The 230,686-nt window shown below is 59.0% G+C and carries 200 protein-coding genes (1 of these 200 running past the window's edge); 90 read left to right on the plus strand and 110 right to left on the minus strand.

Translation table 11 applies throughout. The features are described from left to right. Positions 1 to 181 precede the first annotated feature (181 nt). Together rhtA and AC3Y64_RS19350 are read left to right on the plus strand one after the other, a co-directional pair. Positions 182 to 1,069 (plus strand): threonine/homoserine exporter RhtA, encoded by an 888-nt coding sequence (gene rhtA / locus AC3Y64_RS19345; protein WP_489984915.1) that lies wholly within the window; start codon positions 182 to 184, stop codon positions 1,067 to 1,069. 167 nt (positions 1,070 to 1,236) lie between these two features. Beyond that, positions 1,237 to 1,518, plus strand: coding sequence for a hypothetical protein (locus tag AC3Y64_RS19350; RefSeq protein WP_489984916.1), 282 nt, complete (start codon positions 1,237 to 1,239; stop codon positions 1,516 to 1,518). Between the two features lies 1 nt (position 1,519). Here the strand turns inward: AC3Y64_RS19350 and AC3Y64_RS19355 are convergent, their stop codons facing one another. Then, positions 1,520 to 2,083, minus strand: coding sequence for a TetR/AcrR family transcriptional regulator (locus tag AC3Y64_RS19355; protein ID WP_489984917.1), 564 nt, complete (start codon positions 2,081 to 2,083; stop codon positions 1,520 to 1,522). Positions 2,084 to 2,174: 91 nt separating this feature from the next. Here AC3Y64_RS19355 and AC3Y64_RS19360 point away from each other — a divergent pair, with 91 nt between their 5' ends. Continuing rightward, positions 2,175 to 2,903, plus strand: a complete 729-nt coding sequence (locus AC3Y64_RS19360; protein WP_489984918.1) for an SDR family oxidoreductase — start codon at positions 2,175 to 2,177, stop codon at positions 2,901 to 2,903. Between the two features lie 41 nt (positions 2,904 to 2,944). Next, a complete protein-coding gene (locus AC3Y64_RS19365; protein ID WP_489987999.1) occupies positions 2,945 to 3,541 on the plus strand; it encodes a 2-hydroxychromene-2-carboxylate isomerase in 597 nt (198 codons plus the stop codon). A 48-nt stretch (positions 3,542 to 3,589) separates the two neighbouring features. Here AC3Y64_RS19365 and AC3Y64_RS19370 read toward each other — a convergent pair whose 3' ends face one another. The 4 genes from AC3Y64_RS19370 to AC3Y64_RS19385 form a co-directional block, all read right to left on the minus strand. Continuing rightward, positions 3,590 to 5,398 (minus strand): aminopeptidase P family protein, encoded by a 1,809-nt coding sequence (locus tag AC3Y64_RS19370; protein ID WP_489984919.1) that lies wholly within the window; start codon positions 5,396 to 5,398, stop codon positions 3,590 to 3,592. Between the two features lie 56 nt (positions 5,399 to 5,454). Next, positions 5,455 to 6,621: an aminotransferase class V-fold PLP-dependent enzyme gene (locus tag AC3Y64_RS19375; RefSeq protein WP_489984920.1), complete on the minus strand. Its 1,167-nt coding sequence runs from the start codon at positions 6,619 to 6,621 to the stop codon at positions 5,455 to 5,457. Between the two features lie 205 nt (positions 6,622 to 6,826). Continuing rightward, a complete protein-coding gene (locus AC3Y64_RS19380) occupies positions 6,827 to 7,441 on the minus strand; it encodes a LysE family translocator (protein WP_489988000.1) in 615 nt (204 codons plus the stop codon). Between the two features lie 102 nt (positions 7,442 to 7,543). Further along, complete coding sequence (locus tag AC3Y64_RS19385; protein ID WP_489984921.1) at positions 7,544 to 7,813, minus strand: hypothetical protein; 270 nt, start codon at positions 7,811 to 7,813, stop codon at positions 7,544 to 7,546. 305 nt (positions 7,814 to 8,118) lie between these two features. Here AC3Y64_RS19385 and AC3Y64_RS19390 point away from each other — a divergent pair, with 305 nt between their 5' ends. The 4 genes from AC3Y64_RS19390 to AC3Y64_RS19405 all read left to right on the plus strand — a co-directional run bounded on the left by AC3Y64_RS19390 (position 8,119) and on the right by AC3Y64_RS19405 (position 11,940). Further along, on the plus strand, positions 8,119 to 9,222 hold the full coding sequence (locus tag AC3Y64_RS19390) for a sigma-54 interaction domain-containing protein (protein ID WP_489984922.1): 1,104 nt from the start codon (positions 8,119 to 8,121) through the stop codon (positions 9,220 to 9,222). A 167-nt stretch (positions 9,223 to 9,389) separates the two neighbouring features. Continuing rightward, complete coding sequence (locus tag AC3Y64_RS19395; protein ID WP_489984923.1) at positions 9,390 to 9,848, plus strand: VOC family protein; 459 nt, start codon at positions 9,390 to 9,392, stop codon at positions 9,846 to 9,848. Between the two features lie 241 nt (positions 9,849 to 10,089). Next, positions 10,090 to 10,965 (plus strand): alpha/beta fold hydrolase, encoded by an 876-nt coding sequence (locus AC3Y64_RS19400; protein ID WP_489984924.1) that lies wholly within the window; start codon positions 10,090 to 10,092, stop codon positions 10,963 to 10,965. Between the two features lie 24 nt (positions 10,966 to 10,989). After that, entirely contained in the window at positions 10,990 to 11,940 is a 951-nt protein-coding gene (locus tag AC3Y64_RS19405) for a LysR substrate-binding domain-containing protein (protein ID WP_489984925.1), read from the plus strand. Positions 11,941 to 12,067: 127 nt separating this feature from the next. Here AC3Y64_RS19405 and leuD read toward each other — a convergent pair whose 3' ends face one another. Together leuD and leuC are read right to left on the minus strand one after the other, a co-directional pair. Beyond that, a complete protein-coding gene (gene leuD / locus AC3Y64_RS19410; RefSeq protein WP_489984926.1) occupies positions 12,068 to 12,682 on the minus strand; it encodes a 3-isopropylmalate dehydratase small subunit in 615 nt (204 codons plus the stop codon). Beyond that, positions 12,679 to 14,097, minus strand: a complete 1,419-nt coding sequence (gene leuC / locus AC3Y64_RS19415) for a 3-isopropylmalate dehydratase large subunit (protein WP_489984927.1) — start codon at positions 14,095 to 14,097, stop codon at positions 12,679 to 12,681. Before leuC ends, leuD begins: the two co-directional genes overlap by 4 nt. A 405-nt stretch (positions 14,098 to 14,502) precedes the next feature. On the opposite strand from leuC, the gene AC3Y64_RS19420 reads away from it, so the two are divergent. The 8 genes from AC3Y64_RS19420 (at position 14,503) to AC3Y64_RS19455 (ending at position 20,757) form a co-directional block, all read left to right on the plus strand. Further along, a complete protein-coding gene (locus AC3Y64_RS19420) occupies positions 14,503 to 15,702 on the plus strand; it encodes a PepSY-associated TM helix domain-containing protein (RefSeq protein WP_489984928.1) in 1,200 nt (399 codons plus the stop codon). Further along, positions 15,699 to 16,241 (plus strand): thiamine pyrophosphate-binding protein, encoded by a 543-nt coding sequence (locus AC3Y64_RS19425; RefSeq protein WP_194933962.1) that lies wholly within the window; start codon positions 15,699 to 15,701, stop codon positions 16,239 to 16,241. The genes AC3Y64_RS19420 and AC3Y64_RS19425 overlap by 4 nt, the downstream gene beginning before the upstream one ends. Beyond that, positions 16,238 to 16,579, plus strand: a complete 342-nt coding sequence (locus AC3Y64_RS19430) for a hypothetical protein (RefSeq protein WP_489984929.1) — start codon at positions 16,238 to 16,240, stop codon at positions 16,577 to 16,579. Before AC3Y64_RS19425 ends, AC3Y64_RS19430 begins: the two co-directional genes overlap by 4 nt. Further along, positions 16,576 to 17,142, plus strand: coding sequence for a DUF6162 family protein (locus tag AC3Y64_RS19435; RefSeq protein ID WP_489984930.1), 567 nt, complete (start codon positions 16,576 to 16,578; stop codon positions 17,140 to 17,142). Before AC3Y64_RS19430 ends, AC3Y64_RS19435 begins: the two co-directional genes overlap by 4 nt. Before the next feature lie 35 nt (positions 17,143 to 17,177). Then, positions 17,178 to 18,107, plus strand: a complete 930-nt coding sequence (locus AC3Y64_RS19440) for a metal ABC transporter substrate-binding protein (RefSeq protein ID WP_158959787.1) — start codon at positions 17,178 to 17,180, stop codon at positions 18,105 to 18,107. A gap of 134 nt (positions 18,108 to 18,241) precedes the next feature. Further along, positions 18,242 to 18,952, plus strand: a complete 711-nt coding sequence (locus AC3Y64_RS19445; RefSeq protein WP_489988001.1) for a metal ABC transporter ATP-binding protein — start codon at positions 18,242 to 18,244, stop codon at positions 18,950 to 18,952. Then, the gene (locus AC3Y64_RS19450) at positions 18,952 to 19,851 is read left to right on the plus strand and encodes a metal ABC transporter permease (protein ID WP_007917717.1); all 900 of its coding nucleotides are present in this window, start codon (positions 18,952 to 18,954) and stop codon (positions 19,849 to 19,851) included. Before AC3Y64_RS19445 ends, AC3Y64_RS19450 begins: the two co-directional genes overlap by 1 nt. Then, positions 19,852 to 20,757, plus strand: a complete 906-nt coding sequence (locus tag AC3Y64_RS19455; RefSeq protein WP_489984931.1) for a metal ABC transporter substrate-binding protein — start codon at positions 19,852 to 19,854, stop codon at positions 20,755 to 20,757. Positions 20,758 to 20,947: 190 nt separating this feature from the next. Here the strand turns inward: AC3Y64_RS19455 and AC3Y64_RS19460 are convergent, their stop codons facing one another. From AC3Y64_RS19460 to AC3Y64_RS19480, 5 genes are all read right to left on the minus strand, one after another. Further along, on the minus strand, positions 20,948 to 21,172 hold the full coding sequence (locus AC3Y64_RS19460; protein ID WP_007917715.1) for an MbtH family protein: 225 nt from the start codon (positions 21,170 to 21,172) through the stop codon (positions 20,948 to 20,950). Positions 21,173 to 21,255: 83 nt separating this feature from the next. Next, positions 21,256 to 22,668, minus strand: coding sequence for an aspartate aminotransferase family protein (locus AC3Y64_RS19465; protein ID WP_489984932.1), 1,413 nt, complete (start codon positions 22,666 to 22,668; stop codon positions 21,256 to 21,258). A 141-nt stretch (positions 22,669 to 22,809) separates the two neighbouring features. Continuing rightward, positions 22,810 to 23,295 carry a GNAT family N-acetyltransferase gene (locus AC3Y64_RS19470; RefSeq protein ID WP_489984933.1) on the minus strand — a complete coding sequence of 162 codons (486 nt, stop codon included), beginning with the start codon at positions 23,293 to 23,295 and terminating at the stop codon, positions 22,810 to 22,812. A 101-nt stretch (positions 23,296 to 23,396) separates the two neighbouring features. Beyond that, positions 23,397 to 24,719, minus strand: a complete 1,323-nt coding sequence (locus tag AC3Y64_RS19475) for an ATP-binding protein (protein ID WP_489984934.1) — start codon at positions 24,717 to 24,719, stop codon at positions 23,397 to 23,399. Further along, positions 24,719 to 25,399, minus strand: coding sequence for a response regulator (locus tag AC3Y64_RS19480; RefSeq protein ID WP_489984935.1), 681 nt, complete (start codon positions 25,397 to 25,399; stop codon positions 24,719 to 24,721). Before AC3Y64_RS19480 ends, AC3Y64_RS19475 begins: the two co-directional genes overlap by 1 nt. 496 nt (positions 25,400 to 25,895) lie before the next feature. Here AC3Y64_RS19480 and AC3Y64_RS19485 point away from each other — a divergent pair, with 496 nt between their 5' ends. The 4 genes from AC3Y64_RS19485 (at position 25,896) to dsbG (ending at position 30,143) form a co-directional block, all read left to right on the plus strand. Then, the gene (locus tag AC3Y64_RS19485) at positions 25,896 to 26,573 is read left to right on the plus strand and encodes a hypothetical protein (protein ID WP_489984936.1); all 678 of its coding nucleotides are present in this window, start codon (positions 25,896 to 25,898) and stop codon (positions 26,571 to 26,573) included. Positions 26,574 to 26,782: 209 nt separating this feature from the next. Beyond that, positions 26,783 to 28,516 (plus strand): protein-disulfide reductase DsbD, encoded by a 1,734-nt coding sequence (gene dsbD / locus AC3Y64_RS19490; protein WP_489984937.1) that lies wholly within the window; start codon positions 26,783 to 26,785, stop codon positions 28,514 to 28,516. Then, on the plus strand, positions 28,516 to 29,397 hold the full coding sequence (locus AC3Y64_RS19495) for a TlpA family protein disulfide reductase (RefSeq protein ID WP_489984938.1): 882 nt from the start codon (positions 28,516 to 28,518) through the stop codon (positions 29,395 to 29,397). The genes dsbD and AC3Y64_RS19495 overlap by 1 nt, the downstream gene beginning before the upstream one ends. Then, positions 29,373 to 30,143, plus strand: a complete 771-nt coding sequence (dsbG, locus tag AC3Y64_RS19500; protein ID WP_489984939.1) for a thiol:disulfide interchange protein DsbG — start codon at positions 29,373 to 29,375, stop codon at positions 30,141 to 30,143. Before AC3Y64_RS19495 ends, dsbG begins: the two co-directional genes overlap by 25 nt. An 82-nt stretch (positions 30,144 to 30,225) precedes the next feature. Here dsbG and AC3Y64_RS19505 read toward each other — a convergent pair whose 3' ends face one another. After that, a complete protein-coding gene (locus tag AC3Y64_RS19505) occupies positions 30,226 to 31,038 on the minus strand; it encodes an alpha/beta fold hydrolase (RefSeq protein ID WP_489984940.1) in 813 nt (270 codons plus the stop codon). A gap of 229 nt (positions 31,039 to 31,267) precedes the next feature. Beyond that, positions 31,268 to 44,266: a non-ribosomal peptide synthetase gene (locus AC3Y64_RS19510; protein ID WP_489984941.1), complete on the minus strand. Its 12,999-nt coding sequence runs from the start codon at positions 44,264 to 44,266 to the stop codon at positions 31,268 to 31,270. 370 nt (positions 44,267 to 44,636) lie between these two features. On the opposite strand from AC3Y64_RS19510, the gene AC3Y64_RS19515 reads away from it, so the two are divergent. Continuing rightward, the gene (locus AC3Y64_RS19515) at positions 44,637 to 45,191 is read left to right on the plus strand and encodes an RNA polymerase factor sigma-70 (protein WP_122591893.1); all 555 of its coding nucleotides are present in this window, start codon (positions 44,637 to 44,639) and stop codon (positions 45,189 to 45,191) included. A gap of 140 nt (positions 45,192 to 45,331) precedes the next feature. Here the strand turns inward: AC3Y64_RS19515 and AC3Y64_RS19520 are convergent, their stop codons facing one another. The 3 genes from AC3Y64_RS19520 to AC3Y64_RS19530 all read right to left on the minus strand — a co-directional run bounded on the left by AC3Y64_RS19520 (position 45,332) and on the right by AC3Y64_RS19530 (position 47,946). Further along, positions 45,332 to 46,345 carry a GNAT family N-acetyltransferase gene (locus AC3Y64_RS19520; protein WP_489984942.1) on the minus strand — a complete coding sequence of 338 codons (1,014 nt, stop codon included), beginning with the start codon at positions 46,343 to 46,345 and terminating at the stop codon, positions 45,332 to 45,334. A gap of 87 nt (positions 46,346 to 46,432) precedes the next feature. Continuing rightward, positions 46,433 to 47,230, minus strand: a complete 798-nt coding sequence (locus AC3Y64_RS19525; RefSeq protein ID WP_489984943.1) for a substrate-binding periplasmic protein — start codon at positions 47,228 to 47,230, stop codon at positions 46,433 to 46,435. 92 nt (positions 47,231 to 47,322) lie between these two features. Further along, positions 47,323 to 47,946, minus strand: coding sequence for a TetR/AcrR family transcriptional regulator (locus AC3Y64_RS19530; protein WP_489984944.1), 624 nt, complete (start codon positions 47,944 to 47,946; stop codon positions 47,323 to 47,325). Between the two features lie 184 nt (positions 47,947 to 48,130). Between AC3Y64_RS19530 and AC3Y64_RS19535 the strand changes: the two genes are divergently transcribed. The 8 genes from AC3Y64_RS19535 to ppnP all read left to right on the plus strand — a co-directional run bounded on the left by AC3Y64_RS19535 (position 48,131) and on the right by ppnP (position 57,484). Then, complete coding sequence (locus tag AC3Y64_RS19535) at positions 48,131 to 49,915, plus strand: acyclic terpene utilization AtuA family protein (protein WP_489984945.1); 1,785 nt, start codon at positions 48,131 to 48,133, stop codon at positions 49,913 to 49,915. 12 nt (positions 49,916 to 49,927) lie between these two features. Next, a complete protein-coding gene (locus tag AC3Y64_RS19540; RefSeq protein ID WP_116030556.1) occupies positions 49,928 to 50,797 on the plus strand; it encodes an SDR family oxidoreductase in 870 nt (289 codons plus the stop codon). 3 nt (positions 50,798 to 50,800) lie between these two features. Further along, on the plus strand, positions 50,801 to 52,417 hold the full coding sequence (gene atuC, locus AC3Y64_RS19545; RefSeq protein ID WP_489984946.1) for a geranyl-CoA carboxylase subunit beta: 1,617 nt from the start codon (positions 50,801 to 50,803) through the stop codon (positions 52,415 to 52,417). 31 nt (positions 52,418 to 52,448) lie between these two features. Then, on the plus strand, positions 52,449 to 53,606 hold the full coding sequence (gene atuD, locus AC3Y64_RS19550; protein WP_489984947.1) for a citronellyl-CoA dehydrogenase: 1,158 nt from the start codon (positions 52,449 to 52,451) through the stop codon (positions 53,604 to 53,606). Beyond that, on the plus strand, positions 53,603 to 54,400 hold the full coding sequence (locus tag AC3Y64_RS19555; protein WP_489984948.1) for an enoyl-CoA hydratase/isomerase family protein: 798 nt from the start codon (positions 53,603 to 53,605) through the stop codon (positions 54,398 to 54,400). Before atuD ends, AC3Y64_RS19555 begins: the two co-directional genes overlap by 4 nt. A 119-nt stretch (positions 54,401 to 54,519) precedes the next feature. Further along, positions 54,520 to 56,481, plus strand: coding sequence for an acetyl/propionyl/methylcrotonyl-CoA carboxylase subunit alpha (locus AC3Y64_RS19560; RefSeq protein ID WP_489984949.1), 1,962 nt, complete (start codon positions 54,520 to 54,522; stop codon positions 56,479 to 56,481). A gap of 70 nt (positions 56,482 to 56,551) precedes the next feature. After that, positions 56,552 to 57,094: a 3'-5' exonuclease gene (locus AC3Y64_RS19565; RefSeq protein WP_158959338.1), complete on the plus strand. Its 543-nt coding sequence runs from the start codon at positions 56,552 to 56,554 to the stop codon at positions 57,092 to 57,094. Between the two features lie 105 nt (positions 57,095 to 57,199). Continuing rightward, a complete protein-coding gene (gene ppnP / locus AC3Y64_RS19570) occupies positions 57,200 to 57,484 on the plus strand; it encodes a pyrimidine/purine nucleoside phosphorylase (RefSeq protein ID WP_003226701.1) in 285 nt (94 codons plus the stop codon). Between the two features lie 86 nt (positions 57,485 to 57,570). Here the strand turns inward: ppnP and AC3Y64_RS19575 are convergent, their stop codons facing one another. After that, complete coding sequence (locus tag AC3Y64_RS19575) at positions 57,571 to 58,377, minus strand: MOSC domain-containing protein (RefSeq protein WP_489984950.1); 807 nt, start codon at positions 58,375 to 58,377, stop codon at positions 57,571 to 57,573. A 168-nt stretch (positions 58,378 to 58,545) separates the two neighbouring features. Next, positions 58,546 to 59,481 carry a chemotaxis protein CheV gene (locus AC3Y64_RS19580; protein ID WP_007908676.1) on the minus strand — a complete coding sequence of 312 codons (936 nt, stop codon included), beginning with the start codon at positions 59,479 to 59,481 and terminating at the stop codon, positions 58,546 to 58,548. Positions 59,482 to 59,931: 450 nt separating this feature from the next. Between AC3Y64_RS19580 and AC3Y64_RS19585 the strand changes: the two genes are divergently transcribed. The 3 genes from AC3Y64_RS19585 (at position 59,932) to AC3Y64_RS19595 (ending at position 62,427) form a co-directional block, all read left to right on the plus strand. Further along, positions 59,932 to 60,402: a hypothetical protein gene (locus tag AC3Y64_RS19585; protein ID WP_489984951.1), complete on the plus strand. Its 471-nt coding sequence runs from the start codon at positions 59,932 to 59,934 to the stop codon at positions 60,400 to 60,402. A gap of 475 nt (positions 60,403 to 60,877) precedes the next feature. Continuing rightward, a complete protein-coding gene (locus tag AC3Y64_RS19590) occupies positions 60,878 to 61,771 on the plus strand; it encodes a sensor histidine kinase (protein WP_489988002.1) in 894 nt (297 codons plus the stop codon). Beyond that, positions 61,768 to 62,427 carry a response regulator gene (locus AC3Y64_RS19595; protein ID WP_126365105.1) on the plus strand — a complete coding sequence of 220 codons (660 nt, stop codon included), beginning with the start codon at positions 61,768 to 61,770 and terminating at the stop codon, positions 62,425 to 62,427. Before AC3Y64_RS19590 ends, AC3Y64_RS19595 begins: the two co-directional genes overlap by 4 nt. Here the strand turns inward: AC3Y64_RS19595 and yegS are convergent. Then, positions 62,411 to 63,328 (minus strand): lipid kinase YegS, encoded by a 918-nt coding sequence (gene yegS, locus AC3Y64_RS19600; RefSeq protein ID WP_489984952.1) that lies wholly within the window; start codon positions 63,326 to 63,328, stop codon positions 62,411 to 62,413. The genes AC3Y64_RS19595 and yegS overlap by 17 nt on opposite strands. Before the next feature lie 315 nt (positions 63,329 to 63,643). On the opposite strand from yegS, the gene AC3Y64_RS19605 reads away from it, so the two are divergent. After that, entirely contained in the window at positions 63,644 to 63,952 is a 309-nt protein-coding gene (locus AC3Y64_RS19605) for a hypothetical protein (protein ID WP_489984953.1), read from the plus strand. 59 nt (positions 63,953 to 64,011) lie between these two features. Here the strand turns inward: AC3Y64_RS19605 and AC3Y64_RS19610 are convergent, their stop codons facing one another. Further along, entirely contained in the window at positions 64,012 to 65,238 is a 1,227-nt protein-coding gene (locus tag AC3Y64_RS19610) for a molybdopterin molybdotransferase MoeA (protein WP_489984954.1), read from the minus strand. Next, positions 65,222 to 65,761 carry a molybdenum cofactor biosynthesis protein B gene (moaB, locus tag AC3Y64_RS19615; RefSeq protein ID WP_489984955.1) on the minus strand — a complete coding sequence of 180 codons (540 nt, stop codon included), beginning with the start codon at positions 65,759 to 65,761 and terminating at the stop codon, positions 65,222 to 65,224. The genes AC3Y64_RS19610 and moaB overlap by 17 nt, the downstream gene beginning before the upstream one ends. A gap of 81 nt (positions 65,762 to 65,842) precedes the next feature. On the opposite strand from moaB, the gene mobA reads away from it, so the two are divergent. Then, the gene (mobA, locus tag AC3Y64_RS19620) at positions 65,843 to 66,445 is read left to right on the plus strand and encodes a molybdenum cofactor guanylyltransferase MobA (protein WP_489984956.1); all 603 of its coding nucleotides are present in this window, start codon (positions 65,843 to 65,845) and stop codon (positions 66,443 to 66,445) included. Positions 66,446 to 66,522: 77 nt separating this feature from the next. Further along, positions 66,523 to 66,744: a YgdI/YgdR family lipoprotein gene (locus tag AC3Y64_RS19625; protein ID WP_016770600.1), complete on the plus strand. Its 222-nt coding sequence runs from the start codon at positions 66,523 to 66,525 to the stop codon at positions 66,742 to 66,744. 80 nt (positions 66,745 to 66,824) lie between these two features. Here the strand turns inward: AC3Y64_RS19625 and AC3Y64_RS19630 are convergent, their stop codons facing one another. The 3 genes from AC3Y64_RS19630 to AC3Y64_RS19640 form a co-directional block, all read right to left on the minus strand. Continuing rightward, positions 66,825 to 67,715, minus strand: a complete 891-nt coding sequence (locus AC3Y64_RS19630) for a pseudouridine synthase (RefSeq protein ID WP_489984957.1) — start codon at positions 67,713 to 67,715, stop codon at positions 66,825 to 66,827. A 70-nt stretch (positions 67,716 to 67,785) separates the two neighbouring features. Then, positions 67,786 to 68,103 (minus strand): transcriptional regulator, encoded by a 318-nt coding sequence (locus AC3Y64_RS19635; RefSeq protein WP_007908658.1) that lies wholly within the window; start codon positions 68,101 to 68,103, stop codon positions 67,786 to 67,788. A 112-nt stretch (positions 68,104 to 68,215) separates the two neighbouring features. Beyond that, positions 68,216 to 68,452: a glutaredoxin family protein gene (locus tag AC3Y64_RS19640; RefSeq protein ID WP_158959330.1), complete on the minus strand. Its 237-nt coding sequence runs from the start codon at positions 68,450 to 68,452 to the stop codon at positions 68,216 to 68,218. Positions 68,453 to 68,660: 208 nt separating this feature from the next. Between AC3Y64_RS19640 and AC3Y64_RS19645 the strand changes: the two genes are divergently transcribed. After that, entirely contained in the window at positions 68,661 to 70,373 is a 1,713-nt protein-coding gene (locus AC3Y64_RS19645) for a cation:proton antiporter (RefSeq protein WP_489984958.1), read from the plus strand. On the opposite strand, the gene AC3Y64_RS19650 is transcribed toward AC3Y64_RS19645, so the two are convergent. Next, on the minus strand, positions 70,370 to 71,578 hold the full coding sequence (locus AC3Y64_RS19650; RefSeq protein WP_489984959.1) for an ammonium transporter: 1,209 nt from the start codon (positions 71,576 to 71,578) through the stop codon (positions 70,370 to 70,372). The genes AC3Y64_RS19645 and AC3Y64_RS19650 overlap by 4 nt on opposite strands. 305 nt (positions 71,579 to 71,883) lie before the next feature. Between AC3Y64_RS19650 and AC3Y64_RS19655 the strand changes: the two genes are divergently transcribed. The 8 genes from AC3Y64_RS19655 (at position 71,884) to AC3Y64_RS19690 (ending at position 83,203) form a co-directional block, all read left to right on the plus strand. Then, the gene (locus AC3Y64_RS19655; RefSeq protein ID WP_122591936.1) at positions 71,884 to 72,198 is read left to right on the plus strand and encodes an ElaB/YgaM/YqjD family protein; all 315 of its coding nucleotides are present in this window, start codon (positions 71,884 to 71,886) and stop codon (positions 72,196 to 72,198) included. A gap of 2 nt (positions 72,199 to 72,200) precedes the next feature. Continuing rightward, entirely contained in the window at positions 72,201 to 72,587 is a 387-nt protein-coding gene (locus tag AC3Y64_RS19660; RefSeq protein ID WP_008079909.1) for a phage holin family protein, read from the plus strand. Beyond that, positions 72,584 to 72,922: a hypothetical protein gene (locus tag AC3Y64_RS19665; protein WP_158959326.1), complete on the plus strand. Its 339-nt coding sequence runs from the start codon at positions 72,584 to 72,586 to the stop codon at positions 72,920 to 72,922. The genes AC3Y64_RS19660 and AC3Y64_RS19665 overlap by 4 nt, the downstream gene beginning before the upstream one ends. A gap of 122 nt (positions 72,923 to 73,044) precedes the next feature. Next, positions 73,045 to 74,208: an EAL domain-containing protein gene (locus AC3Y64_RS19670; protein WP_489984960.1), complete on the plus strand. Its 1,164-nt coding sequence runs from the start codon at positions 73,045 to 73,047 to the stop codon at positions 74,206 to 74,208. A 69-nt stretch (positions 74,209 to 74,277) separates the two neighbouring features. Continuing rightward, on the plus strand, positions 74,278 to 75,603 hold the full coding sequence (locus AC3Y64_RS19675; protein ID WP_489984961.1) for a deoxyguanosinetriphosphate triphosphohydrolase: 1,326 nt from the start codon (positions 74,278 to 74,280) through the stop codon (positions 75,601 to 75,603). A 326-nt stretch (positions 75,604 to 75,929) separates the two neighbouring features. Then, positions 75,930 to 76,556 (plus strand): response regulator, encoded by a 627-nt coding sequence (locus AC3Y64_RS19680; protein WP_489988003.1) that lies wholly within the window; start codon positions 75,930 to 75,932, stop codon positions 76,554 to 76,556. Positions 76,557 to 76,564: 8 nt separating this feature from the next. Further along, positions 76,565 to 80,209 (plus strand): transporter substrate-binding domain-containing protein, encoded by a 3,645-nt coding sequence (locus AC3Y64_RS19685; protein WP_489984962.1) that lies wholly within the window; start codon positions 76,565 to 76,567, stop codon positions 80,207 to 80,209. 48 nt (positions 80,210 to 80,257) lie between these two features. Beyond that, the gene (locus tag AC3Y64_RS19690) at positions 80,258 to 83,203 is read left to right on the plus strand and encodes an HD domain-containing phosphohydrolase (protein ID WP_489984963.1); all 2,946 of its coding nucleotides are present in this window, start codon (positions 80,258 to 80,260) and stop codon (positions 83,201 to 83,203) included. On the opposite strand, the gene AC3Y64_RS19695 is transcribed toward AC3Y64_RS19690, so the two are convergent. After that, the gene (locus tag AC3Y64_RS19695; protein ID WP_489984964.1) at positions 83,204 to 83,686 is read right to left on the minus strand and encodes a GAF domain-containing protein; all 483 of its coding nucleotides are present in this window, start codon (positions 83,684 to 83,686) and stop codon (positions 83,204 to 83,206) included. After that, positions 83,683 to 84,573 carry an ATP-binding protein gene (locus AC3Y64_RS19700; RefSeq protein WP_489984965.1) on the minus strand — a complete coding sequence of 297 codons (891 nt, stop codon included), beginning with the start codon at positions 84,571 to 84,573 and terminating at the stop codon, positions 83,683 to 83,685. The genes AC3Y64_RS19695 and AC3Y64_RS19700 overlap by 4 nt, the downstream gene beginning before the upstream one ends. Before the next feature lie 166 nt (positions 84,574 to 84,739). Here AC3Y64_RS19700 and AC3Y64_RS19705 point away from each other — a divergent pair, with 166 nt between their 5' ends. Then, entirely contained in the window at positions 84,740 to 87,061 is a 2,322-nt protein-coding gene (locus AC3Y64_RS19705; RefSeq protein ID WP_489984966.1) for a hybrid sensor histidine kinase/response regulator, read from the plus strand. Here the strand turns inward: AC3Y64_RS19705 and AC3Y64_RS19710 are convergent. The 3 genes from AC3Y64_RS19710 to msrB all read right to left on the minus strand — a co-directional run bounded on the left by AC3Y64_RS19710 (position 87,045) and on the right by msrB (position 88,493). Further along, positions 87,045 to 87,506 (minus strand): MarR family winged helix-turn-helix transcriptional regulator, encoded by a 462-nt coding sequence (locus AC3Y64_RS19710; protein ID WP_489984967.1) that lies wholly within the window; start codon positions 87,504 to 87,506, stop codon positions 87,045 to 87,047. The genes AC3Y64_RS19705 and AC3Y64_RS19710 overlap by 17 nt on opposite strands. Continuing rightward, complete coding sequence (locus tag AC3Y64_RS19715) at positions 87,503 to 87,988, minus strand: glutathione peroxidase (protein WP_489984968.1); 486 nt, start codon at positions 87,986 to 87,988, stop codon at positions 87,503 to 87,505. The genes AC3Y64_RS19710 and AC3Y64_RS19715 overlap by 4 nt, the downstream gene beginning before the upstream one ends. Positions 87,989 to 88,097: 109 nt before the next feature. Next, the gene (gene msrB, locus AC3Y64_RS19720) at positions 88,098 to 88,493 is read right to left on the minus strand and encodes a peptide-methionine (R)-S-oxide reductase MsrB (RefSeq protein ID WP_489984969.1); all 396 of its coding nucleotides are present in this window, start codon (positions 88,491 to 88,493) and stop codon (positions 88,098 to 88,100) included. A gap of 226 nt (positions 88,494 to 88,719) precedes the next feature. On the opposite strand from msrB, the gene AC3Y64_RS19725 reads away from it, so the two are divergent. Then, entirely contained in the window at positions 88,720 to 89,931 is a 1,212-nt protein-coding gene (locus AC3Y64_RS19725) for a pyridoxal phosphate-dependent aminotransferase (protein ID WP_003226761.1), read from the plus strand. A gap of 303 nt (positions 89,932 to 90,234) precedes the next feature. Next, positions 90,235 to 91,122: a protease HtpX gene (htpX, locus tag AC3Y64_RS19730; RefSeq protein ID WP_007908619.1), complete on the plus strand. Its 888-nt coding sequence runs from the start codon at positions 90,235 to 90,237 to the stop codon at positions 91,120 to 91,122. A 199-nt stretch (positions 91,123 to 91,321) separates the two neighbouring features. On the opposite strand, the gene AC3Y64_RS19735 is transcribed toward htpX, so the two are convergent. Then, positions 91,322 to 91,969, minus strand: a complete 648-nt coding sequence (locus AC3Y64_RS19735; RefSeq protein ID WP_489984970.1) for a thiopurine S-methyltransferase — start codon at positions 91,967 to 91,969, stop codon at positions 91,322 to 91,324. Between the two features lie 103 nt (positions 91,970 to 92,072). Between AC3Y64_RS19735 and AC3Y64_RS19740 the strand changes: the two genes are divergently transcribed. Then, on the plus strand, positions 92,073 to 92,840 hold the full coding sequence (locus AC3Y64_RS19740) for a DODA-type extradiol aromatic ring-opening family dioxygenase (RefSeq protein ID WP_489984971.1): 768 nt from the start codon (positions 92,073 to 92,075) through the stop codon (positions 92,838 to 92,840). A gap of 116 nt (positions 92,841 to 92,956) precedes the next feature. Here the strand turns inward: AC3Y64_RS19740 and AC3Y64_RS19745 are convergent, their stop codons facing one another. Next, entirely contained in the window at positions 92,957 to 94,630 is a 1,674-nt protein-coding gene (locus tag AC3Y64_RS19745; protein WP_008088238.1) for a DEAD/DEAH box helicase, read from the minus strand. Between the two features lie 424 nt (positions 94,631 to 95,054). On the opposite strand from AC3Y64_RS19745, the gene AC3Y64_RS19750 reads away from it, so the two are divergent. Then, entirely contained in the window at positions 95,055 to 95,846 is a 792-nt protein-coding gene (locus tag AC3Y64_RS19750; RefSeq protein WP_489984972.1) for a crotonase/enoyl-CoA hydratase family protein, read from the plus strand. Positions 95,847 to 95,969: 123 nt separating this feature from the next. Here the strand turns inward: AC3Y64_RS19750 and AC3Y64_RS19755 are convergent, their stop codons facing one another. After that, complete coding sequence (locus AC3Y64_RS19755) at positions 95,970 to 96,725, minus strand: spermidine synthase (protein WP_489984973.1); 756 nt, start codon at positions 96,723 to 96,725, stop codon at positions 95,970 to 95,972. A gap of 150 nt (positions 96,726 to 96,875) precedes the next feature. Between AC3Y64_RS19755 and AC3Y64_RS19760 the strand changes: the two genes are divergently transcribed. After that, positions 96,876 to 98,222: a class II 3-deoxy-7-phosphoheptulonate synthase gene (locus tag AC3Y64_RS19760; protein ID WP_489984974.1), complete on the plus strand. Its 1,347-nt coding sequence runs from the start codon at positions 96,876 to 96,878 to the stop codon at positions 98,220 to 98,222. A 133-nt stretch (positions 98,223 to 98,355) separates the two neighbouring features. Here the strand turns inward: AC3Y64_RS19760 and AC3Y64_RS19765 are convergent, their stop codons facing one another. Beyond that, entirely contained in the window at positions 98,356 to 99,582 is a 1,227-nt protein-coding gene (locus tag AC3Y64_RS19765) for a winged helix-turn-helix domain-containing protein (RefSeq protein WP_489984975.1), read from the minus strand. 64 nt (positions 99,583 to 99,646) lie between these two features. After that, positions 99,647 to 99,862: a DUF1127 domain-containing protein gene (locus tag AC3Y64_RS19770; protein WP_122592284.1), complete on the minus strand. Its 216-nt coding sequence runs from the start codon at positions 99,860 to 99,862 to the stop codon at positions 99,647 to 99,649. Between the two features lie 96 nt (positions 99,863 to 99,958). Here AC3Y64_RS19770 and AC3Y64_RS19775 point away from each other — a divergent pair, with 96 nt between their 5' ends. Next, a complete protein-coding gene (locus tag AC3Y64_RS19775; protein ID WP_172680137.1) occupies positions 99,959 to 100,813 on the plus strand; it encodes a LysR substrate-binding domain-containing protein in 855 nt (284 codons plus the stop codon). Here AC3Y64_RS19775 and AC3Y64_RS19780 read toward each other — a convergent pair. After that, entirely contained in the window at positions 100,803 to 101,552 is a 750-nt protein-coding gene (locus tag AC3Y64_RS19780) for a sulfite exporter TauE/SafE family protein (protein ID WP_489984976.1), read from the minus strand. The two genes, AC3Y64_RS19775 and AC3Y64_RS19780, sit on opposite strands and share 11 nt — an antisense overlap. Positions 101,553 to 101,660: 108 nt before the next feature. Between AC3Y64_RS19780 and AC3Y64_RS19785 the strand changes: the two genes are divergently transcribed. The 3 genes from AC3Y64_RS19785 (at position 101,661) to AC3Y64_RS19795 (ending at position 103,807) form a co-directional block, all read left to right on the plus strand. Beyond that, on the plus strand, positions 101,661 to 102,617 hold the full coding sequence (locus AC3Y64_RS19785) for a LysR family transcriptional regulator (RefSeq protein WP_489984977.1): 957 nt from the start codon (positions 101,661 to 101,663) through the stop codon (positions 102,615 to 102,617). A gap of 72 nt (positions 102,618 to 102,689) precedes the next feature. Further along, the gene (locus AC3Y64_RS19790) at positions 102,690 to 103,145 is read left to right on the plus strand and encodes a MarR family winged helix-turn-helix transcriptional regulator (protein WP_489988004.1); all 456 of its coding nucleotides are present in this window, start codon (positions 102,690 to 102,692) and stop codon (positions 103,143 to 103,145) included. Positions 103,146 to 103,387: 242 nt separating this feature from the next. Then, the gene (locus tag AC3Y64_RS19795; protein WP_034155242.1) at positions 103,388 to 103,807 is read left to right on the plus strand and encodes an organic hydroperoxide resistance protein; all 420 of its coding nucleotides are present in this window, start codon (positions 103,388 to 103,390) and stop codon (positions 103,805 to 103,807) included. 74 nt (positions 103,808 to 103,881) lie between these two features. On the opposite strand, the gene AC3Y64_RS19800 is transcribed toward AC3Y64_RS19795, so the two are convergent. Together AC3Y64_RS19800 and earP are read right to left on the minus strand one after the other, a co-directional pair. Beyond that, entirely contained in the window at positions 103,882 to 104,451 is a 570-nt protein-coding gene (locus AC3Y64_RS19800) for an elongation factor P (protein WP_158959305.1), read from the minus strand. Between the two features lie 48 nt (positions 104,452 to 104,499). Then, positions 104,500 to 105,642, minus strand: coding sequence for an elongation factor P maturation arginine rhamnosyltransferase EarP (earP, locus tag AC3Y64_RS19805; RefSeq protein ID WP_489984978.1), 1,143 nt, complete (start codon positions 105,640 to 105,642; stop codon positions 104,500 to 104,502). A gap of 124 nt (positions 105,643 to 105,766) precedes the next feature. Here earP and AC3Y64_RS19810 point away from each other — a divergent pair, with 124 nt between their 5' ends. Next, on the plus strand, positions 105,767 to 106,180 hold the full coding sequence (locus AC3Y64_RS19810; RefSeq protein ID WP_489984979.1) for a hypothetical protein: 414 nt from the start codon (positions 105,767 to 105,769) through the stop codon (positions 106,178 to 106,180). A gap of 2 nt (positions 106,181 to 106,182) precedes the next feature. Then, positions 106,183 to 106,665, plus strand: coding sequence for a GreA/GreB family elongation factor (locus AC3Y64_RS19815; protein ID WP_489984980.1), 483 nt, complete (start codon positions 106,183 to 106,185; stop codon positions 106,663 to 106,665). Positions 106,666 to 106,674: 9 nt separating this feature from the next. On the opposite strand, the gene cysB is transcribed toward AC3Y64_RS19815, so the two are convergent. From cysB to AC3Y64_RS19840, 5 genes are all read right to left on the minus strand, one after another. Further along, positions 106,675 to 107,649 carry an HTH-type transcriptional regulator CysB gene (gene cysB, locus AC3Y64_RS19820; RefSeq protein ID WP_007908591.1) on the minus strand — a complete coding sequence of 325 codons (975 nt, stop codon included), beginning with the start codon at positions 107,647 to 107,649 and terminating at the stop codon, positions 106,675 to 106,677. A 113-nt stretch (positions 107,650 to 107,762) separates the two neighbouring features. Beyond that, positions 107,763 to 108,266: a universal stress protein gene (locus tag AC3Y64_RS19825; RefSeq protein WP_122591981.1), complete on the minus strand. Its 504-nt coding sequence runs from the start codon at positions 108,264 to 108,266 to the stop codon at positions 107,763 to 107,765. A gap of 98 nt (positions 108,267 to 108,364) precedes the next feature. Next, positions 108,365 to 109,270 (minus strand): 5'-nucleotidase, encoded by a 906-nt coding sequence (locus tag AC3Y64_RS19830; protein WP_489984981.1) that lies wholly within the window; start codon positions 109,268 to 109,270, stop codon positions 108,365 to 108,367. 29 nt (positions 109,271 to 109,299) lie between these two features. Beyond that, on the minus strand, positions 109,300 to 110,271 hold the full coding sequence (locus tag AC3Y64_RS19835; RefSeq protein WP_489984982.1) for a putative 2-dehydropantoate 2-reductase: 972 nt from the start codon (positions 110,269 to 110,271) through the stop codon (positions 109,300 to 109,302). After that, positions 110,268 to 110,654, minus strand: coding sequence for a thioredoxin family protein (locus tag AC3Y64_RS19840; protein WP_489984983.1), 387 nt, complete (start codon positions 110,652 to 110,654; stop codon positions 110,268 to 110,270). The genes AC3Y64_RS19835 and AC3Y64_RS19840 overlap by 4 nt, the downstream gene beginning before the upstream one ends. Between AC3Y64_RS19840 and AC3Y64_RS19845 the strand changes: the two genes are divergently transcribed. Further along, a complete protein-coding gene (locus tag AC3Y64_RS19845; protein WP_489984984.1) occupies positions 110,653 to 111,096 on the plus strand; it encodes a PilZ domain-containing protein in 444 nt (147 codons plus the stop codon). The two genes, AC3Y64_RS19840 and AC3Y64_RS19845, sit on opposite strands and share 2 nt — an antisense overlap. A gap of 130 nt (positions 111,097 to 111,226) precedes the next feature. After that, entirely contained in the window at positions 111,227 to 112,303 is a 1,077-nt protein-coding gene (locus AC3Y64_RS19850; RefSeq protein WP_102900377.1) for a 3-deoxy-7-phosphoheptulonate synthase, read from the plus strand. Between the two features lie 60 nt (positions 112,304 to 112,363). Here AC3Y64_RS19850 and AC3Y64_RS19855 read toward each other — a convergent pair whose 3' ends face one another. After that, positions 112,364 to 112,645, minus strand: coding sequence for a GNAT family N-acetyltransferase (locus AC3Y64_RS19855; protein ID WP_158959296.1), 282 nt, complete (start codon positions 112,643 to 112,645; stop codon positions 112,364 to 112,366). A gap of 639 nt (positions 112,646 to 113,284) precedes the next feature. Between AC3Y64_RS19855 and oprI the strand changes: the two genes are divergently transcribed. Then, entirely contained in the window at positions 113,285 to 113,536 is a 252-nt protein-coding gene (gene oprI / locus AC3Y64_RS19860; RefSeq protein WP_003183784.1) for an outer membrane lipoprotei OprI, read from the plus strand. 125 nt (positions 113,537 to 113,661) lie between these two features. On the opposite strand, the gene AC3Y64_RS19865 is transcribed toward oprI, so the two are convergent. The 3 genes from AC3Y64_RS19865 to AC3Y64_RS19875 all read right to left on the minus strand — a co-directional run bounded on the left by AC3Y64_RS19865 (position 113,662) and on the right by AC3Y64_RS19875 (position 115,768). Continuing rightward, the gene (locus AC3Y64_RS19865) at positions 113,662 to 114,630 is read right to left on the minus strand and encodes a L,D-transpeptidase family protein (protein ID WP_489984985.1); all 969 of its coding nucleotides are present in this window, start codon (positions 114,628 to 114,630) and stop codon (positions 113,662 to 113,664) included. 181 nt (positions 114,631 to 114,811) lie between these two features. Beyond that, a complete protein-coding gene (locus AC3Y64_RS19870; RefSeq protein WP_007908575.1) occupies positions 114,812 to 115,105 on the minus strand; it encodes a hypothetical protein in 294 nt (97 codons plus the stop codon). Between the two features lie 57 nt (positions 115,106 to 115,162). Beyond that, entirely contained in the window at positions 115,163 to 115,768 is a 606-nt protein-coding gene (locus tag AC3Y64_RS19875) for an arylesterase (RefSeq protein ID WP_016985507.1), read from the minus strand. A gap of 10 nt (positions 115,769 to 115,778) precedes the next feature. Here AC3Y64_RS19875 and AC3Y64_RS19880 point away from each other — a divergent pair, with 10 nt between their 5' ends. The 3 genes from AC3Y64_RS19880 to greB are packed head-to-tail and all read left to right on the plus strand — an operon-like array spanning position 115,779 to position 119,498. After that, positions 115,779 to 116,462, plus strand: coding sequence for an ABC transporter ATP-binding protein (locus tag AC3Y64_RS19880; RefSeq protein ID WP_007939984.1), 684 nt, complete (start codon positions 115,779 to 115,781; stop codon positions 116,460 to 116,462). Beyond that, the gene (locus AC3Y64_RS19885) at positions 116,462 to 118,966 is read left to right on the plus strand and encodes an ABC transporter permease (protein ID WP_489984986.1); all 2,505 of its coding nucleotides are present in this window, start codon (positions 116,462 to 116,464) and stop codon (positions 118,964 to 118,966) included. Before AC3Y64_RS19880 ends, AC3Y64_RS19885 begins: the two co-directional genes overlap by 1 nt. Before the next feature lie 34 nt (positions 118,967 to 119,000). After that, the gene (gene greB / locus AC3Y64_RS19890; RefSeq protein WP_003226818.1) at positions 119,001 to 119,498 is read left to right on the plus strand and encodes a transcription elongation factor GreB; all 498 of its coding nucleotides are present in this window, start codon (positions 119,001 to 119,003) and stop codon (positions 119,496 to 119,498) included. 6 nt (positions 119,499 to 119,504) lie between these two features. Here the strand turns inward: greB and AC3Y64_RS19895 are convergent, their stop codons facing one another. The 3 genes from AC3Y64_RS19895 to AC3Y64_RS19905 all read right to left on the minus strand — a co-directional run bounded on the left by AC3Y64_RS19895 (position 119,505) and on the right by AC3Y64_RS19905 (position 122,028). After that, a complete protein-coding gene (locus tag AC3Y64_RS19895) occupies positions 119,505 to 119,813 on the minus strand; it encodes a class I SAM-dependent methyltransferase (RefSeq protein ID WP_489984987.1) in 309 nt (102 codons plus the stop codon). A 248-nt stretch (positions 119,814 to 120,061) separates the two neighbouring features. After that, positions 120,062 to 120,496: a DoxX family protein gene (locus AC3Y64_RS19900; protein WP_489984988.1), complete on the minus strand. Its 435-nt coding sequence runs from the start codon at positions 120,494 to 120,496 to the stop codon at positions 120,062 to 120,064. Between the two features lie 110 nt (positions 120,497 to 120,606). Next, positions 120,607 to 122,028 (minus strand): MltF family protein, encoded by a 1,422-nt coding sequence (locus tag AC3Y64_RS19905; RefSeq protein WP_489984989.1) that lies wholly within the window; start codon positions 122,026 to 122,028, stop codon positions 120,607 to 120,609. 236 nt (positions 122,029 to 122,264) lie between these two features. Here AC3Y64_RS19905 and AC3Y64_RS19910 point away from each other — a divergent pair, with 236 nt between their 5' ends. From AC3Y64_RS19910 to AC3Y64_RS19920, 3 genes are all read left to right on the plus strand, one after another. Then, complete coding sequence (locus tag AC3Y64_RS19910; protein WP_489984990.1) at positions 122,265 to 123,071, plus strand: TatD family hydrolase; 807 nt, start codon at positions 122,265 to 122,267, stop codon at positions 123,069 to 123,071. Between the two features lie 478 nt (positions 123,072 to 123,549). Continuing rightward, a complete protein-coding gene (locus AC3Y64_RS19915; RefSeq protein WP_489984991.1) occupies positions 123,550 to 125,031 on the plus strand; it encodes a methyl-accepting chemotaxis protein in 1,482 nt (493 codons plus the stop codon). A 215-nt stretch (positions 125,032 to 125,246) separates the two neighbouring features. Then, complete coding sequence (locus AC3Y64_RS19920) at positions 125,247 to 125,612, plus strand: DUF962 domain-containing protein (protein WP_158957167.1); 366 nt, start codon at positions 125,247 to 125,249, stop codon at positions 125,610 to 125,612. A 1-nt stretch (position 125,613) separates the two neighbouring features. Here the strand turns inward: AC3Y64_RS19920 and AC3Y64_RS19925 are convergent, their stop codons facing one another. The 3 genes from AC3Y64_RS19925 to AC3Y64_RS19935 form a co-directional block, all read right to left on the minus strand. Further along, a complete protein-coding gene (locus AC3Y64_RS19925) occupies positions 125,614 to 126,408 on the minus strand; it encodes an acyl-CoA thioesterase (RefSeq protein ID WP_489984992.1) in 795 nt (264 codons plus the stop codon). Positions 126,409 to 126,648: 240 nt separating this feature from the next. Continuing rightward, complete coding sequence (locus tag AC3Y64_RS19930; protein WP_489984993.1) at positions 126,649 to 127,413, minus strand: CHAD domain-containing protein; 765 nt, start codon at positions 127,411 to 127,413, stop codon at positions 126,649 to 126,651. 79 nt (positions 127,414 to 127,492) lie between these two features. Beyond that, positions 127,493 to 127,771: a hypothetical protein gene (locus tag AC3Y64_RS19935; RefSeq protein ID WP_129394926.1), complete on the minus strand. Its 279-nt coding sequence runs from the start codon at positions 127,769 to 127,771 to the stop codon at positions 127,493 to 127,495. 215 nt (positions 127,772 to 127,986) lie between these two features. On the opposite strand from AC3Y64_RS19935, the gene AC3Y64_RS19940 reads away from it, so the two are divergent. Beyond that, a complete protein-coding gene (locus tag AC3Y64_RS19940; protein WP_158958169.1) occupies positions 127,987 to 129,033 on the plus strand; it encodes a patatin-like phospholipase family protein in 1,047 nt (348 codons plus the stop codon). Positions 129,034 to 129,172: 139 nt separating this feature from the next. Here AC3Y64_RS19940 and AC3Y64_RS19945 read toward each other — a convergent pair whose 3' ends face one another. From AC3Y64_RS19945 to kdpF, 6 genes are all read right to left on the minus strand, one after another. After that, positions 129,173 to 129,871, minus strand: a complete 699-nt coding sequence (locus AC3Y64_RS19945; protein WP_489984994.1) for a response regulator — start codon at positions 129,869 to 129,871, stop codon at positions 129,173 to 129,175. Positions 129,872 to 129,919: 48 nt separating this feature from the next. Further along, positions 129,920 to 132,571 carry a DUF4118 domain-containing protein gene (locus AC3Y64_RS19950; RefSeq protein ID WP_489984995.1) on the minus strand — a complete coding sequence of 884 codons (2,652 nt, stop codon included), beginning with the start codon at positions 132,569 to 132,571 and terminating at the stop codon, positions 129,920 to 129,922. A 130-nt stretch (positions 132,572 to 132,701) separates the two neighbouring features. Further along, complete coding sequence (kdpC, locus tag AC3Y64_RS19955) at positions 132,702 to 133,247, minus strand: potassium-transporting ATPase subunit KdpC (RefSeq protein WP_489984996.1); 546 nt, start codon at positions 133,245 to 133,247, stop codon at positions 132,702 to 132,704. Between the two features lie 135 nt (positions 133,248 to 133,382). Further along, complete coding sequence (kdpB, locus tag AC3Y64_RS19960) at positions 133,383 to 135,440, minus strand: potassium-transporting ATPase subunit KdpB (RefSeq protein WP_489984997.1); 2,058 nt, start codon at positions 135,438 to 135,440, stop codon at positions 133,383 to 133,385. 10 nt (positions 135,441 to 135,450) lie between these two features. Then, positions 135,451 to 137,145 carry a potassium-transporting ATPase subunit KdpA gene (kdpA, locus tag AC3Y64_RS19965; RefSeq protein ID WP_489984998.1) on the minus strand — a complete coding sequence of 565 codons (1,695 nt, stop codon included), beginning with the start codon at positions 137,143 to 137,145 and terminating at the stop codon, positions 135,451 to 135,453. An 8-nt stretch (positions 137,146 to 137,153) separates the two neighbouring features. Then, on the minus strand, positions 137,154 to 137,243 hold the full coding sequence (kdpF, locus tag AC3Y64_RS19970; protein ID WP_007899818.1) for a K(+)-transporting ATPase subunit F: 90 nt from the start codon (positions 137,241 to 137,243) through the stop codon (positions 137,154 to 137,156). 415 nt (positions 137,244 to 137,658) lie between these two features. Here kdpF and eat point away from each other — a divergent pair, with 415 nt between their 5' ends. The 3 genes from eat (at position 137,659) to AC3Y64_RS19985 (ending at position 140,016) form a co-directional block, all read left to right on the plus strand. Then, positions 137,659 to 139,023: an ethanolamine permease gene (gene eat, locus AC3Y64_RS19975; protein WP_489984999.1), complete on the plus strand. Its 1,365-nt coding sequence runs from the start codon at positions 137,659 to 137,661 to the stop codon at positions 139,021 to 139,023. Between the two features lie 129 nt (positions 139,024 to 139,152). Beyond that, on the plus strand, positions 139,153 to 139,320 hold the full coding sequence (locus tag AC3Y64_RS19980; RefSeq protein ID WP_064503201.1) for a DUF2897 family protein: 168 nt from the start codon (positions 139,153 to 139,155) through the stop codon (positions 139,318 to 139,320). Positions 139,321 to 139,458: 138 nt separating this feature from the next. Next, positions 139,459 to 140,016: a TetR/AcrR family transcriptional regulator gene (locus tag AC3Y64_RS19985; RefSeq protein WP_489985000.1), complete on the plus strand. Its 558-nt coding sequence runs from the start codon at positions 139,459 to 139,461 to the stop codon at positions 140,014 to 140,016. Here the strand turns inward: AC3Y64_RS19985 and fabF are convergent. The 4 genes from fabF to AC3Y64_RS20005 form a co-directional block, all read right to left on the minus strand. Continuing rightward, positions 140,013 to 141,287, minus strand: a complete 1,275-nt coding sequence (gene fabF, locus AC3Y64_RS19990; RefSeq protein ID WP_489985001.1) for a beta-ketoacyl-ACP synthase II — start codon at positions 141,285 to 141,287, stop codon at positions 140,013 to 140,015. The genes AC3Y64_RS19985 and fabF overlap by 4 nt on opposite strands. Positions 141,288 to 141,309: 22 nt before the next feature. Beyond that, on the minus strand, positions 141,310 to 142,113 hold the full coding sequence (locus tag AC3Y64_RS19995; protein ID WP_489985002.1) for an SDR family NAD(P)-dependent oxidoreductase: 804 nt from the start codon (positions 142,111 to 142,113) through the stop codon (positions 141,310 to 141,312). Between the two features lie 214 nt (positions 142,114 to 142,327). After that, entirely contained in the window at positions 142,328 to 142,663 is a 336-nt protein-coding gene (locus AC3Y64_RS20000; protein WP_489985003.1) for a ComEA family DNA-binding protein, read from the minus strand. A 110-nt stretch (positions 142,664 to 142,773) separates the two neighbouring features. Further along, positions 142,774 to 144,768, minus strand: a complete 1,995-nt coding sequence (locus tag AC3Y64_RS20005) for a polysaccharide biosynthesis protein (protein ID WP_489985004.1) — start codon at positions 144,766 to 144,768, stop codon at positions 142,774 to 142,776. A 397-nt stretch (positions 144,769 to 145,165) separates the two neighbouring features. Between AC3Y64_RS20005 and AC3Y64_RS20010 the strand changes: the two genes are divergently transcribed. The 6 genes from AC3Y64_RS20010 to AC3Y64_RS20035 all read left to right on the plus strand — a co-directional run bounded on the left by AC3Y64_RS20010 (position 145,166) and on the right by AC3Y64_RS20035 (position 152,827). Beyond that, a complete protein-coding gene (locus AC3Y64_RS20010) occupies positions 145,166 to 147,334 on the plus strand; it encodes a glucosyltransferase domain-containing protein (RefSeq protein WP_489985005.1) in 2,169 nt (722 codons plus the stop codon). Next, positions 147,327 to 149,354, plus strand: coding sequence for a hypothetical protein (locus tag AC3Y64_RS20015; RefSeq protein ID WP_489985006.1), 2,028 nt, complete (start codon positions 147,327 to 147,329; stop codon positions 149,352 to 149,354). Before AC3Y64_RS20010 ends, AC3Y64_RS20015 begins: the two co-directional genes overlap by 8 nt. 81 nt (positions 149,355 to 149,435) lie before the next feature. Continuing rightward, the gene (locus tag AC3Y64_RS20020) at positions 149,436 to 150,545 is read left to right on the plus strand and encodes a DegT/DnrJ/EryC1/StrS family aminotransferase (RefSeq protein WP_489985007.1); all 1,110 of its coding nucleotides are present in this window, start codon (positions 149,436 to 149,438) and stop codon (positions 150,543 to 150,545) included. Between the two features lies 1 nt (position 150,546). After that, complete coding sequence (locus tag AC3Y64_RS20025; protein ID WP_489988005.1) at positions 150,547 to 151,482, plus strand: glycosyltransferase family 2 protein; 936 nt, start codon at positions 150,547 to 150,549, stop codon at positions 151,480 to 151,482. After that, positions 151,479 to 152,426 (plus strand): WxcM-like domain-containing protein, encoded by a 948-nt coding sequence (locus tag AC3Y64_RS20030; protein ID WP_489985008.1) that lies wholly within the window; start codon positions 151,479 to 151,481, stop codon positions 152,424 to 152,426. The genes AC3Y64_RS20025 and AC3Y64_RS20030 overlap by 4 nt, the downstream gene beginning before the upstream one ends. Before the next feature lie 5 nt (positions 152,427 to 152,431). Further along, positions 152,432 to 152,827, plus strand: a complete 396-nt coding sequence (locus AC3Y64_RS20035; protein WP_489985009.1) for a GtrA family protein — start codon at positions 152,432 to 152,434, stop codon at positions 152,825 to 152,827. 88 nt (positions 152,828 to 152,915) lie between these two features. On the opposite strand, the gene AC3Y64_RS20040 is transcribed toward AC3Y64_RS20035, so the two are convergent. The 21 genes from AC3Y64_RS20040 to mtnA all read right to left on the minus strand — a co-directional run bounded on the left by AC3Y64_RS20040 (position 152,916) and on the right by mtnA (position 180,538). Next, positions 152,916 to 153,941, minus strand: coding sequence for an MraY family glycosyltransferase (locus AC3Y64_RS20040; protein WP_489988006.1), 1,026 nt, complete (start codon positions 153,939 to 153,941; stop codon positions 152,916 to 152,918). Positions 153,942 to 154,048: 107 nt separating this feature from the next. After that, the gene (locus AC3Y64_RS20045) at positions 154,049 to 158,236 is read right to left on the minus strand and encodes a glycosyltransferase (RefSeq protein WP_489985010.1); all 4,188 of its coding nucleotides are present in this window, start codon (positions 158,234 to 158,236) and stop codon (positions 154,049 to 154,051) included. Continuing rightward, positions 158,233 to 159,543 carry an ABC transporter ATP-binding protein gene (locus tag AC3Y64_RS20050; protein ID WP_489988007.1) on the minus strand — a complete coding sequence of 437 codons (1,311 nt, stop codon included), beginning with the start codon at positions 159,541 to 159,543 and terminating at the stop codon, positions 158,233 to 158,235. Before AC3Y64_RS20050 ends, AC3Y64_RS20045 begins: the two co-directional genes overlap by 4 nt. Next, the gene (locus AC3Y64_RS20055; protein ID WP_489985011.1) at positions 159,530 to 160,348 is read right to left on the minus strand and encodes an ABC transporter permease; all 819 of its coding nucleotides are present in this window, start codon (positions 160,346 to 160,348) and stop codon (positions 159,530 to 159,532) included. Before AC3Y64_RS20055 ends, AC3Y64_RS20050 begins: the two co-directional genes overlap by 14 nt. A gap of 116 nt (positions 160,349 to 160,464) precedes the next feature. Beyond that, on the minus strand, positions 160,465 to 161,472 hold the full coding sequence (locus AC3Y64_RS20060) for a glycosyltransferase family 2 protein (protein WP_489985012.1): 1,008 nt from the start codon (positions 161,470 to 161,472) through the stop codon (positions 160,465 to 160,467). Positions 161,473 to 161,868: 396 nt separating this feature from the next. Next, positions 161,869 to 162,822: a UDP-glucose 4-epimerase family protein gene (locus AC3Y64_RS20065; protein WP_489985013.1), complete on the minus strand. Its 954-nt coding sequence runs from the start codon at positions 162,820 to 162,822 to the stop codon at positions 161,869 to 161,871. Further along, positions 162,819 to 163,745 carry a glycosyltransferase gene (locus AC3Y64_RS20070; protein ID WP_489985014.1) on the minus strand — a complete coding sequence of 309 codons (927 nt, stop codon included), beginning with the start codon at positions 163,743 to 163,745 and terminating at the stop codon, positions 162,819 to 162,821. Before AC3Y64_RS20070 ends, AC3Y64_RS20065 begins: the two co-directional genes overlap by 4 nt. 54 nt (positions 163,746 to 163,799) lie before the next feature. Then, entirely contained in the window at positions 163,800 to 164,690 is an 891-nt protein-coding gene (gene rfbA, locus AC3Y64_RS20075; protein ID WP_489985015.1) for a glucose-1-phosphate thymidylyltransferase RfbA, read from the minus strand. Beyond that, positions 164,687 to 165,580 carry a dTDP-4-dehydrorhamnose reductase gene (gene rfbD / locus AC3Y64_RS20080; RefSeq protein WP_489985016.1) on the minus strand — a complete coding sequence of 298 codons (894 nt, stop codon included), beginning with the start codon at positions 165,578 to 165,580 and terminating at the stop codon, positions 164,687 to 164,689. The genes rfbA and rfbD overlap by 4 nt, the downstream gene beginning before the upstream one ends. Further along, the gene (gene rfbB, locus AC3Y64_RS20085) at positions 165,577 to 166,653 is read right to left on the minus strand and encodes a dTDP-glucose 4,6-dehydratase (RefSeq protein WP_489985017.1); all 1,077 of its coding nucleotides are present in this window, start codon (positions 166,651 to 166,653) and stop codon (positions 165,577 to 165,579) included. Before rfbB ends, rfbD begins: the two co-directional genes overlap by 4 nt. A 225-nt stretch (positions 166,654 to 166,878) precedes the next feature. Next, positions 166,879 to 167,118, minus strand: coding sequence for a lipopolysaccharide assembly protein LapA domain-containing protein (locus AC3Y64_RS20090; protein WP_489985018.1), 240 nt, complete (start codon positions 167,116 to 167,118; stop codon positions 166,879 to 166,881). A gap of 30 nt (positions 167,119 to 167,148) precedes the next feature. After that, entirely contained in the window at positions 167,149 to 167,445 is a 297-nt protein-coding gene (gene ihfB / locus AC3Y64_RS20095; protein WP_003189779.1) for an integration host factor subunit beta, read from the minus strand. A gap of 150 nt (positions 167,446 to 167,595) precedes the next feature. After that, entirely contained in the window at positions 167,596 to 167,874 is a 279-nt protein-coding gene (locus AC3Y64_RS20100; protein ID WP_489985019.1) for a hypothetical protein, read from the minus strand. A gap of 214 nt (positions 167,875 to 168,088) precedes the next feature. Beyond that, positions 168,089 to 169,774, minus strand: a complete 1,686-nt coding sequence (gene rpsA / locus AC3Y64_RS20105) for a 30S ribosomal protein S1 (protein WP_489985020.1) — start codon at positions 169,772 to 169,774, stop codon at positions 168,089 to 168,091. 119 nt (positions 169,775 to 169,893) lie between these two features. Continuing rightward, positions 169,894 to 170,583, minus strand: a complete 690-nt coding sequence (gene cmk, locus AC3Y64_RS20110) for a (d)CMP kinase (protein WP_064391442.1) — start codon at positions 170,581 to 170,583, stop codon at positions 169,894 to 169,896. Continuing rightward, on the minus strand, positions 170,580 to 172,787 hold the full coding sequence (locus tag AC3Y64_RS20115; RefSeq protein WP_489988008.1) for a bifunctional prephenate dehydrogenase/3-phosphoshikimate 1-carboxyvinyltransferase: 2,208 nt from the start codon (positions 172,785 to 172,787) through the stop codon (positions 170,580 to 170,582). The genes cmk and AC3Y64_RS20115 overlap by 4 nt, the downstream gene beginning before the upstream one ends. Positions 172,788 to 172,815: 28 nt before the next feature. Continuing rightward, positions 172,816 to 173,928, minus strand: coding sequence for a histidinol-phosphate transaminase (gene hisC, locus AC3Y64_RS20120; protein ID WP_016986958.1), 1,113 nt, complete (start codon positions 173,926 to 173,928; stop codon positions 172,816 to 172,818). A 13-nt stretch (positions 173,929 to 173,941) separates the two neighbouring features. Then, positions 173,942 to 175,036, minus strand: a complete 1,095-nt coding sequence (gene pheA, locus AC3Y64_RS20125) for a prephenate dehydratase (RefSeq protein ID WP_007908404.1) — start codon at positions 175,034 to 175,036, stop codon at positions 173,942 to 173,944. After that, on the minus strand, positions 175,036 to 176,121 hold the full coding sequence (gene serC, locus AC3Y64_RS20130; protein WP_489985021.1) for a 3-phosphoserine/phosphohydroxythreonine transaminase: 1,086 nt from the start codon (positions 176,119 to 176,121) through the stop codon (positions 175,036 to 175,038). Before serC ends, pheA begins: the two co-directional genes overlap by 1 nt. 126 nt (positions 176,122 to 176,247) lie before the next feature. After that, complete coding sequence (gene gyrA / locus AC3Y64_RS20135; protein ID WP_158958099.1) at positions 176,248 to 179,037, minus strand: DNA gyrase subunit A; 2,790 nt, start codon at positions 179,035 to 179,037, stop codon at positions 176,248 to 176,250. 424 nt (positions 179,038 to 179,461) lie between these two features. After that, a complete protein-coding gene (gene mtnA / locus AC3Y64_RS20140; protein WP_489985022.1) occupies positions 179,462 to 180,538 on the minus strand; it encodes an S-methyl-5-thioribose-1-phosphate isomerase in 1,077 nt (358 codons plus the stop codon). Between the two features lie 108 nt (positions 180,539 to 180,646). Here mtnA and AC3Y64_RS20145 point away from each other — a divergent pair, with 108 nt between their 5' ends. The 5 genes from AC3Y64_RS20145 to AC3Y64_RS20165 all read left to right on the plus strand — a co-directional run bounded on the left by AC3Y64_RS20145 (position 180,647) and on the right by AC3Y64_RS20165 (position 185,519). Beyond that, the gene (locus AC3Y64_RS20145; protein ID WP_489985023.1) at positions 180,647 to 181,981 is read left to right on the plus strand and encodes a TRZ/ATZ family hydrolase; all 1,335 of its coding nucleotides are present in this window, start codon (positions 180,647 to 180,649) and stop codon (positions 181,979 to 181,981) included. 57 nt (positions 181,982 to 182,038) lie between these two features. Further along, entirely contained in the window at positions 182,039 to 182,737 is a 699-nt protein-coding gene (ubiG, locus tag AC3Y64_RS20150) for a bifunctional 2-polyprenyl-6-hydroxyphenol methylase/3-demethylubiquinol 3-O-methyltransferase UbiG (RefSeq protein WP_007908399.1), read from the plus strand. Positions 182,738 to 182,741: 4 nt separating this feature from the next. Then, on the plus strand, positions 182,742 to 183,413 hold the full coding sequence (gene mupP, locus AC3Y64_RS20155) for an N-acetylmuramic acid 6-phosphate phosphatase MupP (protein WP_016986964.1): 672 nt from the start codon (positions 182,742 to 182,744) through the stop codon (positions 183,411 to 183,413). Between the two features lie 78 nt (positions 183,414 to 183,491). Further along, positions 183,492 to 184,232 carry a YciK family oxidoreductase gene (locus AC3Y64_RS20160; RefSeq protein WP_489985024.1) on the plus strand — a complete coding sequence of 247 codons (741 nt, stop codon included), beginning with the start codon at positions 183,492 to 183,494 and terminating at the stop codon, positions 184,230 to 184,232. 360 nt (positions 184,233 to 184,592) lie between these two features. Then, complete coding sequence (locus AC3Y64_RS20165) at positions 184,593 to 185,519, plus strand: GGDEF domain-containing protein (protein WP_489985025.1); 927 nt, start codon at positions 184,593 to 184,595, stop codon at positions 185,517 to 185,519. A 135-nt stretch (positions 185,520 to 185,654) separates the two neighbouring features. Here AC3Y64_RS20165 and AC3Y64_RS20170 read toward each other — a convergent pair whose 3' ends face one another. Together AC3Y64_RS20170 and AC3Y64_RS20175 are read right to left on the minus strand one after the other, a co-directional pair. Continuing rightward, positions 185,655 to 186,416, minus strand: a complete 762-nt coding sequence (locus AC3Y64_RS20170; RefSeq protein ID WP_489985026.1) for an iron-containing redox enzyme family protein — start codon at positions 186,414 to 186,416, stop codon at positions 185,655 to 185,657. 79 nt (positions 186,417 to 186,495) lie between these two features. Then, complete coding sequence (locus AC3Y64_RS20175; RefSeq protein WP_489985027.1) at positions 186,496 to 188,955, minus strand: EAL domain-containing protein; 2,460 nt, start codon at positions 188,953 to 188,955, stop codon at positions 186,496 to 186,498. A gap of 229 nt (positions 188,956 to 189,184) precedes the next feature. On the opposite strand from AC3Y64_RS20175, the gene AC3Y64_RS20180 reads away from it, so the two are divergent. Further along, positions 189,185 to 193,525: a hypothetical protein gene (locus AC3Y64_RS20180; RefSeq protein WP_489985028.1), complete on the plus strand. Its 4,341-nt coding sequence runs from the start codon at positions 189,185 to 189,187 to the stop codon at positions 193,523 to 193,525. A 1-nt stretch (position 193,526) separates the two neighbouring features. Here the strand turns inward: AC3Y64_RS20180 and AC3Y64_RS20185 are convergent, their stop codons facing one another. The 5 genes from AC3Y64_RS20185 to AC3Y64_RS20205 all read right to left on the minus strand — a co-directional run bounded on the left by AC3Y64_RS20185 (position 193,527) and on the right by AC3Y64_RS20205 (position 197,913). Further along, the gene (locus AC3Y64_RS20185; RefSeq protein WP_489985029.1) at positions 193,527 to 195,344 is read right to left on the minus strand and encodes an ABC transporter ATP-binding protein; all 1,818 of its coding nucleotides are present in this window, start codon (positions 195,342 to 195,344) and stop codon (positions 193,527 to 193,529) included. Continuing rightward, on the minus strand, positions 195,337 to 195,939 hold the full coding sequence (locus AC3Y64_RS20190; protein ID WP_178113702.1) for a DsbA family protein: 603 nt from the start codon (positions 195,937 to 195,939) through the stop codon (positions 195,337 to 195,339). The genes AC3Y64_RS20185 and AC3Y64_RS20190 overlap by 8 nt, the downstream gene beginning before the upstream one ends. Before the next feature lie 35 nt (positions 195,940 to 195,974). Beyond that, positions 195,975 to 196,916, minus strand: a complete 942-nt coding sequence (trhO, locus tag AC3Y64_RS20195; protein WP_489985030.1) for an oxygen-dependent tRNA uridine(34) hydroxylase TrhO — start codon at positions 196,914 to 196,916, stop codon at positions 195,975 to 195,977. A 169-nt stretch (positions 196,917 to 197,085) separates the two neighbouring features. Beyond that, the gene (locus AC3Y64_RS20200) at positions 197,086 to 197,385 is read right to left on the minus strand and encodes a BolA family protein (protein ID WP_489985031.1); all 300 of its coding nucleotides are present in this window, start codon (positions 197,383 to 197,385) and stop codon (positions 197,086 to 197,088) included. 12 nt (positions 197,386 to 197,397) lie between these two features. Further along, positions 197,398 to 197,913 (minus strand): DUF2059 domain-containing protein, encoded by a 516-nt coding sequence (locus AC3Y64_RS20205; RefSeq protein WP_471895273.1) that lies wholly within the window; start codon positions 197,911 to 197,913, stop codon positions 197,398 to 197,400. 193 nt (positions 197,914 to 198,106) lie between these two features. Here AC3Y64_RS20205 and AC3Y64_RS20210 point away from each other — a divergent pair, with 193 nt between their 5' ends. Further along, on the plus strand, positions 198,107 to 199,501 hold the full coding sequence (locus AC3Y64_RS20210) for a class II fumarate hydratase (protein ID WP_158958079.1): 1,395 nt from the start codon (positions 198,107 to 198,109) through the stop codon (positions 199,499 to 199,501). A gap of 104 nt (positions 199,502 to 199,605) precedes the next feature. Here the strand turns inward: AC3Y64_RS20210 and AC3Y64_RS20215 are convergent, their stop codons facing one another. Continuing rightward, entirely contained in the window at positions 199,606 to 200,565 is a 960-nt protein-coding gene (locus AC3Y64_RS20215) for a DMT family transporter (protein WP_489985032.1), read from the minus strand. A 210-nt stretch (positions 200,566 to 200,775) separates the two neighbouring features. Between AC3Y64_RS20215 and AC3Y64_RS20220 the strand changes: the two genes are divergently transcribed. After that, positions 200,776 to 200,970 (plus strand): DUF6316 family protein, encoded by a 195-nt coding sequence (locus AC3Y64_RS20220; RefSeq protein ID WP_489985033.1) that lies wholly within the window; start codon positions 200,776 to 200,778, stop codon positions 200,968 to 200,970. 116 nt (positions 200,971 to 201,086) lie between these two features. Here AC3Y64_RS20220 and AC3Y64_RS20225 read toward each other — a convergent pair whose 3' ends face one another. Continuing rightward, positions 201,087 to 202,271, minus strand: coding sequence for a thiolase family protein (locus tag AC3Y64_RS20225; RefSeq protein WP_489985034.1), 1,185 nt, complete (start codon positions 202,269 to 202,271; stop codon positions 201,087 to 201,089). Positions 202,272 to 202,373: 102 nt separating this feature from the next. Beyond that, a complete protein-coding gene (gene pap, locus AC3Y64_RS20230) occupies positions 202,374 to 203,888 on the minus strand; it encodes a polyphosphate:AMP phosphotransferase (RefSeq protein WP_489985035.1) in 1,515 nt (504 codons plus the stop codon). A gap of 172 nt (positions 203,889 to 204,060) precedes the next feature. Here pap and mnmC point away from each other — a divergent pair, with 172 nt between their 5' ends. Continuing rightward, a complete protein-coding gene (gene mnmC / locus AC3Y64_RS20235; RefSeq protein WP_489985036.1) occupies positions 204,061 to 206,040 on the plus strand; it encodes a bifunctional tRNA (5-methylaminomethyl-2-thiouridine)(34)-methyltransferase MnmC2/FAD-dependent 5-carboxymethylaminomethyl-2-thiouridine(34) oxidoreductase MnmC1 in 1,980 nt (659 codons plus the stop codon). A 5-nt stretch (positions 206,041 to 206,045) separates the two neighbouring features. On the opposite strand, the gene AC3Y64_RS20240 is transcribed toward mnmC, so the two are convergent. Beyond that, complete coding sequence (locus AC3Y64_RS20240) at positions 206,046 to 211,055, minus strand: NEL-type E3 ubiquitin ligase domain-containing protein (protein WP_489985037.1); 5,010 nt, start codon at positions 211,053 to 211,055, stop codon at positions 206,046 to 206,048. A gap of 294 nt (positions 211,056 to 211,349) precedes the next feature. On the opposite strand from AC3Y64_RS20240, the gene AC3Y64_RS20245 reads away from it, so the two are divergent. The 4 genes from AC3Y64_RS20245 to AC3Y64_RS20260 all read left to right on the plus strand — a co-directional run bounded on the left by AC3Y64_RS20245 (position 211,350) and on the right by AC3Y64_RS20260 (position 216,629). Continuing rightward, complete coding sequence (locus AC3Y64_RS20245; RefSeq protein WP_489985038.1) at positions 211,350 to 213,122, plus strand: N-acetylglutaminylglutamine amidotransferase; 1,773 nt, start codon at positions 211,350 to 211,352, stop codon at positions 213,120 to 213,122. 3 nt (positions 213,123 to 213,125) lie between these two features. After that, positions 213,126 to 214,871 carry an N-acetylglutaminylglutamine synthetase gene (gene ngg, locus AC3Y64_RS20250; protein ID WP_489985039.1) on the plus strand — a complete coding sequence of 582 codons (1,746 nt, stop codon included), beginning with the start codon at positions 213,126 to 213,128 and terminating at the stop codon, positions 214,869 to 214,871. 138 nt (positions 214,872 to 215,009) lie between these two features. Next, a complete protein-coding gene (locus AC3Y64_RS20255) occupies positions 215,010 to 216,200 on the plus strand; it encodes an osmoprotectant NAGGN system M42 family peptidase (protein WP_489985040.1) in 1,191 nt (396 codons plus the stop codon). A 201-nt stretch (positions 216,201 to 216,401) separates the two neighbouring features. Next, the gene (locus AC3Y64_RS20260; protein WP_489985041.1) at positions 216,402 to 216,629 is read left to right on the plus strand and encodes a YheU family protein; all 228 of its coding nucleotides are present in this window, start codon (positions 216,402 to 216,404) and stop codon (positions 216,627 to 216,629) included. A 6-nt stretch (positions 216,630 to 216,635) separates the two neighbouring features. Here AC3Y64_RS20260 and csrA read toward each other — a convergent pair whose 3' ends face one another. The 3 genes from csrA to AC3Y64_RS20275 form a co-directional block, all read right to left on the minus strand. Beyond that, on the minus strand, positions 216,636 to 216,821 hold the full coding sequence (gene csrA, locus AC3Y64_RS20265; protein WP_489985042.1) for a carbon storage regulator CsrA: 186 nt from the start codon (positions 216,819 to 216,821) through the stop codon (positions 216,636 to 216,638). A gap of 136 nt (positions 216,822 to 216,957) precedes the next feature. After that, complete coding sequence (locus AC3Y64_RS20270) at positions 216,958 to 217,290, minus strand: YnfA family protein (RefSeq protein ID WP_489985043.1); 333 nt, start codon at positions 217,288 to 217,290, stop codon at positions 216,958 to 216,960. A 63-nt stretch (positions 217,291 to 217,353) separates the two neighbouring features. Continuing rightward, the gene (locus AC3Y64_RS20275; RefSeq protein WP_489985044.1) at positions 217,354 to 218,169 is read right to left on the minus strand and encodes an SDR family oxidoreductase; all 816 of its coding nucleotides are present in this window, start codon (positions 218,167 to 218,169) and stop codon (positions 217,354 to 217,356) included. 311 nt (positions 218,170 to 218,480) lie between these two features. On the opposite strand from AC3Y64_RS20275, the gene AC3Y64_RS20280 reads away from it, so the two are divergent. Next, on the plus strand, positions 218,481 to 218,639 hold the full coding sequence (locus AC3Y64_RS20280) for a DUF3309 family protein (protein WP_169432680.1): 159 nt from the start codon (positions 218,481 to 218,483) through the stop codon (positions 218,637 to 218,639). 75 nt (positions 218,640 to 218,714) lie between these two features. On the opposite strand, the gene AC3Y64_RS20285 is transcribed toward AC3Y64_RS20280, so the two are convergent. The 10 genes from AC3Y64_RS20285 to AC3Y64_RS20330 all read right to left on the minus strand — a co-directional run bounded on the left by AC3Y64_RS20285 (position 218,715) and on the right by AC3Y64_RS20330 (position 228,140). Continuing rightward, positions 218,715 to 220,808: an LTA synthase family protein gene (locus AC3Y64_RS20285; RefSeq protein ID WP_158960063.1), complete on the minus strand. Its 2,094-nt coding sequence runs from the start codon at positions 220,806 to 220,808 to the stop codon at positions 218,715 to 218,717. Positions 220,809 to 221,115: 307 nt separating this feature from the next. Further along, the gene (locus AC3Y64_RS20290) at positions 221,116 to 221,721 is read right to left on the minus strand and encodes an START domain-containing protein (protein WP_123375489.1); all 606 of its coding nucleotides are present in this window, start codon (positions 221,719 to 221,721) and stop codon (positions 221,116 to 221,118) included. A 41-nt stretch (positions 221,722 to 221,762) separates the two neighbouring features. Then, on the minus strand, positions 221,763 to 222,017 hold the full coding sequence (locus tag AC3Y64_RS20295) for a YkgJ family cysteine cluster protein (protein ID WP_158960059.1): 255 nt from the start codon (positions 222,015 to 222,017) through the stop codon (positions 221,763 to 221,765). 166 nt (positions 222,018 to 222,183) lie between these two features. After that, entirely contained in the window at positions 222,184 to 222,663 is a 480-nt protein-coding gene (locus AC3Y64_RS20300) for a translation initiation factor 2 (RefSeq protein WP_489985045.1), read from the minus strand. Positions 222,664 to 222,741: 78 nt separating this feature from the next. Next, entirely contained in the window at positions 222,742 to 224,181 is a 1,440-nt protein-coding gene (locus AC3Y64_RS20305) for an aminotransferase-like domain-containing protein (protein ID WP_489985046.1), read from the minus strand. Between the two features lie 202 nt (positions 224,182 to 224,383). Then, positions 224,384 to 225,196 (minus strand): OmpA family protein, encoded by an 813-nt coding sequence (locus AC3Y64_RS20310; RefSeq protein WP_064391473.1) that lies wholly within the window; start codon positions 225,194 to 225,196, stop codon positions 224,384 to 224,386. Further along, positions 225,193 to 225,549, minus strand: coding sequence for a DUF4398 domain-containing protein (locus AC3Y64_RS20315; RefSeq protein WP_178113743.1), 357 nt, complete (start codon positions 225,547 to 225,549; stop codon positions 225,193 to 225,195). Before AC3Y64_RS20315 ends, AC3Y64_RS20310 begins: the two co-directional genes overlap by 4 nt. A 9-nt stretch (positions 225,550 to 225,558) precedes the next feature. Beyond that, positions 225,559 to 226,380, minus strand: coding sequence for a substrate-binding periplasmic protein (locus AC3Y64_RS20320; RefSeq protein ID WP_489985047.1), 822 nt, complete (start codon positions 226,378 to 226,380; stop codon positions 225,559 to 225,561). An 80-nt stretch (positions 226,381 to 226,460) separates the two neighbouring features. Further along, complete coding sequence (locus AC3Y64_RS20325) at positions 226,461 to 227,390, minus strand: electron transfer flavoprotein subunit alpha/FixB family protein (protein ID WP_007908340.1); 930 nt, start codon at positions 227,388 to 227,390, stop codon at positions 226,461 to 226,463. Next, positions 227,391 to 228,140, minus strand: a complete 750-nt coding sequence (locus AC3Y64_RS20330) for an electron transfer flavoprotein subunit beta/FixA family protein (RefSeq protein ID WP_007908338.1) — start codon at positions 228,138 to 228,140, stop codon at positions 227,391 to 227,393. Positions 228,141 to 228,690: 550 nt separating this feature from the next. Here AC3Y64_RS20330 and AC3Y64_RS20335 point away from each other — a divergent pair. Further along, complete coding sequence (locus AC3Y64_RS20335; protein WP_489985048.1) at positions 228,691 to 230,355, plus strand: electron transfer flavoprotein-ubiquinone oxidoreductase; 1,665 nt, start codon at positions 228,691 to 228,693, stop codon at positions 230,353 to 230,355. 183 nt (positions 230,356 to 230,538) lie between these two features. On the opposite strand, the gene AC3Y64_RS20340 is transcribed toward AC3Y64_RS20335, so the two are convergent. Further along, positions 230,539 to 230,686: the final stretch of an AraC family transcriptional regulator gene (locus AC3Y64_RS20340; RefSeq protein WP_008085522.1), read on the minus strand. The gene runs 743 nt beyond the window's last position; the window shows 148 of its 891 coding nt (coding positions 744–891); its start codon lies off the right edge, out of view; the stop codon is at positions 230,539 to 230,541.

Raw genomic sequence — 230,686 nt, forward strand, 5'->3', positions numbered from 1 at the left:
GACTGCGCCGGAAGTGGGGCGAATTATAGACACCTGAGATCTGCCGTCAACCGTTAATTTCGCTTTTCTATCGATTCCGTAAAAACCGTGCCTATATATAGACGCGAGAGGCACGAATGCGCAGTATATTGCTCAACACCTAAAACAATGATCCTGTTCTTATCCTGGACGACGCCACGTAATGACTGACCAACCCCGCACTCTCGCCTCCATGCTGTTTCCGGTTGGCCTGCTATTAATAGCCATGGCATCGATCCAGTCCGGCGCCTCTCTGGCCAAAAGCATGTTCCCGGTAGTAGGTGCTCAGGGGACAACCACCCTGCGCCTGATCTTCGCCAGCGTGATCATGCTTCTACTGTTGCGCCCATGGCGCGCCAAGCTCACCGCCAGATCCTTGCGCACCGTGATTGTTTACGGGATGGCACTGGGAGGCATGAACTTCCTCTTCTATATGTCATTACGCACAGTTCCCTTGGGAATCGCCGTTGCCCTGGAGTTCACCGGCCCTCTGGCCGTAGCCATTTACTCGTCGCGTCGCGCCATCGACTTTCTCTGGATCGCTCTGGCCGCCGCTGGCCTGCTGCTGTTGATTCCAACCGGAGCCACAACTGCCGGAATCGATCTGCTGGGAGCGGGATACGCTCTGGGCGCTGGCGTCTGCTGGGCGCTCTATATTCTGTTCGGCCAGAAAGCCGGCGCTGACAACGGTGTTACCACTGCAGCGTTGGGCGTGATGATCGCGGCACTGTTTGTTGCCCCGATCGGCGTCGTGCATGCAGGCGCCGCGCTATTAACTCCTTCCCTGATTCCGGTGGCCATTGGCGTCGCCATCCTGTCCACCGCCCTGCCCTACACGCTGGAAATGGTCGCCCTCACCCGCCTGCCTGCAAGAACCTTCGGCACCCTGATGAGCATCGAACCCGCATTCGGTGCGTTGTCGGGCTTACTGTTCCTGCAGGAGTACCTCACGTTGTCACAATGGATGGCGATCATGTGCATTATTCTGGCCTCTGTTGGCGCAACCCTGACCATGGGCAGTGCCGCCAAGCCTGCCATTGCGGCAGATTGAAACAGGATTTGACGAAGGTCTGGCAATTGGCGCTTATTTAGGCCATGTTTAGTCGTCTAACTCAGTGCCAGACATGGATTTTTTCGCATACGGATATCAGAACGCTTCACGCGCGATCGAACACATGCAGACCCGAGCGACAGACTCGCGCTGCTATAAGGACGGTAATGAAACGATTTTTGATACTGATCGCCATATTGGCAATTGCGGGTTGTGCGGCGACCTCGGAAACTCAGGTAAAACGCGGAAAGAAGGGGTTGCACATCAACTGCTCGGGGCTTTCGTCCTCTTGGGACAAGTGTTACACCAGCGCAGCCAACTCTTGTGCTCCGAAGGGCTACAAGGTTATCGCCAAGTCCGGTGACTCCGTGGAAGAGCCCGGTGATTATCCGTTCGGCCTCAACCCGGCCGGCTACACCAGCCGCAGCATGATCGTCATCTGCAAATAAGTCAGCGCGGCTCAGCCAGCTGACGACCGATCTGTTCATGGCTGGACTTCAGCACGGTGCGCTGAATGTCCGGCGTGGACAGCATGCGCGCTACCACCAATGCCCCAACGCATTGCGACAGAATCGACCACGCCAGGCTGTCACTCCCTAATATCCGAGCCCAACTTTCCTGAAGCCGACAGATCCATAACTGCGCCTGCTCGCGCACTTCCTCGCCAGATCGGGCGATTTCTGCGCCCAAGGCAGGCAGTGCACAGCCGGCCTCCGGTTGCTCGACGTGGGCCATGCTCAAATAGTGTTTGAGACAGCGCTCCAGCCGTTCACGGTCCTGTGTGCCCTCCCCGCCCAATCGCTCAAGACTTTGGCACAACTCGCGCTCGACGATGGCAGTGAACAATTCATCCTTCGACGAAAAATGGCTGTAGAACGCCGCGCCGCTCAGGCCGATCGCTTTCATCAAACCGTCCACGCCCACCGTCGAAAACCCGGCTTTCTTGGCGGACAAAGCGCTGCTCTGCAGCAATTTTTCGCGTGTTTCAAGCTTGTGACTGGCGGAATAACGCATGGAATTGACCTTGATCTGAGCGCCTTGACGTTGTTCGAATCCTAGCATAACGTTCGTTCACTTAACGATCGTTTACCAAAGGGATTTACCCATGAATAACAAGAAGGTCGTATTGGTTGTCGGTGCAGGAGATGCCACGGGCGGAGCAATTGCCAAACGCTTTGCCAAGGAAGGATATGTCGCCTGCGTTACCCGGCGCACTGCCGAGAAACTGCAACCGTTAGTGGAGTCGATTGAAGACGAAGGTGGCGAAGCCTATGGATTCGCCTGCGATGCGCGAAAGGAAGAGGACGTCATTGCACTGATCGAAGACATCGAAACTCGTCTCGGTCCGATCGAAGCATTTGTTTTCAACATCGGCGCCAACGTGCCTTGCAGCATCCTCGAAGAAACCGCTCGCAAGTATTTCAAGATCTGGGAAATGGCCTGTTTCTCGGGTTTCCTCAATGCCCGTGAAGTGGCCAAACGCATGGTCACCCGCCAACGCGGCACTATTCTTTTCACTGGTGCTACCGCCGGGCTACGCGGGGCTTCAGGTTTCGCTGCATTCGCTGGGGCCAAACACGGTATTCGCGCGCTGGCGCAAAGCATGGCGCGTGAGCTCGGCCCGTTGAATATTCACGTCGCCCATGTGGTGGTCGACGGCGCTATCGATACCGACTTCATCCGCAACAGCTTCCCCGAGAAATACGCTACCAAAGATCAGGACGGTATTCTCAACCCCGAGCACATCGCCGAAAACTACTGGTATCTGCACAGCCAGCCACGGGATGCCTGGACGTTCGAGTTGGATCTGCGCCCATGGAACGAACGCTGGTAAACCTTCCCCCCCGAGAAAAACAATAACGAGAGTACGGCATGATGAAAAAAAGCGTGGAGTTCTATTTCGATCTGGGGAGCCCTGCCACTTACCTGGCCTACACCCAACTGCCAAAGATCTGCGCCGAAACCGGTAGTGATCTGATCTACATGCCGATGCTACTCGGCGGGGTGTTCAAGGCCACCGGCAACGCATCCCCGGCGATGATTCCGGCCAAAGGTCGCTACATGTTTCAGGATCTGGATCGCTATGCCAAACGCTATGGCGTGCCACTCACATTCAATCCGCACTTTCCGATCAATACGCTGATGTTGATGCGGGCCGTCACCGGCATCCAACTTCAGCAGCCGGAACGTTTTCGGGCGTTTATCGATTGTCTGTTCACCGCACTTTGGGTTGAAGGCAGGGCGCTGGACGAGCCAGAGACCGTCGCGTTGGTGTTGAGTGGGCATGGGTTCGATCCACACGAAGTTCTGGCGCTGACCCACGACGAGTCAGTCAAAGCTGTGCTCAAGGACAATACCGAGACGGCGGTTAAACGCGGCGTGTTTGGTGCCCCGAGTATGTTCGTCGGCAGCCAATTGTTCTTCGGTCAGGATCGACTCGACTTCGTCGATGAGGCGTTGCGCCAGATCTGATTCAAAGCCGCAACTCGGGCGCTGGCAACAGCGCCCGAGCGTCAACCTTTAAATAGCGGCTGTGCGCGTTTTCAACCAGTCCAGCGCAGCACCTTGCAGCAACGGGCTCAAACGCTCACGCACTTCGGCGTGATAAGCGTTGAACCACTGTTTTTCTTCCTCAGTCAGCAACGAAGGCACCAGGCAACGGGTGTCGATCGGGCACAGGGTCAAGGTTTCAAACTTGAGGAACTCGCCAAACTCGCTGCTGCCCGCCTCGCGGTTCATCGCCAGGTTTTCGATGCGCACGCCCCAACGGCCCGGACGATAAGTGCCCGGTTCGATCGACGTGATCATCCCCGGCAGCATCGCGGTCTGCGGCGCCGGCGCTGCCTGATAAGCGATCACCTGCGGCCCCTCGTGAACATTGAGGAAATAGCCGACGCCATGACCAGTGCCGTGACCATAATCCACGCTTTCCGCCCAGATCGGTGCGCGGGCAATGGCGTCGAGCAGCGGCGACAGAATGCCTTTCGGGAACTGTGCCCGCGACAGCGCGATCACGCCTTTAAGCACACGCGTGCAATCGCGCTTCTGCTCTTCAGTCGGCGTGCCGACCGGTACCATCCGCGTGATGTCCGTGGTACCGCCGAGGTACTGACCACCCGAGTCGATCAGCAGCAGACCATCGCCCTCGATTACCGCGTGCTCTTCTTCGGTAGCGTGATAGTGCGGCATTGCGCCATTGGCGTTGAACGCGGCAATCGTGTTGAAACTGAGCGAAACATAATCCGGACGACGTTCACGGGCAGCGGTGAGTTTTTCGTCGATGGTCAACTCGGTAATCCGCTCACGACCCCAGGCCGATTCCAGCCAGGCGAAGAATTCGCACAGCGCCGCGCCGTCCTGCTCCATCGCTTGGCGGATGTGCTGAGCATCGGCTTCACTTTTCTGCGACTTGGCCAGCGTTGTCGGGTTGAGACCTTCGACCAGTGTTACGCCGCTGTCGAGATTTTCCAGCAGACCGCTGGTGACCCGCGCCGGATCCACCAGCACACTCGAACCACTCGGCACGGCGCGCAAGGCTTCAGCGACTTCACTGTAGTCACGCAGGGTGACGCCATCAGACTCCAGCACCGCACGCAAATCCGCATCGACCTTGCTCAGCGCCACGAACAACGTGGCTTGCTGTTGATTGATCAAGGCAAAGGACACAAACACCGGGTTGAACGACACGTCACCGCCGCGCAGGTTGAACAACCAGGCGATGTCGTCGAGGGTAGCGATGAAGTGCCAGTCAGCGCCACGTGCCTGCAAGGTTTCCCGCAGTTTGGCGAGTTTCTCGCCTCGGCTGACGGTCGCCTGTGGCGGCAGATGTTGATAGATCGCTGCATTCGGCAGCGTCGGGCGATCGCTCCAGACTTCCTGCAACAAATCGATATCCGTACGCAGACGAGCGCCACGGACTTCAAGTTTGCTGCTCAGGGTGCGCGCCGAGGCCACAGCCATCACCGCACCATCGACCGCCACCACGCCACCTTCCGGCGTCTGCTCGGCAAGCCAGTCCAGCGGGCTCGGTTGACCCGGCTGCAACTTGACCAGTTCGATGCCACTGCCGTTGAGTTCCTTGGTCGCCTGTTCCCAGTAACGACTGTCTGCCCAGACACCGGCGAAATCATCGGTGACAATCAAAGTGCCAACCGAACCGTGGAAGCCCGACAACCACTGCCGGCCCTGCCAAAAACCCGGCAAGTATTCCGATAAATGCGGGTCGGCAGACGGCACCAACAGTGCGTGAATGCCTTCGCGGCGCATCAGTTCGCGGGTGTGCGCCAGGCGCTGGGGCACCGATCCTTCGGTCAAGGTCTGGGTACTCATCATGTCTCCTGCTAATCACTTATTCGTTATTGTTCGTAGCCGTTGATCCGGCTCGTTTAAAGCCCTGTCGCCCAGAATGCCGGAGCACTGGCGCAGGCGGTTTTGATCAGTTCGCCAGCCTTGTCGATGTCCTCGGCGGTGGTGAAACGGCCGAGACTCAGGCGAATGGTGCGCCCCGCCAAACGAGCGTCGTGGCCCAAGGCCAAAAGCACGTGAGACGGAGCGTTACTCGCGGAATTACAGGCTGAGGTCGCGGAAAACGCGATCGAATGGCTTAACGCTGCGCTGTTGAATTCGCCTTCGCTGAACGTCAGGCTCAAGGTGTGCGGAATGCGCTGACTGGCGCTGCCATTCAAGCGCACGCCCGGCAGGCTCAACAGTTGTTCGAGCAGACGCTCGCGCAACGCGACAATCGATCCCTTTTCCACATCAAATGCGGCAGCCGCCAAGGCGAATGCTGCGCCCATCCCGGCAATCTGGTGCGTCGCCAATGTCCCGGAACGCAAGCCACCTTCGTGCCCGCCGCCATGAATCTGCGCCTGCAACTTCTGCTGTGCCCGTGGGCCGACATATAACGCGCCGATGCCTTTGGGGCCGTAGAGTTTGTGTGCCGAGAATGACATCAGATCGACGGGCAACTGCGCCAGATCGATTGCCACTTTGCCGGCGCCCTGTGCCGCGTCGACGTGAAACAGCGCCTCGCGATTGCGCACGATGTCGCCAATCGCCTGAATATCGTTGACCGTGCCCAACTCATTGTTGACCAGCATCAACGACACCAGAAACGTGTCCTCGCGCATGGCTTCACTGACCGCTTGCGGCGTGATCAGGCCATCGGCGTCCGGCACCAGATAGGTCACGGCGATGCCGGCATCCTGCAATTGCCGGGCGGTATCAAGAATGGCTTTGTGTTCGATCTGACTGGTGATGATGTGGCCGCCGGGGACGCCACGCGCCTGGGCGACACCCTTGAGGGCCAGGTTGTTGGACTCGGTGGCACCGGAGGTCCAGACAATTTGTTCGGCCTGGGCACCCACCAGTCCAGCGACCTGTCGACGGGCCTGCTCTACCGTGTGCCGAGCCTGCTGGCCATAAGCATGGGAACTGGACGCCGGGTTGCCGAAATTACCGTGGAACCCCAGACACTCGATCATCACCTGGATGACCCGCTCATCCACCGGGGTGGTGGCGGCGTAATCGAAATACAGCGGACGTGTGTTCATAAAAGACTCGCAGAGCGTGTTCCGGGATCAGGAGGCTCGTGTCTGCAAACGGCACGGCGCAGCCTTGTGAGCTGCGCGTCGGTTCGAGAGCGTCATCAATACCTGATCGGAGGCCGTTAAAGAAGAACAACTTCATTTAAAAGTGCGTAGGAACGCTCCTGAAGTCGAGCTTAACAGGCATCAGGCCGGTGGTTGAAGCAATGCGTCAGCTAAAGCTTTCGAGAAGTAACGGGTACAGCGAAATTACCAGCAGCGCCGCCATGCCCCAGTTGAACACGCGCAACCAGCGCGGCTCCTTCAACACATTGCGCAACAACGTTCCGCAACCGGCCCAGACGCCAACGCTCGGCAAGTTGATGATGGCGAACACGGCAGCGATGATCACCACATTGGTGAAATAGCCCTGCATCGGCGTGTAGGTGCTGATGGCACCGATGGCCATGATCCAGGCTTTCGGATTGACCCACTGAAACGCCGCCGCGCCGAGGTAACTGATCGGTTTGGCCTCGCCATCGGCATTGTCACCGACAGGACCCGAGTGAGCGATTTTCCACGCCAGATACAAGAGATAGGCCGCGCCGACGTAGCGCAAAACCGTGTAGAGAAGCGGATAGGTCTGAAACACCGCACCCAGCCCGAAGCCCACCGCCACGACCAGTACAAAGAAACCGCAAGTGATGCCCAGCATGTGAGGAATGGTGCGGTTGAAGCCGAAATTCACCCCTGATGCCAGCAACATGGTGTTGTTCGGCCCCGGCGTAATCGAGGTGACAAGGGCAAACAGGGCAAAGCCCAGCAGCAGATCGAGCGAGAGGGTCATGGTGCGGCAATCCGTCAGGGTCATTCAGGTGTTGACCCTATCCCACGCCGCCCGGCAAACCCACGGACAGTTGGGGAAAACTTCAAGCAGTACAGTTTGGAATCAGCTTGGACGACCGTGCAGCTGTACGGCACGTTCAGCGCTCATTTCACCCTGTTTGTCGAAACCGAAAGTCTTCTGCGGCTGACCGAGCAATTGGGCTTTTTTCGCGTGGTATTCATCAAAGGACAAACCACTGCGGTTCAGTGCCTCCATCGCCAGCTCGCGGGATTCTTCGGCGGTGTACGGGCGCAGTTCCGGTGAAACATGGCTGGCGCATCCGGCCAGGACAGAAACAGCGAGCATCAGCGAAACAGTCAGTAAACGATTCATGGGAGCGTCCTGGCGAGCAGTGGTAGTCGATGAACAAAGGCTACGCCCGCGTTCGCTCGCGCAGAAATCAACGCTCTCAATAGTGGCTATCAGGAAATCGGCCGCAAATGTTTATATCTCCGAACGATCTATAAATATCGATTAACGTTCTTTTACGGAATAACAATCAGCCTTTATACATTTATTCAAGTGCTTGGCACTGTTGCTCGGATTGCAAACTCCGTAATTCAGCCGATTGGGGGGCCGAATCAGACGCTGCCGGTGCCGACGTTTTATTCCAGATCCCTCCTTATAAGGACGAGCCCATGCAACTGCTGACCCTGCCGCCCTCACCCGCGTTGGCGACGTCGATACGCGCCACCGCGCAAGTGTTCGAGGACCCGAAATCCCAGGCACTGCTCGCGCACTTGCAACAGGTCGCACCCAGCGAAGCCAGTGTGCTGATCATCGGTGAAACCGGCACTGGCAAGGAGCTGGTAGCGCGGCATATTCACAACTTGAGCCATCGTCGGCATCGGCCATTTATCGCGGTGAATTGCGGCGCTTTCTCCGAGTCGCTGGTGGAAGCGGAATTATTCGGTCATGAAAAAGGCGCGTTCACCGGCGCCCTGAGTGCCAAGGCCGGATGGTTCGAGGAAGCCGATGGCGGCACGCTGTTTCTCGATGAGATCGGCGATCTGCCGATCGCGATTCAGGTGAAGCTGCTGAGGGTTTTGCAGGAACGCGAAGTGGTGCGCCTCGGTTCGCGCAAAAGCATCCCTATCGATGTGCGTGTGCTGGCGGCGACCAACGTGCAACTGGAGAAGGCGATCAATGCCGGCAATTTCCGCGAAGATCTGTACTACCGCCTCAACGTGGTCAATCTGGAACTGAGCCCACTGCGTGATCGCCCCGGCGATATCCTGCCGTTGACCCGGCACTTCATTGAGGTATACAGCCAGCGCTTGGGTCATGGCCGCGTCAGCATCAGCCCTGGCGCCGAGCACAAACTGCGCAGTTACAGTTGGCCAGGCAATATTCGCGAACTGGAAAACGTCATTCATCACACCCTGTTGATCTGCCGCCATGGCGTGATCGAGCGCGATGATCTGCGCCTGTCGAATTTGCGCATCGAGCGCGCCGACGATCATCAGGCCAGCACTGACGACTCACCGGAAGCGCTGCTGGAGCAAGCCTTCCAGAAACTCTTCGCGCAACAGGCCGGCGCTCTGCATGAAAAAGTCGAGGACGCCTTGTTGCGCGCGGCTTACCGCTTCTGTCATTACAACCAGGTGCACACCGCTGCGTTGCTCGGACTGAGCCGCAACGTCACCCGCACGCGGCTGATCAAGATCGGCGAACTGGCGGTGAACAAGCGGCGACTGAACGAGAACCTGCACGGTGAGCGGCTTATCCACCTCTCGATCTAACCGGATTACACTGCGAGGCATCGTCGTAACGGCGCGGCACCGCTTGACCGTTAACCCGAGTGACTGCTCGTCGGCTGAAGATCCTGCCTGCGTGGACAGTTCTATAGTGATGCTTCCGGTTATACGGAGAAGCCCTATCTCGTAGAACAAAAATCAGGGAGAACGTCATGAGCGTCAAACCCATTCCCGAGGGGTATCACAGCATTACCCCGTACCTCGGCATTCACCAGGCCGCCGAGGCTATCGACTTTTACAAGAAAGCCTTCGGCGCGACCGAAGTCATGCGTCTGGCCATGCCCGACGGCGGTATCGGCCATGCCGAACTGCGCATCGGCGACAGCGCAATCATGCTCGGCTCGCCGTGCGATCAAGGGCCTTTGAGCAACCCCGATCAAGCGGTGTCGGTCGGTTTGCATCTGTATGTGACCGATGTCGACAAGTCGTTTCAACGAGCGCTGGATGCCGGGGCGACCACCGTGTCTGAGGTCAAGGATCAGTTTTACGGGGATCGCAGCGGCACGTTGAAGGATCCCTATGGGCATCTGTGGTTTCTGGCCTCGCGCAAGGAGGATTTGACTGAGGAGCAGATCAAGCAGCGGGCGATGGAGATGTTTCAGCAGGGTTGAATTTTGCAATGTCTGGGATGGCCTCTTCGCGAGCAAGCTCGCTCCCACAGGGATCTTGGGTGTGGTTACGATTTATGTCACACCACAAAAACCTGTGGGAGCGGGCTTGTCCGCAAAGAGGCCTTGCCTGACACGGCAAATCACACTTCATGAACCCGCCCATCACGCTTTGCGCCTTGCCCCGAACGCCAGACAATTTCAAGGATGCATCCAACAAGAACCCTGAAAAAGGATCAGTCTGATGTTTTCCGGATTCCTCAAAGACCAGCGTCACGTCAACGGCGTCGACATCGCCTACCGCCTCGGCGGCAGCGGCCCGGGCCTGCTGTTGCTGCATGGCCACCCGCAAACCCACGTGATCTGGCACAAGATTGCCGAACAACTGGCCGAGCACTTCACGGTGGTCGCCGCCGATTTGCGCGGCTACGGTGACAGCAGTCGCCCGGACGCCGATGAGCAACACATTAATTATTCCAAACGCGAAATGGCCCGCGATGGCGTCGAACTGATGCAGTCGCTGGGCTTCGCGCAGTTCTCGATCCTCGCCCACGACCGTGGCGCGCGGGTGGCGCATCGGCTGGCGCTCGACCACCCCGCCGCCGTGCAGCGGATGATATTGCTCGACATCGCCCCGACGTTGTCGATGTACACGCAAACCAACGAAGCGTTCGCCCGCGCCTACTGGCACTGGTTCTTCCTGATCCGCCCGGCGCCGTTGCCGGAAACCCTGATCGAGGCGGATCCCGAATCCTATCTGCGCAGCGTGATGGGCAGTCGCAGTGCCGGACTCAAGCCGTTCACCGGTGCAGCCTTCGCTGAATACCTGCGCTGCCTGCAACAACCGGGTAGCGCCCGCGGCATCTGCGAAGACTACCGCGCCAGCGCCGGCATCGATCTGCAACACGACCGCGCCGACATCACCGCTAACCGCCATCTGAATCTGCCACTGCGGGTGTTGTGGGGCGCGGAAGGCACGGTTGGGCGCTGTTTCGATCCGCTCAAGGAATGGCAGCAAGTGGCTACGGACGTCAGCGGCCAGGCCCTACCCGCCGGCCACTACCTCGCCGAAGAAGTCCCCGAACTGTTGCTCGCCGAAGCACTGGCGTTTCTGCGCTGAACTGAGACGGCAGATGCCGATGCTATGCTGGCGGCTTCTGCCGCCAGTGCGCGTTTTGACATGTCCCAGAAGAAAGACACCGTGCCTCTGCCCGAAGACCTGCGTGTGCTGCTCACCGTGATCCGCAAGAACGGCTTTGCGGCTGCGGCGGATGAATTGGGCCTGTCCCCGGCTTACGTCAGCAAACGCATCCAGATTCTCGAAACCACCCTCGGCACTCGCCTGCTGCACCGCACCAGTCGCCGGGTCTCGCTGACCGAGGACGGTGAACGCGTGCAGCGCTGGGCGTTGCGCATTCTCGATGATTTCCAGCAACTGCACGACGAACTCTCCGACGCCCACGACAGCCCGCGTGGGCGTTTGCACATCTGCAGCAGTTTCGGTTTCGGGCGCAATCATGTCGCGCCGGCGGTGTCGTTGCTGGCCGAGCGTTATCCCGAGCTGGAGATTCGCCTGGACCTGTTTGACCGGGTGGTGGACATCATCAACGAAGGCTTCGATCTGGAGATACGCGTCGGCGATGACATTCCCGGTCAGCATATCGGCCGACGCCTGGTGAGCAATCGGCGAGTGCTGTGTGCTGCGCCGGGTTATCTGCAACGGCGAGGCACGCCGATGACACTGGATGACTTGCAGCAGCATGATTGTCTGGTGATCAAGGAACGCGACAACGCCTTCGGCATCTGGAGCCTGGATCGCGATGGCGCTCAGGAAAGCGTGCGGGTCAGCGGGCCGTTGTCGTCGAACAACGGCGAGATCGTTCTGCAATGGGCGCTGGATGGCCGCGGAGTGTTGCTGCGCTCATTGTGGGATGTGAAGCCGCTGCTCGAGCAAGGACGACTGGTGCAAGTGCTGGAGGATTACAGCCAGAGCGCGAATGTCTGGGCGGTGTACCCGACACGGCTGGCGCATTCGGGGAAGTTGCGCGCGTGTGTGGAGTTTTTGCAGGAGCATTTCAAAAGCTTGTCGCTGTAACTCCAAACACCGCAAACACCCTGTAGGAGCTAGCCCTGCTAGCGATTGCATTCTGTCAGTTGAAAATTATTCTGCTGACACTCCGCAATCGCTAGCAGGGCTAGCTCCCACAGGGATTACGGATCAATCAGGAGAGCCAGGGGTTGTTGGCCAGGTGCTGGCGTTCGAAATCCTTGATCTGTTCGCGGCGTTGCAAGGTGCTGCCGATGGCATCCAGTCCCAGCATCAATGCGGTTTTACGCAGACCATCAATCTGAAAATCGATCACGCTGCCATCCGCGAGAGCAATCTGCTGCGCCTCAAGATCGATATTGATTCGCGCTGTTTCCGGCTCAGCGACCAACCGCCCGATCCGCTGCACCTGCGCGTCTTCCAGGGTGATCAACAACACCCCGTTGCGCTGGCAGTTATCGAAAAAAATCCCGGCGAAGCTACTGCCGATCAACGCGCGAATGCCCATCTGCTGCAACCCCCACACCGCGTGCTCGCGGCTGGAACCGCAGCCGAAATTTGGCCCGACCACGAGAAAACTCGCGCCCTGCCACGCAGGCTGATTCAGCACGAACTGAGGATTCTGTGCGCCGTCCGGCAAAAAACGCAGATCAAAAAACAAACCGCGATCCAGGCCTTTCCTGTCGATGCCCTTGAGAAATTGCTTGGGCATGATCACGTCGGTATCGACGTTGGCGGCCAACAATGGCGCGGCCTGACCGCTGATTTGGGTGAAGGGTTGCAGGCTCATGGGCGTACTCCAAAATCCCGGATATCGGTGAGGCGGCCGCTGATCGCAGCAGCGGCGACCATCGCCGGGCTCATCAGATGGGTGCGTGCGCCAGCGCCCTGACGGCCTTCGAAATTGCGGTTGGTGCTGGAGGCGCAGCGATCACCGGGGGCCAGCACGTCGTCGTTCATCGCCAGGCACATTGAACAGCCGGACTGACGCCATTCAAACCCGGCATCGATAAAGATCTGCGCCAGCCCTTCAGCCTCGGCCTGAGCGCGGACTTCGCTGGAGCCGGGCACGATCATCGCGCGCACATGCTCGGCAACTTGCTGCCCACGCACGACACGGGCGGCATCGCGCAAGTCCTCGATCCGCGCGTTGGTGCAGGAACCGATAAAGGCATGGCTGATGACGATCTCGCTGAGCGGCATGCCGGCTTCCAGGCCCATGTAGCTGAGGGCACGACGCATGTCCTGACGCAGGATCGGGTCGCTGATCGCCTGCGGATCGGGAACTGTGGCGCCAATCGAGGACGCCTGATCAGGGCTGGTGCCCCAAGTGACCATCGGCTCCAGCCGGCTGGCATCCAGATGCACTTCGCGGTCGAACACGGCGCCTGGATCACTGCGCAATTCGCGCCATTTTTCCAGCCCACGCTCCCAGCGTTCACCTTCGGGGGCGCGGGGTTTGCCCTTGAGATAGGCGAACACCTTGTCGTCCGGCGCCATGAACGCGCCACGCGCACCGGCCTCGACCGCCATGTTGCAGATGGTCATGCGCGCCTCGACGCTCAGGGCATCTATCGTCGAGCCACAGAATTCAATGGCATAACCGGTGGCCCCGGAAGCGCCAATCTGGCCGATCAGCGCCATGATCACGTCTTTGGAGGTCAGGCCCGGTGCCAAGTCGCCGTCCACGGTCACGCGCAGGCTTTTCAGACGTTTGTAGACCAGGGTCTGTGAGGCCAGCAGGTGCTCGATTTCCGAGGTGCCGATGCCGAAACCAAAAGCGCCGAGCGCGCCATACGTCGTGGTGTGGCTGTCGCCGGCAGCGATGACCATTCCCGGCAGAATAAAACCCTGCTCCGGCGCGATCACATGTTCGATGCCCTGGCGTTTGTCGAGGATATCCAGCAACTCGATGCCGAAGTCCCGGCAGTTCTCCGCCAGATACGACACCTGCCGCGCGCCCCCGGCATCGGGCATCGCGGCAACCCGCAGCGGAGCGGTTGGATTGACGTGGTCAACCACCGCCAACGCCGTCTCCGGTCGCCAGACATTACGCCCGGCCTCACGCAAACCGCTGAAGGCCTGGGGACTGGTGTATTCGTTGATCACCTGACGATCAATATAAAGCAGGACATGGCCCTGATCGTCGAGGCGGCACACCGTGTGCGAATCGATGTGTTTGTCGTAGAGGGTTCTGGCGATCATCAAGGTGCTCACTCAGGTATTCATTGTGATTTCCATGATAGGGAGCGCGGGCGGAGCATCAATTGGCAGAAAGTGATGGCGTCATGCATGAATCGTGTTTGATCTGCCGATGAGCGAAAACCTTGTGGGAGCGAGCCTGCTCGCGAAGGCGCCAGATCAGGCGACATCTTTGTTGGATGACACATCGCTTTCGCGAGCAGGCTCGCTCCCACTGGGGAAATGTGTGGTGAACGGGGAATTGCGAAACATTTGCTTTCATATCCTCTTTCGGGATTTTCAGCGCTCATTCGTCTTATAGAGATGCAGGCCGTTCGCGTAGGCAAAAGCCACGAACGGCTTTTCGGGGATTCCGTGCTGCGAAGCCCGTAGCCACGCGCCCTTTCACCGAATACAAGACGCGCAATCATGTCGAAGAAATCCCGCTCCAAACTGTGGTTCCTCGTTCATAGCTGGCTGGCGTTACCGATCTGGTTTTTCGTGCTGATCGTCTGTGTCACCGGCACGTTGGCGGTGGTCAGCCAGGAAATCGTCTGGCTGGCCAATCCGCAGATGCGTGCCAGCCAGCCAGCCGATGACGCGCCACTGCTGAGCTATGACCAGATCATGGCGGCAATCAAAAAAGCCGAGCCGCAGACCCTCGTTGAAAGCATCAGTCGTCCCGACGAATCACACTTCGCGCTCGACGTTGCGGTCAGCTATCCGGACGGCCGTTCGCAGACGGTTTACGTCAATCCTTACACGGGAGTGATCCAGGGCCCTGCGCCGACCTTCGATTTCAAAGCTTTCACCCGCGCCCTGCACGGCTGGTGGCTGGTGCCGTTCACCAACGGTTTCAGTTGGGGCTGGTATCTGGTGTCGTTCCTCGGCGTGCCGATGCTGGTCTCGCTGATCACCGGACTGGTGGTCTACAAGCGCTTCTGGAAAGGTTTTTTGCGTCCGACCCTGCGCGTGCGTCACGGCGCACGGATTTTCTGGGGTGACTTCCATCGGCTGTGCGGTATCTGGTCGATCTGGTTCATTGCGGTGATTTCCATCACCGGCATCTGGTTTCTGATTCGGGCGATTCTATTCGATAACCAGATCACCATCTCCAGCGAGCCGATCATTCCGGCGATGTCCCGCGAAAGCGTGCCGATCTCCGCCGCCGGCACACCGCCGCCCCGGATCAGCCTGGACCGTGCCGTCGAGCTCGCGCAAGAGAAGATTCCGGGGCTGGAGGCCAGTTTCGTCAGCCTGCCGGGCAATGCCTACAGCCACATGAGCGTCGGCGGTCGCGGCTGGTATCCGCTGATGTTCCAGACCGCCACGCTCAATCCGTACAACGGCGATATCGCCGCTTCGCGCCTGCTGTCCGATCGCTCGTCGCTGGAGTTCGTCACCGAGTCCATGCGGCCGCTGCACACCGGCGACTTCGGCGGCATCTGGATCAAGCTGATCTGGTTTTTCTTCGGTTTGATCCTGAGCCTGATGATCCTCAGTGGCTTATTGATCTGGACCAAACGCACCGCCTTGGCCACGGCCAACGCGTTAAAGCGTGAAGACAAGAAAAACCGCATCAAGGCAGAACCGGCCATGAGCCGTGAAACCTCGGAGGCCAGCCTGTGAGCAAGTCCATCACCAAGGCACAGCCTTCTCGCTTGGCGCGTTTCTGGCACACATGGCGCTTCCACATAAATGTCCTGCTGCTGTTGATTCCGCTGGGGTTCATGCCCAAGTACTTCGCCGACGCCTCGCTGTTTCGCGGTGACAGCGGCTTGGGCCAACATGAAATCGGCAATATACAGGTCGGCCCGTGGAGCCTGCGTCTGGCCGAGTTGCGCAACGAAGCGCCGGTGCTCACCGGCCCGGCCGGTTACATGAAAGATTTCAGCGCGGCCCTGTGCGATGCCTGTGTCGAGCAGGTCAAGGCCACTTACCTGCGCATCGGCAAGCCACGCAGCCTGCGCGCCGCCGGTACCATTTTCTTCGGCACGCCTTACCGCATGGGCACGCAGATGCCGATCCCGGAGAAGACCAGACCCGACGCTGAACTGTGGATCACCATGGAAGGCTGGGACGGCAGCATGCATCAGGCTTCGATTCCGCTGAGTCAGGCCTCCCCCGCCACTTTCGCCTGGCTGAACAAACAAGGAGTCAAACCATGACTTGCTCTGAACGCCCTTTTCGCCTGCGCCTGAAGGCCTCGCTGCTGGTGCTGTGCGCCGGCTTCAGCGCCAGTGCGCTGGCCCACAATCCAATGTGCGAATGCAAAGCCATCGATGCCGAACAGATCAAATGCACCGGCGGCTTCTCCGACGGCAGCGGCGCGCCGGGGGTGACCCTCGATGTGATCGGCTACGACGAAACCATTCTGGTACCGGGCAAGCTCGGCAGCGATTCAACCCTGACATTCAAGAAGCCCGGCGCCGAGTTTTATGTGCTGTTCGACGCAGGCCCGGGCCATGTGGTCGAAATCGACCAAGCGGATATCGAAGCCCCATGAGTACGCCAACCACCCAAGTTGTGCGCCCGGCCGGTGCCGGCCATGAAACCCTCAATGTGCTGCTGTTGTGTCTGTTGATTCTGGCGATTGCCGGTTCGGTCGTCGCCTGGCGCGGGGTTTCCCATGAGCCGGAGCCGGTTGCCACCAACCAACTCGACGCGCGGCGAGACCTCAGCGCTGCCGAGCAAGGCATCTATGCCGACCTGCGGGTGACCCTCGACGAAATCCGCTTGCTGCGCGATGAACAGCAAGCCGTGCCGACCCCGCAGAATCTGGCGGACGAAGGCTTTGCCCCGTTTGCCCAGGATGCGAGTTCGGTCAGCCGTGGCGGTCATGTCTGGCAGTTGTTGGCGGACACCGCGTATTTCGGTCAAAGCCAGGTCCCTGCCGTCGCCGGTTCGTTCGTGATGCTGCTCAGCGCCGATGCGCCGGATATCTGGCTCAACCGGGATGCAACTGTTCAAGCCCCTGCACAACTCACCGCCGCCGCTCTGTCCGCTGCCGGCTGGAAACAGATCGTCGCGCAATACGATGCCGGTGTTACCCGCGAACATCGCCATTGATTCCTCGCCCCTATCCGAGAGAAGACCGCTTGCCCATGTCTATTTCATCGCCTCGCCGTCCATTGCTACGCCTGTTTCTGATCGGTCTGTGTGCCAGCCTGCTGAGCCCGCTGGTCAGCGCCGATCCGGCCAAACGCCTGCGCATCGGCATCACCCTGCATCCTTATTACAGCTACGTGGCGAACATCGTCGGTGACAAGGCCGATGTCGTGCCGTTGATCCCGGCCGGTTTCAATCCCCATGCCTACGAGCCTCGCGCCGAAGACATCAAACGCATCAGCGGGCTGGACGTAATCGTGCTCAATGGCGTCGGCCATGACGACTTCGCCGACCGCATGATCGCCGCCAGCGAAACGCCGAACGTCAAGACCATCGAAGCCAACGAAAACGTGCCTCTGCTGGCTGCTACCGGGGTCGCCGCGCGCGGGGCCGGCAAAGTGGTCAACCCGCATACTTTCCTGTCGATCAGCGCCTCCATCGCCCAGGTCAACAACATCGCCCGCGAACTGGGCAAGCTCGACCCGGACAACGCCAAGACCTACACGCAAAACGCCCGCGCCTACGGCAAACGCCTGCGACAGATGCGCGCCGATGCTTTGGCCAAGCTGACTCAGGCGCCGAACGCCGAACTGCGCGTGGCCACGGTTCACGCGGCGTATGACTACCTGCTGCGCGAATTCGGTCTGGAAGTGACAGCGGTGGTCGAACCTGCCCACGGTATCGAGCCAAGCCCGAGCCAGTTGAAGAAAACCATTGATCAACTGCGCGAACTCGACGTGAAGGTGATTTTCTCGGAGATGGACTTCCCGTCCACTTACGTCGAAACCATCCAGCGCGAGTCCGGCGTGAAGCTGTACCCGCTGTCGCACATTTCCTACGGCGAATACACCGCCGACAAATACGAAAAGGAAATGACCGGCAACCTCAACACCGTGGTTCGGGCGATTCAGGAGTCGGGCGCATGACCTCCAAGGAAAACCTGATCGCCGACAACAGCGAAAAACCTGTGGGAGCGAGCTTGCTCGCGAATGCGCCGGTTCAGGCAACATCTTCGCTGGATGACACTCCGCAATCGCGAGCAGGCTCACTCCTACAGGTTATGGGGCCGACTTTGGATTTTGCGCAGGTTTGTCTGACGCTCGGGCGTACGACGATTCTCGACAACGTCACCTTCCAGGTGCAGCCCGGCAGCGTCCACGCACTGGTCGGCCCCAACGGTGGCGGCAAGAGTTCGCTGATCAAGACCCTGCTCGGGCAGATGCCGCATCAGGGCCAGCTCAGCCTGCAATGGCCCGGCGAGCCCGGCACCATCGGTTATGTGCCGCAGGCGCTGGAATTCGATCGCGGCCTGCCGATGACCGTTGACGATTTCATGGCTGCAATGTGCCAGCGCCGCCCGGCGTTTCTCGGTTTGAGCAAACACTATGCCGGCGCCATCGATGAAGCGCTCGAGCGCGTCGGTATGCAGGACAAGCGCAAGCGCCGTATGGGTGCGCTGTCCGGTGGCGAGCGTCAACGAGTGCTGCTCGCGCAGGGTCTGATCCCAGCACCGCAACTGCTGGTGCTGGATGAGCCGATGTCGGCCCTCGACGAAGCCGGGATTCAGGTCTTCGAACGTCTGCTCAATGACTGGCGTGCGGCGGGCATCACCGTGCTGTGGATCGAACACGATCTGGAAGCGGTCGGCCGCCTGGCCAATCGCGTTACCGGTCTCAACCGCCGTGTATTGTTCGACGCGACGCCACAACAGGCACTCACTCCGGAACGTCTGCTGACCCTGTTTTCCACTCACCCACGGAGCGCTGTCTGATGAGTTACGAAGCCTTTCGTTTGATGGTGCAAGGCTGGGCCTCGTCCGGGTATCTGCCGGAAGCACTGGCCTATGGCTTCGTGGTCAATGCGCTGCTCGCCGGCCTGTTGATCGGCCCAGTGCTTGGCGGTCTCGGCACGCTGGTAGTGGTCAAGCGCTTCGCGTTTTTCTCCGAAGCTGTCGGCCACGCCGCATTGACCGGTGTGGCCATCGGCATTCTGCTCGGCGAACCCTACACCGGTCCGTACGGCAGCCTGTTCGGCTACTGCCTGCTGTTCGGCATCCTGCTCAATTACCTGCGCAACCGCACCGGTCTGGCGCCAGATACTTTGATCGGCGTGTTCCTCTCGGTTTCGCTGGCATTGGGCGCAAGCCTGCTGTTGATTCTGGCCGGCAAGATCAACGTGCACATTCTGGAAAACGTCTTGTTCGGCTCGGTGCTGACGGTCAACGGCAATGATCTGGCGGTATTGGCTATCGTCGGTTCGCTGGTCATGGCCCTGGCCCTGCCGTTGTACAACCGCATCATGCTGGCCAGCTTCAACCCGCAATTGGCGGCAGTGCGCGGGGTGGCGGTGAAGACTCTGGATTATCTGTTCGTGATTCTGGTGACGCTGATCACCGTGGCGGCGGTGAAAGTCATCGGCGCGATTCTGGTGGGTGCCTTGCTGGTGATTCCGGCTGCCGCTGCGCGTCTGCTCAGCCAGTCGCTCAAGGGCTTTTTCTGGTGTTCGGTATTGATCGCCACCGTCAGCACCTTGTGCGGCATTCTCGCGCCGATCGTGTTCGACCTGCCGATTCCGTCCGGCGCCGCGATCATTCTGGTCGCCGGCATTGCCTTCGCCCTCGCCGCCATCGCACGCGGCGTCGTCCCCAGCCTCAAAGGGAACCTTGGATAAATGGCTTTTTCATTTCGCAAACTGACTCTGGCCATGGCCCTGTGCGGCGTGGTCTGCACGCCGGTAATGGCCGCCGACAACGCAAAACCGCTGCGAGTGCTGGCTTCGTTACCGATTACCTACGGGCTGGGCGAAGTGCTGCTCAAGGGCACTGATGTCAATCTCGAGCGCGCCGCACCGGCAAACCTGCCAGGCAGCCGTCAGAGCGCCTACTTCACCGGTCGTGGCGCACCGGCCCTGAGCAAACTGGCGATCGACGCCGACGCCGTCATCGGCGTGCGCTCGCTGTGGCCGGACGATCAGCTGTACCCGATCGCCCGCCGCAGCAACATCCGTATCGTAGAAGTCGACGCGGCGCGCCCGGTCGACGGCGCCCTGCCCGGCATCGCTGTGCAGCCGGATCTGAAAGTCGATGGCCTCAACAGTCAGCCGTGGCTGGCGAGCAACAACATGGGGCGGATGGCGGACGTGATGGCAGCGGATCTGGTACGTCTCGCGCCGCACGCCAAACCGAAGATCGAGGCCAATCTTGCCGCGCTGAAGCAACGTCTGCTCAAACTCAGTGCTGACAGTGAGGCGCGCCTCGCCAGTGCCGATAACCTGAGTGTGATGAGTTTGAGCGATCACTTCGGCTATCTGATCGGTAGCCTCAACCTGGAGCTGGTTGGGCAGGACCCACGGCCGGACGCGGAGTGGACACCTGAAGACTTGAAAAAGCTGACGGCAACGCTCAAGGACAATGACGTGGCGCTGGTGCTACACCACCGGCAGCCTTCGGAAGCGGTAAAAGCGGCGATTGCCGAGTCGGGGAGCCAGTTGGTGGTGTTGAGCACTGATGCGGCGGATCCGGTGGCGGAGCTGGAAGGCAATGTGGATTTGCTGCTCAAGGGGTTGAGCGGGGCATAAGTTCACCGGGGACCGCGTTATCGTTCATCGCTAGCAGGGCTAGCTCCCACAAGGGGATTTGTGAACACCGCAAAGCCCCTGTAGGAGCTAGCCCTGCTAGCGATGAGGCCAGTCCAGACAACCCAGAATGCAGACATGAAAAAACCCGCTGACCATCACTGGTCCAGCGGGTTTCTTTTTGCCCGTGTGCTTATTGAGCAGCGGCCTGTGCTTCCATCTTCTGGCGCAGGCTCAGTGGACGCATGTCAGTCCAGACTTCTTCGATGTAGGCCAGGCATTCCTTTTTCAGGCCGCTCTTGCCCACGGTACGCCAGCCTTCCGGCACGGCTTTGTAATCCGGCCAGATCGAGTACTGCTCTTCGTGGTTGACCACGACCTGAAAGAGGATGTCCTCGCGGTCGAATACTGACGTCATGCTGGTTCTCCATCGTTGTAAGGGTGGGCTGCACAACGGGTGCAGCCGGGTATATAGAAAGAACGTTCGGCGCGCTGAAAAATTTACAGCGCAACCGTCGCAGCCGCTAAAGCGCATCCGAAGATTTCCGCAACGCGGTCGATTTCGGCGGCAGTAATCACCAGCGGCGGCAGGAAACGCACGACCGCGCCATGACGACCGCCCAACTCCAAAATCAAGCCACGCTTGAGGCATTCGCGTTGTATCAGCGGCGCCAGACGAGCGAACGCTGGCGGATGGCCGAGCGCATCCGGTGCGCCGTTCGGGTCGACCAGTTCGACGCCGAGCATCAAACCACGACCGCGAATGTCGCCCAGTTGCGGGAAGTCGCGTTGCAGGATGCGCAGGTGCTCGCTCAGGCGATCGCCCATGGCTGCAGCGTGCTCGCAGACCTTGTGCTCGACCAGATAACGCATCACCGCAGAACCGGCAGCCATCGCCATCTGATTACCACGGAAGGTGCCGGCGTGGGCACCCGGCTGCCAGGTGTCGAGCCAATCGCGATAAACCACCACCGCCAGCGGCAGACTGCCGCCGATGGCTTTGGACAACACCACCACGTCCGGAATAATGCCGGCATGCTCAAAGGCAAACATCTTGCCGGTTCGGGCGAAACCGCTCTGGATCTCGTCGACGATCAGCGCCACACCGGCCTTCTCAGTGATGCGGCGCAAACCACGCAACCACTCGATGTCCGCCGGAATCACGCCGCCCTCGCCCTGCACGGCTTCAACGATGACCGCCGCAGGCAATTGCACGCCGGCCTCGGGATCGTTGAGCAGGTTGTCCAGATAGCTCAAGTTGGCCTTCACGCCCGCCGCGCCACCAAGGCCGAACGGGCAACGATAGTCGTAGGGGAACGGCATGAACTGCACACCGCTGCTGAGCAAGGCGCCCAGCGGCTTTTTCGGCCCCAGGCTGCCCATCAAACTCAGCGCACCCTGGCTCATGCCGTGGTAACCGCCGGAAAACGACAGTACTGTGCTGCGCCCGGTGGCAGTGCGCACCAGTTTCAGTGCCGCTTCCACGGCGTCGGTGCCGGTCGGGCCGCAAAACTGGATTTTCGCTTCGGCGGCCAGAGCCGATGGCAGCAGAGCAAACAAGTCCTGAACAAACTGGTCCTTGACCGGTGTGGTCAGGTCCAGCGTGTGCAGCGGCAATTCATCGGCCAATACTTGCTGGATTGCTTCGATCACCACCGGGTGATTGTGTCCGAGTGCCAGCGTGCCGGCACCGGCCAGGCAGTCAATGAACGTGCGCCCTTCGACGTCTTCCACGTACAGGCCTTTGGCGCGTTTGAGTGCAAGGGGAATGCGTCGCGGATAACTGCGAGCATTGGATTCCTGTTGCGCCTGACGCGCGAGCAACGGCGACTCGTTGAACTGATACAGGGTTTCGGCTGGAGCCGAGGAGACCCGGGCCGACGACTCTTCAATAAGGCTGGTGGCGACTGACATCTCTCGACCCCTCAATTCGCTATGGATGGTGACCAAAACAGCACCGAACAGGTGCGCGTTCCGGTCCCGGCGCGCACTTGCAGGTTTTCCTGTTCTGGAGACGCTTAAGCGAAGCGAGGATTTAGGCCCTTGATCGACTCGTTAGCAGGGTGGCGGCAACGGCTTGCTCATTGGCAGTGTTTGCAGGCCTTTGTGCAGGCGCGATGGCGCTGTATCGCGGTAGCCCAGATGTCGATAAAAAGCTTCGCCGGTGCGGGTGCTGCACAGGTGGGCATGAGCCACGCCGCGAATGCGCAACCAACCTTCAAGATCATCGATCAACGCTCGCCCGACACCGCGACGAAACCACTCGGGCTGGACATGGCACAGCGCAATGTCGCCGTCGGCGGACGCCATGCCGACGCCAACCGGTTTGTCTTGCAGCAGGGCGATATTGAGGTACATGCGCGAATCGGCGAGCCAGCGGCAGAGCTGATCGGCGTTGTGCTGTTCGATCCAGTCGCTGACTGGTTGTGCGCGGTTGAGATGATCGAGTGCACAGCCGATGCGGATCGAACGTTCGATGATGCGGTGGATGATGCCGACGTCGGCCAGTGCGGCCTGACGAATGCTGATAGGTGCTTCCATGGCGCTGTCCCCTCAATCCATTGAGTCAAAGCAGCGCTGACCTTACCCCTGCCCAGGCTGGATGACCACTGGAGAGAGGTTACATTTGATGTGCTGCAGCATCAGAGCGGCTGCAACGGCATGGTCAACTCGACCCGCAAGCCATCCGGGCGACTGTCGAAATGCAGCGCGCAGTCGCAACGCTGGACGATCGCCTGAACAATCGCCAAACCGAGGCCGCAGCCGGTGCTTTGCCCATTGCGCCAGAAGCGTTGCGTCAGATGCTGCAGGTCGTCCGGCGCAATGCCCGGGCCATGGTCGCGCACGATAAAGCGCACCCGGTTGCCGATGGTTTCCAGGCTCAACTCCACCGCACAATCTTCAGGCGTATGGCGCAAGGCGTTATCCAGCAGGTTGCGCAACGCCGCAATCGACAGCACCGCTGGCATCTGCAACGGTGCCGCTGAAAGTTCGGCAGGCAGTTGCAGTTTGATCCGCAGTCGCTCGCCGCCGGTGGCATCCTGAATCGCCAGTCTGGCCACTTGCTCGGCACTGCATTGCGACCCGTCATCGAACGACAGGCTGCCCTCGACTCGCGCCAGCAACAGCAATTGCTCAAGGGTGCGATGCAAGCGATCCGCGCCCTCCTCGGCCCGCGCCAGCGATTGATCGCGGGCATTGCCATCGGTCATCCGCGCCACTTGCAGGTGGGTCTTGATCGCGGTCAGCGGGCTACGCAGTTCGTGGGCGGCATCACCGGTCAGGCGCCGCTCGCGTTCGATGGTTTTGCCGATGCGCTGGAACAGCTGATTCTGCGTTTCCAGCAGTGGCTTCAGCTCACTGGGAAACGACTGCAACTGCAACGGTTCGAGCGAATCAGCGTTGCGCCGCATCAACGCCTCACGCAGACGATTGAGCGGCGCCAGGCCCTGTCCGATGCCCAGCCACAACAGGCACAGGCAGCCCAGCAGCGCTACGCCGACCGGCACCGACGCCGCCAGCAGGATCGACATGTTCAGTGCTTCGCGTTCGATCTGCCGATCCGCCGTGGTAATGCGTACGTCGCCGCGCGCGAGGGTGAAGCTGCGCCACGGCGCACCGTCGATCATTTGATCATGAAAGCCCATTTTTTCGGCTTCCAGCGCTTGTTCGGGATTGTTGTGACTGCGGGCGAGGATCTCCCCGCGCAACGAACTGACCTGACAGGCCATGCCGCCGGGGATGTTCAGTTGTTCGGCACTGAAATGCGTGCCCTCGCCTTTGCTCGGCAAGGTCGGCAACTGCTCCAGCAACCCGGCGACCATCCGCGCCGAAGCCACCAGACGCTGGTCGAGGGAGAACATCATCTGATTGCGCAGATCGCTGAGCATCCAGGCCGCCGCCAGCGCCCAGATCAGCGCGAAGGCTGCGCCGAGGGTCAGGCTCAGCCGCAATCGCAGACTCATCACTTGCCTTGATCCCCACCGTCGGCCGGACCGAGGCGATAGCCCAGACCGCGCACGGTTTCAACAATGCCTTTACCGAGTTTGCTGCGCAGGTGATGGATATGCACGTTGAGGGCGTTGCTCTCCAGTTCATCGCTGAAACCGTAGACGCTGTCCTTCAATTGTTCGGTGGACAGCACCCGGCCGCGATTGTGCAGCAGCGCTTGCAACAATGACTGCTCACGGCGCGACAGATCCACCGGTTTGCCGCCCAGCGTGGTTTCGCGGCTGCTCGGGTCATAGGTCAACGCGCCGTGCTCGATCAGGTTGACGCTGCGCCCGGCCACTCGACGCAACAAGGTTTGCAAACGCGCGAACAGTTCACGCAGATCAAAGGGTTTGAGCAGGTAATCGTCGGCGCCGGCCTGTAAACCGTCGACGCGATCGGTGACCGAATCGCGCGCGGTCAGAATCAGCACGGGGATTTCCAGTCCGCTTTGACGCAGTTGTTGCAATAGCTTCAGACCGTCTTCGTCCGGCAGACCGAGATCAAGCACCATCACGTCGAACTCGGCAACCTTGAGCATCGCCCGCGCCTTGGAGGCGCTGTTGACGTGCTCGACGGTCAAACCCTGAGCGGTGAGACCGGCAACGATGCCGCTGGCAATCAGCTCGTCGTCTTCGCAAACCAGTACGTGCATGGGAGCTCCGTGAGAAAAAATCCGAGTGAAGCAGGTGAGGATTAAGCGGCAATTATGGCAAGGGTTTCGAATCACGAAAAGCAAACGCACAAGGTTTTAATTTTTACTGAGGCATCGCGGACGCAATAAAAAACAGATCAAGCACTACAACGACTGCAAGACCGACATAAAAACAACTAACCTCGAAACAAAACCTAACTAACAAACCATTCCAATAACCAACTAATCGCAATAACATCAAACCACTAAATCGCAACACCCAAGCAAACATGAACCACCAATAACACCCACCCAGCCCACCTGACAAAACAATCATTTCTGCCGGGATGGAAATACCTTTATTGCAGACAATACAGATCCACAACCACAGCTGCCTTGATACTTCAAACATTAGAGCCTGCATATAGTGATCATCTACGCACTTCAACTTAAAAAACACAAAACAGCAGCACTTACCTACAAATAACCTGACACTCAATTAAAAGGAATTTGACCCATGACAAAATTTGACAATATGGTAGCCGTCGACTGGCGCGAAGGCCCGGATCGCATCTACTTTTTCTTCCGACCCACCAATACTTATTCGCGCTTTGACATAGGCGAGAACAAAGTTCCTGATGGTTACCCAGAGCCGGTGCCAGGAAACTGGAAAGGCTTCGACATTGACGCGGGGGATCTGGCATTCGGGTTTACTACGACGGTTAAATCCTGGGATGGTGGCAACCACACACTTTGGCTGTTCTTCCGTGACGGCGGTGTTCCATCTGTTTGCAAATTCAATCAGTTCTCCAACGAAGCTGAGAAAATATGCCCTGTCCAGGACACCGAATGGGCGGTACTGCTGCCTTACTTCGATAAAATTGTTGGCGTGATGTGGGAATCACGAAAGAACGGTGGGGGTAATTACCGAATTCTTCTGAACGATGGAAACTACCTTACCTATGACAAATTAACTGGAATACTAAAAGTGCATGCTCTGGCAGGCTCTAACTGGAAAAAACTTGAATACTACAAAGACCGCTTTGTCACCGCTGCACTCAATGATCATCCGACCTTCGATGCGCACTTCTATGTGTTCCTGACGCGTGGCGAATACTTGAAGTATGAACTGAATAACGACGAGGTGTTTGGCCCCTATACGATCAATGAGGCAAGCTGGCCAGGCCTGGATTGATGGCAACAAGGTCTTGACGAGTAGACCTGTCCCTCAGGTTGTACCGTCATTGCAATAAACGAGGTGCCAGGGTCAGGGACGCAATGTCCTTGTTCAGGTGGATGCTGCGAGAACGATTCAGCGCTTTACGGCCTGCCGAGCGTGGTTAATCATCGGTTAATCGCCACCCACCACCATGCACCTCACTTGCACAGGGACAAGGCTCCTCCATGCGTCATTTTTTTCTATTGTTTGCTCTGCTGATCTCAAGCCTGGCCCAGGCCGGCAATAATCCGTTCGACACAAAACCCGAGTTTCTGCCGGTCGACAAGGCGTTCGTGCTGACATCCGAGCGCTTGGAATCCGGTGAGACCCAACTGTTCTGGCAGATAACTGATGGTTATTACCTGTATCAGAAGCGTCTGAAATTCGACGGGTTGAGCGCAGAACAGCAACCGAAGCTCCCTGAAGGGGAATCCCACAGCGACGAGTTTTTCGGTGAGCAACCGGTCTATCGCCAGGGCCTGGAGGTCAAGATTCCGGCCTCGGCCAGCGGCCAAATCAAAGTCAGCTATCAGGGCTGCGCCGATGCCGGCCTGTGCTATCCACCGCAGACCCGATTGATTGATCTTGGTGGCAAGGCTGCATTAGCGGCAGGCACCGAGGCGCCGGACCAAGCCTTGGCCAGCAGCCTGCAACAACGAGCGCTGGGCTGGAGTTTGCTGGTGTTCTTCGGCCTTGGCCTGTTGTTGGCGTTCACCCCGTGCACCTTGCCGATGCTGCCGATTCTGGCCGGCATGGTCGTGGGTAGCGGCGCGACGCCACGTCGTGGTTTTGCCCTGGCCGGCAGTTATGTCATTTGCATGGCGCTGGTGTATGCCGCGATGGGCGTGATCGCTGCGCTGCTCGGTGCGAACCTGCAAGCGTGGCTGCAGAACCCTTGGCTGCTCGGCACCTTCGCTGCGATCTTCGTGGTGCTGGCGTTGTCGATGTTCGGCTTCTTTGAACTGCAATTGCCGGTGGCGCTGCGTGATCGTCTGGAACATGCCTCGCGCAGTCGCAGCGGTGGCAGTGTGCTCGGTGCCGGCGCGCTCGGCGCATTGTCCGGTCTGCTGGTCGGCCCGTGCATGACCGCGCCACTGGCAGGTGTTTTGCTGTATATCGCGCAGACCGGCAACGCCTTGCATGGTGGCTTGATTCTGTTCTCGCTGGGCATCGGCATCGGTGTGCCGCTGTTGCTGCTGGTGACGGTTGGCAATCGCTTCCTGCCCAAACCCGGCGCGTGGATGAACCTGCTCAAAGGCGTGTTCGGTTTCCTCTTCCTCGCCACGGCGTTGCTGATGCTGCGCCCGGTACTCGATTCCTCGTTATGGTTGGGCCTGTGCGGCGCGCTGCTGCTGATCGCCGCGTTTTGCGCCTGGAAACAATCCGAAGGTTTTGGCCGCGTCGCCCAGTTATTCGGCGCCACCTCGCTGTTGCTGGGGTTGTGGGGCAGTTTGCTGGTGATTGGTGCGGCGGGCGGCAGCGATGATCCGTATCAGCCGTTGCAGGTTTACAGCGCCGGTCGCGCTGGCGTCACCGCGCCTTCGGGTCATGAAGCGTTCACCACGATCAAGGAGCCGGCGGCGCTGCAGCGTGAACTTGATGCGGCGAAAGCTCAGGGCCAATGGGTTCTGCTCGATTACTACGCCGACTGGTGCGTGTCATGCAAAGTCATGGAGAAACAGGTGTTCGGCAAGGACAAGGTCATGCAGGCGCTGAGCGACGTGCGCCTGCTGAGACTCGATGTCACCGCCGACAATGCCGCCAGCCGTGAGCTGCTCAGTCGCTACAAAGTGCCGGGGCCGCCGACTTTCATCTGGATCGGTACGGACGGGGAAGAACGTCGCAGCCAGCGCATCACCGGTGAAGTCGACGCCGACACGTTCCTGCAACGCTGGACTGCCACCCGAGACGCCAATTAATGCTGACTTTCACCCTCGGCACCTTTGCCATCGCGCTCAACCACCTGCTGCTGATCAGTGCATTGGCGCTGGCGACCTTTGTCGGCTGGCGGGTGGCCAAGCGCGGCGGCGATAACCCCGAGTCGGCGCTGTTCAGCCTGTTTCTGCTCGGCATGCTGGCGGCGCGCATCGCCTTTGTCGCGCTGTACTGGAGCCATTACCGTAACGATCCGTGGCAGATCGTCGACTTGCGCGATGGCGGTTTTCTCGCCTGGCCGGGGGTGATCGTTCTGCTGCTGGCGGCGTTCTATCGCGGCTGGCGTCGGCCCGGCCTGCGCCGTCCGCTGGGCTTTGGCGTGGCCAGTGGCGTGGCGTTCTGGTTGATGGCGACTTTGTCCTTGAACATCTACGAACAAGGCACACGCTTGCCGGACATTGCCCTGCGCAATGCCGCCGGGGAAACCATCCAGCTCAGCGACTATCAGGGTGGCCCATTGGTGATCAACTTGTGGGCCACCTGGTGTCCGCCGTGCCGCCGCGAAATGCCAGTGCTGGAAAGCGCCCAGCAACAACGCCCGGACCTGACTTTCCTGTTCGTCAATCAGGCCGAAAGCATGCAAAGCGTGGCGACCTTTCTCGAAACCCAGGGCCTGAGCCTGAACAACGTATTGTTCGATCGTCGCGGCCAGCTCGGTCAAGCCGTAGGTTCCATGGCATTGCCGACTACGCTGTTCTATAGCCCCGACGGGCGTCTGCTGGCCAGTCATCTTGGCGAGCTGTCCAACGCCAGCCTGGCCCGCGCTTTGGAAAACTTCGGCGAGCCGAATCCGACTTCGAACCCGGCCGCAGCCCCGGCCACCTCTGCAAGGAAACTGCCATGCCCCGCCTCCGCCACCTGCTGACGCTGACTCTGGGCTCTGCCCTGCTGCACTTGCCGTCGGTGCAGGCCGCAGAAGAACTGCCTGCGGCGATCAAACAGATCGAAGCCAAAGGCGCGAAAATCGTCGGCCAGTTCGACGCCCCCGATGGCCTGCGCGGTTACGCGGCGCAATATCAGAACCGGGGTATGGCGCTGTACCTGACCCCGGATGGCAAGCACGTTCTGCTCGGTAATCTGTACGACGCCGACGGCAAGGACCTGAGCAGCGAGCCGCTGCAGAAACTGGTGTATGCGCCGATGGCCAAGGAAGTCTGGGCCAAGTTCGAAGCGAGCAACTGGATTCAGGACGGTAACAAGGATGCACCGCGCACCGTGTACCTGTTCAGTGATCCGAACTGCCCGTACTGCAACATGTTCTGGGAACAGGCGCGGCCCTGGGTGAAATCCGGCAAAGTGCAGCTGCGGCACATCATGGTCGGGATCATCCGCGAAGACAGCCCGGGCAAATCGGCGGCGCTGCTGGCCGCGAAAGACCCGGCCAAGGCGCTGGAAGATCATGAGAAGGCTGGCAAGGGCAGCTCGCTCAAAGCGTTGAAAGATATCCCTGTCGCCGTACAGACCAAACTGGCGGCGAACATGCAGTTGATGGAAGACCTCGATTTGCAGGCCACGCCGGCGATTTTCTACATGGATGACAAGGGCGAGTTGCAACAGCAACAAGGCGCGCCTTCGCCGGACAAGTTGGCGAAGATTCTCGGGCCTAAATAACCAAGATCAAAAGATCGCAGCCTGCGGCAGCTCCTACATAGAAACGCGTTTTCTGTAGGAGCTGCCGCAGGCTGCGATCTTTTCAATGGCGTTCAGCCAGGAAGGCAAACAACACCTCCGTCACAAACTCCGGATTCTCCAGATTGGAAATATGCCCCGCCTCCGGCACCAGCACCCACGGGCAGCCGATCAACTCCGCCATTTCCTGCGCTTCCGAGGGTGGTCGCGGTTTGTCCTGATCGCCGCAGACCACCAGCGTGGTCGCGGCACTCAGTTCGCTCAGACGCGGCAACAAATCATCCCGGCCAAATGTGATGCGCCCCATCGGCACAATGCTTTCGCGCAGCTGATCAGCGGAGTAAGCCGCCAGTTTTGCGCGAAAATCCTGATACACCGCCGACTGCGGATCAATGCCCGGACGGAAGAAAATCGGTACGACGATATCCAGCAACTGCTCGGAGATTTCGCCGGTGTCTTCGATTTGTTGGAACAGCGAGAAGTAGTACTGACGAGTGGGCTCGGGTTCAACGCCAACATACGTGTCCATCAGCACCAGACCATTGAGCCTCTGCGGTGCCGACAGCGCAAGGCGTGCGCCCCACATGCCGCCGACCGACAAGCCAACCAGCGTGACCCGATTGACGTCCAGATGATCAAGCAAGGCCTGGGCCTGCCGGGCGATGTCGTCCAGCGAGCTGGTGTTTTGCGGCAACTGGCCGGATTCGCCGTGGCCCCACAGGTCCAGCGCAATCACCCGGTAGTGCGGCGACAGCGCGGCAATCTGCGGCGCCCACATCGTCTGATCCCACAAGTAGCTGCCGGCCAGCAAGACTGCCGGGCCAGTGCCTTGATCAATGTAATGCAGTGCTTGTCCGTCAACCGTGAAAAAAGGCATCGACCACCCCCGTGACAAAAAACAGAACCGGCAGACTGAGCTGCCGGTTGCTGGTCGTCAATCGAGAATTGTCTGAAAATGTGCCGGTTTAAATGTGTTGAATTCACTGACGCCATCGCTGGCAAGCCAGCTCCCACAGTGTCCGAAGGTGTTCACAGGTTTTGTGTTCACATCCGGAAATTGTGGGAGCTGGCTTGCCAGCGATGAGGCGAGTACAGGCGCTAGAAAATCAAAGCCCCTCCAGCTCCGCCATCAGATCATTCAACCGATCAACCTTCTCTTCAGTGATATCACTCGCCGCCAGTCCATCAATGTACTCGGCCAGTTCCTCCACCGTGCTGCACTCGAACATCGCCCGCAGCGGCACGTCACGTTGCAGGGTTTTCTGCACCCGCGAAGCGATCTGTGTGGCCAGCAACGAGTGTCCGCCCAGCTCGAAGAAGTTGTCGCGTACGCCGACCTGCTCGACTTTCAACACCTCAGCCCAGATATCAGCCAATGTCTGTTCAAGATCATTGCGCGGCGCCAGATAATCCTGGCTCTGCAACTGTCCGATCTCCGGCGCCGGCAAGGCTTTGCGGTCGAGTTTGCCGTTGGCATTCAGCGGCAGCTGATCGAGCCACAACCAGTGCAACGGCACCATGTATTCCGGCAGTTCGGCGCGCAGGCGTTGCTTGATCCGCTCCAGACGTTCACTTGGGTTGAGTGCCGAATCGGCCGCAACCAGATAGCCGACCAAATGCTTGCCATTGACGCCTTCCTGCACACCCACCGCACCATCACGCACTTCCGGCTGTTCATGCAGGCGCGCTTCGATCTCACCCAGTTCGATGCGGTACCCGCGAATCTTCACCTGATGGTCAACGCGGCCAACATATTCCAGCACACCGTCACTGCGACGCCGTGCCAGGTCACCGGTGCGATACAGACGCTCGCCCGGCGCGCCGAACGGGTTCGGCACAAACACTGGTGCGGTACGCAGCGGATCGCTGACATAACCGCGACCGACGCCCGTGCCTGCGACGCACAACTCACCCACCGCACCCAACGGCACCAGCTCCAGCGCGCCATCGACCAGGTACAGCAAGTTGTTGTCGGTCGGCGTACCGATCGGCAAGTAACTGCCGCGCGTCGAGGCCATGTCGACGCGGAAGAACGCCACGTCATCGGAACATTCCGCCGGACCGTAAGCGTTGACCAGACCGATGTCCGGGTAACGTAGCAGCCATTGATGCGCCAGTTCTGGCGGCATGGCTTCACCGGTCGGCAGCATCCAGCGCAGCCCATCGAGGCTCAGTCGCTCCGTGGCGAGCATGCCCTGAATCAGCGATGGCACGCTCTCCAACACGGTGATGCCCTGCGCTTGCACGTGCACCAACAAACCTTGCGGATCGTGGGCAAGCGTATTCGGCACGATGTCCACCCGCGCCCCGAACAGCGGTGCGGCGAGGAACTGCCAGACCGAAATATCGAAGCTTTGCGAAGCGGTCTGTGCGATCACGTCGGCGTCGCTCAGGTTCAGATACGGCATCTTGCTCAACTGGTTATTGAGCATGCCACGCTGCTCGACCATCACGCCTTTCGGCAGGCCAGTGGAGCCCGAGGTGTAGATCACGTAAGCGAGGTTGTCCGGGCCGCTATAGATGCCCAGGTCCTGCGCCGATGTCGCCGCCGCCTGAATCTCTTCCCACACCAGCAAGCGCGGACGATTGGCGCAGCTGAATTCATCCAGCAAGGTCTGCGCCTGTTCAACGCAGGCTTGGGTGCAGACCAGCACCGGCGTGCGGCTCAGCTCAATGATGCGCTGCAGACGCTGACTCGGCAGGCCCGGATCCAGCGGCAGATAACCCGCACCAGCCTTGAAGCTGCCGATGATCATGCCGAGCAGATCGAGATTACGCTCAGCAAGCAGCGCCACCGGTTGATCCATCTGCACACCCGCAGCGACCAGTGCATGGCCGAGTCGGTTGGCGTTGTGGTTCAGCTCGGCATAGCTCTGTTGCTGATCCAGGCAAGTGGCGGCAATGCGCTGCGGATGCGCGGCAACCTGCGCCTCGAACAGCGCAACGTAGCTTTGCTCCAGCGGATAATCGTGGGCACTCTGGTTGCAACCGTGCAGCAGGAAATCCTGTTCCTCGACGCCCAGCAGCGGCAGATCGGCCATGTCGCCGTGGAAGCCATCGACCAGCGCCAGCAGCAGACGCTTGAACTCGCCGAGCATGCGTTCGATGGTCGATTCGTCAAAATATCGCTGGTCATACGACAGATGCAGACCGAGGTCATCGCCCGGGTAGCACACCGCCGTCAGCGGGAAGTTGGTGTGCGTACGCCCCGAGTCCGAAGTCGCGTTCAGGCTCTGCGCCCGATCCAGCACCGAGACTTCCACCGGGGCATTTTCGAAGACGAAGAGGCTGTCGAACAGCGGCTGGCCTTTCGGCAATTCGCTCTGTTCCTGGATGTTCACCAGCGGCAGGTATTCGTACTCGCGAAGCTGCATGTTGCTGTCGAGCAAAGCGCTCAGCCACTGACGCACGCTGCTGCGCTCATCGCCCGCAGGCATCTTCACCCGCAGCGCAATACTGTTGATGAACAGGCCGACGGTGCGTTGCATCTCTGGCATTTCCACCGGACGCCCGGCCACCGTCACGCCGAACAGCACGTCCCGATCACCGCTCATGCGTCGCAGTACCAAGGCCCACGCCGCTTGGGCGAAGGTGTTGATGGTCAGCTGATGGGCCTGCGCCAGTTCACGCAGACGCGCACCGTCCTCGACGTTGAGACGGGTGTAGCGGTCGCCAACGATCATGCCGCCGCTTTCACCGGCGTGTTCACGCAGGAACGGCCGGTCGCTCGGGATCGGCGTGGTGCGTTCGAACCCTTGCAGGTTCTGCTCCCACCAGTTCCGCGCTTCGGCGAGGCTCTGGCGTTGCAGCCAGCCGATGTAATCGCGATAACGCGGCGGCACGGCGAGTTGTGCTTCGCGACCTTCACCGAGGGCGGTGTAGATTTCGAAGAAGTCGTTCATCAGCAGCGAACGGCACCAGGCATCGATGAGGATGTGGTGGTTGCTCATCATGAACCAGTAGCGCGCCGCGCCGACCTTGATCAGGCGCAAGTGGAACGGTGCCTGATTGAGCAGATCGAAACCGGCCTCACGCTCGTTTTTCAGCAGCGTTTGCAGCTTCGGTTCTTGCTCGGTTTCGGCGATGGCGCTCCAGTCCAGATATTCGATCGGCGTGCGACCCGGCGTGTGAATCACTTGCAGCATGTCTTCGCCGACGTTCCAGCAGAACGACGCACGCAACGCTTCGTGACGGGCGATCACCGCTTGCCAGGCCTGGGCGAAACGCTCGGCGTCGAGTTCGCTGTTGATGCGGTAGCGATCCTGCATGTAGTACAGACCGGTGCCCGGTTCGAGCAAGGTGTGCAGCAACATGCCTTCCTGCATCGGCGTCAGCGGATAAACATCTTCGATGTGCGCGGCGGGCACTGGCAAGGCATCGAGTTGCGCCTGAGTCAGCTTGGCCAGCGGGAAGTCCGACGGCGTCAGACCACCGGCGTCGTCTTGCAGGCAATGAGCGATCAGGCTTTGCAGCTCACCCAAGTAAGCATCGGCCAGATCGTGGATGGTTTGCACGTCGTAACGCTCTGCGCTGAAGGTCCAGCGCAGCAGCAGTTCACCGCCGTAAACCTGACTGTCGACGCTCAACTCGTTCGGCAACGGCGCCTGCGGATCGTGGGCGACACCGACCGGCTCATCCAGCGGCCGGAACAGCGCATCGCTGCCGAAGCTCTGGTCGAACTGGCCAAGGTAGTTGAAGGTGACCGGCGCATGCGGCAGCGCCGCCATGCTGCGCTGGCTGAGGTCATCGGCCAGATAACGCAGCACGCCATAACCGAGGCCTTTGTGCGGCACTTCGCGCAGTTGTTCCTTGATCGCTTTGATCGAAGCGCCCTGCCCCGCAGCTTCTTCGATGTTGTGCGGGGTCAGGCGCAATGGATAGGCGCTGGTGAACCAGCCGACGGTGCGGGTCAGGTCGATCTCGTCGAACAGGGTTTCACGACCGTGGCCTTCCAGTTGAATCAGTGCCGATGGCTGCCCGCTCCAACGGCACAGCACGCGGGCCAATGCGGTTAACAATAGATCGTTGACCTGCGTGCGATAAGCCGCCGGCGCCTGTTGCAGCAGCTGTTTGGTGTGTTCGGCATCGAGGCGCACGCTGACGGTTTGCGCATGACGATTCTGCTGGCCGCCCTGCGGGTTTTCGCACGGCAGCTCGGCGCTCGAACCGGCCAGTTGGGTCTGCCACCAGTTGAGTTCTTCGCGCAGGGATTCGCTGCCAGCGTAGGCCTGCAAACGCGCGGCCCAATCCTTGAAGGCGCTGGTTTTCGCCGGCAGTTTCACCGCCTGTTCGGCGTCGAGTTGGCGATACACGGTTTGCAGATCGTCGAGCAGAACCCGCCACGACACACCGTCGACGACCAAGTGATGGATGGCGATAAACAGGCGGTGCTGAGCTTCAGGGCCATCGACCAGCACGGCACGCACCAACGGGCCTTGCTCCAGGTCGAGGCTGCGCTGGGCGTCGGCGAACAGTGCTTCGCACTTGTCCATCGAAGTCACGCGCACTTGCCACAACACCGCCGTATCAGACGCCGCTTGGTGCGTCGCTTGCCACTCGCCGCTGGCTTGGCTGAAGCGCAGACGCAAGGCGTCATGCTGCTCGATCACCGCCAGCAACGCCTGCTCCAGACGATGCGGTTCGAGGATCGCGGTCGGTTCCAGCAACAGCGCCTGGTTCCAGTGCTGACGCTCAGGGATTTCCGTGTCGAAGAACCAATGCTGAATCGGCGTCAGACGCGACTCACCAGCGACCAGCCCTTGCTCCGCCGTCACCTGTTCGGTGCGGCTGGCCACAGCGGCGAGGGTCAGCACGGTCTGATGCTGGAACAGATCACGCGGGCTGAAATGAATGCCCTGCTGGCGCGCACGGCTGACCACTTGAATCGACAGAATCGAGTCGCCACCCAGTTCAAAGAAGTTGTCGTTGAGGCCAACCTGTTCGACGTTAAGCACCGCGCACCAGATCTGCGCCAAGGTCTGCTCGAGTTCATTGCTCGGCGCGACGTAGTCCTGACGATTGAGTTCAGGATCCGGCGCCGGCAAGGCGCGGCGGTCGAGTTTGCCGTTGGCGGTCAGCGGCATGCTCGCCAGCAGAATCAGGTGCGTTGGCACCATGTAATCCGGCAGCTGCGCCTTGAGGTGCGATTTGAGCGCGTCGCGCAGTTCAGCCTGTTTGGCTTCGCTTTGCTCGGCGACTTCAGTGACTAAATAGCCGACCAGTTGTTTGCCGCTCGGCGCATCGAGGGCGAGCACCACGGCTTCGCGAATCGAAGCGTGATCGAGCAGACGCGTTTCGATTTCGCCCAGTTCGATACGGAAGCCACGGATTTTTACTTGATGGTCGATGCGGCCAAGGTATTCAACCAAGCCATCAGCACGCTGGCGCACCAGATCGCCGGTGCGGTACATGCGCCCACCGTCAGCGGCGAACGGATCCGCGAGAAAACGTTCGGCGGTGATGCCCGGACGGTCGTGATAAGCCTGCGCCAGACCCGCGCCGCCGACGAACAATTCACCGGTCGCACCTTGCGGCACCAGTGCCAGATCGGCATCGAGAATGTAGGCGACACGCGCGCCGATCACGCTGCCGATCGGCACACTGCCGGCGCCCTCTTCCAGCACTTCCGGAGCGAGACTGGCCAACGGCATCACCACGGTTTCGGTCGGGCCGTAGGCGTTGAAGAACACCGCCGGTTTGAACGCCGCACGAATCCGTTGCAAGTGTTCGCCGGTCAACGCTTCGCCACCGGTGATGATCATCCGCACCGGGAGGATTTCGTTTTGCGTCGACAGGAACTGCGCCAACTGACTGCCGTAGCTCGGGGTGAAGCCGAGTACGTTGATTTTATGCGTGCGGATCAGGCCACAGATTTCTTCCGCGTCCCACTGACCTTGCGCACGCAGCACAACCTGCGCACCGCTAAGCAACGGCACCAGCAAACGCTCGGTAGCAGCGTCGAAGTTGATCGAATAGAAATGCAATTCGCAGTCGTCCGGGCGCATACCGAAACGCTCGATCACCGCTTGGCAATGCATGGCGATTTCGCCGTGGGAGACCACCACGCCTTTCGGCTTGCCGGTCGAACCCGAGGTGTAAATCAGGTAGGCCTGATGCTGCGGCAGGCTGATAAACGGCAGCTCAGTGGCCGGGTAAGCGGCGAGTGCCGCGCTGTCCTCTTCCTGGCACCAGCGCGCCACGCTTGGCGGCAGATCGCCGAGGGCTTGGAACATGGCGCGATCACTCAGCAGCAGACCAATGCGGCTGTCTTCGATCATGTAATGCAGACGGTCGAGCGGGTATTCCGGATCCAGTGGAACGTAAGCACCGCCAGCCTTGAGAATCGCCAGCAGGCCAATGACCATTTCCAGCGAACGCTCCAGCGCCAGACCAACCCGCACTTGCGGGCCGACGCCACGTTCACGCAAGGCCCAGGCCAGGCGATTGGCGCGGGCATCGAGTTCAGCGTAGCTCAGGGTCTGCCCGGCGAAAGTCAGGGCCGGTGCATCCTTACGGGCCAGCGCCTGCTCGGCGAACAGATGATGAATGCACTGATCGAGACGATGCTCGCCCGGCTCGATACCGAGGCTGTCGAGCAGTTGCTGTTGCTCAGGCTGGTCGAGCAGCGGCAATTCGCTGACGCGTTGTTGCGGATCGGCGATCAGCGCTTCGAGCAAATTGCGCCAATGTTTGGCCATGCGCGCGATGGTCGGCTCGTCGAACAGATCGGTGCTGTAAGTCAGGCAGCAACCGAGGCGATGGTCGAGGTCGGTGACTTCCAGGTTGAGGTCGAACTTGGTCGCCCGCGCATCGTTGGCCAAGTACTCGACGGTCATGCCGGCGAGCATGCGGCTCTGCTGGAATTCCCAGCGCTGCACGTTGCACATTACCTGGAACAACGGGTTGTAGGCGGCACTGCGCGGCGGCTGCAAGGCTTCGACCAGATGATCGAACGGCAGGTCCTGATGCGACTGGCCTTCGATCACGGTGTGGCGCACCTGCTCGAACAATTCGCCAACCGACATCATGCCGTCGAGCTGGCAACGCAGCACTTGGGTGTTGAGGAATGCACCGATCAGCCCTTCGCTTTCCGGGCGGATGCGGTTGGCCACCGGCGCGCCGATACGCAGATCGGCCTGGCCGCTGTAGCGGTATAGCAGCGTGGCGAGCGCGGCAGTCATGGTCATGAACAGGGTCAGACCGTTTTGCGCATTGAACGCCCGAACCCGTGCAGCGAGGTCGTCGCTCAGATCGAAACGGAACAGTTCACCCTGATGACTTTGCACCGGCGGACGCGGACGGTCGCCCGGCAATTCCAGCAGCGGATGTTCACGCCCAAGTTGCGCGGTCCAGTAGTCGAGTTGACGCTGACGTTCACCGGACTCCAGCCAGTTGCGCTGCCAGACGCTGTAGTCGAGGTATTGCACCGGCAGCGGTTCGAGCGGCGAATCGCGGTCATCGACAAAGGCTTCGTACAGCGCGCTGAGTTCGCGGGCGAAGATATCCATCGCCCAGCCTTCGGTGACGATGTGGTGCAGGGTCAGGACGAAGTAATGCTCCTGCTCGGCGGTTTTCACCAGACAGGCGCGCAGCAGCGGACCGCTTTCCAGATCGAACGGCAGATGCGCTTCTTCGTCGGCGAATTGCTGAACCTGTTGCTCGCGCAAATCGGCAGCAATCTTCGAGAAATCTTTCCAGCCCATGCGCACGCCAGTTTCGGCATGCACCTGCTGACGGGCGATGCCGTCGACACTCGGGAACGTGGTGCGCAGGGTTTCGTGGCGCAGGATCAGCGCTTGCAACGCGGCCTCGAAACGCTCGACATGCAGGACACCACGCAGGCGCGCCATGCCGCCGACGTTGTACGCCGGGCTGTCCGGCTCCATCTGCCAGAGGAACCACATGCGCTGTTGCGAGTATGACAACGGCACCGGTTGGGTGCGGTCGACCTTGTCGATTGGCGGCTGTTTATTGGTGCGACCGCTGACTTGAATCAGACGGATCTGCTCGGCGAAATCACCGAGTTCGCTGTGCTCGAACAACGCTCGCAACGGCAGCTCGACGTCGCAGGCCTGACGGGTCCGCGAGATGATTTGCGTGGCCAGCAGCGAGTGACCGCCGAGGGCGAAGAAGTCGTCACGCAGACCGACTTGCGCCAGGCCGAGCACTTCGCGCCAGATTGCGGCGATCTGTTGCTCAAGTTCAGTGACCGGTTCGACGTGTTCACGTACTTGCCATTGCGGCTCAGGCAAGGCGCGGCGGTCGAGTTTGCCGCTTGGGCTTAGCGGCATTGCGTCGAGGCGCATCAGTTGCGCCGGAACCATGTATTCCGGCAGCTCGGCAGCGAGTGCGGTTTTCAGCCAAGTGATTTGCTCGTCATGATTTTCGCTGGCATCGGTTGCGGTGAAGTAGCCGATCAGCTGCGCGCCGGCAGGGGTTTCACGCACCAGCACCACGGCTTGGGCGACGCCGTCCTGGGCGAGCAAGCGCGCTTCGATTTCTTCCGGTTCGACGCGGAAGCCACGCAGTTTGACCTGCTGATCGAGACGACCGAGGTATTCGATCACGCCATCGGAGGTCCAGCGCGCGCGGTCGCCGGTGCGGTACAAACGCGCGCCGTGCTCGCCCAGTGGATCGACCACGAAGCGTTCTGCGGTCAACGATGGCCGACCGAGATAACCGCGAGCCAGACCAATGCCGCTGATGCACAGTTCCCCCGGCACACCGACCGGCACTGGATTGAGATCGGCGTCGAGCACGCGGCAAATCACGTTGCCCAACGGACGGCCAATCGGCGAGCGCTCGCCATCGGTACTGGTGCAGTGCCAATGGGTGACGTTGATTGCGGTTTCGGTCGGGCCGTAACGGTTGTGCAATTGCACCGCTGGGAGTTGTGCGAGGACGCGGTTGCGCAGTTCGGCTGGCAGCGCTTCACCGCCGGAAAACACCCGGCGCAGGCTGGTGCATTCGGCGCTCAGCGGCTCGTCGATGAACAGCGAGAGCAGCGGCGGGACAAAGTGCAGCGTGGTCACGCCGTATTCCTGAACCAGCTGAGCAATGCGATGCGGATCGCGGTGTTCACCGGGGCCGGCGATCAACAGACGCGCGCCGGTGATCAACGGCCAGAAGCATTCCCACACCGACACGTCGAAACTGATCGGCGCCTTTTGCATCAGCACATCGGTTTCATTCAGGCGATAGGTGTTCTGCATCCATTGCAGACGTTCGGCCAGTGCCGCGTGAGTGTTGCCGACGCCTTTCGGCTGACCGGTGGAACCCGAGGTGTAAATTACGTAGGCGAGGTTGTCGCCGTGCAGGTGCAGACCCGGCGCCTGGCTCGGCCAGTTTTCCAGGTGCAACGCGTCCATGGCGATCACGCTGACGCCGTCGCTGGCCGGCAAGCGGCCGAGCAATTCGGTCTGGGTCAGCAGCAGTTCGACGCCACTGTCGCGGAGCATATAGGCGAGGCGTTCGGCCGGGTAATCCGGGTCCAGCGGCACGTATGCACCGCCGGCCTTGATGATTGCCAACAGACCGATCAGCAATTGCGGCGAACGCTCGGCGGCGATGGCCACGCAAACGTCCGGGCCGACGCCTTTGTCACGCAGGTAATGCGCGAGGCGGTTGGCCTGAGTATGCAGTTCAGCGAAGTCGAGGCTGCCTCCGTCCCACACCAACGCGGTGCGTTCCGGCGTTTGTCGCGCCTGCTCATTAAGCAGTTCCGGCAGCCACTGTTGCGCCAGAGTGCACGGTGCGACGCTCCAGTTTTCTTGCTGATCGTGCTCGCCGACGGTGAGCAGTTGCAGGTCGCCAATCGCTTGTTCCGGACGTTCGCAAACTTCGCGCAGCAGGTTGCTGAAGTGTTCGGCCAGACGCGCAATGGTCGTGGCATCGAACAATTCGCTGGCGTAGTCGAACGACAAAGTCAGGCGACCATTACGGTCTTCTTCGCTGTGCAGTTGCAGATCAAACTTGGCTTCGCGGCTGTGCCACGGCAGTTCTTCGGCGAGCAGTCCCGGCAGGCGTTTGAGCGCACTCAAGTCGCGCTGCTGGTGGTTGAACATGACCTGAAACAGACCCTGTTCGCGGGCCTGCGGGAAGGCTTCGAGCAATTGTTCGAACGGCAGATCCTGATTCGCCTGCGCACCGAGTGCAGCTTGGCGGGTCTGCGCCAGCAGTTCGACGAATGACAGGCGCGAATCAATCTCGGCCCGCAGCACTTGGGTGTTGATGAAGAAGCCGATCAAGCCTTGGGTTTCCAGGCGCGGACGGTTGGCATTAGGCACGCCGACGCGAATGTCGCGCTGACCGCTGTAGCGATGCAGCAAACTCTGCAACGCCGAGAGCAGCAGCATGAACGGCGTCGATTGATGCGCCTGGGCAGTTTGGCGGATTGCATCGCTGAGGCTGACGCCCAGACGCAGGGTGTGGCGTGCGGCGCTGTGAATGTGTTGAGCCGAACGCGGATGATCGGTGGCCAGTTCCAGCGCCGGATGCTCGTCACCCAACTGCGCTATCCAATACGCCAGTTGCCGCTCACCCTCGCCTTGCGCCAGCCATTGGCGCTGCCAACTGCCGTAATCGGCGTATTGGGTTGGCAACGCTGCGAGGTTGGCGCTCGCACCTTGTGATGCAGCGGCATACAGCCGCGAGAACTCGTCGATCAATACGTTCAGCGACCAGCCGTCGGCGATGATGTGGTGCATCGTCACCAGCAGTTGGTGATCTTCGTCATCGAGACGCACCAGCGTCACCCACAGCAGCGGGCCTTTTTCCAGGTCGAACTGGGTGCGCGCTTCGTCTTCGCGGATTTGCAGGGCGCGGGCTTCACGCTCATGGGCCGGCAGGTCGCTGATGTCGATCAGTTGCAGGTTGAATTCGGCGGCGCCATCGACTTGTTGCAGAGCGACGCCGTCGCGCTCGAAGAAACGTGTGCGCAGCGATTCGTGGCGTTCGATCAGTTGCTGGAAGCTGGCGCGCAAGGCGTCTTCGTCGAGTTCGCCGCGCAAGCGCAGGCCGCCGGGAATGTTGTAGGCGCTGCTTTGCGGGTCCAGTTGCCAGGTGATCCACAGGCGGTTTTGCGCCAGCGATTGCGGCATAGGCTCGCTGCGCGATAGCGTGGTGATTGCGCCTTGGGCACTGCCGCCGTCCTGTTGCTGTTGCGCCACGGCTGCGGCGAACTCGGCCAGCGTCGGCGCTTCGAACAGCAGACGCAGGTTCAGCTCAAGGCCAAGCTCTTCGCGAACCTTGGCAATCACTTGCGTAGCGGCGATCGAGTTGCCGCCAAGCAGAAAGAAGTGGTCGTCGGCGTTGACCTGTTTGACGTTGAGTTGCTCGGCCCAGATCTTGCCGATCAAGGCTTCGAGTTCCGAGCCGCTGGTGGTCGACTCTTGAATTTCGGATGCAGTCGACGGGAACACCGCGTAGCTGTCCAGGCTGCCATCGGCCAGACGATTGCGGCACGCCGAGCGCTGCAATTTACCGCTGGAGGTTTTCGGAAGCGCGCCCGGATTGAGCAGTACCACCACGTTTGGTGCTTCCTGATAAGCCTCGGCCACCGCTTGGCGAATGGCTTTGATCAGGGCTTCCGGCGGCAGGATTTTCTGCACGCTGCGGCTGATTTCCGCGGCGATGCCGATGCCTTCTTCGCCATTCTGATTGATCGCGAAGGCAGCGACGCGGCCCTTGCGCACCACTTCCACTTCGTTTTCGACGGTCTTCTCGATGTCCTGCGGATACAGGTTGTGGCCGCGCACGATCAGCATGTCTTTCAAGCGACCGGTGACGAACAGTTCGCCGTCACGCATAAAGCCTAGGTCGCCGGTGCGCAGCCAGGTGCGGCCGGCGTGCTGGACGAAGGTCTTGGCGCTGGCCTCCGGGTTGCGCCAGTAGCCGAGCGCGATGCTCGGGCCGGCGGCCCAGACTTCACCTACAGCGTTGTCAGCCAGTTCTTCAAGGGAATTGGGTTCGACGATCAGCACCGCGTGTTCCGGCTGGCTGATGCCGCAACTCATGATCGGACTGCCCTCGCCCGGCTCGGCGCGGTTTTGTGCCAAGGCTTGATCGTCCACGTGCAACGCTGGAATACCGGTGCCGCGCGGTGTACCGGCGACGAACAGCGTCGCCTCAGCCAGGCCGTACGAGGCCATGAAATTGTCGGCACTGAAACCGCACGCGGTGAACTTCTCGGCGAAGCGCTCGAGGGTGTCGAGACGGATCGGCTCGGAGCCGGAATAAGCCACCCGCCAGCGGCTCAGGTCGAGACGTTCAAGCGCCGATTCGCTGACCCGTTCGCTGCACAAGCGGTAGGCAAAATCCGGCCCGCCGCTGATGGTGCCGCGGTATTGGCTGATCGCTTCGAGCCAGCGCAATGGACGGCCAAGGAAATACGCCGGGGACATCAGGATGCACGGCACGCCGCTGAAGATCGGTTGCAGCAGACCGCCGATCAACCCCATGTCGTGATACAGCGGCAACCAGCTGACGATGACGTCGTCCGGGTTCACATCGATGCCGAAACCGTGACGGATCAGCAATTCGTTGGCCACCAGATTGCCGTGGCTGACTTGCACGCCTTTGGGCAGCGCGGTCGAGCCCGAGGTGTATTGCAGGAAGGCGATGTGGTCTTGCGGCAGGTTCGGTTCGATCCATTGTTCGGCCAGCGCGCGGTCGAGGGTATCGACACACAACAGCGGCGGCGCGCCTTCGATCTGCTGCAAGGCATCCCGCAGGTCGGCGCTGGTCAGCAACAAGCGTGGCTCGGCGTCGGCGATGATCGATAGCAGACGCTCCTGATGGTGACGACGGGCGGACTCCGGCGGATAGGCCGGCACGGCGATCACGCCTGCGTACAGGCAACCGAAGAACCCCGCGACATAGTCCGGGCCGCTGGGAAACAGCAGCACTGCGCGATCGCCGAACTCCACCTGAGCCTGCAGCGCAGCCGCAATGGTGCGCGCGCGTTCATCCAGTTCGCGGTAACTGAGTACCACGCCCTGTTCCTCGGTTTCAGCGAGAAAACGCAAGGCCAGTTGATCCGGCGTCAGGGCCGCGCGGCGCTGGAGGGCTTGGACCAGGGTGCTGGGGAGTTCAAACGCGTCGGTCATGGGGTTTCCTGCCTGAATTCGGCTTGCGAGTGGAATCGGGTTGCTGTGTCACGCCCTTCAAGGGCATGCAGGGCGCGGTCTACGCCGACCGCGCAAGGCACTGGAATGCTGTCTGGCCGGGACTCAGTACCCGGAACCATTCACCAATGAGAACGGATGACGTCTTGAAATAATTAGTCGGCAGGCTGGATCGCCAATGGGGCTGGGGTGTGGCGGCGTGTCGCAGTTCTCACAATGCACCGATTTGGATCATTAGTTCTCTTTCTCATTTGACAATCATTATCATTCAACATAATTTGTCGCTCGATGTGTAGGACGGCCCCTTCCCCCCAGGCGTCCCACTAACCTATTTGGCAGCAAGGTGATTTCCATGACGGAACAAGTATCCACAAGCAGGTGCGATTCACCGCTACTTCAGGCATTCGTCGAAAATCGACTGATTCTGGTCAAGATTGCAGCACGCATTACCGGCTGCCGCTCGCGTGCCGAAGACGTGGTGCAGGATGCGTTTTTCCGACTGCAGTCGGCGCCACCGATCACGTCGTCGATCAAGGCGCAATTGAGTTATCTGTTCCAGATCGTGCGCAACCTTGCCATCGATCACTACCGCAAACAGGCGCTGGAACAGAAGTACTCCGGCCCTGAAGAGGAAGGGCTGAACGTGGTCATTCAGGGTGCTTCGCCGGAAACCTCACACATCAACTTTTCGACCCTGGAACACATCGCCGACGCACTCACCGAGCTACCGAGCCGCACGCGCTATGCGTTCGAGATGTACCGCCTGCACGGTGTGCCGCAAAAGGACATCGCCAAGGAACTCGGCGTGTCGCCGACCCTGGTCAACTTCATGATTCGTGATGCACTGGTGCACTGCCGCAAGGTCTCGGGCAGTCGTCGGGATGCGGTGATTGCGGGTCGTCGCTGATCAGCAGAATGTGCAGCGCCTTCAATCGCTAGCAGGGCTAGCTCCCACATGGGTTTTGTGAGCGACAAAAATCCACTGTGGGAGCTAGCCCTGCTAGCGATGGCGGCCTCAAGATCACCCTGGATCTTGAGGCCTGATCATCAGACCAACTTGCACCGATCAAAAAACCGCTCACGCCCCAGAATCATCAACGCCGCGCGCTTGTGCGGGAAGTCGAACTCCTTCTCGCAGTGGAAGCACTGATTCTGCATATGCCCGATCATCTTCGCGTTGTCGGCACGCGGCTCGGCGACCACCCGCTGAGTGCGCGGATCATCGAGAAACAGGTAATGCACCAGCGCCGATAGCCAACTCGCCACTTTGTGCGGGCCGCGATGATTTTCCTCGCCCACCAGCATGTGAATGCCACGATCGTAATTGTCGGCATCGTAGAACGGCGCGATGCGATCTTCCTTGGCCCAATAGGCTTCGAAATAAGCAAACGGCTGATCATCGAAACAACCAATCAACGTCAACGTGTGCGGATCGGCGTCGAGCTTGCTCAAGTATTCGCGGTGCTTCTCGAGGCTGCCCTCTTCCTGCCAGAAACTGGCCACGCGCGGGCTGTTCTGCCAGCGGTTGAAGCGCGGCAGATCTTCTTCGATTTCGACGGTACGCAGGGAAATCCACGCGCCAAGACGCGCATCGAAGCGCCGATAGACTTCACCGCGCGGCTTCACCGGTCGCAGCGGATGGCGCTTGCCCTGGCTGATGACCATTTGCTGCGGATAGCTGCCGGTCAGCGAAGCGCCGAGCCATGGCTGTGGCAGTTGCCAGAACAACGTGCGCTCGCAGCGATATTCGCCGACCACTTCAGTGCTCACCAGCAAACCACTGAGCAAGGCTTCGGTGGGCGGCTGATCCAGCTGCCAAGTCAATTGCTGACACTCCGGATCACGCGCAAACAGCCAATAACAGGCCGCCCACAACGCTTGCCCCGGCGGCAAGGCAAAACGTTCATCGATCTGGATCGGCCCTTTGCCTTCACGATCGAGGCGCAGGCGAATCAGCGGTTGCCCGTCCAGGCTCAGGCTCAGGCGGCTTTCAGTGGTATCAGCGATCAGTTGACTGCCCGAAGGCAAGGCCAAGGCAGTCAGGTCATTCAGATTGGACATGGGTCGGGCTCACGATAATCGTCGACAGTTCAACGAAGTGACGTGATCCGGGCGGGAAAATTTAGCGTGCGCACGCAAATCGCTGGCTCAGCGATGAGGCACCGGCACCACTGCAATCTTGTACGGATCGAAAATCTTCAGCATCTCGCCATTGTCACGCAAGCCTTGCAGCAATTTGCCGAACGCCTCACCAGTGATCGGTGCAGTCGGGCGCAGGATCGCGTAGTGGTGGTAGACCTGATCGATGCGCTGCGAGACGAGCAACTCATTGCGCACCTTCTCGTTGCGCAGCAGGTAATCGCTCAGATACGAACGGGTCACCAGGGCAATATCGGCACGCCCGCGCAGCACCATCAACAAGTTGCTGTCGTGGGAATAGGTCAACGTGGCATTGAAGTTCTGCGCGAGGAACTTGGGATCGGCGTTGAAGTTGGCGAATTCGTAGTGATAACCGCTGAACAGCGCCAGACGCTTGCCGGTCAGGCTCGCAAAGTAGTTTTGCTGACGACCGTCTTCACGCTGCGCGACGAAAATTTCCGCGTCCTCGAGGCCCATGTCGACATCGCTGTGGGGGATGTCTTTCCAGCCCCACTCCGGGTTTTCGAAAATCGCCATGTCGATCCGGCCTTGCTTGAAATCACCGAAGCGCCGCGGAATCGAAGTCGGCACCAAAACAAACTGATAGTCGTTTTGCAGACGGTTCAACGCCTCGACCAATTGCGGTAGCAGACCGGTGTCGGCACCGTTTTCCGGGCGAATGGTGTAAGGCGGAAAATGCGCCGCGCCAACCCGAACCAATTGCGCTGCGTGAGCGGGCAATACCCAAAGTGCAGCCAGCGCTGCGAGCAAAAACCCCGCGGCCGTCCGAATTGGCAAAGACTTCAAAACACCCCACTCCCCGAAAAAATACCGATCAATGCATTCAAGCTAGGCGGTTTCGCCCAGTTAGCCAGTTTCCCGGCTGGATAGAAAGCGCCTCAGCGCTCTTCGAGGACCAGAATAAGCGCCTCGTCCGCCAGTTGATCGAGGCTCAAACTGCCGCCGGCACGGAACCAGGTGGTGGTCCAGGACAGTGCGCCAGTAAGGAAACGTCGGGTAATAAATACGTCGCCGCGAATAAACCCGGCGTCCTTCGCTTCGCCGAGCACTTGTAGCCAGATCTCTTCGTAAACGTCGCGCAGCGCGAGGACTTTGGCCTGGCCCTCTTCGGACAGCGAGCGCCATTCATATACCAGCACCGCCATGGCTTCGCCGCTGCCACCCATGATCGACTGCAATTCGCAGCGAATCAGTGCCAGCACCCGCTCGCGCACATTGCCGGCGTCGGCCAGCGCGGCGCGCATCAACGCGGTGTTGTAACGGATGGTTTCCTCCATCACCGCGCGAAGGATTTCATCCTTGCTTTTGAAGTGATGGAAAATGCTCCCCGACTGGATGCCGACCGCGCCGGCCAGGTCGCGCACCGTGGTGCGCTCATAGCCTTTGTTACGGAACAGGTGGGCCGCCACTTGCAGCAGTTTGCCGCGGGCGCTGTCGGGGTCGGTCAACTGGCCTTCTTCGACCAATTCGCGCATGACCCTCAGGGCTTTTTGCTCGTCCACCCGTTCTCTCCTACAGTCGATCAGTCTGTTACCCCCTGTAACCGCAGGGTTGCGCGCAATTTAAGCCGCCAGCCGCGACCAAGCAAGCGCTTGGGCGGAAGATAATTTCAACTGTTTACAAACCAAGCGCTTGCTTGGTAGCCTCCAGACACTTCTGCCGCAGGTTACTGAGTCGGAGATAAAAATGCCCACCACCGTTCGCATCGGATGCGCCAGTGCATTCTGGGGAGACACCTCGACCGCCGCCGCGCAGTTAGTGGCAGGCGGCGATCTGGACTATCTGGTCTTCGATTACCTGGCCGAGATCACCATGTCGATCATGGCCGGCGCGCGCATGAAGGATCCGCAGACAGGGTTCGCCGGCGACTTCGTCGAAGTACTGGCGCCACTGCTGCCGCAACTCGCCGAACAGAATATCCGCGTCATCAGCAACGCCGGCGGGGTCAACCCGCAAGCCTGCGCCGCCGCCCTGCAAGCGGCCTGCGCCAAGGCCGGCATCGACGTGAAAATTGCCGTACTGCTCGGCGATGACCTGCAACCACAATTCAAACAACTAAGCGGCGTCACCGAGATGTTCAGCGGTGCCCCGCTGCCGCCGATGTGCGTGTCGACCAACGCCTACCTCGGCGCCCCGGGCATTGTCGAAGCCTTGCGCCTGGGCGCTGACATCGTCATCACCGGTCGGGTGGTCGACAGCGCGGTGGTCAGCGCCGCACTGGTGCACGAATTCGGCTGGTCGTGGCACGACTACGACAAACTCGCCCAGGCGGCACTTGCCGGGCACATCATCGAATGCGGCGCGCAATGCACCGGTGGCAATTTCACCGATTGGCGCGACGTGCCCGATTACGAGCACATCGGTTTCCCGATCGTTGAAGTCAGCGCCGACAGCCAATTCATCGTCAGCAAACCCGAAGGCTCCGGCGGACTGGTCACGCCACTGACCGTCGGCGAGCAAATGCTTTACGAGATCGGCGACCCGCAGGCCTATCTGCTGCCTGACGTGGTGTGCGATTTCACCGAGGTCAAGCTTCAACAACAAGGTAAAAACGTCGTACACGTCCATGGCGCCAAAGGCTTGCCGCCGAGTGACAAATACAAGGTCAGCGCCACGTATCCGGACGGTTTTCGCTGCACCGCCAGTTGCCTCATCGCTGGCATCGATGCGGTGGATAAAGCCCGCCGCGTCAGTCAGGCGATCCTCGACAAGACCTCGGAAATGTTCAGCCAGCGCGGCTGGGCGCCTTACAGCGAAACCCACATCGAACTGCTCGGCAGCGAAGCGACCTACGGCCCCCACGGCCAGCGCCAGGACAGCCGCGAAGTGGTGATCAAACTCGCCGTGCGCCATCCGAGCAAACAGGCGCTGGTGCTGTTCTCCCGGGAAATCGCCCAGGCCGCGACCGGTATGGCGCCGGGGCTGACCGGCATCGTCGGCGGGCGGCCAACGGTGTATCCGCTGATCCGCCTGTTCTCGTTCCTGATCGATAAAAACGCCTGCACTTTGCAGATCGATCTGGCCGGTGAGCGCTATCCCTGCGCCCTGCCCTCGCTGGATGTGCTCGACAGCGCAGATTTACCGATTGCCCAGCAGCCACCGAAACCTCAAGGCCGCGCCGATGCCAGTGTGCCGTTAATAAAACTCGCGGTAGCGCGTTCCGGCGACAAGGGCAATCACAGCAATATCGGCGTGCTGCCGCGCAAACCCGAATACCTGCCGTGGATCGCCGAAGCGCTGACCCCGGCAGTGATCGTCGACTGGATGCGCCACGTACTCGACCCGATCCACGGCCGGGTCGAACGCTGGTATCTGCCCGGCACCCACAGCCTCAACTTTCTCCTGGAAAACGCCCTCGGTGGTGGCGGCGTGGCGAGTTTGCGCATTGACCCACAAGGCAAAGCCTTCGCCCAGCAGTTATTGGAAATCCAGATCCCGGTGCCGCAGAGCATCGCCGAACAGCTCGACTAGAGGATGCTGTGCATGGCTTACGCGTCGATTTTCAATGCCGATCTGTTCAGCGGCCAAACCATCATCGTCACTGGCGGCGGCAGCGGTATCGGTCGTTGCACCGCCCATGAACTGGCGGCACTCGGCGCCAATGTGCTGCTGGTCGGGCGCAAGCCGGAAAAGCTCGAAAAAGTCGCCGCTGAAATCGCCGAAGACGGGGGCCGCGCACACTGGAAGGCCTGCGATATCCGCGATGAAGAAGCGGTGAAGCAATTGGTGAAAGAACTGATTGCCGAGCACGGGCCGATCCACGGTCTGGTCAACAATGCCGGCGGCCAATACCCGTCGCCGCTGGCTTCAATCAATCAGAAAGGTTTCGAAACCGTGCTGCGCACCAATCTGGTGGGCGGTTTTCTGATGGCGCGGGAAGTGTTTAACCAGTCGATGAGCAAACACGGCGGCAACATCGTCAACATGCTCGCCGACATGTGGGGCGGCATGCCCGGCATGGGCCATTCGGGCGCGGCCCGTTCGGGCATGGATAACTTCACCAAGACCGCCGCGTTCGAATGGGGTTATGCCGGGGTACGGGTCAACGCGGTGGCGCCGGGCTGGATTGCGTCCAGCGGCATGGACACTTACGAAGGCGCGTTCAAAGCGGTGATCCCTACCCTGCGTGAACATGTGCCGCTCAAGCGCATCGGCACCGAATCGGAAGTCAGCGCGGCGATTGTGTTTCTGCTCAGCCCGGCGGCGGCGTTCATCAGTGGCAGCACCTTGAAAATCGATGGCGCGGCCAGCCTCGGCAGCCGTGCGTGGCCGCTGCACAAGGCGACTCACAGCGAGTCGTTCAACGGCTTCCACCGCGCGTACTTACCCGACGTGCTCAAGGACAAGGAGTAAGCCATGCCGCAGATCCAGTCCCAACTCGACCCGCACAGCGAGACCTTTGTCCGCAATCGTGCGGCGATGCTCACGGCCATCGAACACGTCCAGCAACTCGAACAGAACCTGCTGAACAAGGCCGCCGAGGCCAAAGCGAAATTCGACAAACGCGGGCAATTACTGCCCCGCGAACGCCTGAACCTGTTGCTCGATCCCGGCGCACCGTTCCTCGAACTGGCCAGCCTCGCCGGCTACAAACTGCACGACGATAAGGACGGCAGCTCGGCCGGCGGCGGACTGATCGCCGGTATCGGTTATATCTGCGGCATCCGCGCGATGGTCGTGGCGAATAACAGCGCGATCAAGGGCGGCACGATCTCGCCAAGCGGCCTGAAAAAATCCCTGCGCCTGCAACAGATCGCCCAGGAAAACAAACTGCCGGTGATCACCCTCGCCGAAAGCGGTGGCGCCAACCTCAACTACGCCGCCGAGATTTTCGTCGAAGGCGCACGCAGTTTTGCCAATCAGGCGCGCATGTCAGCGATGGGTTTGCCGCAGATCACCGTGGTGCACGGCTCGGCCACGGCGGGTGGCGCTTATCAGCCGGGGCTGTCGGATTACGTGGTGGTGGTGCGAGGCAAGGCCAAACTGTTTCTGGCCGGCCCACCGCTGTTGAAAGCGGCCACCGGTGAAGTGGCCACCGACGAAGAACTGGGCGGCGCCGAGATGCACGCGCAGGTTGCCGGCACGGCTGAATACCTGGCCGAAAACGATGCCGACGGCGTGCGTCAGGTGCGCGAAATCCTCCGTATGTTGCCGTGGAACGAGCAACTGCCATGGCTGCCGGAGCCCCAATACAAAGAGCCGCTCTACCCCATCGAAGAGTTGCTCGGGCTGATCCCGGATGATCCGAAAAAACCTTACGACGTGCGGGAGATCATCGCGCGCATTGCCGATGAATCTTGCTTCGTCGAATTCAAGGGCGAATTCGATCAGCAAACCATTTGCGGTCAATTGAAGATTCAGGGCCGCGCCTGCGGCTTCATCGGCAACAACGGCCCGATCACGCCGAACGGCGCGAGCAAGGCCGCGCAGTTCATTCATTTGTGCGATCAGAGCCAGACACCGTTGCTGTTTTTCCACAACATCACCGGCTTCATGGTCGGCACCGAATCGGAACAGCAAGGCGTGATCAAACACGGCTCGAAACTGATTCAAGCGGTGGCCAACGCGCGGGTGCCTAAACTGACCATCGTCGTCGGCGGTTCTTATGGCGCGGGCAACTATGCGATGTGCGGACGCGGCCTCGACCCGCGCTTCATCTTCGCCTGGCCGAACAGCCGCACGGCAGTGATGGGCGGCGCGCAGGCCGGCAAAGTCTTGCGCATCGTCACCGAAGCCAAACAGCTCAAGGACGGTTTGACGCCCGACCCGAAAATGCTCGACATGCTCGAACAGGTCACCGCACAAAAACTCGACAGCCAGTCCACCGCCCTCTACGGCAGCGCCAACTTGTGGGACGACGGGCTGATCGACCCACGCGACACGCGCACCCTGCTCGGCTACTTGCTGGACATCTGCCACGAAGCCGACATTCGCACGCTGCAACCCAACAGCTTCGGCGTCAGCCGGTTCTGACCGCCACGGATCTTACGGAGAACAATAAAAAATGATCTTCACCCCGGAACACGAAGCCCTGCGCCGTACCGTCCGCCAGTTCGTCGAGCACGAGATCAATCCGCACGTCGATGAATGGGAAAAGGCCGGCCGCTTTCCGATCCACGAGATCTTCCGCAAGGCCGGCGACCTCGGTTTGCTGGGCATTTCCAAACCGGAAAAATTCGGCGGCATGGGACTCGACTACAGCTATTCGATTGTCGCCGCTGAAGAGTTCGGCACCATTCATTGCGGCGGCATTCCGATGTCGATCGGCGTGCAGACCGACATGTGCACGCCGGCCCTCGCCCGCTTCGGCTCCGATGATTTACGCGACGAGTTTCTGCGTCCGGCAATCACCGGCGAGCAGGTTGGCTGCATCGGTGTTTCCGAGGTTGGCGCCGGTTCCGACGTCGCCGGGCTGAAAACCAGTGCACGCAAAGACGGCGACGATTACGTGATCAACGGCAGCAAGATGTGGATCACCAACTCGCCGAGTGCTGATTTCATTTGCCTGTTGGCCAACACTTCGGACGATAAACCGCACATCAACAAGTCGCTGATCATGGTGCCGATGAACACGCCGGGGATCAGTCTCAGTTCGCACCTGGACAAACTCGGCATGCGCAGTTCGGAAACGGCGCAGGTATTTTTCGACGACGTGCGCGTGCCGCAGCGCAACCGCATCGGCCACGAAGGCGCCGGGTTCATGATGCAGATGTTGCAGTTCCAGGAGGAACGCCTGTTCGGCGCGGCGAACATGATCAAGGGGCTGGAATATTGCGTCGACAGCACCATTGAGTACTGCAAGGAGCGCAAGACCTTCGGCAATGCGCTGATCGACAATCAGGTCATCCACTTCCGCCTCGCCGAATTGCAGACCGAAATCGAATGCCTGCGCGCCTTGGTTTATCAAGCGACCGAGCAGTATGTGAAAGGTCAGGACGTGACGCGGCTGGCATCGATGGCCAAGCTCAAGGCCGGGCGCCTTGGCCGCGAAGTCAGCGACAGCTGCCTGCAATATTGGGGTGGCATGGGTTTCATGTGGGACAACCCGGTGGCCCGCGCCTATCGCGATGTGCGCCTGGTGTCGATTGGCGGCGGCGCTGACGAAATCATGCTGGGGATCATCTGCAAACTGATGGGCATTCTGCCGGGGAAAAAGAAATGACCAGCCTGCCGGATTGCCAGACGCTGTTGCTGGAACTGCATGGCGGCGTGCTGCACATCACCCTCAATCGCCCGGACAGCCGCAATGCGATGAGCCTGCAGATGGTCAGCGAATTGCGCGCGGTGCTGGCGTCGGTACGCGATGACCGCAGCGTTCGCGCGCTGGTGCTCAGCGGTGCCGGCGGGCATTTCTGTGCCGGCGGCGACATCAAGGACATGGCCAACGCCCGCGCTCAGGGCAGCGATGCTTACCGCGATTTGAACCGCGCGTTCGGGGCGATGCTGGAAGAAGCGCAACACGCGCCGCAAGTGCTGATCACCGTGCTGCAAGGCGCGGTGCTCGGCGGTGGTTTTGGATTGGCCTGTGTCAGCGATATCGCGATTGCCGACCATCAGGCGCAATTCGGTCTGCCGGAAACCAGCCTCGGTTTGCTGCCGGCACAAATCGCACCGTTCGTGGTGCAACGCATTGGTCTGACCGAGGCGCGGCGCCTGGCGCTTACCGCTGCGCGTTTTGACGGCCATCAGGCACGGCGTCTGGGGCTGGTGCATTTTGTCGAACAGGACCCGCAAGCGCTGGCCGAACGTCTAGATGAGGTGCTGCAACATGTGTTGTGTTGTGCGCCGGAAGCGAATGCCATGACCAAGCGATTGCTGTTGGCGAGTGCCGGGCAGCTTTCGAGTGAATTGCTCGATGAGGCCGCGCAGATGTTCAGCGAAGCGGTGACGGGGGAAGAAGGGATCGAGGGCACCATGGCTTTCGTGCAGAAGCGTAAACCGCGGTGGGCCACCTAAAAAGCATCGCTGGCAAGCCAGCTCCCACAGGGGATTTGCGTCGTTAACAAAACCTGTGGGAGCTGGCTTGCCAGCGATGAGGCCAGCACATCCACCGCCAAAACCTCAGGAAACCCACCATGCCCGCCATCCAGAAAATCCTGATCGCCAACCGCGGTGAAATCGCCTGCCGCATCCAGCGCACCGCCCAGGCGTTGGGCTACCGCACCGTCGCCGTCTACAGCGACGCCGATGCCGATGCCCTGCATGTGCAAATGGCCGATCAAGCCGTACACATTGGCCCGTCCCCGGTTCAGCAGTCGTATCTGAATATTCCGGCGATCCTCGACGCCGCCCGTCGCAGCGGCGCCGACGCGATCCATCCCGGCTACGGCTTTCTTTCGGAAAACGCCGACTTCGCCCGCGCCTGCGAACAGGCCGGCCTGACGTTCATCGGCCCTAGCGTCGCAGCCATCGAACTGATGGGCAGCAAACGCCGGTCGAAAATCGCCATGCTCGCAGCCGGCGTACCGTGCATCGCCGGTTATCAAGGCGCCGAGCAGGACGACGCCACCCTGTTGCGCGAAGCTGAACGCATCGGCTACCCCTTGATGATCAAGGCCAGTGCCGGTGGCGGCGGTCGCGGCATGCGCCTCCTCCACGATGGCGCTGATTTACCGGCACAATTGCGCACCGCACGCTCCGAAGCCTTGAACGGTTTTGGCAGCGACGAACTGATCCTCGAACAGGCGCTGATCGAGCCGCGCCACGTCGAAGTGCAACTGTTCGGCGATCAACAGGGCAATCTGATTTACCTCGGCGAACGCGATTGCTCGGTGCAACGGCGTCACCAGAAAGTCATCGAAGAAGCGCCCTGCCCGGTGATGACCGCCGAGTTGCGTCAGGCCATGGGTGAAGCGGCGCTGAAAGCCGGGCGCGCAGTGAATTATGTCGGCGCTGGCACTGTGGAGTTCTTGCTCGATGCACGCGGCCAATTCTACTTTCTGGAGATGAACACGCGCTTGCAGGTCGAACACCCGGTGACCGAACTGATCACCGGGCTGGATCTGGTGGCGTGGCAACTATGGGTTGCCGAGGGGCAGCCGTTGCCGCTGACTCAGGATCAAGTCCAGCTCAGCGGCCATGCCATGGAAGTGCGACTGTATGCCGAAGACCCGGCGCAGGGTTTTCTGCCACAAACCGGTCGCATCACGGCGTGGGAGCCGGCGCAGCAACACGGCGCACGCATCGACCACGGCTTGTACGAGGGCCAGTCCGTCAGCCCATTTTACGATCCGATGCTCGGCAAACTGATCGCCCACGGCGCCACTCGCGAGGAGGCGCGACGCAAACTCCTGCGCGCGGTCCAGGACACGGTGCTGCTCGGAGTGCAAAGCAATCAGCGCTTGCTGGTCAGCCTGTTGCAACATCCACAGTTCATCAGCGGCAACTTCAGCACGGCATTCATCGGGCAGCATTTCAGCGATCACCCAAGCCTCAACAGGTACTCGCCGAGTGTCGAAGATCTGGCCATCGCCGCGGTGCTGTTCTATCAAACCAGCGCCCTCACCCATCGCAAACCACTTTCCGGTTGGCGCAATAACGCCAGCGTGCCACTGCTTTATCGCCTCGGTCTCGACGAACAGAACTGGGCCCTGCAACTGCTTGCTGAACCGCAAGGCGTGTTCAAGGTGAATGTCGCCGAACGCACACTCGAATTGAAACTGATCAACCAGGACGCGCAGTCGGTGACCCTGGAAATCGACGGCTTGCGCCAGCGTCACGCCTATCGCCTCGTTGCCGATCAACTCTGGCTGTTCACGCATCCCGGCGCCCTGCGACTGGAGGATCGAACTCACGCGGTGATCGACAGTCAGACCAGCGTCAGTTCCGGCACCTTGAAAGCACCGATGGACGGTGCCATCGTCGACGTTCTGGTCAGCGAAGGCAGCCCGGTCAGCAAAGGTCAATTGCTGGTGGTGCTGGAGGCAATGAAAATGGAGCACCCGCTCAAGGCCGGCATCGACGGCGTGCTCAAGCGGGTGCAGGTCAAGGTCGGCGATCAGGTAAAAAATCGTCAGGTTCTGTTGCAGGTCGAGTAGTCAGCCGAGCGCAAATGCAGGGTTTGGCTACGCTCTGAATAATCAGAACGCGGAAATCAGGAACCCTGCGATGCCCCACTGGCTGGTCATAGATCTGGAAGCCACTACCGACGAGGGTGGCTGGCCGGTCACCGAGATGGAAATTATCGAGATCGGCGCCACGCTGGTTGATCGTGCCGGGCGCGAGCAGGATCACTTCCAGCGCTTCGTCAAACCGACACGACGGCCCCTGCTGACGCCATTTTGTCGCGAGCTGACGCACATTACCCAAGCCAATATCGATGCGGCGCAGCCACTCAACGAAGTCTGGCCGGCGTTCGAGCGTTGGCTCGCGCAACATCAGCCACGCCTCGAAGGCTGGGCCAGTTGGGGCGATTACGACCGCAAGCAATTGCTTCAGGAATGGCAGCGCCTGCAGATCGACAGCGGCTTGAGCCGCGTGCCGCACATGAACCTCAAGCAACGTTTCGCCAAGGCCCGACGCCTCGAGCGTCCGCTGGGCCTCAATGGTGCGCTGCAGCTGGCGGGGATGCAGTTCAGCGGTCAGCAACATCGGGCGCTGGAAGATGCGCGCAATACCGCGCGATTATTGCCACTGGTGTTGCCACTCTAGGGTCAATTCGAGAACTCACCGGACAGACGCCGGGCAGGTGACGGCGTTGAAAGCCTTGTGCATACTGGCCGCCTCAATTTTTCAGCCCTTTTCGAGGAATCGCCCATGTTTAAAGTCAACGAGTACTTCGACGGCACCGTCAAGTCGATCGCCTTTGGCACCGCTGAAGGTCCGGCGACCATCGGCGTCATGGCCCCGGGCGAATACGAATTCGGCACTGCCCAGCGTGAAATCATGCACGTGGTATCCGGTGCACTGACCGTCAAACTGCCAGACAGCAGCGACTGGGAAACCTTCGCCGCCGGCAGCCAGTTCAACGTCCCGGCCAACAGCAAGTTCCAGCTGAAAGTCGCCGTCGATACCGCTTACTTGTGCGAATACCGCGGCTAAAACCACGGCCCGCAGCGAAAAAAGAAGTACTGCGCAAAAAAATGCCCGCGTCCAAGGACACGGGCATTTTTCGTTTCGGTGACGGTTTATTCGAGGATTTCCACCGACATCCCGACTTCCAGTCGACCGTTGCTGTCGTTCACCAGGTTCTGACCGAACATCGCACCGTCGGCCTCGGCACGGTATTTCTGCAAGGTCGCCAGCGGCTCGCGATCAGCGCTGCGCTCACCGGTTTGCGGGTCGATGGTAGTCAGGATGCAGCGTGAGCACGGCTTGACCACGCGAAACTCGACATCACCGATACGAATGCGTTTCCAGCCATCCTCGGCATACGCCTCGCTGCCTTCGATCACCAGATTCGGACGGAAACGCAGCATCTCCAGCGGCCGCCCAACCCTTTGCGAAAGGTCCTGCAGCGACGCCTCGCCAATCAGCAGCAGCGGAAAACCGTCGGCGAACGCGACCTGATCATCATCCTTGCCGATACCTGACTGCGTGGTGCGCGCGCGATCCAGCGGCACTTGCACCAAACGAGTCGGTTTGCCGATGAAATCGCTGACCCAACGGGCTGCTTCATCACCGGCATCCGGCACACGCAGGGTGTCACGCCAAATTGTTATGCCACGCAACTCGGCGTCGTTATCCGGCAGAGGGATTTCGATGGATGACTGTTGCGGCGCGCTGAGGGTCAGACCGCCCTGCGCATTCCACAGGGCCGACAACTGGCTCATCTTCGCTTCGGCACGCTGGGTCAGAAAACGGCCACTGGCTTCGTCCACGAGCATCCAGCGTCGGTCGCCATCAAGCCCCAGCTTGTCGAGGGCGACACTTTGCAACGGATCGACCTTGCCGGATTTCAACGGGTAACGATAAAGCGCGCTCAGACGCAGCATGGCCAGCTCCCTGGGGGATAAAAACGCCACCCTATACGAGCTTGCTCAGGAATCAAAGAGCAAAAACTGTAGGAGTGAGCCTGCTCGCGATAGCGTTGGGTCAGGCAATAATTTGGAGCTGACACACCGCTTTCGCGAGCAGGCTCACTCCTACAAGGGGGGGCGTGATCAGGCCGGCACTTCGTCAAGCATCAGGCGCTGACGCACCACGTCGACGAGTTTGTCCGGCTGGAATTTGGAGAGGAAGTTGTCGCAACCGACCTTCTTCACCATCGAATCATTGAAACTGCCCGACAACGAGGTGTGCAGCACCACGTACAGACCGCGCAAACGCGGGTCGTTACGGATCTCGGTGGTCAGGCGGTAGCCGTCCATTTCCGGCATTTCCGCGTCGGTAAAGATCATCAGCAGCTTGTCGGTCATGTTCACGCCGGTATCGGCCCAGGCCTTGAGCATGTTCAGCGCCTTCAAGCCGTCACTGGCGATGTGCATTTTCACCCCTAGCTGGCCAAGGGTGTCGCGCAATTGCGAAAGTGCCACATTGGAGTCATCCACCAGCAACACTTCACGACCACGGGCGCGCTCAAGCACCGGGTCTTCGAGTTTTTCCCGCGAAACCTTGGCGTTGTACGGGACGATCTCGGCGAGGACTTTCTCGACGTCGATGATTTCCACCAACTGATCGTCAACCTTGCTGATCGCCGTCAAATAATGCTGGCGACCTGCACTGGTCGGCGGCGGCAGAATCGCTTCCCAGTTCATGTTGACGATGCGATCGACGCCACCAACGAGGAAGGCCTGCACGGAACGGTTGTATTCCGTGACGATGATCGTGCTGTTCGGGCCTGGCACCAATGGACGCATGCCGATCGCCTGGGACAGGTCGATGACCGGCAAGGTCTGCCCGCGCAGATTGACCACACCGCACACAAACGGGTGACGCTGAGGCATCAGGGTCAGTTTTGGCAGTTGCAGCACTTCCTGAACCTTGAACACGTTGATCGCGAACAACTGGCGCCCGGCCAGGCGAAACATAAGGATTTCCAGGCGATTCTCACCCACCAGTTGTGTGCGTTGGTCTACCGTGTCGAGAATGCCGGCCATCAATGACTCCTGGGCTTGTTCTGATGAATTCACTAAGTGGGTTTATCGGCTGCATGTAGCGAATCTTGATCGTCGCAAAAAACGTTATCAAAATGCCACAACCGCCCATTGATGTCACATTAACATCATGCTTTACTGGCGCCGTGATTTTCATCTGCTACAGTCTTCCCGGCGCGACCTCGGTTTGCACCGTAGGTTCCCGCATCTAAGGGATTCCCCTAGTATCAATCAGGCCCAACCTGATATTCGCAATATCCAATAGCCATTAATGTGACGCCATTCTCATTGCATGAACGGAGTCAGGCTATTGTGTGCGATCGCAATTCAGTGGAAACCCACCTGGAAAACCTCAGTCCGTGCACCTGCACGTCTGGGCGCGATCTCCCGACGATTCACGATCGTCGTCACACACGGCATTCCCTCATCAGACATGACGCTGTGGAGATAAGCATGCCAATCGACCGAAAAGACTGGGCACAACGCTTCCCCGAGTTCCTGGTCGAGGCTGAAACGCTGCTGGCCAAGTCCGAAGAATGCCTCAGCCACCTGCAACTGATCAGCAACGACAAGGACGCCATCGACTGCATGCAGAGCACCCTGCTCAAGCTTGCAAGCCGCGCCGAAGCCTTGGCACTGGAAGCGATTTCCGAATTCTCCCTGCACATCTACAGCTTGCTCAATCTGACGCAGGAACACGTTGACCTGCACGAACAGGCACTCGATGCGCTGCGCGATTGCTTCAGACTGATGGCGTGGCAACTTGAGCTGGTCGACCCGAAAACCGGGCAACTGGGCCTGGATGAAACCGAGCAGACCTCACTGATTGAAGCATTCGCGTTTCAGGTAGGCCAAAGTCGTTTTCAATCGTCGCTGGCGAGCAAACGTTTGCCACCTTTGAATTACTCAGACCGCCAAGCCTGATCCGGGCGACAGTTCGGATTCTGCTCTGAATGTCGTTAATGAATAGTTCATACCTGTCAGCGACAAATCGAATTAAATAATCACACCTGACCGATACGGACATTTTCCTCCCCATCTCAGGGTTTGCCTGTGTGTTTAGAACACGATTTCAGGCAACATCGATATCTATCGAAAACTAATAAACAGACATTTTTCCATTATGGAACTAGCGTCCAAGCCAATGTATTTCCTGACCCATTGGACATATAGGGTGAGCGCGACCAACGGTATCTTAAGTGGTATTATGCCGCCCGTTAGTTGCTTTCGTATTAATGGCACATTGATTTCAATGTCCGGTATCCGCCGAAGTTTACGGTCAAACAATGCTTAATCGACCACATTGAAATCAATAACATAATTGACAGCATATTCAGACAGAGACCCGCCAGCCACCGGCAGGTCTATCCGCAGCGAACATCCATTGGCTCCATCCGCTATGTACGCCAGTCTCAAGTCAATCACCACTTGGCCACCTTCCCGGGAAAATGCACGCCGGTTCACCCTCATTCTGAGTGTTGCGGCCGCACTGGGCAGCCTGCTGACCTATGGGTTTTCCGCACAGCTTTGCCTGGCTCTGCTGCTGCTCAATATTGCCGCTACCGCGTGCGTCTGGGTGCAATACCGCCTCTCGCGCAAGTCGATCAAATTTCAGCCGCAAGAACTCGCCGACCGCTTGCTGCAAGTCCAGGAAAACGAGCGGCACCGTCTCAGCCGAGAACTGCATGACGACATCGGCCAATTGCTGACCGCGGCCAAATTGCAAAGCGAGTGGCTCAAACGACGAATGCCGCAAGACTTGCAGGAACAATGCACCGCGCTGTGCGACATCCTTGAAGAAACCCTCAACAAAGTGCGCGATGTTTCGGCCATCCTCAATCCTCGCCAATTGACCAGCCTGGGTCTTGAAGCCAGTCTGCGCGCGCATCTGCTCAAAACACTGACCAACACGAACGTGCACTGGAGCCTCGACTGCCAGCAGCGCCTCAACGGTATTCCGGAAGAGATGGCCGTCGCCGCCTTTCGCGTCACTCAGGAAGCGGTGACCAATATCCTGCGCCACGCGCAGGCGAGCAATCTGCTGATTCGCGTGCAACGTCTGCCGCAAGGACTGACACTGCTGATCAGCGATGATGGCCAGGGTTTCGCACCCGCCGCCAATCCGGGGCGCGAAGGACAACGAGGTATGGCCGGAATGTCCGAGCGAATCGAACAACTGGGTGGCACCCTGACGGTCACCAGTGAGCCGGGCAAAGGCACACAAATCGAAGCACTTCTCCCCTGGGCGCCCCGAGCACTCGAACGGGCCAGTACCAATAAGGTTATGCGTTGACTTGTAACTTACTTCTGGTGGATGACCACTCGCTGATCAGAGCCGGCGTGCGCGCTCTGGTGCTGGATATTCCAGGTTACGCCGTGATCGGTGAAGCCAATGACGGCTCACAACTGCTCGAAATGGTCGAGCAACTGGCGCCTGATATCGTCCTGCTGGATATCTCGATGCGCGAAACCGGCGGTCTGGAGGCTTTGCAGCGACTCAAACGGGTGCGCCCGCAGAGCAAAGTGCTGATCCTCTCGATGCACACCGATCCGGCGCTGATCATGCAGGCGCTGGAGTCCGGCGCCCATGGTTATCTGCTCAAGGACACCACCGCCACGGAGCTTGAGCACGCGCTGGATGCCTTGCGCAACAACGAACGCTACCTCAGCCCGGCCATCGCGCACACCGTGATCAACCAGGCCCTGACCCGCAATCAGAAACAGCAACCGGAAGTCGCCGATTCTCACAACCTGACGGCGCGCCAGTTGGAAATCCTGCGCCTGATCGTACGCGGCAAATCCACCCGGGAAATCGCTAATGGCCTGGGCCTGAGCATCAAAACCGTGGAAACCCACCGATCGCAGATCATGAAGCGTCTGCAAATCTACGACGTGGCAGGTCTGGTGCTGTTTGCCGTGCGCGAGCAGATCATCAGCCTTGACGACTGACCGGCGGCTGACCAGACAGCAACGGTGAGTCCTTCGGCAAATGCACCTGCAGCGCCGCTGGACGCGCTTCGAAACGCATGCTCTCGCCTTCCAGTGGCTCACCGTCGAGATTGATGTAAAGCCCCTCGGCAACCTTGATTTCGACCCAAGGCAAGCGGACTCGCACAAACATGTTGTCGATGCCGAACCCATCGCTCAGCAGGTTTTTCAGCGTACCAACCAACTCTTGTGGCGCCGGCAGAATGCTGACGTCCAACATTCCGTCGTCGACGACGGCATCGGGACACAATACATGCCCGCCGCCGGCCTGACGGCCATTGCCGATGCCCAATGCCAGCAGCTCGCCGCTCCAGTGAAAATCCGGACCCTGCAGCTCGCCATAAGCGGCATGCAACTCGCTGAATCGAGACAGTCCGGTGAACAGATAGGCCGCACCGCCCAAGACCTTTTTCAAGTCTTCAGACGTGTTGGCAGTGACCTGACTGCCAAAGCCCCCCGTGGCCATATTGAGGAAGATCTGCCCGCCGACTTCCCCCAGATCGATGGCAGTCGGTTCTGTATCAAGCAATTTCAGCGCGTCAGCGGGCTCCAGCGGAATACCCGCTGCGCGAGAGAAATCGTTGGCGGTGCCCAACGGCAAAAGCACCAGGCTGGCCTTTTGCGGATTCAACGCCAGCGCTTCGGCAATGTCACGCAAAGTGCCATCGCCGCCTCCTGCGATAATTTGCGTATAGCCGTCAGCCAAAGCCTCCTCCACCAGACGCTGAGCGTCACCCGCCTCCCAGGTCAGTCGCACCGCTAGATCCCAGCCTTGCGCACGCTGGCTTTCTACCGCTTCGCGTACCGACTCGTTGAGTGCCTGCTTGCCATGCAGAATCAAAAGCGCCCTGCGTTCACTCATAACGGTTACTCCGCAAATGGATCGTGTGAAACATCTTGACCATTGAAGCCCGGAAAAAAGCCGCGAGATTCACAATTAATTCAAGCGCCTGGCTCGAGCGTCCTACACGGCGGTATTTATTCTTACAAAACATACGGAAACGGCTTAATTGACCTCTTCGATTCAGTCGTTCACCGTGTGCAGGCGATATCAATTTTCGATCAACAATACACAAGGATGTGCATGTAATGAGTGGATACACCCTTTCGGACGTCATCAGCGTTAAAGATGGGCTTCGCGGCAAATGTGCAATCGGGTCGCCAGACGGATATTCGCATGCCAAGTCCTGAAGCCAGAAAACCAGTGAGTACGGTGGCTCCCATCAACGAAAGCCGCACTGCACATAAATCCGATTTCACGGGCAGTGCCAAAGCCACTGGAGAATTTGATATGGAACCGCGCTTCGCTGAACTGGAAACCCACCTCAAATACATCCGTCGCGACATGGACGAAGTCAGGGGTGACGTCAAGGCGATCAAGCATCGCCTGGCCTATTCGGCGGGTGCTACGGCAGTGGTGCTGGGCGTGCTTGGATGGGTGGCCAACAGTCGGTTTGATCAGCTGGTTAGCCTGATCGGTCACTGATGACCGATCGTGCAGGCATCGGTGTTCATTCGCCGAGCCTGCACTCTCGGAGCAGAGGTTCAGCCCAGAAGATCGCTCAGCGGAATGAACACGACTTCATCTCCGGCGACCAATGTTCGACCTTCCAGCACCTCGACCAGGCCATCGGCCCAAGCCGCACTTCGTAGGACACCCGAACTCTGATTGCGATAAATAATGGCGCGCCCTTGTTCCAGACGCCCACGCAGATATTCACGGCGGTTGCCCGGCTGTGGCCAGTCAAAACCAGCGGGGACGGGGAATTTCAGGGGATCGAGATCCTTCACGCCTTGACGTCGCAGCAGATAGGGACGCGCCAACAAGGCGAAAGTGACCAGTGTCGACGCAGGGTTACCGGGCAACCCCATCACCGGCACATTGCGAAAATGGCCGACAGTCAACGGTTTTCCGGGCTTGATGGCCAGCTTCCACAACGCCAGTTCGCCCTCTTCTCTCAAGGCAATACCGAGAAAATCAGCCTCACCGACAGAAACACCGCCCGTGGAAAGGATCAGGTCGACATCCTGCAACTCACCCAATCGGGCACGGGTCGCGACCAGATCATCCGGCAGAATCCCGGCATCCACCACTTCGCATCCCAAGCGCTGCAGCCAACTGCACAGAACCACGCGATTGCTGTTGTAGATCTGCCCCGGGCCCAATGCCTGTCCCGGCTCAACCAGCTCGTCACCGGTAGACAGCACCGCGACCCGCACCTTGCGCACGACGTTGAGCCCGGCACAGCCCAAAGAGGCGGACAAACCTTGCTCAATCGGCCCCAGTCGGGTTCCGGCCTGCAGAATCAGTTCACCGAATGTGGTTTCCTGGCCCTGTGGACGAATATTCTTGCCCGGCGCCATGGTCTCGATGAAACGCACACGTCCATCGGCCTGAACCTCGGCGTTTTCCTGCATTTCCACACAATCGGCACCTGCCGGCACCGGCGCGCCGGTGAAGATTCGAGCACACGTGCCTGGCTGCAACGGCTCGGGAGCCTGTCCGGCGAAGACTTTTTGACTGACCGGCAATGGCTCGCCCGTCCAGTCAGCCAGTTTCAAGGCATAGCCGTCCATGGCGCTATTGGGCCAGGGCGGCAGATCGAGGGCCGAAATCAGATCTTCGGCCAGCACTCGCCCCTCGACCTGAGCCAACGGCAAATATTCGTGCTCGGTAATCGGCGACGCTTCCGCCATTTCCAGCAGACGCGCCAATGCCTCCTCGACAGGCATCAGGCTGCCGGTCTTTCCCGGCTTACCCACGGGATTCACAAGGCGCAGCCTGTTTGAGATGGGTGACGAAATTGCACGGACGGTGACGCGCATCCAGTTGCTCGCCGAGAATGCCGTCCCATCCAGTCCGCACCGCATTGGTCGAACCTGGCAGGCAGCACACCAGCGTGCCGTTGGCCAGACCGGCCAGCGCTCGGGATTGCACGGTTGAGGTGCCGATATCAGCCACCGAAATTTGCCGGAACAACTCGCCGAAGCCATCCACTTTTTTGTCCAGCAAGCAGGCAACGGCTTCCGGCGTGCTGTCACGCCCGGTAAAACCAGTGCCACCGGTGATCAGCACCACTTGCACGACATCGTCGGCAATCCAGTTGGCGACTTGCGCGCGAATTTTGTACAAGTCATCTTTGAGCAACACCCGCTCGGCCAGGTTATGGCCTGCTGCGGTCAAGCGGTCGACGAAGACCTGGCCTGAAGTGTCGGTTTCCAGCGTTCGGGTGTCACTGACAGTCAGCACCGCAATATTGAGCGGCACGAAAGGTACATCAGCCTTGGCTTTCATAGGCTCGTCCAGTTGTAGGAGAAACAGCCCGGTGTTATATCACAGCGCCCCCTTTTTTTGCCGCCCCTGTGGAGAGCCGCCATGCCCCTAAATTCGCAAATGCCACCATGCTCCATTCTGCTCCTGGCCGGTGGGCGCGGCCAGCGCATGGGCGGCCAGGACAAGGGTTTGGTGCAATGGCTGGGTGAGCCGCTGATCGCTCATTTACAGCGCAAGGTGCGCCCGCTGACCGACGACCTGATTATTTCCTGCAACCGTAATCGTGAACGCTATGCGCCGTTCGCGGATCAATTGGTAGCGGATGACGAAGGCGACTTTCCGGGGCCGCTGGCCGGCATTCGTGCAGGACTGAAAGCAGCGCGCCATACGCATTTGCTGGTTCTGCCGTGCGATGTGCCACGCATCGACAATGCATTGCTGCAAAGCATGCGTGGAACCGCCAATCTGAATCCTGAAAAACCTTTAATGTTGCGCCATGACGAGCATTGGGAACCGTTGCTGTGCGTGATTCCGGTGACGCTTGCTGCGGCTTTCGAAGATGCCTGGAACGCCGGTGAACGCAGCCCCGGCCGGGTCATGCGTGGTCTCGGCGCCACTGCCCTGCAATGCCCGGACAACGACCCGCGACTGGCCAACCTCAATACCCCCGAACTGTTAAATTCGCACAACACTGTGTCAGACTGACAGCACTCAAGGAACTCTCACGCCTTGTATACGTCTCAAGCTCAGTAACCAAAAGAATTCCCATTCGGAGACACACCATGACTCAACGGACCCTCGCCACTTTCATGCTCGCACTGGGCCTGGCCACCCTCGCCGGTTGCTCTTCGCCTACAGTGATCACCTTGAATGACGGTCGCGAAATCCAGGCCGTCGACACCCCGAAATACGATGACGATTCGGGCTTCTACGAGTTCCAGCAACTGGACGGCAAAGAGACCCGCATCAACAAGGATCAGGTTCGTACCGTTAAAGAGCTGTAAGCTCTGCGTCGACACCGGATACAGAAAAGCCCGCATTTAATGCGGGCTTTTTCATGGGCGCTGGAAAGTGGGGGTCAACCTCACCACTGCAACGTGATGCGACTCTCGAATTCGCGTTCTTCACCGCTCACCGGATCGATAAACCGCAGCCCTTGCGCCAAAAGCTTCAACGGATTGGCGTAGTCGTCCTCGATGTCCTTCAGCACATGCGGATAGAACGGATCGTTGCAGATGCTCGCACCCAACGCGGTCATATGGACACGCAGTTGGTGCTTTTTGCCGGTCACCGGAAACAGGCCATAGCGCCACAGGTCGCCATTCTTTTCGCGAACTTCCACTGCCGTCTCGGTATTGCTGACACCCGGCCCTTCCTGCATGCGGAAAAACGGCTCGCCATCGACCAGCCGGCTCTTGTGCACCAACGGGAAATCCAGCCCGGGCAACGCCGGTGCGATCGCTTCATAGCGCTTGTCGATCTGCCGCGTCGGGAACAGTGATTGATACGCCGAACGGGTTTGTGGATTGGCCGAGAAAATCACCAGCCCCGCCGTGTGCCGGTCGATCCGGTGCAGCGGCACCAGATGAGGATTGTCGAGACGACGGATCAGCCGTCGCAGCAAGGTTTGCTCGACATACTCCCCTGCCGGAGTCACCGGCAGAAAATGTGGCTTGTCGGCCACGACCAGATGCTCATCGGCATACAGAATCGACTCGACCACCGGAATCGGCTTTTCGTCTGGCACTTCACGAAAGTAATGAATGCGCAGACCTTCCTTGTAAGGCAAGTCCAGTGCGATGGGCTGACCTTGACCATCCAGCACGCGACCTCGAGCAATCCGGTCCAGCCACTGCTCACGGCCAATGGCACTGAAGTGCTCACACAAGCAATCGAGAACGGTCAGCCAATGGCCTGGCGGCAAGTACAAGGTACTGGCCTGATTCTGTGCAGCAGAAAATGTTGATGTGGACATACGGAAATTCGGACCCTCAAGGCAGGCCGGCATTATCCAACACTTGAGGGAGACGCACCTAACGCAATCCTCAGGCGGGAATAGACTTCAGCGCCGCCGCATCGGTGAACTCCTTGAGCCAGCGCAGGACGTCGACCGCCTCCCAGCGACCCGGGTCATACAAGGCGTACAACAAGCCCTGATAGCCCACGACGTCCAGTTGCTTGTGGTAACCGGCGCGCTGGAACAAGGCTTCGATCTCGGCAAAGCAGGTGTTGAAATGCAGCTTGTTGAACGGCGTCTTGCCTTCCGTGACCAAGCCGTCCAGGCGCAGTTCGAGAACGGCCTCGCGCACCACGTCAACCGACATCCGGTTCACGCTGTTCTTCAACTGTTCGACATTGACCACGGTATATCCCTCTGACCCAATTACTGTACGGACATACAGTAACCGAATCGATCGGGATGTGCCAAGGAATGGATACGAAGTCACGATGAGCGGAACGTCGCCGGACATCGGGTCAACGCAAGAACGCCACCACCTGATCGGCACTGAATGGCCAGTCCAACTCGGCGCCGGTATCGACACGACGCAGAACCGGAATACGCAGGCTGTAAGCCTCGAACCAGGATTCATCTTCGGCGATATCGATTAGCTCAACCAGCAGACCATGTTCGACAAAAGGCATCAGCTCGGCCTCAGCGACTTCGCACAGGTGACACCCCAAGGTGCCGAACAACTGACATTCAGGAGGCATGATGGCTCAACCAAAAATAAGTGCGGCTATTCTAGGCCCGGTGTGAAACCCCGTCGACCCGACACCGCCCAAAGGTTTGGCGCATTGGCTGCAACCCCTCATGCAAAACCCTGATGCACATCAGTCCGCACAAATGCCGATTACGCGATGCTCCCGCTGTTTTTGCCTCTACGCTTGAGAGGCCGAAACCCTGACATCGGAGTGTCCAGTGTTTGCCAATCTGTTGATCATTCTCGCCTCGTCCCTCGTGGTGATTGCCCTGTTTCGTCGGCTGCGGCTGCCTCCCGTGCTGGGTTACCTGTGCGTGGGATTGCTGGTCGGGCCGAGTGCCTTTGATTGGGTCAACGAGAGCGAACACCTGCCTGATGTGGCGGAGTTGGGCGTGGTGTTTCTGCTGTTTTCCCTCGGCCTGGAGTTTTCCCTGTCGAAGATGATCGCGCTGCGCCAGGTGGTATTTCGCCTCGGCAGCCAGCAGGTGCTGATCAGCACCGCGCTGCTCGGTTTGCTGCTGATGCTGCTGGGGATGCCGCTGACGCCGGCGCTGCTGCTAGGCGCGGGGCTTTCACTGTCTTCGACGGCGATTGTCAGCAAAGAACTCGGCAGCCTCGGCGAGGTGTTCAGCAGCCATGGCCAGAACGCTATCGGCGTATTGCTGTTTCAGGACGTGGTCGCGGTTTTGTTGCTGACATTGGTGCCGGTGTTCGCCGGAAGCAGCACCCAGGCCTGGTATTGGGCGCTGCCGTTGACGCTGGCGAAAACCGTCGTCCTCTTCATCGGGCTGCTGCTGGCCAGTCGCTGGCTACTGCCACGGTTGTTTCACGAAGTAGCCGCCTCGCGCTCGGCGGAGTTGTTCGTTCTGCTGGCGCTGGTGATCGTGTTGCTGACGGCGTGGCTGACACACTTGCTGGGCCTGTCGCCGGCCCTTGGTGCCTTTCTGGCCGGGATGTTGCTCGGTGAAAGTCACTATCGGCATCAGATCGAAGCCGATATCCGGCCGTTCCGCGACATCCTGCTCGGGGTATTTTTCGTCAGCATCGGCATGCTCATCGACCTGCAACTGTTCGTCAGTCACAGCCTGCTGATCCTTGCTCTCACCGTCGGCTTGATGGTGATCAAAGGTATCGTCGTGGCGCTGTTGGTGAAATGGCGTGGCAGTGACAGCGAAACCGCTTGGCGCAGTGGTCTGGCATTGGCTCAGGGGGGCGAGTTCTGCTTTGCGCTGATGGCGCAGATGCAGCAAAACAGCCTGCTGCCGGATCAACTGGGTGCCCTTTTACTAGCGGCAACATTCTGCTCGATGCTGCTGACACCGCTGCTGCTTCGCGCCGCGCCACGCATCGCCGCCGCCCTCCACCGCAAGCCCAATGAAGAAGCGCAGATCGAAGAAATCAGCGCCCTCAACGCCGACCTCGACAAGCACGTGGTGATTTGTGGCTATGGTCGCGTCGGCCAATCCATCGGCCGCTTCATGCGCAACGCCCGGCAACCTTACATCGCCTTGGACAACGACCCGGTGCGCGTCCAGGAGGCCGCGACCGGCGAAAGCGACGTGCATTACGGCGACTCGTCACGCGGCGACCTGCTGACCGCCGTCGGCTTGCTGCGCGCCAGATTGCTGGTGATCGCCGTCGATCAAAGTGACGTCGCCCTGCGCATTCTCAAGGAAGCGCGCCGACTCAATGCCCATGTGCCGATTCTGGTGCGCACTCGTGATGACAGCCAGTGGGCCGAACTCAAAGCCGCCGGCGCCACCGAAGTGGTGCCGGAGCTGCTGGAATCGAGCCTGATGCTCGCCTCTCACGCATTGATCATGCTCGGTCTGCCGGCGCATCAAGTGCAGGAAAAAGTCGATCAGGTGCGCATCGACCGCTATCGCCTGTTGCACGGCTTCTATCCCGGTGCCAACGATGAGGAGGCTTAATCCTGGCTCACCGCGCCGATCTTGTGCAGCGACAGGTCGGCGCCGTAATACTCTTGTTCCTGACTCAGGCGCAGCCCATGCAACGCCTTGATCGCGCCGTAGACGACGAAACCACCGATCAACGCCACGGCGACGCCGAGTGCGGTGCCGATCAACTGGCTGATCAGGCTGACACCACCGAGACCGCCGAGGGCCGTCTGGCCGAAAATGCCGCAGGCAATCCCGCCCCATACGCCGCACAAACCGTGCAATGGCCACACGCCGAGCACGTCGTCGATGCGCCATTTCACCTGCGCCGCCGTGAAACACCAGACAAACAGCGCGCCGGCAATCGCACCGGTCACCAGCGCACCGACCGGATGCATCAGATCGGACCCCGCACAGATCGCCACCAACCCGGCCAACGGGCCGTTGTGCAGGAAGCCTGGGTCATTGCGCCCGACAATCAACGCCGCCATCGTCCCGCCGACCATCGCCATCAACGAGTTGACCGCCACCAGCCCGCTGACACCCTGCAGCGTCTGCGCGCTCATCACGTTGAAGCCGAACCAGCCGACAATCAGAATCCACGAGCCCAGCGCCAGAAACGGAATGCTCGACGGCGCGAACGCCACCAGGCGCCCGTCGCGGTAGCGGCCGTTGCGCGGCCCAAGCAACAGCACCGCCGCCAGCGCCAGCCAGCCGCCCATGGCATGCACCACCACGGATCCGGCGAAGTCATGGAAACCGGCACCAAACTGCGCCGCCAGCCAGGCTTGCAGGCCGTAGTTGCCGTTCCAGATCATCCCTTCGAAAAACGGATAGATAAACGCCACGATCAACGCCGTTGCGCACAACTGCGGAACGAAGCGTGCGCGCTCGGCAATGCCGCCGGAAATAATCGCCGGAATCGCTGCAGCGAAGGTCAGCAGAAAGAAGAACTTCACCAGTCCATAGCCGTGATCGGCGTTCAAGACCGCTGCCGGTTGCATGAAGGTCACGCCGTAGGAGATCCAATAGCCTATAAAGAAATAGGCCAGCGTCGAGACGGCGAAGTCGCTGAGGATTTTCGACAAGGCGTTGACCTGGTTTTTCTGCCGGACCGTTCCGACTTCCAGAAAGGCGAAACCGGCGTGCATCGCCAGCACCATCACCGCACCGATCAGAATGAATAACGTGTTGGAGCTGTGGACCAGGGTGTCCACAGCGCTTTGCAGATTTTCCATGAGCAGGCAGACCTAAAGGCGAAAAAGGCACCAAAGCGGTTCGTGCGGGCATTTCATGCACCAAGTTGCGACCGGGCAGTCACCGAATTGAAGGTCCAGTGAACTGCTTTGGCGCACAGGGTCGATGTCCTGACACGAACCGGGATCATTTGAGATAAGGTTTCTCAAGGCGCACGCCCGGCAACAGCGCACTACGGCCGGACGACGCACCACGACACAGCAAAAGTTGTACCAGTCATTTGTAATGAACCTTCGCGCAAGGCTCATACTCGAACGCTTCAGACGTCACTTACGGAGATCCACCCATGGCCAGCATCAAGGCAAAGACTGCTCAAGAAATCCTCATGAACGACTTTCAGACCCTGGTCGCCGACACCGAACGGTTGCTCGAGCACACCGCCACTCTGGCCGGCGATCAGGCCGATGAACTGCGCGAGCAGATCCACGACAGCCTGCTGCGCGCCCGCGAAACCCTGAAATTGACCGAAGACACGCTGCGTGAACGCGGCCAGGCGGCTGTCACCGCGACCGAAGATTATGTGTCGGCCAATCCGTGGCAATCGGTGGGTATTGCTGCCGGTGTCGGCTTTCTGATTGGCCTGCTGGCCACGCGGCGCTGATCATGTCGATCGGTGAATCCGGCCCGACTGCGGGCACCGCCTCCTCCACGCGGCGCTTGGGCGCCGCCGTTCTCGGTCTGCTGCACAGCCATGTCGAATTGTTCGGCATCGAATTGCAGGAACAGAAATCGCGCACTGTCAGCCTGTTGTTGTTCGCCGGTTTGGCCTTGGTGTTTGCGCTGTTATTGCTGGTGGGTTTATCGACACTGGTCATGATCATCTTCTGGGACACCTACCGTCTGGCGGCGATCATTGGCCTGTGCGTCTTTTATACCTTGGCCTCGATCTTCTGCGGGCTGCGCCTCAAAGCGGCGATTTTCGATGAGTCCTCGCCCTTCCACGGCACGCTTGAAGAGCTGGCCAACGACCGGGAGCGTCTGCTGCCATGAGCCTGACTGAACTGCCACACAACGGCTCACGCCGGGAAATGCGCAAGGCATTGATCCGCCTGCGCATGGAAATGCATCGCCAGGAAATCCGCCACGAGACCGGGCAAGTGCTGCAACCCCTGCAGCGCATGCGCGGCATGTCGCAGAATCTGCAAGGCGGCTTCGGCATCAAACACGCGCCATTGTGGGGCGTGGCCGCCGTTACCCTGTTGGGATTTATCACCGGCAAAGGCGCGAAGAGCGGCGGCGGTAGTGGTCTGACTCGACTGGTTCGGCTCGGCACTACCCTTGGGCCGCTGATCAAACTGGTCATGCAGAGCTCCAGCAAACGCTGAACGGATACATCTGGCTACATTCTTGCAACATCGACGGGATGAACCTCTTATCCGGAGGTTCAATCTCGCGCGCCTACCCGGTCGGCGGGGTTCACCAGAACAAGAACCACTAAGGAGGCCCCGTGATCGACGGGCAACCGCTCGCCTGCTTTCAGCCTTTCATCGATACCGCCACGGGACGTATTGCAGGCGTCGAAGCATTGGGCCGCCTGCGTCAGGCCGACGGCCAGCTGACTTCGGTCGGACCGCTGTTCGCCGACCCGCGAACCCCCGCCATCGCCTTGCGCCGCCTCGACCGACAGATCCGTGATAACGCTTTGAGCCGTCTGCATGAGGCGCCATCCGACTGGTTTCTCAGCCTGAACATGTCGCCCCGCTGGATCAGTCGCCTGCGCGCGGATCAGGCGCTGCCCAGTCTCAAGCAATTGGCGCGACACAGCGTAGACCCGCAGCGCATCGTCTTCGAAATCACTGAGTTGGGCGGGAATATTCAGCGCCTCACCGAGGTGGCCGGTCGTTATCGCGAGGCCGGCGCAAGAATCGCCATCGACGATTTCGGTGCCGGTTATTCGCAACTCGACCGTGTACTCGCCCTGCAGCCGGACATCCTCAAACTCGACATGCGCCTGTTCCAGGCTGCCGCTTTGGGCGGCCCGAGCAGTGACGTCGTCAAGGCGCTCGCGCAGATGGCCGAGAAAACCGGCTGCTGGATTATTGCCGAAGGGGTCGAAACCGAGGCGCAGCTGAATTTCGCGTTGGAATGTGGTTCACGCTATGTGCAGGGCTTTCTCTTCGCCCGGGCGCAGGAGGCATTTTTCGCCACTGATGCGTTCGTGCACCGTTTCGCCGAACTGCGTCAGCGCTACGTGCGGCAGAAACTCGCCGAACGCGGGCGGCTGATGCAGATGCGTCAGCAACTCAGCGAACTGATGGCGATTCTGCAAGCCTGGGCGCAAACACACGCGCCGTTGAGTGCCCTGCCCCAACTGGAGGCTTTTCCGTGGTTGCTGCGGTTTTATCAATGCGACCGTCACGGTACGCAACTGACGCCCAACCTCGAATGGCGACACAACGGCTGGGTCGCGGACAATCGCTATCTGGGTCACAACTGGTCATGGCGCCCGTACTTTTATCACTTGCTCGCCGAAGGTTGGGATGAGCGGCGCCTGACGCTTTCCAACACGTATCGCGATGCCACCAGCAACCAGTATTGCCTCACCGCCGGGCAGTTTTTCGATAATGGTGAACGGCTGTTGTTGATCGACATTGATGCAGCGGGCCTGTAGTTCCGCTTGCAGGCGCCGGGCTGAACCGGGAAGCTAGGACGATCAGTCACCAGACGGAGAGAACCAGCCTTGGATTGGCAAACCCTGCTCAACCGCGAACGTCTCGGCAAGCCGCTGCACAGCCCGCAGGAACTCGGCCGTAGCCCCTTTCACAAAGACCATGACCGGATCATTTTCTCCGGAGCCTTCCGGCGTCTGGGTCGCAAGACTCAGGTGCACCCGGTATCGAGCAATGACCATATCCACACCCGCCTGACCCACTCGCTGGAAGTCAGTTGCGTCGGTCGTTCACTGGGTATGCGCGTCGGTGAAACCCTGCGCAGCGCCCTGCCGGACTGGTGCGATCCGGCCGATCTGGGGATGGTCGTGCAATCGGCCTGCCTGGCTCACGACATCGGCAATCCGCCCTTCGGCCATTCCGGTGAAGATGCGATTCGTCACTGGTTTCAACAAGCCGCCGGCCGTGGCTGGCTGGACGGCATGAGCGAGGCGGAGCGCGGCGACTTCCTCAATTTCGAAGGCAACGCCCAGGGGTTCCGTGTACTCACGCAGCTTGAGTACCACCAGTTTGATGGCGGTACACGGCTGACCTACGCCACCCTCGGGACTTATCTGAAGTATCCATGGACGGCGCGCCATGCCGACTCTCTCGGCTACAAGAAGCACAAGTTCGGCTGCTACCAGAGTGAACTGCCGCTGCTCGAACAGATCGCCCACAAGCTAGGCCTGCCGCAACTGGAAGAACAACGCTGGGCACGTCACCCGCTGGTGTATCTGATGGAGGCTGCCGACGACATCTGCTATGCGCTGATCGATCTGGAAGACGGTCTGGAGATGGATCTGCTGGAGTATGCCGAAGTCGAATCGCTGCTTTTGGGTCTGGTCGGTGATGATCTTCCGGAAACCTATCGCCAGCTCGGTCCACAGGATTCGCGCCGGCGCAAACTCGCCATTCTTCGCGGCAAAGCCATCGAACATCTGACCAACGCCGCGGCGCGGGCATTTGTCGAGCAGCAGGACGCGTTACTCGCCGGCACGCTACCGGGGGATCTGGTGGAACACATGCACGGTCCGGCTAAACGCTGTGTGTTGAATGCCAAAGACATCGCCCGCAAGAAAATCTTTCAGGATAAACGCAAGACCCTGCATGAAATCGGCGCCTACACCACGCTGGAAATTCTCCTGAATGCCTTTTGTGGCGCGGCACTCGAACAACACAATGGCCGCACGCCGTCGTTCAAAAGCCGCCGGATTCTCGACCTGCTCGGCAACAATGCGCCCGATCCGAACGGCCCACTGCACACGTCGTTCCTGCGCATGATCGATTTCATCGCCGGCATGACCGACAGCTACGCCAGTGATATGGCCCTGGAAATGACCGGTCGCTCCCACTGAAACCGAGCGTATTCGACCGGCCCTTCACAGGGTCTGTCGAGTACGCTCGGCAACATTGATCAGCGCCATCGCGAGCGAACCGAAGCAAACGTTTAAACAAACAACAACACAACATTCACAGCCGCTTCCTGTAAGACAAGTTTCGCAACATCCGCCTCTGTATATCGTCATCCCTACTTACGTACGACCGAATACAGCGGTAGTCCCAGTCCTTTTTAATTGTAGGACTTTTCCCATATAGCCTCTCAGGCCTTTTCGGTCACTGCGACCACTCATTCAACTGAGCTAAGGTGCGCGCTTTATTCGTGCTTGTATGGGATTTGATTATGAACTCCGTTTTTATTGTCGACGATCACCCGGTCATACGGCTTGCCGTTCGAATGTTGCTGGAGCATGAGGGTTACAAGGTCGTCGTTGAGACCGACAACGGGGTCGATGCCATGCAAATGGTCCGCGAATGCACGCCAGATCTGGTCATTCTCGACATCAGCATTCCCAAACTTGATGGCCTCGAAGTACTGGCCCGCTTCAACGCCATGGGCTCCCCGCTGAAAATTCTTATTCTGACGGCTCAATGCCCGACCTTGTTCGGCATCCGGTGCATGCAATCGGGCGCATCGGGATATGTGTGCAAACAGGAAGACCTGAGCGAACTGGTCAGCGCGATCAAAGCGGTACTTTCCGGTTACAACTATTTCCCCAGCCAGGCATTGAATCCGGTTCGCAGCGACGATGTGCGTTATACCGAACTGGAACTGTTCAAGGCCGTCAATGATCGCGAACTGATGGTGCTGCAATTATTTGCCCAGGGGCGAACTAACAAGGAAATCGCCAAAGGCATGTTTCTCAGTAATAAAACCGTCAGCACTTATAAAAAACGTCTTATGCAGAAACTCAAAGCCAAGTCCCTTGTAGAACTTATCGAAATGGCCAAACGAAACGCACTCGTGTGAGAGGCAACATGCCCCGTCGATTGAAGGACTATCTGACTGCATTGAGCACTTTTCTGTGCCTGTGTATTCCCTTGTACAGCGTGGCCGAAACGTCGTCAGACTTCGCCTTGCTGAGTCGTTCGGCGAGCGAATCGGTGCAGGTTCTGTTCGAGGCCTCGCAACGGCAGTGGCTACAAACCCGCCATGAATTGATTCTGGGAACCTCCGCACCTGATTACCCGCCGTTCGACATGACGGTCAGCGGTCGTGATTACGAAGGACTGACCGCCGATTACGCGGGACTGCTGAGCCAAGCCACACAACTACCGATCCGCATCCGCCGTTTCGCCTCCCGGGAGGACGCGATCCAGGCGCTGGCAGACGGACACATCGACATGCTCGGCACGGCGAACGGCTTTGAAGCCGGCAACGCCAGACTCGCACTGTCCGAACCTTACGCCATCGACCAGCCCGTCCTGGTAACCCGCGAAAGCGAGACCCGCAGCCTCAGTGAGGGCCTGGCAGGCCTGCGCCTGAGCATGGTCTACCACTATCTGCCACTCGCCGAAGTCAGGGCGCTGTATCCCAAGGCGCTGATCACCTGCTATCCGTCCTACCAGAACGCGATCAACGCTGTGGCCTTCGATCAGGCCGATGTGTTCCTCGGCGACACCCTCTCTACCCACTACATGATCAACAAGGGTTATCTCAACAACGTGCGCATGGCCAATTTCGGCAAGCAGGAAGCCAATGGTTTCAGCTTTGCAGTGCGTCGTGGCAACACTTCGCTGCTGGGCATCATCGACAGCGTGATCAAAGCCGTACCGCGCAGCGAGCGCGACAACATCGCCAAACGCTGGAGTGCCGGCAGTGACCTGCTGCTGACCGATCAGAAGCTGCAGCTGACCGGACGCGAAGAGGAATGGCTGCAACGTCATCCGGTTGTCAATGTAGTGGCGAACGAGGCCTTTGCGCCGCTGACGTTCTTCGACAGCGACGGCAACCTGCGCGGCATCAGCGCTGACCTGCTGGAACTGATTCGCCTGCGTACCGGCCTGCGCTTCCAGATCCAGCGCAGTCGCAACGACGCCGAGATGATCAGACAGATCGACAATCATCAGGCTGACCTGATTGCGGCGCTGCTGCCGACCGCGCAACGGGAAAAAACCCTGAATTTCAGCCGACCCTACCTGGAGAATTCATACGTCCTGTTGACCCGCAAGAGTGCCGACAGCCCCTCGCATCTGGGCCAGCTCAAAGACAAGCAACTGGCGATCGCTCAGGGCAACCCGATGGTCGAATACCTGCGCCGCGAGTTCCCGCGCATCCACCTGGTCGAGACAGCGGACACCTTCAGCGCCGTATCCATGCTGGCCGACGGTCGCGTCGATGGCGCTGTGAACTCACTGGTCATTGCCAACTACTTCATCTCGTCGCAGATTTTCGAACAACCGTTACAGATCACGACCACCATCGGTACCGGACAGGCCGCTTTCTCACTGGCCACCGCTCGCGATAACCCGGAGCTGGCTTCGATCCTCGACAAGGCATTGTTGAGCATTGCCCCTGAAGAACTGGGTGTCATCAATGGCCGCTGGCGTGGCTACTCGGCCGCATCGCAAAGCGCTTGGCGCAATTATCAGAGATTGTTCTATCAGGTGGTCCTCGGCGCTTGCCTGCTGCTTCTGCTGCTACTCGCCTGGAACGCCTACATGCGCCGCCAGATCAACCAGCGCAAGGCCGCCGAGCGAGCCTTGAGCGATCAATACGAATTCATGCGTTCACTGGTCAATGGCACACCGCATCCGATCTACGTACGCGACCGCGCGGGACTCTTGCAAAGTTGCAACGACAGCTACCTGCAAGCCTTCAACGCCCGGCGGGAAGACGTGATCGGCAAAAGCGTGATGGAAGGCTCACTGAGCAATGCTTTCGAAGCCCGCACCTTTCAGGCCGATTACCAGCGCGTGATTGCCGAAGGCCGATCGCTGGTGCTGGATCGGCCACTGCATATCGGCAGCCAGCGCCTGACCATCTATCACTGGATCCTGCCCTACCGGGATTCCTGTGGCGACGTGCAAGGGATTATCGGCGGCTGGATCGATATCAGTGAACGCCGACAATTGCTCGACGACCTGCGCGCTGCCAAGGAACAGGCCGACGATGCCAATCGCGCGAAGAGCACGTTCCTCGCGACCATGAGCCACGAAATCCGTACCCCCATGAATGCGGTGATCGGCATGCTTGAACTGACCCTCAAACGCATGGCCCGGGAACATCCCGATCGCTCGTCGATTGACACCGCCTACCAGTCGGCCAAGGATTTGCTCGGATTGATCGGCGACATTCTCGATATCGCCAGAATCGAATCCGGGCGCTTGAGCCTGGTGCCTGAACGGGTCAATCTCATCGATACGGTCAACACCGTGGTACGCATCTTCGACGGTCTGGCCCGACAGAAAAGCCTGTCATTGCTCCTGACCGTCAACCCACCGGAACTCGCGGTCGATGTGTGCCTCGATCCGCTGCGCTTCAAGCAGGTGTTGTCCAATCTGGTCAGCAACGCCATCAAATTCACGGAACAGGGTCAGGTCAGGATCACCCTCGATCTGATACCCGGCGATGATCCTGCGCACGCTCTCATGCAGTTGACCGTGCAGGACAGCGGCGTCGGCATCAGTGCCGAGGATCAGCAACGTTTGTTCGAGCCGTTTGCCCAGGCCGACGGTGGCAGTCAGCGCAGCCGAAGTGGCGCGGGGCTGGGGCTGGTCATCAGTCGCAACCTGTGCGAGATGATGGGCGGCCAGTTGCTCTTGAGCAGCCACCCCGGAATAGGCACCCGGGTGATCATGTCCCTGCCCATGGAAACCTTTCCCGCCGAAACGGCGCCGCAAAAATCCGAACCCTCCATCCAGACTTCAGCCGATCCCTTGAATGTGCTGGTGGTTGACGATCATCCGGCCAACCGCTTGCTGATGTGCCAGCAACTGGAATTTCTCGGTCATCACTTCAGCATCGCCGAAGACGGGCGCAGCGGTTTCGAACAGTGGCAGAAGGGTCAATACGATCTGGTGATCGCTGATTGCAACATGCCGTTGATGAATGGCTACGAATTGACCCGCGCCATTCGCCAGCATGAGCAACAGAACCGCAAACCGGCGTGCATCGTGCTCGGATTCACCGCCAATGCCTTGCCTGAAGAAGTACAACGCTGCAAGCAGGCGGGAATGGATGACTGTCTCTTCAAGCCGTTGAGCCTGAGCGTACTTAGCCAATGGGTCGGCGGGGTTCAGCCGGCACCGCGTAGCCCTGCCTTCAACTTCGAGGGTTTGAGTCTGCTCACCGGAGGCAATCCGATACAGGCGTTGCGCCTGATGACTGAGCTGCTCAACAGCAATCGCGTCGATCGTCAGGAGTTACTGGCGTTATCCGCCGAAAGCGAGCGCGACGAACTGGCGCTGATCGCCCATAAAATCAAGGGCGCGGCACGCATCGCCCAAGCAAAACAGCTTATCGAATGTTGTGATGCCCTCGAGCAAGCGTGCGAGCAGGCCATGTCTGCCCACGAGATCAGTCGGCGACGGGAAGCGAGCAGCCTGGCGATGCTCGATCTGGAGCACGCGCTGCAGCAACAATTGACCCTGACCGGGCAAAGCAGAATGAGCGGGGCTTAACTATGCTTGGACGCTGAGCAGTGAGTTAAACATCATGGAGAGTCCGAAATGCCCAGCCCACTGCGCCCGGAGCAACGCCGGTTTCCGCTGCACGTGCACATCAGCGTCATGTTCACCTTTCTGTTGCTGCTCACCGGCGTGGTACTTGGACTGTTCCACTATCGCCAGACCACGCAGATCATCCTCTCAAGCAGTGAAAAGCTGTTTGAAAGGATCGAACAGGACGTGCGCCTGGACATGGCGGCCACCTATCAGCCGATCAGGCACTTGCTCAGCCTGTTGGCGGACAACCCGGCCAGTCAGGCGACGAATCTCGAACAACGCTTGCCGTTGCTCAGGCCGTTCAGCCAATCGCTCACCGATAATCCAACCCTCGCCTCGCTATACCTGGGTTATGCCAATGGCGATTTCTTCATGGTGCGGCCGCTGCGAACGGCCGCGCTCCAATCCCTGCTCCACGCACCGGACGGCGCGGCTTATCAGGTCTGGAGCATCGAACACGACACCCAGGGCAAGCCGCGCTCGCAATCGCTGTTCTTCGATCAGACCCTGACGCCCATCAGCCGCCAGGACAACCCGGACGATGCCTACGATCCACGCAGTCGCGCCTGGTTCCTCGACGCGCGCCGCCAGTCAGAACAGATCACCACCGAACCTTACGTATTTTTCTCCACGCACAATGTCGGCACTACCCTGGCCCGACGCAGTGGCGACAATGCGGTGATCGGCGCAGACCTGACGCTGGCGACCCTGTCCGCCACATTGAGCAAGCACGTGGTGACGCCGTCCACCGAGATTGCGCTGTTCGATGCTGACGGCAACGCAGTGGCTTACCCCGATAGCAGCCGTTTGATCGTCGACGATCGCACCGCGCATCTGGCCAAGGTCGCTGACCTGAGCCCAAGTCTGCACGCGCTGCTCAACGGTGATCACAAAGGCAATCGCCTGGAAGCTGATGATCGCCAATGGATCGTCGCCCGCAGCAGCATTCAGGAGGGTGGCCCGAAAGGTTTGCAACTGGCGCTACTGGTGCCAGAGGACGAGTTATTGGTCGATGCCTATCGCCTGCGCTGGCAAGGCGCGCTGATCACCCTGGCCACCCTGCTGTTGTGCCTGCCGCTGGGCTGGCTGATTTCCCGGATTCTGGTCAAACCTCTGCACGCTTTGGTCAAGGAAGCCGATGCAATCCGCAGCTTCGACTTCAATTTCCCCCTCGCACGGCGCTCGCCAGTGCTTGAGGTCGATCAGTTGAGCCTGTCGATGGCGCGCATGAAGGACACCCTGGCGAGTTTCTTCCGCATTACAGACACCCTCGGCGCGGAAACCCGCTTCGCGCCACTGCTGCAGCGGGTGTTGTTCGAAACCGTGCAGATCGCTCAGGCTCAGGCGGGATTGATCTATCTGCGCGAAAGCGATGGCAACCGCATGGAGCCTTATGGATTGGTCATCGACGGCGCTCCTCAGGCGCTGGAAACCTTTGACATTCAGGGACACGACCTGCAGAAAAACAGTGGCCCGACATGGTTTCAGCAATTGGTTGGCAGCAACAATGTGGTGAGCAACTTCGGTTACGATCAGGCCGGGGATCTGCAGAAAGTCCTGTCGGCCATGCAGGCGCCACGGGTCCACTTGATCGGCATCCGCCTGCATAACCGCCACGACGAAACCATCGGTTTGCTGATCCTGTTGGTCAACGACAGTGGCGCTCCAGCCGATCTGGAAAAACTGCGACCTGATCGCATTGCGTTCTTGCAAGCGGTGTCCGGCGCCGCGGCGGTCAGTATCGAAAGCCAGCGCCTGCAAGCCAGACAAAAGCAGTTGCTCGATGCCTTCATTCAATTGCTCGCCGGCGCCATCGACGCGAAAAGCCCCTATACCGGCGGCCATTGTCAGCGCGTGCCGGAACTGACGCTGATGCTCGCCCAAGCCGCAGCCGCCAGTCAGGCGCCGGCCTTCAGCGCCTACCAGCCGACCGAAGATGAGTGGGAAGCCCTGCATATCGCCGCCTGGCTGCACGATTGCGGCAAGGTCACCACACCGGAATACGTAGTCGACAAAGCCACCAAACTGGAAACCATCAACGACCGCATTCACGAAATCCGCACCCGCTTCGAAGTGCTCAAGCGGGATGCCTGGATCGATTACTGGCAGGCGCTGGCCAAGGGCGGAGATGAAACGGAGCTGAGCCAGGCGCGCAACGCCACACTGGCGGCGCTGGACGAGGATTTTGCCTTCGTTGCCCGCTGCAATCTGGGCGGTGAAGCCATGGCCGAAGCCGATCTGCAGCGCCTCGATGGCGTGGCCCGGCGCACTTGGTTGCGCACACTGGATGATCGTCTGGGCGTGTCGTGGGAAGAAAACAAGCGTCAGTCCCGCACATCCGCGCCCAGCCTGCCGGTCTGGGAAAACCTGCTGGCGGACAAGCCTGAGCACTTGCTCGAACGCGATGAGAACGAATTGATCCCCGAAGACAATCCGTGGGGTTTCAAACTGGATGTGCCGCGCTACAAATACAATCGCGGCGAACTGTACAACCTGAGCATCGCTCGCGGCACGCTGACCCGTGAAGAGCGCTACATCATCAATCACCACATGGTGCAGACGATCATGATGCTCAGCCACCTGCCCTTCCCCGGTCACCTCGAAAGCATCGCCGAGATTGCCGGCGGCCATCATGAAAAAATGGACGGCACCGGTTATCCGAAACGTTTGAAGCGCGAAGAGATGAGCCTGCCGGCACGAATGATGGCGATTGCCGATATTTTTGAAGCGCTGACGGCCGCCGATCGACCGTACAAGAAAGCCAAGTCATTGAGCGAGGCACTGGGCATCATGGCAACGATGTGCCGCGAGGCGCACATCGATGCGCAATTGTTTGGCCTGTTCGTCAGCGAGGGTGTGTACATGCAGTACGCCAGCCGTTTCCTCGATCCCCAGCAAATCGACGCCGTGGATCAGGCCAGCTTGCTGCACAAGGCTGGCCTTACCGCGTGATCAGCAGTCGGTCAGACGCAGAAAGATCGCGGCCAGCTGTTCGATGCCGGCTTGATCGTCAGCACCAAAACGCGCCAGTTTCGGGCTGTCGAGATCGAGCACACCGATCAGGCGGCCGTCCTTGACCAGCGGCACGACCAGTTCACTGTTCGACGCGCTGTCGCAAGCGATATGCCCGGGAAAGGCGTGAACGTCTTCAACCCGCTGGGTCTGCAAGGTGGCTGCCGCTGCGCCGCAAACACCGCGACCGAATGGAATACGCACACAAGCGATCTGCCCCTGAAACGGACCGAGCATCAGTTCCTCGTTGCGGTTGAGGTAGAAACCCGCCCAGTTCAGGTCATCGAGCTGGTTGAACAGGAACGCCGAAAACTGTGCGGCATTGGCGATGAAGTCGCGCTCGTCCGCCAGCAGCGATTCCAGTTGTGCGGCCAACATGCCATAGCCTTCGAGGCCCTGGCCGCTTTGTTGCAAATCAATCATGCCTTGTGCTCCAACAATTTCAGTCCCACCCAGTATCGGGCGAATTGGTACGCGCAACGTCCGTTGCGATTACCGCGGCCGGTGGCCCAACGCACGGCAAGGATGTCTAGCTCATCGTCGCGCTGCCAGCTCAGGCCGGCCTTGGCGGCCAATTGGCCGATCCAGTGTTCGACGACATTGAGGAAGTGTTCTTGGGTAAACGGATAAAACGACAGCCACAGACCGAACCGGTCCGACAGCGCAATTTTGTCTTCCACCGCTTCGCTTGGGTGCAGTTCGCCGTCGACGCGCTTCCAGTTTTCGTTATCGCTTTCCTTTTCCGGCACCAGATGGCGGCGGTTGGAAGTGGCGTACAGCAAGACGTTATCCGGCGCCTGTTCAAGCGAACCGTCGAGCACGCTTTTGAGGACGCGGTAATCGCCTTCACCGGATTCGAACGACAAATCATCGCAAAACAGCACGAAACGCTGCGGCAGTTTACCGATCTGCTCGACCACGCGAGGCAGGTCGGCCAGATGATCACGCTCGATCTCGATCAGGCGCAGACCTGCCCCGGCGTGTTCCGCCAGCAGCGCGCGCACCAGCGAGGACTTACCCGTGCCGCGCGAGCCCCACAGCAACGCATGGTTGGCCGGCATGCCGTCGAGGAATTGTTGAGTATTGCGCCCCAGTTGCTCGAGCTGACGGTCGACACCGATCAGGTCGGACAGGCGCATATCGAGGCTGACTTCCAGCGGCAGCAAATAACCGCTGCGGCCGTCGCGCTGCCAGCGTGCAGCCAGACAAGTGCCCCAGTCGATAACCGGACGTGGTGCCGGCAGCAACGGTTCGATCCGCGCCAGAACCGACTCGGCGCGTTCAAGAAAAGCATTCAATCGGGAATCCACGTCTTCTCCTCGGGCACTTTCACAGTGATGATAGCGATCCAGCAACGACCCACAGATCAAAATTCCCGCGCGGCGCCTTGTTACAAGGCGATTCGGGAACCTCGGTATCGATACATGATCGACTATGCTTGAGCAGCGAAGGGAAACGGAAGTGGTTCAACACCCCATGGATATCAAATTCACCCACCGGCTGTCGTACAAGCAAGCCAGGCTTACTGTGCTGGTCGGGTTCATTCTGGGCACGCTGCTCAGCCTGCTGCAGATCGGCATCGATTATGCCAGTGAAGACGCCTCCATCAACCGTGAAATCCTGTCTTTGCTGGAAATCAGCCATAACCCGGCGTCACGCATCGCTTACAACATCGACGCCGAACTGGCCCAGGAACTCACCTTGGGTCTGCTGCGCTCGCCGGCGATCATCGCCGCGCAACTGACCGACAACAACAATACCGTACTGGCCAGCGTCAAACGGCCGGAACTGCAAAGCGGCTATCGGGTGATCAGCGACTTCCTTTTCGGCGCCAAGCGTCAGTTCGAAGACCGCCTCTATCTGGATCACTTGCCCAACGAATCCCTTGGTGTGTTGCGCCTCGAGGTCGACACCTATGCATTCGGCGGCCGTTTTCTGCGCCGGGCCGAGGTGACCTTGCTCAATGGTTTCGCCCGCAGTTTGATCCTCACTGGCCTGCTGCTGGCGCTGTTCTACGTGATGCTGACCAAACCACTGGTGCGGGTAATCCGTGAACTCAGCGGGCGCGACCCGCGCAGCGCCGAGCCAACCACCCTGGAATGTCCGGCGGGGCACGGTAACGACGAAATTGGCGTGCTGGTCAAAGTCGCCAATCAGCAGTTCGAAAACATCGCCACCGAAATCCAGCAGCGGCGCAACGCGGAAAACCGTTTGACCGACTACCTCGGCCAACTGGAAAACATCGTCTCGGCGCGTACCGCCGAGCTCAAGGCGATCAACACCCGGCTCAGCCAGTCCAACGATGAACTCGAAGTCGCCCGCAGCACAGCGCTGGAAATGGCCGAAGCACGCTCGGCGTTTCTCGCCAACATGAGCCATGAAATCCGCACACCGCTCAACGGCCTGCTGGGGATGATCGCGCTGTCGCTGGATGGTCCGCTGAATGCCGAACAACAGCAGCAGCTGTCGATTGCCCACGACTCGGGCAAGGTGTTGGTGGAATTGCTCAACGACATTCTCGACCTGTCGAAATTCGATGCCGGGCAACTGGAGCTTGAGCACATTCCGTTCGACCTCGGCTCGTTGATCGAGGACACGGCCAATCTGCTCTCGCAGAATGCCGCGCCGAGCGTCGAGCTGACCTGCCTGATCGACCCGCACTTCCCGGCGCTGGTGCTGGGTGACCCGACCCGGGTTCGTCAAATTGTCAGCAACCTGCTGTCGAACGCATTGAAATTCACCCGCTTCGGTCGGGTCGATGTGCGCTTGTCGACCTATAAGGATGGCGTGCGTATCGAAGTTTGCGACACCGGCATTGGCATCGCGCAGGATGCGCAGGTGAAAATCTTCCAGCCCTTCACTCAGGCGGGGGCCGGTATCACCCGCCAGTACGGCGGCACCGGATTGGGTCTGGCACTGACTTACAACCTTTGCGAAGCGATGCAAGGACGCCTGACCATCAGCTCCGAAAGCGGGTTCGGCAGCCAGTTCTGCGCCGAACTGCCACTGCCCTGCCATACCCGTGCGCTCACGGCGGCACCACTGAATGGCAAGGTGCTCGCGATCACGCCGGGCAGCAGCGGACTGGCGGAGCTTTTGCAAAGCCTGCTGCCCGCATGGGGCGTGGCCTATGAGCAACGCACCATTGACGACTCACTGCTGGGCCTGACCCCAGACGTGGTCATCACCGATTGCCCGGAGTGTCTGTTCGGCCTGCGCCCGACGCTGGTGGCGCCGATTCTGTTGGTAACTGCTTACGGCAGCTTTTTGCCGAGCGAAGAAGCCGCCGCCCTTGCGCCATTGCAACAACAGGCACGACCGCTGGCACGCAATGCGCTGTATCAGAATCTGCGGCGAACCCTGCAACCGGACATTGCCAACACCGATGATGCGCGCCCGCAGGCTTCATCTTCGGTGCGACGCGGGCGAGTGCTGCTGGTCGAGGACAATCCGGTCAATCAACTGGTGGCCAAAGGCATGCTCGGCAAACTCGGCTGCGAGGTGGTCGTTGCCGCTCACGGTGCCGAGGCGCTGGATCAACTGGAGTATCACGAATTCGATCTGGTGCTGATGGATTGCAACATGCCGGTCATGGACGGCTACGAGGCCAGTCGGCAGATTCGCCAGAGCGGGCGCTGGCCAAACCTGCCGATTGTCGCTCTGACCGCCAACGCCATGTCCGAGGAGCGCGAACGTTGTCGCGCGGCGGGCATGAGCGACTATCTGGCCAAGCCGTTCCGCCGTGAGGAACTCGCCGCGCTGCTCGATCAGTGGATCCCGACTACGACAACGCCTTGATCTGGCCCAACAGGTGATCGAGGCCATCGCGCAAATCATTGAGTCGATTCAGGTCTACGCCACTGTCGCAGAGTAACCGAGCCTTCAATGGCCCGACCTGCTCACGCAGTGCCTGCCCCGTGGCAGTGAGGCTCAGGTGCACTTCACGCTCATCACGCGTCGAGCGCTGACGCTGCACCAATTGCAACTGCTCCAGACGCTTGAGCAGCGGCGTCAACGTACCGGAATCGAGGGCCAGCCGTTCACCCAACGCCTTGACTGTCGGCTGCTCCGGCGCAGCGTCCTGCCATTCCCACAGCACCAGCATCGCCAGGTACTGCGGATACGTCAGGCCGAGCTGGTCGAGCATCGGCTTGTAGGCACGAATCACCGCCCGGGATGCGGCATACAGCTTGAAGCACAACTGGCTGTCGAGCTTCAGCGAATCAACGGGCAGTTGCTTCATTTGAGCAGAGCTTCGATCTCGCGGCTCAGGTCCTGCGGCTTGGTGGCCGGGGCGAAGCGCTTGACCAACTGGCCGTCCTTGCCGATCAGGAATTTGGTGAAGTTCCACTTGATGCCCTGGGAACCGAGCACGCCCGGAGCGCGCTTCTTCAGTTGCACAAACAGCGGATGCGCACCGGCGCCGTTGACCTCGATCTTCTTGAACAGCGGGAAACTGACACCGAAGTTCAGCTCGCAGAATTCGCTGATTGCACCTTCGTTGCCTGGCTCCTGCTTGCCGAACTGGTTGCACGGAAAACCCAACACGACCAGGCCTTGATCCTTGTAGGTCTGCCACAGTTCTTCGAGGCCTTTGTACTGTGGGGTAAAGCCGCATTTGCTCGCGGTGTTGACGACCAGAACCGCCTTGCCGGCGAAATCGGCCAGGGTCTTTTGCTCACCTTTGATGGTGGTGCACGGAATATCCAGCAGGTTGTCGTTCATGGTTCGGGGCTCCGTAGAGAGTCGGGAAAGGCCAAACATAGCGAGCAATTAAATTGTGTGCAATTTAATTGTCGAAAAACAAGGCGACCCGAAGGTCGCCTTCATGCGTTTACTCGCGTGGCTCGAGATTCAGGCACACCGAGTTGATGCAATAACGCAGGCCGGTCGGCGGCGGGCCGTCCGGAAACACATGACCCAGATGCGCATCACAGCGGGCGCACTTCACTTCCGTGCGGATCATGCCATGGGTCGTGTCACGGATTTCGGTCATGGCGCTTGCACCGATCGGCTCATAAAAGCTCGGCCAGCCGCAGCCGGAGTCGAATTTGGTCTTGGAATCGAACAGTGGCTCATTGCAACAAACACAGTGATAAACACCGTCGGTTTTGGTGTCGTTGTATTTGCCGGAGAACGGTCGCTCGGTCGCACTGAGGCGGCAAACCTCGTACTGCTGCGGATCGAGCATGGCCTTCCATTCTTCCAGGGTTTTTTCCAACTTTTCCATCATCACACCTCTGCGGCTGAAAAAGCCCGATCTGTACCTTTTCCACGGATCGGGCGGCACGTATGATTGCGCCTCATTTGATGCCAGTCTGGCAGCCGCGTTACATGCACTCAAACGGATTTTTTGCAGCGTGACGTTCCGGCACCCGGTTGGCATGCAAACGCAGGAATCCCAGTACGGTAGTTCATACAGCGTCTGGATCGTTCATTTTCGGGATCACATCGCCATGCAGTTCAGCAAATCGAACAAGCTCGCCAACGTCTGCTACGACATTCGCGGCCCGGTGCTCAAGCACGCCAAACGACTGGAAGAGGAAGGCCAGCGCATCCTCAAGCTGAACATCGGCAACCCGGCGCCGTTTGGTTTCGAAGCGCCGGACGAAATTCTTCAGGATGTGATCCGCAACCTGCCGACCGCGCAAGGCTACAGCGACTCCAAAGGCCTGTTCAGCGCGCGCAAAGCGGTCATGCAGTACTACCAGCAGAAAAACGTTGAAGGTGTCGGCATCGAAGACATCTACCTGGGCAATGGCGTGTCCGAGCTGATCGTGATGTCGTTGCAGGCCTTGCTCAACAACGGCGACGAAGTGCTGGTCCCTGCCCCGGATTATCCGCTGTGGACCGCCGCCGTCAGCCTCGCCGGTGGTAACGCCGTGCACTATCTGTGCGACGAAGGCGCCGACTGGTTCCCGGACCTGGCCGACATCAAGGCCAAAATCACCCCGAACACCAAAGCCATGGTGATCATCAACCCGAACAACCCGACCGGCGCGGTGTATTCGAAGGAAGTGTTGCTGGGCATGCTGGAAATCGCCCGTGCGCACAACCTCGTGGTGTTCTCCGACGAGATCTACGACAAGATCCTGTACGACGACGCCGTGCACATCTGCACTGCTTCGCTGGCGCCGGACCTGCTGTGCCTGACCTTCAACGGCCTGTCGAAGTCGTACCGCGTGGCCGGTTTCCGCTCCGGCTGGATCGCCATCTCCGGGCCGAAGCACAACGCGCAGAGCTACATCGAAGGCATCGACATGCTGGCCAACATGCGTCTGTGCGCCAACGTACCGAGTCAGCATGCGATCCAGACCGCACTGGGTGGCTATCAGAGCATCAATGACCTGGTGCTGCCGCAGGGCCGTCTGCTCGAACAGCGCAACCGCACCTGGGAGCTGCTCAACGACATTCCGGGCGTGAGCTGCGTCAAACCGATGGGCGCGCTGTACGCCTTCCCACGGATTGACCCGAAGGTCTGCCCGATCCACAACGACGAGAAATTCGTTCTCGACCTGCTGCTTTCCGAGAAGCTGCTGGTGGTGCAAGGCACCGCTTTCAACTGGCCGTGGCCAGATCACTTCCGTGTCGTCACCCTGCCCCGCGTCGATGATCTGGAAATGGCCATCGGTCGTATCGGCAACTTCCTCAAGTCCTACCGCCAGTAACTGGCCAGCAGTGCGCAACGACCCTGCGTTGCGCACTGTCTGATTCAGCAACACTTCTGCATCGCGCCTCTGTGCACGCCTTCTACACTTGCGATTCGTACCGTTTACCTGCGTCTGACGTAATGGCGACGGGACGCGGCTGGTCGTCGTCCATGTCGTTATCTGCCGTGGGAAACGGACTGCACACCGAAGAATCCGCTGTAGGACACAGTTTGAAATAGTCACTCAGTTGAATAGCCCGGTGCGGCACCTTATATACCCCGCAGTACGCTACATCTTTAGCTTGAGGAGATTTCTACAACCATGATGCGCATCCTGCTGTTTTTGGCCACTAACCTGGCGGTCGTGCTGATAGCCAGCATCACCCTGAGCCTGTTCGGCTTCAACGGGTTCATGGCGGCCAACGGGGTCGATCTCGACCTTAGTCAGCTGCTGGTTTTCTGTGCGGTCTTTGGTTTCGCCGGCTCGCTGTTCTCGCTGTTCATCTCCAAGTGGATGGCGAAGATGAGCACTGGCACCCAGATCATCAGCCAGCCACGTACTCGTCATGAGCAATGGCTGCTGCAAACGGTCGAGCAATTGTCCCGCGAAGCCGGGATCAAGATGCCCGAGGTCGGCATTTTCCCGGCCTACGAAGCGAACGCGTTCGCGACCGGCTGGAACAAGAACGACGCGCTGGTCGCGGTCAGTCAGGGCCTGCTGGAACGTTTCTCGCCCGATGAAGTGAAAGCCGTGCTGGCCCACGAAATCGGTCACGTTGCCAACGGTGACATGGTCACGCTGGCGCTGATTCAGGGCGTGGTGAACACCTTCGTGATGTTCTTCGCACGGATCATCGGCAACTTCGTCGACAAAGTGATCTTCAAGAACGAAGAAGGCCAGGGCATCGCCTATTACGTGGCAACCATCTTCGCCGAACTGGTACTGGGCATTCTCGCCAGTGCGATCGTCATGTGGTTCTCGCGCAAACGCGAATTCCGCGCCGACGAAGCCGGTGCACGTCTGGCCGGTACCAGCGCGATGATCGGTGCGCTGCAACGTCTGCGCGCCGAACAGGGCCTGCCGGTGCACATGCCGGACACCCTGAACGCTTTTGGCATCAACGGTGGCATCAAGCAGGGCTTCGCCCGCATGTTCATGAGCCACCCGCCGCTGGAAGAGCGTATCGACGCGCTGCGTCGTCGCGGTTGATCTGACCGGTAACAATGAAAAGGCCCGCAGTGATGCGGGCCTTTTTTATTGCTCGGAATTAGTTGGCTGCTCCTGATGACCCTATCGCTGGCAAGCCAGCTCCCACACTAGTCTGTGGTGTATTGAAAATCGAGAGAACACAACAGAACCCTGTGGGAGCTGGCTCGCCAGCGATGAGGCCAACACTATCGGCACAGAACTATCGGGATGAAACGCGGTAAACCCGCTCTTCCAACCGAGTAACGCCCGCCTGCAAGAACCTGCCACTCTCCGCCAGCACATCCTGCTCTTCCAGCACCTGCAACGCCCATCCATCCCCCAGCAATCGCTGCACCTCATCATCCCCCACCGCAAACGGCGGCCCGGGCATCTGCGCCTGGTCGTAATCCAGCGTAATCAGCAACCCTTGCAAACCCAGTGGCAGAATCTGCTGAAGATGCGCCGCATAGCGCTCGCGCATTGGTGGCGGCAAGGCGATCAGCGCTGCCCGGTCATACAGCGCCGCGCAGTCAGCCACATCGCTCGCGGTCAGCGCGAAGAAGTCACCACACCAAAGCTCGATGGCAGCGCTGCGATAGACCTTGAACACACCCTCTTCGCTGATCTGTGGCTTAATCTGCTGCTCGCTGAAAAAATCCTCGATGGCCTTGTCGGACAGTTCAATCCCCAATACCTGATGACCGCGCTCTGCCAGCCAAGCCAGATCCAGACTTTTCCCACACAAAGGCACGAGCACTCGCGCCGCTGCCGGCACCGCCCAGTGTCGCTGCAAATACGGATTGACGTCCGCCAAGTGAAAACCGATCTGCCCCGAATCCCACTTCTTGTGCCAAAACTCAGGCTGCATGCCTTTCTCCTAATAATTCGATCAAAAAGCGTTAAAACTTATATTAGATTTAGATCAATGAACTGACTGAAGATGAATCATCTTAACGCTCAGGAACCCGTCCATGTTTCCCAGCCTGTTTATCTCCCATGGCTCGCCCATGCTCGCTCTCGAACCCGGCGCCAGTGGCCCGGCGCTGGCGCGGCTTGCAGCCGAACTACCGAAACCCAAAGCCATCGTGATCGTCTCCGCCCATTGGGAGAGCCACGAACTGTTGGTCAGCAGCAACGCGCAGCCGGAAACCTGGCACGACTTCGGCGGTTTTCCCCGCGCCTTGTTTGAAGTGCAGTACCCGGCGCCGGGCGATCCGCAGTTGGCCGCCGAGGTGGCTGATCTGCTGACCGCCAGCAACCTGCCCGCACGCCTCGACCCGCAGCGACCGTTTGATCATGGTGTATGGGTGCCGTTGTCGTTGATGTATCCGCAAGCGGATATTCCAGTGGTGCAAGTTTCGCTGCCGAGCCGTGCTGGCCCGGCACTGCAAACCCGTGTCGGCCGAGCGCTGGCGAGCCTGCGCAATCAAGGTATTTTGCTGATCGGCTCCGGCAGCATCACCCACAACCTGCGCGAACTGGACTGGCACGCCGGGCCGGAAAGTGTCGAGCCTTGGGCAAGAGACTTCCGTGACTGGGTGATCGACAAGCTCGCAGCCGATGACGAGGCGGCGCTGCATGATTATCGCCAACAGGCGCCGAATGCGTTGCGCAGCCATCCGAGCGATGAGCATTTGTTGCCGTTGTATTTTGCCCGTGGCACCGGAGGTGAGTTCAGCGTGGCGCACAAGGGATTCACGATGGGGGCGCTGGGTATGGATATCTATCGCTTCGGTTGACGTCATCGCTGGCAAGCCAGCTCCCACAGGACTGGGTGTGAACCCAAATCGCAGGCAAAAAAATCCCCGAACCAGTCGGGGATTTTTTATGTGCGATCAATCAGCCCAAGGGCGGATCAATCTTCGCGGTAGCGACGCAGTTTCAGCTGCTTACCGGCAACGCGAGTGTCCTTCAGTTTGGTCAGGAGTTTGTCCAGACCATCTTCCGGCAGCTCGACGAGGCTGAAGCTGTCACGCACCTGGATGCGACCGATCGCTTCACGGGCCAGACCGCCTTCGTTGAGGATGGCGCCCAGCAGGTTTTTCGCAGCGATACCGTCACGCGCGCCCAGCGCGGTGCGGCAACGAGCACGGCCTTCGCCCAGAGGCATTGGCGCGCGACGCTCGCGGTCACCACGATCAGGACGATCACCGGTGCGCTCAGGACGGTCGCCACGCGGTGCGTTGTTCGGCACCAGTGGACGTTCCTTCTCGATGGCAGCCAGGTTCAGCGCTTGACCGTTGGTGGCTTTGCGCAGCAGCGCAGCGGCCAGAGCACGCGGGGTGCAGCCGATGTCTGCAGTCAGACGATCGAGCAGCTCACCGTGAGTCGACTCGGCATCAGCAACCAGCGGCGACAGGCTGTTGGTCAGTTTCTTGATGCGCGCATCGAGAACAGCCTGAGCATCCGGCAGGCGGACTTCAGCGACTTTCTGACCGGTTACACGCTCGATCACTTGCAGCATGCGGCGCTCACGTGGAGTCACCAGCAGCAGTGCACGACCTTCGCGACCGGCACGGCCAGTACGGCCGATACGGTGAACGTAGGATTCCGGGTCGTACGGCATGTCAACGTTGAATACGTGAGTGATGCGCGGAACGTCCAGACCACGAGCAGCAACGTCGGTCGCGACAACGATGTCCAAACGGCCATCTTTCAGCGAGTCGATCACGCGCTCACGCTGGTTCTGGGCGATGTCGCCGTTCAGCGCCGCGGCTTTGTAGCCTTTGGCGTCGAGGGCGCTGGCCAGATCCAGGGTCGCTTGCTTGGTGCGCACGAACATGATCAGAGCGTCGAAATCTTCCACTTCCAGCAAGCTGAGAACGGCGGAAGTCTTCTGGTCAGCGTGAACCAACAGGTGAGCCTGTTCGATCGCGGTAACGGTCTGGGTCTTGGTCTGGATCTTCACGTGTTGCGGATCGCGCAGATGGCGTTCGGCAATGGCGCGGATCGACTGCGGCAGGGTAGCCGAGAACAAAACGGTCTGACGGGTCGCTGGCAGAGCCTTGAAGATGACTTCCAGGTCATCCATGAAGCCCAGTTTCAACATTTCGTCAGCTTCGTCGAGAACCAGGTGGTTCACGGTCGACAGGACTTTTTCGTCACGACGCAGGTGGTCGCACAGACGGCCCGGAGTGGCGACAACGATCTGTGCGCCATTACGGATTGCTTTCAGCTGTGGGCCCATCGGCGCGCCGCCGTAAACGGCCACAACGGTAACGCCCGGCATTTGCTTGGCGTAGGTTTCAAAAGCGGTTGCTACTTGCAGCGCCAACTCACGAGTTGGCGCCAGGATCAGGGCTTGCGGTTCGCGCTTGGCAGGATCGATGCGGTGCAGAATAGGCAGTGCGAACGCGGCGGTTTTACCAGTACCGGTTTGCGCCTGACCAATCATGTCCTGGCCGGCCATGATGATCGGGATCGATTGCTGCTGAATCGCCGAAGGCTCTTCGTAGCCGGTCGCTGCGACGGCTGCAAGAATATTCGGGTTAAGATTAAAAGCGGCGAATCCGCCGGTTTCCTGGGTCATGGGTCTGCCTCTAAGTGCATCCGCAAAGACCCATGCTCCAAAGCTGCGCATGCCGTGTTGAGACTCAAGAGTCGCCCTGGCAGCTTTGTCGGCGGGGATTTGCGAAAACGAATGAATGAAAAAAAAGAATCGTCCGGGAAGAGCCCGCAATGCGGACGTGCAGCCGAAGCTGACTTCGGGGAATTGCGCTACCTAAACGCGGCCCGGTTAAAGGCCGGCGCGCACTATACCGGATTTTGCCCGAAAAGGGAGCTTTTTTTATCGTCTGAATGCGTGTGTCACCGCTGTGTAACGGGGTTTTGCGGATAATCGCGTCAAGGTCTATTTTTCAAAGGCCCGGCCCTGCGGGCGATGACGCTTAAACGATTCATCGACATGCGGCATACCGTCGCTGCACCCGCCCTTCCCGCCCGAGGATTTTGCCATGAATCAGCCCTGCTCCGGCCGCGTCAGCCGTGAACGCCGTGGTCACGTCCATTTGATTGGCCTGGACCGAGCGGCCAAGCGCAATGCGTTCGACCTCGACCTGCTCAATGACCTGAGCCTGGCCTACGGCGAGTTCGAGGCCGACAGAGAAGCCCGGGTGGCGGTGGTATTCGGTCATGGCGAACACTTTACCGCTGGCCTGGATCTGGTGAACGCCAGCTCGGCACTGGCCGAAGGCTGGCAGGTTCCGACCGGCGGTTGCGATCCCTGGGGCGTTTTCGTCGGCCCGCGAGTGAGCAAACCGGTGATTGTCGCCGCCCAAGGTTACTGCCTGACCATCGGCATCGAGTTGATGCTGGCCGCTGATATAAACCTGTGCGCCAGCAATACCCGCTTCGCGCAAATGGAAGTGCAGCGTGGGATCTTTCCTTTTGGCGGAGCGACTTTGCGCTTTCATCAGATGGCGGGTTGGGGCAATGCGATGCGCTGGTTGCTGACCGGCGATGAGTTTGATGCCCACGATGCGTTGCACTTGGGCTTGGTGCAAGAAGTGATGGCCAGTGAGGATTTGCTGCCACGGGCGATTGAGCTGGCCGAGCGGATTGCCCGGCAGGCACCGCTGGGGGTGCAGGCGACGTTGATGTCGGCGCGGCAGGCGCGATATGAAGGTGAGACAGCGGCGGCGCAAGGATTGCCGGCGTTGGTGAAGAAGTTGCTGGCGAGTGAGGATGCCCAGGAGGGGGTTCGGTCGCTGGTGGAGCGGCGCCCGGGCGTCTTCAAAGGGATCTGAAATATTCGCGGGCCATGAGGCCGCCATCGCTAGCAGGGCTAGCTCCCTCAGTGGATTTTTGTCGTACACAAACCCATGTGGGAGCCAGCCCTGCTGGCGATGAGGCCAGTACCGTCGAAGCGATTACGTCGCCGGACGAATACTGTTGATCAACGACTGCAACGAATACCCCAACTTCGGCGCCAGGGCTTCGGCCCGTGCGGTCAGCGCCTGCATGTCCAGCACCTGATCGAGATCCGCCGGGACAATCAGGATCACATTGCCCTCCTTCACCGGCAGCTCCCAATAGTGCCGGTGATAGAGACCACGCAACAACGCCGCGCCCAGCGGCTTGCCGTCATCGGTGGCCCACTGGTTGATCACCAGCCAGCCGCCCGGATTCAAGCGCTTTTGGCAATCACCGAGAAAACTCCAGGCCAAATGGCCAACGCCCGGGCCGACATCGGTGTACAGGTCGACGAAAATCAGATCCGCAGCCTCAGCGGTCGGCAGCAGTTCAATGGCGTCACCGACGCGAATGTACAAACGCGGATCATCATCCAGGCCCAGGTACTCGATGGCCAGACGCGGCACGTCCGGGCGCAGTTCGATGGCTTCGACATCTTCCAGCGGCAGAAACTTGAGACAGGCCTGGGTAAGCGTACCGGCACCAAGTCCGAGAAACAGCGCACTCTCCGGATGCTCATGGCACAACGCGCCGATCAGCATAGCGCGGGTGTAGTCATATTCCAGCCAGCTCGGGTCAGCGGTGAACACACAGCTCTGCTCAATGGCATCGCCAAATTCGAGAAAGCGGTAGTCGGCCACTTCCAGCACGCGAATCACACCGAACTCATCCTGTACTTCGGCGAGCAGATGCTCGACGCGCTCCTCAGTCATTTCGTCTCCTGATGGTCACCGGGCGCGGTGACGCGATGGCACCGCTGTGGCGCCGTGGCAAAGCGGCGATTGTCGGTGATGGGGCGGGAGCAGGTCACGCACTAATTGCTGCTAACATGGCCTTCCGTGCGTAGAACCTTAGAGACCGTGATGAGCCAACCGTGGAGTCCTGATAGCTGGCGCGCCCTGCCGATCCAGCAACAACCGCAATACCCCGACGCTGCGCACCTGCGCCAGGTCGAGCAAACCCTGGCCAGTTACCCGCCGCTGGTGTTTGCCGGCGAAGCGCGCGAACTGCGCCGACAGTTTGCCGAGGTCACACAGGGCCGGGCGTTCTTGCTTCAGGGTGGCGACTGCGCGGAAAGCTTCGCCGAATTCTCCGCAGCAAAAATTCGCGACACTTTTAAAGTGTTGCTGCAAATGGCGATCGTCATGACCTTCGCTGCCGGTTGCCCGGTGGTCAAGGTCGGGCGCATGGCCGGCCAGTTCGCCAAGCCGCGTTCGGCCAATGACGAAACCATCGATGGCGTGACCCTGCCGGCTTATCGCGGCGACATCGTCAACGGCATCGGCTTCGACGAAAAGAGCCGCGTGCCGGATCCGGAACGTCTGCTGCAGTCCTATCACCAGTCCACCGCCACCCTGAACCTGCTGCGCGCGTTTGCTCAGGGCGGTTTTGCCGACCTGCACCAAGTGCACAAGTGGAACCTCGATTTCATCGCCAACTCGGCGCTGGCCGAGAAGTACAGCCACCTCGCCGACCGCATCGATGAAACCCTGGCGTTCATGCGTGCCTGCGGCATGGACAGTTCGCCGCAGCTGCGCGAGACCAGTTTTTTCACCGCCCACGAAGCGCTGCTGTTGAACTACGAAGAAGCCTTCGTGCGCCGCGACAGCCTGACCAACGATTACTACGATTGCTCGGCGCACATGCTGTGGATCGGCGATCGCACCCGTCAGCTCGACGGCGCGCACGTCGAATTCCTTCGTGGCGTGAACAACCCGATCGGCGTCAAGGTCGGCCCGAGCATGAATCCCGACGACCTGATTCGCCTGATCGACGTGCTCAACCCGGACAACGACCCGGGCCGCCTCAACCTGATCGCGCGGATGGGCGCGAACAAGGTCGGTGATCACCTGCCAGCGCTGATCCGCGCGGTGCAGCGTGAAGGCAAGCAAGTGCTGTGGAGTTCCGACCCGATGCACGGCAACACCATCAAGGCCAGCAGCGGCTACAAGACCCGCGACTTTGCGCAGATCCTCGGTGAAGTTAAACAGTTCTTCCAGGTGCATGAGGCGGAAGGGACTTATGCCGGCGGCATTCACATCGAGATGACAGGGCAAAACGTGACCGAGTGCATTGGTGGTGCGCGACCGATTACCGAAGATGGCTTGTCGGATCGTTATCACACGCACTGTGATCCGCGGATGAATGCTGATCAGTCACTGGAGTTGGCGTTCCTCATCGCTGAGACCCTCAAGCAGGTTAGCCGCTAGAGTTCGATATCTTTATCGCTTGAACCGGCCTCATCGCTGGCAAGCCAGGCTCCCACAGTGACCGCGTCGATCACAAAATCTGTGTAAGACGCAGAACACTGTGGGAGCCTGGCTTGCCAGCGATGGCGTCAGTTCAGTCACAGCCGATCTGCGCCAATGCCATGCGCAACCGCGCCGCACTCTCCCGCTGACAATTCAACTGCACCCGCTCAAGCCCCAGCCATTCCGCCATCTGCTGCAAATTCATGGCCAGCGCCAACATCCCTTGCTCATCCAGCCCTTTTTCCTCCTCGTGCAGCGCATGCACCGCCAGCCGCCCCGATGCGCGCTCGGCACGCAGATCAACCCGCGCGGCAATCCGCTCATTGTGCAAAAACGGCAACACGTAATAGCCGTAAACCCGTTTGTCCTGCGGTGTGTAAATCTCCAGCCGATAACGGAAATCGAACAAGCGCTCGGTACGACTGCGTTCCCAGATCAACGAGTCGAAGGGCGACAGCAGCGCACTGGCGACAACCTTGCGCTGGATTTTCGGCTCCGGCAGGCAATAGGCGATCTGTCGCCAACCTGCGACTTCGCACATCTGCAACTGCCCCGCCTCAACCAATTCCGCCAGACGTGGACGCGCATCCGCCGGGTTCAAACGAAAGTAATCGCGCAGGTCTTTCTCAGTGCCGACGCCCAATGCCTGCGCCGCATGGAGCAACAAGCCACGTTGCGCTTCGGCTTCGTCGGGCATTGCCTGTTGCAGGATCGATGACGGGATCACCCGCTCCGGCAAATCATACAAGCGCTCAAAGCCTCGACGCCCCGCCACGCTCACTTCCCCGGCGGCGAACAACCACTCCAATGCATGTTTCTCGGCGCTCCAGTCCCACCACGGCCCGGCCTTGTCTTCACGGGTCGACAGACTGCCCGCACCGACGGCGCCCTGCGCTTCAACCGAGTTTAAAACCCGGCGAACAACGTCCTGCTGCTCACGACCGAATTTTGCCAGTTGTTGATAAATGTCCTCGCCGCGTTTAGCCCGCTGCATGCGCCAACCCATCAGTGGGTACATCGACAGCGGCAGCAACGATGCTTCGTGCCCCCAATATTCAAACAACGAACGACGACGCCCCGAACTCCAGGCAGCCTGGTCGAGCAAGTCAGAGGAATAGGAACCGAGACGGGAAAACAGCGGCAGATAGTGCGAGCGCACCACGGCGTTGACGGAGTCGATTTGCAGCAGGCCCAGCCGTTCGATCAGCCGGTTGATGTGGGCGGCCTTGACGTTCGGCGGCTGGCGCCCGTTGAACCCTTGGGCTGCCAGCGCCAGACGTCGCGCCTGTTTAAGGGAAAAGGATTCTGTTGCGGGCATGAGCATCTCCTTGTCTGCTCGCAACCTACCTCACCTGAAGTTGGTTTGTGTAGCGTAGCGCCCATCATTTATGCATCGGATCGTCCCAGAACGGCCGCACGGCTTCGTGTTCAACATCGGCACGACTGACCCCGATGTCTTTCAACGCTTCGTCGCTCAGACTGGCCAGCAACTCGCGTTCGCGGTGAAGTTCGTACCAGCGGCTAAACTTGTGCAGCAGATCGGAAACGATATGGCCGCTGTATTTTTCTTCGCTTGCATACTCTCTTTGACCTTTCATCGTGTTGCCCTCCTTGTGGATGGCTCAAGTCTCGCGCCGGCGCTAAGATCAATCCAACGAATGTTTCTGATGGCATGCATCACGGAGATTCATCAATTGTCCGCCTACCCCAGTATTGATACCGACGTCCTGCGCACCTTCGTGGCGATTGCCGATCAGGGCGGTTTCACCCGTGCCGGCGAAATGGTCAACCGCACGCAATCAGCGGTGAGCATGCAGATGAAGCGTCTGGAAGAGGACGTGTTGCAGCGTCAGTTGTTCGAGCGTGATGGACGTCAGGTACGCCTCACAGCTGAGGGCCAGGTGCTGCTCGGTTACGCCCGACGCATTCTCAAGTTGCACAGCGAAGTGTTCAACACGTTGCGCGAGCCGCACATGGTCGGCACCGTGCGCATCGGCACGCCGGATGATTACGTGATGCGTTTTCTGCCGGGGATCCTGTCGCGGTTTGCGCAGTTCTATCCGCTGATCCAGATCGAGGTGCACTGCGAGTCGACCAAACAACTGTTGCAGCGCACCGATCTCGACTTGTCGATCGTCACCCGTGAGCCGGGCAACGAGATCGGCCAATTGCTGCGCAAGGAGCGTTTCGTCTGGGCCGAGGCGCAGAACTTCAGCGCCCACGAACAAACGCCGCTGCCGCTGGCGATGTTCAACAGTGATTGCTTCTGCCGTTTATGGGCGTGTAATGCGCTGGATGCGATGGGCCGCGACTATCGCATCGCCTACAACAGCACCAGCCTGTCGGCGCTGATGGCCGTGGTCAGCGCGGGTCTGGCGATCACCGCGCAACTGGAAAGTCTGATTACTCCGGACATGCGCATTCTTGGCGCCGACCAAGACCTGCCGTTGCTGCCGGAAGCGAGCATCATGCTGGTGCGCAACCTGAACAATCCGTCGCCGATCACCGAGTGCCTGGCCGAGCACATCGTCGAAGGTTTTAAACTTTAAACGCGAGCATCACCGCACACAGCACCAGAAAACCGCAGAACAGCCCGCGCAGGATTTTTTCCGGCATGGCGTGGGCGACTTTCACGCCCCAACTGATGCTGGCCAGACCCCCGATGGCCAGCGGCAGGCCGATCATCCAATCCACTTCGTGATGCACCGCATACGTCACCAGCGTCACGCCGGTGCTCGGCAACGCCAGCGCCAGCGATAAGCCCTGAGCGACCACCTGCGTGGTGCCGAACAGACTGGTCAGCACCGGCGTTGCGACCACTGCCCCACCGACACCGAACAATCCGCCCATGGTGCCGGACGCCGCGCCGAGCACGCCGAGCCATGGCCACGAATAGCGCATCTCGGACGTCGCGGCGGGTTGCCGGCCAAACATCTTCAACAGGTTGTAGACCGACAGCACCACGAGGAAGGCGACGAAACCGATCCGCATGGTTTGCGCGTCGATGCCGACGGCCCAGATCGAACCGATCCAGGCAAAACAGAATCCCATCACCGCCAACGGCAATGCGTGACGCAATTCAATGCGATTGCGTTGGTGGTAGCGCCACAGCGCCAACATCACATTGGGCACGACCATGACCAGCGCCGTGCCTTGGGCGATCTGTTGATCCAGCCCGAACCACACGCCGAGCAGCGGAATGGCAATCAGGCCACCGCCGATACCGAAGATGCCGCCAAGTGTGCCGAGAGCAGCGCCGAACAGCAGGTACAACAAAAACTCCATCACAGCCAAATTCCTCTCACGTCAGACTATTCATCCTACGCAGTCGTGGCTGGCGGGGAAACGCATAGCAACGCACAATGGTTGTGCTGATTTCGCACAGGCATCGCGTTCATGAATCCCAATCAATTGACTGACCAACTCGGATTGTTTCTCGATGTGTTGGAAAGCGGCAGTTTTTCCGCCGCTTCGCGTCGCCATCCGCTGACACCCTCGGCAGTGGCGCGACGGATCGACAGCCTGGAGAGCGCCGTCGGCAGCCAGTTATTCATCCGCACGACTCACGCCGTTCGCGCCACTCCCGCCGGTCTGGCGTTTGCCGACCGCGCCCGGCGAATCGTTGCCGAGTTGCAACTGGCTCGCGCCGAAGCAGTGTCCCTCAGCAGCGCACCCGAGGGCTTGATTCGCATAGATGCGCCAGCGGCGTTTGGGCGGCGACATCTGGCGCCGGTGATTGCCGACTTTCTGGTCTTATACCCCGGGCTCGACGTGCAACTGCATTTGATCGACAGCTTCGTCGATATGGCCGGTTCCAACCTGGGCAAAGTCGATCTGGTTCTGCGTGCTGGGCAAATGGCCGATACGCGATTGGTCGCGACACCATTGGCGAGCATGGTGCGCATCGCCTGCGCCAGCCCCGATTACCTCAAGCGGCGTGGCATCCCGAGTCATCCTGCGCAATTGAATGAGCATGACGGCCTGGACTGGGAAGGCCTCGCCCCGCCCTTCGCCTGGCGATTCGAACTGGATGGACAGTTGGAATTGCACCGACCGGCACGGATTCGCATGAGCGCCAACAACGCCGAGGCGCTGGTCTGTGGTGCTCTGGCCGGATTGGGGATCGCGCATCTGCCGACCTGGCTGGCCAGCGAATATTTGCTGCGCGGGGAACTGCTGCCGTTGTTTTGCGAAAAAGGCCTGCCGAAACCCGAGTCCACTGGCATTTACGCACTGCGAATGGAACAGCAGACCAACTCACGCAGCCGTTTGCTGCTGGAATATCTCAAGACCCGCTTCAGCCCTGTACCACCCTGGGATCTGGCGCTGCAGCGGGACTTGGCTCGCCACTAGTGCCGGAGAATTATCTGGCGCATTAAAGATTCGGGCGCTAGATTCATGACCATCACCGATCAAGGCTTTGACATGACTTCCGAACGCGACACCTGCGACGACCTGCTACTGGATAACCAGGCCTGCTTCGCCCTGCACTCCACCTCGCTGATGATGACCAAAGTCTACAAACCACTGCTGCAAGCACTGGGCCTGACCTACCCGCAATATCTGGCGATGATGGTGTTGTGGGAGAAGGATGGTTTGACGGTGGGAGAAATCAGCACGCGATTGCTGACGGATCCGGGGTCGCTGACGCCACTGCTCAAGCGCCTGGAAGGTGAAGGCTTATTGAGCCGTACGCGTAGCCGGGACGATGAGCGGGTCGTCATCGTCGAACTGACTGCCAAGGGGCGTGAGCTCAAAGAGAGAGCCCAAACCGTTCCGCAATGCATTCTCGGCGCCAGCGGTTTCTCCATCGAACGCCTGCAAAACCTGCAAACAGAACTACAAGCACTGCGCAGTAACCTCCAACAAAGCCTCACCTGACTGCACCCTCTCTCCCTGTAGGAGCTGCGGCACGCTGCGATCTTTTGACCTTGGTTTTTAAGATCAAAAGATCGCAGCGTGCCGCAGCTCCTACAAGTGTTTCAGCCAATCTTCGCCAATCAACGCGAATTATTCTTTAAAATTTATATTGCGCACTAAATATTCATGCGATACATTCACCTCGTACTTACTTAGCGCGCAAACAATTAGCGCAACACATCACACCCTACGAGGCTCACACCATGCAAACTCTCTACACTGCAATCGCTACTTCCACCGGCGGCCGTGATGGTCGTGCGATCTCCAGCGACAACATCCTCGACGTCAAACTCGCCACCCCGAAAGAACTCGGCGGTGCGGGTGGCGCGGCGACCAACCCTGAGCAGTTGTTCGCGGCTGGCTACTCGGCCTGCTTCATTGGCGCGCTGAAATTCGTGGCCAGCCAGACCAAACGCAAAATCCCCGACGACGCGTCGATTACCGCCCACGTCGGTATCGGCCAGATTCCCGGCGGATTCGGTCTGGACATCGACCTGCACATCAGCCTGCCGGGTCTGGAACAGGCCGACGCACAATCGTTGGTCGACGCAGCCCATCAGGTCTGCCCGTACTCCAACGCCACCCGTGGCAATGTTGATGTGCGACTGCACGTTACTGTTTGAAGCCATACGCAAATCGCAGGCACAAAAAAGCCCGACTCGATGGTCGGGCTTTTTCTTTCCGCAAAAAGCAGTGCTTATTTGGCACGGCCTTTGTAGGAACCGCCTTCGCGGGTGTCGATCTCGATCTTGTCACCGATTTCGATGAAGTCAGCAACCTGCAGCTCAGTACCGTTGGCCAGCTTGGCTGGCTTCATGACTTTGCCGGAAGTGTCGCCGCGAGCCGAACCTTCGGTGTAGTCAACTACACGCACGATGGTGGTCGGCAGCTCTACGGAAACCAGACGCTCTTCGAAGAATACGGCTTCGCAAACGTCGGTCATGCCTTCTTCCACGAATGGCAGAACGGCTTCGATGTCTTCAGCGTTCAGCTCGTACATGGTGTAGTCGGTGGTGTCCATGAACGTGTAAGAGTCACCGCTGATGAAAGACAGGGTGGCTTCTTTGCGATCCAGGATCACGTCGTCCAGTTTGTCGTCCGCACCGTAAACGGTTTCGGTCTTGTAACCGGTCAGCAGGTTCTTCAGCTTGGTCTTCATGATCGCGCTGTTACGGCCCGACTTGGTGAATTCAGCTTTCTGAACCAGCCAAGGATCGTTGTCGATACGGATCACGGTACCGGGTTTGAGTTCTTTACCAGTTTTCATTGCGAATATCCGAATTTGGATGGGATTTACAAAAATCTAGGCCGCGTATCATATCCAATTTAGGTAAAACTGTACCAGCGCTGCGGCAAGATCGGCCTGCAAGCCTTGTTCCAGACACCATGCTTCGGCATTTTCCTGCAGTTCTGGCCAATGATTACGGGCCGCGAGCCAGTGTTCACCGATCGGCTGACCGGCGCTCCAGGCCCGCCACAGACCGTTCATCGCCTCGGCAGCCGCCGGCGAGAGCCCTTTCGTATAGAGCGCGAGGAAGGCGTCGAGCTTGTCCAGATGGATGTCTTCGTCCTGCTGGTAGATGTGCCAGAGCATCGGCCGCCCCGCCCATTGCGCGCGAACGAACGAATCTTCACCGCGCACCGCGTTGAAATCGCAGCACCATAGCAACTGATCGTATTGATCCTGTCGGACGAACGGCAGCACTTGAACGGTCAGAGCCTGGCGGACATGAATGGCTCCGACTGTCAGGGTTTCCACCCCGAGCCAGCGCGCCACGTCACCGAGAATCCGCCCCTCCGGCACCAGCAAGTGAGTCGGCGTGGTGTCCGCCGACAATACGTCCAGCCAACTGGCCAGCCCGGCATTCTCGTAGGCAAACAGCGAAATCAGCTGCGCATCCGCGGCGCGATCGATTCCCAGACCTTGCAGGAATTGTCGCTGCGCCTCGGCATCCTGTTGAAACTGCCGACGCTGCTCGAGCAGTCCTCGTTCACGCAGCAGTCCACCAGTGCCCGGTTGAAAGCCCGGAAAGAAGAAGAACTTCTGCACCGATTTGTATTTGACCGACGGCAAACCATGGCAACCGACGACCCAGTCTTCGGCGCTGAGGTAGTCGAGGTTCATCCACAGTGGCGGTTGTTCCCGCGCCGCCATGGCGTCCATGTAATCACCCGGCAACTGACAGGCGAATGCGGCGATCACCACATCCGCCGCCTCTGTGTGCGGCCAATCAGCGGACCAGTGCCGCACATCGACGCCCTGCTGGCATTGCTGCGCGGCATCGATGTCGATCTCGGGGCAGATCCGTTCGAACGCCCGCAGGTCATCGACCCACAAGCGCACATCCAGCCCATGCTCGGCCACCAATTGCCGGGCCAGGCGCCAGGTCACGCCGATGTCGCCATAGTTGTCGACGACGGTGCAAAAAATATCCCAGCGGGTGTTCAGTACCGGCATGCAAATCTCCCGTTGGCAAAAGCACCGATTGTCCGCATAAATCACCTCGCGCAGAAGAGCCGACGGCGATTAATCTTCATGCGACAATCGTCCCTCGTCCGCAATCATTCGCCAGGAGGCAGCCATGCCCTATCGCCCCAACCCGCGTCGCCCCTTGCCTGTTCAGCTTAGCGCGCTGCATTTGACCGGCAGCATTGCCCTGGGCATGTGGCTGGGCTTTCTCGCCATCGCGCTGACCTGCTGGCTGCTTTCGCGCTTTCTGTTTACTGAACAATTGGCACCGGTTGCTCAAGCCGTGCAGCAATTGGCCAATCCGCCAGCGGTTCAGGTGCAGGCACAGCCGGAGATTCCGCCGCAGAGTCCGCTGTTCGATCAGTACGAAGAAAACCTGCGCCGCAATGAGCAACAGCAACGCATGGATCAGGCCCGCAGCAGCATTCGTAACCAGTCGAACCCCAAGTGTCAGTTCTGGTTGCAACAGGATCAGAATGCTCCCAGCGAAAAAAGCCGTGCCAACGTTTTGCAATTCTGCGATTGATCATGAACAAGCACACGGTTCACCAACTGATTCTCGACAAGCTGCGGATCGACCTCGATATTGCCGAACGCGCCGCACAGACCGCCTACGAAACCGCGACCCACGAAGAAAACATCGCCGAAAACAAGTACGACACGCTGGGGCTTGAGGCGTCGTATCTGGCGGCGGGTCAGGCGAAACGGGTTGAGGAAATTCGGCAGTCACTGGCGCTGTGTCAGAACCTGACGCTGCGCGCCTACGATGAAAATCGTGGCATCGAGATCGGCGCCCTGCTCGGTCTGGAGGACGAAAAGGGTCGCGAGCAATGGCTGTTTCTGGCACCGGACGCGGCGGGGCTGAAAGTCGACGTGGTGGGTCAGCCGATTACCGTCATCACCCCGCGCTCGCCGCTGGGCAAAAGCCTGCTGGGCAAGCTCGAGGGCGATGAGGTGGAGATTCTGGTAGCGGGCACCCGGCAACAGTTTGCTGTCACCGAGGTGCTCTGAGACAGCGGATCAGTGAACCGGCAGTTCGACACCGTCGAACAGTTCTTCCAGTTCCTGCTTGTTGTGGCACTGGATAGCTTTGGCCATCACTTCGCGAGTCAGGTGCGGGGCGAACTTCTCGATGAAGTCGCACATGAAACCACGCAGGAAGGTGCCGCGACGGAAACCGATCTTGGTGATGCTCGATTCGAACAGTTCGCTGGCATCCAGCACCACCAGGTCATTATCGAGTTTGGTGTCGACCGCCATTTTCGCCACGATGCCCACGCCCAGCCCCAGACGTACGTAGGTTTTGATCACGTCGGCGTCGGCCGCAGTGAACACCACTTTTGGCGTCAGGCCGCGATGGCTGAAGGCTTCGTCGAGTTTCGAACGACCGGTGAAACCGAACACGTAGGTCACGATCGGGTATTCGGCCAAGGCTTCGAGGGTCAGCTTCGGCAGCTTGGTCAGCGGGTGGCCCTGGGGCACGACCACGCAACGGTTCCAGCGGTAGCACGGCATCATCACCAGATCGCCGAACAACTCCAGCGCTTCGGTGGCGATGGCAAAATCGACGGTGCCGTCAGCGGCCATTTCGGCGATCTGCATCGGCGAACCCTGGTGCATGTGCAGCGCCACGTCAGGGTATTGCTTGATGAAATTGCTGATCACCGGCGGCAGCGCATAACGCGCCTGGGTGTGCGTGGTGGCGATCGACAGGGTGCCTTTCTTCTCGTTGGAGAATTCCTGGGCGATCTGCTTGATGCTTTCTACCTTGCGCAGAATCTCACCAGCAGTGGTGATGATGCGCTCGCCGGCCGGGGTCACCCGGGTCAGGTGCTTGCCACTACGGGCAAACACTTCAACGCCGAGTTCGTCTTCCAGCAGGCGGATCTGTTTACTGATGCCCGGTTGCGAGGTGTAAAGGCTTTGGGCTGTAGCGGAAACGTTGAGGTCGTGGTGCGCCACTTCCCAGATGTAGCGCAATTGTTGAAGCTTCATATGAATCCCTCAAAGCAGGTAGACGCCACGGGCATCAGCGACGGTATATAACTATATTAATGGTTTGAAGAATAAATCTAGAACTTTTTTATCAAAGTGCCATTATTCCCGCTTCAGCGATCCTCCCGCCGCCGACGCTCCACCAGGGGCACCAGATAAACCGGCACCTTGGCCAACTGCAGGACCCGAGCCGCCGTGCGCCCCAACGGCGTTTCCGCGCCCACCCCGTGGCTGTGGCTTCCTACGATCAGCAAATCGACCGAGAGTTTCTGCACCTGGTCGAGAATCACCTGCGACGGATCGCCCTGCACCACGCGCACCGCTCGAATACGTTGCAGATCCTGCTCGCCCTCCTCCCCCAGCTCTTCGCGAAAACTTTCCAGTACCCGCTGCTCGATATTGGCGATGACCGTTTTAAGACCCTGGCTGTGAAATTCGTTCAATGCCTGCTCATCGAGATAGCTCTGCAACACCGATTCGGCAAACAGCCCCATCGGCTCCACCGCGTGTACCACATACAAGTCGGCATTGAACGTCCGCGCCAATGCCAGGGCATGCTGCATCACTAACGGTGCGTACAGACCGAGGTCAGTGGCATACAGCATCGAACGAATCATATGACCTCCTCGCAAGCCAACATGGCGGAGATTTGATTCAGCTTAGCAGTGCCTTGACGACTACGACGTGTGGCGCAACGTCTTGAACCGTTTGGGCTTTAGACCGCTGGTTCGTTGCTGATGCCGTGGGGAACATGGCCAGTGGCAACCACTTCGCGGGCGAGTTCGCAATGGCCGGCCTGATCGTCGAAAAACACGTCGGCAGCGAACGCTTCGAGAAACGCCGATTTGGTCAGGCCACCGAGAAACAAAGACTCATCGAGGCGGATGTCCCATTCGCGCAACGTGCGGATCACCCGTTCATGGGCCGGTGCCGAGCGCGCGGTGACCAGCGCCGTACGGATCGGGCAATCGTCGTCGGGGAACTCCCGCTGGAGCAAATTGAGCGCTGCCAGAAAGCCTTTGAACGGGCCACCGCGCAATGGCTCGCGGGCCGACTCGCGCTCCTTGGCCTGAAACGCTTCCAGCCCACCGGACTGATAGACGCGCTCCGACTCGTCAGAAAAAATCACTGCGTCGCCATCGAAGGCGATACGCAATTCGTCGCTGGCCGCGCGACTGGCGCCACCGGACAGAATCGTCGCAGCGGCGAAACCGGCGTCCAGTGCCGCGCGCACATCCTCGGCATGAGTCGACAGAAACAGGTCGCAGCCGAAGGCTTTCAAATACGGATACGGACTGCGCCCGCCGACAAACGCCGCCCGGGAAATCGCCAGCCCGTAATGGTGAATCGAGTTGAACACGCGCAGCCCGGTGTCGGCGCTATTGCGCGAGACCAGAATCACCTCGACCCGCGCACGGCCGAGGCGACTGTTGAGTGCCAGGAGTTTTTCCACCAGCGGGAATGCATCGCCGGGTGCGAGAATTTCGTCTTCGTGCTCGATCTGATATTGCCGATAGGCTTCGACGCCGCTCGACAGATAGACCTTGTGGCTCTCGCTCAGGTCGAACAGTGCACGCGACGAAATCGCCAGCACCAGTTTGTCATCGATGTTCTTGGCCATGCCTTCCCCCGCCCTTCAAAAAAACCGACCTAAACGTTGCGTCGGTCGATAAAACGCAAATTGCGGTACAGCGCTTCGATGCGCGGCAGCTCACAGCCTGCCGCTTTCGCCGCCGCAAGTGGCCGGGCGTAAATTGCCTCAAGCTCCAGCGGTCGCTTGTGTAAAAAGTCGTGGTACATGCTCGGCCAATAGTCGGGCATTTTTTCCGTCATGCTCAACAGGAATCCGGCGTAACCCGGTGGCATGTCGTAGCCACAGGCCTTGGCGCCCTGCACCACTTCAGCCATCAATGCCTGAATCGATGCGCGGCTGTCGGCATCGGCCATCAGCGGCGTGGTGCCAGCGCCGAGCAGCACCGACAAGCCGTTGTAGGGAATATTCCAGACCAGTTTCTGCCAGCGCGCCTGCTGCAGGTTGGGCATTGCCTGGGAATCAAGAACGGCGGCGCGGAACAGGCCTGAGCCTTCTTCGACAATTGCCATACGGGCAATATCATCGACGGCCGGGCCACTGTGATAACCCACGTTCACCGCGCCCAAGGCTTGATGGGTGACTTGCCCCGGCCCTTCGCGATGCACGCAGATCAGGCACAGGCCGCCGAGCAGATGCAGGGAATCGGGCAACAGTTCACGCAGGCCGTCCTCAACGTCGAGGCCGTTTTGCAGCACCAGCACTTTCGCATCGGGTTTGGCTGCTTGAATGATAGAAGGCGCGAGACCGGCATTGCTGGTGGTTTTCGCCCCGACCAACAGCCAGTCGCACTTGGGCATGTCTTCAGCCGAGGAATAGGCCTGCACCGGATTCAACGTCAGCGGGCCATGCACCGCGCTGTTGACCTGCAAACCGCGCTCGGCCACCGCCGAGAACTCGCTGCGCAACAGAAAGTGCACATCGAAGCCGGCCCGCGCCAGCATCACCCCGTAGAAACCACCAATTGCACCGGTGCCGATAATCCCCACTGTCGGTTTATCAAAGCCCGGTTTATTCACTTCCCCCATCATGGCAACTCCTCTGCAATTCGACCCAGAGCCTGCGCCAATGCCTCGTTGAGTGCATCGGCAGTCAGGCGTGTGTGCAATGCCCCAAAGAACTCGCCGTCGCGCACCACAAACAACGCCGGCAAATGAAAGACCTGATAACGCTCGACCAGCCCGCCGTTGTCACCGGCATCGATCCAGCACAGACGATCCGCCGCCAGCGCCATCCCCGGCAATACTTCGCGGGCATAGCGGCAACTGGCGCAGCCGACGCTGGTAAAAATCACCAGAGAAACGCCGCTCATCGCCAATAGCCGTTGGTCAGCGTCGAAATCGGTCAGTTCGGATTCGACCACTATACTGGGGGAAACAATGTCAAATGGCTGACACAGGGAGTCTGTGCTCATGGGACGTTTCATTCCTCATCCGGACGAAGTGCCGGTTGAACTGACGTTACTCAAGCCCGAGTGTATTTCCAGGCGACAGCTGCACACTATCAGCCTCGGCGGCATCGCTTGCAATTACCACCGTGCCTGGCGCCATGGCACGGCACTGCAAGTGCGCATGCCGACACTGAATGCCGACATCTGTTATCCGGGCTATGTAGCGTGGTGCCTGCGGCGCAAAAAAGGCTACCTGGTGGGCATTGCCTTTACCGATGAGCAGACGCTGTTCAGCGCGCGAATGGGTGAGCAGGTGTGTCAGATCGAGCGCTTCTGCCGCATGAATGACGCCCACGATGATTTGCACGATATTCAGGCGCTGGCTCTGCAATGGGTCGAGCAACATGCCGACGAGTTCTCCCACGACAGCGTAAACAAGGCTTTTGCGCAGCCAGTGCTGGACTAAAGCACCTTTTGCCCATTGTCTACCAGGCGCTTTACGCGCTAAGGTTCCGCTCCCCGACGCGCTTAAATCTGCTGTGCTCCGCCGCGCGGGGATCGCTGGCGGCCGGCACCCGTGACCTGACGAGTAAACGATGGCTGATTTACCGATCAACGACCTAAACGTCGCCTCTAACGAGACCCTGATCACTCCCGATCAGCTCAAGCGTGATATCCCTCTGAGCGACGCTGCCCTACGCACCGTTACCAAGGGCCGCGAAGTCATTCGCAACATTCTTGATGGCACCGACCACCGTCTGTTCGTAGTGATCGGCCCGTGCTCGATCCACGACATCAAGGCTGCCCACGAATACGCCGATCGCCTGAAGGTGCTGGCGGAGGAAGTCTCCGACACCCTGTATCTGGTCATGCGGGTGTATTTCGAGAAGCCGCGCACCACCGTCGGCTGGAAAGGCCTGATCAACGATCCGTATCTGGACGACTCGTTCAAGATTCAGGACGGCTTGCATATCGGTCGCCAGTTGCTGCTGGATCTGGCCGAAAAAGGCTTGCCGACCGCCACTGAAGCCCTCGATCCGATCTCCCCGCAGTATCTGCAGGATCTGATCAGTTGGTCGGCCATCGGCGCGCGCACCACCGAATCGCAGACCCACCGTGAAATGGCTTCCGGCCTGTCTTCGGCTGTCGGCTTCAAGAACGGCACCGACGGCGGCCTGACGGTGGCGATCAACGCCCTGCAGTCGGTCTCCAGTCCGCACCGCTTCCTCGGTATCAACCAGGAAGGTGGCGTGTCCATCGTCACTACCAAAGGCAACGCTTACGGTCACGTGGTGCTGCGCGGTGGCAATGGCAAGCCGAACTACGATTCGGTCAGCGTCGCCCTGTGCGAACAGGCGCTGGACAAGGCCAAGATCAAGCCGAACATCATGGTCGACTGCAGCCACGCCAACTCCAACAAGGATCCGGCCCTGCAACCGCTGGTGATGGAAAACGTCGCCAACCAGATTCTCGAAGGCAACCAGTCGATCATCGGCCTGATGGTCGAAAGTCACCTGAACTGGGGCTGCCAGGCGATTCCGAAAGACCTCGCCGACCTGCAATACGGCGTGTCGATCACCGATGCCTGCATCGACTGGTCTGCCACCGAGAACACCCTGCGCAGCATGCACGCCAAGCTCAAGGATGTGTTGCCGAAACGTCAGCGCAGCTGATCGACGTTTTGCAGGCATAAAAAAACGCCGGGCATTGCCCGGCGTTTTTGTGTGTGCGATTCAGATCTTGGCGGCGCGGCGCTGGTGGCGCTCCATGTAGCGCTCGACGTAGGAGCACGACGGGATCACCGTGTAGCCCATTTCTTCGGCGTACTGCAGCGCGCTTTCGGTCAGCGCGGCGGCAATCCCGCGGCCACGCAGGGCGTTGGGCACAAATGTGCGATAGATATCCAGGGTCTGTTTCCCCAGATCCATATAGGTCAGATAGGCACGATGACCGTCCACAGTGGTCTCGAACTGATGACCAGCCTGGTCATGGTGGATGGACAACGCCTCGCTCATCACTACTCCTCGCGGGTCTTGGATTCTGACCCCTACCTTACCGATGTTTTTCCGGCGAAGGAACATCTACGCCACCCCGTGCCTGATGGACACCGAGAAGAGCCACACCGATCTCGCGCAACCGAGCACCTGATAAATAGTAGGCACCAATGGCAAAAATGCTCAAGGTGCGCTCGTCATCAAGCCGGTTGACGGGGGTTGCTCCGATGGACGCAGAGGCGGCCGGGGAAAAGATCTTCCCGGGTCGCTCACCTGAACATTGCCGGATATTGAGACTTAAGACGTGCAACCTTTTTTAAAGTCACCTCAACATGGACAAAGATAAGCGAAGCAGCACGCAAAATCGGAACAAAAGTATGGACGAATTCATCTAGAAAGACTTTAGCCAAGACTGCAAAAACAGCAGATTGCAACGGGAACTTTTTCTCATTAACTCGCTCTGCGCGGGGCTTGCAGCTGGATATTTTTTATACAGAGCAGTTAAAAGTTGCTCGAAAAAGAATCAGCGCCTACAATTTTTTTTGCTTCTTGCGCTACGTCAGTTTACTTACTACAAGTAATGGGTAGTATGTACGCCGGCTATTTCCTCAATCGTGAGGAGACAGTCACTTAATTTGAAAGTCCTTGAAGGGGAACACGATGAACAACGTTCTGAAATTCTCTGCTCTGGCTCTGGCCGCAGTTCTGGCTACCGGTTGCAGCAGCGCATCGAAAGAAACCGAAGCACGTCTGACCGCTACTGAAGACGCAGCTGCTCGCTCCCAGGCTCGTGCAGACGAAGCTTACCGTAAAGCTGATGAAGCTCTGGCTGCTGCTCAAAAAGCACAACAGACTGCTGACGAAGCTAACGAGCGTGCTCTGCGCATGCTGGAAAAAGCTAGCCGCAAGTAATAGTCCTTCGGGATTGTTATCAAGCCGACCCATTTTTTGGGTCGGCTTTTTTGTGCCTGATGCTTTTGTCCGGGCAATAAAAAACCCGCCGACGCTTTACGCATCGGCGGGTTTTGGCAGATCGCTTACTGCAACTCGACCGGCGTACTCGAAACCATCGGCGCCGTTGCACTCGGTGTACCGATTTCGGTAGGCAGACCATCTTCGGCAGCAACCACATCACGCACCACATCCCAGTTCATGCGCAGGTTGTTGGTGATGTCTTCACGCTTGAGCATGGCGTTGATCACCGCCGTGTGTTTGTCAACCACGGACGGGTTGCCCTTGTCGTCGATCGGCGTGTGCGCCTCCAGATAGACCTTGCCGTTGCTGCGACCGAACTTGTAGGCGTCGTTGAGAATGCGCACCGACGTCCCGACCGGCACCATGCCAGCCATTTCCAGCACGTTGTTGTTGAACATGCGGAAGCAGCCGTGGCTGGTGCGCATGCCGATACCGAACTTCTTGTTGGAACCGTGGATCAGGTAGCCCGGCGTGCCCAGCGTGAACTTGAACGGGCCCAGCGGGTTGTCAGGGCCGGCCGGCACCACGTTCGGCAGCGGATCACCGTCGGCGGCGTGTTCAGCCTTGATCGAGGCTGGCGGCGTCCAGGTCGGATTCGGCGTCTTCGCGGTGATAGTCGTGTGCGCGATCGGCGAACCCCAACCTTCACGGCCGATACCCAGCGGGAAGGTGTACACCGTGTTCTTGCCTTTCGGGTAGTAGTAAAGGCGATATTCAGCCAGGTTGATGACGATGCCTTCACGCGGGCCCGGCGGCAGGATGAAACGCGTCGGCAGGACGATTTCAGTGCCTGCACCCGGCAACCAGGCATCGACGCCCGGGTTGGCCGCGACCATTTCCGAATAACCCAGATCGTAGGTGGTGCCCAAATCCGCGAAGGTGTCTTCGTACTTGGCTTTGATCACCTGGACCTGGCCGATGATGTCTTCACCGGGCGGTGGCAGGGGGAACTCCAATGCAGCAACGGGACCGGCCACACACAGGGCGGCAAGTGACAGGCAGCGGGTGACGGCAGGAAAGCGCGGCAACATCCGGAAAATCCTTCGCATGATCATCAAGGGTATAAGAGCGCGATTGTACACCGCACTTTGAAATTTCGGGGAGACAGGCCGATGGACCGCGTCAGGCCTTGAAAAGATCGCAGCCTGCGGCAGCTCCTACAAGGAAATTCGTGCACTTGTAGGAGCTGCCGCAGGCTGCGATCTTTTGATCTTAAAGCTCGAAACGCAGCTCAGGCCAGATCGGCGAGGTGCCGCGCTTCTGCGACTCCAGAATCGCCCGGCACAGCGAACACAAACGCTGATCCTGGAACACCCGGCGATCCACACTCGACCAGCGCGGTTGCGCCGGCAGCAGGCTGCCGCACAGCGTGCGATCAGCCGAGCCACCGAGTTCCAGCTGACGCGTCACCAGATGCACCCGCACCTCCTGGCAGGCGAACAGATCCAGCTGCTCGTCAGGCTCGATCAGTTGGTAGGCAAACAGGGACCAGGCAGAACGCGACATCGGGGGCTCCAAATAAGGGGGCGCCACATTAGCCGAAAGCCTGCCCATAGAAAAGCCTCATAACAGCGGTTTTAGCGTCGGCCAGACATTTTCCAGCAACTTGCCCTGAGCCCCGGCTGCCGGGTGCAGACCATCGGCCTGCATCAGGTCCGGATGACCACCAACGCCGTCGAGGAAAAACGGTACCAGGGGGATCTTTTTGTCGTCGGCGAGTTTGCCGTAAACCTCGGCGAAAGCATCGGTGTAGCGCTTGCCGTAGTTAGGCGGCAGTTGCATGCCGAGCAACAAGACCTTGGCACCGCTTTGGCGGGAGCTGTCGATCATCGAGGCAAGATTTTGTTGCAATTGCGTTGGCGGCATTCCGCGCAGGCCATCGTTACCCCCGAGTTCGAGGATCACCAGCTCCGGCTTATGCTCTGCAAGCAGCGCCGGCAGGCGCGCCTGGCCTCCGGCACTGGTGTCGCCGCTGATGGAGGCATTGACCACTTTGTCGTCGAAACCCTCCTGTTTGAGCCGTTGTTCGAGCAACGACACCCACCCCAAGCGGGTATCCAGTCCGAAACCGGCGCTGATACTATCGCCAACGATCAGGACAGTACCCGCCGCTGCGTTCTGGGCCATGCACATCAAGGCCAGGCCAGCACTCAAAAACCACACTCGCATCGGATTCTCCATGGGCGCAAGCATTCTCACCGCGAAGAACCTCAGCAAAGTGGTTCCCAGCGCGGAAGGTGAACTGACTATCCTGCACGAACTCAGCCTGGAACTGAACAAGGGCGACAGCCTGGCCATCGTTGGCGCGTCCGGTTCCGGCAAATCCACCCTCCTCGGTCTGCTCGCCGGCCTCGACCTGCCAAGCAGCGGCGAAGTCACCCTCGCCGGGCAAGGCCTGAGCAATCTTGATGAAGACCAGCGCGCACGCATTCGCGCGGAGCATGTCGGCTTCGTCTTTCAATCGTTTCAGTTGCTCGACAGCCTCAATGCGCTGGAGAACGTCATGCTTCCGCTGGAACTCGACGGCCGCAAAGACGCCCGCGAACGCGCCACTGAACTGCTCCAGCGCGTCGGCCTCGGTCAGCGCCTCACGCATTCGCCACGGCAACTCTCCGGCGGCGAGCAACAGCGTGTGGCGATTGCCCGCGCCTTTGCTGCTGAGCCAGACGTGCTATTCGCCGATGAACCCACCGGCAACCTCGACAGCCACACTGGCGAGCGCATCAGCGACCTGCTCTTCGAATTGAACAAGGAACGCGGCACCACCCTGGTGCTGGTGACCCACGACGAACGCCTGGCCCATCGCTGCCGGCGCCTGATCCGTCTTGAAGCCGGGCTGTTGGTCGCCCCTCTGGAGCCTTGATGGCACGTCTGCCGCTGTTGCGTCTGTTCAGTCTCGCCATTCGCCAACTGTTGCGCGACGCCCGCGCCGGTGAATTGCGCGTGTTGTTTTTCGCCTTGGTCGTGGCGGTGGCAGCGAGTACCGCCATCGGTTATTTCGGCGCTCGCCTCAACGGCGCCATGACCTTGCGCGCCACCGAGTTTCTGGGTGCCGATCTGGTCCTCGAAGGCAGTTCGCCGGCCCGCGAAGAACAGATCAAGAGCGGCACCGAATTACGCCTGAGCCATGCGCAAGTGGTGGAGTTCTCCAGTGTCATCGCCACCGACAACGGCATTCAGCTGTCGAGCATCAAGGCTGTCGACCGCGCGTACCCCTTGCGTGGCGAACTGAAGAGCGCGCCAGCGCCCTTCGCGGCTGAAGACGTCGGCGGCGAACCGCAACCGGGCGAAGCCTGGGTCGAGGCGCGTCTGCTGACGGCGCTGGATTTGAAGATCGGCGACAGCATCGATGTCGGCATGAAGACGCTGAAGCTGACCCGCGTACTGACTTACGAACCCGATCGCGCCGGCAACTTTTATAGCCTCACGCCAAGAGTCATGATCAACCTCGACGACCTCGCCGCCACCGGCGTGGTGCAACCCGGCAGCCGGGTGAGTTATCGCGAATTGTGGCGCGGCGAACCGCAGGCGCTGGAAACCTATCGGCAACTGATCAAACCCGGACTCGCGGCCAACCAACGCATTCAGGACGCCCGCGATGGCAATCGGCAAATTGGCGGTGCACTGGGCAAAGCCGAGCGTTATCTGAACATGGCCAGTCTGGTTGCGGTGTTGCTGGCCGGTGTGGCCGTGGCGTTGTCAGCGAACCGTTTCGCCAGCCGGCGTTTCGACGCCAGTGCGCTGTTGCGTTGCCTCGGTTTGTCACGCCGGGAAACCATGCTGCTGTTCAGTATCCAACTGACCGTACTCGGGCTGATCGCCGCGCTTAGCGGCGCGTTGCTCGGCTGGCTGGCGCAACTGGGGCTGTTCGCACTGCTGCATGATCTGTTGCCGAGCGATGTGCCGCCGGGCGGCCTGTTTCCGGCCATTGCCGGGATCGGCACCGGGCTGGTGGCATTGGCCGGGTTTGCCTTGCCGCCCCTCGCTGCACTGGGCCGAGTGCCGCCGCTGCGCGTGTTGCGTCGCGACATGCTGCCCATCCCGTCGAGCACCTGGATGGTGTACGGCGCGGCACTGGGCGCACTTGGCCTGATCATGTGGCGCCTGAGCCTGGACCTGCTGCTGACCTTTGCCCTGCTCGGCGGCGGCGTGATCGCGGCGCTGGTCTTGGGCGGTTTGCTGTTGTTGCTGCTGCAAAGTCTGCGACGAATGCTCGCTCGCGCTTCGCTGCCGTGGCGCCTGGGTCTGGGCCAACTGCTGCGTCATCCATTGGCGGCGGCAGGGCAATCGCTGGCATTCGGTTTGATTCTGCTGTCGATGGCCCTGATCGCTTTGCTGCGCGGTGAGCTACTCGACACCTGGCAAAACCAGTTGCCGAAAAACGCGCCGAACTACTTCGCCCTGAACATCCTGCCGGCAGACAAACAGGCCTTTGCCGATCACCTGATCAATGTCTCTGCGCAAGCCGCGCCACTCTATCCGGTCGTGCCGGGACGGCTGATCAGCATCAACGGCGATCCGGTGCAACAAATCGTCAGCAAGGATTCGGCCGGTGATCGTGCGATTCAGCGTGATTTGAGCCTGACCTGGGCGGCGGACTTGCCGGCCGGCAACAAGCTCACCGCCGGTGAATGGTGGAAGGATCAACCGACCGATGACGTGCCGGGTGTTTCAGTGGAAGGCAAAGTCGCCGAAAGCCTCAAGCTCAAACTCGGCGATCACATGGTGTTCAACGTCGGTGGGGTCAATCGTGAGGCGAAGGTCACCAGCCTGCGCGAGATCAACTGGGACAACTTCCAGCCGAATTTCTTCATGATCTTCCAGCCAGGCACATTGAAGGATCTGCCGGCGACCTACCTGACCAGTTTTTATCTGGCACCGGGTCATGATCAGCAGATTGTCGAGCTGTCGCGAGCCTTCCCGGCGGTGACCATCCTGCAGGTCGAAGCCCTTCTGGAACAGCTGCGCAGCATCCTCGCCCAGGTCACCCTGGCCGTGGAATATGTGTTGTTGTTTGTTCTGGCGGCGGGGATGGCGGTGCTGTTCTCAGGCCTGCAAGCAACGCTGGATGAGCGCATTCGCCAAGGTGCATTACTGCGCGCACTGGGTGCGGAACGACGGTTGCTGATCAAGGCCCGGCGCATCGAGTTTGGATTGTTGGGTGCGGTCAGCGGTCTGCTCGCGGCGATTGGTTCGGAAGTGGTGAGCCTGGTGTTGTATCGCTACGCCTTTGACCTGCCGTGGCATCCGCATCCGTGGCTGCTGGTACTGCCATTGATTGGTGCAGTGCTGATTGGTGGGGCCGGCGTTTTCGGTACACGGCGGGCGCTGAATGCAAGCCCACTGACAGTGTTGCGCGAGGGTTGATAGACTCAAGCCGTCTTAATCACAAGAAGTTGCCATGAGCCGTTATCGCCCTCCCCGCACCGCCGGCACCGCGCTGATCACCCCCGAGGGTGAAGCGCGGATGCGTGCCGAATTCCATGAGCTGTGGCATGTGCGTCGCCCGCAGGTGACGCAGTCGGTCAGCGAGGCGGCGGCGCAAGGTGATCGCTCGGAAAACGCCGAGTACACCTACGGCAAAAAGATGCTGCGCGAGATCGACAGCCGCGTACGCTTCCTGACCAAGCGTCTGGAAGCACTGAAGGTTGTCAGCGAAAAACCCAGCGATCCGAACAAGGTCTACTTCGGTGCCTGGGTGACCATCGAAGACGAGGATGGCAAGCAGTCGCGCTACCGCATTGTCGGCCCGGATGAACTGGATCTGAAACTAGGTCTGATCAGCATCGACTCGCCACTGGCCCGCGCCTTGATCGGCAAGGCGCTGGACGCTGAAGTGCGAGTGCAGACGCCGACTGGCGAGCAGTTCGTTTACATCGTCGCCATCGACTATCCGTAAACCGTATCAGCGGCGGGCGATCAAACCCTGCCGCGCAACGCGGGTCAGTTGCTTGATCATTTCCGGCGCATCTTCTGCGCTAGGCGACTGAATCACCGCCAGATCGAAGCTGTCATTGGCGAACCGCGCCAGCGACTCGCCGTCTTCGACAAACTGGATCAGGAATGCAGCAGGACCGCCGCTGCGGCGTGGCCAGCCATCGAGATAACGCAATAGCGTCGGCTGATGTTTGCCGCCAAGAAGAATTTTCGGGTTGCGCTGGGTGATATGTGCCGTGATCGGCGCGGGACGTGCTAGAGGGCGTAGTGCATTCATCGTGTCGTGTCTCTGCCTCAAAAGTCTGCATGGCAGGTGAGAGGCAACACCGAACCAGCGCTTTAGCGGTATTTCGAAGCCCAGTTGCGGCTTCTGACGGCAACTGTTCAAGTCACCTGGCGCCCCGCAAGTAGCTGTTTAAATCGGCGCATGGGCAACATCCTAGAGAACGTGACCGATCAGTGTCAAGAATCAGCCGCAACAAAAAAGGCCCGCACAATGCGGGCCTTTTGCTTGAGCCAGAGCGGTTAACCGGCGATGGCGCGATCCACCGAGAGCTTGCCAGCGCCCTCGATCAGCACCGCGAGGCTGCCACCGAGCAGGGCCAGAGCGAATTCATAACCGTTGTTAGCCATAAACAAACCGTTACCGATGTGTACGGTGAAGATCGCTACCAGCGACAGAAAGGTCAGGCCCAACGCCGCCGGGCGCACCAACAGGCCGATGATCAAGGCCAGACCAGCAAAGAACTCGGTACCGCCGGCCAGTGTGGCCATCAGATAGCCCGGGTGCAGACCGATGCTGTCCATATACTGGGCGGTGCCCGCCAGACCATAACCACCGAACAGACCGAAAAGCTTTTGCGAACCGTGGGCCGCGAAGATTACGCCGACAGCGATGCGCAGGATGGTCAAACCGTAGCCAGCGCGGGTGAAGAGTACTTTGTTGATCAGAGAGCTCATGGGGCATTCCTTGTTTTTGCGAGAAGTTGTGTGTTGGTTGGCCGCTATATTAATCAGTAAATTTCATGTTAAAAGCGCAAATATTTCGCCATAACAATCAAATTATTAGATCATTTCCGTGAGACAACTTTCTGCCTACCGGGCTCCAACGACTCCCGCTCCCGGTCGAACGCCAAGTAATACTTGTTCACGCTATTAACATAGCTGACCGGCCCCATTCCCACCTGCTCCATGGCAATACGCTCGACCTGGAAGAACCACTGGTTAGGATTCAGCCCCCGCCGCCGGGCTTCCGCGCGCATGCCCTGCACGCGTTCCGGGCCGATGTTGTAGGCCGCCAGCGTAAAGGCCATGCGTTCACGCTCGTTGAGCTTGGGGCTGTTGAAAAATTTGCGCCGAATCATCGCCAGGTACTTGGCCCCGGCCTGCACATTCGCATCAAGACTCTGGATATTGTTGACGCCCACCCGTTGTGCCGCGGAAGGCGTGATCTGCATCAGCCCGGTCGGCCCGCTGCCACTGCGCGCATTGGGTTGCAGCGCGGATTCCTTGAACGCCAGCGCTGCCAGATTCAGCCAATCCATGTTCTGCGCATCCGCGTGCTTTTGCAGGGTCGGACGCAGTTTTTCCAGGCGCTGTCGGTCGGACTTGGCCAATGGATAGTGGACTTGGTAGAGGCGCCGATAGATGCGCAAAAACGCTACGTCCTCGTTCGACGGTTTCTTGTAACCGCCGAGGAAGCGATCAATGCTCGCGCGCAGCATCGAAGCATCGCGGCGCACAAACCAGTATTCCTCGCCCGGTTCGCTGATCATCAGCTGACGGTCAAAGCGCAATTTCGGCAGGATCTTGCCCCAGCGTTCGGCAATCGGTTGCTCAACGATGGTCAGGTGAAAAATCCCGCCCTGCACCATTTCCAACACATCTTCGACGGCCAATGTCGGATCGACCCATTCGATCTTGATCGGCGCCAGTTTGTGCAACGCAAGTTTCTGGTTGAGCTGACTGACCGCCTCCCCCGCCGCGCTGCCGGTTGGCAACGCCAAGGTCTTGCCGGAGAGTTGTTCGACCTTGGTGTACCGTCGCTCGCCCTTGATCCCGACTAACACCAGCGGCACGTTGCTGGCGATCGGTTCGCTACTGGCCACCGCATAACCCGAGGGCAGATCGAGCAACTCGCCCGGCGCGACCAGATCACCCTCGCCACGCTGCAGCGCGCCGAGCAGTTGATCCTTGGCCTTGGGAATGATCTTGAGGGTGATTTCCTGGCCATCACGGGCGTGGCCATTGAGGTATTGCTCGAAGGCGCGCAGGCGATGGTATTCGACGCCGATGGCCTGGCCCTGGACTTCGCCGGAGCTGTTGCGGCTCTGGTTGACCAACACGCGCAACACCCGACTGCTGCGAATCTCCGACAAGTCGCGCACTTTGGCGGCCGGCACGGCTTGCAGCGGCCCGGGCAGGCGCGCGACCGCCGTCATCGGCAGGAGCAGCGAACCACACAACAGGAGCAAAACCGAGGGACGAACCATCCACTCTCCGGAAAGAATACGGGGTAATTTCACCGCTGAACGGTGGACATCACCGACGAAAACAGAGCGCCATGAGCGCTGGCAAAGTGCGAGAGACTGGCACAGTGATGGCATCTTTGCCAAACCGGGCTGCGTCGCGGCATCAAGAGACAGCTATAACTCGTTGTAGTTCTTGGCTTTTCTTATGAATCTACAGCTCTGGTATGCTTTCCGGCCTTCGGCCCGAGGTAGCAACCATGCAACTCATCGATATCGGCGTCAACCTGACCAACCCAAGTTTCGCCGACAAACACCAGGCCGTGCTCGACCGCGCCTATGCTGCCGGGGTCTGCCAACTGGTGCTGACCGGCACCAGCGTCGAGGGCAGCGAGCAGGCTCTGGAGCTGTGCCAGCAACTCGATGACAGTGGCCAGCGACTGTTCGCCACCGCCGGCATTCATCCGCATTCGGCCAGTGACTGGAACGCCGACAGTGCGCGACGCCTACGCAGTTTGTTGAAGGAAACCAACGTCGTCGCCGTGGGTGAGTGCGGGCTGGATTTCAACCGCGATTTCTCCCCGCGTCCACAGCAGGAAAAAGTCCTCGAAGAACATTTGGCCATGGCCGTTGAATTGCAGTTGCCGGTGTTTCTGCACGAACGTGATGCCAGTCAGCGCCTGCTGGAAATCTTGAAAGACTTCCGCGATCAACTGCCCGCCGCCGTGGTGCACTGCTTTACTGGCGAGCAAAAAGCCTTGTTCAGCTACCTCGATCTGGATCTGCACATCGGCATTACCGGCTGGATCTGCGACGAGCGTCGGGGCACGCACTTGCATCCACTGGTAAAAGAGATCAAACCCGGACGCTTGATGCTCGAAAGCGATGCGCCGTACTTGCTGCCGCGAACGTTGCGACCGAAACCGAAGAACGGCCGCAATGAGCCGGCGTATCTGACAGAAGTACTGCGCGAAGTGGCGCTGCATCGCGGCGAAACCGAAGAAGTCCTGGCGGCGCACACCACCGCTTGCGCCCGAGCGTTCTACAACCTACCGGCTCTCCCCTGACACAGCAAAACTCTACTATGGGAGCCAGCCCTGCTGGCGATGGCGGTGGGTCAGTCATGAAGATGTTGGCTGTGCTGGCCCAATCGCTAGCAGGGCTAGCTCCCACAGGGGTTTGCGGTGTGTCCTGAATTGCCGGCATGCCACTAAACCTGTGGGAGTCAGCCCTGCTGGCGATGGCGGTGGGTCAGTCATGAAGATGTTGGCTGTGCTGGCCTAATCGCTAGCAGGGCTAGCTCCCACCGGGGTTTGCGGTGTGTTCAAGATTGTTGGCGTCCCACAATACCGGTGGGAGCCAGCCCTGCTGGCGATGGCGGTGGGTCGGTCATGAAGATGTTGGCTGTGTTGGCCTAATCGCTAGCAGGGCTAGCCGCCACAGGGGACGCGTGTTCTTTTGATGTGCATCAAGATCCGCAGATCTGCATAGCGGCACAATGCTGGCACCTTGCCAAAACTGTTTCCGCTATCAGAGAAGACCTCCATGGGTGCCTGGCTTAGCAATATCTCGCTGAAATACAAATTCTGGGCGGTCAACGCGGTCGCCTTCGTCACCACCCTGTTGCTGGTGCTGTACGCCGTGCAACTTGAACAACAAGCGCGCAGTCACGCCTCACAAGCGTCCGCGCAGGCCCAGGCGCAATTGCTCAAGGCCTGGCCAAGTGGACAAGCGCTGCCCAAAACCGATCAAGTGCTGACCTTCAAACGCGGTGAAGCGCCGCGCCTCAATGATCAGCCGCTGTTGGAAATCACCGACAGCACGGGCTGGATCGAGATCAGTCACCTGCCCCTGCTTGGCGAAAATCCACTGATCGGTGCCGAAGTGTTCAGCCGTGCCGATGGCCAACAGGTCGCCGTAATCGCCTACGGCCCGAGTCTGAGCCAAGTGTTCAGTGAGCGTTTCGCCAACTACGCGGTGGCGGTGTTTATCCTGATGCTGGCGATGCTTGGCGCTTCACAACTGCTGATACGTTTCCTGCTCAGCCAACTCAACACGTTGAAAGACGTGATGCTGCATGTTGAGAAAAGCGGCGACCTCTCCGCGCGGGTGCCGCTGGCTGGCAAAGACGAGGTCGGGCAGATGGCCAACGCGTTTAACGCGATGCAGGCCGGTTATCAACGCGTGGTCACCACGGTTGCCAACACCGCGCGGCAACTGGATGTCGGCGCGGCGCGGCTGGCGTCGAGCATGAACGAGGTGCGCCACGGCATGCTCGGTCAGCAGAGCGAAACCGATCAGGCGGCCACCGCGATCAACGAAATGACCGCCACGGTTTATCACATTGCCCAGCACGCCGGCGCCACTCGCGACCTGTCGCAAACCGCCGACACCCTTGCCGGCAGCGGCCAGCAGGTTGTCACACGCGTGCAGCATTCGATCGCCGGACTGTCCAGTGGCGTGCAGCAGACGGCCGAGATGATTCAACGGCTGGCCGAGGACAGTCAGAAGATCAACGGCGTGGTCAGCGTGATTCACAGCATCGCCGAACAGACCAACCTGCTCGCCTTGAACGCCGCCATCGAAGCCGCCCGCGCCGGGGAGATGGGCCGAGGCTTTGCGGTGGTCGCCGATGAAGTGCGCAACCTCGCCAAACGCGTGCAGACCTCGACCGATGAAATCACCACCATGGTTTCGGCATTACAGGCCGGCACGCGCGATGCGGTGGATTTCATGCAGGAGAGTTCATACAAGGCTGACGATTGCGTGCAGCAGGCGCAGGAGGCTGGCGAAGCGTTGGCGGAAATCACCGGCGCGGTGGCGCAGATGCGCGAGAGCAACACGCAGATCGCCGTGGCGGCGGAGCAGCAAAGTCAGGTCGCCGAGGAGATGAATCGGGCGGTGGTAAGCATTCGCGATGTGACCGAGAACACTGTGCAGCAGACAGTGGATTCGGCGACGACGAGTAATGAGTTGGCGACGTTGGCTGGGGAACTCAACAAGGCGATTGGGCAGTTGAAACTTTGAGGCCGTCATCGCTAGCAGGGCTAGCTCCCACCGGGGAATTGTGGGGCGCATAGATCTCCTGTGGGAGCCAGCCCTGCTGGCGATGGCATCAGTCGGTTCAACATCGAAAATAGACATGGCCGCTATCAGCTCAATAGCCAACCTTGATTCGCCGCCCTCCGCGCCCGGGCCTATTCTTCAACCATGTGTTCAACATGGATCGAGGAGTCTTCAACATGGGCAAACGTCACCCCAACCTTCCCGCGTGGCAATGGCGCGCGTACCCGGGTAATCATCAACACCCGACCAATCTGGTGTTGCACCTGATTGCCGTGCCGTTGTTTATCGTGGCGTTTCTGTTGATCGTGTCCGGGGTGTTCAGCCTGAGCCTGGCCAGTGTGGCGATCGGCGTGATTGGCATCGTCGCGGCGCTGGGCTTGCAGCGCCACGGCCACCGGCTGGAGGCGCAAGCCTCCGAGCCATTCAGTGATCGCAAAGATGCGGTTTCACGCTTGCTGGTCGAGCAGTTTCTGACTTTTCCACGGTTCGTGCTCAGCGGCGGCTGGTGGCGCGCCTGGCGTGAGCGCCACCGTCGGCATTGAGTCAGGCGAAGATCGTGACGGTCTGGCGACTCATCGCAATTAGCTCGCCCTCTGCGCTCCACAACTTGGCGGCGACATGGCCGTAGCCGTCGGCTGCGTATTCGATGTCGGCCAGGTATTGGCACCAGTCCAGCGTGCTCAAATCGTGTAACGGCTGAACGAATTCGATGGTCCAGGTCAGCGTGCTGCCAGGCGCAGGCTTCTTCAGATACGGCAACAGCGCGGGCGGCCATGCATCCACCAGGGCCAGCAAATGCGCCTCGTTGACCGGCTCTTCTTTGACATCCCCGCGCAACCGCACCCAGCCACCCATCAGTCGCGATGGCGTGCCGGTGAACGGCATGCCGCCAACGCTCCAGCGCATCGCCAGATGGCGCATGAATTCCGGGGTCACGCCTTTGATGTAGGGCAACTCCTGGCACTCGTCCCAGTGTTTCATTGCAGGCGCCGGATACGCCTCGACTGCAACCTCAGACGGGCGCGACGCACCAAAGCTGCCCTGAACAATCGTCACCACCTGACCGTTCTGCAGCGCCCGGCCCAGCACTTGGCTGACGGCCTTGCCTTCACGCAATACATCGACCTCGAAGGTCACCGGGACATCCGGCTCGACCGGACCGACAAAGGTGATCGCCAGCGAACGCACCGGGCGCTCCGCCGGCACCTTCGCGCGCATGGCTTCGTATTGCAGCGCCGCCACCAGGCCACCGAAACTGGCGCGACCCTGACCCCACTCGGCAGGAATCGTCAGTTCCGGTTGGCGGCGGACCGCATCGAGCAAATCGCTAAAGCGCATGGCAACCTCGGGAAACGAGAAATGAATGCAAGGATCTTAACCAGACCTGCAGGGCGCCGCAGCGTCTATTCCGGTCAAATGGGCTGACAGAAAGGCCTTACGCCGATATCCGCCACACACAAGATCCCTTGTAGGAGTGAGCCTGCTCGCGATAGCAGTCTGACATTCAACAAACGTGTTGGCCGTCAGACCGCTATCGCGAGCAGGCTCACTCCTACAGGGACGGTGGTGATTTGAGGATTATTTGAAGCAGGTGCTGCTGAGTTTTTCCAGCACGCGATCAGCCTTGCTTTCGGCTCTGACCATGGTCGCCTGCCAGGTGGCGACGCAGGGTTGCAGATCGGCTTCGAGCTCTGCCTTCGCCAGCCACTGCCAGCAATCGTGCCAGTCGCCCAACGCACCTTGCGCAGACTTCAAATGCTTCAGCGCCGCTTCCGGCAAACGATCGAGTTCGGGATACGCCTCGATGCCATAACGCACGCGCTTGATCAGCAGACGCAAGCGATGGCGGTCGTGGGCGGGATCGTGCAGCGCCTCATCGAGTTTCTGCCACTGCTTGCCGAGGCGTTTTTCGATGCGTTTACCCAAACCCTTGAGCAAACCTTGACGCTGGGAGGCTCGCAGGAAACGTGGGAAGGCGTCGAGAATCATCAACAGCGCGGCCACTTCGGCACTCGCCGCCAGCGCCGGATAGGCCTCGGCCATTTGCGCCATGCGCCGTTGCGCGGCTTCAGGTTGATCATGCTTGAGCAAGTACGCCGCCAATACTTCGCGATCCCGCCATGGCGTGGTCAGTTGGCCGACAGCCGAAGCGGCGTCTTCCAGTTGTTCGACACCGGGCAAACCGCGCAACGGTCGCAGCAGACTGCGCAGGCGCCGCACCGTGGTGCGCAGGTCATGCAAGGCCTCGGGATCGGTGCGCGCCGTCAATCGGGCCTGACAGGCCAGCAATCGCACTTCCAGGCCGAGGACATGAGCTACCAACCGATCAACCAACGCGGACATCACGTGCTCCTGTTTCAAATGGCTTCGAGGATGAGTCCGGCGTTAAGCGAACCCGGCATCCTTGCTTCAGGTCAGCAGCTTAGCGCCCGGCGCGGGATTCGCGAATGTAGAAACGCGCCTTTTCGGCTTTACTGCTGCAACCTTCAAAACCTTCGAATTGCTGTTGGGTCTTCGCAGCGGTCAACAGCGACAGGGCTTTGGAATAACTGACGGTGCCGGCGAAGCCTTCGGCCTTGGCCAGATCCAGTTCATGCCACGCGGCATCGAGCTGGCTGCCGCAACTGTCGCGATACGCGGTTTTACCCGCGCAACCGGCCAGTGCCAGGGCAATCAACGGTACACAGATCCAGGCTTTCATTACTCACACCTCAAGTCAGGTCAACAGTCGTGCAGGTAAGACGGTCCGGCGGCGAAAAAGTGCCTTGCCTCAGCGTGAAACTGCGCGGGCCAAAGCATAGCGCCGAAGGCTCATGCCGTATCGAAAAAACGACCTCACCGGCGCACTCAACGACCTTGGCGATTGAGCCGGCCCGGCGATAAGTGCATTGTGCAACCTTGTCGGGAGGAAGTTTGATGAAAAAGCGTGTCGCACTGGTGCTGGGCTCCGGTGGCGCCCGGGGCTACGCCCATATCGGGGTCATTGAAGAGATTGAACGACGCGGTTACGACATCGCCTGTATTGCCGGTTGTTCGATGGGCGCAGTGGTCGGCGGAATTTACGCCGCCGGCAAACTCGATGTGTACAAGAACTGGATCGAAAGCCTCGATTACCTCGATGTGTTGCGCCTGGTCGATGTGAGTTTCCGCCTCGGCGCGATTCGCGGTGAAAAGGTCTTCGGGCAGATCCGCAAGATCGTCGGCGAGATCAACATCGAAGACCTGCGCATCCCCTACACCGCCGTCGCCGCCGACCTCACCAATCAGCAGGAAATCTGGTTCCAGGAAGGCTGCCTGCATCAAGCCATGCGCGCCTCGGCGGCGATTCCCAGCCTGTTCACCCCGGTGATGCAAGGCAACCGCATGCTGGTCGATGGCGGCATTCTCAATCCGTTGCCGATCGTGCCGGTGGTGTCCAGCCACTGCGATCTGATCATTGCGGTCAATCTCAACTCGACCAATCAGCGCCATTACAAATTGCCGGTAATCCAGCGTCCTCCGGCGTTTCGCTCGCGCTTCGACAGTCTGATCAGTTCGTTGGGCTCGAAGATGCCGTTTCGCCGCAAACAGGCCGAGCAGTTGTTGAAGCTGGAACAGGAAGCCCTGCGCGCCGAGGCGGCGGACATCAACCCTTGGCTTGAGGGCGTCGAACCCGAGAGTCAGCAACCGGCTGCTGCCCCCGAGCGCGAAGGTGCGCCGAAGTCGGCGACCGGCTCGTTCATCATCGACAACGTCGGCCCGGCGTCGCTGCTGGACCTGATCAACCAGAGTTTCGAGGTGATGCAGACCTCGCTGGCGCAATACAAGATTGCCGGGTATCCGCCGGATATCCTGATCAACGTGCCGAAGCGGGTTTGCCGGTTTTTCGAGTTCTACAAGGCGCCGGAGTTGATCGCGTTGGGACGCGAGATTGCGCGGGATACGCTGGATCGGTATGAAAGCGAGCAAGGGGATCGCAGCTGATATTTCGCTGGCTGCCAGTCCGTCATCGCTGGCAAGCCAGCTCCCACAGTGGTCGGTGTGATACACAGACTTCCATCACAACTGAAAAACCTGTGGGAGCTGGCTTGCCAGCGATGGCGTCTGCCGGGACAACAAATGGCTAAAGAATGTTGTCATTAATCAGCCGATAACCGACCCCGGCCTCAGTCACGATAAACCGTGGCCGCGTCGGATCATCTGCCAGTTTCTGGCGCAGATGTCCCACCACAATCCGTAGGTAATGACTGTCCTCGGTGTGCGTAGGCCCCCAGATATCCTTGAGCAATTGCTGCTGGGTGATCACCCGCCCCGGATGCCGCGCCAGTTGCGCCAGCACCGCGTATTCCTTGCGCGTCAGCGCCACTTCGACACCGTCGAGCGACACCCGCCGATAGGCGAGATCCACCGTCAGCGGGCCGAAATTCAGTGCGGCTTGCTGCGCCTCCCCCGCTGGCGCTTGACGCAATAACGCCCGCACCCGTGCGAGAAACTCCTGAATGCCGAACGGCTTGGTCACGTAGTCGTTGGCGCCACCGTCCAGCGCCTCGACCTTCTGCCCTTCGCTGGCGCGCACCGACAGCACCAGCACCGGCGTCGTTGCCCATTCGCGAAACTCGCGCAGCACCTGTTGACCGTCCATGTCCGGCAGGCCGAGGTCGAGCACCAGCAAGTCCGGTTTGTTCAGCGCCGCTTGCGCCAGACCCTCGGCACCGGTGCCGGCCTCGAGCACTTTGTAGCCTTGGGAAGCGAGGCTGATGCGCAGGAATTTGCGGATCTGTGGTTCGTCGTCGATGACCAGAATGGTCGCGGTCTGGCTCATGAATTCACATCAACAGAAAAGAGTGGCAAGAGAGTAGCGCAGTCGGATTCAGGCTTCATCGTCCATTCCCGGTTGCGCCTGCAACGGCAGGTGCAAAGTGATGCAGGTGCCACGTCCATCGATGCCATCGGCCACGCTGATGCGCCCGCCGTGCGCGCCGACCATGCCCTGACAGATCGCCAGGCCGAGGCCGGTGCCCTGCCCGCCACGATCACCGCGTGCGGCGGTGTAGAACATGTCGAAAATCTTCGCGCGCTCGTCTTCGGGAATCCCCGGGCCTTCGTCGCTGACCGAGAAGTAAATCTCTTGGCCATTCGCTCCCGCGCTAACTTGCAAGCGGCCGTGTGCGGGTGAAAAGCGTGCGGCGTTTTCCATCACGTTGACCAGCGCCTGTTCGATCAGCGCCGCATGCACGAACAGCAACGGCAGCTCGGCCGGCACCTCGATGCTGACCTGCAACGGCGCCAGCACCGCGCGCAGGCGATTGAGCGAACTGCCGACGATATCGGCAGGTGACACCCAGTCCCGCGCCAGTTTCAGAGCACCGTGGCCGAGACGGGTCATGTCGAGCAGATTCTGAATGTAGCGATCAAGACGTTCCGCTTCATCGCGGGTGCCTTCGAGCAGCTCGCGGCGATCCTCCAGCGCAATTGCCTCGCCCAGCGCCAGCAGGCTGTCGATGCTGCCGCGCATGGCGGTCAGCGGCGTGCGCAGATCGTGGGACACCGACGCCAGCAGCGCACTGCGCAATTGCTCGGTTTCGCCATGCAGGCGCGCGGCTTCGAGGTCGTCGGCCAATTGCGCACGGGCCAGCGCTTGCGCCAGCGGTTGACTCAACGCGGTGAGCAAACGGCGACGCTGGCCGCTCAAGGTCTGGCCTTCTTTGGCGCAAACACCGAGCAGCGCCAGCGGCCCATCCTCGACGGACAGCGGCCACCACCACCAGCGTCCGAACGGCAACGTGCCGGTGCCCATGCCTGCGGGTTGATCGTGTTGCCAGGCCCAATCGGCGGCGGCGCGTTCTGCTTCGCTGAATTGCAGTGGGCCGCCGGTCTCGACTTTCCAGCCGCCCTGGCCGTCACGATTGAGCAAGCACAGTTGCAGGTCGCTCCAGCCGTTGAGGTGTTGCGCAGCGGCGCTGACCACCGCCTGGCGATCCGTCGCGGCGGTGAGTTTGCGCGACAGATCGAGCAGCTCGGTGGTCTCCTCCTGAGTGTCGCGCAACGCCTGCAATTGCCGACGCTGACGCGCCGCGAGATTGCCGGTGAGCGCCGCCATCAAGAGGAAAAACAGCAGCGTCAGCACGTCTTCTTCGCGCTGAATGCTGAAGGAAAAATTCGGCGGAATGAATAAAAAATCGTAAGTCAGAAACGACAACGCCGCGCAGGCCAGCGCCGGACCGAGACTACTGCGCACCGCCACCAGTAACACGGCCGCGAGGAACACCAGCGAGATGTTCGGCAGCGGCAACACACTCGACACTGCCCACGCCAGCGCACTGGCCAATAGCGTCGCGACCAGCGCCAGCGCATAGTCGAACCACACCAGCGTCAACGGATTGCGCGGGCGTGGTTGATGCTGTTGTTGGTCGCTGTCGAGAACGTTGATTTCCAGACCATGGGCCTGACGCAACAGACGCGCCGCCAGACCGCCACCAAACAGACGCCGCCGCAAACGTGGTCGCGACTGGCCGACCAACACCAGACTGGCGCGGCGCTCGGCGGCGTGCTGGATCAGGGTTTTCGCCACTTCACCGGCGCGCAGCAGAACCACTTCACCACCGAGGCGTTCGGCCAGTTGCTGAGCACTTTGCAGGCGCAGGCGCGATTGCTCGTCACGTACGCTGCCGTTGTCGACGTGCACCAGACTCCACGGCAGATGCCGGCGCTGAGCGACACGACTGGCGTGGCGCACCAAGCGCTCGGCCTGCGCATCGCCATCGACACCCACCAGCAATCGACCGCGCACCGCCGGCGCGGCCTGACCAAGTTGGCGATAGCCTTGGGCGAGATCGTTATCGACCTGTGCGGCGGCGGTTTGCATCGCCAGTTCACGCAGGGCGGTGAGGTTGGTCTGGGTGAAAAACGCGTCGATGGCCGCCCTCGCCTGTTCCGGCACATAGACCTTGCCCTCGCGCAGACGCTCGAGCAATTCACGCGGCGGCAGGTCGATCAGCAGCAGTTCGTAGGCTTCTTGCAGCACCCAGTCGGGCAGGGTTTCGCGAACCTGCACACCGGTAATCCCGCGCACCTGATCATTGAGACTTTCAAGGTGCTGGACGTTGACCGTGGTGAACACATCGATGCCGGCGGCGAGCAGTTCCTGAATGTCTTGCCAGCGTTTGTCGTGACGACTGCCGGGCGCGTTGCTGTGGGCCAGTTCATCGACCAGCACCAGTTTCGGCCTGGCGGCGAGGATGCCGTCGAGGTCCATTTCTTCGAGCATCACGCCACGGTATTCCGAGCGCACCAACGGTTGCTGTGGCAGGCCGCCAAGCAGCGCTTCGGTTTCGGCGCGACCGTGGGTTTCGACAACGCCGGCGATGACTTTCACGCCCTGGCGCAGTTGCGTGTGCGCGGCCTGGAGCATGGCGTAGGTTTTGCCGACACCGGGAGCGGCGCCGAGGAAAACCTTGAGCCGGCCACGGCCGTCACGGGGCAGATCTGCTAACAGTGCGTCGGCGCGGCCGGAGTCGCTCATGCTTGATGTTCTCTCTTCCTGAAATTGGTTATCGCAAGGACTGCCGCCATCGCTAGCAGGGCTAGCTCCCACAGGGGAATGCGTTCTTCTGTGGGAGCTAGCCCTGCTAGCGATTCGCCGCGCCACCGATCTACAGTTTTTCCAGGGCCATATTCAGCTCCAGCACATTCACCACCGGCGGCCCCACCAGCGGCTGTTCGATGTGCGCATCGAACAGTTGCTGCAAGGTCGATACCGGCAGGTTTCGCGCTGCCGCGACTCGCGCCAGTTGATAGGCAATTGCTGCCGGTGGCAAGTGCGGATCGAGGCCGCTGCCGGAAGTGGTCAACAGTGCCAGCGGCACCGGGCCTTGCCCCGGAACCTGCAACTTGTTGGCGTCGTCGATCACCCGCGTGGCGAGTGCCGGATTGCTCGGCGCCAGGTTGCTTGCGCTGCTGGAAACGGTGGCAAACGCACCGGCGGATGGCCGTGGATGGAACCACGCATCCCCGACGAAATCCTGGGCGATCAGCGACGAGCCGCGCACCTTGCCCTCGGCATCGTGGACGAGACTGCCGTTGGCTTGCTCGGGGAATGCGACTTGCGCAATGCCGGTTACCACCAGTGGATAAGCAACACCGGTGACCAAGGTCATCAGCACCAGCAGGCTCAGGGCCGGACGTATCATTGTGGACATTGGATAATCCTCGAATTCAAAAAACAGATAGCGCAATAAGTCAGCGGGACGAGTTGATCTCATCGCCAGCAGGGCTGGCTCCCACAGAGGCATGCATTGCCAATGGGGGAGCGAGGCTGCTCGCGAAGGGGTTGGTCACACCAGATGCAGCGCCGTGAGCAGCATGTCGATCGCCTTGATCCCCACAAACGGCACCAGAATCCCGCCCAGCCCGTAAATCAGCAGATTGCGTCGCAACAGTGCCGCCGCACTCGCGGCTTGTACCCGCACACCGCGCAGCGCCAACGGAATCAGCACAACAATGATCAAGGCGTTGAAGACAATCGCCGAGAGAATCGCGCTCTGCGGGCTGGTCAGTTGCATGATGTTGAGCACGCCGAGTTGCGGGTAAATCGAGGCGAACAGCGCCGGCAGGATTGCGAAGTATTTGGCCACATCGTTGGCGATGGAAAAGGTCGTCAGCGCACCACGGGTCACCAGCAATTCCTTGCCGATCTGCACCACGTCGAGCAGCTTGGTCGGGTCGCTGTCGAGATCGACCATGTTCGCCGCTTCGCGCGCCGCTTGTGTGCCATCGTTCATCGCCATACCAACGTCAGCCTGAGCCAGTGCCGGAGCATCGTTGGCGCCGTCGCCGCACATCGCCACCAGACGCCCGTCGTTCTGCTCGTGACGAATGCGCGCGAGTTTTTTCTCTGGAGTCGCCTCGGCGAGGACGTCATCGACGCCTGCTTCAGCAGCAATCGCAGCAGCGGTGAGCGGGTTGTCGCCGGTGACCATCACCGTGCGAATCCCCAGTTTGCGCAGTTCGGCAAAACGCTCGCGGATGCCCGGTTTGACCACGTCTTTCAGATGGATCGCGCCGAGCAATTTGCCGTCGGCACAGACCAGCAACGGCGTGCCACCGCTCTGGGCGATCTTGTCGATTTCCCGCGCCAGCGCCGGGGCGAGATCGGTACGTTGTTGACCGAGGAAACTCAGCAGCGAATCCACCGCGCCTTTGCGGTAGACGCGACCTTGATAGTCGACGCCGGACAAACGGGTTTCTGCGCTGAATGGCACAGCGGTCAGGGTTTCCGGCGCCGGTTCAGGCTGCGGGTGCAGACCGCGCAAGTACTCGACGATGGACTTGCCTTCAGCGGTGTCATCGGCCAGGGACGCGAACAGCGCACCTTCGGCCAAGTCACGCCCCGTCACACCCGGCGCGGCATACACCGCGCTGCAGCGACGGTTACCGAAGGTGATGGTGCCGGTCTTGTCGAGCAGCAGCACATGCACGTCACCCGCTGCTTCCACGGCGCGACCGGACTTGGCGATCACGTTGAGGCGCACCAGACGATCCATCCCGGCAATACCAATCGCCGAGAGCAGACCGCCGATGGTGGTCGGAATCAGTGTGACCAGCAGCGCCACCAGAAACACCAGCGGCAGGCTGCCGTTGGCAAAATGGGCGAACGGTTGCAGGGTCACCACCACCAACAGAAAGATCAGGGTCAGGCCGATCAGCAGAATATCCAGCGCGACCTCGTTCGGGGTTTTCTGGCGCTTGGCGCCTTCGACCAAGGCGATCATGCGGTCGAGCGTGGACTCGCCGGGATTGACGGTGATCTTCACCAGCAACCAGTCGGACACCAGCCGCGTGTTGCCGGTAATGGCTGAGCGGTCGCCGCCGGACTCGCGAATCACTGGCGCAGACTCACCGGTGATCGCCGCTTCGTTGACTGCCGCGATGCCTTCGATGACCTCGCCATCGCCGGGGATCATCTCCCCGGCTTCGACGCGCACCACATCGCCCTTGCGCAGGCTCGCTGCCGGCATCACTTGAAAGCTGCCATTGGCTTGTTTGCGCCGCGCGCTGAGGCCTTCGCTGCCGGCCTTGAGGCTGTCGGCGCGGGCCTTGCCGCGACCTTCGGCCAAGGCTTCGGCGAAGTTGGCGAACAGTACGGTGAACCACAGCCACAGGGCGATCTGCGCGGCGACGAAGGTCGGCACCTCGGCGTCGGGAAGAAAGCACAGCACGGTGGTGAAGATCGCTGTCAGTTCGACCACCAGCATCACCGGCGAACGCTTCAGTTGCCGAGGGTCGAGCTTGACGAACGCTTGCACCAGCGCCGGCCGCCACAGGGCCGAGATCGCGGTTTTCGCGTGTTCCGGCGCCTTGACGGCGGCGGGTTTGATTGCGGGCATATTCATCGATAAGTCCTCAGAAGCCCATGCTCAGATGTTCAGCGATTGGGCCCAACGCCAGAGTCGGCAGGAAGGTCAGGCCGCCCACCAGCAAAATGGTCACGGTCAGCAGGGTCACGAACAGCGGGCCGTGGGTCGGGAAACTGTTCTGACCGATCGGTGCGGTTTTCTTCATCGCCAGGCTGCCGGCCAAAGCCAGAACCGGAAGGATGTAACCGAAGCGACCGATCAACATGCCCAGACCCAGCATCAAGTTGTGGAACGGCGTGTTCGCGCTGAGGCCACCGAACGCCGAACCGTTGTTGGCACTCGCCGAGGTGTAGGCGTAAAGCAATTGGCTGAAACCGTGCGCGCCGGGGTTGCTGATGGTCGCCGCAGCACTGGGTACCGCTGCGGCAATCGCACCGAGCACCAGCACGCCCACCGGCATCACCAACAGCGTGACGACCAGCAACTGCACCTCACGCGCCTGGAGTTTCTTGCCGAGGTATTCCGGCGTACGCCCGATCATCAGACCGGCGAGGAACACCGCGATCAGCACGTTGAGCAACATGCCGTAGAGCCCGGCCCCGACGCCGCCGAAGATCACTTCGCCGACCATCATGTTGACCAGCGCGACCATGCCGCTGAGCGGGTTGAGGCTGTCGTGCATGCCGTTGACCGAACCGTTCGAAGCCGCCGTCGTCGTCACCGACCACAGCACCGTGGCGGTGGTGCCGAAGCGCGCTTCCTTGCCTTCCAACGGCGCGGTCTGCTCAACGGCGGCGTTGTTAAGGGTCGGGTTCGGTTGGTATTCAGCCCACAGCGAGGTCGCGCCGCCGATCAGGAACAGCGCCAGCATGCAGGCGATGATCGCGCGGCTCTGACGCAAATCCTTGACGTAGTGGCCGAAGGTGAACACCAGCGCCACCGGAATCAGAATGATCGAAGCGACTTCGAACAGGTTGCTCCACGCCGTCGGGTTCTCGAACGGATGCGCCGAGTTGACGCCGAAGAAGCCGCCACCGTTGGTGCCCAGTTGCTTGATCGCAATCTGACTGGCGGCCGGGCCGAGCGGAATCACTTGATCAACGCCCTGCATCGTCACGGCATGCACATAGTGCGCGAAAGTCTGCGGCACGCCCTGCCAGACTAGATACAGCGCCAGCAGCAGGCACAGCGGCAGCAAGCCGTAGAGGGTGGCGCGGGTCATGTCGACCCAGAAGTTGCCGAGGGTTTTCGTCGATTTACGGCCGATGCCACGGCACAGCGCGACCAGCACGGCGAGGCCGGTGGCGGCGCTGACGAAGTTCTGCACGGTGAGGCCGACCATCTGGCTCAAGTAGCTGAGGGTCGCTTCGCCGCTGTAGGACTGCCAGTTGGTGTTGGTCATGAAACTGACCGCGGTGTTGAATGCCTGCGTCCATTCCTGGCCCGGCAGGTTCTGCGGGTTCAGCGGCAAGTGATCCTGGAACAACAGGATCGCAAACAACAGGAGGAAACCGGCAAGGTTGAACGCCAGCAGTGCCAGCGTGTACTTCTGCCAGCTCTGTTCAGCCTCGGAGTCTACCCCGGCGATGCGGTAGCAACCGCGCTCGACCGGGCCGAGAATCGGCGTCAGCCAAGTGCGCTGACCTTCCATCACCTTGTAGTAGAAGCGCCCGAGGAACGGCGCCGGCAGCAAGACCAACGCAAAAAACCCGAGGATCAGCCAATAGTCATAACTGTGCATAGCCGCTCCTAGTTCCGGTCCGCGCGCAACAGCGCAACCAACAGATAAATGAACAGCCCCACTGCCAGTAGCAGTGACACCCCGTCCAGAACGCTCATGGAAGATCTCCGTGTTACGGCGTATTGCCGCGTGTGGGGTGATTGTCGGAAAGGAGCCTGTAAAGGAACGAGAGCGAGGGGTGCGGCGGGGCATAAAGAAAGCGTAAAGAGTGGGGTTATGGCCGGTTTACGGCGGTGTTTGCACCAACCTCATCGCTGGCAAGCCAGCTCCCACAGGTTGTTGGGGTGTACGCAATATTGATGAACGACCGAGATCACTGTGGGAGCGGGCTTGCCCGCGATGACGGCGGCCCTATCGGCATCGCACCCAAATGGCGCACAGATTCGTTAATGCTGCGACTCGAACATCCCCGATACGACAGCTTTCAACTTATTACGACTTGTTTCACCGCAATGGCACGCCCACTGCACACGCCCTACCCCGAGCTTTCCAAACCGTTCAGGGAGCAAGCGCATGAACACACAACTCAAACCCACGCTGGGCACGCTGCACTTGTGGGGCATCGCCGTCGGGCTGGTGATTTCCGGGGAATATTTCGGCTGGAGCTACGGCTGGGGTGTCGCTGGAACGCTGGGCTTTCTGGTGACCTCGTTCATGGTCGCGACCATGTACACCTGCTTTATCTTCAGTTTCACCGAGCTGACCACCGCGATCCCCCATGCGGGCGGGCCGTTCGCCTACAGCCGCCGCGCCTTTGGCGAAAAAGGTGGGTTGATTGCCGGGCTGGCGACGCTGATCGAATTCGTCTTCGCGCCACCGGCCATTGCCTTGGCCATCGGCGCCTATCTGAATGTGCAGTTTCCGTCACTCGATCCGAAACACGCGGCGGTCGGTGCGTACATCGTATTCATGGGACTAAACATTCTCGGCGTGAAACTGGCGGCTACGTTCGAGTTGATTGTCTGCGTGCTGGCCGTGGCTGAACTGCTGGTGTTCATGGGCGTGGTCGCCCCGGCGTTCAGCTTCAGCAACTTTGCCTTGAATGGCTGGGCCGGGTCGGACGTGTTTGGCGCACCAGCAATTGCCGGGATGTTCGCGGCGATTCCCTTCGCGATCTGGTTTTTCCTCGCTATCGAAGGTGCGGCCATGGCGGCGGAAGAAGCCAAGGACCCGAAACGCACGATTCCCAAGGCTTACATCAGCGGCATTTTGACTTTAGTGCTGCTGGCGATGGGCGTGATGTTCTTTGCCGGCGGCGTCGGCGACTGGCGCACCCTTGCCAACATCAACGATCCACTGCCGCAAGCAATGAAAACCGTGGTCGGCGACAACTCCGGCTGGCTGCACATGCTGGTCTGGATCGGCCTGTTCGGGCTGGTGGCGAGTTTCCACGGGATCATCCTCGGCTACTCGCGACAATTCTTCGCCCTCGCCCGCGCCGGTTACTTGCCCGCCTCGCTGGCGAAACTGTCGCGCTTCCAGACCCCGCACCGCGCCATCATTGTCGGCGGCATCATCGGCATCGCTGCTATCTATAGCGATGGTTTGATCAACCTCGGCGGCATGACCCTCACCGCCGCGATGATCACCATGGCCGTGTTCGGCGCGATCGTGATGTACATCATGAGCATGCTCAGCCTGTTCAAACTGCGTAAATCGGAGCCGAATCTGGAGCGGACTTTCCGTGCGCCGTGCTATCCGTTGATCCCGATGATCGCGTTGGTGCTGGCTGTTGTGTGCCTGGTGGCGATGGCCTGGTTCAATGCGTTGATCGGGCTGATCTTCCTCGGCTTTATGGCTGTCGGGTTCGGCTACTTCCTGCTGACTGGCCAGTTGCGCGCGAATGCGCCGGCCGATGCGATGCTGACCGGGCAATAGGGGATTTCGGGTGTACCGGACATAACCGGCCTAGAATGGAACCACTGCGAAGTCATTTCGCTCATAAGTGGTAAGCAGCGTCGCACGGCGAAATCCTCGCCCGCCGACCTGCCATTAAGGAGAGCCGTTATGCCCTGGTATGCCTGGTTGATTCTGGTTGTTGCAATCGGCTCGATCGTTGGCGGTTTGATGATGCTGCGCGACACCGCCAACAAGGTCGAACTGACCGATGAAGAGCGCAAACGCGTGGCTGAACGCAACGCCGAAGCTGACGCTAAAGAAGCGCAAGACCGCTGACAAAAACCCTGCCTGATTAGGCGGGGTTTGTTTTTGCGAGCACGATTGGACTTATCTGCATGCTTTTTAGAAGTAGAAGTACAGTCACCATTTAATTTTCAGTGGTTAAGATGGTGGCATTGTTGCGGAGAGTTCCACATGCGTTACTCGCAGGACCATAAAGCCCAGACCCATCAGCGCATCATCAAGGAAGCCTCGGCACGATTTCGCAAGGACGGAATCGGAGCGACAGGCCTGCAACCCCTGATGAAAGCACTGGGGTTGACCCATGGCGGTTTTTATTCGCACTTCAAATCCAAGGACGAGCTGGTCGAGAAGGCCCTGCAAGAAGCCGGCGCACAACTGGACGCACATTGCGCGATGCTGTTTTCCGAAGAACGTCCACTGGAAGCCTTCATCGACAGTTATCTCTCCGAATGGCACCACACCTCGCCACATGAAGGCTGCCCGTTACCGACCATGTCTTCCGAGCTCGGTCTGCGCGGCCAGCCCAGTCCGACCACCGACGCGGTTCTCAATGCGCGACTGGAGCAAGTACAGAGCACACTGGGTGGCGAAACCGCCGCCGATCGCAGCGTCGTGATCATGGCGACATTGCTAGGTGCGCTGGTACTGGCGCGCAGCGTCGAAGACCCGGAGCTGGCCCAGCGTATCCTCGGCGTCACGCGCGCTCACCTGAAAAACCAGCAGGATTAATCTTCCCAGCGCTTGAACAGCACGCTGGCATTCACCCCGCCAAATCCGAAGCCGTTGGACAAGGCGTATTCGATGGGCATCGACCTCGCTTCGCCGTGCACGATATCCACGCCTTCACTCGCCGGGTCAGGATTGTCGAAGTTGAGCGTTGGCGGCACCTTTTGATCGCGAATCGCCAACAGAGTGAAGATCGCCTCCAGTCCGCCGGCCGCACCAAGCAAGTGGCCCGTGGCCGATTTGGTCGACGTTACGGCGATTTTCTTTTCGCTGCCAAATAACGACTTGATGGCCGCCAGTTCCCCGAGGTCTCCCACCGGTGTGGAGGTTGCGTGCGCATTCAGATGCTGGACCTGATCCGGCGTGACCCCCGCTTGAGCCAAGGCCAGTGTCATCGCCCGAAGTGCACCGCTGCCGTCTTCAGGCCCGGCGGTCAGGTGATAGGCGTCAGCCGTGGTGCCGTAACCGACCAATTCGGCCAACGGTTGCGCACCGCGGGCCAGCGCATGCTCCAGGGACTCAATGACCAACAGGCCGGCACCCTCGCCCATGACGAAACCGTCGCGACCACTGTCGAACGGCCGCGAGGCACGCTCTGGCGTATCGTTATAGCCGCTCGACAGCGCCCGTGCTGCCGCAAAACCGGCCAGACTGACGCGATCGATACAGGCTTCCGCGCCGCCACACACCGCGATATCCGCTTCACCGGAGCGAATCAAGCGCGCAGCATCGCCAATCGCCTGAACCCCGGCAGCACAGGCAGTCACCGGTGCGCCGAGCGGACCCTTCAGTCCATGCTGAATCGAAACGTGACCGGCGGCGAGATTGACCAGGAACGACGGAATGGTGAATGGCGACAAACGTCGCGGGCCACGGCTGTCGGTAGTGCGCACCGCATCGGCAATTGCGCCGAAGCCACCGACACCGGAGCCGATGATCGTCGCCGTGCGCGTTTGATCGTCTGCGTCAGTGGGATGCCACCCCGCCTGCTGCAATGCCTGTCGGGCCGCTTCCATGGCAAACAGAATGAAGCGGTCCATCTTCTTCTGTTCTTTCGGTGGCGTGGCGCGATCCGGGTCAAAACCGGCCTCGGCATCCTCCTCCACTATCGGCACCCGTCCGCCGACACTTGTTGGCAGATCCGCGACCACCGCTTCCGGCAAATTGCGTATACCGGAGCGACCGGCCAGCAAACGCTGCCAAACCGCTTCGACACCGCTACCCAACGGTGAAACCAGGCCCATACCCGTGACTACTACTCGACGCTGATCCATACCGTGGTTACCTCCGATCAATTCAATTGCCTGCCTTGTAGCGTTGGGCTGCCGAGTTGCGTGAAAGGTTCGGTGCCATGACATGCCGCGCGGATACGAAGGCCTGCCACTCGCCCGCATCGGGCAATGACGGAATGGTGATCAACTCGCCCTGATCCAGCCCCGCCAACGCCGCATCGACCATCTCACCGGCCTCCATGACCATCTCGGCTGGAATGCCACTGGCATCGATCCCGGAACGTTCCCAGATTTCAGTGCGGGTTACGCCCGGCAACACGGCCTGAACTTGCACACCTGTGCCTTCAAGTTCGGCGTTCAGGGATTGCGTCAAGCTCAGGACGTAGGCCTTGCTGGCGCTGTAGGCTGCGTTGAATCGCTCTGGAAACAATGCGACCACCGAGGCGATATTGATGATCGTGCCACGACCGGCTTTGGCAAAACTGGCGGCGGCAGCAGAAGCCAGACGCGTAACGGCGGTGATGTTCAACTGAATCAGGCGCTCCAGTTGATCAAGGTCGGCATTGGCCAACAGACCATCAGCGGCAACGCCGGCATTGTTCACCAACAGACTGATGCTTGAATCGCTGCGCAGGCGCTGCTCGAGTTTGAGCACATCATCCTTTTGCGTCAGATCGGCTTTGAGCACTTCGACCTGAATACCGTGGGCATCACGTAACGTGGTTGCGGCGCTCTCGAGACGATCCTTGTCGCGGGCAACCAGCAACAGATCAAAACCGCGGGCAGCCAGACGTTGCGCGTAAATGGCACCGATGCCGGAAGATGCGCCGGTGACGAGAGCCGTGCCTTTCGAATGGACAGAATTCATCTGAATGCTCCTGGAACACTTTAGGGATCAATAGCCTCTGAAGCAGGTTGCTGCAGACGCCGTGGAAATTATTATAGGCATAATCTCAACTCAATATGATAGCCATAATTTTTACTCATCCGACCAACGTCTAATGCCGCCCTCAGCCTTTAAGGCGCGACGAAACAAAAAAGGCCGGTCTCAATGACCGGCCTCTTGGCGTTGAACAATCAGCTTAGTTGACTTCCAGCTTGTCGCGATTGCGATCCAGAATCGCCTTGCCAATACCCTTCACTTCCAGCAATTCCTCCACCGAAGCGAATGGCCCGTTTGTTTCGCGATAGGCAACAATCGCTTTTGCCTTCGCTTCACCCACGCCGGACAGTTCTTTTTGCAGTGTCGCCGCATCGGCATCGTTGAGGTCGAGTTTCGCGCTCTTGGCAGGGGCCGCCGCGTCCATCACCATGTCGCCCTTAGGCGCTGGCGCTGGCACCGCAGGGGCAGCGACAGCGGCAATCGAGGCGCTGGTGAGCAGGGCAAACATCAGGGAGTAGAAGTAACCGGTACGCATAAGTGACGCTCCATCATCATTTGAGAAAGCAGCTTTTCCGAAGCTGCTCCCCAAACTTAGGCGATGATGGGAGTCTGTCAAAAATGTGTCCGTTACAGGATGTGAAACAATCAGGGTTCGAGACGGCGTTGCTGGTAGATCCAGTCGACGATTTCGCCATCGGGGGTGTAGCCGCTGACGGTTTCGCGCAGGAGTTGGCGGACGCGGGAATAGTCGTCTTTCTCGACCGCGACAAGCAGTTCGCTCAGTTTGGCCTTCAGCACATCCCACGGCAGGTGATCTTCGTTGGCCGTCATGATCATCGGGTGCGGTGTTGCTGCAACGTTGTCGCCGATCAACAATTCTTCGTAGAGTTTTTCACCGGGACGCAGCCCGGTGAATTCAATGGCCAGATCACCCTGTGGATTGCGATCAGAACGAATGCTCAAACCGGACAGATGAATCATTTTTTCCGCCAGTTCGACGATTTTGACCGGCTCGCCCATATCCAGAACGAAGACGTCCCCGCCCTGCCCCATCGATCCGGCCTGGATGACCAATTGCGCTGCTTCGGGGATGGTCATGAAATAGCGAGTGATCTTGGGATGCGTGACCGTCAGCGGACCGCCTGATTTGATCTGGCTATGGAATAGCGGGATTACCGAACCGGACGATCCCAGCACATTACCGAAGCGCACCATGGTGAAGCGCGTCTTGTTGACTCGGGAGACATTGGAGTTGTCGCCAAATAATACCGGGGCAATTTCACGGCTCAATGCCTGAAGGGTCAATTCAGCCAAACGCTTGGTGCTGCCCATGACATTGGTCGGGCGCACAGCCTTGTCGGTGGAGATCAATACGAAGTTTGAAACGCCAGACTGCAGAGCAGCCTGGGCAGTATTGAGCGTACCGATAACGTTATTGAGAACACCTTCAGCGATATTGTGCTCGACCATCGGCACGTGCTTATAAGCAGCCGCATGGTAAACCGTGTCGACCTTCCAGGTTTTCATCACATCCAGAAGCTTGTCCTGATGACGGATGGAACCGAGGATCGGCAGCAATCTGACAGAAACCGACTCGCGGCACCCGCGTTGCTCCAGCTCCGAAAGAATGCTGTAGAGATTGAACTCGCTGTGTTCGAACAGCAGTAAAGTGGTCGGCTGCAATGAAAATATCTGTCGGCACAACTCAGAGCCGATCGAGCCTCCCGCACCGGTGACCATAACGGTCTTGCCCTTGATGCAGCGCTCAAGCAAGTCCGGTCGCGCCGGCACTGCGTCGCGGCCCAACAAATCCGCGATATCGACTTCCTGAATATCTTGGACGCGCACCCGACCACTGGCCAGATCCGTGAAATTGGGAACGCTACGCACATGCAGAGGAAATCCCTCCAGCATATTGAGGATCTCTCTGCGGCGGGCACGGGTCGAAGACGGTAGTGCCAGCAAAATTTCCTGCGCACCGGTTACGTCGATCATTTGTTGAATGTGTTTGGGCTTATAGACCTGAAGACCAGAGATCGAGCGTTCCGATATGCCCGGATCATCATCGAGGAAAGCAACGGGGCGCATGACCCGGCCCATGCGCAATGCGGCGACAAGCTGATTGCCTGCGACACCCGCACCGTAGATCGCCACTTTTGTCAGGCCGTCATCACGATTGGCAAACGGCACATGTTGGGCAGCGGTGAACCAGTCCCCCATAAAATAATGGCGCATGCACAGACGCAAACCGCCAATGATTACTAGGCTAAGCCACCAATAATTAAAAATGATAGAGCGCGGGACAACCATTTCGTGATTGCTATACCAGTACACGACCAAGGCGAGAATCAACGAGGACAGACTGACGGCTTTGATGATCACGACCAGAGCATCATTGCCAAAATAGCGCATCACTGCCCGGTACATGCCAAAACGTATGAAAAGCGGAATAGCAACGAACGGAGCACAGATGAACAACCAGAGATGCACTTTAAACGGATTGACCAATTCATCGATACCCAGACGGACGATGAACGCGAGCCACAACGCAACCCAGACAAGGACGACGTCCGTCAGGACCTGAATCAATCGTTTCTGGCGGCGCGGCAACCCCAGCAGGAACCCGCGCATTCTGTCCATATTCTCCTGAACCAATCTGGCCTACTCCCTTGGTTTAATCGGCGGGGACATTGTACGGAGGTAAAGAACTTCGTTACAGAAAAAAGAATACGGCGGTGGAGAAAATCGGTTTTCCAGACGAAAGGCCCGGCATTCGCGATAGAACCTCCATTTCTGGCAGGCTGGCATGATGATGCCCGTGCTGCGAGTTCCGGGCCGAATGAGTATACTGCGCCGCAAATTTCCTGCACTGCGCCATGAGAATTGAGGATCAGGTAGCAAGATCCTGGGCGCTGGTAAGTTCCACATATTTACCAAGGTACGGAAGGTTTTTTGCTAAAAGCTGCGCGCCGTAGATGCCCAGTAAGCGAAATTTAAGCAGCGCAACAATCAGAAGACGATAAGGAAGTGAACGCACGTGACAACAACAGGATCCAGCAGCTCTCTGAAAGCCATTGCGAAGTGGCTTCTCCCTGGGATTTTAATCACGCTGACCATCGCTTTCATCCTATTGAAAAGCACTGCGCTTGCGCCTGTCATCAGCATCAAAACCAGCCACTTCCCGGCCGAAAAATCTCAACTTTTCTACAAACAAAACGAAGAATACAGCGAGCTTGACTCTCAGATCAGCAAGCTGAACAGCACCGACCACAGCTTCAGCTTCACACTTCAAAAGTTTGATAACAACGTACGTTGGGATCCTTTGGAAACTTCCGGATCCTTCTACGTTACGTCTGCGACGATCAGTGTGCTTGGCTATTCCAAGCCTATTGCCGGGGAAAACTTTATTCCTTTGGCACAGATCGCAATTACCGCAACCAGCAAAACTTATACACAGTTTGTTGCTCCACCGGGCGCTACAGATCCGCAAATCAATATTCAGCTAAACAGCAACGCTCTCAACAAAATCAGGTTGGTCTTTTCGCTTACCCTCTCAGCGTTTTTGGCAACACTGATTTTGCTCTGGGTGAAATGGCATCATCAAATTCTTGCCGCACTGCAAAACGAAAATAAATGCACAGCGACACTCAAGGATCTCTTGATCAAAGAAAACTTTAACGCACTTGAGTTCTGTAGACTCCTTGCCATTGCCGTCACCTTAAATATCATACCGATCGTTAACTTTTTTCTATCCATTGATGATGAGGTAGGTGCATTTCGCACGGACCCATCCATCTGGATTGCCGACGGACGCTGGACTGCATTTCTGGTAGAGAAATTTATCTTCCCACAACCCGTCATACCGTTCCTGCCAAACTTTTTCTTCTATGTCTGCCTTTCACTGTCTTACATGTTGTTGCTTCGAGCTTTCCGCTTACAGCTCAACTGGATGACGACTCTCGCGTACGCGATTTTTGTGGCGCATCCAATTTGGTGGTTCATCGGTGAATTCTACTCAAACATTCCATCAACGGGCATCGGCGTATTGATGCTCTCCAGCGGCATTTATCTGCTTTCCAGAACTGAACCGCAGGTGATTGACAAGCGAGGGCTATTTATAAGAATGCTCGCGTGCGGTTTTCTATTGGCATCTGCTATCGGTGCGTATCAGTCGCTTGCCATGTTCTACATAAGCGCAGGGCTGGCAGTTGCAATATTCAGGTACAGGAAAGAAACTCAGCTGGACAAACCTGTATTCAGGCCCACCGCCCAGCGAATTGGCTTCTTGTTCGGAACCGTGGTCTGCGGCGCACTGATTTATCTGGCAATCAACAAAACAGCGCAATATTTCCAGCCTTCCGAAAGAAGCTATATCGACAACTTTCTACGGATTCAAGAGCTGATCGATTCGCCGCTCCACATCTTTAATCTGGTGATGACAGAAGCGCTCAAGCTTTACTCAGGCTCGCCTCAATCCTACGGTGTTGCATTTTTTAGTTCTGCTTTGATACTGGGTCTGGCAACCGTTCTTCTGGTTACGCAAAAAACCTGGAAAGCTGTCGGCGGCATGGCGATTCTGGTTTCAGCATTGCTTGTTACACCTTTCCTTTTAAATTTCGTCGCAGGCGGTATCTATCTTCCGCTACGCGCAATGCTGGCGGTTTCGTTAATTATATGGATAGCCACCATCGTAATTTTGGAAAGAGAAGGCATGCTGCGAATTTTTGCGGCAGGTCTCACGGCTTACCTGCTCTTCCAGATGCTTTCGGTCAATGCGCAATATTCCGCCAGTACCCTTCTGGCGACCAATCATGACCGATTTACAGCAGAAGCGCTCTACGGCCGAATTGCGAAGGTAACCCCAAACTTCGACAGAAACTCGGTTGTCGAGGTTGACGTTTACGGGAAACTGCCTTTTAACAGCCGGTACCCCGATCCTCCCACCTCGACCATGAGCTCTTCTTTCTTTGACTGGGATAATGGCAATGCCAGCAGAATGATCCGCTACATCCAACTTGTGGGCTTCAGCAATGTTCAACCGGTGCAATACCAGCAGCGAATAAAACTGACACCTGAATTCACCGGTATGCCGATATGGCCAGCCGAAGGATCGGTACGCTTCAAGGACGGTGTAGTTCTCATCAAGATGGGTGAAGCCGTTGACCCGACGCACGCTCTCTACATGGAAAATACGCCCCATGAATAATTTCAAGTTCACGGCCAACCTGATGCGGCGCCGAAAAACACTGCTGTTCCTGTTTTTGACCCTGATTGCAGCCGTCGCGATCGGCAGGTTCGCGGGTGTGTTTGACAGGATGCAACATAGCGTTTGCTTTACTATGGTCTCCTCGCAAAGCGGCATCACACAGCTCTTTTATTCGGACCAGGCGGGCCAATTCGCGGAGGAGCGCTCTCAGAGCTCCTTCATCCATCCTGGTCAGCAAAAAGCCTGCTTTACCACCAATACTGGAGCCAAATTTTTAAGGTGGGATCCCAACAACAGTGCTTCATCGATGGTCATCAAAAGGATCACCGTCAACTTCTGGGGTTTGAAACAAGAACTTGATATGGGAAAAATAGAGCCGTCTGCGTCCGTTCTAAAGAACATAAACAGCGAGGGCGATAAAAGCTTCAATTTCACCGACAACGACCCACAAATATACCTCACAGTGACGAACACGTTTTCTCACATAGAGAATATCGCGTGCACACTATTGTTGTGGCTGAGCTTGTCGCTTGTCGCATTTTTCACGGCGCACGTCCTCAAGGAGGCATTGAGGAACAGAAAACCTGCCTACTTGATGGGTCTTATTACGGTCATCACACTTGTAGTGGTCCACCAGATCAGTGGCAAAATCGCTGTCAACAATGGCGCTGGCTGGGATGGACAAACTTATCTGGGCTTGCTCATCCAGTGGAAAAATACTGGCATCGTTCCTAACGACCCCTATCGAATCAGCCGGATTATTGGGTTTCTGCCGCTAGTGTTGACGGAGTTTGTATTCGGTTTAAGCATCAGCAAATTGATCGTGATGCAAACAGTTCTGAACATCCTCGGCATGGGCATTGGCGTCGGCTTTTTCATGCAGTACCTGCTCAAGTCTGGTCTGTCGCTCAAAAAAGCCTTTCAGTACTCCGTACTGCTGCTGGTGAGCTGGCCCGTACTGGTCATGTCTACGTACTACCCGATATTGAGCGATCACTTGGCAATCATTCTCACGTGTGTGAGTCTTTGGTGCCACATTGAAAAACGCTACCTTGGGCTGATAGCAATCTGTGTCTTCTCACCGTTTATCATGCCAGGATATTTCCTCGTTCCTTTCGTTCTTTTGTGCCTGTCGAATAAGCCAGAGACACTCACTGCGCTGAGCCGCTTTTCGCTATCAGCGAAGTGGAGGATGGCAACATTTTTCGCTCTTTTCGCGATCATGACTCTATATGCCATTGCGTCGATGTTGAAAATTGACGACGAGACACTGCTGCACAAAGGCCTGTACTTGACTCCGGCATTAGTTGACTTGAGATGGATAAGCTCTGTAATTGTGATCGGCGCATTGGGCTTGATAGCCTGGGGCTGGAGCAATCAACTAAAAAAGAATGCTCTTTTTGCTCACTTGTCGATCAAATGGTCGCTGGCGGCATTGGCTGCCTTTGCTATAGGCCACGCGATGCTCTATTTCAGCCTCGACTGGAGCAGCGGCTTCAAAGGGCCACCGCTGATCGAAAACATGCTTTACCAAGCGCTCAACGCACCACTCAAATCCCTGGTAGCGCACTTTGTCTTTTTTGGCCCCGTTTTTATAGCTTCGTTGTTTCTGCTGTCCAGGACGCAGAACTCCCATGACATTGGGTATGCGGTGAAAGCTATTCTGCTGAGCTTTCTACCAATACTTGCAATCGGCTCGGAAAGCCGCCAGTGGATCTCGGTCCTTCCTTTATTCTTTGCTTTCGTCGCTCAAGCCAATGTCGGCGAGACAAAGACAAGATTGCTGCTCTGGTTCTCCGTCTTAATGGCAACACCGCTGTTCTGGCTGGCAAATTCAGTATCAGACGCATCAACTTCGGGCCTGCCAATGTCAGATCTGAAATGGCAGTTCTATTTCGGTCGGCAAGGCCCCTGGATGTCCCAACCGGTATATATGGGCGCGCTGGCCATTATGTTGGTCTTTATAAGCTTGTGGTTCTGGCCAACTCCCAAATCAAGAAAAAAGGTAAGTGCCCAGTAGATTCGGTCGACATAGCGCCCTGTTTGTGTAGTAAAATCGCGCGCATTATCACGCGCGCAGTCAAAAAAATCTGGATGGATCATGGACGCAAATCACCAAATTCCTTTGTTTTCCGCAGTAGCGGCCAATGCCGGTATTGACTTCTCCGAGCCGCTAATGCGCGTCGTTAATCGCCATTGGTACATTTTGGGTGAAGAGGTCAAGAACTTCGAAAGCGAGTTCGCCAGTTATGTGGGTGCCGAGCACTGCATCTCCGTCGCGAATGGCTCGGAAGCACTGGAAATCGCTTTGCTCAGCATGGGCGTGGGCCCGGGTGACCGTGTTGTGACGGTAGCGAACGCGGGTTTCTACAGCAGCACCGCTATCCACGCTGTTGGCGCCGAGCCAGTATATGTTGATGTCGACCCGCTTACTCTGACCATGTGCCCTAAATCCCTGGAAAAAGCGCTGAACCAGCCTGCCAAGGTGGTCATCGTTACACACCTGTATGGGCAGTTGGCAGACATCGAAAATCTGTCGAGCATTTCTCGCTCGGCCGGAGCCGCTGTACTTGAAGATTGTGCGCAGTCACATGGTGCGTGCTCTGAGAAGGGCCAGTGTGGCTCCTTCGGTGACTTGGCCTGTTTCAGCTTCTACCCGACCAAAAACCTCGGCGCACTGGGCGACGGTGGCGCGATCGTGACCTCGTCCTCCGAGATCGCCGCGCGCCTGCTTACGCTTCGCCAGTACGGGTGGTCGACCAAATACCACGTTACCGTACCGCACGGCCGCAACAGCCGACTTGATGAGATGCAAGCCGCAATCCTGCGAGTCAAGCTACCGCTGCTCGACCAGTGGAACGAGCAACGTCGCGCCATCGCCCGACGCTACTCTGCTGCCTTCAGCAATCTGCCGGTGAAACTGCCTGCGAGCCTGGGCGACGACTTTGTAGCTCACCTGTTCGTGATGCGTGTCGAAAACCGGGAAGCGTTCGTTGCCTACCTTAAAGAACACCAAGTCAGCACCGATATTCACTACCCGGTTCCCGACCACTGGCAGACCGCGTACACACCGCGCGAAACATTCAATCTGCCGGTTACCGAGACGGCATGCACTCAGCTGGTTTCCCTGCCTTGCTTCCCGGGGTTGACTGACCAGCAGGTTGATCGCGTGATTGAAGTGGTTAGCGGCTACTTCAAACAGGAGATTTAGGGTGCTGTCGCTCGTCATCCCGGTTTACAGGAACGAGGAATCCCTGCCATCGCTATTCAAAGCCGTCGGAGATTTGAACGTCGAACTTCAGGGTGCTCTGGAAGTGGTTTTCGTGGTCGATGGCAGTCCGGATCGTTGCTACGAAATCCTCCGTGATCGCCTTCCGGAGCAGAGTTTTGCGTCTCAGCTGATTCTGCTGTCGAAGAACTTTGGTTCTTTCATGGCGATCCGCACGGGCTTGCAGCATGCCAAAGGACGGACGTTCGCCGTGATGGCCGCCGACCTGCAAGAGCCGCCGAGCCTGGTTCTCACCATGAACCGGGTGTTGAACACCGAACCGGTGGACGTGGTGGTCGGCGTCCGGGAAGGTCGTGACGACCCGTTCCTGTCGAAACTGGCATCGAAAATTTTCTGGGGTCTGTACAAGCGCTATGTAATCCCGGAAATGCCTGCTGGTGGCGTTGACATGTTCGGCTGCAATCTGGAGTTCCGCGACAATCTGCTCAAGCTTGAAGAGCGCCACAGCTCGTTGATCGCGCAGATTTTCTGGCTCGGTTTCCGCCGTCAGGTTGTCAGTTACACACGCGTTGCGCGTGAACACGGCAAATCGGCGTGGACCCTGAAAAAGAAAGTCAATTATCTGATGGACAGTGTGTTCTCGTTCACTGACTTGCCTATTCGCCTGCTGATCCGCGTTGGCGCAGCAGGCTCGGCTCTTTCAGCGTTGTATGGTGTCAGCGTAGTGTTTGCAAAGATGGGCGGCCTCATCGACGTACCCGGTTATGCCATGACACTGTTTACCATTACCCTTCTGGGCAGCCTCAATCTGCTAGGTCTGGGCGTGATCGGTTCGTACGCTTGGCGTACGTATGAAAATACAAAAGGGCGCCCTTTGGCGATCCCAATGAAAGTTTCTGAGTTTGGAGCCAATAAATGACTGATTCGCGGGATTTTTTCGTTCACGACCGTGCGATCTGCGAATCGTCCACCATTGGTGCTGGCTCGCGGATCTGGGCGTTTGCACACGTGCTGCCAAACGCTCGTATCGGTGCTGAGTGCAATGTCTGCGACAACGTGTTTGTCGAGAACGACGTGATCATCGGCGACCGAGTAACGCTCAAGTGTGGCGTTCAGGTTTGGGACGGCATCACTATCGAAGACGATGTTTTCGTGGGGCCGAATGTCACTTTCACCAACGACAAGTTTCCGCGCAGCAAAATTTATCCGGAAGCGTTCTCCCGAACCATCATCCGTAATGGTGCGTCGCTGGGTGCCAACTCGACTATCCTACCCGGTATTACCATCGGCACTTCGGCAATGGTCGGCGCAGGCGCGGTCGTTACCAAATCCGTTCCACCAAACGCCATCGTGGTCGGTAACCCGGCGAAGATCATCGGCTACGTTGATGCCAAGCCGACTGATGGCACGGTAGTAGACAACCCGGTAAAAGTCGGCAAATCCGATGTTTATCCCTGCGGTGTCACACTGCACCGCATGATGGAAGCGGTCGATATGCGCGGCAGCCTGAGTGTCGGCGAATGCGGTAAAGACGTCCCGTTCGAAGTGAAACGTTACTTCCTTGTGACCGACGTTCCGACAGCCGAAACCCGTGGTGAACACGCTCATCGTGAATGCCACCAGTTCCTGGTCGCGGTCAAAGGCACGGTGCATGTCGTTGCCGACAATGGCAAACATCGCCAAGAGTTTGTACTTGACCACCATACTCTGGGCCTGTTCCTGCCAGCGATGACCTGGGGTATTCAGTACAAGTACTCGGCCGACGCGGTACTGCTGGTATTCGCTTCCGAGCACTATGCCTCTGACGACTATATTCGCGATTACGATCAATTCCTGATCGAGAAGAAAGCGCAGATTGGTTGATTGCCGTGAAAATCTCCGACCTGATGGAAATAAAGTTTTTCCGGTTCCTCCTTACAGGTGGGCTGAATACCGGAATTACTTATGCGCTGTACCTTGTTTTGCTCAGCGTGCTTCCTTATACGTGGGCCTACTCGATCAGCTATGTATGCGGGATCGTCTTCGCGTTCGTGATGAGCCGGTTCTTTGTGTTCAAGGAACACCAGGGAATCAAATCGATCCTGTTTTTCCCCCTCGTCTACGTCGCGCAATACGTACTGGGGATGTTTGTCGTCTGGTTCTGGGTCAAGCAGCTCTCACTGCCTGAATACCTGGCACCGTTGGCGGCGATCATTCTGTCGCTACCGCTTACGTATGTGCTGACCAAGCTGGTATTCGTCAAATCCGGACCGGTTCCCCGCTAAAAAAAGAGGCAGACGGAATATTCCGCCTGCCTCGTTTTACGCAAATCACTGATCGCCTTCAGCGCCTCCAGTCAGATCCTGCCCTTGCTCATGCCGCTACATCCTTTTCGGATTTGCCCGCATTGAACTGCAACCCCAGAACGAAAAGTGGCACGTACGCCAGCAGAACGCCGAGAAGACCATCAAGCCGGAAATACACTACAGCCGCGGCGACCGGCAGCAGCCAAAGCAAATTGATCAAGCAGACGGCAACAGTTACCGGCAGATGCTTTCCATAACGGCGTGAAGCGAATTGGTAGGCATGGCTGCGATGTGCCTCATACACTTTTTCGCCTCGTAACAGACGCCTGAACAGGGTCATAGTCGCGTCGACGACAAATACCCCGAGCAAAATCAGCCAACCCCATAAGTATTGGAATGAGGAACCGGCAGCCTGTATCGACAAGATCCCCAAGGCAATACCTAGAAAGCCGCTACCGGCATCGCCCATGAAAATCTTCGCCGGCGGAAAATTCCACAATAGAAATCCGCCCGCACAACCGGCCAACAACAGGACCGGCCCCATCAGCCCGACAGTCCCGCCCAAGCCGTACAACACGCACGCGCCGACACACACCGTTACCGCCTCGACGCCCGCAATACCATCGATGCCGTCCATGAAGTTATAAAGATTGAGCATCCAAACGAGGTAGAGGCTAGCCAGTGCGAACCCGATCCAACCGAGATCGAAGACTTGGCCAACCATGCTGACTGGCGGCAGGCCACCCAACCAGGCCAACGCCCAGATCGCCGCGCAGAAGTGCCCAAGCAAGCGCCAGCGAGCTGCAATATGGCCGTGATCGTCCATAAACCCAATGATCGCCACCAAACTGCCCGCCCCGGCAACGGCGACAAAATCTTTGGCTGCAATCAAGTCGGTTGCATACAGCGAGCACAATGCGACAAGGAACGTCACAACGATCGCAACTCCCCCCCCCCTCGGCGTTGGAACCGTATGTGAGCTTCGGGCGTTGGGGATATCCATCAGACTTCTGGCAAGAGCGTACCGGCGCAAAACAGCAGTCAGAATGAACGTAATAATTAATGCGATCAGCACAAACCAGCTGAAATTCATCGCGGCAATAGCTCCAAATAAAAGCCAGCATTCGTCACTGACAAACAAAAACCAGTGCGCCCGCTCTGCCGATCATGGCGTTCGATTAGCCAGGCGGGCGCACTTCATCAGTTTTTGTTTACATCCACGATCTCATGCAGCGGACGCTTGCTTAGCACCCGCTTGATTTTTTGCCGTAGCGAGTAAGGCACCGCATTGCTGATGCGCTCCATACGCGGATGACGGTAAAGCGTCCAAATGGCCAACAGCGCGATTTCCTTGGTCGTCAGCGGCGCCTCATAAGCGATCGTCGCGGCCGAGAACTTCGGCAGTTCAAAAACTGCTCGGTGTTGGCTTTGATTATCGCTGCCGACACCGCATAAAGCCGGGTAGTCAGAGCTATAAAACGAAGGCTGGTGCAGGCTGATGTCCACTACAGGAGCAGTCAGCAACTCTCCGGCAGCGAGCCTTTTCAGAAATTTGTTGATTTGCCCCATCAGCTCGGCTGGCGTAATTCCATACTCGTAAACAAGAGTGTTTGCGCGCCCGGACAATCGCTCCGGGAATGCGCCAATGTTTGGCGCAATGATTGGCAATCCGGCCTGCAGCGCATAGCTGAGGGTATAGCTGTACGTTTCCGGACACTGACTTGGAAACAGGATGACATCAAACTCGTTGGAGGCAATCAGCGAAGAAAGCTCACTGGCATCATAACGACCTGTAGTCAGAACGCCGTTCAACTCTTTGTAACCGAAACCCACGAGCCGGAAGTTAAGCGGTGCATTGACCGCCGCTGCCGACGCTGCTACTTGCTCTAGATAATCGGCACCCTTTTCTTTGCCAAGAGCACCAATCACACCCACGTTGTAACGGATCTTCTGCACGACCGGCGCGACATCTCGGCCAATGCTGCGCTCGAGCTCCACATGACCTGCGACGACAGCGTTAGGCAACTCATAATGGAGTCGATAGTTGGCAAGAGTGTACGCCGAAGGGAACACAACTGCCTTCGCCCCCTCGAGGAATCCGCGCAACTGCTCTCGCCATTGGACCGGCGAAACAGCATCAGGCAACGGGAAATCAGGATTGACGATATCGTCGGCATAACTTCCCGGATAAACCCCCTGCGCATCGGTCAGCGTCGGATTACCGCAAAGCCAGTAATAATCATGAGCCGTCAACGCATACTCAGCTCCCAATTCTGCCGGTAATTGAACCAACTGCGAATTGAGGCCGAGTGTGTGATGAAAATGTACAAAGCCGACACCACAGCCCTTCAAGAAATCGATCAACAGGGTGTACTCTGCCGGCAACTGGAAAAGAAGCTCATCGGCGCCCGGGAAATTTCCCATGCGCAAAGTAACGGCAGAATGACCACGACGAGGCGCCAAGAACAGGCAGCAGACATCGGACTCGAGAGCGTCTGCCAACTCGTCCAGATGCTGCTGCACACCGCCCCCGGCCTCATGCGAAATGTGCAGGACCTTCGGCCGCTCCAGCGATGCGATCAATTGCGCAAGGCGTTTGACCCGCACCGTTTTCAACGGATCTGCTGCAATGAACCTCTGGACATCCAAGTGATAATCCGGATGCAGCTCAGTGATGACCTTGGTTGCATGCTCGGTCAACGCTTGTTTAGAAGAAGAAAAGCTGACCCCGCCCTCATGAAATGCGTACAGGTTAGGGGTCACGATGTTGAGCCAACCGGCTTTCAGCCCGCGCTGACACAGATCATTTTCCTCACCATAACCTTTACCGAACTTCTCCTCGTTCAGCAGACCCACGACATCCAGGCAATCGCGGCGAATGTACATGCAGAAGCCCACACCGGTTGGCGCCTGGCTGACTGGCAAACGCGGGCCGGAAAACACGGCATCGATCTGCTCGACACTTAAGCCGAAGGCTGGCTGGTTTTCGTAAAGAAACGCCGGAAAACTGCAAATAGTCGCGTTGTTGGAAAAAGGCGTAACGGTACCGATGTTCGGCGCGATATATGCTTCAGCGGTCAAACGCTCCAGCCAGTCCACCGGCACGACCACATCACTGTTCAGGAAAACGATATCGTCTTGGCTGGCGTGGCGCATACCGCGATTTACGGTTTTGACAAAGCCCAGATTGACTTCGTTTTCAAGAACGGTCATCACCTGCGGCCATTGTTGCTGCAACTCGAGCAGCATGGCCTGCATGCCTGCATCCGGGCTCGCATCATTGATCGCAACCAATTTGGAGTCAAACGCAATAATCCCTGGCATAGCGGCAAGGATGCAGCGCCGGGTCATTTCAACATCTTTATAGATCGGCAGAATGATGCTGACCGAGTGAGTGCACGTTACAGGCGCTTCAATTACGTCTTCAACCGGCTCGGGCAGATTGGCTTCCTGGCCTCGCAGATAGGTCGTGAGCGCTTGCTTGAATATCTCCACCTTACCGCGCAACACCCCTTTCCCCTGCCGTAACGAGCGCACTAGGAAACGCACCGGTTTGGTAATGAACCAAGAGTTGGAGTTGATAACCTGATGATAGTCGGCTTCACGCTGTTGCAGTTTTTCACTCAGCGTTTCGATCTCCTGCCTGGCGTCAGCGACAGCACTTGCAAGCGCTTCACGGGTCTGAGCCAAGGCGACGTGGGAGTTGCTGAAAGCGGAAAACAGATTATCTTCGACAATCAAGCGACCCTCGCCCCACGCGGTGAATTCGCTCGCGCTTCGGCCGTTAATCGCATTCTGAATCTGCGCCTCAATTGCCAGAAACTCTTTCACATCTTCTTCGCGAATTGGGTATCCGGCAGCTTCGCAAGCTTTGAACACAAAGTCTTTGCGGGTGTTTGGGCCTGCCTCTGCCCCCTTACTGATTCGGGTAATGGAACCCAGCAACTGCGTGAGCGCTTTGAACAGCAGAAACTCGTAGCGAACATTAGTGGCGAGTGTCCACTCTTTATCGATCAACTGCGGACGTCCCTCCAAATCAATCACAATGTTCTGCGGCACCGCATCGACCAATGCTCCCGACACCTCGCCTGGCTTGCTCTCCCCATTATCACAGAGCACTTTGAGTGTGCTCAGATATTCTTTGAGGAAGGCGCCGATATGAGCGTAAGTCCAACCCTCGGCATTGACGATATTGATCAGCTTGGTGCCAAGCACGTAACCATTGATGTAAGGCTCGGATGCTTCAAGATTAAAGGTGACGAGCGAATGCCCCTCACCCTCTCCGATAGTCTTTCCGAGTTTCTGGTAATGCACATTGATCGTGTCTTCGGAATCACGACGAAACTCCGAGCGCTTGCAATACATTGAGCGTCGATCACAGCTGTAATGGAACGCCAGGGTCTGCGGTTCGACCGCGTTGCGCGAGACGGGGGAAGCACCTACAAGAAAGGAGTTGGACATGTCCATGCCCAAGCCGTTCTTGAAAATTTGCGACCACGCTAACTCCAGCGAGAACGTGCACAGATCGGGCAGTTGCGGATCTCTCTGGACACTTTGCGATGCGAAAGCACTGGCATCAAACTCAGGGTCGTTGAATCCTTCTTCGGTGATGATCGAAACCGGCAACTTGTAGTCCGGAAAGGGCGCAAAGAACTCGCTCGAGGTAAAACCAGCCTGCGCCAATAAGGACGCCAAGGCTTTTTTCCCGTAAGTCTGCACGGTCGCGCTGTTATAGCGCCCCTCAACACCGTACATCGGCGTCGTCACGTGATCTTCAGGCGCGCCGGCGAAATATTTCAAGCCAAGCTGGTTCTCAATCGCGATGATGAGCAAACCGTCAGGTTTGAGCAGCGAGCGAACTTTCTCAAGCATCCTCGCACCCGGATTATCACCGGATACAAACAGGTTGGCATACTCGAAAACACCTATCAGGGTGATGACATCGAATTGGGTATCGATGCTGAAATTCTCAAACGACTCGGCCAGAACGGATACGTTCTGCAGATCTCGGGTGCGTGCACGGGCGATACTGGCGCGACGCGCGCTGCCTTCCAGCGCCAGCACCCTACCGCCCTGCTCACCCAAATAACGGGTTATTGCACCACAGCCGGCTCCGATCTCGAGCACATCGCCACGCAGATCGGCATCGAACACCCGCAACAAGTTCGAACGGGTACTGGAGAGGTAATAAAGCGACGGCCAATCGGTGCACGATCTGCGCAGCTCATCAGAAAAAACACTGACGTCACTGGCCTGATCGATCAAGAATTTTATGCGCAGTTCTGTGCTATCACCATCGCTGTAGTTGATGCTCGAATAGTCCGGTCTCGACCAGATGTTGAGCTCGTCATTAAGCTGATAGCCCGCTTGCTTCAATAAAATATTCAATTTGAAACCTTCTTGGCACGAATGCTGGAATCCAGATTTACAAGCCCAAAAAATTTGTCAGTCGGACGAACCTGGAAGTGGATCGAGTCATAACGCCTGTCACGCGGAGTTACTTCTTCGCCATCTTTGGTCGAGACTCCGACGGAAATGAAATAGTCACCCGGAGCCAGATCACAAGAGATAAGCACTTCGACTTCGACGATCTCACCCTTGCGCCCGCACGTTCTGAATTCAAGACAATCCAGCGTTTCACTGTTAACGCCATAGAGGGTAACGCCCTCCTTGGTCTTGATCGTCATACCGAGAATCGGGCACACCAGGTCAGTATCGAAACGTACGAATACCGACAGTTTGATCTGCGTGCCCGTGTCGAGGGCGATCGGGTATTCAAGGCCCCCTGCACTCAGATGGAAGTCAATGATGGTGGCCGATCGGTCTCCCCAACGATATTCGTTCGGGTTGTAGTTCGGATGCGTCTCAAACACGTCGAGGCCGCCTTCAGGCGTTTGATACGCCAACAGCTCGTCAGACGCTTCCCCGCTTTCGACAGAAGCCGATTGCTGAGTCTTGCCGAACAACAAATCGAGGTACCGGTTGACGACCATGCGCGGCTCACCCTCTGCGAGCTGCACACCGTCGTTCAACAGGAAGGCGTGATCACAGTGCGTAACGATTTGTTCGCTGGAGTGAGTCACCAACAGAATACTGGTGCCGTTTTCCTTGAGCTTTTTCAACCGGTCAAAGCAACGGGCCTGAAACTTGGCGTCACCCACTGCCAGCGCTTCATCAACAATAAGAATGTCGGGCTCGACTTGCGCCTGAACGGAGAACGCCAATCGCACCAACATACCACTGGAATAAGTCTTGACCGGCTGATTGATGAAATCGCCGATATCCGCGAATTCAATGATCGCGTCATATCGGGCGTCAATTTCTTCTTTGCTCAACCCCAAAATCGAGGCATTCAGGTAGACATTCTCGCGTCCGGTAAACTCGGGGTTGAATCCGGAGCCCAGCTCGAGCAACGCAGCGATCCGGCCATGAGTTTCGACCGTACCACTGGTTGGATTCAACGTACCGCAAAGAATCTGCAGCAAGGTGGATTTGCCGCTGCCATTGCGACCAACGATACCGACCGTTTCACCTTTGCGAATTTCGAAGGAAACGTCGCGCAGCGCCCAGAACTCACGGCAATATTTTTTCTTCCCGCGACTGAGCATCTGAAGCAGTCGGTCGCGCGGCTTGTCATAAATCTCGTAACACTTGCTGAGATTTTGAACTTTGATAGCGACTTCAGATGACATCAGCAAATCCTTTTCGTGTTTTCTGAAACCAGGCAAATCCAAGCCACGCAATCAACGCCGAGCCGGCGAGATAAATGCCCAACACAGTAAAGTCGGGCATTTTCCCCCAGAACAGAATATCCCGGGCGTACTCGATTGCAGGCGTCAGCGGATTGAGCATCAGTAGATGTTGATACTTCTCAGGTAGCGCACTGGCAGGGTAAAAAATAGGCGACAGAAACATCAGGACAGTGGTCAGGATGCCAATGAATTGCGCGACATCCCTCAAGTAGACGCCGAGCGATGCCAAGGCCCACGTCAGCCCCATGATCATCAGCAGCAGCGGCAGGATAATCAACGGGAACAAAAGGACGGTCAGATGCGGCGCGCCAAACAGTATCAAGTAGGCCAGCAGCCAGACAGTCAGGCTGATGACCATGTGAAAGAGTGCCGAACCGACGGTGATCCAGGGAAGGATCTCCAGTGGGAACACTACTTTCTTCACGTAGTTGGCGTTCGAAAGAATCAGCGTCGGGCTTCGATTGAAACACTCCGCAAAGAAGTTGAAGACGATAAGTCCGGCAAAAAGAATAAGTGCAAATTCGGTTTTCGAGTCACTGCCGCCGCTCCAGCGTGCCTTGAACACGACGCTAAAGACGAACGTGTAAACAACCAGCATGAACACGGGGTTAAAAAACGACCACAGGATTCCCATGAACGATCCACGGTAACGCCCAACGACCTCCCGTTGCACGAGCGCTGCGATCAGGCTCCGGTTACGCCAGAAACTACTGATCATTTCCTTTGGCGACGTGGAAAAATTAAGCATTAAACACACACCTGAGATAAATCGAGGGAGACAGACTTCATACAAAAACTCTCTTGTTCAAATACCGGGTGGACGCCGCTGAGTAATTTTGCGCATCGTCCTGCAAGGTGATGGCATCAAATTCTGTTCAGCACCGCGGCCAGTGCAAGCCCAAGATTACCCAAACACGTCTGGCGGTAGACTTTGGCGCGATAAAGCCAGACGAAACGGTTGAATCCTTTCGAATCACGGGCCTTCTTGAATTGCTCAAAAGTCTGCAGACTTTCTGCACTCAAGCGCGTGCGGACCGTTTCGAGTGCAGCAATATTTTTGTCGTTCCAGTCACGAAAACGGCCTGTGGACATCATCCGCAAGCGCATGATGCGAGCGCGCACTCCGGAGTTTGCGCCAATCAGATTCGCCTCATGTTGTCTGTACAGAATGGATGGCGAGGCATCATAGACTACCTTCCCGCCCACCCCGGTAACCAGAAGATAGGCCCACCAGTCATGGGAAACGATATCGAGTTGGCTGCCGGCATGGCAGAACACGTCCCGAGCCAAATGATTGAACACCATGGTGTTACCCCCGGCCAGACTCTGTACCAACGCATTGGCAAAACTTGCAGGGCGGGAAAAAAGCGGCGAGCGGCCGATGACCGCCCCCGAGTCGCCAATCAACTCGGTCCTGGCGCAATACAAGGCCGGTAGTTCGGACGGCAACGCCTTCAATACTTGGACGGCAGACTCAAGTTTATTGGCTTGCCAGATATCGTCCTGGTCGGCCCACGCATAAAACTGCGATCGCTCGGGCGCATCGCAGGCAACTGACATGAAGTTAGCCGCGAACCCTCGCTTCGGCCCATGCAGAACCTTGAGCCGGCCGTCTCCCCAACTCGCGCTGTACTGGCTCAGAATATCCAGTGTCGCATCGGTAGAGCCGTCATCAGAGACGACGACTGCCCATTCGCGATAAGTCTGGCGGGCTATCGAATCCAATTGCTGTGCGAGAAAGCGCTCACCATTGTAAGTACACATCAGAATCGTCACGCGAGCCGGTAGCGTTCGATGACCTTGAATATCAACGTCAGAACCGTCGCCAAGCTGCTCACCTGTCTGATCAATTTGTGGAAGAGGGGCTACCACCGAGCACTCCATTGCATTGAAGATAAAATAATGACGATGTCGTTTCGCTCAACATCAAGAGGCACAGCCTGAGCATGAAAACTACATGCTCCTCTCATGGACCGCTCCCGACAGCGCAAAATTTGCCATTATAAGTCATACCAATTTGATAGCCCAGTGACATCACCACCCTGAACAGCAAAAGGGGGCGGTCATGGTATGAAAAGAGTAAACTGAACGTCGCCTTGAGCCAGAGAAATCCTGCAAGGCACACTGATTGGGCTGCGTAGGGTATCAAGGCCCCCTCATTGGCAAAAGGGTGGCAATCTGCCAATCCAACGAGGGCCAGATCAACGGCAGCACTGTATCGAGCAAGCCATAGCTCAAAACTGACAGCCGCAGAAAATACCGAACCGCCTAGCGCTTCAAAAAACTGTTGGCAGTGATCATTAGCGCTTTGCTCACACTGACGGGCGGAGCCCACTCCAGCAATGTGCGCGTCTTTTCAATGTCGATCTGTAACGTGCCGCACAACCGTTGGGCCACTGCTTTTCTACCCAATAAAGCCGCCCCAAGACGCAGAACAAACGGCGGCACGGGCAAGAATCGCGCTCGTACGGTCAGAGCACTCGCCATCTTTTGAAGCAATTGAGTGGTCGAGAGATCTTCACCGTCACTTACCAGAAACGTTTGATTGGCCGCTTTGGGGTGATCGATACAGGTCACCAAAAGATCTACCAGATTGCTGATTGCCACTAGGCTGCGGCGATTACGCAATGCCCCCAGTGGTAATGGAAGACCTCTTTTCAACCAGCGCATCATGCTTAAAAAGTTAGCCTTGACGCCTGGCCCATACACCAGAGGCGGTCGAATAATCACCACTTCCATTGCGGTTTCCAGTGCGATCTGGCGCACGACATCTTCTGCCTCGCACTTGGAAATACCGTAAGGATCAACAGGGGAAGGAACGTCGGCTGCGGTAAAGGGCATCCCGGCGGATGTTTCTTCGCCATTGACCTTGATCGAACTGACAAAAATGAAGCGCTTAACCCCGGACGCCGCCGCATGACGGGCCAGCCGCGCAGTGCCCTGCACATTCATTTGTCGAAACATGGCTAGCGGATCCGCCGCCGCGTCGTTCATGACATGAACCCTGGCCGCACAGTGAATCACCGTCTGAACATTGTTCAGCGATGGCAACGCAACACGTTCATCCAGATCAAAAGGCACGACATCGCACAAACCGCTCAATCGGGTCTCGCCACGCACAGCTGCAACAGGCGCGTAGACCTTGTCCAGTAGGAGGCGAAACACCACCGCCTCGCCCACAAACCCCGTAGCTCCGGTGACCAATACCCGAGCACCTTTCATTTGGTTTTTTTCCTGATAAAGGCAGTTGCGCAGCAAATAAAGAAAAAGAACACCTTATCCCGGGTTCGTCGCCGACACTCACCCGCATTCAAAGACAGTCGCAGCAACTGTCGGCGACCCAAAGATAACCATTGCCGCACAAATGGATCATCCGCAAGACCAACTAACTGGGCAATCATTCGAATCTGAGAAAACCACCACCCATCATGAATGGTTTTATAACGCGCAATCAGCGGATTGATGCCGGTATTCGCGCCTATTTGATTACTTTCGTGCTGGCGATAACGCATTGATGGCAGCGGATCAATGAACCAGAGCAAACCATGACTGCGTGCGAACGCGTAGCAATACCAGTCATGCAGACTGACCCTTTGCAAAAGATCCCAATGTTTGAGCAATGAGGCCTTCAACGGCCGCATCATCTTTCTGCTCATGACATACGTGCAGCCGGGCCCGGCAGCCTCAAAGAGGAAGTCCCAGCGAGTCTGCGGCTGGGCTTTGTCCAGTAACTGGTTGCGACCATCAGGCCAAAACGCAATTACGTTACTTGAATAAGCATCCACGCCAAGAGACTCGATCGACCGGATAGCCCGCTCGATCTTGTCCGGATTCCAGATGTCATCTTGATCAGCAAACGCAATGAAATCATAGCCTTCAAGATCAACATCACGGATCAAACGGAAGAAATTGCGCGAGGCACCACCAAACGTCCCGACTTCGGGCAAGACAATGATGCGCGGATTATGCTGCGCAGCATAATCCGCGCACCACGCCTCGGTGCCGTCGGTGGAAGGATCAATACTGATATAAACAGTTACGTCGACAGCTGTCTGACCGAGGATCGAGGCCAACTGCTCCTCGATCCACTGCATGCCATTGTAGGCGGCCAGCAAAATCGCAACCTTGGGATGTTCTACTGGCATGCCATTCCTGCTTGCACCGATAAGACACAGCATTGCGAAAGTCAGAACTTTCGATCAGGCAGATGGTGAGTCCAGCAACTTCTGAAGGTACTGACCGTAGCCCGTCTTCTTCAGTGCCTCTGCTTGCGCGCTGAGTTGCTCGGCCGAAATCCAACCATTGTGATAAGCGATCTCTTCCAGGCACGCCACTTTCAAACCCTGACGCTGCTCGATCGTATGGACGAAATGGCTGGCTTCCAGCAGTGAGTCGTGAGTACCGGTATCCAGCCAGGCAAAACCGCGGCCGAGCATTTCCACGCTCAAGGTCTGGCGCTCCAGATAGGCTCGATTAACGTCGGTAATTTCCAGCTCGCCACGCTCAGAAGGCTTGATGCCCTTGGCGATCTCGACAACATCATTATCGTAGAAATACAGGCCGGTTACAGCATAGTTGGACTTGGGGTTCAACGGTTTTTCTTCGATACTCAGCGCGCGGCCACTCTTATCAAACTCGACAACGCCGAAACGTTCCGGATCGGAGACGTGATAACCAAAAACGGTCGCACCCTTTTGCTGGGTGCTCGCCGAACGCAGATTGTCCGAGAAATGCTGACCGTAGAAGATGTTATCACCTAGAATCAGGCAGCAAGGATCCTCACCGATGAACTCTTCACCGATGATAAAGGCTTGCGCCAGACCATCCGGGCTCGGCTGCTCGGCGTAGGTGAGCTTGATCCCATAAACACTGCCATCGCCCAGCAACTTGCGGAAACAAGGCAGGTCTTCAGGTGTGGAGATAATCAGAATCTCGCGCATGCCAGCGAGCATCAACACCGACAGCGGATAAAAGATCATCGGCTTGTCGTAGATCGGCAGCATCTGTTTGGACACGCCAAGGGTCAGCGGATGCAGGCGCGTGCCCGAGCCACCGGCGAGGATGATGCCTTTACGATTTGTCGTGGTCATTTGTTCAGAACTTCCCTAAGCATTCGGGTTACACCACTTTGCCAATCCGGCAAGTGTAGAGAAAAATTGTCGCGTAGCTTCTGAGTATTCAAACGTGAGTTCAGAGGCCGACGCGCGGGTGTCGGATAAGCAGTCGTTTCGATCGGACTGATCGTCTCGACGGCAAGCTGCTCACCGTTATCTTGAGCAAATGCAATTACATGGCTGGCGTAACCATGCCAGGAGACTTCACCTGCGGCTGCCAAATGATACAAACCCGACAGTTCAGGCCGCTGCAATACCTGGCGGATAGCCAACGCGGTGACATCGGCAATCAGATCAGCCCCTGTCGGCGCTCCGATTTGATCGGCGATGACGCTCAGCGTGTCGCGATCTTTGGCCAGACGCAGCATGGTCTTGGCGAAGTTATTGCCTCGAGCGCCGTAGACCCAGCTTGTCCGGAAGATCAGATGTTTGCATCCGGACGCAGTGATGGCTTGCTCACCCGCGAGTTTGCTTTGGCCATACTGATTGACCGGAGCAACTGCATCGGTCTCCTGCCAAGGTGTGGTGCCTTGGCCACTGAAGACATAATCGGTCGAATAGTGAATCAGCCAGCCACCCAGAATCGCAGCCTCCTCGGCCAAGAGCCGACTCGCCTGAGCGTTTACCCGGTCAGCCAGCTCGCTTTCCGATTCAGCTTTGTCGACAGCGGTATACGCTGCCGCGTTGACGATGATATCGGGGCGGACTCGACGGATAGTTGCACGCAACGCATCCAGATTGGACAAGTCACCACCCAACCCTTCAACGGCATGGCGATCAAGTGCGATCAACTCGCCGAGCGGGCCAAGGGAGCGCTGTAGCTCCCAACCTACCTGGCCATTTTTGCCGAGCAGGAGGATCTTCATGCCTTGTTCGTGCGATCCGCGTAGTTCTGGTCGATCCACTGCTGGTAGCTGCCGCTTTTGACGTGAGCCACCCACTCAGTGTTGTTGAGGTACCACTCAACAGTCTTGCGAATACCGGTTTCGAAGGTTTCTTCCGGTGTCCAACCCAGTTCACGCTGGATCTTGCTTGCATCGATTGCATAACGCACGTCGTGACCAGGGCGATCCTGAACATAGGTAATCAGGCTGGCATGCGGGCGATGTGCCGAATCAGGACGCAACTCATCGAGCAACGCACACAGGGTATGCACCACTTCAATGTTTTGTTTTTCGTTATGACCGCCAATGTTGTAAGTCTCACCGACAACACCTTCGGTCACAACTTTGTACAGCGCACGGGCGTGATCTTCGACATACAACCAATCACGAACCTGATTGCCTTTGCCATAGACCGGCAGCGGCTTGCCTTCCAGTGCATTGAGAATGATCAGCGGGATCAATTTCTCAGGGAAGTGGCAAGGGCCGTAGTTGTTCGAGCAGTTGGTCACCAACGTCGGCATGCCATAAGTACGAGCCCAAGCGCGAACAAGGTGATCGGAACTGGCCTTGCTGGCCGAATATGGCGAGCTTGGCTGATAAGGCGTGGTTTCGGTGAAGAGGTCTTCCGGACCTTCGAGGTCTCCGTAAACTTCGTCAGTCGAAATATGATGGAAGCGGAAGTTGGCTTTACGCGCGTCATCCATTGCCGCCCAATAATGGCGGGCAGCTTCCAGCAGAGTGTAAGTGCCGATGATGTTGGTCTGGATGAACTCTGACGGGCCAGAGATAGAGCGGTCGACGTGAGATTCCGCGGCCAGATGCATAATGGCATCGGGTTGGTGCTCACGCAGGACACGGTCGACCTGATCACGGTCGCAGATATCGACACGTTCAAACACGTAGCGCGAATCACCACTAACTTCGGCCAGCGACTCCAGATTACCGGCGTAGGTCAGCTTATCGACGTTTACGACAGAGTCGGTGGTATTGGAGATGATGTGACGGATGACTGCCGAGCCGATGAACCCGGCGCCGCCGGTAACTAGAATTTTCACGCGAAACCATACCCTTGAGCTGCGGACAGTGACATCAACGAGCACTGTCTAATCCATGAATGCAGAAGCCATCAAAACTGAAGCTTCTGTCAGAGTCAGTCTGAATCGATGTGGGAATAGGCCACTATCGAACAAGGGACGCATTTTACAGCTTAATGAATCTTTTACTAATGGATATAGACAGGCAGAGGCGCAATTTCGACAGACGCCATGCACTTGTCGTTTTCAGACAAGACGCTTGCGCGCTGCTCTGGACGAGCGTCCCAGAAACAGGCCGAGTATAGGGCCGATAAACATGCCTGCCAGCAATGCCAGCACCACGACCAGAGACACCGGAAGTTCAGGGCCTGACCAACCCAAAAACAACAACGACACCGATTGCTGGTTCTCAAGAACAAACGCAAGAATCGCCAACACCAACAAAAGAATAAAAACGCCAAGAAATATGCGTTTGAGATTACGCATGGGCATCTCCCTGATAACGAGCAGCGAGGATCAAACGCCCTCCTCCTCTTCCTCGTTCACACGATCACGCAGCTCTTTGCCCGGTTTGAAGTGCGGGACAAATTTACCGTCGAGGCTGACGGACTGGCCAGTCTTTGGATTGCGACCAACGCGCGGCGCACGGTAGTGCAAAGAGAAGCTGCCAAACCCACGGATCTCGATACGATCACCGGTGGCCAGACACTGGGACATTTGTTCAAGCATGGTCTTGATGGCCAGCTCCACATCCTTGGATGAGAGCAGCCCTTGATGGGTGACAATTCGTTCGATCAACTCCGACTTCGTCATATTTTTCCCTTCTTTTTCAAGCAGCTAGATCAGCGCTTGAAAGGTTTTAGCACGCCCGGAAGATTTTGAACAGCCCAGGGATTGACATATCTTCCACAGCATCGCAACGCCCATTTTCAGGGCATCCTGCCAAGCCGGGAGACCGCAGATCTAGCGACACATCACCAGCATGGTGCGAGTCACGAACCCCGCAGGATTAAAGCCAAAAGGATAATCGTCTTCGTCCTTGGCATCGTCAGATCGCGTTATCACCTTGTAGCCCGAGCCCTTGCACTCCTTCGCGGCACGTCTTTCACATTTCTCCCAACCGGACCCCAACCCCGAACAGTCAATCTCGATCCCACTGACACCGCGTATGGCATGAGTCTTTGCGCTGGTAGTACAGCCCGCCAGCATCAGCACTGCGACGAAGACTATAAACTTGTTCATCCACTTCCTTATGCCAGGCCAAGCCCGGCGACTACTTACCTGAAATCAAGCTTAGTCGCGAATAGGCGATTGATCCGATTAAAGAAACAGACATCCCGGAAAATGGATTGGTTTCACTGATCACCCTGATTCAGCCAAAACGGAATAGTCGACCAGTAAATCGCAGGCACAAAAAAGGGCGACCGAAGTCGCCCTTTTTTAGATCAAACAGAACTTAGTTCTGTTTGGCCGCCATTGCTTGGCGCAGCAGGCCAGCCATGGTGGTGTCAGCTTCACCTTCCGGAGCAGTTTTCAGGCTCTGGATAGCTTCTTTCTCTTCAGCATCATCTTTCGACTTGATGGAGAGTTGGATTACGCGGCTCTTACGATCAACGCTGATGATCTTGGCTTCTACTTCCTGGCCTTCTTTCAGAACGTTGCGCGCGTCTTCAACGCGGTCACGGCTGATTTCGGAGGCTTTCAGAGTCGCTTCGATATCGTCGGCCAGAACGATGATGGCGCCTTTGGCGTCAACTTCTTTCACGGTGCCAGTAACGATTGCGCCTTTGTCGTTAACCGAGACGTACTCGGAGAACGGATCGCTTTCCAGTTGCTTGATACCCAGGGAGATACGCTCGCGCTCTGGGTCAACCGACAGGATAACGGTGTCCAGCTCGTCGCCCTTCTTGAAACGACGAACAGCTTCTTCGCCAACTTCGTTCCAGGAGATGTCGGACAGGTGAACCAGACCGTCGATGCCGCCGTCCAGACCAATGAAGATACCGAAATCGGTGATCGACTTGATGGTGCCGGAGATTTTATCGCCCTTGTTGAACTGGCCAGAGAAATCTTCCCATGGGTTAGATTTGCACTGCTTGATGCCCAGGGAGATACGACGACGCTCTTCGTCGATGTCCAGAACCATAACTTCCACTTCGTCGCCGACTTGTACGACTTTCGAAGGGTGGATGTTCTTGTTGGTCCAGTCCATTTCCGAAACGTGTACCAGACCTTCAACGCCTTCTTCCAGCTCAGCGAAGCAGCCGTAGTCGGTCAGGTTGGTTACACGAGCGGTAACGCGAGTGCTTTCTGGGTAACGGGCTTTGATAGCAACCCATGGATCTTCGCCCAGCTGCTTCAGGCCCAGGGAAACACGGTTGCGTTCGCGATCGTATTTCAGAACCTTAACGTCGATTTCGTCACCAACGTTGACGATCTCGGAAGGATGCTTGATGCGCTTCCAGGCCATGTCGGTGATGTGCAGCAGGCCGTCCACGCCACCCAGATCGACGAATGCGCCGTAATCGGTGAGGTTTTTGACGATACCTTTGACTTGCTGGCCTTCCTGCAAGGATTCCAGCAGAGCTTCACGCTCGGCGGAGTTCTCGGCTTCCAGGACGCTGCGACGGGAAACGACAACGTTGTTGCGCTTCTGGTCCAGCTTGATGACCTTGAATTCCAGCTCTTTGCCTTCCAGGTGCGTGGTGTCGCGCACTGGACGGACGTCAACCAGGGAACCTGGCAGGAACGCACGGATGCCGTTAACGTCGACAGTGAAGCCGCCTTTAACCTTACCGTTGATAACGCCCTTGACCACTTCCTCAGCTGCGAAGGCTGCTTCCAGAACGATCCAGCACTCAGCGCGCTTGGCTTTTTCACGGGACAGTTTGGTTTCACCAAAGCCGTCTTCAACCGAATCCAGAGCAACGTGAACTTCGTCACCGACATTGATAGTCAGATCGCCAGCGTCGTTGTAGAACTGCTCAAGCGGGATGAGTGCTTCAGACTTCAGGCCAGCGTGAACGGTTACCCAGCGAGCTTGGTAATCGATATCAACGATAACACCGGTGATGATGGAGCCTGCCTGAAGGTTCAGGGTTTTTAGGCTTTCTTCAAAGAGTTCCGCAAAGCTTTCGCTCATTTTAATTCCTGTAAATGAGGGCGAAGGATACGCCCATCTCCACACCCCAGACGGTGTGGGTTAGTTTCATTAAAAAGAAGCGCTGCAGGACTATGACTGGTCCCCTGCGGCCTTCTTGGTCACCCGGCGATATCGCGAATGGCGATCTCGCTCATGATGCGTTCAAGCACCTGATCGATGGACAACTCCGTGGAATCCAGCTGTATGGCGTCAGCCGCCGGCTTAAGCGGGGCTACCGCTCGCTGGGTGTCACGCTCATCGCGTGCACGGATCTCATCTAGCAGACTCGACAGACTAACACCCTCGACTTTGCCCTTCAACTGCAAATATCGACGGCGCGCCCTCTCCTCGGCACTCGCGGTCAGGAAAATCTTCAGCGGTGCATCGGGAAACACCACGGTGCCCATGTCGCGACCATCGGCGACAAGGCCCGGCGCTTCCTGGAAAGCACGCTGGCGTTGCAGCAGCGCCTCGCGCACGGCGGGCAATGCAGCCACTTGCGAGGCACCGGAACCGACGCTTTCAGTGCGAATGACATCGCTGACTTCGTCGCCTTCCAGAATGATCCGCTGCAGCTGACCTTCGGTCGCCGCAATGAATTGCACATCCAGATGAGCGGCAAGTTTCTTCAGCAGCTCTTCATTGGTCAGGTCAACGCCATGATTGTGCGCAGCGAACGCCAGCAAACGGTAAAGCGCACCGGAATCCAGCAGGTTCCAGCCCAGACGCTTGGCCAGAATCCCGGCTACGGTGCCTTTGCCCGAGCCGCTTGGCCCATCAATGGTGATGACCGGTGCAATGTTCTTCACGACTGAGCCTCTTGTGCCACACGAATGCCGACCTGCCCGCACAATGCGAGGAAGTTGGGGAACGACGTCGCGACGTTGGCGCAATCATGGATGCGGATCGGTGCAGTGGCGCGCAACGAGGCAACGCTGAACGCCATCGCGATACGGTGATCGCCGTGACCGTGCACTTCGCCGCCGCCAATCTGGCCGCCGTCGATGATGATGCCGTCCGGGGTCGGCTGGCATTTGACGCCCAGTGCCAACAGGCCGTCAGCCATCACCTGGATACGATCCGACTCCTTGACGCGCAGCTCTTCGGCGCCGGTCAGCACCGTGCGCCCTTCGGCACAGGCCGCGGCGACGAACAGCACCGGGAATTCGTCGATAGCCAACGGGACCAGCTCTTCAGGAATCTCGATACCTTTGAGTTTAGCTGCTCGCACGCGCAGGTCAGCCACAGGCTCGCCGCCGACTTCACGCTGGTTTTCCAGAGTGATGTCCGCGCCCATCAGACGCAGGATATCGATGACACCAGTACGGGTCGGGTTGATGCCAACGTGCTCGAGCACCAGCTCCGAACCTTCGGCGATCGATGCCGCTACCAGGAAGAACGCTGACGACGAGATATCGCCCGGGACTTCAATGTGGGTCGCCGTCAGCTTGCCGCCGGATTCAACCGAAGCCGTAGCGCCTTCAACACTGACCGGGTGGCCGAAGCCACGCAGCATGCGCTCGGTGTGGTCACGAGTCGGAGCCGGTTCGGTCACAGTGGTTTTGCCTTCAGCGTACAGACCGGCGAGCAGCAGGCAGGACTTCACCTGAGCACTGGCCATCGGCATGGTGTAGGTCAGGCCTTTGAGCTTGTGGCCGCCGCGAATGGTCATCGGTGGACGACCTTCAGCAGCGGTTTCAATCACGGCGCCCATTTCGCGCAGCGGATTGGCCACGCGATTCATTGGTCGCTTGGACAGCGAGGCATCGCCAGTCAAGACGCTGTCGAAGTTCTGCGCCGCCAGCAGGCCGGACAGCAGACGCATCGAAGTGCCGGAGTTGCCCAGATAGATCGGGCCAGGCGCCGGCTTCAGGCCATGCAGGCCAACACCGTGGATGGTCACGCGACCGTGGTGCGGGCCTTCGATGACCACGCCCATGTCACGGAACGCCTGCAAGGTCGCCAGGGCGTCTTCGCCCTCAAGGAAGCCTTCGACTTCGGTGACGCCTTCGGCCAGCGAGCCGAGCATGATCGAACGGTGGGAAATGGATTTGTCGCCCGGTACGCGAATCCGACCGGACAGGCGGCCACCAGGTTGAGCCAGGAAGATCAGATCGTTGGAATTCATAGCGTCCACATAGGCCCTGCGGGCCAGGATTTTACTGAAATGCTCGCGGGCAACCCGGGCGCGAGTGAAAACGCCCAACAATTGGTGCCCATCCCCTGCATCGACCGCGTCGCGCAAGGCGTCGAGGTCGCTGCGAAATGTATCGAGTGTGCGCAGGACAGCCTCGCGGTTGGCGAGGAAGATGTCGTGCCACATCACCGGGTCGCTTCCGGCGATTCTTGTGAAATCGCGAAAACCACCCGCAGCGTAACGGAAGATCTCAAGGTTTTCATTGCGCTTGGCCAACGAATCAACCAGACCGAAGGCCAGCAGGTGCGGCAGATGACTGGTCGCAGCCAGCACCTCATCGTGACGCTCGACCTGCATGTGTTCGACGTCGGCACCCAATTCGCGCCACAGTCGATCAACCACTGCCAAGGCAGCCGGATCGGTCTGCTCAAGCGGCGTAAGAATCACTTTGTGACGGCGAAACAGCTCGGCATTGGAGGCTTCCACCCCGCTCTGCTCGGACCCGGCGATCGGATGGCCCGGCACGAAACGCGCAGGCATACCGCCAAACGCCTCGGTCGCCGCACGCACCACATTGCCTTTGGCACTGCCGACATCAGTCAGAATGGCCGAGCCCAGGTCCATGCTCGCTAACCGCGCGAGCACTTTTTCCATGGCCAGGATCGGCACCGCCAGTTGAATCACATCGGCGCCTTGGCATGCGACAGCCAGGTCATCCTCACAACGATCAACCACACCCAACTCGACCGCCAGCTTGCGCGATTGCGGATCGAGATCGACCCCGACCACTTCGCGGCACACGCCACTTTCACGCAAGCCTTTGGCAAACGAACCACCGATCAACCCCAGACCGACCACCACAAGGCGACCGATCATAGGTGCAGCAGGTTGCAGCGCAGTGACATCAACCACGAGCCAGAACCTTGCGCAGCGCTTCAAGGAAACGGCTGTTCTCCGCCGGCAGACCAATGGTCACCCGCAGGTGATTCGGCATGCCGTAGTTGGCCACCGGGCGCACGATCACGCCTTCGCGCAGCAAGCCCTGGAACACCGGGGCCGCGACTTGAGCAAGATCGACACAGATAAAGTTGCCTTTCGATTCGATCCAGCTCAGGCCCAGCTCACGGAAACCGGCCTGCAATTGCTGCATGCCCGCTTCATTGAGTTGACGGCTTTGCGCCAGATATTCCTCATCCTTCAGCGCCGCACACGCCGCCGCCAAAGCGAGGCTGTTGACGTTGAATGGCTGGCGAACGCGGTTCAGCACGTCCGCAACAACCGGGGTCGACAGGCCGTAGCCAACGCGCAATGCCGCCAGACCATAGGCCTTGGAGAAGGTGCGCGAGACCAACAGATTCGGGTAAGCGGCGAGGAAGTCCAGACCGTCCGGCAGATCGCTGCCTTCGGCGTACTCGATGTAAGCCTCGTCGAGCACCACCAGCACGTGCTCCGGAACGTCCTGCAGGAACTCGTCCAGCGCTTCAGCGCCGAACCAGGTACCGGTCGGGTTGTTCGGGTTGGCGATGAACACCACGCGAGTATTGGCATCGATGGCCGCGAGCATTGCCGGCAGGTCATGCCCCCAATCCTTGGCCGGCACCACTTTGGCTTGCGCGCCGACAGCCTGAGTGGCGATCGGATACACCGCGAATGCGTGCTCGCTGAACACGGCATTCAGGCCCGGCGCCAGATAGGCGCGTGCGACCAGCTCGAGAATGTCGTTAGAGCCGTTACCCAAAGTGACCTGGTTCAGCTCGACACGGCATTGCTCGGCCAACAGGGATTTCAGCGCGAAACCGTTGCCGTCCGGATAACGGGTCAACTCGGCCAGCTCTTCGCGGATCGCCGCCAGGGCTTTCGGACTGGCGCCCAGCGGATTTTCGTTACTGGCCAGTTTGACGATTTTTGCCGGATCCAGATCCAGCTCGCGCGCCAGTTCGTCCACAGGCTTGCCCGGAACGTACGGCGAAAGTTGTTGCACGCCCGGCTGTGCCAGAGCGAGGAAGTTGCCACTCATTTGCTACCGCCCCTTAGAGAACTGCTTTCGGGTAGGAACCCAGCACTTTGAGTGCTACTGCTTCCTGACTGATCTTTTCCAATACACCTTTGATCAACGGATCACGGTGGTGGCCGACGAAGTCGATGAAGAACACATACGTCCATTTGCCGCTGCGCGACGGACGAGTCTCGATGCGGGTCAGGTCGATCCCGTTGTCATGAAACGGCACCAGCAGCTCGTGGAGCGCGCCGGGCTTGTTGCTCATCGACACGATGATCGAGGTTTTGTCGTCGCCGGTCGGCGGTACTTCCTGGTTACCGATCATCAGGAAGCGCGTCGAGTTGTCCGGACGGTCTTCGATCTTCTCGGCCAGACGCGTCAAACCATACAGCCCGGCCGCCATGTCGCCGGCAATCGCCGCCGAGTTCCACTCACCTTTAACCCGCTTGGCCGCTTCGGCGTTGCTCGACACCGCGACGCGCTCAACATTCGGGTAGTGCGCGTCCAGCCACTTGCGGCACTGAGCCAGCGACTGTGCGTGGGAATAGATGCGGCTGATGCTGTCGGTTTTGGTGTTTTCACCGACCAACAGATGATGGTGAATGCGCAGCTCGACTTCGCCACAGATGACCATGTCGTGTTCGAGGAAGCTGTCCAGCGTGTGGTTGACCGCGCCTTCGGTGGAGTTTTCCACCGGCACCACGCCAAAATTCACCGCACCGGCCGCCACTTCACGGAACACTTCGTCGATCGCCGCCATCGGCTTGCTGATCACCGCGTGACCGAAGTGTTTCATGGCCGCGGCTTGGGTGAAGGTGCCTTCAGGGCCCAGATAGGCCACTTTCAGCGGCTGCTCCAGCGCCAGGCACGACGACATGATTTCGCGGAACAGACGCGCCATCTCTTCGTTGCCCAGCGGCCCCTGATTGCGCTCCATTACCCGCTTGAGCACCTGAGCTTCGCGCTCAGGACGATAGAACACCGGCACTTCGCCTTCGGCCAGCGAGGCCATCTTTACTCGCGCGACTTCCTGGGCGCAACGCGCACGCTCACTGATCAGCTCCATGACTTTGGTGTCCAGAGCGTCAATGCGAACGCGCAGTGCCTTTAGTTCTTGCTCGGACATCAGCCGTGTTCCTTCTCGAATTCAGCCATGTACGCCACCAGCGCATTAACCGCGGTGATGTCGACGGCGTTGTAGATGGAGGCGCGCATGCCGCCCACGGAGCGGTGGCCTTTCAGATTGAGCAAGCCGCGCGCTTCGGCACCGACCAGGAACGGCTTGTCCAGACGATCGTCAGCCAGACGGAACGGCACGTTCATCCACGAGCGATCCGATTTGTTGATCGGGTTGCTGTAGAGGCCGCTGGCGTCGATGAAGTCATACAGCGTGCGCTGCTTGACGTCGTTGAGCCTGGCGATCGCATCAACGCCGCCCTGCTCTTTCAGCCATTGGAACACCAGACCGGACAGGTACCAGGCCAACGTCGGTGGCGTGTTGTACATCGAGCCGTTATCGGCCGCGACTTTGTAGTCGAGCATGGTCGGGCATAGTGCGCGCGCCTTGCCGAGCAGGTCTTCGCGGATGATGTTGACGACGATGCCGCTCGGGCCAATGTTTTTCTGCGCACCGGCGTAGATCATGCCGAAACGCGAGATATCGACCGGACGCGACAGAATGTCCGAGGACATGTCGGCTACCAGCGGCACATCACCGGTTTCCGGGATCCACTGGAATTCCAGACCGCCGATGGTTTCGTTCGGGGCGTAGTGAACGTAAGCGGCGTCTTTCGACAGGTTCCACTCGTTCTGGCCCGGAATGGCGAAATAGTCGTAAGGCTTGGCGGTGGCGGCAACGTTGACGTGGCCATAGCGCGAAGCTTCTTCGATGGCTTTCTGCGACCAGATACCGGTGTCGATGTAGTCGGCCGAGCCGTTTTCCGGCAGCAGGTTCAGTGGAATCTGCGCAAACTGCTGGCTCGCGCCACCTTGCAGAAACAGCACTTTATAGTTGGACGGGATATTCAGCAGGTCACGCAGATCCTGCTCGGCCTGGGTGGCGATGGACACGAACTCATCACTGCGATGGCTCATTTCCATGACCGACAGACCCTTGCCGTGCCAATCAAGGAGTTCACCTTGAGCACGTTGCAGGACAGCTTCAGGAAGCGCCGCAGGACCGGCGCAGAAGTTATAGGCTCGCTTGCTCACATCCAATCTCGCTCTGACTTGGTGATACACAATAAATCTTTAATTCGGTAACTCTGCACTTCAGAAATTTTCATACCGGACAAATAACAAGGGGGCGAATTCTCATCCGCCCCCTCGCTTGTCCGCTTATTCTTGCGGTTCTTCGTCAGCTGCGGCATCGAGTTGCTGGTCTTCGGCAACGTCGTCAATCACGACCTCCCCGACGGTCACCAAGCCCTCTTCACCTTCGAGCTCTTCGCCCTCGACTTCCGACGGCTCCTGAACCCGCTCCAGACCGACCAACGTTTCATCAGTGGCCAGTTTGATCAGCGTCACACCCTGGGTGTTGCGACCCAGACTGGACACCTCATCAACACGAGTCCGCACCAATGTGCCCTGGTCGGAAATCAGCATGATTTCCTCGCCTTCCTGCACCTGGATCGCACCGACAAGCTTGCCATTGCGCTCTTTGGTGACCATCGCAATCACACCCTGACCACCACGACCGCGGCGAGGGAACTTGCTCAACGCGGTGCGCTTGCCGAAACCACGCTCGGAAGCGGTGAGAATCTGCGCGCCCGATTCAGGAATCAGCATCGAGATCAGCTTCTGGTCCTTGAGGATCCGCATGCCGCGAATACCGCGCGCCCCACGACCCATTTCGCGCACTGCGGCTTCAGCGAAACGAATCACCTTGCCAGCGTCGGAGAACAGCATGATTTCTTTCGCGCCATCAGTGATGGCAGCCGCGATCAGCGTGTCGCCTTCCTTGAGCTTGAGGGCGATCAAGCCATTGGAACGCGGACGGGCGAAGCGTGCCAGCGGGGTCTTCTTGACGGTACCGGAGGCAGTCGCCATGAAGATGAACTCACCGGTCGGCTCAGCCACCAATTCGGCCGTTTCGCCGTCGATTTCTTCCAGCTCGGCAGCTTCTTCAGCTTCAACTACTTCGCCTTCGATGATCGCGTCGTCAGCGTCGTCCTCATCCTCAGCACCGGCACGTTTTTGCAGGGCTTCAAGATCAATCTGCAGCATGGTGGTGATGGTTTCATCGGCTTCCAGCGGCAGCAGATTGACCAGCGGACGACCACGCGCAGCACGCGATGCTTCAGGAATCTCGTAAGTCTTCAGCCAGTAAACCTTGCCTTTGCTGGAGAACAGCAACAGCGTGGAGTGGCTGTTAGCAACCAGCAGGTGAGCAATGTAGTCCTCATCCTTCACGCCGGTCGCCGATTTGCCTTTACCGCCACGACGCTGAGCCTGGTACGCAGCCAACGGCTGGGTCTTGGCGTAGCCACCGTGGGAAATGGTCACGACGCGCTCTTCTTCGGGGATCATGTCGCCCAAAGTGAGATCGAGACGGGCATCGAGAATCTCGGTGCGGCGCTGATCGCCGTATTCGGCGCGGATCACTTCCAGCTCTTCGCGGATCACTTCCATCAGGCGCACGGCACTGTTGAGGATGCGGATCAGCTCGCCGATCTGGTTGAGGATCTCTTGATACTCGGCCAGCAGCTTTTCGTGCTCCAGACCGGTCAGACGGTGCAGACGCAGTTCCAGAATGGCTTGCGCCTGCTCTGGCGACAGGAAGTACTTGCCTTCGCGCAGACCGTATTGCGGATCGAGGTTTTCCGGACGGCACGAATCGGCACCGGCACGCTCAACCATCGCCACCACCGCCGAGGATTCCCAAGGCGTGCTGATCAGCGCTTCCTTGGCTTCCGACGGAGTTGGCGAAGCTTTGATCAGGGCGATCACCGGGTCGATGTTCGACAGGGCAACGGCCTGGCCTTCAAGGATGTGGCCACGCTCACGCGCCTTGCGCAGTTCGAACACGGTACGGCGGGTAACCACTTCGCGACGGTGGCGAACGAAGGCTTCCAGCAGATCCTTGAGATTCAGAATCCGCGGACGGCCGTCGATCAGCGCCACGATGTTGATGCCGAATACCGATTGCAGCTGGGTCTGGGCGTAGAGGTTGTTGAGGATCACCTCAGGCACTTCGCCGCGACGCAGTTCGATCACAACGCGCATACCATCCTTGTCGGATTCGTCGCGCAGCTCAGTGATGCCTTCGAGTTTCTTCTCTTTAACCAGCTCGGCAATCTTCTCGATCAGACGCGCCTTGTTCAGCTGGTACGGCAGCTCGGTGATGACGATCTGCTGACGACCACCGACCTTGTCGATATCTTCGACGATCGAACGCGCACGCATGTAAATGCGCCCGCGACCGGTGCGGTAGGCTTCGATGATGCCGGCACGACCGTTGATGATCGCCGCGGTCGGGAAGTCCGGACCAGGAATGTACTGCATCAATTCATCGACGGTCAGCTCAGGGTTGTCGATGAGTGCCAGGCAACCGTCGATGACTTCACCGAGGTTGTGCGGCGGAATGTTGGTCGCCATGCCCACGGCGATACCGCTGGAGCCGTTGACCAGCAGGTTGGGAATACGGGTCGGCATGACCGCCGGGATCATTTCGGTGCCGTCGTAGTTCGGCACCCAGTCCACGGTTTCCTTGTGCAGGTCAGCCAGCAGCTCGTGCGCCAGTTTGGTCATGCGCACTTCGGTGTATCGCATGGCCGCAGCGTTGTCGCCGTCGACCGAACCGAAGTTGCCCTGACCGTCTACCAGCAGGTAGCGCAGGGAGAAAGGCTGAGCCATACGAACGATGGTGTCGTACACGGCAGTGTCACCGTGCGGGTGATACTTACCGATCACGTCGCCGACAACACGGGCAGATTTCTTGTACGGCTTGTTGAAGTCGTTGCCCAGCTCGCTCATCGCGAACAGTACGCGACGGTGCACGGGCTTGAGGCCATCGCGCGCATCCGGCAGTGCACGGCCGACGATTACGCTCATCGCGTAGTCGAGATAGGACTGTTTCAGCTCGTCTTCGATATTGACCGGGAGGATTTCTTTGGCCAGTTCGCCCATGAGAAGCCTGATTCCTTTTTCTGGTGAAACTTCGTCATATCCACAGGGATCACGAAGCTCGTCGATGCAGGCTGAGTGCCATGCACCGACTTACGACAAATCAACAAGTTGAACCCTGGATTTGCGCAGTGAAGACAACCCCACGGGACTGCCTCGGAAAACGCCGGATGCTACCACAATCGCCGCCACGCACCTATCCCCCACAAGCGCATGGAGCATAGTTAGTTGACCAGTAATCGCCTGAAAGGGGGACGAGAGAAGCTTAGAGCTTCTTCGAATGCAGATTTGCGGCGTGGATTTGCGATGTTTATTGACTTTCAGGGCCTCATCGCTGGCAAGCCAGCTCCCACAGGATCGGCGGCGGGCACAAAACTTGTGGGAGCTGGCTTGCCAGCGATGGCGTCCTCCCAGACGCCTCAGCCAATCAATGCAGGCGCTTGCGGCACATCAACTGCGCCATCTTCGCGGTATCCGGGCGCTCGACGATGCCCTTTTCGGTGACGATCGCATCGATCAGGTCCGCCGGCGTCACGTCAAACACCGGGTTGAACGCCTCAACATCCGCACCGACGCGTTTGCCGCCGACTTCCAGCAACTCAGCGCCATCACGCTCTTCAATCGGAATGTCGTCGCCGCTGGCCAGATTCATGTCGATGGTCGAACTCGGTGCCACCACCATGAAACGCACGCCGTGGTGCATGGCGTTGACCGCCAGTTGATAGGTGCCGATCTTGTTGGCCACGTCGCCATTGGCGGTGATGCGGTCGGCACCGACGATCACCCAGGTCACGCCTTTGGTTTTCATGATGTGCGCGGCGGCGGAGTCGGCGTTCAGGGTCACCGGAATGCCTTCGTTGGCCAGTTCCCACGCGGTCAAGCGCGAGCCTTGCAGCCACGGACGGGTTTCGTCGGCGTAAACGCGCTCGACCATGCCTTCTATAAAGGCTGCGCGAATAACGCCCAGTGCCGTACCGAAACCACCCGTGGCCAATGCGCCGGTATTGCAGTGGGTCAGAATCGCCTGAGCATTGCCCTGATGTTTGCGGATCAGGTCAACGCCGAGCTGCGCCATGGTCAGGTTGGCTTCGCGGTCGCTTTCATGAATAGCGATCGCCTCGGCTTCCAGCGCCGCCAGCGGATCGGCGTTTTCTTTCACGCGATCCAGGCGATCGTGCATACGGCCGAGTGCCCAGAACAGATTCACCGCAGTCGGACGAGAATCGGCCAGCAGGGCGAAATCCTCTTCCAGTGCCGCGTACCAGTCGCCGCCCTCGGCAATCCGCGCCCGCGCCGCGAGGACGATGCCGTACGCCGCAGTGATGCCGATGGCCGGCGCGCCGCGCACGACCATCGAGCGAATCGCCTCGGCCACGCCGGCAGCACTGGTGTAGGCAATCCAGGTCTCCTCGAACGGCAAAATACGCTGATCCAGCAGGTGCAGCGCGCCATCTCGCCAATCGATGGCCTTCACTTTCTCCGCAGCCAACAGTCGATCGCGCATCCCACACCCCGCACTCATGAACAAAAGCCGCCGATTATAGCGATCCCCCCGCGAAGACGCTCGGGTATACTTCGCCATCCTTTACAAAAGCACCGGAACCGACCCTCGATGCCGAAACCTGCCATTGCGCTCGACTTATTATTGCTGCCGACCTGGCTGGTACCCGTCGAACCCGCAGGCGTTGTGCTCAAGGAACATGGCCTGGGCATCCGCGACGGTCGCATCGTGTTTATCGGCCCGCGCGCCGAAGCAATGAAGTGTAACGCCACCGAAGTCCGCGAATTGCCGGATGTGCTGCTCGCCCCCGGCCTGATCAATGCCCACGGCCACGCGGCGATGACGCTGTTCCGTGGCCTGGCCGATGATCTGCCGCTGATGACCTGGCTGGAAAATCACATCTGGCCGGCTGAGGCCAAATGGGTCGATGAAGATTTCGTCCGTGACGGCACCGATCTGGCCATCGCCGAGCAGATCAAGGGCGGCATCACCTGCTTCTCGGACATGTATTTCTTCCCGAAAGTCGCCAGCGAGCGCGTGCACAACAGCGGTATTCGCGCCCAGATCGCCATCCCGATCCTCGACTTCCCGATCCCCGGCGCCAGCAGCGCCGATGAGGCGATCCGTCAGGGCGTCGAGTTGTTCGGCGACTTGAAGCATCACGAGCGGATCAAAATCACCTTCGGCCCTCACGCACCGTACACCGTCGGCGACGAGAACCTGGAAAAAATCCGCGTGATTGCCGAGGAGCTGGACGCCTCGATCCACATGCACGTTCACGAAACCGCTTTCGAAGTCCAGCAAGCGCTGGAACAACGCGGCGAACGTCCGCTCGCCCGCCTCGCTCGCCTTGGCCTGCTCGGCCCGCGCTTCCAGGCCGTGCACATGACCCAGATCAGCGATGACGACCTCGCGTTGCTGGTAGAAAGCAACACCAGCGTGATCCATTGCCCGGAATCCAACCTCAAACTGGCCAGCGGCTTCTGCCCTGTCGAACGTTTGTGGCAGGCTGGCGTCAACGTGGCCGTGGGCACCGACGGCGCGGCGAGCAACAACGATCTCGATCTGCTCGGTGAAACCCGCACTGCTGCGCTGCTGGCCAAAGCCGTCGCCGGTTCGGCGACCGCGCTGGACGCCCATCGTGCGCTGCGCATGGCCACGTTGAACGGCGCGCGGGCACTGGGCATCGAAGCACAGGTCGGCTCGCTGGAAATCGGCAAAGCCGCCGACATCGTCGCTTTCGACCTGTCCGGCCTGGCCCAGCAACCCGTGTATGACCCGGTTTCGCAGCTTATCTATGCCACCGGACGCGACTGCGTGAAACACCTGTGGGTCGCCGGCAAGCAACTGCTCGACGACCGGCGCCTGACCCGTCTGGACGAAGAACAACTGGGCGCTACTGCCCGGGCCTGGGGCCAGCGCATCAGCGGCCACACCGAATCGTAAACACCCCGGAGCGCAACACCGGGGCGACAGCCTTTTTCAAGTTTCAGAGGATTTAACATGAGCAACGTCGACCACGCCGAAATCGCCAAATTCGAAGCCCTGGCCCATCGCTGGTGGGACCGCGAGAGCGAGTTCAAACCGCTGCACGACATCAACCCGCTGCGGGTCAACTGGATTGACGAGCGCGTCAATCTGGCCGGCAAGAAAGTCCTCGACGTTGGTTGCGGCGGCGGCATCCTCAGCGAAGCCATGGCCCAGCGCGGCGCTACAGTAATGGGCATCGACATGGGCGAAGCGCCGTTGGCGGTCGCGCAATTGCATCAACTGGAATCCGGCGTCAGCGTCGAGTACCGCCAGATCACCGCCGAAGCCTTGGCCGAAGAAATGCCCGAGCAGTTCGACGTGGTCACTTGCCTCGAGATGCTCGAGCACGTACCGGATCCATCCTCAGTGATCCGTGCCTGCTTCCGCATGGTCAAACCGGGCGGCCAGGTGTTCTTCTCGACCATCAACCGCAACCCGAAGGCCTACCTGTTCGCCATCATCGGCGCTGAGTACATCATGAAGCTGCTGCCGCGCGGCACCCACGACTTCAAGAAATTCATCCGCCCGTCGGAGCTGGGTGCCTGGAGCCGCATGGCTGGCCTGACCGTCAAGGACATCATCGGCCTGACCTACAACCCGCTGACCAAGCACTACAAGCTGGCCAACGACGTTGACGTCAACTACATGATCCAGACCCTGCGCGAGGAATAAGCCGATGGCCATCAGAGCAGTTCTCTTCGACATGGACGGCACCCTGCTCGACACGGCGCCGGACTTCATCGCCATCTGCCAGGCAATGCGCGCGGATCGTGGCTTGCCACCGATCAACGACAAGCACATCCGCGACGAGATTTCCGGTGGCGCCAAAGCCATGGTCGCAGTGACCTTTTCGATGGACCCGGAATCGCCGGGCTTCGAAGAGCTGCGCCTGGAGTTCCTCGAGCGCTATCTGGTCGGCTGCGCGGTACATAGCAAACTGTTCGACGGCATGGGCGAACTGCTCGCCGACATCGAAAAGGCCAACCTGATCTGGGGCGTGGTGACCAACAAGCCGCTGCGTTTTGCCGAGCCGATCATGCAGCAACTGGGGCTGGCCGAGCGTTCGGCGCTGTTGATCTGCCCGGATCATGTGAAGAACAGCAAGCCGGATCCGGAGCCGTTGATCCTTGCGTGCAAGATGCTTGATCTGGATCCGGCAACGGTGCTGTTTGTCGGCGATGATCTGCGCGATATCGAATCCGGTCGCGATGCCGGTACGAAAACCGCTGCTGTGACCTTTGGCTACATTCACCCGGACGACAACCCACGCCACTGGGGCGCGGATGTGGTGGTGGATCATCCGTCGGAGTTGCGCAAGGTGCTCGATAGCGCCCTGTGTAGCTGCTGAGGCCTGACGCAGAGCGTCATTGGCTGCATTCCCATGCCGAGCGTGGGAACGATCTGACTAATGGATTGTGAGGTTTTTATGTTTGATTACTCCGCTCGTCCCGAACTGCTCAAGGATCGGGTCATTCTGGTCACCGGTGCCGGTCGTGGCATCGGCGCGGCGGCGGCGAAAACCTACGCCGGTCATGGCGCCACGGTCTTGCTGCTGGGCAAGACAGAAGCCAATCTGACCCAGGTCTATGACGAGATCGAAGCCGCCGGGCATCCGCAGCCCGCGGTGATTCCGTTCAACCTCGAAACCGCCCTGCCCCATCAATACGATGAGCTGGCAGCGATGATCGAGACCGAGTTCGGCCACCTCGATGGCCTGCTGCACAATGCTTCGATCATTGGCCCGCGCACGCCGATCGAGCAGTTGTCCGGCGAAAACTTCATGCGCGTCATGCAGGTCAACGTCAACGCCATGTTCATGCTGACCAGCACCCTGTTACCACTGCTCAAGCTGTCTCAGGACGCCTCGGTGGTGTTCACCTCCAGCAGCGTTGGGCGCAAGGGCCGTGCTTACTGGGGCGCTTATGGCGTGTCGAAGTTTGCCACTGAAGGCCTGATGCAAACCCTGGCCGATGAAGTCGACGGCGTGGCGCCCGTGCGCTCCAACAGCATCAACCCTGGCGGTACGCGAACCAGCATGCGTGCACAGGCCTATCCGGGGGAGAACCCGCTGAACAATCCGACACCCGAAGAGATCATGCCGGTCTACCTCTACCTGATGGGCCCGGACAGCACCGGCATCAACGGTCAGGCATTTAACGCTCAGTAACTGCCATACGTCGCATTTGTTGCCGCGGCAGATTCCTGTCGCGGCATGCATTTGCCGCTCGAGAGCGTCACAATTCAGTCAAATTTCCAGCACCACCCTCCCCCGCATCAACACAACTCATTGATTCACAACGGTTTAAAAAAATACGAACCGAATGGCACGACTTTCGCTCTAAATTCCCTCAAAGCAAGCCGCGTGAAGGCAATGGGGCGAGGCCGATTTCGATAGCTTACTAATCGTCATCCGGCAGACTAAACTTACGCCAAACGTCCTACGGGACTGATGGATCAGTATGACGCGCAGCCCATAGCCGCTCTCACCCAGCCTGTAAGACAGACTTACGCTAAGGGTTCACGCCATATGAAATCACCCTCCCAGACCAATGCAATTGACTTTGACAGTGCCAAATTGCAACGCCTGGGCTTTGGTCAACTGCCTCCCCTTCTGGAGCGACCGGCCAGTCTCGCGCAATTGCGCCAGCAAATGAGCCTGCAACTGCAAACCAGCCTTGAACCGCAACGCATCCTTGGCCTGTTTTTCCGTGAAGTTCAGCGTCTGGTGCCGTTGGATGCCTTGAGCTATGTGCATCAGGGCAGCGATTTGCGCCTGGAGTTCGGTACCCGCGGTCACCATTCGATCAGCTACAGCCTGAGCCACGAAGGCGATCACATGGGCGAGTTGGTGTTCCGCCGCAATCAGCGTTTCAGCGACAAGGAACAAGGCAATCTCGAATCCTTGTTGTCATCGCTGCTCTACCCGATGCGCAACGCCCTGCTCTATCGCGAAGCCACGCAGAGTGCGCTGCGCGATCCGCTGACCGGCGCCGGTAATCGCATTGCCATGGAGCAGACCCTGCAGCGCGAGATCGAGATGTCCCGTCGCCATCAACAGCCGCTCTCGCTGCTGATGCTCGACATCGACCATTTCAAACGAGTCAATGACAGCCATGGCCACAGCGCGGGTGACGACGTGCTCAAAGCGATCGCCGCCACCATCAAGGCGCAATTGCGCAATGTCGACATGGTGTTCCGTTACGGCGGGGAAGAGTTTTTGATTCTGCTGTCCAACACCAGCCGGGATGCGGCCGCGATGGTCGGCGAACGCCTGCGCTATGCGGCGCAGGCAGCGGAGTATTACGCCGATGGCCAGTTGATCGAACTGACCGTGAGCCTCGGTTGCTCGACATTATTGCCGGGCGAATCCGCCGACAGCTTGCTGCGCCGAGCCGACAGCGCGTTGTACGTGGCCAAGCGTGAAGGCCGAAATCGCTTGGCGATGGCGGGCTAAGCTTTTCAAAGCAGCGAAAAACGTGTGGGAGCGAGCCTGCTCGCGAATGCGATCTGACATTCAACCTTGAGTTGAGTGACATACCGCTTTCGCGAGCAGGCTCGCTCCCACATTGGTTTTGCGTGACGCCGAAAATCAGCTCTCGACGACAGCCCTGCGCTCGCGGTTCACCAGCAAGCGCTCCGAGGTTTCAAGCTGCATGCAGCGCTCAAGGAACAGATACATGTAGTCGTAACTCTTGCAGATTGCCTGACGCAGTTCCGTCTGCAAGGCCTTGCTCGGATTCATTCCGGCCAGGGTGCAAATGATTTCCAGCGCTTCCCACGGATGGGCGTCGTCGTACTGGGCATGCATCTTCAACCACTTCATCGCCCGCTTGCGGTCTTCCTCCGGGAACGCTGCGGCGTACACGCCAGTGGAGCAGACCACCGCCGACCACTCCCCGGTCGCGCCTTCGATGGCGTAGTTGGTGGCGGCAATGGCCACGATCAGCGAATCCGCCGAACTGGTGTGCCAGCACCAGTGACTGAGCGCATGCAGTTCAGGTGGTACTTGCTGGGCCTGAAGGTCTTCCAGGCTGACGCCGTGCGCTCGGCTCCAATGCACCCAATAATCGGCGTGATTGAGTTCGACGCGGATATTGCGCATCAGCCAGCGCCGCGCCATGTCTTCACCCGGATGACGGGCGAACTTGGTTTTAGTCAGGTTCTGCGCCATGTACAAAGCAAACTGTTCGACCACCGGCCAGCCCCCGATCAGGTACTGACGCATGGTCTTGGCGCTGAGTTTGTTATCACGCATGCGCAGATAAAGTTCATGTTCGACAACCCGGCGCTTGCTCTCGCTGCAGTCCTGGATCAGCTGTTGTGCCCAGCCAGGATAACTTGCAGCTTCCATGAGGGGTCCGGTTCGGTTGAATGTGTCGATCACTGTTCGGCTCCTTTTGATTTGTGATTGTAAGGATCGGCAAGAGACTTCAACGGAACGTGCCAGGCGCTTTGAATAACAGCGGCTGCGGTCTGGCGGGCCGACTTTGCAAACTGTCACAGGTAAACAACTGCGGTCGTTCAATGACATAACCCTGAGCGTAATCCACGCCAATTTCAAGCAATGCCTGCTCGATCTGAGTTGTTTCAACAAACTCGGCAATTGTCTGTTTACCCATGACATGCCCGATGTGATTGATCACTTCGACCATTGCGCGGTTAATCGGGTCGTCCAGCATATCCTTTACGAAACTCCCGTCGATCTTCAGGAAGTCTACAGGTAAATGTTTCAGATATGCGAATGAAGACATTCCGGCACAAAAGTCATCTAACGAAAAGTAGCAACCCAAGTCCTTGAGTTCATTAATAAATCTTATTGCACTGCCTAAATTCGCAATGGCACTGGTTTCTGTAATTTCAAAACAAATCATTTCAGGAGGTATTGAGTAGTTAACAAACTGCTCTCGCAGAAAGTGCAAAAACGCGTCATCTCCTATAGTAATTCCTGACAGATTAATCGCACACATTGCTAATGGACCTTCATGTTCCTGCGCAATACATTGAGCAATTACCTTAAAAACGTTTTGCACTACCCAACGATCTAACTGATTCATCAAACCATAACGTTCGGCGGCCGGGATAAAGCTGTCAGGCAAAATCATGCGGCCGGCTTCGTCATGCAGACGCAAGAGAATTTCGATATGCCCACCCTTGCTGACACCCGGTTTGAGCGGGGCGATTTCCTGGGCATAGAGGCAAAAGCGATTCTCTTCGAGCGCCATGTGCAAGCGCTGCACCCAAGCCATCTCGCCAAAGCGCAGCGACAGTTCGGAATCGTCGGCGTGATAGACCTGCACGCGGTTGCGCCCCTTCTCCTTGGCCATGTAGCAGGCCATGTCGGCGGCGCGCAGCGAGGCTTCGAGGGTCGTCGGGGTTTGCGCAATGTGCACCAAGCCAATGCTGACGGTGGTGAGGAACGGTCGGCCCTTCCAGACGAAATGCAGGTTCTGCACGGTCTGGCGCAGGCTTTCGGCGATTTTTTCCGAAGCTTCCGGTGCGCAGTTCTCCAACAGGATGCCGAACTCGTCGCCGCCAAGCCGCGCCAACGTATCGCCCTCGCGCAGGCCCGATTGCAGCAGGGTGCAAATGTGCCGCAACAGTTCATCGCCCGCCGCATGCCCACAGGTGTCATTGACCAGTTTGAATTGGTCCAGATCGAGGAACATCAGCGCATGCCGCCCCGCCTGCCGAGTGAGGTTGTGAAGTGCCTGCTCAAGGCGATATTCGAATTCGCGACGGTTGGCCAGACCGGTCAGCGCATCGTGAGTCGCCTGCCACGACAGGTTGGCGATGTACTGGCGCTCCTGGGTCATGTCGTGCAGCACCAGCACCGTGCCGCTGACTTTGCCGGCATTGCGGATCGGTGCGCCGACCAGGGTCACCGACACGGTGCTGCCGTCCAGGCGCTGAATCAGTTTGGAATGCTCGCTGCCACCGCTGAGCTGGCCACTGAGAATGTGCTCGATCAGCGTCAGGCCTTCGGCTTGCGCGTTGTCATCGAGCAAATTGAACAGCGCCGCCAGCGGCAGGCCGGCTGCCTGCTCGGCCTTCCAGTGGGTCATGGCTTCGGCGGCGGGGTTCATGTAATCGATCGCGCCGGTCACGTCAGTGGTGATCACGCCATCGCCAATCGATTGCAGGGTCACGTGCGCGCGGTCTTTCTCCAGTTGCAGCGCCTCGGCAAAGGCGTGACGCTGCTTGAGCAATTTGTGCGTGCGCCACAGTGCCAGCACGATCAGCCCCAGCGCCGTGGCCAGATTGGTGAACAACAGCAAACGCAGGATCATCCGCGAGCCTTCCCCCAGCGCATCGCTGAAGGCTTTGGCGGCGGGCGTCACACCATCGTTGATCGCAAAGATGCGGGCTTTCCAGTGACGCACATCGGCCTCTGTCGCCACGTTACTGACGAAGCGTCGGTGCATCTCCTGCGCCACGCTATCCAGCTGGACCAGATAGGCATCACCCAATGTCCAGCGGTCGATGGCGGTTTCCAGGTAACTGAAATGGCGGAAATTGAGGTACAGCCAGATCAGGCTGGAGACGTCGTCGGGGTGGTTGCCACCCTTGAGAATGCCCTCGCGGGCTGAGGCGAGGTCCGGCGGCTGGCGATCCAGCGCCAGACGCAACTGATGACCGCCCTGAGGCACGGCGATCGCCTCCTTGTACTTGAGGAAAATCGCCTCGTCCCGGCTGTCGGCATACAGATTGAGGTAATAGATGGCGTCCTTCTGGCCTTTTGACCAGAGGCTCTCCCCTGCGACATAGCCGCGAACGGCCGAAAGCACGTAAAGGCTTACGCCCCCCAACAGGGCTTGAAACAAAACTACCGCGATGAAAGGCCAGACGATGCCCAACAACCGTGGCGTTCCCAGAGTCCGCTTTTGCTTCATGAGATTCCTTGCATGAGCACTGCCCGCTCGTCTTCCGGACGAAATCGCTAAGACGAGACTAGGTGGGGTTGTCGCTCAAGGCAAGGCGCGGATTTCACTGCGCGGACGCGCGATATATATGTACCACCACGGTTGTTCCTGTGAGCGGCTTACTGCCTGTGCTTCTGCGGCACCTCATGACGAGCCTGCGCAGAGGCCTTCGACTATCCGGCTCAGAAAGGACTCTCCCATGCCGCAAGCAGTAAGCGTTTCCCGCTCCCCGTTGCACACCGCCCTCCTGGAAGAATATGACCTGTTGCTGACGGTGCTCCGCGACCTGCCCAATGTCGCTTCCGCGCCGGCCAATACCTTTGTCAAACCACGCCCGGCGTCTCCGATGGCGCTGGACCTCGAGGAAGGTAAGAAGCCTCCCAGGGCCGACGGCTTGGTCAGTGTCGCCAGCATGGCCATGTATTACGGAATGACGCCTTGGGACTGCGAGAACAGCGTCGAACACCAACGGGCAATCGAAACGCTGGAGGAAAAACGCGCGACTCTCTCATTGAACATCGATGAGGGTGTCGACATCGACTTCCTCAGTCGCCCTCCCACCGCGAAAGACCGCAAGCTCCTTAGAACCATCAACCGCCTGAAACCCGAAGCGGGCATGACACTGGAGCACTTGCTGATTCAACTGACGAAAACCGAAATGGTCGAGATTGTCAGAAAGGCAATTCCCGACAACGTCAGCTCATTGATCGCTCATCTGCTGTCAACCTGTGGCGAGGAAATCACCCCGGCACAGATTAGCGCGAGGCCCGCCGTCTACCTTGAGAAAATCCTCCGATCTGCCGAGGCTGAACGTATCACCGACGCATTGTTGACTGGCTTGAACTGGTTCGGCGCAGCGCCGGGAGAAGAAACATCGTCAACGGTACGCGCCAAACTGCTCGGGCGAGCCATCCGTTTGTGGTCGGGCCCAGCGGATAAATTTGACTCGCCAGACATCGCCGGATACGCCTGGCACAGCCCGTCGAACTTCGGCAAAAGCTATTCGAGTATCTGGAGCGAGTTCGAACAGCATCTGCTCGACACCAAAAAGGCCTCATCCACACAGGAGGCGATTCTCCTCGCCCGGCTGTTTCGCGGAAAATTCCCCAGTGACTTTCGCAGACCCGACGTTCCCGCGGAGTTGAGCTACCGAAGTTCCGTGGTGTGGGTGAACTTCATGCACGGCTTGAATCTCGCCGAACTCATGGAGCCGGAACGAGCGCAATACATGGGTTTCCAGCAAATACTGGTTTACGCGCTTGAAAAGTCCGTGGACGCCAACGAACTGCAAGCAGAAATCAGCACCTGGTGCAGGATTGCGCCCGCTGTCGACTGGGCCGTCGCCAGAGGCCTGCTGCGCGACCAGCCAGGAACGCCGTTCACCGCCGACGAACAACAACGGGCACTGAAGGCGGTCGACAGACATATCGAAGCCATGAAAAACGCCATCAAGACCATGGAGATTGCGCCGCCGGCGCGAGTGGACATCGCCGACAAAGAGCTGCTCAGGGTGTTCGGACCTGCGACATTCGGCCATCAAAGAATGCAGCTCATACGCGACTACGGTTCTGACGCCGGCGGCAGACTCAAAGATGGTCCGGTCCTCAAAGGAACCCCCTACCCTTTCCGCGACGTTTATATGGCCGGACTACTGGAGCAAGGTCCGTGGTACTTGGCGACGCCGGATGGCAAACGAAAAACCGCCGCTCGACTCCAGGTGAAATCCGACGGGCAAGTCAGTATCTCCGGTCCGGGAATGCCCGATATCGTCAAAAAGGAAAAGCTCAAAAAATCCGACACGCTGTTCAAGTCGGCGTTCGATGCCTATATGACCAAAGAGAAGGCGGCGTATCGAACACTGCTGGAAGATCTGTTCTGCTCGATACCGCATGATGATCTTCAAGCCATGGAGTATGGCGAAACCAGAATCTACACCTTGAGGGACGCCACCAAGGATCTGGAGATGCAAATGGAAACCGCGGAGCTCACGGATCCGCTACGCCTGCGCATGGGGTTTCTGTTGCAGCTGAAAATCGCCGATCGCTGCAGTTGGTACGAGTGCCTGCCACGGGTTGGCATCATTCGCAGGCGAACCGATGTTTCCGAAAGCATGCTGAATGGTCGCAAAGAGACCGCAAACTACCGTGCGAAACACAACGTCAAAGTCGAAGTGTTGCGCGGGATCGAAGTGCCCTTTGATCGTGACGCTTTCGACATTGGTGCACTGCCGGCAAAAGGCGCGACTTGCAAATCCATTATCGAACTACTGGGTAAACCGTTTACGCCCGAACCGCAAAGTGGCTTGCCTCTGCCGATTGCCACCGAGCGTGCGTCGGAAATCGCCGCGTTCATCGCCAAAAAATTCTACTTCTACGACGAAGAACACGTGTACGACGCGGCTTACGCCATTACTGATTTTGAGAAGAAGGAGCAAAGCCGTCAGGGACTTGGCATCGTCAAGTATCTAGTGCCCTTTATCGGAAGCATTGAAGACCTCAAGTCGAAAGACCCGAACATCAGAATCATGGGCATGTTCGGGTTGTATATAGATGTATTAACGTTCGGTATGCCCTTCGGCAGGTTTCTGGGTGGCGTAGCAAAGGTGGCCCGTCTCTCGATTGGATTCAGGGCCGCTTTGCCGTTATACGCTGGCCTGTCGAGAAAGCTGCTGGTCTCGTCGATGAAAAACCTGGTCTTACTGCTTGAGCTGCCAGCACTCACCAGGCTAGGCGTCCGCGCACTGTATTTCGGTATCAGATACCTGCTCAACAAGGCCATCAATGGCCTCGCGCGCCTAGCGGGCAGGGTCGGTCATTACAACGTGCTGAAAGGCTTGCCGCAGGTCGCCAACGTCGGCAGTTATCGCCGCCTCGGGGCTGCCGATGATTTGGCAACGTTCGATGGCATCGATGATGTTCTGGTGCGTAAAACAGCAAAGACCAGCCTGGCTGACCATCGCCTCGTCGATCCGGCCAACGGCAAAGCTTACGGTCCACGCCTGCAATCCATGCCTGCGCAGTTCACCCTGGGGCGAAGCGAATACCGGACGTTGAACAACGTCGATCAGCACATCACGGTCGAGCTGGCCGACAACGCATCCGTTCGCGAACTGTTCGAAGTCGATGGCCGGACGACAATGCTCATCAATGATGTCCCGTATCAGCTCGATGCAGAACAACTCAGGCGCGTCGACAAGATTGATGCCGGCAAACGCTTCAAAGCATTGCCGTGCAGGATAAAACGCTCCCCCGGCGCCGATTGTGAAACCCGTTATGTGACTGGAACGCCTGCGGAACTGCCGCTGACGCCGTATGACGAGAGCAGGGGCTGGGCAACCTGGTTTGGCGACACGATCTACACGCCGGCCGCAGGTCGCAGTCCGATCAAAGTGAGAAGTCTGGCAAATCACCACAAACTCGAAGGCACCACAGTGCTGCGCAAAGGCATTTTTGCCCGCGTAAAAATCAAAGTGCCAGAGAACAACCTCGATGACACCTTTGAAGTCGGAGCGATCGTCTGTGAATCCATGGACGGTGCCAGACAATACGTGTTCACCCGATTGAGTGCCGGGGACTTTTACGTTGCCGAGCTGGCAACAGGCCAAAGCATTCAGACGGCGTTGACCTTCAAGAAAGCGTCGACATTGCCGCAAGATCTGCAGGATGAACTGCTGACGGTCTACATTGGCTCACTCAACGCCAATAACATCGCCAGGATTTACGGCATTACCGCCGTCGAGCGTGCCCTGCGAACCATGGATGAAATCGCTATCCCCATCGGTGGTCATGCCAATCCGCCTGACACGCTGAAATTGTTGAAGGTCGATACCAGTCCGGGTGAAGCGGTTCTGTTCGATCACTCCACTCGCATGATTGTCAGTCACGGTCCTGCAGGATCGGCCACATGGTCGCGCAGCAGGCACGCGTCGGAGCCTTTTCGCCAGAGAACAGCCGACATCTTCGACACGCTGTTCGTCAAACAGCAAACCGTCCCTGTCAGACCGGAAAGTAACCTGAAAATAAACAAGACCATGACTGAGCTGCAAGAAATGCTGCCCGATGGTTATAAAACCGGAAATGCCAGAAACATCGCCTACACCGATGTTGTGACAGCGACCGGCCAGCGAGAGGTCTACGTCAGTGTCTCCGGTGGCGTAGGACTGACTTCCGAGCTGCCACTGTTCAAGTCTCCCTTCGCCAAGGATAAAGTCATCGTCGGTGATACCACTTACTTCAACGTTGACGCCGGCAAGACCTTCAATAGAACGTCGCTGAACGTTTCGGAAGACGGCAAGTTATTGGCCATTCCGCATACCATCAAGAATATCGACACCTACACGCCCGCCATCACTAGCCGTCCGACTTCGCTGGATAGCGAGGCCAAGTTGATCGGCGTGATTCGGGGCAAATACCCGGACATCAAAACGATCCGCTCAATCAATGTGGTCACGACCATGCCGCCATGCAGCAGCTGTTCAGTGGTGATTAAAGAGTTTGGTTATGACGGCGCCGCGGATGGCCTGAAAGTCTTGTGGGGCTGACCTATAACTGCTGCAAATGCCCATAAAGCTTGGCGTACAACCCGCCATCGGCAATCAGTTGCTGATGGTCGCCATCCTCGGCCACTTGCCCGCCGTCGAAGACCAGCACCCGATCGGCTTGCTTCACGGCTGACAGACGGTGGGCAATGATCAGCGTGGTACGGCCATGGAGGAACCGCGCCATGGCCTGATGCAGGTTGTATTCAGTCGCGGCATCGAGGGCTGAGGTGGCCTCGTCGAGGATCACCACTTTCGGCTCGGCGAGGATCATTCGTGCAATCGCCAGGCGCTGGCGCTGGCCGCCGGAGAGGCGCACACCGGAGCGGCCGACGATGCTGTCGAGACCGTCCGGCAGTGCGCGAATGGTCGCTTCCAGCTGAGCGATTTCCAGCGCCTGCCAGCAGGCTTCATCCGTGCGTGTACGGCCCATGGTCAGGTTGGCACGCACGGTATCGTTGAACAGCGCCGGGTGTTGCAACACGACTGCAACGTTTTCACGCACCGTGTCCAGGCCGATTTCCTGTTGGGTCGAACCGCCAAAACGGATGCTGCCGGCCAGCGGCGTATACAGTCCCAGCAGCAATTGCACGAGGGTGCTTTTACCGCCGCCGCTGGCGCCGACAATCGCGACTTTCTCACCGGGGGCAATCGACAGATCGAGCTGATCCAGCACCAGCTCATCGCCGTAGCCGAAACTCAAACCCTGAACCTGGATACCCACGGTGTCGCGGCCCTTGAACGGATCGACGCCGCCGGGATACTGCGGCTCATCGGCGCGCGCCAGCAACTCGTTGATCCGCGACAGCGCACCGCCCGCCGCGTAGTAGGCGTATTGCAGATTGAGCAGTTGCTCGACCGGACCGATCATGAACCACAGGTAACTGAACACCGCGAGCATCTGGCCGATCGACAGGTCGGAGAACAGCACGGTGAGCATCGCTGCCGCACGGAAAATATCGATGCCGAACTGGAACAACAGGCCACTGGCGCGGTTGGAGGCGTCGGTTTTCCACTGCGAGTTGACCGCGTAGTTGCGCACTTCCTGCGCCCGCAGACCAAGCCGACCGAGGAAGAAACCCTGACGATTGCCGGCGCGTATCTCCTGAATCGCATCAAGGGTTTCGCTCAACGCCTGGGTGAAGCGCGAGGTGCTGTCGTTCTCGAGTTTCTTCAGGTGTTTGACCCGTTTGCCCAATTGCACCGTGGCGTAGATCACCAGCGGGTTGAACAGCAGAATCAGCAGCGCCAGCTTCCAGTGCATCCACATCAGGATACTCGCGGTGCCGATCAACGTCAGCATCGCCACCAGAAAACGGCTGAGGGTTTCGCCGACAAATTTGTCGAGGGTATCGAGGTCAGTGACCAGATGGGTGGTCACCGTGCCGCTGCCCAGGCTTTCGTATTCGCCGAGGGAAATGCGCTTGAGGCGCTCGATCAGACGCACGCGGATGCGATAAACGATGTCCTTGGCCAGCCGTGCGAACAGTCGCGACTGCAGCACGCCAAAGCACAGTGAGCCGCAGCGCAGCGTCAGGGTCACCACCAGCATCAGCCCGATATAGCCCGCCGCTTGCTGCCACATCGTTGGCAGCACATGGTTCATCACTTTCAGTGCGGCATCGCCGTGGCCGAGCAGGACTTCATCGACCAACAGCGGCAGCAACAATGGTATCGGCACGCTGCACAGCGTCGCCAGAACCGCCACGCCGTTGGCGATCCACAGGGATTTTTTGTGAGTGAGTGCCAAACGCCGGACTTCTGCCCAGCTCAGCCGGTCGACACGCTTTACGGCTGGCGTGTCATCGGCCAGGTCAGACACAGGCCGCACGCTCCAGCCATCGGCCGAGCAACGGCGACAGTTCGCTGAGCGGTTGGTAGCCGTTGGTCAACAACGCCAGTTGGCCGTTGCGCTCGGCGAGCAGGGTCGGGAAACCGGCGATGCCGAGGTCCTGCACCCAATTGAAATCCGCCAGGGTCGCTTCATGCTGATCGGCACGGTCGAACAATGCCGCGAATTCGATGCGTGGCACGCCGGCCTGCTCCGCCAACTCGACCAGCACGCTGGCCTGGGTGACGTCGCGACCTTCGGCGTAGAACGCCTGCTGGATCAGCCCGACCAGTTTCCACGCGCAATCGGGCGCCAGACTGCGCGCTGTGACGATGGCGCGGCAGGCCGGCTCGGTGTCGTAGACAAAACCGTCTGGCAACGCGCCGTCGAATTTGAACGGCTGGCCGGTGGCCTCTGTGACCGCTTGCCAGTGTTCAAGAATATAGCGACGCGTGGTCGGCTCCAGCGCCGAACCACTGCCGGTGCGCAAGCCACCGACCACCAGATGCAACTCCACCCCGGCTGCTTGCGCCTGCTCGACCAATGCCTTGGCTACCGGAGCAAAACCCCAGCACCACGAACACATCGGATCCATCACATAGAGCAGGCGTGCAGACATGGTTAAGCCTCGGTGGATGCTTGCTTGTAGTTGTAGCCGATCGGGTGCGGCTGGTTGCGCGCCTTGGCCAGTTCGATCTGCTTCTGCCGATCGATGGCGCTGCGCCGGGTCTTCTCGCTCAGTTTGTCCCAGCAATGCGGGCAACTGATGCCGGCGACGTAGTGCTCGGAGGCGCGATCTTCAATGCTGACCGGTGTGCGGCAGGCATGACATTGATCGTAGTCGCCTTCGCTGAGGTCGTGACGCACGGTTACACGGTTGTCGAACACGAAGCAGTCGCCCTGCCACTTGGTTTCTTCCTGCGGCACCTCTTCGAGGTACTTCAGGATGCCACCCTTGAGGTGGTAAACCTCTTCATAACCTTCGCCGAGCATGTAACTCGAGGCTTTTTCGCAGCGGATGCCGCCGGTGCAGAACATCGCGACCTTCTTGTGCACGGCCGGGTTGAAGTGTTCTTTGATGTAGTCAGGGAATTCACGAAAACTGGTGGTTTTCGGATCGATGGCGCCTTCGAAAGTGCCGATCGACACTTCGTAGTCGTTGCGCGTGTCGATCAACAGCACTTCGGGGTCGCTGATCAACGCGTTCCAGTCTTGCGGATCAACGTAGGTGCCGACCTTTTTGTTCGGGTCGACGCCTTCGACACCGAGGGTGACGATCTCTTTCTTCAGTTTGACCTTGGTGCGATAGAACGGCTGCTCGTCGCAGTACGATTCTTTGTGATCGATGTCGATCATGCGGGGGTCGTTCTTCAGCCAGGCGAGCAGGCCGTCGATGCCTTCGCGAGTGCCGGACACCGTGCCGTTGATGCCTTCTTCGGCGATCAGCAGAGTGCCTTTGATCTGGTTGTCGACCATCGCTTGCAACAGGGGCTCGCGCAGGTTGACGTAATCTTCGAGGGTGACGAACTTATACAGTGCCGCCACGACAATCGGTTGTGTCATGGGTGTTTCTCCAGGTGGCTACCCTCGCAAAGGGTGAACCGGATTCAAAAAAAAACGCGCCGGGTGAGCGGCGCGTCGCGGATTCTAGCAAAAAAGCAGCTTCAAGCGGCGAGCTTCAAGCAGCAAGCCAGGAACATTCGCCCTTAACTTGCAGCTTGGCGCTTGACGCTCATCGCTGCTTTCCTCCTGCACAGGTCGGCGACGCCGGGGCGCCGTCGATCTCTGCCCATTCCTGCGGGGTGTAGGTGTGCAGCGCCAACGCATGGAACTCGCCCATCAGCTCGCCGAGCGTGCCGTAGACTTTCTGGTGGCGCTTGACCCGGTTCAGGCCGTCGAACTGCGCGCTGACCACCACCGCTTTGTAGTGCGTCTGTAACCCGCGACTGTGCATGTGGCTTTCATCCAGCACTTGCAGGTGTTCAGGCTGAAGCAGGGCCAGCGTCGATTCGATGCGTTGTTGCATGGTCATCACGAACTCCGCTTACTTCTTCTTGGCCGCAGGCGCTGCTGGGGTCAGTTCTTTGGTCATGTCGTCGAGCAGCTTGTTGACGACCGGTACGGCGCTTTCCAGTTTGGCCTGGGTCATCTGGGCCGATTGCTGGGTCAGCTGCGGCATTTTTTCCAGGACTTTCTTGCCCAGTGGCGACTGGTAGAACGCGACCAGGTCCTTTAGCTCGGATTCGCTGAAATTGCTGGTGTAGAGCTTGACCATGTCCGGCTTCAGCTTGTTCCAGCCAATGGCTTGGTCGAGCGCGGCGTTGGCCTTGGCCTGGTAGGTTTCCAGAACGGCTTTCTTGGCTTGCGGGGCTTTGGTCTGCTCGAAACGCTGAGCGAACATTTGCTGCACTTGCATGTACACCGGAGTGCCCAGCTTGTCAGCGTGCGCCAGGGTCAGAAAAGCTTCAGCACTGGCGTTGTGGCTGGCGGTATCGGCAAGCACCTGGCCGCTGGCGCAAACCAGTGCAACCGCGGTGCAGATGGCACGAAGACGAGTCATCGAGTTTCCTTTTCAGCTAGGCGAGGTCAAACCCCAAGGGCGACCATTCTGCGCCTAAAAAACGCCGCGGCTCAACCCCCGAGCCTTGCCGCGCTTGATTGGCCGGGTTTTACCGGTCAACAATCGGTTCGAGGGAACCACCACGGCCGATGCCGGCCTAAACTGCGCAAACAGACCAACAGGAGTGTGCACGATGAGCCGTATCGAAACCGACAGCCTGGGCCAGATCGAAGTCCCGGACGACGCTTACTGGGGTGCTCAGACGCAACGCTCGCTGATCAACTTCGCCATCGGTCAGGAACGCATGCCGCTGCCGCTGCTGCATGCTCTGGCCCTGATCAAGAAAGCCGCCGCCCGCGTCAACGACCGCAATGGCGACCTGCCTGCCGACATCGCCCGCCTGATCGAACAGGCCGCCGACGAAGTGCTCGACGGTCAGCACGATGACCAGTTCCCGCTCGTCGTCTGGCAGACCGGCAGCGGCACCCAAAGCAACATGAACGTCAACGAAGTGATCGCCGGTCGTGCCAACGAACTGGCTGGCAACCCGCGCGGCGGCAAGACGCCGGTGCACCCGAACGATCACGTCAACCGCTCGCAAAGCTCCAACGATTGCTTCCCCACCGCCATGAGCATCGCCACCGCGCAAGCCGTGCAGGAACAACTATTGCCGGCGATTGCCGAGTTGTCCGGTGGCCTCGCTGAACTGGCGGCGCGCCATATGAAACTGGTGAAAACCGGGCGCACGCACATGATGGACGCGACGCCGATCACCTTCGGTCAGGAGCTGTCGGGGTTTATAGCGCAACTCGATTACGCCGAACGGGCCATTCGCGCCGCGCTGCCGGCCGTGTGCGAACTGGCTCAGGGCGGCACCGCCGTCGGCACCGGGCTGAACTCGCCGCACGGTTTTGGTGAAGCGATTGCCGCTGAACTGGCAGCGCTGTCCGGGTTGCCGTTCGTCACCGCGCCGAACAAGTTCGCCGCCCTCGCCGGCCACGAACCGCTGACCAGCCTCTCCGGCGCGCTGAAAACCCTCGCCGTGGCGCTGATGAAAATCGCCAACGACCTGCGTCTGCTCGGCTCGGGGCCACGCGCAGGTTTCGCCGAAGTGAAACTGCCGGCCAACGAACCCGGCAGCTCGATCATGCCAGGCAAGGTCAACCCGACCCAGTGCGAAGCGCTGTCGATGCTCGCCTGTCAGGTCTTGGGCAACGACGTGACCATCGGCATCGCCGCCAGTCAGGGTCACTTGCAGTTGAACGTGTACAAACCGGTGATCATCCACAACCTGTTGCAATCGATCCGCCTGCTCGGCGATGGCTGCAGCAACTTCCAGCAGCACTGCATTGCCGGGCTGGAGCCGGATGCCGAAGTCATGGCCCGGCATCTGGAACGTGGGTTGATGCTGGTGACGGCGCTGAATCCGCACATCGGTTATGACAAATCCGCCGAAATCGCCAAAAAGGCTTACGGCGAAGGGCTGACCTTGCGCGAGGCGGCGTTGGCGTTGGGCTATCTGACGGATGAAGAGTTTGATGCGTGGGTGCGGCCGGAGAACATGATTGAGGCTGGCGCCAAGGGCTGAGATTTGTAGCGTTTCTTAGTCAGTCCTCGCGAGCAGGCTCACTCCTACAGAGGGAATGCGTTCCAAATGTAGGAGTGAGCCTGCTCGCGATGGCCCTGATGCGGTTAGCCTGCTGCCATCTTCATCCGCCGCGCCTTGAGCCCGGCAATCAACGAAGGCCCCAACGCCACCAGCGCCGAACCCAGCACCACCAGCACCGCCCCGCCATAGCCAAGCCCGTTGATCTGCTCGGCATGCACATATTCCGGCCAGATCCCCGCCGCAATCGCCACCGCGGCGAACGTCACCAGGGGCGTGATCGCCAAGGTCGCACTGACCCGCGACGCCTCCCAATGCGCCAGCGCTTCGGCAAATGCACCGTAGGCAATCAACGTGTTCATGCAGCACGCCAGCAGCAACCAACCCTGCAACGGGTTCAGCTGCAGCGCTTCGAGCGGATGCACCCAGGGCGTCAGCAACAGCGCGCAGAACAGGTAGATCACCATCATCACCTGCAGCGAATTCCACACCGTCAGCAATTGCTTTTGGCCCAGCGCATAGAAGGTCCAGACCGTCGACGCCAGCAACACCAGCAAAACACCAGCGGTGTAGTCCGAGAGCGAGGTCAACAACTCCGCCAGACGCTGATTGAAGAACAGCACAAAACCAATCAGCAGCACCAACAACCCGATGCCTTGACCAATACTGAAACGCTCCTTGAACACAAACAGACTGGCGATCAGCAACATGATCGGCCCCATCTGCACCACCAATTGCGCGGTGCCGGGGCTGAGCAGATTAAGGCCCATCAGGTACAACACATAGTTGCCGACCAAGCCGAGCACCGCCATCAGCACCAGCCAGCCGCCCTTGGGCCCGAGCACTTTGCGACTCGGCAGGCGCTTGACCGAAGCCAGATAAATGAACAGGCAACCACCGGACACCAGCAGACGAAACCAGGTCACGGTGACCGGGTCCATCACCGTCAGTACTTGTTTGAGTTTGATTGGCAGGATGCCCCACAGAAACGCGGTCAGCAGCGCCAGGAACAAGCCGTAGACCCAGCGACCGGATGAAATGTGCATGAAAACCCCAAAGCCTGCGGACAAGTGCGCCCATTCTAGGCTTGCCACCGGGCGCGACACAGAGACAGTTGCGGTCAGGACGCGAATGAAACTGTGCAGGTCGCAGCATTTCGTTGACGCGCTGCCGTTGATCGGCTGAGCGGGCGCGCCAAGTGCTTCAGGCATAAGCTCATTGGATCCCTTCCAGCGCAGCAGCCAAGGAGACCGATCATGTTAGGAATGCGCGCCCAAGACAGCGCCCCCGCCACGCACTTTCGCAGCGACCGGATGTGCCGGGTCAATGGCGAACTGTTTTTCAGCACTCGGGAAAATACCCTTGAGGGGCCGTTCGACAGTGCCGAGAAGGCAGAGCTGGAGATAAAGGCGTATATCGCGCGGATGCAGCTTCTGGATTCCAAGCGCTGAGCGGTGGTGATCCGATCGCTGGCAAGCCAGCTCCCACAGGTTTTTGGCGTACACAAAACCTGTGGGAGCTGGCTTGCCAGCGATGACAATTTAAAAGGCGATAAAGAGCTCCGGGTTTAACGCACCACCTCAAACAACCCAGTCGCACCCATCCCCCCGCCCACGCACATGGTCACGATGCCATAACGCAAATTGCGCCGTTGCAACTCGCGCACCAGATGCCCGACCTGCCGCGATCCGGTCATGCCAAACGGGTGACCAATGGAAATCGAGCCGCCGTTGACGTTGTACTTCTCGTTGTCGATCTCCAGCCGATCACGGCTGTACAGGCATTGCGAAGCGAATGCCTCGTTCAGCTCCCACAGATCGATATCCGCCACCTGCAAACCTTTGGCCTTGAGCAGTTTCGGCACCGAGAACACCGGGCCGATGCCCATCTCGTCCGGTTCGCAACCAGCGACGGTAAACCCACGGAAAAACGCCTTTGGCTTCAGGCCCAGCTCCAAGGCTTTTTCCAGGCTCATCACCAGGGTCATCGACGCGCCGTCAGACAACTGCGACGAATTGCCCGCCGTCACCGAGCCGTCTTCAGCAAATACCGGTTTCAGCCCGGCGAGGCTTTCATAGGTGGTGTCCGGACGGTTGCAGTCGTCGCGATCGACCACGCCGTCGAGGATCTGCACTGCGCCAGTGTTCTTGTCCTCGACGCGATACTTCACCGCCATCGGCACGATTTCATCATTGAACAACCCGGCGGCCTGCGCCTGAGCGGTACGAATCTGACTTTGCAGGGCATAACGATCCTGCGCTTCACGGCTGACGCCATACCGGCGCGCAACCACCTCGGCGGTCTGCCCCATCGTGTAATAGATGCCCGGCGACTGCTGTTTCAGCAGCGGGTTGATCAGGTGATCGGTGTTGACGCTCTTCATCGTCAGGCTGATCGACTCGACCCCGCCGGCAACGATAATGTCGCTGCAACCCGAGGCAATCTGGTTGGCGGCAATCGCAATCGCCTGCAGGCCCGACGAACAGAACCGGTTGAGGGTCATGCCGGCGGTGCCAGTGCCCAGACGCGAGAGCACCGCCACATTGCGGCCGATGTTGTAACCCTGCGCGCCTTCGTTGGAGCCGGCGCCGACGATGCAATCCTCGACACTGGCCGGGTCGATGTCGTTGCGCTCCAGCAGGGCGTTGACGCAATGAGCCGCCATGTCATCGGGGCGGGTCTGGTTGAACTTGCCGCGAAAGGATTTGGCCAGGCCAGTCCGCACGCTGTCGACGATCACCACTTCACGCATGGCATACCTCATTGTTGTTGTCAGTTGAGAGTGGACCGAGCATAAGTCCACTGCATCAACGACCGCGACAATCATTCACCCCGCGTATGCGTGCCCATCGCCTCAGTCCTTGTGCTTCTTGGCGTGCTTGTCGGATTTCTCGAAGGCATCTTCCAGCGCGCGGTTGATCGTGCGCAGCACCTTGACCCGCGCCCAGCGCTTGTCATTGGCCTCGACCAGCGTCCACGGGGCGATTTCCGAACTGGTGCGGTCGACCATGTCGCCCACGGCGGCGCGATAGTCATCCCACTTGTCGCGGTTGCGCCAGTCGTCCTCGGTGATCTTGAAGCGCTTGAACGGGATTTCCTCACGCTCCTGGAAGCGCTCCATCTGCGTGTCCTTGTCGATCGCCAGCCAGAATTTGACGACGATCACCCCGGCGTCGGCCAGTTGCTCTTCGAAATCATTGATCTCGCCGTAGGCCCGCAGCCAGTCGGCCGGTGTGCAAAAACCTTCGATACGCTCGACCAACACCCGGCCATACCAGGAACGGTCGAACACAGTGAACTTGCCGCGTGCCGGAATGTGCCGCCAGAACCGCCACAGATACGGTTGCGCGCGCTCCTCTTCGGTCGGTGCGGCAATCGGCACAATGTTGTACTGACGGGGATCGAGCGCCGCCGCGACCCGACGAATCGCCCCGCCCTTGCCCGCCGCATCGTTGCCTTCGAATACCGCCACCAAGGCGTGGCGACGCATGCGTTTGTCGCGCATCAACCCGGACAGACGCGCCTGTTCGGTGATCAGTTGTTCTTCGTAATCTTTCTTGTCCAGACGCTGGGTCAGGTCGAGGCTGTCGAGCAGGTTGAGGTGATCGACCGGCGTGCCCAGCGGCGCCGCGCTGACATCGTGGGGATGCACGTCCGGCCGTTTCAGCGCACTTTGCAAACCCTCAAGCAGGATCTTGCCGACCGCCAGACTGCGATAGTTGGCATCCATGCCTTCGATGACATGCCAAGGCGCGTAGTCGCGGCTGGTACGGCGCAGCACGCGCTCGCCGTACTTGACGAACTTGTCGTAGGTTTGCGATTGCTGCCAGTCGAGCGGGCTGATGCGCCAGCTGTGCAGCGGGTCATCGGCCAGCGCTTTGAGCCGTGCTTTCATCTGCTTCTTCGACAGGTGAAACCAGAATTTGAAGATCAGTGCGCCTTCATCGCAGAGCATCTTTTCCAGACGTTCGGCACCGGCAATCGCCTGATCCAGACGCGGATCCTTGAACAAACCGTGCACCCGCCCCTGCAGCATCTGGCTGTACCAGTTACCGAAGAAAATCCCCATCCGCCCTTTGGCCGGGAGCATCCGCCAGTAGCGCCAGGCCGGTGGTCGCGAGAGTTCTTCGTCGCTCTGTTGATCGAAGGTACGCACCTCGATCAGGCGCGGGTCCATCCACTCGTTGAGCAACTTGACCGTCTCGCCCTTGCCCGCGCCTTCGATGCCGTTGATCAAAATGATCACCGGGAAACGCTTTTGCTGCTGCAACTCGAACTGCGCTTCCAGCAATGCCTCACGCAATGCGGGGACGGCAGCCTCGTAGGTGTCTTTGTCGATGGCGTGACCGATTTCAGCGGATTCAAACATGGGACGGCTCCTTCCAGGATTCAGCAAGACTAGCGGATTGGGCACGGACGCGGCGCACAAATTCCCCCGGGGTGCGGATTGTCCGCGAGTCATCGTCGGCTAGCCTTGCCATGGATCAAGCAGCCCCTGCGCGATCGGCTAGAATGGCGGCCTTGCCGTTGCCGAGCCTGCCATGAAACCTGTAATGCCCCACGCCCAACTCGACTGGGATGACCAAGGACGCCCGCGTTCACGCGTGTTCGATGACGTGTACTTTTCCGACCAGTCGGGGCTGGAAGAAACCCGTTATGTGTTCCTCGAACAGAATCGTCTGGCCAAGCGCTTCGCAGCGTTGTCGGCGCAAGGACGTCTGGTCATCGGTGAAACCGGCTTCGGCACTGGACTGAATTTTCTCTGCGCCTGGCAACTGTTCGAACAGCACGCCGTGGCCGGTGCGCGGCTGCATTTTGTCAGTGTCGAAAAGTACCCGCTGAGCCCTGCCGACCTGCAACGGGCCTTGGCCCTGTGGCCGGAACTCAAACCGTTGGCCGATCAGTTGCTCAAGCATTACGTGGCGATTCATCAGGGTTTTCAGCGCATCACCCTGGCCCATGGCCGCGTGACGCTGACGTTGCTGATCGGCGATGCGCTGGAGCAATTGCCGCAACTGGACGCGCAGATTGACGCGTGGTTTCTCGACGGCTTCGCCCCGGCGAAAAACCCCGACATGTGGACTGCGGAACTGTTCGTCGAGCTGGCGCGACTGGCGGCGCCGGGTTCGACCATCAGCACCTTCACCAGCACCGGTTGGGTGCGACGCCTGCTCAACGCCGCCGGATTCAAGATGAAACGCACGCCGGGCATCGGCCACAAGTGGGAGATCCTGCGCGGCGAATTTCTCGGCTGGCCGGCGGAAGTGGCACCGCCAGCCGCGCAGAAACCGTGGTTCGCCCGCCCGGCGCCGCTGACCGGTGAACGCCGGGCACTGGTGATCGGCGCCGGTCTGGCAGGTTGTGCGACAGCATCGAGCCTCGCCGCGCGGGGCTGGCAAGTCAGTCTGCTGGAGCGCCATGCAGGTGTCGCCGAAGAAGCGTCGGGCAATCCGCAAGGCGTGCTGTATCTGAAGCTGTCGGCCCACGGCACCGCGTTGTCGCAACTGATTGTCAGCGGCTTCGGCTACACCCGTCGCCTGCTGGAAACCCTGCAACGCGGCACCGACTGGGACGATTGCGGCGTGCTGCAACTGGCCTTCAATGCCAAGGAAGCCGAGCGTCATGCGCAGTTGGCGCAAGCATTCCCCGAAGATCTGTTGCAGTGGCTGGAGCAGCCAGAAACACAAGCTCGCGCCGGTGTCGGTCTGGCCCATGGCGGTTTGTATTATCCCGAAGGGGGTTGGGTGCATCCGCCGGCGCTGTGCAAGGCTCAGGCTGCGCAGGCAAACGTCAAACTGCTCAACCATCGCGACGTGCTGGAACTGCGCAAGGTCGAGGATCAATGGCAGGCTTTCGACGGCGAGCGCCTGCTGGCCAGTGCCCCGGTCGTGGTGCTGGCCGGCGCGGCCGAGATCAAGCGTTTCGCGCAAAGCGCCGAGTTACCGCTCAAGCGCATTCGCGGGCAGATCACCCGCCTCGCGCAAACTGCGCACAGTCAGGCGCTGACCACCGTGGTCTGCGCCGAAGGCTACGTCGCCCCGGCGCGCTTGGGTGAACACACCCTCGGCGCCAGTTTCGATTTCAACAGCGACGACCTGACCCCAACCACCGCCGAACACCTGGGCAATCTGGCAATGCTCGAAGAGATCTCCAGCGACCTGGTGTCACGTCTGAACCTCGGCGCGCAATCCGCCGACAGCCTTCAGGGCCGCGCGGCCTTTCGCTGCACCAGCCCTGACTATTTGCCGATCGTCGGCCCCCTCGCCGGCCGCCAGGCCTTCCTCAGCGCCTACGCCGCGCTCGGCAAGGACGCCCGGCAAGTGCCGGACATCACCTGCCCGTGGCTCGACGGCATGTACGTCAACAGCGGCCACGGCTCACGCGGCCTGATCACCGCGCCACTGTCTGGCGAGTTGCTTGCCGCGTGGCTGGACAACGAGCCGCTGCCGTTGCCGCGCAGCGTCGCCGAGGCGTGTCACCCCAACCGTTTTGCCTTGCGGCAGTTGATCCGCGGCAAATGAGCGTCTCAATCGGGAACGGCGCAGACCCCCAGCTCGGTCACTTTCAAGGCTTCACTGGTCAGCGCTTTCAACGCATCCATCTCGGCCTTGTCTTTCGCCACCATGACCGTGTCGAGCTGCTTCAAATACTCGGCACTGGTGAGAGTGTCCGCCTGATCGAACACCGCCTGGATTTTCTCTCCATGGATTTCGTCGATATCGGTAAATTTCGCGAGCTCGGTACGCTTGAGGTAATCACGCCAAAAGGGCTGGCGCACGATGAAATCCATCCACTTCGATGACAGCTCCGCCGCGTCGACCCGGGATTTGGCCGCCTCAAGGTCCGCCGCTTTCACACCGCTCAGGGACGCGTAACGCATGTGACGCGGTTGCCCCGGCAGGTCATAGTGGTCCGCCAGTCCGGTACGAAACGCCAGGCTGACTTCCAGCGGATCGACACTCAGGTTTCGACTCACATGATCGCGGGCAAACTGCTCCAGTTGTTCCAGCCGGAACAGACCGCGCCCCAGTTTGAGCAACGACGTCGCAGGAACTTCTGCGTCAGCAGCCGCCGCTACGACATGGTCGATCTCGACGGCCACTTCCAGATGGCTGAAGTTCGACGCGGCCGAATCGGTGCAGTTGATCGGATTGGCGGCCAGATCCAGCAACTGTTCGCGCAAGGTGGTTTTGCCCTCGGCTGCGCGCAATACCTGCCACACCCGTCGCGTCATGTCCTCACGGACTTTGTCGCTCTCGGCGGTATTGCCCAGCTCCGCCAGCAAGTGAAACAACCCCTCGGCGGATTGATCGTCCTTCAGCGCACTCCAGACAGGCTCGCGTTTGGACCATTGTTCACCGGCCTTCTCGGGAAACCAGATCGAGCGCGCTGTTTGCTCATCGAGCCGCGCCAGATCATCCTCCAGGTAGCCCATGCCGACGCCGACGCGATCCCGATAGGCTTTCAACGCATCGGCACTGACGGTCAACAATTCGTTGTGGCGCAGATTGATGGTTTCGGTAAAGCGCTTGGGCATTTCAAACAGCCACGCTGGCAGCTTCTTGATGGCGTTGTTGCGCAAGTCCACCCGATCCAGGTTAGGCAGACGCGACAAACCTACCGGCAACTCGGTGAGGCGGGTATTGCGCAAGGACAGATAGCGCAGATCCAGCATCTGTTTCACGTCCGGCGTAGCGCCCAACGGATTGCCGTTCAGATTCAACGTGTGCAACGTGCGCAGGTCAGCCAGATTTTTCAGCGAAGTCTCGGTCAATTGAATCTGATTGTCCGGCAGGCACAGCCGCTCGAGTTTCGCCAGGTCGGTGATTAGCGTTGGCAACTCACTGAGCTGATTGTTATCCAGCTCCAGGGATTCGACTTGTTTGAATGAGCCAAGAAAGCTGCCGACGGTGTTATCCAGCTGCATGTTTTTCAGCGACACCAGTTTGATGTGATCGAAGTTGATGTCCGCCGGCAGCTCCGGCAGATCAGCCACGCGCATGCCGTCGAGTTTCAATGCACACACCGGACGGCCCGACTCGTCGGGCAACAATATCCGCCGCCGAAAGCTGTCCTCGATCTGGTTGGCCACCGTTCGACGACTTTTCTCCAGCTCGCTTCCCGCGGCTGCGGTGGATGTCTTGGGGTCGCTTTCGCGCCAGAACTCCAGGGTTTCACCCAAACGCTCGAGGTCGCGCCGCAATTGCCGGACATGTTTTTCCCGGGCCACCGCATCACTGCCGACACCGTTGAGAAATTCGTCGGCCTGCGCTTCGGTGAACAACGGAAACAGCCTGCGCACCTTGTACAGCAGCGACTTGGAATGCTTCGACGACAACACCGGCGGATCGGCCTGGACACAGGCCGGCTCAGCGACCTTGGGCGTGTACTGGCCATCGGCGCTCATACTGGCATCCTGCGCGCGCTCGTCGAGAGCAACGTCCAGCAGCTTGCCGCGCAGTCGCGCACCGTCATCGGATTGCGGCGCGGCGAAGGCCAGTTTGCGTTGCTTGGCCGGCGGCAGGGTTTTGAGAATCCCTTGGTAAAGCGCATCAGGCCCGCTCGCCACCTGACCCAGGGACCTGCCGTCACCGTTGAAAGCCTCGTAACCGCTTTTCAACTTCACCACTTTGAACGTATCGGCCAGCGGCGCCGATGACTTTCCGGCGCTCGCCAACAGTGTTCCCTTGAGTGAACCCTCGTGCAGTTGCAGACGCCATCCAGCGTCCCAGCCACTCAAACGCGGCATCATCTGGATGGCCAGTTTCTCGCTGTCGGCATTGCTGATGTTCGCCAGATACAACCCGCTCAACGCCCGATCAAGACGCAAAATGCCAACGCTTTCCCGGCTCTTCTGCGCCAGCGTCAGGGGCACCCGAGCGCTGCTGCGCAGGTTCTGGCGCTCGATGCTGGGAGCCTGATCGAGCAATGCCTGCGCCAGTCGCGCTGGCAGCTCGGGATGCGCCTTGCGCAAGCTCAATACGTCCTTGGCTTCGCTCTGGTCGTAGTCACCGTACATCTGCTCGAACAATGGCTGTCGATCCGCCTTCACTGCCGCGCCGATTTTTTTTGCCAACTGAACGTTTTCGCCCTTCGCATACTTTGCGCCCAGCAGCGCATCAACTTCCTTCTGACTCAGCCGGTTGATTACCGTATCGAGCAAATGGCCGTCATCCAATTGCTTCTGAGTGACGGTAACGCTGAGCGATTCATCTTCAACCAATACACGCGGGTAAGTGGCGAGCGTTTTCGAGTCACTGTCGACGACTTCGATGTAATGATCCGTCGGCCAGTTTTTCAGCTTCGGCAGGCTCAGCAGCTGCTCCTGCACATAGCGACTGCTATTGGCTTCACCCTGCTCCATCTGCTCGATGAAGCTGTCCAGGCGGCTATCGATCCTGAAACGCTCGATCATGTCGCGCAGTCGCGTTGGCAACGCCTCGTTTTCATCGAAACAGTGAAACAACGTTTCGTGGGAGGTTTGCGTAAGCCTGCGCGCCATGTCCAGGCGCAAGTCTTGCGCATCGGCGAGGCTGGGATCGATTCGCTTCAAGGTGTAACCGGAACCCACCCAATCCCGGGCACTTTCGGCCGGATGACGCCAGCCGCCTTCGACATGCTGTTCAAGCTCAGGCGCATACGCCGCTTTGCGTGTGGGATGTTCAAGACGCCAGGTCTTGGTTCCTGACGTGCGGACCCCGCCGTATACCAGATTGCCGATGCGCCCGAACGACTTGCCCTGGGATTGATAGAAACCGCTGTTGTTGGCTGCAGCGATGGCATCTTCGGGCAAAGACTGCGCGTAGTGCTCAAGCTGCGGTTTCCACAACCGCGGTTGTCCTGCGCCATTGAGGATCGACGTGAACCCGGCAAAAAAATCCGGATGCGCACGGACAGTTTGCCTGACCAGCGACGTGACGGCCTTCTGCCCCACGGCGGTTGCCCCCAGCAACGCGACGTTTTCCAGCACGCTGAACAGGTGCTGCAACGCCTCTTGGCGATCATCGTGACGCCAGTCCTCGACGCCCTCATAGATCTCGCCGAGCAACTGCCCGATGGCCACACCCATCATCAACTGGCCAAGTCCCGGTACGAAAAAAGCCGCCAGCGAAGCAACCGTGACACTGACTTCGAGATAGTTGAGCAAACGCTTCTTGCGTTCCTCCTGATCGACATCCGCCGTCGGCACGGCGAGTGAACGTGCATCGATCTGCAGCTTGCCGACGTGGCTTTGCACCATAAAGTCAAACAGCGGCACGGTGATCGGCAGTTGCTTGATTGCGCCCAGATTGCGCTTGCTGGCAAACGTCTTGTAGAAATCGACCTTGTTGTCTTCGTCCAGGCAATTGGCGAAGTAATCCTTGTAGCTTTTGACGTTCAGCTTGAGCGTCAGGTATTCCTTGAAGGCGTTGAAACTGGGGTATTCGTAGAGCGGACGTTTGGGCTCGCCGGGCATGTACACCAGGCACCATTCGTTGGCATGGGTCTCGATCGAGTTCACCGAAAACACCACCACGCCCCAGACGCACGCCCCGTGAATCTCGATGCCTTGCATGATCAACGGCAAGTTGTGCAGATGCAGGGTGGTCGGGCCGGCCACGCCATCAGCATCGATCAGCCGCTGCAACAGCTCACCCCGGGACGGGCTGATATCGGATCTGGCCCGGGCCAACTGCACATCCAGTTGCAGCTGCAGCTTTTTCATGGCCGCGATGTCCTGGCTGATACGGCCGTTGACCACAGTCTTGCCGTTGTCGTCGCGCAACCCGACGACCTGCTCGAAATGGGTTTGATACTGTTTGCCCAGATCGAGCTGACGGCACACTCGGGCGAAGGCGTGAGGGGTAACGCCGTCGACGCCATCGGGGCGGCTGGCGATGTTAATCACGCTGCCCTGCGGAAAGCTGTCGGTCTTCTCTTCATCGGCGGTGAAATTCTGCATTGCCGCGTCGAGCAATGACTGGGTGGCCAGCGGGATCTTTGATGTCGGGGTGGCGACAGGCGCCGCAGCCTTGCCCTTGCCTGGCGACTCGACGCTGGATTCTATGCTGGCAACACCAATCTGAACGGCGTTACTGCCCGCCTGAGTGCTGGTGTCGGCGGCCTGAGTGACCATCGTCAGCGTTTGCGTGCCGCCGGTTTTATCTTCGGGGCCACAGCCACAGTCAGCCCCCGGCAGCTCGAGACTGTCGAGTTCCACGTCGAATTCGACATCCTCCCATTGCTTGACCAGCGCAGCATTCAGCCCGTTGATGCAGAACGCCTTCAATGGTTGCAACTTGTTCAGGTCGGCTTCGACTTTCGCCCGGCGGGTTTGCAAATCGCGCGAGGTTTTATCCAGCGCCCCCAGAGTGGCCGAGGAAGCATTGAGCAACCAGCCTGGCACAACCTTCTGCAGGGTTTCAGCGATGTCCAGATCGCCGGTAGCCGCCAGCAGGCTCGCCAGAACCTGCTCCGGTGTCGGCATCGTTCTGGGGGTGACAGCAGGGGGAGTGGCCGCACTCGATGGGGGTGTTTTGGTTTCGGTGGTCGTCATCGCAATATTCCTTTATTGCTGGATCGAACCCTTACCGTAACGATTTAACCGCGCGATTAAAAACGCGAAAAGCTGCCCGATAATCGCCTGTTTTCAGCAGGAATTCGCATCTTTGCGATACCTGGATACCGCACATCGCTGGGCTTTTTCCGGTATGGCCCGCCGGTCTGACAATCGCTCTTATAACTTATCGTTCTAAAACTCCCACATGCGCACCGGGTCAGTTTCTGAGTACCGGCCATGTCGGCACGGTGCAGCGACACCCTCCCCAACGGAAAAACCGGTAAGGACTATATGTGCGGATTAGCTGGCGAGTTACGTTTTGATCAACAACCTGCAGACCTTGCAGCCATCGAGCGAATCACCCATCACTTGGCCCCTCGCGGCCCTGACGCGTGGGGTTTTCATGCCCAAGGGCCGATTGCCCTGGGCCATCGTCGCCTGAAAATCATGGACCTGTCGGACGGTTCGGCGCAGCCGATGGTCGACAGCCAGCTCGGCCTGTCACTGGCCTTCAACGGCGCGATCTACAACTTCCCGGAATTGCGCGCTGAGCTCGAAGCGCTGGGCTATGCCTTCTATTCCGGTGGTGACACCGAAGTGCTGCTCAAGGGTTATCACGCATGGGGCGAAGCGCTGCTGCCGAAACTCAACGGCATGTTCGCCTTCGCCATTTGGGAACGCGACGCCAAGCGCCTGTTCATTGCCCGTGACCGTCTCGGTGTGAAGCCGTTGTACCTGTCGCGCACCGGCCAGCGCTTGCGTTTCGCCTCGGCCTTGCCGGCGCTGCTCAAGGGTGGCGACATCAACCCGATCCTCGATCCGGTGGCCCTCAATCATTACCTGAACTTCCACGCCGTGGTCCCAGCACCGCGCACCCTGCTGGCGGGCATTGAAAAACTGCCGCCAGCCACCTGGATGCGCGTTGAAGCCGACGGCACCACCGAGCAGAAAACCTGGTGGACGCTGCCTTACGGCCCACGCGAAGACGAGAAAAACCTGAACCTGGAAGACTGGGTCGACCGCGTCCTCGACAGCACTCGCGAAGCGGTGGCGATCCGTCAGCGTGCCGCCGTGGATGTCGGCGTGCTGCTGTCCGGCGGTGTCGACTCGAGCATGCTGGTCGGTCTGTTGCGTGAAGTCGGCGTGGAGAATCTCTCGACCTTTTCCATCGGTTTCCAGGATGCCGGCGGCGAGCGCGGTGACGAGTTCCAGTATTCGGATCTGATCGCCAAACACTACGGCACTCAGCACCATCAATTGCGCATCGACGAGAAAGAGATCATCGAGCAACTGCCCGCCGCCTTCCGTGCGATGAGCGAGCCGATGGTCAGCCACGACTGCATCGCTTTCTATCTGCTGTCCCGCGAAGTGGCCAAGCACTGCAAGGTGGTGCAGAGCGGCCAAGGCGCGGACGAGTTGTTCGCCGGTTATCACTGGTATCCACAAGTCGATGGCGCAGCCGATCCATATGCTGCCTATCGCAACGCGTTTTTCGACCGCAGCTACGACGACTACGCCGCCACCGTGCAGCCGAAGTGGCTGACCGCGAATGACGCTGCCGGCGACTTCGTGAAAGAACATTTCGCCCAACCTGGCGCCGAGGCTGCAGTGGACAAAGCGCTGCGTCTGGACAGCACGGTGATGCTGGTCGACGACCCGGTCAAACGCGTCGACAACATGACCATGGCCTGGGGCCTGGAAGCTCGCACGCCGTTTCTCGACTATCGCCTGGTCGAACTGTCGGCCCGCGTACCGGGCAAATTCAAGCTGCCCGACGGCGGCAAGCAAGTGCTGAAAGAAGCTGCGCGCCGAGTCATTCCGAGTGAAGTGATCGACCGCAAAAAAGGCTACTTCCCGGTGCCCGGTCTCAAGCATTTGCAGGGCGACACACTGAACTGGGTGCGCGAACTGCTGCTCGATCCGAGTCAGGATCGCGGCCTGTTCAACCCGGCCATGCTCGACAAACTGCTGACCGACCCGCAAGGCCAACTGACGCCGTTGCGCGGTTCGAAACTGTGGCAACTGGCGGCCCTGAACCTGTGGCTCAGTGAACAAGGAATCTGATCGATGAAACCCCACGCCACGGCCATCAACCAGCGTTTGATTCGCGGGCAGACACCGTCCTATGAACGCTTGCAGGCGCGACTGGCCGAAGACGGCAGCACACTGGCCGCCGAGCCGATAGCGCTGCATTGCGGCTGGGGCCGATTGCTGATCGGCCACACCTTTCCCGACCCGGCATCACTGGCCCGGGAGCTGCTCAACGAGCAACCGGGCGAGCGCGATATCGCCCTGTACGTCGCTGCGCCGCAGCAGATTCTCGGGCTGGAACCGACGCAGTTGTTTCTCGACCCGTCCGACACCTTGCGCCTGTGGTTCAGCGATTACCGCCAGGCCACCCGCGTGTTTCGTGGCTTTCGTATCCGCCGCGCGCAGAGCGAGGCGGACTGGCAGGCGATCAATCAGTTGTATGCGGCACGTGGCATGTTGCCGATCGATGCCACGCTGCTAACCCCGCATCATCAGGGCGGCCCGGTGTATTGGCTGGCCGAGGACGAGGACAGCGGCGCGGTGATCGGCAGCGTCATGGGCCTGAACCATCACAAAGCGTTCAATGATCCGGAAAACGGCAGCAGCCTGTGGTGCCTGGCGGTCGATCCGCAGTGCTCGCGTCCGGGCGTCGGTGAAGTGTTGGTGCGGCACTTGGTCGAACACTTCATGAGTCGCGGTTTGAGCTATCTGGACCTGTCGGTATTGCACGACAACCGTCAGGCGAAAAGCCTCTACGCCAAGCTCGGTTTTCGCAACCTGTCGACCTTCGCGATCAAGCGCAAGAACGGCATCAATCAGCCGCTGTTTCTCGGCCCGGGGCCAGAGGCGCAGTTCAATCCGTATGCGCGGATCATCGTTGAAGAAGCCCATCGGCGCGGCATCGATGTGCAGGTCGATGACGCCGATGCCGGGCTGTTCACCCTCAGCTACGGCGGTCGCCGCGTGCGTTGCCGCGAATCCCTGAGCGATCTGACCAGCGCGATCAGCATGAGCCTGTGTCAGGACAAAAGCCTGACGCACAAGGTGTTGAAAGCGGCCGGGTTGAATCTGCCGTCGCAGCAACTGTCGGGTAACGCCGACGACAATCTGGCCTTTCTCGATGAGCATCAACGGGTGGTGGTCAAGCCGCTCGACGGTGAACAGGGCCAGGGCGTGGCGGTGGATCTGCAGAGCATCGAGGAGGTGCAGCAGGCGATCGAATCGGCGAAGTCATTCGACAGCCGCGTGCTGTTGGAGAGCTTCCACGAAGGCCTCGACCTGCGGATTCTGGTGATCGGTTTTGAAGTGGTGGCGGCGGCAATTCGCAAGCCGGCGGAAGTGGTCGGCGACGGTCATCATTCCATCGGCGCGCTGATCGAGGCGCAGAGCCGGCGTCGGCAAGCGGCCACCAGCGGCGAAAGCAAGATTCCGCTCGATCACGAAACCCAGCGCACCTTGCATGCAGCCGGTTATGACTACAGCAGCATTTTGCCGGCGGGCGAGCATCTGTTTGTGCGGCGTACGGCGAATCTGCACACCGGCGGCACACTGGAGGACGTCACGGCGATTCTGCACCCGACCCTGGTCGATGCGGCGGTGCGTGCGGCGAGGGCGCTGGACATTCCGATGGTCGGGCTGGACTTGATGGTGCCGGCGGCGGATCAGCCGGAATACGTGTTTATCGAGGCCAACGAACGTGCTGGCCTGGCCAACCATGAGCCGCAGCCGACGGCGGAGCGCTTTGTTGATTTGTTGTTTCCGCATAGTCAGCCGGCTGTCTGACATTTCCTGATCGTTCCCACGCTCTGCGTGGGAACGCCTCACCGGACGCTCCGCGTCCATTTGGGACGCAGAGCGTCCCGGGCTGCATTCCCACGCAGAGCGTGGGAACGATCAGTGCTCAACCCATCAGGAGTTTCCATGACCACGCAAATCCCCGAACCGGATCTCAATTACCTGCAAAAAGTCCTCTTGGAAATGCTCGCCATTCCCAGTCCCACCGGGTTTACCGACACCATCGTGCGCTACGTTGCCGAGCGTCTGGAAGAACTCGGCATCCCGTTCGAAATGACCCGGCGCGGCACGATTCGCGCCACGCTCAAGGGCAAGAAGAACAGCCCCGACCGTGCGGTCTCCGCGCACCTCGACACCATTGGCGCTGCCGTTCGCGCCGTGAAAGACAACGGTCGCCTGACCCTCGCCCCGGTCGGTTGCTGGTCGAGTCGTTTCGCCGAGGGCAGCCGCGTCAGCCTGTTCACCGACAACGGTGTGATTCGCGGCAGCGTGTTGCCGCTGATGGCGTCGGGGCACGCGTTCAATACGCAAGTGGATGAGATGCCGATCAGTTGGGATCATGTCGAACTGCGTCTGGACGCCTACTGCACGACCAGGGCCGATTGCGAATCGCTGGGCATCAGTGTCGGTGACGTGGTGGCGTTCGATCCACTGCCGGAGTTCACCGAAAGCGGCCACATCAGCGCCCGTCATCTGGATGACAAGGCTGGAGTTGCAGCACTCCTCGCATCGCTCAAAGCCATCGTCGACAGCGGTCAGGAACTGATGATCGACTGCCATCCGCTGTTCACCATCACCGAGGAAACCGGCAGCGGCGCGGCGGCGGCACTGCCGTGGGACGTCAGCGAATTCGTCGGTATCGATATCGCGCCCGTCGCACCGGAGCAGCACTCCAGCGAACATGCCGTGAGTGTGGCGATGCAGGATTCCGGCGGTCCTTACGACTATCACTTGTCGCGGCACTTGCTGCGCCTGGCCAGTGAAAACGAACTGCCGGTGCGCCGAGACATGTTCCGCTATTACTTCAGCGACGCGCATTCGGCGGTCACCGCTGGCCACGACATCCGCACCGCCCTGCTCGCCTTCGGCTGCGACGCAACCCACGGTTATGAGCGCACGCACATCGACAGTCTGGCGGCACTCAGTCGCTTGCTGGGGGCTTACATCTTGAGTCCGCCAGTGTTTGCCAGCGACGCAGCGCCGGCGAATGCTTCGCTGGATCGATTCAGTCATCAGATTGAACATGACACGCAGATGGAGAGCGATACGCGGGTGCCGTCGGTGGATAGCCTGGTGGGGCAACGTTCGGATACCTGATCCGGATTTGTCATGGCAGGACTGGCCCCATCGCTGGCAAGCCAGCTCCCACAGTTTTCGCGGTGAATCACATATTTGTGAACACCCTCAAACCCTGTGGGAGCTGGCTTGCCAGCGATGAGGCCAGCCCGATCAACACAAAACTGGCAGGCAGATAGCAATCGCCGTAGCATCCCGACATTGATTTGACCGAGGTGCCCCATGCTCATCCCCTACGACGCACTTGAAGTCGACACCCTCACCCGCCTCATCGAGGACTTCGTTACCCGCGACGGCACCGACAACGGCGATGACACGCCGCTGGAGACCCGCGTGCTGCGCGTACGTCAGGCATTGACCAAAGGCCAGGCACTGATCGTCTTCGACCCGGAAAGCGAGCAATGCCAGTTGATGCTCAAGCACGACGTGCCCAAGCAACTGTTCGACTGAAAAGCCTCAGCGGATCTTCTCGACACCTTGTTTGCGCTTGATCCGCTCATAGACTTCCGCGCGATGCACATTGACCTTTTGCGGGGCCTCGACGCCAAAGCGCACGCTGGAACCGTTCACTGACAGAACGCGCAGGGAAATGTCATCGCCGATGGAAATCAACTCTCCGACAACACGGCTGAGTACTAGCATGGGGTTCGTCCTTCAGGATTAGCAAACCCTGAAGATGCGCGGCTTGCAGCCGCTGTTCAATGTGTGGCGAGCAAATCAGTTTTGCCTTACAGACCCGATAACACCGAGCCGTAAGACGTTTCCCACGAACGACCACTCAGGCTGCGGAAAAACGTGGCCCGAACAGAATCACGCTGGCGCCGATCACGCACAACGCTACGCCGATCCAGTCCGAACTCAACGGACGAGCCCGCTCGACCACCATCAGCCAGCCAATTGAAGCGACGATGTAAATCCCGCCGTAAGCGGCATAGGCACGTCCGGCGTAGTTGGCTTCGACACGGGTCAGCAACAACGCAAACAGCGTCAGGCTGAGCAGCGCGGGAATCACCCACAACGCACTTTTGCCTTGGCGCAGCCACATGAAGAAGGCGAAGCAACCGGCGATTTCAAACAACGCCGCGAGGAAGAACCACAGGTAATTGAGCATTCAGGTGTCTCGACAGGGTGACCATTGCGGCCACCCTAACGACGCCGCACGCAACGAGCAAGATCAGCCGTGGTTTTGTTTGGCCTTGGCGCGCATTTTCTCGGCCATCGAGGTCATTTCGTTGTAAAGCAACTGCGGGTTTTTCTGCTTGATCGCCCAGGCCATGCGCCCTTGTTCGTGAGGCAGGATCATGAACTCGCCAGCGGCGACTTGCTGATAGATGTAGTCAGCGATATCGGCGGCGGTGATCGGCGAACTTTCCAGCAACTTGCCGACCGCTGCTTTCATTGCCGGAGTCGGGCCACGGAACGAGTCGAGCAAGTTGGTCTGGAAGAACGATGGGCAGACCACATGTACACCGACTTCCTGTTGTGCCAGTTCGATCAACAGGCTTTCCGAAAGCGCGACAACACCGGCCTTGGCGACGTTGTAGTTGCTCATCGCCGGGCCCTGCATCAAGGCCGCCATGGAGGCGATGTTGATGATCTTGCCTTTGCTTTGCTCCAGCAGCGGCAAGAACGCTTTGCAGCCCTTGACCACGCCCATGAGGTTGATCGCGATCTGCCAGTCCCAGTCTTCCAGCGACAGCTCGCTGAAGAACCCGCCCGACGCCACACCGGCGTTGTTGACGATGATGTCGATGCCACCGAGCTTCTCTTCGCAGGCTTGAGCGAACGCAGTCAGTTGGCTGTAGTCACGCACATCGCAACGCTGGATGAAGCCGTCGCCACCAGCCTCACGAACCAATTTGAGGGTTTCCTGCAGACCGGGCTCACTGACGTCCGACAGCGCCAGTTGCCAGCCTTCGCGCGCCCAGCGCAGCGCGATTTCGCGACCCAGGCCTGAGCCCGCGCCAGTGATCATCATGCGATTTTGCATAGCAGAGAGCCTTGTTGTTCTGGGGAAGATGCGCGGAGTGTAGCGAAGGTTGTGCGCGCGCCCACTCTCCATCAAGTTGCTGAATACAAGGTCAAAAGATCATGCCGTACACGAATTCCTGTAGGAGCTGCCGAAGGCTGCGATCTTTTGATCTTTCGCTTTAAAGGAAATAAGCCTGAAATCTAAATACATTAAAAAAACATTGAATTTTCTTTCACTCGCAGCAGTCGGAATTTGTAAGCCGTCTGGAATTACTTAGTCTCCAGTCGCCCCTTGAACACCAAGACTTCTCGAACTCTCTCAACAAGGAAATCGACATGGGCACAATTCTTATCATTATCCTGATCCTGTTGCTGATCGGTGGTCTGCCGGTCTTCCCGCACTCCAGAAGTTGGGGTTATGGTCCGTCGGGCATCATCGGTGTGGTGTTGGTCGTGCTGCTGGTGCTGTTGCTACTTGGCCGGATATAACGATCTAACCGGCAAAAAAAAGAGGCCCGTTTCAGGGCCTCTTTTTTATTGCGCGAACTTTCACTTCGCAGCGCGTTAGTCCGGCTTGCCGTTAACCACGCCGGCGGTGTTGTCCATCAGACTCTTGGTCGCCGTTTGCAGGAACGCCTCGAGTTTCTGTTTCAACTCGGCGGTGCGCGGTGCGTTCGGAATAACCTCGGCACTTGGGTTGGCGCCCAGTTGGTACTGATAGATTTTCGCCGACATGTCTTTGTCTTTCGGCAGCACCAGGATCTGGTCAGCGGTGACAATGGCAGTGGTCTGCTCGCTACCCGACGGCTTGATCACACCGAAACCGGTGTCACCTTCCGGCAGGTTGAGCAGGTCACGGCCCCAGCACTGATGACGCACTTCGCCACCGAGGCGCCCCATGATGGTCGGCACGATGTCGATCTGCGTACCAACCGTGTGGTCGCGAGTCCCGAACTTCTCTTGGATGCCCGGCGCGATCATCAGCATCGGCACGTTGAAGCGGCCCAGGTCCATTTCGGTGATCTGGCGCTCGTTGCCGAAACCGTGGTCACCGACGATGACGAACAGGGTTTCCTTGAAGTACGGCTCTTTACGCGCCTTCTCGAAGAACTGACCCAGGGCCCAGTCGGAGTAGCGCATGGCGGTCAAATGTTCGTTGAGGCTGCCACGATCGGTGACGCGCTCAACCGGCAATGGTGTCGGCAAGGCGTACGGCGTGTGGTTGGACAAGGTTTGCAGCAGCGCATAGAACGGCTTGCCGTTTTCGCGTTTTTTCAACTCGATCAGGCCACGGTCGAACATGTCCTGGTCGGACACACCCCAGGTCGGATCGGAGAACACCGGGTCAACGAAATCGTTACGGCCAACGAAGTTGGTCATGCCCTGGTTGCTGAAGAAACCTGACTGGTTGTCCCAGGCGAAGTCGCCGTTGTAGACATAGACGTCGTCGTAGTCACGGTGGCTGAGCAATTGCGGCAGGCCGGACAGCTTGTGGCTGCCTTCCGGGGTCTGCATCAGGTATTCGAAACCTGGCAGGTTCGGGAAGCAGGCCATGGTCGCAAACATACCCTGGTGGGTGTGCGTGCCATTGGAGAAGAAGCGGTCGAACAGCAGGCCTTCCTTCGACAGTTTGTCCAGGTATGGCGTGATGTTGCCCGGCGCACCCAAAGCACCAACCGAGTGACCGGCCATGCTTTCCATCAGGATCACTACGACGTTCTTGATCGGCAGGGTCTTGTCGGCTGGCGGCATGTAATCACGGCGCACAGCGGCAATGTCGCCATCGACCAGTTTGTCGTCCGGCATGACCAGCATCTCGCGCACGACTTTCTGCGCCTGTTCTTGCGGCAGCGTGGCTTTCCAGATGTTGTCGCGGTCTTCGCCCATGCGGTCCTTGGCGGCAGCGATCAACGATAACGTGCCGTTTAGGCCGAGCTGGTTGGCGAAGTTCGATTCGGTGGTGTAGACGTCACCCCAACGCATTGGCGGGCCCTGACGCAGGGTGCCACGAGCGGCAACCACGCAGATCAACAGGCACACCACGAATACCGCCAGACGCGTGTACCACGGCGCGACCTGGCGAGTACCGACATTGCCGCCACTGAATGGCCCGCGCGGGCGCGTGGCGCGATCGGCACCTTTGAAAGCCAGGGTCAGAATCACCGTGCCGATGACCCACGCCAGCAGATAGCGCACCACCGGGAAACCGTACCAGAGCATGCTCATCACGGTTTTCGGGTCTTCTTTCACGTACTGGAACACCAGACCGTTGAGGCGCTGGTGGAACTCGCGGTAGAAGTCCATTTCCATCAGGCCGAGGAACAGCGCGATGCTCGAGGCGATGGTCAGCCAAAGACGGAAGAAACCGCGCGCGGCCATGGCGCGGGCACTGAACAGCGCCAGCACCAGCGGAATGCACACGTAGACCACCAGGCGCAGGTCGAAACGCAGGCCGTTGGCGAAAGCTTCGAGGAAGGTCGAAGCCGGGGTATCAAGGATCATCTCGCGGTTGTAGACCAGCAGCGCGAGGCGCAGCACGGAAAACATCACCATCATGACCAGCGCACAGAGCAACGTGTAGGCCAGATGCGATTTGACGGTCGGTTGCAGCAGGCGAGCAGAAGATCGCTGCTGATTCAGGGCGTCCGGGTTTGCCATGTCGTTTTAGGACCCATTGGAAGTTGAAGTTGCAAAAATACAGCGGCGCCATGCCCTCTATTGGCCATTCCAGGCCCCGGGGTTTGCGCGGTGCGCAAATGTTGCACGATCACCCGCGCCATTGCCATTGATTACTGCCGCGCTGCCAGACACTTTCATTTAGAGCGTTGACAGCCGGCAAACAGCGCGGGCGAATTGTCTTGAACGCTTTGTGAAAATTTCGTGCAACGCATATCTGGAAACACAATATAGATACAAAACAAAACGCCCCGTATCGGTCGGGGCGTTTTGCAAAGCGCGCGTTTGATTACTTCTCGGCGCGTTCTTTCAAGGCTTTGAGGGTGTTGAACGGTGCGTCGACCACGAACTTGTTGGCAACCATCGCCGGTACGCTGCCACCGGGCTCGGTGTGCACCTGGTAGGTCACTTCAACCTGGTCGCCCTTGGGTACGAACTTCCAGAAGCCTTTGACCTGCTGCACGCGGACAAAGCCTTTTTCTTCCGGCATGTACGTCGGCAAGCCTTCGAGGTTGCGGGTCAGGCTGCCATCGGCGCCTTCGACGGTGGTGACTTTCAGCACCGAATCACGCGGGGTCACCGGCCAAGGCGTGTTGAACTGGGTGTAGGTCCAGCTCTGATCGCCTTCGTGCTTGAGCAGTTTCTGGGTCTTGCACTCGTGAATCCAGGCGCAGGCGCCGGACACGTCTTCCTGCAGTGCGCGCAGTTTGGCAACGGTGGTCTTCATCAGCGCGACGCCCTGATAGGACTTGTAGTCCGAACCCGGTACTTCGCTCAGGGAAACTTTGATGCCGTCCTCGTTCTTGGCGACTTTCCAGTCTTCCGCCTGGGCAACCGAGGTGGCCAGCACAGCGGTCAAACCACACAACACAGCGATACGATGCAGCGAACCCATAGTCTTATTCCTTATTGTTGAAGTTCCGTTCGTTTGACACATCACGCGGCCGTCATTTGCTCCCACCAGCCGATCAGCCTGATCGCTTCTTCCGAGCTGCTGCCGCAGGTTTCGACATCCGCGGTGAAACCCGAGCAGACCGCCGGGCGCTCCGGGCGGCCGAAAATGCTGCACAGGTTTTCGACCGAGAGCTGCACGCAACGTTCGCCGGCAGGTTTGCCATCGGGCATGCCGGGAATCGGCGAACTGATGGAAGGGGCAATGCAGCAAGCGCCACAGCCTTCACGGCATTTCATGACGGAAAAATCCTCGCGACGGGCGATGTGTTAAAGAGACGCGGAACAGAGTAACCGCTAAAACGGCTGTTTCAAATTGCCGGCACCGGGGTTTTCAGCGATTACCGAATGTGACTGACCAGTCTCCGACAAAGTGTCTGCCCTGCGGGTCACAGACCGGTGGAATTTACTGCTTGAATTCGAAATCCAGCGCCGCGCCTTCGACTTCGCGACGCTCTTCGTTGCGCAGTTGCAACTGCATTTCGTTGCTGAGCAAGCGACCGTTGAGTTGGAAGCCGCTGTTCTTCTCACCGAAAAACTGCGGCAGGATCGGCTCGCGTTTCGGCAATTCGACGGTGCCCTTGGGCTTGAGCTCCTGCACCATGTCTTTGGGCAGACTCAAATCGAGTCTGGCCGCCGGCAATTTGGTTTTCGCCACTTCACTGGCAGATTTTGACTTGGAAGCGATCGGCGCGCGTTTCTTCACCGGAGCGGCTTTTTTCGCCCGGGCTTTTTTCACCGGCGCCTTGTTCTGGCTGGCCGCTGGCTGCTTGGCGGCGCTCGTGGCGGCGGGTTTGTCCTGCACGGCGGCCGCGTAGACCGCAGGCGAGTGCCCGATCATCAGCAAACACAACAAAACCCCGACGGCAGGAAAAATCGCTTTCATGGACCCAACGAGTCTAACGGCAGAGGGCCATATGCTCGCCTGTTGCACGCCACAAGACAAGCATCAGCCGCCGCTCGTTCAGAATCCGCCAGCGGTTTCCTGACACAGTTGCGTCGCCAGCAGACCCAGCGTCATCAGCGCCCGCTCCGCCTCGCGATTCCACGGAATCCCGCAGTTGAGGCGGATACAGTGGTTGAATTGCTCGGTATTACTGAAGATCAGCCCCGGCGCAATGCTGATGCCCTGCTGCAATGCCCTGACATGCAATTCCTGGGTGTTCACCCTCCCCGGCAGACTCACCCAGAGGATGAAACCGCCCGTGGGCCGGGTCATTTGCGTGCCTTCGGGGAAGTACTGCTGCACCGCCAACTGGAAGGCGCTGAGGTTTTTTCGGTATTCCTGGCGGATGTAACGTAAATGCCGGTCATAGCCGCCGTTTTCCAGATAGGCGGCGATCGCCATCTGCGTCACGCTGCACGCCGAATGGGTGCTGAAGGTCTGCAGGCGCTGGATTTCCTGCTGATATTTGCCAGCGATCATCCAGCCGATACGCACACCGGGAGACAGGGTCTTGGAGAAACTTGAACAGTAGACCACCCGATCCAGTCGGTCATAAGCCTTGAGCGCTTTGGTTTTGCCCTGCTCGAACATCAGTTCGCCATAGATATCGTCTTCGACAATCTGGATGTCGAAGTCCGAGGCCAGGCGCAGCAGTTGTTTCTGACGTTCCTCGGGCATGGTGCCGCCCAATGGATTGCTCAGCCGCGTGGTCAGCACCAAGGCCTTGATCGACCATTGGTTGGCCGCCAATTGCAGCGCTTCGAGGCTCATGCCGGTGGCAGGATCGCTGGGAATTTCGATGACTTTCAAGCCGAGCAGGTCAGCCAGTTGCAACAGGCCGTAATAGGTCGGCGACTCGGCGGCGATCAGATCGCCCGGTCGGGTCAGCACGCGCAACGACATTTGCAAGGCGTCCACGCAGCCGTGGGTGATGACCACTTCTGACGGATCGACCACCACGCCAGCGTCGCGCATGCGGATCGCTACTTGCCGGCGCAGCGGTTCGAAACCGGGGCTGAACATGTAGCTGAAGGCGCGCGGGCTATGGAAACGCGTGACTTTGGCCAGTTGCTGATGCAACGCGCGCACCGGCAAATAATCGACACTGGGTACGGCGGCGCCCAGCGCAAACACGCCTTCACGGCGCGACTCGACCAGAACTTGTTGAATGATGCTGCTGCGCGTCACCAGACCGGGCCGCTCGACCCGGGCAATGTCCGGCGTCGGCGCCGTCAACGCAGGCGTCTGGTGAACGTAATAACCGGACTGCGGGCGTGCGCGGATCAGCCCCTGATCTTCGAGATTGGCGTACGCCTGCAACACCGTTGCATGGCTGACGTTGAGCTGCGAACTCATCTTGCGCACCGAAGGCACGCGCTCCCCCGGTTGATAGACACCACGACGAATGTCTTCGGCCAGTTGCTGAGCAATACGTTGGTAGAGCAAGAGATTGGTCATGACGCAGCACTCGATTTCACGGGCATTTTATTCTTGTGTGAAACAATACCGGAACAGTTTAGAAGTGTACTGGGACAGTTGCCACAATACTCGACCATACAGTGCAGTGTCTGCCCCCGACTGTACCGATTTGCGAGCTAATCGACAGACGTAAAAAAGCCCGGCACTGCATGACAGTCCGGGCTTTCCAGAGACGCAACCCTTAGCGGGCGGCGCCGAGCTGGCCTTTCTCGTCGGAGAAGACAATTTCCACCCGACGGTTCTGTGCACGCCCACGCTCGGAAGCGTTGACGTCCACCGGGTATTCATCGCCGTAACCTTCGACCTGAATGCGCTTGTCGTCGATCCCGAGATCCATCAGCACGTCCGCCACGGCTTGTGCGCGGTCGCGGGACAGTTTGAGGTTTTCCTGCTTGCCGCCGGTGCTGTCGGTGTAACCCTCGATGCGCACTACGCGTTTCGGATTCAGTTGCAGGAATTGAACGATCTTCAGCACGACACGGTTGGCCGAGTTTTTCAGCTCTGCTTCGCCGGTGTCGAACAGTACGTCACCGAGGGTCATCACCAGACCACGATCAGTCTGCGTGGTGGCCAATGCGACGATCTGTTCTTCCAGCCATTTGCCCTGCTGCTGCACGCTGAGCAACTTGGATTCACGCAAAGCCAATTGCAGACGCTGGCGTTCCAGTTCGAGCTTGGCCGCGCGCTCTTCGTTGAGCACCTGATTGGTGTGTTCGCGGGCGATTTCGCTGTAACGCTGGCTCAGGTAGGCGTAATGCACCACGTCCGAACCACTGCCCCAATAGGTCGACAAGCGATCGGCGCGAGCCAGCGACTCACCGGCGCGGATCACGTCTTTCGGTGCGATGCGCAACACGTTGGAGTCTTCTTTGACTTTCTGGAAGTCGGCGCCGGCTTCTTGCAGAGCGGATTCGCTGTGCTGTCCGGCGCAACCGTACAGGCTGGCGCAACCGGCGAGGATCAGAGCGCCAACGACTTTGGATTTGAGGCTCATTGGGCATCTCCCAGTTGCTTGCGCAGTCGGACGATGCGGGTGTTGAGCACGTTCAGCTGTTCTTCACTTTTTTGCGTCAGCACTTTGGCTTCAGCCAGACGCGCATCCAGCTCAGCCTGTTCGGCACGCATGCGCGCATTGCGGTAGGACTCGTCGGCCATGTTGCCCTTGGCACGATCGTATTTGGTTTCGGCCAGCTTCATTTCCGGCACTTCATCAGCAGTGGCGCCGACAGCCTTGGCCTGGGTGATGGCCTGCTCGGTCAGGCGCATTTGTTCGCTGGGTGCCGGATCGGTTGCGCAACCGGCCAGGGCCAGAACGGCCACAGCCGCGAAAAGAGGTCGAATACTCACTAAGAATCCCTACTGTTTTGGGGCACTGACAGGTTGTTGCGGCTGTTGCTGCTGCGCCTTCCAGCGCTCGATGTTGCGTTGCAGCGCGGCTTCCGTCAGTCCGGACGCGGGCAATTCTGTCATCTTTTTGGCTAGCTGTCCGCGCAACCACGGATCGTTGCAGGCCGAGTTGTGGGAAACCGCGAGGAACAGACCCGGCCGGTCGATGGGTTGCTCGAACACCAGCAGATCATTGGCCATGCCCAGCGCCTGCGCGGCGGCCATGCCCGAGTAGCGTCCGGCGAGTACATATTCCACTTCACCCAAGAGAAGTTTCTGAAAGGCTTGAGTGAGGTTTGCTGTCTTGGTCAGGGTCAGATTCTGCTCGGCGAAAATGCCGAATGCCTGGGTAATACGAGACTTTTCCGACAACGCGCCGGCATGGCCATGCAGGTCTTTGGCTTCGCTGTAGACCAGCGTCGAACCTTTGCGCGTCCACACCAGATAGTCGTTTTCCAACAGCGGCGGATAGACGTAGTCGAGGTTTTCCAGCTCATTGAAGGCCAGCGGCGCGTCGGCCAGCATGTCCATACGTCCGCTGCGCACTTCATCGAGGGCCTGCGAGCGTTTGCCGGCGTAGAGCAACTCGACCTTGATGCCGAGGTCCTTGGCCACTTGCTGCAACAGGTCGGCGCTGGCGCCGATCAACTGCTTGGGATTTTGCGGGTCCTGCCACAGGTACGGCGGCGCATCCGGGCTGCCGGTGACGACAAGACGCTCGCATTTGCCAGCGGCCATGGCCAAACCGGGCAACAGGGCCAATCCCAACAACCATCCGCAGCGCAGATCCATGGCGAAACGCTCCCACTCAAATCCGAGACAAAAAAAAGCCCGACCAACAGGCCGGGCTCTTTATAAGTGAAGCCGCCGGATTAGACCAGCTTCTCCAGCTCAGGGACTGCTTCGAACAGATCCGCCACGAGACCGTAATCGGCCACCTGGAAGATCGGCGCTTCTTCGTCCTTGTTGATCGCAACGATCACTTTGGAGTCTTTCATACCGGCCAGGTGCTGGATCGCGCCGGAGATACCGACGGCAATGTACAGCTGTGGCGCAACGATCTTGCCGGTCTGACCGACCTGCATGTCGTTGGGTACGAAACCTGCGTCGACGGCGGCGCGCGAGGCACCGACGGCAGCGCCCAGCTTGTCGGCCAGGGCGTACAGGTGTTTGAAGTTGTCGCCGTTCTGCATGCCACGGCCGCCGGAAACGACGATCTTGGCAGCGGTCAGTTCTGGACGATCGGACTTGGCCAGTTCTTCGCCAACGAAGCTCGAAGTGCCCGCGTCGTGCGCAGCGCCAACGGCTTCAACAGCCGCCGAACCACCTTCAGCAGCAACCGGGTCGAAACCGGTGGCACGCACGGTGATCACTTTGATCGCAGCAGTCGACTGCACGGTAGCGATGGCGTTACCGGCGTAGATCGGGCGCTTGAAGGTGTCAGCGCTTTCGACTGAGATGATTTCGGAGATCTGGTCAACGTCCAGCTGCGCAGCGACGCGCGGCAGAATGTTTTTGCCGTTGGAAGTGGCGGCAGCCAGGATGTGGCTATAGCCAGCGCCCAGCTCGGCTACCAGCGGAGCAACGTTTTCCGGCAGCTGATGCGCGTAAGCGGCATTGTCAGCGTTGAGGACTTTGCTCACGCCAGCGATTTTCGCTGCGGCTTCAGCCACGGCGCCAGCGCCTTGGCCTGCAACCAGTACGTGGATGTCGCCGCCGATTTTGGCCGCAGCAGCCACGGTGTTCAGTGTGGCCGGGGCCAGCACTTTGTTGTCGTGTTCAGCAATAACCAAGATAGTCATTTAGATTACCTTCGCTTCGTTCTTGAGTTTTTCAACCAGTTCAGCCACAGACTTGACCTTGATGCCCGCGCTGCGTGCAGCCGGCGCTTCGACTTTCAGGGTCTTGTTGGTGGAGGCGGTGGAAACGCCCAAAGCGTCCGGAGTCAGCACTTCGAGAGGCTTCTTCTTGGCTTTCATGATGTTTGGCAGAGACGCGTAGCGCGGCTCGTTCAAACGCAGGTCGGTGGTGACGATCGCCGGCAGTTTCAACGAAACAGTCTGCGCGCCGCCGTCGATTTCGCGAGTCACGGCAACGCTGTCGCCGGAGACTTCGACTTTCGAAGCGAACGTGCCCTGACCGTAGCCGCTCAGTGCAGCGAGCATCTGGCCGGTCTGGTTGTTGTCGCTGTCGATGGCCTGTTTGCCAAGAATCACCAACTGAGGCTGTTCCTTGTCGACCACAGCCTTGAGCAGCTTGGCCACGGCGAGCGAGGTCAGATCTTCAGCGGATTCGACGAGGATGGCACGGTCGGCACCCAGAGCCAGTGCGGTACGCAGCTGCTCCTGAGCGGTGGTCGGGCCGATGGAGACGACGACGATTTCAGTCGCAACACCTTTCTCTTTCAGGCGTACGGCTTCTTCCACTGCGATTTCGCAGAACGGGTTCATCGACATCTTGACGTTGGCGAGATCGACGCCGGAATTGTCCGCCTTGACGCGAACCTTGACGTTGTAATCCACAACGCGTTTGACAGCTACAAGAACCTTCATGGATTCCTCGTTACTCTCCGGTGAAAAGAAAGTCGCCTAGGCGAACCTGGCGGTTGATGCTCATCAGGCTAAAAGGGCACCTCTAAAAACGCCGACCGGGGTGCGAAGTGATTGCACGACGTTAAGGGGTGCGACCGTTCGTCAGTGGTGACCGACAAGTCATAACTCCTCACGCGGTGTAAACTGCGCGCCAGACCGCGCTGCGCATCACCTTCTACTGCCTGTGCCCTGTCTTTAGACGTGCTCTTGAAACCGCCAGTCTGCCTACGACGAGCGCAAAACCGCCCGTATCTTGACCGGAACGCCTATTCCGGTCAATACAGCAAAATGACCATTCATAAGCCGCGCTTCTTTGATTTCTCTGGCCTGGAGCCGATTCAAACAAACGTTTGTATTGGACGCTAGGAGTGGTGTAGATATAATGCGCCGCCTAGAGAGAAAGGTCTGTTCTCCAATATTCCCCTTGACGTTAACGTAAAGGAATAGCGGATGCGACATCAAACCTCCAAATTAGAAAAAAAACTGTTGAGCCTTGAGTAGGAGATAGCCTGTGGAACGCGAATACATGGAATTCGACGTGGTCATCGTCGGTGCCGGCCCCGCTGGCCTGTCCGCCGCCTGCCGTCTGAAGCAGAAGGCCGCCGAAGCCGGTAAGGAAATCAGCGTCTGCGTGGTCGAAAAAGGCTCCGAAGTCGGCGCACACATCCTCTCCGGTGCCGTGTTCGAACCACGCGCTCTGAATGAACTGTTCCCGGACTGGAAAGAACTCGGCGCGCCGCTGAACACGCCTGTCACCCGCGACGATATTTTCGTGCTGAAAAACGCCGAGAACGCGCAAAAAATTCCTGACCTCTTTGTGCCCAAGACCATGCACAACGAAGGCAACTACATCATCTCCCTCGGCAACCTGTGCCGCTGGCTCGCGCAGCAGGCCGAGAACCTTGGCGTAGAAATCTACCCGGGCTTCGCCGCTCAGGAAGCGCTGATCGACGAGCAAGGCGTGGTGCGCGGGATCATCACCGGTGATCTGGGCGTCGACCGCGAAGGCAACCCGAAAGAAGGCCTGTACACCCCGGGCATGGAACTGCGTGGCAAATACACGCTGTTCGCCGAAGGTTGCCGTGGCCACATCGGCAAGCAACTGATCAAGCGCTACAACCTCGACAGCGATGCCGACGCTCAGCACTACGGCATCGGCCTGAAAGAAATCTGGGAAATCGACCCGGCCAAACACCAGCCAGGCCTGGTGGTGCACACCGCCGGTTGGCCGCTGGACATCATGGGCACCGAGAACACCGGCGGCTCGTTCCTCTATCACCTGGAAAACAACCAAGTGGTGGTCGGTCTGATCGTCGATCTGTCCTACAGCAACACCTACCTGTCGCCGTTCGACGAGTTCCAGCGACTCAAGCATCACCCGGTGCTGGCTCAGTACCTGGAAGGCGGCAAGCGCATCAGCTACGGCGCCCGCGCCATCTGCAAAGGTGGCCTGAACTCGCTGCCGAAAATGGTCTTCAAGGGCGGCGCGCTGATCGGTTGTGACCTCGGCACCCTGAACTTTGCCAAGATCAAAGGCAGCCACACCGCGATGAAGTCGGGCATGCTCGCCGCTGAATCGGTGGCTGACGCACTGTTCGCGGAAAAGGACGGCACCGAAGAACTGACCGCTTATGTGGACGCGTTCAAGAAGAGCTGGCTCTACGACGAACTGTTCGCCAGCCGCAACTTCGGCCCGGCGATCCACAAGTTCGGCGCCATCGTCGGCGGCGGTTTCAACTGGCTGGATCAGAACATCTTCGGCGGCAAACTACCGTTCACCCTGCACGACACCAAGCCGGATTACGCTTGCCTCAAGCTCGCGGCCGACTGCAAGAAGATCGACTATCCGAAGCCGGACGGCAAACTCAGCTTCGACAAACTCAGCTCGGTGTTCATCTCCGGTACCAACCACGAAGAAGAGCAGCCTTGCCACCTGAAGCTGACCGACCCGAGCATCCCGATCAGCAAAAATCTGCCGCTGTACGACGAACCGGCGCAGCGCTACTGCCCGGCCGGCGTGTACGAAGTGATCACCAAGGAAGACGGCGAGAAGCGCTTCCAGATCAACGCCCAGAACTGCGTGCACTGCAAGACCTGTGACATCAAGGATCCTTCGCAGAACATCACCTGGGTCACGCCGGAAGGCGCTGGCGGCCCGACTTATCCGAATATGTAAGTCGAACCGCTGAACAATCAGGCTCCCAAATCGGGGGCCTTTTTGTTGCCCGGAATTCCGCTAGCAACACAAATCCCTGTGGGAGCTGGCTTGCCAGCGATGGGGCCGTGTCAAACGACATCACGGCAAACTGAACCACCGCTATCGCTGGCAAGCCAGCTCCCACAGGGAGTGTGTAAATCCTCAGGCAGCGCGCTCGTCTCCCGGGCTGCGCTCGAAGTAGCGCTTATATTCGCGGCTGAACTGCGACGTGCTCTGATACCCCACGCGATGCGCGACCTGCGCCACGCCCAGCCCCTCAGCCACCAGCAACGTCTGCGCCTTCAACAAG

It is taken from the genome of Pseudomonas sp. 4CAES_32.4, from assembly GCF_058136335.1.

Bases quoted from the DNA above. Each gene is read 5' to 3' on its own strand.
- AC3Y64_RS19480 (WP_489984935.1), bottom strand. From the start codon at position 25,399: ATGCACGTACTGGTTTGCGAAGACGACGAGCTGATTGCCAGCGGCATC.
- AC3Y64_RS20200 (WP_489985031.1), bottom strand. From the start codon at position 197,385: ATGACCATGCAACAACGCATCGAATCGACGCTGGCCCTGCTTCAGCCT.
- leuC (WP_489984927.1), bottom strand. From the start codon at position 14,097: ATGATCGCCAGAACCCTCTACGACAAACACATCGATTCGCACACGGTG.
- AC3Y64_RS19830 (WP_489984981.1), bottom strand. From the start codon at position 109,270: ATGGCCAAGAACATCGATGACAAACTGGTGCTGGCGATTTCGTCGCGT.
- AC3Y64_RS19840 (WP_489984983.1), bottom strand. From the start codon at position 110,654: ATGAGCACAGACTCCCTGTGTCAGCCATTTGACATTGTTTCCCCCAGT.
- eat (WP_489984999.1), top strand. From the start codon at position 137,659: ATGAACACACAACTCAAACCCACGCTGGGCACGCTGCACTTGTGGGGC.
- AC3Y64_RS19740 (WP_489984971.1), top strand. From the start codon at position 92,073: ATGTTTCCCAGCCTGTTTATCTCCCATGGCTCGCCCATGCTCGCTCTC.
- AC3Y64_RS19660 (WP_008079909.1), top strand. From the start codon at position 72,201: ATGTCGATCGGTGAATCCGGCCCGACTGCGGGCACCGCCTCCTCCACG.
- AC3Y64_RS19835 (WP_489984982.1), bottom strand. From the start codon at position 110,271: ATGATGGGGGAAGTGAATAAACCGGGCTTTGATAAACCGACAGTGGGG.
- AC3Y64_RS19770 (WP_122592284.1), bottom strand. From the start codon at position 99,862: ATGAAAGGTCAAAGAGAGTATGCAAGCGAAGAAAAATACAGCGGCCAT.
- AC3Y64_RS19560 (WP_489984949.1), top strand. From the start codon at position 54,520: ATGCCCGCCATCCAGAAAATCCTGATCGCCAACCGCGGTGAAATCGCC.
- AC3Y64_RS20320 (WP_489985047.1), bottom strand. From the start codon at position 226,380: ATGGATCTGCGCTGCGGATGGTTGTTGGGATTGGCCCTGTTGCCCGGT.
- AC3Y64_RS19850 (WP_102900377.1), top strand. From the start codon at position 111,227: ATGGCTGATTTACCGATCAACGACCTAAACGTCGCCTCTAACGAGACC.
- AC3Y64_RS19630 (WP_489984957.1), bottom strand. From the start codon at position 67,715: ATGTCCACATCAACATTTTCTGCTGCACAGAATCAGGCCAGTACCTTG.
- ppnP (WP_003226701.1), top strand. From the start codon at position 57,200: ATGTTTAAAGTCAACGAGTACTTCGACGGCACCGTCAAGTCGATCGCC.
- AC3Y64_RS19515 (WP_122591893.1), top strand. From the start codon at position 44,637: ATGACGGAACAAGTATCCACAAGCAGGTGCGATTCACCGCTACTTCAG.
- AC3Y64_RS19470 (WP_489984933.1), bottom strand. From the start codon at position 23,295: ATGGAAGCACCTATCAGCATTCGTCAGGCCGCACTGGCCGACGTCGGC.
- AC3Y64_RS19750 (WP_489984972.1), top strand. From the start codon at position 95,055: ATGAATCAGCCCTGCTCCGGCCGCGTCAGCCGTGAACGCCGTGGTCAC.
- rhtA (WP_489984915.1), top strand. From the start codon at position 182: ATGACTGACCAACCCCGCACTCTCGCCTCCATGCTGTTTCCGGTTGGC.
- AC3Y64_RS19465 (WP_489984932.1), bottom strand. From the start codon at position 22,668: ATGTCAGTCGCCACCAGCCTTATTGAAGAGTCGTCGGCCCGGGTCTCC.
- AC3Y64_RS19495 (WP_489984938.1), top strand. From the start codon at position 28,516: ATGCTGACTTTCACCCTCGGCACCTTTGCCATCGCGCTCAACCACCTG.
- AC3Y64_RS19535 (WP_489984945.1), top strand. From the start codon at position 48,131: ATGCCCACCACCGTTCGCATCGGATGCGCCAGTGCATTCTGGGGAGAC.
- AC3Y64_RS19680 (WP_489988003.1), top strand. From the start codon at position 75,930: ATGAACTCCGTTTTTATTGTCGACGATCACCCGGTCATACGGCTTGCC.
- AC3Y64_RS20275 (WP_489985044.1), bottom strand. From the start codon at position 218,169: ATGCAAAATCGCATGATGATCACTGGCGCGGGCTCAGGCCTGGGTCGC.
- AC3Y64_RS19985 (WP_489985000.1), top strand. From the start codon at position 139,459: ATGCGTTACTCGCAGGACCATAAAGCCCAGACCCATCAGCGCATCATC.
- AC3Y64_RS19430 (WP_489984929.1), top strand. From the start codon at position 16,238: ATGACTTGCTCTGAACGCCCTTTTCGCCTGCGCCTGAAGGCCTCGCTG.
- AC3Y64_RS20040 (WP_489988006.1), bottom strand. From the start codon at position 153,941: ATGAATTTCAGCTGGTTTGTGCTGATCGCATTAATTATTACGTTCATT.
- AC3Y64_RS19980 (WP_064503201.1), top strand. From the start codon at position 139,153: ATGCCCTGGTATGCCTGGTTGATTCTGGTTGTTGCAATCGGCTCGATC.
- AC3Y64_RS19800 (WP_158959305.1), bottom strand. From the start codon at position 104,451: ATGAAAACTGGTAAAGAACTCAAACCCGGTACCGTGATCCGTATCGAC.
- AC3Y64_RS20160 (WP_489985024.1), top strand. From the start codon at position 183,492: ATGTTTGATTACTCCGCTCGTCCCGAACTGCTCAAGGATCGGGTCATT.
- AC3Y64_RS20000 (WP_489985003.1), bottom strand. From the start codon at position 142,663: ATGCGTACCGGTTACTTCTACTCCCTGATGTTTGCCCTGCTCACCAGC.
- AC3Y64_RS19390 (WP_489984922.1), top strand. From the start codon at position 8,119: ATGCAACTGCTGACCCTGCCGCCCTCACCCGCGTTGGCGACGTCGATA.
- AC3Y64_RS20145 (WP_489985023.1), top strand. From the start codon at position 180,647: ATGCCGAAACCTGCCATTGCGCTCGACTTATTATTGCTGCCGACCTGG.
- AC3Y64_RS19625 (WP_016770600.1), top strand. From the start codon at position 66,523: ATGACTCAACGGACCCTCGCCACTTTCATGCTCGCACTGGGCCTGGCC.
- AC3Y64_RS20175 (WP_489985027.1), bottom strand. From the start codon at position 188,955: ATGAAGCAAAAGCGGACTCTGGGAACGCCACGGTTGTTGGGCATCGTC.
- ngg (WP_489985039.1), top strand. From the start codon at position 213,126: ATGAAACCCCACGCCACGGCCATCAACCAGCGTTTGATTCGCGGGCAG.
- greB (WP_003226818.1), top strand. From the start codon at position 119,001: ATGAGCCGTTATCGCCCTCCCCGCACCGCCGGCACCGCGCTGATCACC.
- AC3Y64_RS19810 (WP_489984979.1), top strand. From the start codon at position 105,767: ATGCCCTATCGCCCCAACCCGCGTCGCCCCTTGCCTGTTCAGCTTAGC.
- fabF (WP_489985001.1), bottom strand. From the start codon at position 141,287: ATGGATCAGCGTCGAGTAGTAGTCACGGGTATGGGCCTGGTTTCACCG.
- AC3Y64_RS19420 (WP_489984928.1), top strand. From the start codon at position 14,503: ATGTCGAAGAAATCCCGCTCCAAACTGTGGTTCCTCGTTCATAGCTGG.
- AC3Y64_RS20325 (WP_007908340.1), bottom strand. From the start codon at position 227,390: ATGACTATCTTGGTTATTGCTGAACACGACAACAAAGTGCTGGCCCCG.
- AC3Y64_RS19380 (WP_489988000.1), bottom strand. From the start codon at position 7,441: ATGACCCTCTCGCTCGATCTGCTGCTGGGCTTTGCCCTGTTTGCCCTT.
- AC3Y64_RS19520 (WP_489984942.1), bottom strand. From the start codon at position 46,345: ATGTCCAATCTGAATGACCTGACTGCCTTGGCCTTGCCTTCGGGCAGT.
- AC3Y64_RS19870 (WP_007908575.1), bottom strand. From the start codon at position 115,105: ATGTCGCGTTCTGCCTGGTCCCTGTTTGCCTACCAACTGATCGAGCCT.
- rfbA (WP_489985015.1), bottom strand. From the start codon at position 164,690: ATGACCACGACAAATCGTAAAGGCATCATCCTCGCCGGTGGCTCGGGC.
- AC3Y64_RS19695 (WP_489984964.1), bottom strand. From the start codon at position 83,686: ATGATTGATTTGCAACAAAGCGGCCAGGGCCTCGAAGGCTATGGCATG.
- ihfB (WP_003189779.1), bottom strand. From the start codon at position 167,445: ATGACGAAGTCGGAGTTGATCGAACGAATTGTCACCCATCAAGGGCTG.
- AC3Y64_RS20210 (WP_158958079.1), top strand. From the start codon at position 198,107: ATGAGCCGTATCGAAACCGACAGCCTGGGCCAGATCGAAGTCCCGGAC.
- mtnA (WP_489985022.1), bottom strand. From the start codon at position 180,538: ATGCGCGATCGACTGTTGGCTGCGGAGAAAGTGAAGGCCATCGATTGG.
- AC3Y64_RS19355 (WP_489984917.1), bottom strand. From the start codon at position 2,083: ATGCGTTATTCCGCCAGTCACAAGCTTGAAACACGCGAAAAATTGCTG.
- mobA (WP_489984956.1), top strand. From the start codon at position 65,843: ATGCCCCTAAATTCGCAAATGCCACCATGCTCCATTCTGCTCCTGGCC.
- AC3Y64_RS19795 (WP_034155242.1), top strand. From the start codon at position 103,388: ATGCAAACTCTCTACACTGCAATCGCTACTTCCACCGGCGGCCGTGAT.
- AC3Y64_RS19935 (WP_129394926.1), bottom strand. From the start codon at position 127,771: ATGAAAGCCTGGATCTGTGTACCGTTGATTGCCCTGGCACTGGCCGGT.
- AC3Y64_RS20255 (WP_489985040.1), top strand. From the start codon at position 215,010: ATGACCACGCAAATCCCCGAACCGGATCTCAATTACCTGCAAAAAGTC.
- AC3Y64_RS19900 (WP_489984988.1), bottom strand. From the start codon at position 120,496: ATGAGCTCTCTGATCAACAAAGTACTCTTCACCCGCGCTGGCTACGGT.
- AC3Y64_RS19885 (WP_489984986.1), top strand. From the start codon at position 116,462: ATGGCACGTCTGCCGCTGTTGCGTCTGTTCAGTCTCGCCATTCGCCAA.
- AC3Y64_RS19690 (WP_489984963.1), top strand. From the start codon at position 80,258: ATGCCCAGCCCACTGCGCCCGGAGCAACGCCGGTTTCCGCTGCACGTG.
- AC3Y64_RS19685 (WP_489984962.1), top strand. From the start codon at position 76,565: ATGCCCCGTCGATTGAAGGACTATCTGACTGCATTGAGCACTTTTCTG.
- AC3Y64_RS19655 (WP_122591936.1), top strand. From the start codon at position 71,884: ATGGCCAGCATCAAGGCAAAGACTGCTCAAGAAATCCTCATGAACGAC.
- hisC (WP_016986958.1), bottom strand. From the start codon at position 173,928: ATGAGTGGCAACTTCCTCGCTCTGGCACAGCCGGGCGTGCAACAACTT.
- AC3Y64_RS20065 (WP_489985013.1), bottom strand. From the start codon at position 162,822: ATGAAAGGTGCTCGGGTATTGGTCACCGGAGCTACGGGGTTTGTGGGC.
- AC3Y64_RS19455 (WP_489984931.1), top strand. From the start codon at position 19,852: ATGGCTTTTTCATTTCGCAAACTGACTCTGGCCATGGCCCTGTGCGGC.
- AC3Y64_RS19580 (WP_007908676.1), bottom strand. From the start codon at position 59,481: ATGGCCGGCATTCTCGACACGGTAGACCAACGCACACAACTGGTGGGT.
- AC3Y64_RS20055 (WP_489985011.1), bottom strand. From the start codon at position 160,348: ATGCTTAATTTTTCCACGTCGCCAAAGGAAATGATCAGTAGTTTCTGG.
- AC3Y64_RS20305 (WP_489985046.1), bottom strand. From the start codon at position 224,181: ATGACCAATCTCTTGCTCTACCAACGTATTGCTCAGCAACTGGCCGAA.
- AC3Y64_RS19475 (WP_489984934.1), bottom strand. From the start codon at position 24,719: ATGAGTCTGCGATTGCGGCTGAGCCTGACCCTCGGCGCAGCCTTCGCG.
- AC3Y64_RS20090 (WP_489985018.1), bottom strand. From the start codon at position 167,118: ATGCGTAATCTCAAACGCATATTTCTTGGCGTTTTTATTCTTTTGTTG.
- earP (WP_489984978.1), bottom strand. From the start codon at position 105,642: ATGCCGGTACTGAACACCCGCTGGGATATTTTTTGCACCGTCGTCGAC.
- AC3Y64_RS20225 (WP_489985034.1), bottom strand. From the start codon at position 202,271: ATGCGTGAAGTGGTGATCGTCGACAGCGTGCGGACTGGCCTGGCCAAA.
- AC3Y64_RS19735 (WP_489984970.1), bottom strand. From the start codon at position 91,969: ATGCAGCCTGAGTTTTGGCACAAGAAGTGGGATTCGGGGCAGATCGGT.
- AC3Y64_RS19435 (WP_489984930.1), top strand. From the start codon at position 16,576: ATGAGTACGCCAACCACCCAAGTTGTGCGCCCGGCCGGTGCCGGCCAT.
- AC3Y64_RS20240 (WP_489985037.1), bottom strand. From the start codon at position 211,055: ATGACGACCACCGAAACCAAAACACCCCCATCGAGTGCGGCCACTCCC.
- cysB (WP_007908591.1), bottom strand. From the start codon at position 107,649: ATGAAGCTTCAACAATTGCGCTACATCTGGGAAGTGGCGCACCACGAC.
- AC3Y64_RS19440 (WP_158959787.1), top strand. From the start codon at position 17,178: ATGTCTATTTCATCGCCTCGCCGTCCATTGCTACGCCTGTTTCTGATC.
- AC3Y64_RS20220 (WP_489985033.1), top strand. From the start codon at position 200,776: ATGTTAGGAATGCGCGCCCAAGACAGCGCCCCCGCCACGCACTTTCGC.
- AC3Y64_RS19725 (WP_003226761.1), top strand. From the start codon at position 88,720: ATGCAGTTCAGCAAATCGAACAAGCTCGCCAACGTCTGCTACGACATT.
- kdpB (WP_489984997.1), bottom strand. From the start codon at position 135,440: ATGAATATGCCCGCAATCAAACCCGCCGCCGTCAAGGCGCCGGAACAC.
- mnmC (WP_489985036.1), top strand. From the start codon at position 204,061: ATGAAACCTGTAATGCCCCACGCCCAACTCGACTGGGATGACCAAGGA.
- AC3Y64_RS20030 (WP_489985008.1), top strand. From the start codon at position 151,479: ATGACTGATTCGCGGGATTTTTTCGTTCACGACCGTGCGATCTGCGAA.
- AC3Y64_RS19585 (WP_489984951.1), top strand. From the start codon at position 59,932: ATGCCAATCGACCGAAAAGACTGGGCACAACGCTTCCCCGAGTTCCTG.
- AC3Y64_RS20020 (WP_489985007.1), top strand. From the start codon at position 149,436: ATGGACGCAAATCACCAAATTCCTTTGTTTTCCGCAGTAGCGGCCAAT.
- AC3Y64_RS19665 (WP_158959326.1), top strand. From the start codon at position 72,584: ATGAGCCTGACTGAACTGCCACACAACGGCTCACGCCGGGAAATGCGC.
- AC3Y64_RS19755 (WP_489984973.1), bottom strand. From the start codon at position 96,725: ATGACTGAGGAGCGCGTCGAGCATCTGCTCGCCGAAGTACAGGATGAG.
- AC3Y64_RS19575 (WP_489984950.1), bottom strand. From the start codon at position 58,377: ATGCTGCGTCTGAGCGCGCTTTATCGTTACCCGTTGAAATCCGGCAAG.
- AC3Y64_RS19930 (WP_489984993.1), bottom strand. From the start codon at position 127,413: ATGTCCGCGTTGGTTGATCGGTTGGTAGCTCATGTCCTCGGCCTGGAA.
- AC3Y64_RS19895 (WP_489984987.1), bottom strand. From the start codon at position 119,813: ATGAATGCACTACGCCCTCTAGCACGTCCCGCGCCGATCACGGCACAT.
- AC3Y64_RS19400 (WP_489984924.1), top strand. From the start codon at position 10,090: ATGTTTTCCGGATTCCTCAAAGACCAGCGTCACGTCAACGGCGTCGAC.
- AC3Y64_RS19640 (WP_158959330.1), bottom strand. From the start codon at position 68,452: ATGCCTCCTGAATGTCAGTTGTTCGGCACCTTGGGGTGTCACCTGTGC.
- AC3Y64_RS19350 (WP_489984916.1), top strand. From the start codon at position 1,237: ATGAAACGATTTTTGATACTGATCGCCATATTGGCAATTGCGGGTTGT.
- AC3Y64_RS20190 (WP_178113702.1), bottom strand. From the start codon at position 195,939: ATGTGTTCGTGGTGCTGGGGTTTTGCTCCGGTAGCCAAGGCATTGGTC.
- mupP (WP_016986964.1), top strand. From the start codon at position 182,742: ATGGCCATCAGAGCAGTTCTCTTCGACATGGACGGCACCCTGCTCGAC.
- AC3Y64_RS20300 (WP_489985045.1), bottom strand. From the start codon at position 222,663: ATGAAAGCGATTTTTCCTGCCGTCGGGGTTTTGTTGTGTTTGCTGATG.
- AC3Y64_RS19605 (WP_489984953.1), top strand. From the start codon at position 63,644: ATGCCAAGTCCTGAAGCCAGAAAACCAGTGAGTACGGTGGCTCCCATC.
- AC3Y64_RS20310 (WP_064391473.1), bottom strand. From the start codon at position 225,196: ATGAGCCTCAAATCCAAAGTCGTTGGCGCTCTGATCCTCGCCGGTTGC.
- AC3Y64_RS20295 (WP_158960059.1), bottom strand. From the start codon at position 222,017: ATGAAATGCCGTGAAGGCTGTGGCGCTTGCTGCATTGCCCCTTCCATC.
- AC3Y64_RS19710 (WP_489984967.1), bottom strand. From the start codon at position 87,506: ATGAAGCAACTGCCCGTTGATTCGCTGAAGCTCGACAGCCAGTTGTGC.
- AC3Y64_RS19485 (WP_489984936.1), top strand. From the start codon at position 25,896: ATGACAAAATTTGACAATATGGTAGCCGTCGACTGGCGCGAAGGCCCG.
- gyrA (WP_158958099.1), bottom strand. From the start codon at position 179,037: ATGGGCGAACTGGCCAAAGAAATCCTCCCGGTCAATATCGAAGACGAG.
- AC3Y64_RS20260 (WP_489985041.1), top strand. From the start codon at position 216,402: ATGCTCATCCCCTACGACGCACTTGAAGTCGACACCCTCACCCGCCTC.
- AC3Y64_RS19450 (WP_007917717.1), top strand. From the start codon at position 18,952: ATGAGTTACGAAGCCTTTCGTTTGATGGTGCAAGGCTGGGCCTCGTCC.
- moaB (WP_489984955.1), bottom strand. From the start codon at position 65,761: ATGAAAGCCAAGGCTGATGTACCTTTCGTGCCGCTCAATATTGCGGTG.
- AC3Y64_RS19715 (WP_489984968.1), bottom strand. From the start codon at position 87,988: ATGAACGACAACCTGCTGGATATTCCGTGCACCACCATCAAAGGTGAG.
- AC3Y64_RS19385 (WP_489984921.1), bottom strand. From the start codon at position 7,813: ATGAATCGTTTACTGACTGTTTCGCTGATGCTCGCTGTTTCTGTCCTG.
- AC3Y64_RS19650 (WP_489984959.1), bottom strand. From the start codon at position 71,578: ATGGAAAATCTGCAAAGCGCTGTGGACACCCTGGTCCACAGCTCCAAC.
- csrA (WP_489985042.1), bottom strand. From the start codon at position 216,821: ATGCTAGTACTCAGCCGTGTTGTCGGAGAGTTGATTTCCATCGGCGAT.
- msrB (WP_489984969.1), bottom strand. From the start codon at position 88,493: ATGGAAAAGTTGGAAAAAACCCTGGAAGAATGGAAGGCCATGCTCGAT.
- AC3Y64_RS19865 (WP_489984985.1), bottom strand. From the start codon at position 114,630: ATGTTGCCGCGCTTTCCTGCCGTCACCCGCTGCCTGTCACTTGCCGCC.
- AC3Y64_RS19785 (WP_489984977.1), top strand. From the start codon at position 101,661: ATGAATCCCAATCAATTGACTGACCAACTCGGATTGTTTCTCGATGTG.
- AC3Y64_RS19760 (WP_489984974.1), top strand. From the start codon at position 96,876: ATGAGCCAACCGTGGAGTCCTGATAGCTGGCGCGCCCTGCCGATCCAG.
- AC3Y64_RS20005 (WP_489985004.1), bottom strand. From the start codon at position 144,768: ATGGACAGAATGCGCGGGTTCCTGCTGGGGTTGCCGCGCCGCCAGAAA.
- AC3Y64_RS19925 (WP_489984992.1), bottom strand. From the start codon at position 126,408: ATGCGCTTTAGCGATTTGCTCGATGCGGTCCGCCGCCAACCGGAACTG.
- pap (WP_489985035.1), bottom strand. From the start codon at position 203,888: ATGTTTGAATCCGCTGAAATCGGTCACGCCATCGACAAAGACACCTAC.
- AC3Y64_RS19945 (WP_489984994.1), bottom strand. From the start codon at position 129,871: ATGAGCCAGACCGCGACCATTCTGGTCATCGACGACGAACCACAGATC.
- AC3Y64_RS20205 (WP_471895273.1), bottom strand. From the start codon at position 197,913: ATGACTCGTCTTCGTGCCATCTGCACCGCGGTTGCACTGGTTTGCGCC.
- AC3Y64_RS19405 (WP_489984925.1), top strand. From the start codon at position 10,990: ATGCTGGCGGCTTCTGCCGCCAGTGCGCGTTTTGACATGTCCCAGAAG.
- AC3Y64_RS19995 (WP_489985002.1), bottom strand. From the start codon at position 142,113: ATGAATTCTGTCCATTCGAAAGGCACGGCTCTCGTCACCGGCGCATCT.
- atuC (WP_489984946.1), top strand. From the start codon at position 50,801: ATGCCGCAGATCCAGTCCCAACTCGACCCGCACAGCGAGACCTTTGTC.
- AC3Y64_RS20170 (WP_489985026.1), bottom strand. From the start codon at position 186,416: ATGGAAGCTGCAAGTTATCCTGGCTGGGCACAACAGCTGATCCAGGAC.
- dsbD (WP_489984937.1), top strand. From the start codon at position 26,783: ATGCGTCATTTTTTTCTATTGTTTGCTCTGCTGATCTCAAGCCTGGCC.
- AC3Y64_RS19765 (WP_489984975.1), bottom strand. From the start codon at position 99,582: ATGCCCGCAACAGAATCCTTTTCCCTTAAACAGGCGCGACGTCTGGCG.
- AC3Y64_RS20215 (WP_489985032.1), bottom strand. From the start codon at position 200,565: ATGCACATTTCATCCGGTCGCTGGGTCTACGGCTTGTTCCTGGCGCTG.
- AC3Y64_RS19360 (WP_489984918.1), top strand. From the start codon at position 2,175: ATGAATAACAAGAAGGTCGTATTGGTTGTCGGTGCAGGAGATGCCACG.
- htpX (WP_007908619.1), top strand. From the start codon at position 90,235: ATGATGCGCATCCTGCTGTTTTTGGCCACTAACCTGGCGGTCGTGCTG.
- AC3Y64_RS19555 (WP_489984948.1), top strand. From the start codon at position 53,603: ATGACCAGCCTGCCGGATTGCCAGACGCTGTTGCTGGAACTGCATGGC.
- trhO (WP_489985030.1), bottom strand. From the start codon at position 196,916: ATGACACAACCGATTGTCGTGGCGGCACTGTATAAGTTCGTCACCCTC.
- AC3Y64_RS19705 (WP_489984966.1), top strand. From the start codon at position 84,740: ATGGATATCAAATTCACCCACCGGCTGTCGTACAAGCAAGCCAGGCTT.
- kdpA (WP_489984998.1), bottom strand. From the start codon at position 137,145: ATGCACAGTTATGACTATTGGCTGATCCTCGGGTTTTTTGCGTTGGTC.
- AC3Y64_RS20270 (WP_489985043.1), bottom strand. From the start codon at position 217,290: ATGCTCAATTACCTGTGGTTCTTCCTCGCGGCGTTGTTTGAAATCGCC.
- rfbD (WP_489985016.1), bottom strand. From the start codon at position 165,580: ATGAAGATCCTCCTGCTCGGCAAAAATGGCCAGGTAGGTTGGGAGCTA.
- dsbG (WP_489984939.1), top strand. From the start codon at position 29,373: ATGCCCCGCCTCCGCCACCTGCTGACGCTGACTCTGGGCTCTGCCCTG.
- AC3Y64_RS19920 (WP_158957167.1), top strand. From the start codon at position 125,247: ATGGGCAAACGTCACCCCAACCTTCCCGCGTGGCAATGGCGCGCGTAC.
- ubiG (WP_007908399.1), top strand. From the start codon at position 182,039: ATGAGCAACGTCGACCACGCCGAAATCGCCAAATTCGAAGCCCTGGCC.
- AC3Y64_RS19460 (WP_007917715.1), bottom strand. From the start codon at position 21,172: ATGACGTCAGTATTCGACCGCGAGGACATCCTCTTTCAGGTCGTGGTC.
- AC3Y64_RS19565 (WP_158959338.1), top strand. From the start codon at position 56,552: ATGCCCCACTGGCTGGTCATAGATCTGGAAGCCACTACCGACGAGGGT.
- kdpF (WP_007899818.1), bottom strand. From the start codon at position 137,243: ATGAGCGTTCTGGACGGGGTGTCACTGCTACTGGCAGTGGGGCTGTTC.
- AC3Y64_RS19590 (WP_489988002.1), top strand. From the start codon at position 60,878: ATGTACGCCAGTCTCAAGTCAATCACCACTTGGCCACCTTCCCGGGAA.
- AC3Y64_RS19505 (WP_489984940.1), bottom strand. From the start codon at position 31,038: ATGCCTTTTTTCACGGTTGACGGACAAGCACTGCATTACATTGATCAA.
- AC3Y64_RS19875 (WP_016985507.1), bottom strand. From the start codon at position 115,768: ATGCGAGTGTGGTTTTTGAGTGCTGGCCTGGCCTTGATGTGCATGGCC.
- AC3Y64_RS19880 (WP_007939984.1), top strand. From the start codon at position 115,779: ATGGGCGCAAGCATTCTCACCGCGAAGAACCTCAGCAAAGTGGTTCCC.
- AC3Y64_RS19745 (WP_008088238.1), bottom strand. From the start codon at position 94,630: ATGACCCAGGAAACCGGCGGATTCGCCGCTTTTAATCTTAACCCGAAT.
- AC3Y64_RS19375 (WP_489984920.1), bottom strand. From the start codon at position 6,621: ATGAACACACGTCCGCTGTATTTCGATTACGCCGCCACCACCCCGGTG.
- AC3Y64_RS19825 (WP_122591981.1), bottom strand. From the start codon at position 108,266: ATGATTCGTTCGATGCTGTATGCCACTGACCTCGGTCTGTACGCACCG.
- AC3Y64_RS20245 (WP_489985038.1), top strand. From the start codon at position 211,350: ATGTGCGGATTAGCTGGCGAGTTACGTTTTGATCAACAACCTGCAGAC.
- kdpC (WP_489984996.1), bottom strand. From the start codon at position 133,247: ATGTCCACAATGATACGTCCGGCCCTGAGCCTGCTGGTGCTGATGACC.
- AC3Y64_RS19445 (WP_489988001.1), top strand. From the start codon at position 18,242: ATGGGGCCGACTTTGGATTTTGCGCAGGTTTGTCTGACGCTCGGGCGT.
- AC3Y64_RS20290 (WP_123375489.1), bottom strand. From the start codon at position 221,721: ATGGGTTCGCTGCATCGTATCGCTGTGTTGTGTGGTTTGACCGCTGTG.
- AC3Y64_RS19915 (WP_489984991.1), top strand. From the start codon at position 123,550: ATGGGTGCCTGGCTTAGCAATATCTCGCTGAAATACAAATTCTGGGCG.
- AC3Y64_RS19510 (WP_489984941.1), bottom strand. From the start codon at position 44,266: ATGACCGACGCGTTTGAACTCCCCAGCACCCTGGTCCAAGCCCTCCAG.
- AC3Y64_RS20330 (WP_007908338.1), bottom strand. From the start codon at position 228,140: ATGAAGGTTCTTGTAGCTGTCAAACGCGTTGTGGATTACAACGTCAAG.
- AC3Y64_RS19790 (WP_489988004.1), top strand. From the start codon at position 102,690: ATGACTTCCGAACGCGACACCTGCGACGACCTGCTACTGGATAACCAG.
- AC3Y64_RS20070 (WP_489985014.1), bottom strand. From the start codon at position 163,745: ATGCCAGTAGAACATCCCAAGGTTGCGATTTTGCTGGCCGCCTACAAT.
- pheA (WP_007908404.1), bottom strand. From the start codon at position 175,036: ATGTCCGAGCAAGAACTAAAGGCACTGCGCGTTCGCATTGACGCTCTG.
- AC3Y64_RS20180 (WP_489985028.1), top strand. From the start codon at position 189,185: ATGCCGCAAGCAGTAAGCGTTTCCCGCTCCCCGTTGCACACCGCCCTC.
- AC3Y64_RS19540 (WP_116030556.1), top strand. From the start codon at position 49,928: ATGGCTTACGCGTCGATTTTCAATGCCGATCTGTTCAGCGGCCAAACC.
- AC3Y64_RS19370 (WP_489984919.1), bottom strand. From the start codon at position 5,398: ATGAGTACCCAGACCTTGACCGAAGGATCGGTGCCCCAGCGCCTGGCG.
- AC3Y64_RS19365 (WP_489987999.1), top strand. From the start codon at position 2,945: ATGAAAAAAAGCGTGGAGTTCTATTTCGATCTGGGGAGCCCTGCCACT.
- leuD (WP_489984926.1), bottom strand. From the start codon at position 12,682: ATGAGCCTGCAACCCTTCACCCAAATCAGCGGTCAGGCCGCGCCATTG.
- atuD (WP_489984947.1), top strand. From the start codon at position 52,449: ATGATCTTCACCCCGGAACACGAAGCCCTGCGCCGTACCGTCCGCCAG.
- AC3Y64_RS19845 (WP_489984984.1), top strand. From the start codon at position 110,653: ATGGGACGTTTCATTCCTCATCCGGACGAAGTGCCGGTTGAACTGACG.
- AC3Y64_RS20100 (WP_489985019.1), bottom strand. From the start codon at position 167,874: ATGAACAAGTTTATAGTCTTCGTCGCAGTGCTGATGCTGGCGGGCTGT.
- AC3Y64_RS19950 (WP_489984995.1), bottom strand. From the start codon at position 132,571: ATGAGCGACTCCGGCCGCGCCGACGCACTGTTAGCAGATCTGCCCCGT.
- AC3Y64_RS19855 (WP_158959296.1), bottom strand. From the start codon at position 112,645: ATGAGCGAGGCGTTGTCCATCCACCATGACCAGGCTGGTCATCAGTTC.
- AC3Y64_RS19910 (WP_489984990.1), top strand. From the start codon at position 122,265: ATGCAACTCATCGATATCGGCGTCAACCTGACCAACCCAAGTTTCGCC.
- AC3Y64_RS19905 (WP_489984989.1), bottom strand. From the start codon at position 122,028: ATGGTTCGTCCCTCGGTTTTGCTCCTGTTGTGTGGTTCGCTGCTCCTG.
- AC3Y64_RS20285 (WP_158960063.1), bottom strand. From the start codon at position 220,808: ATGGCAAACCCGGACGCCCTGAATCAGCAGCGATCTTCTGCTCGCCTG.
- AC3Y64_RS19395 (WP_489984923.1), top strand. From the start codon at position 9,390: ATGAGCGTCAAACCCATTCCCGAGGGGTATCACAGCATTACCCCGTAC.
- AC3Y64_RS19815 (WP_489984980.1), top strand. From the start codon at position 106,183: ATGAACAAGCACACGGTTCACCAACTGATTCTCGACAAGCTGCGGATC.
- oprI (WP_003183784.1), top strand. From the start codon at position 113,285: ATGAACAACGTTCTGAAATTCTCTGCTCTGGCTCTGGCCGCAGTTCTG.
- yegS (WP_489984952.1), bottom strand. From the start codon at position 63,328: ATGAGTGAACGCAGGGCGCTTTTGATTCTGCATGGCAAGCAGGCACTC.
- AC3Y64_RS20115 (WP_489988008.1), bottom strand. From the start codon at position 172,787: ATGATCGGTCGCCTTGTGGTGGTCGGTCTGGGGTTGATCGGTGGTTCG.
- AC3Y64_RS19940 (WP_158958169.1), top strand. From the start codon at position 127,987: ATGAAAAAGCGTGTCGCACTGGTGCTGGGCTCCGGTGGCGCCCGGGGC.
- AC3Y64_RS20015 (WP_489985006.1), top strand. From the start codon at position 147,327: ATGAATAATTTCAAGTTCACGGCCAACCTGATGCGGCGCCGAAAAACA.
- rpsA (WP_489985020.1), bottom strand. From the start codon at position 169,774: ATGAGCGAAAGCTTTGCGGAACTCTTTGAAGAAAGCCTAAAAACCCTG.
- AC3Y64_RS20165 (WP_489985025.1), top strand. From the start codon at position 184,593: ATGAAATCACCCTCCCAGACCAATGCAATTGACTTTGACAGTGCCAAA.